221 protein-coding genes, 1 pseudogene and 1 riboswitch (1 of these 223 only partly in view) are annotated in these 228,039 nt (G+C 73.6%); of the genes and pseudogenes, 134 read left to right on the top strand and 88 right to left on the bottom strand.

Annotation, left to right across the window (positions count from 1 at the left end):
* A protein-coding gene (gene nagA, locus ACI799_RS03065; RefSeq protein ID WP_456612423.1) for an N-acetylglucosamine-6-phosphate deacetylase crosses the window boundary here: on the bottom strand, positions 1-74 show its beginning. It extends 1,075 nt beyond the left edge of the window; 74 of the gene's 1,149 nt are visible here — the first part of the coding sequence; the start codon lies at positions 72-74; its stop codon lies off the left edge, out of view.
* The gene (locus ACI799_RS03060; protein WP_456589403.1) at positions 71-1,531 is read right to left on the bottom strand and encodes a glycoside hydrolase family 3 protein; all 1,461 of its coding nucleotides are present in this window, start codon (positions 1,529-1,531) and stop codon (positions 71-73) included. Before ACI799_RS03060 ends, nagA begins: the two co-directional genes overlap by 4 nt.
* Positions 1,532-1,843: 312 nt before the next feature.
* Between ACI799_RS03060 and ACI799_RS03055 the strand changes: the two genes are divergently transcribed.
* The 3 genes from ACI799_RS03055 to ACI799_RS03045 all read left to right on the top strand — a co-directional run bounded on the left by ACI799_RS03055 (position 1,844) and on the right by ACI799_RS03045 (position 2,837).
* The gene (locus ACI799_RS03055; protein WP_456612422.1) at positions 1,844-2,143 is read left to right on the top strand and encodes a hypothetical protein; all 300 of its coding nucleotides are present in this window, start codon (positions 1,844-1,846) and stop codon (positions 2,141-2,143) included.
* A gap of 56 nt (positions 2,144-2,199) precedes the next feature.
* Entirely contained in the window at positions 2,200-2,556 is a 357-nt protein-coding gene (locus ACI799_RS03050) for a LuxR family transcriptional regulator (protein ID WP_456589405.1), read from the top strand.
* Between the two features lie 110 nt (positions 2,557-2,666).
* Positions 2,667-2,837, top strand: a complete 171-nt coding sequence (locus tag ACI799_RS03045; protein ID WP_456589406.1) for a hypothetical protein — start codon at positions 2,667-2,669, stop codon at positions 2,835-2,837.
* A 9-nt stretch (positions 2,838-2,846) separates the two neighbouring features.
* Here ACI799_RS03045 and ACI799_RS03040 read toward each other — a convergent pair whose 3' ends face one another.
* Positions 2,847-3,005: a hypothetical protein gene (locus tag ACI799_RS03040; protein WP_456589407.1), complete on the bottom strand. Its 159-nt coding sequence runs from the start codon at positions 3,003-3,005 to the stop codon at positions 2,847-2,849.
* A 115-nt stretch (positions 3,006-3,120) separates the two neighbouring features.
* On the opposite strand from ACI799_RS03040, the gene mgrA reads away from it, so the two are divergent.
* The 7 genes from mgrA (at position 3,121) to ACI799_RS03005 (ending at position 9,729) form a co-directional block, all read left to right on the top strand.
* On the top strand, positions 3,121-4,152 hold the full coding sequence (gene mgrA, locus ACI799_RS03035; protein WP_456589408.1) for an L-glyceraldehyde 3-phosphate reductase: 1,032 nt from the start codon (positions 3,121-3,123) through the stop codon (positions 4,150-4,152).
* A 55-nt stretch (positions 4,153-4,207) separates the two neighbouring features.
* A complete protein-coding gene (locus ACI799_RS03030; protein ID WP_456589409.1) occupies positions 4,208-4,498 on the top strand; it encodes a hypothetical protein in 291 nt (96 codons plus the stop codon).
* On the top strand, positions 4,495-5,763 hold the full coding sequence (locus tag ACI799_RS03025; protein ID WP_456612421.1) for a hypothetical protein: 1,269 nt from the start codon (positions 4,495-4,497) through the stop codon (positions 5,761-5,763). The genes ACI799_RS03030 and ACI799_RS03025 overlap by 4 nt, the downstream gene beginning before the upstream one ends.
* Entirely contained in the window at positions 5,760-6,344 is a 585-nt protein-coding gene (locus tag ACI799_RS03020; RefSeq protein WP_456589411.1) for a hypothetical protein, read from the top strand. The genes ACI799_RS03025 and ACI799_RS03020 overlap by 4 nt, the downstream gene beginning before the upstream one ends.
* Positions 6,341-6,931: a hypothetical protein gene (locus ACI799_RS03015; RefSeq protein WP_456612420.1), complete on the top strand. Its 591-nt coding sequence runs from the start codon at positions 6,341-6,343 to the stop codon at positions 6,929-6,931. The genes ACI799_RS03020 and ACI799_RS03015 overlap by 4 nt, the downstream gene beginning before the upstream one ends.
* A gap of 66 nt (positions 6,932-6,997) precedes the next feature.
* Positions 6,998-9,067 carry a glycosyltransferase gene (locus ACI799_RS03010; protein ID WP_456612419.1) on the top strand — a complete coding sequence of 690 codons (2,070 nt, stop codon included), beginning with the start codon at positions 6,998-7,000 and terminating at the stop codon, positions 9,065-9,067.
* 47 nt (positions 9,068-9,114) lie between these two features.
* The gene (locus tag ACI799_RS03005) at positions 9,115-9,729 is read left to right on the top strand and encodes a QsdR family transcriptional regulator (protein WP_456589414.1); all 615 of its coding nucleotides are present in this window, start codon (positions 9,115-9,117) and stop codon (positions 9,727-9,729) included.
* A gap of 25 nt (positions 9,730-9,754) precedes the next feature.
* Here ACI799_RS03005 and ACI799_RS03000 read toward each other — a convergent pair whose 3' ends face one another.
* A complete protein-coding gene (locus tag ACI799_RS03000; protein WP_456612418.1) occupies positions 9,755-11,221 on the bottom strand; it encodes a hypothetical protein in 1,467 nt (488 codons plus the stop codon).
* A 157-nt stretch (positions 11,222-11,378) separates the two neighbouring features.
* On the opposite strand from ACI799_RS03000, the gene ACI799_RS02995 reads away from it, so the two are divergent.
* Both ACI799_RS02995 and ACI799_RS02990 read left to right on the top strand, forming a co-directional pair.
* Complete coding sequence (locus ACI799_RS02995) at positions 11,379-11,591, top strand: DUF4177 domain-containing protein (protein WP_456589416.1); 213 nt, start codon at positions 11,379-11,381, stop codon at positions 11,589-11,591.
* Positions 11,588-12,142, top strand: a complete 555-nt coding sequence (locus ACI799_RS02990; RefSeq protein WP_456612417.1) for a DUF4334 domain-containing protein — start codon at positions 11,588-11,590, stop codon at positions 12,140-12,142. Before ACI799_RS02995 ends, ACI799_RS02990 begins: the two co-directional genes overlap by 4 nt.
* Here ACI799_RS02990 and ACI799_RS02985 read toward each other — a convergent pair.
* From ACI799_RS02985 to ACI799_RS02965, 5 genes are read right to left on the bottom strand one after another with little or no spacing between them, the layout of a single operon-like run.
* On the bottom strand, positions 12,126-12,539 hold the full coding sequence (locus tag ACI799_RS02985) for an arsenate reductase ArsC (RefSeq protein WP_456589418.1): 414 nt from the start codon (positions 12,537-12,539) through the stop codon (positions 12,126-12,128). The two genes, ACI799_RS02990 and ACI799_RS02985, sit on opposite strands and share 17 nt — an antisense overlap.
* 23 nt (positions 12,540-12,562) lie before the next feature.
* Positions 12,563-13,981 carry an FAD-dependent oxidoreductase gene (locus tag ACI799_RS02980; protein WP_456612416.1) on the bottom strand — a complete coding sequence of 473 codons (1,419 nt, stop codon included), beginning with the start codon at positions 13,979-13,981 and terminating at the stop codon, positions 12,563-12,565.
* A complete protein-coding gene (locus ACI799_RS02975; RefSeq protein WP_456589420.1) occupies positions 13,978-14,628 on the bottom strand; it encodes an arsenate-mycothiol transferase ArsC in 651 nt (216 codons plus the stop codon). Before ACI799_RS02975 ends, ACI799_RS02980 begins: the two co-directional genes overlap by 4 nt.
* Complete coding sequence (gene arsB / locus ACI799_RS02970; protein WP_456598733.1) at positions 14,625-15,755, bottom strand: ACR3 family arsenite efflux transporter; 1,131 nt, start codon at positions 15,753-15,755, stop codon at positions 14,625-14,627. Before arsB ends, ACI799_RS02975 begins: the two co-directional genes overlap by 4 nt.
* Positions 15,752-16,090, bottom strand: coding sequence for a metalloregulator ArsR/SmtB family transcription factor (locus tag ACI799_RS02965; RefSeq protein WP_456589422.1), 339 nt, complete (start codon positions 16,088-16,090; stop codon positions 15,752-15,754). Before ACI799_RS02965 ends, arsB begins: the two co-directional genes overlap by 4 nt.
* Before the next feature lie 132 nt (positions 16,091-16,222).
* Here ACI799_RS02965 and ACI799_RS02960 point away from each other — a divergent pair, with 132 nt between their 5' ends.
* Positions 16,223-16,705, top strand: coding sequence for an ArsI/CadI family heavy metal resistance metalloenzyme (locus ACI799_RS02960; protein WP_456589423.1), 483 nt, complete (start codon positions 16,223-16,225; stop codon positions 16,703-16,705).
* 80 nt (positions 16,706-16,785) lie between these two features.
* A complete protein-coding gene (locus ACI799_RS02955) occupies positions 16,786-17,742 on the top strand; it encodes a hypothetical protein (RefSeq protein ID WP_456612415.1) in 957 nt (318 codons plus the stop codon).
* A 64-nt stretch (positions 17,743-17,806) separates the two neighbouring features.
* On the opposite strand, the gene ACI799_RS02950 is transcribed toward ACI799_RS02955, so the two are convergent.
* From ACI799_RS02950 to ACI799_RS02940, 3 genes are all read right to left on the bottom strand, one after another.
* Entirely contained in the window at positions 17,807-18,349 is a 543-nt protein-coding gene (locus ACI799_RS02950; protein ID WP_456612414.1) for a DinB family protein, read from the bottom strand.
* Between the two features lie 91 nt (positions 18,350-18,440).
* Positions 18,441-19,445: a YihY/virulence factor BrkB family protein gene (locus ACI799_RS02945; protein ID WP_456612413.1), complete on the bottom strand. Its 1,005-nt coding sequence runs from the start codon at positions 19,443-19,445 to the stop codon at positions 18,441-18,443.
* Positions 19,438-20,067 (bottom strand): CAP domain-containing protein, encoded by a 630-nt coding sequence (locus ACI799_RS02940; RefSeq protein ID WP_456589427.1) that lies wholly within the window; start codon positions 20,065-20,067, stop codon positions 19,438-19,440. Before ACI799_RS02940 ends, ACI799_RS02945 begins: the two co-directional genes overlap by 8 nt.
* A 75-nt stretch (positions 20,068-20,142) precedes the next feature.
* Here ACI799_RS02940 and ACI799_RS02935 point away from each other — a divergent pair, with 75 nt between their 5' ends.
* Positions 20,143-20,949 (top strand): SDR family oxidoreductase, encoded by an 807-nt coding sequence (locus ACI799_RS02935; RefSeq protein ID WP_456589428.1) that lies wholly within the window; start codon positions 20,143-20,145, stop codon positions 20,947-20,949.
* 18 nt (positions 20,950-20,967) lie between these two features.
* On the opposite strand, the gene ACI799_RS02930 is transcribed toward ACI799_RS02935, so the two are convergent.
* Positions 20,968-21,897, bottom strand: coding sequence for a GGDEF domain-containing protein (locus ACI799_RS02930; protein ID WP_456589429.1), 930 nt, complete (start codon positions 21,895-21,897; stop codon positions 20,968-20,970).
* 224 nt (positions 21,898-22,121) lie between these two features.
* Between ACI799_RS02930 and ACI799_RS02925 the strand changes: the two genes are divergently transcribed.
* The 3 genes from ACI799_RS02925 to ACI799_RS02915 are packed head-to-tail and all read left to right on the top strand — an operon-like array spanning position 22,122 to position 25,211.
* Entirely contained in the window at positions 22,122-23,249 is a 1,128-nt protein-coding gene (locus ACI799_RS02925; RefSeq protein ID WP_456612412.1) for a carboxylate-amine ligase, read from the top strand.
* Positions 23,242-24,537 (top strand): erythromycin esterase family protein, encoded by a 1,296-nt coding sequence (locus tag ACI799_RS02920; RefSeq protein ID WP_456612411.1) that lies wholly within the window; start codon positions 23,242-23,244, stop codon positions 24,535-24,537. Before ACI799_RS02925 ends, ACI799_RS02920 begins: the two co-directional genes overlap by 8 nt.
* On the top strand, positions 24,534-25,211 hold the full coding sequence (locus tag ACI799_RS02915) for an alpha/beta hydrolase (RefSeq protein ID WP_456612410.1): 678 nt from the start codon (positions 24,534-24,536) through the stop codon (positions 25,209-25,211). Before ACI799_RS02920 ends, ACI799_RS02915 begins: the two co-directional genes overlap by 4 nt.
* A gap of 10 nt (positions 25,212-25,221) precedes the next feature.
* Here ACI799_RS02915 and ACI799_RS02910 read toward each other — a convergent pair whose 3' ends face one another.
* Positions 25,222-26,544 carry a DUF2254 domain-containing protein gene (locus tag ACI799_RS02910; protein WP_456612409.1) on the bottom strand — a complete coding sequence of 441 codons (1,323 nt, stop codon included), beginning with the start codon at positions 26,542-26,544 and terminating at the stop codon, positions 25,222-25,224.
* Positions 26,545-26,615: 71 nt separating this feature from the next.
* Positions 26,616-28,043, bottom strand: a complete 1,428-nt coding sequence (locus ACI799_RS02905; RefSeq protein WP_456612408.1) for an NAD(P)/FAD-dependent oxidoreductase — start codon at positions 28,041-28,043, stop codon at positions 26,616-26,618.
* Positions 28,044-28,161: 118 nt separating this feature from the next.
* On the opposite strand from ACI799_RS02905, the gene ACI799_RS02900 reads away from it, so the two are divergent.
* Positions 28,162-28,794, top strand: coding sequence for an alpha/beta fold hydrolase (locus ACI799_RS02900; RefSeq protein WP_456612407.1), 633 nt, complete (start codon positions 28,162-28,164; stop codon positions 28,792-28,794).
* A 229-nt stretch (positions 28,795-29,023) separates the two neighbouring features.
* On the opposite strand, the gene ACI799_RS02895 is transcribed toward ACI799_RS02900, so the two are convergent.
* The gene (locus ACI799_RS02895) at positions 29,024-30,442 is read right to left on the bottom strand and encodes a xylulokinase (protein ID WP_456612406.1); all 1,419 of its coding nucleotides are present in this window, start codon (positions 30,440-30,442) and stop codon (positions 29,024-29,026) included.
* A 229-nt stretch (positions 30,443-30,671) separates the two neighbouring features.
* On the opposite strand from ACI799_RS02895, the gene ACI799_RS02890 reads away from it, so the two are divergent.
* Positions 30,672-31,955 (top strand): ROK family transcriptional regulator, encoded by a 1,284-nt coding sequence (locus tag ACI799_RS02890; RefSeq protein ID WP_456598725.1) that lies wholly within the window; start codon positions 30,672-30,674, stop codon positions 31,953-31,955.
* Positions 31,956-32,100: 145 nt separating this feature from the next.
* Positions 32,101-33,261: a xylose isomerase gene (gene xylA, locus ACI799_RS02885; RefSeq protein WP_456589437.1), complete on the top strand. Its 1,161-nt coding sequence runs from the start codon at positions 32,101-32,103 to the stop codon at positions 33,259-33,261.
* A 63-nt stretch (positions 33,262-33,324) separates the two neighbouring features.
* On the opposite strand, the gene ACI799_RS02880 is transcribed toward xylA, so the two are convergent.
* The gene (locus ACI799_RS02880) at positions 33,325-34,239 is read right to left on the bottom strand and encodes an alpha/beta hydrolase family protein (RefSeq protein ID WP_456589438.1); all 915 of its coding nucleotides are present in this window, start codon (positions 34,237-34,239) and stop codon (positions 33,325-33,327) included.
* 1 nt (position 34,240) lies between these two features.
* A complete protein-coding gene (locus tag ACI799_RS02875; protein WP_456589439.1) occupies positions 34,241-34,606 on the bottom strand; it encodes a hypothetical protein in 366 nt (121 codons plus the stop codon).
* 37 nt (positions 34,607-34,643) lie between these two features.
* Here ACI799_RS02875 and ACI799_RS02870 point away from each other — a divergent pair, with 37 nt between their 5' ends.
* Positions 34,644-35,192, top strand: a complete 549-nt coding sequence (locus tag ACI799_RS02870) for a helix-turn-helix domain-containing protein (protein WP_456589440.1) — start codon at positions 34,644-34,646, stop codon at positions 35,190-35,192.
* On the opposite strand, the gene ACI799_RS02865 is transcribed toward ACI799_RS02870, so the two are convergent.
* Complete coding sequence (locus ACI799_RS02865; RefSeq protein WP_456589441.1) at positions 35,182-35,685, bottom strand: hypothetical protein; 504 nt, start codon at positions 35,683-35,685, stop codon at positions 35,182-35,184. The two genes, ACI799_RS02870 and ACI799_RS02865, sit on opposite strands and share 11 nt — an antisense overlap.
* A gap of 183 nt (positions 35,686-35,868) precedes the next feature.
* Between ACI799_RS02865 and ACI799_RS02860 the strand changes: the two genes are divergently transcribed.
* A complete protein-coding gene (locus tag ACI799_RS02860) occupies positions 35,869-37,005 on the top strand; it encodes an ROK family protein (protein ID WP_456596594.1) in 1,137 nt (378 codons plus the stop codon).
* A 9-nt stretch (positions 37,006-37,014) separates the two neighbouring features.
* Here the strand turns inward: ACI799_RS02860 and ACI799_RS02855 are convergent, their stop codons facing one another.
* Complete coding sequence (locus ACI799_RS02855; protein WP_456612405.1) at positions 37,015-37,398, bottom strand: hypothetical protein; 384 nt, start codon at positions 37,396-37,398, stop codon at positions 37,015-37,017.
* Positions 37,399-37,575: 177 nt separating this feature from the next.
* Here ACI799_RS02855 and ACI799_RS02850 point away from each other — a divergent pair, with 177 nt between their 5' ends.
* From ACI799_RS02850 to ACI799_RS02830, 5 genes are all read left to right on the top strand, one after another.
* The gene (locus tag ACI799_RS02850; protein WP_456596595.1) at positions 37,576-39,171 is read left to right on the top strand and encodes a sugar ABC transporter ATP-binding protein; all 1,596 of its coding nucleotides are present in this window, start codon (positions 37,576-37,578) and stop codon (positions 39,169-39,171) included.
* Positions 39,168-40,364: an ABC transporter permease gene (locus ACI799_RS02845; protein WP_456612404.1), complete on the top strand. Its 1,197-nt coding sequence runs from the start codon at positions 39,168-39,170 to the stop codon at positions 40,362-40,364. Before ACI799_RS02850 ends, ACI799_RS02845 begins: the two co-directional genes overlap by 4 nt.
* A 111-nt stretch (positions 40,365-40,475) precedes the next feature.
* On the top strand, positions 40,476-41,498 hold the full coding sequence (locus ACI799_RS02840) for a substrate-binding domain-containing protein (protein WP_456612403.1): 1,023 nt from the start codon (positions 40,476-40,478) through the stop codon (positions 41,496-41,498).
* A gap of 64 nt (positions 41,499-41,562) precedes the next feature.
* Positions 41,563-42,738 (top strand): Gfo/Idh/MocA family protein, encoded by a 1,176-nt coding sequence (locus tag ACI799_RS02835; protein WP_456596596.1) that lies wholly within the window; start codon positions 41,563-41,565, stop codon positions 42,736-42,738.
* A complete protein-coding gene (locus ACI799_RS02830; protein ID WP_456612402.1) occupies positions 42,738-43,745 on the top strand; it encodes a sugar phosphate isomerase/epimerase family protein in 1,008 nt (335 codons plus the stop codon). The genes ACI799_RS02835 and ACI799_RS02830 overlap by 1 nt, the downstream gene beginning before the upstream one ends.
* Before the next feature lie 118 nt (positions 43,746-43,863).
* On the opposite strand, the gene ACI799_RS02825 is transcribed toward ACI799_RS02830, so the two are convergent.
* The 4 genes from ACI799_RS02825 to ACI799_RS02810 form a co-directional block, all read right to left on the bottom strand.
* On the bottom strand, positions 43,864-44,349 hold the full coding sequence (locus tag ACI799_RS02825; protein WP_456612401.1) for a hypothetical protein: 486 nt from the start codon (positions 44,347-44,349) through the stop codon (positions 43,864-43,866).
* A gap of 161 nt (positions 44,350-44,510) precedes the next feature.
* Entirely contained in the window at positions 44,511-46,082 is a 1,572-nt protein-coding gene (locus ACI799_RS02820; protein WP_456588428.1) for a DEAD/DEAH box helicase, read from the bottom strand.
* A gap of 296 nt (positions 46,083-46,378) precedes the next feature.
* Positions 46,379-48,010, bottom strand: coding sequence for a GMC family oxidoreductase (locus ACI799_RS02815; RefSeq protein ID WP_456612400.1), 1,632 nt, complete (start codon positions 48,008-48,010; stop codon positions 46,379-46,381).
* Positions 48,007-49,560, bottom strand: a complete 1,554-nt coding sequence (locus ACI799_RS02810; RefSeq protein WP_456598718.1) for an aldehyde dehydrogenase family protein — start codon at positions 49,558-49,560, stop codon at positions 48,007-48,009. The genes ACI799_RS02815 and ACI799_RS02810 overlap by 4 nt, the downstream gene beginning before the upstream one ends.
* A gap of 107 nt (positions 49,561-49,667) precedes the next feature.
* Here ACI799_RS02810 and ACI799_RS02805 point away from each other — a divergent pair, with 107 nt between their 5' ends.
* Positions 49,668-50,201, top strand: coding sequence for a hypothetical protein (locus ACI799_RS02805; RefSeq protein ID WP_456588431.1), 534 nt, complete (start codon positions 49,668-49,670; stop codon positions 50,199-50,201).
* Positions 50,202-50,207: 6 nt separating this feature from the next.
* Here the strand turns inward: ACI799_RS02805 and ACI799_RS02800 are convergent, their stop codons facing one another.
* On the bottom strand, positions 50,208-50,639 hold the full coding sequence (locus ACI799_RS02800; protein ID WP_456588432.1) for an ATP-binding protein: 432 nt from the start codon (positions 50,637-50,639) through the stop codon (positions 50,208-50,210).
* A 134-nt stretch (positions 50,640-50,773) separates the two neighbouring features.
* Here ACI799_RS02800 and ACI799_RS02795 point away from each other — a divergent pair, with 134 nt between their 5' ends.
* Positions 50,774-53,764 (top strand): sacsin N-terminal ATP-binding-like domain-containing protein, encoded by a 2,991-nt coding sequence (locus ACI799_RS02795; protein ID WP_456612399.1) that lies wholly within the window; start codon positions 50,774-50,776, stop codon positions 53,762-53,764.
* A 55-nt stretch (positions 53,765-53,819) separates the two neighbouring features.
* Here ACI799_RS02795 and ACI799_RS02790 read toward each other — a convergent pair whose 3' ends face one another.
* Complete coding sequence (locus tag ACI799_RS02790; protein WP_456588434.1) at positions 53,820-54,191, bottom strand: hypothetical protein; 372 nt, start codon at positions 54,189-54,191, stop codon at positions 53,820-53,822.
* Positions 54,192-54,400: 209 nt separating this feature from the next.
* Positions 54,401-54,724: a hypothetical protein gene (locus ACI799_RS02785; protein WP_456588435.1), complete on the bottom strand. Its 324-nt coding sequence runs from the start codon at positions 54,722-54,724 to the stop codon at positions 54,401-54,403.
* 207 nt (positions 54,725-54,931) lie between these two features.
* Between ACI799_RS02785 and ACI799_RS02780 the strand changes: the two genes are divergently transcribed.
* The 3 genes from ACI799_RS02780 to fabG all read left to right on the top strand — a co-directional run bounded on the left by ACI799_RS02780 (position 54,932) and on the right by fabG (position 57,483).
* The gene (locus ACI799_RS02780) at positions 54,932-55,336 is read left to right on the top strand and encodes an STAS domain-containing protein (protein WP_456588436.1); all 405 of its coding nucleotides are present in this window, start codon (positions 54,932-54,934) and stop codon (positions 55,334-55,336) included.
* 117 nt (positions 55,337-55,453) lie between these two features.
* Positions 55,454-56,665, top strand: a complete 1,212-nt coding sequence (locus tag ACI799_RS02775; RefSeq protein ID WP_456612398.1) for an acetyl-CoA C-acetyltransferase — start codon at positions 55,454-55,456, stop codon at positions 56,663-56,665.
* 47 nt (positions 56,666-56,712) lie between these two features.
* The gene (gene fabG / locus ACI799_RS02770) at positions 56,713-57,483 is read left to right on the top strand and encodes a 3-oxoacyl-ACP reductase FabG (protein WP_456588438.1); all 771 of its coding nucleotides are present in this window, start codon (positions 56,713-56,715) and stop codon (positions 57,481-57,483) included.
* A 72-nt stretch (positions 57,484-57,555) separates the two neighbouring features.
* Here the strand turns inward: fabG and ACI799_RS02765 are convergent, their stop codons facing one another.
* Both ACI799_RS02765 and ACI799_RS02760 read right to left on the bottom strand, forming a co-directional pair.
* Positions 57,556-58,422 carry a DUF1206 domain-containing protein gene (locus ACI799_RS02765; protein ID WP_456612397.1) on the bottom strand — a complete coding sequence of 289 codons (867 nt, stop codon included), beginning with the start codon at positions 58,420-58,422 and terminating at the stop codon, positions 57,556-57,558.
* A gap of 35 nt (positions 58,423-58,457) precedes the next feature.
* Complete coding sequence (locus ACI799_RS02760; RefSeq protein ID WP_456612396.1) at positions 58,458-59,309, bottom strand: DUF1206 domain-containing protein; 852 nt, start codon at positions 59,307-59,309, stop codon at positions 58,458-58,460.
* A gap of 117 nt (positions 59,310-59,426) precedes the next feature.
* On the opposite strand from ACI799_RS02760, the gene ACI799_RS02755 reads away from it, so the two are divergent.
* The 3 genes from ACI799_RS02755 to ACI799_RS02745 are packed head-to-tail and all read left to right on the top strand — an operon-like array spanning position 59,427 to position 63,024.
* Positions 59,427-60,089, top strand: a complete 663-nt coding sequence (locus ACI799_RS02755) for a hypothetical protein (RefSeq protein WP_456596611.1) — start codon at positions 59,427-59,429, stop codon at positions 60,087-60,089.
* 42 nt (positions 60,090-60,131) lie between these two features.
* The gene (locus ACI799_RS02750) at positions 60,132-61,754 is read left to right on the top strand and encodes an SIR2 family protein (RefSeq protein ID WP_456612395.1); all 1,623 of its coding nucleotides are present in this window, start codon (positions 60,132-60,134) and stop codon (positions 61,752-61,754) included.
* Between the two features lie 40 nt (positions 61,755-61,794).
* Positions 61,795-63,024, top strand: coding sequence for a cytochrome P450 (locus ACI799_RS02745; protein WP_456612394.1), 1,230 nt, complete (start codon positions 61,795-61,797; stop codon positions 63,022-63,024).
* Between the two features lie 81 nt (positions 63,025-63,105).
* Here ACI799_RS02745 and ACI799_RS02740 read toward each other — a convergent pair whose 3' ends face one another.
* The gene (locus tag ACI799_RS02740) at positions 63,106-65,406 is read right to left on the bottom strand and encodes a HelD family protein (RefSeq protein ID WP_456612444.1); all 2,301 of its coding nucleotides are present in this window, start codon (positions 65,404-65,406) and stop codon (positions 63,106-63,108) included.
* Between the two features lie 133 nt (positions 65,407-65,539).
* Here ACI799_RS02740 and ACI799_RS02735 point away from each other — a divergent pair, with 133 nt between their 5' ends.
* A complete protein-coding gene (locus ACI799_RS02735) occupies positions 65,540-66,211 on the top strand; it encodes an NUDIX domain-containing protein (RefSeq protein ID WP_456612393.1) in 672 nt (223 codons plus the stop codon).
* Between the two features lie 269 nt (positions 66,212-66,480).
* Here the strand turns inward: ACI799_RS02735 and ACI799_RS02730 are convergent, their stop codons facing one another.
* On the bottom strand, positions 66,481-67,242 hold the full coding sequence (locus tag ACI799_RS02730; protein WP_456612392.1) for a hemerythrin domain-containing protein: 762 nt from the start codon (positions 67,240-67,242) through the stop codon (positions 66,481-66,483).
* 255 nt (positions 67,243-67,497) lie between these two features.
* Between ACI799_RS02730 and ACI799_RS02725 the strand changes: the two genes are divergently transcribed.
* From ACI799_RS02725 to ACI799_RS02705, 5 genes are all read left to right on the top strand, one after another.
* Positions 67,498-68,298: an alpha/beta fold hydrolase gene (locus ACI799_RS02725; RefSeq protein WP_456588446.1), complete on the top strand. Its 801-nt coding sequence runs from the start codon at positions 67,498-67,500 to the stop codon at positions 68,296-68,298.
* Positions 68,295-70,562 (top strand): SpoIIE family protein phosphatase, encoded by a 2,268-nt coding sequence (locus ACI799_RS02720; RefSeq protein WP_456612391.1) that lies wholly within the window; start codon positions 68,295-68,297, stop codon positions 70,560-70,562. Before ACI799_RS02725 ends, ACI799_RS02720 begins: the two co-directional genes overlap by 4 nt.
* Positions 70,563-70,631: 69 nt before the next feature.
* Complete coding sequence (locus ACI799_RS02715) at positions 70,632-70,937, top strand: hypothetical protein (protein WP_456612390.1); 306 nt, start codon at positions 70,632-70,634, stop codon at positions 70,935-70,937.
* A gap of 111 nt (positions 70,938-71,048) precedes the next feature.
* On the top strand, positions 71,049-72,209 hold the full coding sequence (locus ACI799_RS02710) for an acyl-CoA dehydrogenase family protein (protein ID WP_456588449.1): 1,161 nt from the start codon (positions 71,049-71,051) through the stop codon (positions 72,207-72,209).
* Positions 72,209-73,282, top strand: coding sequence for an acyl-CoA dehydrogenase family protein (locus ACI799_RS02705; protein ID WP_456612389.1), 1,074 nt, complete (start codon positions 72,209-72,211; stop codon positions 73,280-73,282). The genes ACI799_RS02710 and ACI799_RS02705 overlap by 1 nt, the downstream gene beginning before the upstream one ends.
* Before the next feature lie 21 nt (positions 73,283-73,303).
* On the opposite strand, the gene ACI799_RS02700 is transcribed toward ACI799_RS02705, so the two are convergent.
* The 4 genes from ACI799_RS02700 to ACI799_RS02685 form a co-directional block, all read right to left on the bottom strand.
* On the bottom strand, positions 73,304-73,924 hold the full coding sequence (locus ACI799_RS02700; protein ID WP_456612388.1) for a hypothetical protein: 621 nt from the start codon (positions 73,922-73,924) through the stop codon (positions 73,304-73,306).
* A gap of 110 nt (positions 73,925-74,034) precedes the next feature.
* On the bottom strand, positions 74,035-75,570 hold the full coding sequence (locus ACI799_RS02695; protein WP_456612387.1) for an HNH endonuclease: 1,536 nt from the start codon (positions 75,568-75,570) through the stop codon (positions 74,035-74,037).
* Between the two features lie 39 nt (positions 75,571-75,609).
* On the bottom strand, positions 75,610-76,509 hold the full coding sequence (locus ACI799_RS02690; RefSeq protein WP_456612386.1) for a hypothetical protein: 900 nt from the start codon (positions 76,507-76,509) through the stop codon (positions 75,610-75,612).
* A complete protein-coding gene (locus ACI799_RS02685) occupies positions 76,506-77,042 on the bottom strand; it encodes a DUF6318 family protein (RefSeq protein WP_456612385.1) in 537 nt (178 codons plus the stop codon). The genes ACI799_RS02690 and ACI799_RS02685 overlap by 4 nt, the downstream gene beginning before the upstream one ends.
* Positions 77,043-77,241: 199 nt before the next feature.
* Between ACI799_RS02685 and ACI799_RS02680 the strand changes: the two genes are divergently transcribed.
* From ACI799_RS02680 to ACI799_RS02665, 4 genes are all read left to right on the top strand, one after another.
* Positions 77,242-78,777 carry a class I adenylate-forming enzyme family protein gene (locus ACI799_RS02680; protein WP_456612384.1) on the top strand — a complete coding sequence of 512 codons (1,536 nt, stop codon included), beginning with the start codon at positions 77,242-77,244 and terminating at the stop codon, positions 78,775-78,777.
* A gap of 43 nt (positions 78,778-78,820) precedes the next feature.
* A complete protein-coding gene (locus tag ACI799_RS02675) occupies positions 78,821-79,870 on the top strand; it encodes an LLM class F420-dependent oxidoreductase (protein WP_456612383.1) in 1,050 nt (349 codons plus the stop codon).
* Positions 79,867-81,018, top strand: coding sequence for an acyl-CoA dehydrogenase family protein (locus tag ACI799_RS02670; protein WP_456612382.1), 1,152 nt, complete (start codon positions 79,867-79,869; stop codon positions 81,016-81,018). Before ACI799_RS02675 ends, ACI799_RS02670 begins: the two co-directional genes overlap by 4 nt.
* Before the next feature lie 201 nt (positions 81,019-81,219).
* A complete protein-coding gene (locus tag ACI799_RS02665; RefSeq protein ID WP_456612381.1) occupies positions 81,220-81,576 on the top strand; it encodes a hypothetical protein in 357 nt (118 codons plus the stop codon).
* Between the two features lie 179 nt (positions 81,577-81,755).
* On the opposite strand, the gene ACI799_RS02660 is transcribed toward ACI799_RS02665, so the two are convergent.
* Positions 81,756-82,181 (bottom strand): hypothetical protein, encoded by a 426-nt coding sequence (locus ACI799_RS02660; protein WP_456598697.1) that lies wholly within the window; start codon positions 82,179-82,181, stop codon positions 81,756-81,758.
* Between the two features lie 50 nt (positions 82,182-82,231).
* Positions 82,232-83,266 (bottom strand): glutathione S-transferase family protein, encoded by a 1,035-nt coding sequence (locus ACI799_RS02655; protein WP_456598696.1) that lies wholly within the window; start codon positions 83,264-83,266, stop codon positions 82,232-82,234.
* Positions 83,267-83,379: 113 nt separating this feature from the next.
* On the opposite strand from ACI799_RS02655, the gene ACI799_RS02650 reads away from it, so the two are divergent.
* Genes ACI799_RS02650 through ACI799_RS02640 form a run of 3 tightly spaced genes read left to right on the top strand, consistent with a single transcriptional unit; the run spans position 83,380 to position 84,973 of the window.
* Entirely contained in the window at positions 83,380-83,733 is a 354-nt protein-coding gene (locus ACI799_RS02650; RefSeq protein ID WP_456588461.1) for an ArsR/SmtB family transcription factor, read from the top strand.
* Entirely contained in the window at positions 83,730-84,011 is a 282-nt protein-coding gene (locus ACI799_RS02645) for a hypothetical protein (protein ID WP_456588462.1), read from the top strand. The genes ACI799_RS02650 and ACI799_RS02645 overlap by 4 nt, the downstream gene beginning before the upstream one ends.
* A complete protein-coding gene (locus ACI799_RS02640; protein ID WP_456598694.1) occupies positions 84,011-84,973 on the top strand; it encodes an NAD(P)-dependent alcohol dehydrogenase in 963 nt (320 codons plus the stop codon). The genes ACI799_RS02645 and ACI799_RS02640 overlap by 1 nt, the downstream gene beginning before the upstream one ends.
* 39 nt (positions 84,974-85,012) lie before the next feature.
* Here ACI799_RS02640 and ACI799_RS02635 read toward each other — a convergent pair whose 3' ends face one another.
* A complete protein-coding gene (locus ACI799_RS02635) occupies positions 85,013-85,432 on the bottom strand; it encodes a DUF1810 domain-containing protein (RefSeq protein WP_456612380.1) in 420 nt (139 codons plus the stop codon).
* 21 nt (positions 85,433-85,453) lie between these two features.
* Between ACI799_RS02635 and ACI799_RS02630 the strand changes: the two genes are divergently transcribed.
* The 4 genes from ACI799_RS02630 to ACI799_RS02615 all read left to right on the top strand — a co-directional run bounded on the left by ACI799_RS02630 (position 85,454) and on the right by ACI799_RS02615 (position 88,722).
* Positions 85,454-86,077: a TIGR03086 family metal-binding protein gene (locus ACI799_RS02630; RefSeq protein ID WP_456612379.1), complete on the top strand. Its 624-nt coding sequence runs from the start codon at positions 85,454-85,456 to the stop codon at positions 86,075-86,077.
* A gap of 101 nt (positions 86,078-86,178) precedes the next feature.
* A complete protein-coding gene (locus ACI799_RS02625) occupies positions 86,179-86,487 on the top strand; it encodes a hypothetical protein (protein ID WP_456598691.1) in 309 nt (102 codons plus the stop codon).
* A 119-nt stretch (positions 86,488-86,606) separates the two neighbouring features.
* Positions 86,607-88,013 (top strand): DUF4407 domain-containing protein, encoded by a 1,407-nt coding sequence (locus tag ACI799_RS02620; protein ID WP_456612378.1) that lies wholly within the window; start codon positions 86,607-86,609, stop codon positions 88,011-88,013.
* A gap of 208 nt (positions 88,014-88,221) precedes the next feature.
* Positions 88,222-88,722 carry a hypothetical protein gene (locus tag ACI799_RS02615; RefSeq protein ID WP_456612377.1) on the top strand — a complete coding sequence of 167 codons (501 nt, stop codon included), beginning with the start codon at positions 88,222-88,224 and terminating at the stop codon, positions 88,720-88,722.
* Positions 88,723-88,774: 52 nt separating this feature from the next.
* On the opposite strand, the gene ACI799_RS02610 is transcribed toward ACI799_RS02615, so the two are convergent.
* The 3 genes from ACI799_RS02610 to ACI799_RS02600 all read right to left on the bottom strand — a co-directional run bounded on the left by ACI799_RS02610 (position 88,775) and on the right by ACI799_RS02600 (position 97,545).
* On the bottom strand, positions 88,775-93,277 hold the full coding sequence (locus tag ACI799_RS02610) for an HAD-IC family P-type ATPase (RefSeq protein WP_456598688.1): 4,503 nt from the start codon (positions 93,275-93,277) through the stop codon (positions 88,775-88,777).
* A gap of 88 nt (positions 93,278-93,365) precedes the next feature.
* Entirely contained in the window at positions 93,366-95,267 is a 1,902-nt protein-coding gene (locus ACI799_RS02605; RefSeq protein ID WP_456588470.1) for a S9 family peptidase, read from the bottom strand.
* 340 nt (positions 95,268-95,607) lie between these two features.
* Positions 95,608-97,545 carry a primary-amine oxidase gene (locus ACI799_RS02600; protein WP_456612376.1) on the bottom strand — a complete coding sequence of 646 codons (1,938 nt, stop codon included), beginning with the start codon at positions 97,543-97,545 and terminating at the stop codon, positions 95,608-95,610.
* 142 nt (positions 97,546-97,687) lie between these two features.
* Between ACI799_RS02600 and ACI799_RS02595 the strand changes: the two genes are divergently transcribed.
* The 3 genes from ACI799_RS02595 (at position 97,688) to ACI799_RS02585 (ending at position 102,016) form a co-directional block, all read left to right on the top strand.
* Positions 97,688-98,221: an NUDIX hydrolase family protein gene (locus ACI799_RS02595; protein WP_456596640.1), complete on the top strand. Its 534-nt coding sequence runs from the start codon at positions 97,688-97,690 to the stop codon at positions 98,219-98,221.
* Between the two features lie 148 nt (positions 98,222-98,369).
* Positions 98,370-100,166, top strand: coding sequence for a putative bifunctional diguanylate cyclase/phosphodiesterase (locus tag ACI799_RS02590; protein ID WP_456612375.1), 1,797 nt, complete (start codon positions 98,370-98,372; stop codon positions 100,164-100,166).
* A gap of 101 nt (positions 100,167-100,267) precedes the next feature.
* Positions 100,268-102,016 carry a putative bifunctional diguanylate cyclase/phosphodiesterase gene (locus ACI799_RS02585; protein WP_456612374.1) on the top strand — a complete coding sequence of 583 codons (1,749 nt, stop codon included), beginning with the start codon at positions 100,268-100,270 and terminating at the stop codon, positions 102,014-102,016.
* A gap of 86 nt (positions 102,017-102,102) precedes the next feature.
* Here the strand turns inward: ACI799_RS02585 and fmdA are convergent, their stop codons facing one another.
* The 6 genes from fmdA to ACI799_RS02555 form a co-directional block, all read right to left on the bottom strand.
* Positions 102,103-103,356, bottom strand: a complete 1,254-nt coding sequence (gene fmdA / locus ACI799_RS02580; protein WP_456598685.1) for a formamidase — start codon at positions 103,354-103,356, stop codon at positions 102,103-102,105.
* Between the two features lie 66 nt (positions 103,357-103,422).
* Positions 103,423-104,109 (bottom strand): AmiS/UreI family transporter, encoded by a 687-nt coding sequence (locus tag ACI799_RS02575; protein WP_456612373.1) that lies wholly within the window; start codon positions 104,107-104,109, stop codon positions 103,423-103,425.
* A 62-nt stretch (positions 104,110-104,171) separates the two neighbouring features.
* Positions 104,172-104,456, bottom strand: coding sequence for an FmdB family zinc ribbon protein (locus tag ACI799_RS02570; protein ID WP_456612372.1), 285 nt, complete (start codon positions 104,454-104,456; stop codon positions 104,172-104,174).
* 221 nt (positions 104,457-104,677) lie between these two features.
* Positions 104,678-105,934, bottom strand: a complete 1,257-nt coding sequence (locus ACI799_RS02565) for an MFS transporter (RefSeq protein WP_456612371.1) — start codon at positions 105,932-105,934, stop codon at positions 104,678-104,680.
* Positions 105,935-106,089: 155 nt separating this feature from the next.
* Complete coding sequence (locus ACI799_RS02560) at positions 106,090-106,977, bottom strand: alpha/beta fold hydrolase (protein ID WP_456596645.1); 888 nt, start codon at positions 106,975-106,977, stop codon at positions 106,090-106,092.
* Positions 106,978-107,075: 98 nt separating this feature from the next.
* On the bottom strand, positions 107,076-107,837 hold the full coding sequence (locus ACI799_RS02555; RefSeq protein ID WP_456612370.1) for an alpha/beta fold hydrolase: 762 nt from the start codon (positions 107,835-107,837) through the stop codon (positions 107,076-107,078).
* Between the two features lie 145 nt (positions 107,838-107,982).
* On the opposite strand from ACI799_RS02555, the gene ACI799_RS02550 reads away from it, so the two are divergent.
* Together ACI799_RS02550 and ACI799_RS02545 are read left to right on the top strand one after the other, a co-directional pair.
* Positions 107,983-108,369: a hypothetical protein gene (locus ACI799_RS02550; protein ID WP_456612369.1), complete on the top strand. Its 387-nt coding sequence runs from the start codon at positions 107,983-107,985 to the stop codon at positions 108,367-108,369.
* Positions 108,370-108,499: 130 nt separating this feature from the next.
* On the top strand, positions 108,500-111,196 hold the full coding sequence (locus ACI799_RS02545; RefSeq protein ID WP_456612368.1) for a S8 family serine peptidase: 2,697 nt from the start codon (positions 108,500-108,502) through the stop codon (positions 111,194-111,196).
* Between the two features lie 73 nt (positions 111,197-111,269).
* Here the strand turns inward: ACI799_RS02545 and ACI799_RS02540 are convergent, their stop codons facing one another.
* On the bottom strand, positions 111,270-112,265 hold the full coding sequence (locus ACI799_RS02540) for an alpha/beta-hydrolase family protein (protein ID WP_456612367.1): 996 nt from the start codon (positions 112,263-112,265) through the stop codon (positions 111,270-111,272).
* Complete coding sequence (locus ACI799_RS02535; RefSeq protein WP_456612366.1) at positions 112,262-113,125, bottom strand: alpha/beta hydrolase; 864 nt, start codon at positions 113,123-113,125, stop codon at positions 112,262-112,264. The genes ACI799_RS02540 and ACI799_RS02535 overlap by 4 nt, the downstream gene beginning before the upstream one ends.
* Before the next feature lie 167 nt (positions 113,126-113,292).
* Between ACI799_RS02535 and ACI799_RS02530 the strand changes: the two genes are divergently transcribed.
* On the top strand, positions 113,293-114,558 hold the full coding sequence (locus tag ACI799_RS02530; protein WP_456612365.1) for a sensor histidine kinase: 1,266 nt from the start codon (positions 113,293-113,295) through the stop codon (positions 114,556-114,558).
* Positions 114,555-115,238 (top strand): response regulator, encoded by a 684-nt coding sequence (locus ACI799_RS02525; RefSeq protein WP_456612364.1) that lies wholly within the window; start codon positions 114,555-114,557, stop codon positions 115,236-115,238. The genes ACI799_RS02530 and ACI799_RS02525 overlap by 4 nt, the downstream gene beginning before the upstream one ends.
* A gap of 223 nt (positions 115,239-115,461) precedes the next feature.
* On the opposite strand, the gene ACI799_RS02520 is transcribed toward ACI799_RS02525, so the two are convergent.
* The gene (locus tag ACI799_RS02520) at positions 115,462-116,490 is read right to left on the bottom strand and encodes a patatin-like phospholipase family protein (protein ID WP_456612363.1); all 1,029 of its coding nucleotides are present in this window, start codon (positions 116,488-116,490) and stop codon (positions 115,462-115,464) included.
* Between the two features lie 142 nt (positions 116,491-116,632).
* Positions 116,633-117,256 (bottom strand): hypothetical protein, encoded by a 624-nt coding sequence (locus tag ACI799_RS02515; RefSeq protein WP_456612362.1) that lies wholly within the window; start codon positions 117,254-117,256, stop codon positions 116,633-116,635.
* A 290-nt stretch (positions 117,257-117,546) separates the two neighbouring features.
* Between ACI799_RS02515 and ACI799_RS02510 the strand changes: the two genes are divergently transcribed.
* The 6 genes from ACI799_RS02510 to ACI799_RS02485 all read left to right on the top strand — a co-directional run bounded on the left by ACI799_RS02510 (position 117,547) and on the right by ACI799_RS02485 (position 125,254).
* Positions 117,547-118,137 (top strand): excalibur calcium-binding domain-containing protein, encoded by a 591-nt coding sequence (locus ACI799_RS02510; RefSeq protein ID WP_456612361.1) that lies wholly within the window; start codon positions 117,547-117,549, stop codon positions 118,135-118,137.
* A gap of 337 nt (positions 118,138-118,474) precedes the next feature.
* Entirely contained in the window at positions 118,475-121,756 is a 3,282-nt protein-coding gene (locus ACI799_RS02505) for a TM0106 family RecB-like putative nuclease (protein ID WP_456612360.1), read from the top strand.
* A 104-nt stretch (positions 121,757-121,860) separates the two neighbouring features.
* Positions 121,861-122,607 carry an enoyl-CoA hydratase/isomerase family protein gene (locus ACI799_RS02500; RefSeq protein WP_456612359.1) on the top strand — a complete coding sequence of 249 codons (747 nt, stop codon included), beginning with the start codon at positions 121,861-121,863 and terminating at the stop codon, positions 122,605-122,607.
* 644 nt (positions 122,608-123,251) lie between these two features.
* The gene (locus ACI799_RS02495; protein WP_456612358.1) at positions 123,252-124,607 is read left to right on the top strand and encodes a hypothetical protein; all 1,356 of its coding nucleotides are present in this window, start codon (positions 123,252-123,254) and stop codon (positions 124,605-124,607) included.
* 152 nt (positions 124,608-124,759) lie between these two features.
* Positions 124,760-124,981, top strand: coding sequence for a hypothetical protein (locus ACI799_RS02490; protein WP_456612357.1), 222 nt, complete (start codon positions 124,760-124,762; stop codon positions 124,979-124,981).
* A gap of 132 nt (positions 124,982-125,113) precedes the next feature.
* A complete protein-coding gene (locus ACI799_RS02485) occupies positions 125,114-125,254 on the top strand; it encodes a hypothetical protein (RefSeq protein WP_456612356.1) in 141 nt (46 codons plus the stop codon).
* 13 nt (positions 125,255-125,267) lie between these two features.
* Here the strand turns inward: ACI799_RS02485 and ACI799_RS02480 are convergent, their stop codons facing one another.
* A complete protein-coding gene (locus tag ACI799_RS02480; protein ID WP_456612355.1) occupies positions 125,268-127,040 on the bottom strand; it encodes a DNA/RNA helicase domain-containing protein in 1,773 nt (590 codons plus the stop codon).
* A 221-nt stretch (positions 127,041-127,261) separates the two neighbouring features.
* On the opposite strand from ACI799_RS02480, the gene ACI799_RS02475 reads away from it, so the two are divergent.
* The 7 genes from ACI799_RS02475 to ACI799_RS02445 all read left to right on the top strand — a co-directional run bounded on the left by ACI799_RS02475 (position 127,262) and on the right by ACI799_RS02445 (position 132,797).
* Positions 127,262-127,606 (top strand): nucleotide pyrophosphohydrolase, encoded by a 345-nt coding sequence (locus ACI799_RS02475; protein WP_456612354.1) that lies wholly within the window; start codon positions 127,262-127,264, stop codon positions 127,604-127,606.
* A 110-nt stretch (positions 127,607-127,716) separates the two neighbouring features.
* On the top strand, positions 127,717-128,571 hold the full coding sequence (locus tag ACI799_RS02470) for an HNH endonuclease (protein WP_456612353.1): 855 nt from the start codon (positions 127,717-127,719) through the stop codon (positions 128,569-128,571).
* Between the two features lie 101 nt (positions 128,572-128,672).
* Complete coding sequence (locus ACI799_RS02465) at positions 128,673-128,894, top strand: enoyl-CoA hydratase-related protein (RefSeq protein ID WP_456612352.1); 222 nt, start codon at positions 128,673-128,675, stop codon at positions 128,892-128,894.
* A gap of 82 nt (positions 128,895-128,976) precedes the next feature.
* The gene (locus ACI799_RS02460) at positions 128,977-129,192 is read left to right on the top strand and encodes an enoyl-CoA hydratase-related protein (RefSeq protein WP_456612351.1); all 216 of its coding nucleotides are present in this window, start codon (positions 128,977-128,979) and stop codon (positions 129,190-129,192) included.
* A gap of 93 nt (positions 129,193-129,285) precedes the next feature.
* Positions 129,286-129,426 carry a hypothetical protein gene (locus ACI799_RS02455; RefSeq protein WP_456612350.1) on the top strand — a complete coding sequence of 47 codons (141 nt, stop codon included), beginning with the start codon at positions 129,286-129,288 and terminating at the stop codon, positions 129,424-129,426.
* A gap of 395 nt (positions 129,427-129,821) precedes the next feature.
* Positions 129,822-131,957, top strand: coding sequence for an AAA family ATPase (locus tag ACI799_RS02450; RefSeq protein WP_456612349.1), 2,136 nt, complete (start codon positions 129,822-129,824; stop codon positions 131,955-131,957).
* Entirely contained in the window at positions 131,958-132,797 is an 840-nt protein-coding gene (locus ACI799_RS02445; RefSeq protein ID WP_456612348.1) for a hypothetical protein, read from the top strand.
* Between the two features lie 233 nt (positions 132,798-133,030).
* On the opposite strand, the gene ACI799_RS02440 is transcribed toward ACI799_RS02445, so the two are convergent.
* The gene (locus ACI799_RS02440; RefSeq protein WP_456612347.1) at positions 133,031-134,080 is read right to left on the bottom strand and encodes a DNA cytosine methyltransferase; all 1,050 of its coding nucleotides are present in this window, start codon (positions 134,078-134,080) and stop codon (positions 133,031-133,033) included.
* A gap of 305 nt (positions 134,081-134,385) precedes the next feature.
* Between ACI799_RS02440 and ACI799_RS02435 the strand changes: the two genes are divergently transcribed.
* Positions 134,386-134,757 carry a very short patch repair endonuclease gene (locus ACI799_RS02435; RefSeq protein ID WP_456612346.1) on the top strand — a complete coding sequence of 124 codons (372 nt, stop codon included), beginning with the start codon at positions 134,386-134,388 and terminating at the stop codon, positions 134,755-134,757.
* On the opposite strand, the gene ACI799_RS02430 is transcribed toward ACI799_RS02435, so the two are convergent.
* The 7 genes and pseudogenes from ACI799_RS02430 to ACI799_RS02400 form a co-directional block, all read right to left on the bottom strand.
* Complete coding sequence (locus ACI799_RS02430; protein ID WP_456612345.1) at positions 134,754-135,554, bottom strand: DUF6339 family protein; 801 nt, start codon at positions 135,552-135,554, stop codon at positions 134,754-134,756. The genes ACI799_RS02435 and ACI799_RS02430 overlap by 4 nt on opposite strands.
* Positions 135,551-136,444 (bottom strand): hypothetical protein, encoded by an 894-nt coding sequence (locus tag ACI799_RS02425; RefSeq protein WP_456612344.1) that lies wholly within the window; start codon positions 136,442-136,444, stop codon positions 135,551-135,553. The genes ACI799_RS02430 and ACI799_RS02425 overlap by 4 nt, the downstream gene beginning before the upstream one ends.
* Positions 136,441-138,336 (bottom strand): hypothetical protein, encoded by a 1,896-nt coding sequence (locus ACI799_RS02420; RefSeq protein ID WP_456612343.1) that lies wholly within the window; start codon positions 138,334-138,336, stop codon positions 136,441-136,443. The genes ACI799_RS02425 and ACI799_RS02420 overlap by 4 nt, the downstream gene beginning before the upstream one ends.
* A complete protein-coding gene (locus ACI799_RS02415; protein ID WP_456612342.1) occupies positions 138,333-139,325 on the bottom strand; it encodes a PD-(D/E)XK motif protein in 993 nt (330 codons plus the stop codon). The genes ACI799_RS02420 and ACI799_RS02415 overlap by 4 nt, the downstream gene beginning before the upstream one ends.
* Positions 139,322-141,934, bottom strand: coding sequence for a Z1 domain-containing protein (locus tag ACI799_RS02410; protein WP_456612341.1), 2,613 nt, complete (start codon positions 141,932-141,934; stop codon positions 139,322-139,324). Before ACI799_RS02410 ends, ACI799_RS02415 begins: the two co-directional genes overlap by 4 nt.
* A gap of 185 nt (positions 141,935-142,119) precedes the next feature.
* Entirely contained in the window at positions 142,120-143,691 is a 1,572-nt protein-coding gene (locus ACI799_RS02405; RefSeq protein WP_456612340.1) for a restriction endonuclease, read from the bottom strand.
* Positions 143,688-144,329 (bottom strand): annotated as a pseudogene (locus ACI799_RS02400) (GIY-YIG nuclease family protein). The gene ACI799_RS02405 and the pseudogene ACI799_RS02400 overlap by 4 nt, the downstream one beginning before the upstream one ends.
* Before the next feature lie 58 nt (positions 144,330-144,387).
* On the opposite strand from ACI799_RS02400, the gene ACI799_RS02395 reads away from it, so the two are divergent.
* A protein-coding gene (locus ACI799_RS02395) for an IS3 family transposase (RefSeq protein WP_456612443.1) occupies positions 144,388-145,583 on the top strand; the annotation gives its coding sequence in 2 pieces (ribosomal slippage) (positions 144,388-144,660 and positions 144,663-145,583; 1,194 coding nt in all).
* On the opposite strand, the gene ACI799_RS02390 is transcribed toward ACI799_RS02395, so the two are convergent.
* The gene (locus ACI799_RS02390; RefSeq protein ID WP_456612339.1) at positions 145,584-146,288 is read right to left on the bottom strand and encodes a hypothetical protein; all 705 of its coding nucleotides are present in this window, start codon (positions 146,286-146,288) and stop codon (positions 145,584-145,586) included. It abuts the gene before it with no gap.
* Positions 146,289-146,574: 286 nt separating this feature from the next.
* Between ACI799_RS02390 and ACI799_RS02385 the strand changes: the two genes are divergently transcribed.
* From ACI799_RS02385 to ACI799_RS02315, 15 genes are all read left to right on the top strand, one after another.
* Positions 146,575-147,291 (top strand): hypothetical protein, encoded by a 717-nt coding sequence (locus tag ACI799_RS02385; RefSeq protein WP_456612338.1) that lies wholly within the window; start codon positions 146,575-146,577, stop codon positions 147,289-147,291.
* A gap of 5 nt (positions 147,292-147,296) precedes the next feature.
* The gene (locus ACI799_RS02380) at positions 147,297-148,553 is read left to right on the top strand and encodes a GmrSD restriction endonuclease domain-containing protein (protein ID WP_456612337.1); all 1,257 of its coding nucleotides are present in this window, start codon (positions 147,297-147,299) and stop codon (positions 148,551-148,553) included.
* Positions 148,554-148,808: 255 nt separating this feature from the next.
* Complete coding sequence (locus ACI799_RS02375; RefSeq protein WP_456612336.1) at positions 148,809-149,384, top strand: TerD family protein; 576 nt, start codon at positions 148,809-148,811, stop codon at positions 149,382-149,384.
* Between the two features lie 210 nt (positions 149,385-149,594).
* The gene (locus tag ACI799_RS02370) at positions 149,595-150,173 is read left to right on the top strand and encodes a TerD family protein (protein WP_456612335.1); all 579 of its coding nucleotides are present in this window, start codon (positions 149,595-149,597) and stop codon (positions 150,171-150,173) included.
* Positions 150,174-150,439: 266 nt separating this feature from the next.
* Positions 150,440-151,117 carry a TerD family protein gene (locus tag ACI799_RS02365; RefSeq protein ID WP_456612334.1) on the top strand — a complete coding sequence of 226 codons (678 nt, stop codon included), beginning with the start codon at positions 150,440-150,442 and terminating at the stop codon, positions 151,115-151,117.
* A 78-nt stretch (positions 151,118-151,195) separates the two neighbouring features.
* Positions 151,196-151,768 (top strand): TerD family protein, encoded by a 573-nt coding sequence (locus ACI799_RS02360; protein ID WP_456612333.1) that lies wholly within the window; start codon positions 151,196-151,198, stop codon positions 151,766-151,768.
* Between the two features lie 43 nt (positions 151,769-151,811).
* Positions 151,812-153,035, top strand: coding sequence for a toxic anion resistance protein (locus ACI799_RS02355; RefSeq protein ID WP_456612332.1), 1,224 nt, complete (start codon positions 151,812-151,814; stop codon positions 153,033-153,035).
* A gap of 61 nt (positions 153,036-153,096) precedes the next feature.
* A complete protein-coding gene (locus tag ACI799_RS02350; protein ID WP_456612331.1) occupies positions 153,097-153,585 on the top strand; it encodes a hypothetical protein in 489 nt (162 codons plus the stop codon).
* 13 nt (positions 153,586-153,598) lie between these two features.
* Positions 153,599-154,162 carry a TerD family protein gene (locus ACI799_RS02345; protein ID WP_456612330.1) on the top strand — a complete coding sequence of 188 codons (564 nt, stop codon included), beginning with the start codon at positions 153,599-153,601 and terminating at the stop codon, positions 154,160-154,162.
* Positions 154,163-154,698: 536 nt separating this feature from the next.
* Positions 154,699-155,124, top strand: a complete 426-nt coding sequence (locus ACI799_RS02340; protein WP_456612329.1) for a hypothetical protein — start codon at positions 154,699-154,701, stop codon at positions 155,122-155,124.
* 124 nt (positions 155,125-155,248) lie between these two features.
* On the top strand, positions 155,249-156,409 hold the full coding sequence (locus ACI799_RS02335; protein ID WP_456612328.1) for an HpcH/HpaI aldolase/citrate lyase family protein: 1,161 nt from the start codon (positions 155,249-155,251) through the stop codon (positions 156,407-156,409).
* Positions 156,406-157,833, top strand: coding sequence for a phosphoribosyltransferase family protein (locus tag ACI799_RS02330; RefSeq protein WP_456612327.1), 1,428 nt, complete (start codon positions 156,406-156,408; stop codon positions 157,831-157,833). The genes ACI799_RS02335 and ACI799_RS02330 overlap by 4 nt, the downstream gene beginning before the upstream one ends.
* The gene (locus ACI799_RS02325; RefSeq protein ID WP_456612326.1) at positions 157,830-158,993 is read left to right on the top strand and encodes a cysteine protease StiP family protein; all 1,164 of its coding nucleotides are present in this window, start codon (positions 157,830-157,832) and stop codon (positions 158,991-158,993) included. Before ACI799_RS02330 ends, ACI799_RS02325 begins: the two co-directional genes overlap by 4 nt.
* An 11-nt stretch (positions 158,994-159,004) precedes the next feature.
* Positions 159,005-159,817, top strand: a complete 813-nt coding sequence (locus ACI799_RS02320; protein ID WP_456612325.1) for a hypothetical protein — start codon at positions 159,005-159,007, stop codon at positions 159,815-159,817.
* A 228-nt stretch (positions 159,818-160,045) separates the two neighbouring features.
* Positions 160,046-161,182, top strand: a complete 1,137-nt coding sequence (locus ACI799_RS02315; RefSeq protein ID WP_456612324.1) for a DUF475 domain-containing protein — start codon at positions 160,046-160,048, stop codon at positions 161,180-161,182.
* 293 nt (positions 161,183-161,475) lie between these two features.
* Here the strand turns inward: ACI799_RS02315 and ACI799_RS02310 are convergent, their stop codons facing one another.
* Positions 161,476-162,891 carry an ADP-ribosylglycohydrolase family protein gene (locus ACI799_RS02310; protein ID WP_456612323.1) on the bottom strand — a complete coding sequence of 472 codons (1,416 nt, stop codon included), beginning with the start codon at positions 162,889-162,891 and terminating at the stop codon, positions 161,476-161,478.
* 87 nt (positions 162,892-162,978) lie between these two features.
* Complete coding sequence (locus tag ACI799_RS02305) at positions 162,979-163,761, bottom strand: thioesterase family protein (protein WP_456612322.1); 783 nt, start codon at positions 163,759-163,761, stop codon at positions 162,979-162,981.
* Between the two features lie 165 nt (positions 163,762-163,926).
* Here ACI799_RS02305 and ACI799_RS02300 point away from each other — a divergent pair, with 165 nt between their 5' ends.
* Both ACI799_RS02300 and ACI799_RS02295 read left to right on the top strand, forming a co-directional pair.
* Positions 163,927-164,331: a hypothetical protein gene (locus ACI799_RS02300; protein WP_456612321.1), complete on the top strand. Its 405-nt coding sequence runs from the start codon at positions 163,927-163,929 to the stop codon at positions 164,329-164,331.
* A gap of 44 nt (positions 164,332-164,375) precedes the next feature.
* Positions 164,376-164,570, top strand: a complete 195-nt coding sequence (locus ACI799_RS02295) for a hypothetical protein (RefSeq protein WP_456612320.1) — start codon at positions 164,376-164,378, stop codon at positions 164,568-164,570.
* Between the two features lie 62 nt (positions 164,571-164,632).
* Here the strand turns inward: ACI799_RS02295 and ACI799_RS02290 are convergent, their stop codons facing one another.
* Positions 164,633-164,815 (bottom strand): hypothetical protein, encoded by a 183-nt coding sequence (locus ACI799_RS02290; RefSeq protein ID WP_456612319.1) that lies wholly within the window; start codon positions 164,813-164,815, stop codon positions 164,633-164,635.
* Between the two features lie 10 nt (positions 164,816-164,825).
* On the opposite strand from ACI799_RS02290, the gene ACI799_RS02285 reads away from it, so the two are divergent.
* Positions 164,826-165,827 (top strand): DUF3048 domain-containing protein, encoded by a 1,002-nt coding sequence (locus tag ACI799_RS02285; RefSeq protein ID WP_456612318.1) that lies wholly within the window; start codon positions 164,826-164,828, stop codon positions 165,825-165,827.
* Positions 165,828-165,859: 32 nt separating this feature from the next.
* On the opposite strand, the gene ACI799_RS02280 is transcribed toward ACI799_RS02285, so the two are convergent.
* Entirely contained in the window at positions 165,860-165,991 is a 132-nt protein-coding gene (locus ACI799_RS02280) for a hypothetical protein (RefSeq protein WP_456612317.1), read from the bottom strand.
* A 111-nt stretch (positions 165,992-166,102) separates the two neighbouring features.
* Between ACI799_RS02280 and ACI799_RS02275 the strand changes: the two genes are divergently transcribed.
* Complete coding sequence (locus tag ACI799_RS02275) at positions 166,103-167,080, top strand: 2-hydroxyacid dehydrogenase (RefSeq protein ID WP_456612316.1); 978 nt, start codon at positions 166,103-166,105, stop codon at positions 167,078-167,080.
* Positions 167,081-167,197: 117 nt separating this feature from the next.
* On the opposite strand, the gene ACI799_RS02270 is transcribed toward ACI799_RS02275, so the two are convergent.
* The 3 genes from ACI799_RS02270 to ACI799_RS02260 form a co-directional block, all read right to left on the bottom strand.
* Positions 167,198-168,238 (bottom strand): NAD(P)-dependent alcohol dehydrogenase, encoded by a 1,041-nt coding sequence (locus ACI799_RS02270; RefSeq protein WP_456612315.1) that lies wholly within the window; start codon positions 168,236-168,238, stop codon positions 167,198-167,200.
* A gap of 149 nt (positions 168,239-168,387) precedes the next feature.
* Positions 168,388-169,098, bottom strand: a complete 711-nt coding sequence (locus ACI799_RS02265) for a hypothetical protein (protein ID WP_456596683.1) — start codon at positions 169,096-169,098, stop codon at positions 168,388-168,390.
* A 52-nt stretch (positions 169,099-169,150) separates the two neighbouring features.
* Positions 169,151-169,810 (bottom strand): type IV toxin-antitoxin system AbiEi family antitoxin, encoded by a 660-nt coding sequence (locus tag ACI799_RS02260; RefSeq protein ID WP_456612314.1) that lies wholly within the window; start codon positions 169,808-169,810, stop codon positions 169,151-169,153.
* 268 nt (positions 169,811-170,078) lie between these two features.
* On the opposite strand from ACI799_RS02260, the gene ACI799_RS02255 reads away from it, so the two are divergent.
* Positions 170,079-171,764 (top strand): CocE/NonD family hydrolase, encoded by a 1,686-nt coding sequence (locus tag ACI799_RS02255; protein ID WP_456612313.1) that lies wholly within the window; start codon positions 170,079-170,081, stop codon positions 171,762-171,764.
* On the opposite strand, the gene ACI799_RS02250 is transcribed toward ACI799_RS02255, so the two are convergent.
* Positions 171,745-172,995: an ADP-ribosylglycohydrolase family protein gene (locus ACI799_RS02250; RefSeq protein ID WP_456612442.1), complete on the bottom strand. Its 1,251-nt coding sequence runs from the start codon at positions 172,993-172,995 to the stop codon at positions 171,745-171,747. The two genes, ACI799_RS02255 and ACI799_RS02250, sit on opposite strands and share 20 nt — an antisense overlap.
* A gap of 196 nt (positions 172,996-173,191) precedes the next feature.
* On the opposite strand from ACI799_RS02250, the gene ACI799_RS02245 reads away from it, so the two are divergent.
* The 7 genes from ACI799_RS02245 to ACI799_RS02215 all read left to right on the top strand — a co-directional run bounded on the left by ACI799_RS02245 (position 173,192) and on the right by ACI799_RS02215 (position 178,926).
* The gene (locus ACI799_RS02245; RefSeq protein WP_456588528.1) at positions 173,192-173,359 is read left to right on the top strand and encodes a hypothetical protein; all 168 of its coding nucleotides are present in this window, start codon (positions 173,192-173,194) and stop codon (positions 173,357-173,359) included.
* Between the two features lie 189 nt (positions 173,360-173,548).
* The gene (locus ACI799_RS02240; protein ID WP_456612312.1) at positions 173,549-174,346 is read left to right on the top strand and encodes a helix-turn-helix domain-containing protein; all 798 of its coding nucleotides are present in this window, start codon (positions 173,549-173,551) and stop codon (positions 174,344-174,346) included.
* Positions 174,347-174,471: 125 nt separating this feature from the next.
* Positions 174,472-175,494 (top strand): iron-siderophore ABC transporter substrate-binding protein, encoded by a 1,023-nt coding sequence (locus ACI799_RS02235; protein WP_456612311.1) that lies wholly within the window; start codon positions 174,472-174,474, stop codon positions 175,492-175,494.
* Positions 175,491-176,534 carry a FecCD family ABC transporter permease gene (locus tag ACI799_RS02230; RefSeq protein WP_456612310.1) on the top strand — a complete coding sequence of 348 codons (1,044 nt, stop codon included), beginning with the start codon at positions 175,491-175,493 and terminating at the stop codon, positions 176,532-176,534. The genes ACI799_RS02235 and ACI799_RS02230 overlap by 4 nt, the downstream gene beginning before the upstream one ends.
* Entirely contained in the window at positions 176,531-177,577 is a 1,047-nt protein-coding gene (locus ACI799_RS02225; RefSeq protein WP_456612309.1) for a FecCD family ABC transporter permease, read from the top strand. The genes ACI799_RS02230 and ACI799_RS02225 overlap by 4 nt, the downstream gene beginning before the upstream one ends.
* Entirely contained in the window at positions 177,574-178,404 is an 831-nt protein-coding gene (locus ACI799_RS02220; protein WP_456612308.1) for an ABC transporter ATP-binding protein, read from the top strand. Before ACI799_RS02225 ends, ACI799_RS02220 begins: the two co-directional genes overlap by 4 nt.
* 60 nt (positions 178,405-178,464) lie before the next feature.
* Complete coding sequence (locus ACI799_RS02215) at positions 178,465-178,926, top strand: NUDIX domain-containing protein (protein WP_456612307.1); 462 nt, start codon at positions 178,465-178,467, stop codon at positions 178,924-178,926.
* Between the two features lie 11 nt (positions 178,927-178,937).
* Here ACI799_RS02215 and ACI799_RS02210 read toward each other — a convergent pair whose 3' ends face one another.
* Positions 178,938-180,164: a transglycosylase domain-containing protein gene (locus ACI799_RS02210; protein WP_456612306.1), complete on the bottom strand. Its 1,227-nt coding sequence runs from the start codon at positions 180,162-180,164 to the stop codon at positions 178,938-178,940.
* Between the two features lie 174 nt (positions 180,165-180,338).
* Between ACI799_RS02210 and ACI799_RS02205 the strand changes: the two genes are divergently transcribed.
* Positions 180,339-181,352: a diguanylate cyclase domain-containing protein gene (locus ACI799_RS02205; protein ID WP_456612305.1), complete on the top strand. Its 1,014-nt coding sequence runs from the start codon at positions 180,339-180,341 to the stop codon at positions 181,350-181,352.
* A 99-nt stretch (positions 181,353-181,451) separates the two neighbouring features.
* On the opposite strand, the gene ACI799_RS02200 is transcribed toward ACI799_RS02205, so the two are convergent.
* The gene (locus tag ACI799_RS02200; protein ID WP_456588537.1) at positions 181,452-182,351 is read right to left on the bottom strand and encodes an SMP-30/gluconolactonase/LRE family protein; all 900 of its coding nucleotides are present in this window, start codon (positions 182,349-182,351) and stop codon (positions 181,452-181,454) included.
* Positions 182,352-182,459: 108 nt separating this feature from the next.
* On the opposite strand from ACI799_RS02200, the gene ACI799_RS02195 reads away from it, so the two are divergent.
* Together ACI799_RS02195 and ACI799_RS02190 are read left to right on the top strand one after the other, a co-directional pair.
* On the top strand, positions 182,460-183,398 hold the full coding sequence (locus ACI799_RS02195; RefSeq protein ID WP_456612304.1) for a Rieske 2Fe-2S domain-containing protein: 939 nt from the start codon (positions 182,460-182,462) through the stop codon (positions 183,396-183,398).
* The gene (locus ACI799_RS02190) at positions 183,395-183,877 is read left to right on the top strand and encodes a hemerythrin domain-containing protein (RefSeq protein ID WP_456588539.1); all 483 of its coding nucleotides are present in this window, start codon (positions 183,395-183,397) and stop codon (positions 183,875-183,877) included. Before ACI799_RS02195 ends, ACI799_RS02190 begins: the two co-directional genes overlap by 4 nt.
* A 51-nt stretch (positions 183,878-183,928) precedes the next feature.
* Here ACI799_RS02190 and ACI799_RS02185 read toward each other — a convergent pair whose 3' ends face one another.
* Positions 183,929-184,450, bottom strand: a complete 522-nt coding sequence (locus tag ACI799_RS02185; protein WP_456612303.1) for a C40 family peptidase — start codon at positions 184,448-184,450, stop codon at positions 183,929-183,931.
* A 14-nt stretch (positions 184,451-184,464) separates the two neighbouring features.
* A riboswitch (cyclic di-AMP (ydaO/yuaA leader) is annotated at positions 184,465-184,621 on the bottom strand.
* A gap of 463 nt (positions 184,622-185,084) precedes the next feature.
* Between ACI799_RS02185 and ACI799_RS02180 the strand changes: the two genes are divergently transcribed.
* From ACI799_RS02180 to ACI799_RS02145, 8 genes are all read left to right on the top strand, one after another.
* Positions 185,085-186,170: a ScyD/ScyE family protein gene (locus tag ACI799_RS02180; protein ID WP_456612302.1), complete on the top strand. Its 1,086-nt coding sequence runs from the start codon at positions 185,085-185,087 to the stop codon at positions 186,168-186,170.
* Between the two features lie 111 nt (positions 186,171-186,281).
* On the top strand, positions 186,282-189,473 hold the full coding sequence (locus tag ACI799_RS02175) for a carboxyl transferase domain-containing protein (RefSeq protein WP_456612301.1): 3,192 nt from the start codon (positions 186,282-186,284) through the stop codon (positions 189,471-189,473).
* Between the two features lie 110 nt (positions 189,474-189,583).
* Positions 189,584-189,745: a hypothetical protein gene (locus tag ACI799_RS02170; protein WP_456588543.1), complete on the top strand. Its 162-nt coding sequence runs from the start codon at positions 189,584-189,586 to the stop codon at positions 189,743-189,745.
* Between the two features lie 100 nt (positions 189,746-189,845).
* Positions 189,846-190,475, top strand: coding sequence for a hypothetical protein (locus ACI799_RS02165; protein ID WP_456588544.1), 630 nt, complete (start codon positions 189,846-189,848; stop codon positions 190,473-190,475).
* Between the two features lie 53 nt (positions 190,476-190,528).
* Complete coding sequence (locus ACI799_RS02160) at positions 190,529-190,684, top strand: hypothetical protein (protein WP_456588545.1); 156 nt, start codon at positions 190,529-190,531, stop codon at positions 190,682-190,684.
* Between the two features lie 40 nt (positions 190,685-190,724).
* Complete coding sequence (locus ACI799_RS02155; protein WP_456588546.1) at positions 190,725-190,952, top strand: hypothetical protein; 228 nt, start codon at positions 190,725-190,727, stop codon at positions 190,950-190,952.
* Between the two features lie 22 nt (positions 190,953-190,974).
* Entirely contained in the window at positions 190,975-191,931 is a 957-nt protein-coding gene (locus ACI799_RS02150; protein ID WP_456588547.1) for a D-2-hydroxyacid dehydrogenase family protein, read from the top strand.
* Between the two features lie 16 nt (positions 191,932-191,947).
* A complete protein-coding gene (locus ACI799_RS02145; RefSeq protein WP_456598628.1) occupies positions 191,948-192,517 on the top strand; it encodes a putative immunity protein in 570 nt (189 codons plus the stop codon).
* A 44-nt stretch (positions 192,518-192,561) separates the two neighbouring features.
* On the opposite strand, the gene ACI799_RS02140 is transcribed toward ACI799_RS02145, so the two are convergent.
* From ACI799_RS02140 to ACI799_RS02130, 3 genes are read right to left on the bottom strand one after another with little or no spacing between them, the layout of a single operon-like run.
* Positions 192,562-193,008 (bottom strand): TIGR02611 family protein, encoded by a 447-nt coding sequence (locus tag ACI799_RS02140; protein WP_456612300.1) that lies wholly within the window; start codon positions 193,006-193,008, stop codon positions 192,562-192,564.
* Between the two features lie 5 nt (positions 193,009-193,013).
* A complete protein-coding gene (locus ACI799_RS02135; RefSeq protein ID WP_456612299.1) occupies positions 193,014-193,796 on the bottom strand; it encodes a hypothetical protein in 783 nt (260 codons plus the stop codon).
* Positions 193,793-194,731 carry an ABC transporter ATP-binding protein gene (locus ACI799_RS02130; protein ID WP_456612298.1) on the bottom strand — a complete coding sequence of 313 codons (939 nt, stop codon included), beginning with the start codon at positions 194,729-194,731 and terminating at the stop codon, positions 193,793-193,795. The genes ACI799_RS02135 and ACI799_RS02130 overlap by 4 nt, the downstream gene beginning before the upstream one ends.
* A 165-nt stretch (positions 194,732-194,896) precedes the next feature.
* On the opposite strand from ACI799_RS02130, the gene ACI799_RS02125 reads away from it, so the two are divergent.
* Together ACI799_RS02125 and ACI799_RS02120 are read left to right on the top strand one after the other, a co-directional pair.
* Complete coding sequence (locus tag ACI799_RS02125; RefSeq protein ID WP_456612297.1) at positions 194,897-196,180, top strand: sensor domain-containing protein; 1,284 nt, start codon at positions 194,897-194,899, stop codon at positions 196,178-196,180.
* Positions 196,177-196,824 carry a response regulator gene (locus tag ACI799_RS02120; RefSeq protein WP_456612296.1) on the top strand — a complete coding sequence of 216 codons (648 nt, stop codon included), beginning with the start codon at positions 196,177-196,179 and terminating at the stop codon, positions 196,822-196,824. Before ACI799_RS02125 ends, ACI799_RS02120 begins: the two co-directional genes overlap by 4 nt.
* A gap of 100 nt (positions 196,825-196,924) precedes the next feature.
* Here ACI799_RS02120 and ilvA read toward each other — a convergent pair whose 3' ends face one another.
* Positions 196,925-198,202: a threonine ammonia-lyase IlvA gene (ilvA, locus tag ACI799_RS02115; protein WP_456598622.1), complete on the bottom strand. Its 1,278-nt coding sequence runs from the start codon at positions 198,200-198,202 to the stop codon at positions 196,925-196,927.
* A 132-nt stretch (positions 198,203-198,334) separates the two neighbouring features.
* Here ilvA and ACI799_RS02110 point away from each other — a divergent pair, with 132 nt between their 5' ends.
* Positions 198,335-198,874, top strand: coding sequence for a flavodoxin family protein (locus ACI799_RS02110; RefSeq protein WP_456612295.1), 540 nt, complete (start codon positions 198,335-198,337; stop codon positions 198,872-198,874).
* A 12-nt stretch (positions 198,875-198,886) separates the two neighbouring features.
* Here ACI799_RS02110 and ACI799_RS02105 read toward each other — a convergent pair whose 3' ends face one another.
* A complete protein-coding gene (locus tag ACI799_RS02105; RefSeq protein ID WP_456612294.1) occupies positions 198,887-199,315 on the bottom strand; it encodes an ATP-binding protein in 429 nt (142 codons plus the stop codon).
* Between the two features lie 67 nt (positions 199,316-199,382).
* Between ACI799_RS02105 and ACI799_RS02100 the strand changes: the two genes are divergently transcribed.
* From ACI799_RS02100 to ACI799_RS02085, 4 genes are read left to right on the top strand one after another with little or no spacing between them, the layout of a single operon-like run.
* On the top strand, positions 199,383-199,733 hold the full coding sequence (locus ACI799_RS02100; protein ID WP_456596325.1) for an STAS domain-containing protein: 351 nt from the start codon (positions 199,383-199,385) through the stop codon (positions 199,731-199,733).
* Between the two features lie 10 nt (positions 199,734-199,743).
* The gene (locus ACI799_RS02095) at positions 199,744-201,963 is read left to right on the top strand and encodes a SpoIIE family protein phosphatase (RefSeq protein WP_456612293.1); all 2,220 of its coding nucleotides are present in this window, start codon (positions 199,744-199,746) and stop codon (positions 201,961-201,963) included.
* A gap of 55 nt (positions 201,964-202,018) precedes the next feature.
* Positions 202,019-202,441 (top strand): hypothetical protein, encoded by a 423-nt coding sequence (locus ACI799_RS02090; protein ID WP_456596327.1) that lies wholly within the window; start codon positions 202,019-202,021, stop codon positions 202,439-202,441.
* Positions 202,442-202,498: 57 nt separating this feature from the next.
* Complete coding sequence (locus ACI799_RS02085; protein WP_456598618.1) at positions 202,499-203,557, top strand: DUF3048 domain-containing protein; 1,059 nt, start codon at positions 202,499-202,501, stop codon at positions 203,555-203,557.
* A gap of 27 nt (positions 203,558-203,584) precedes the next feature.
* Here the strand turns inward: ACI799_RS02085 and ACI799_RS02080 are convergent, their stop codons facing one another.
* Positions 203,585-203,920, bottom strand: coding sequence for a hypothetical protein (locus tag ACI799_RS02080; protein ID WP_456588561.1), 336 nt, complete (start codon positions 203,918-203,920; stop codon positions 203,585-203,587).
* Between the two features lie 74 nt (positions 203,921-203,994).
* A complete protein-coding gene (locus ACI799_RS02075; RefSeq protein ID WP_456612292.1) occupies positions 203,995-209,952 on the bottom strand; it encodes a DUF4011 domain-containing protein in 5,958 nt (1,985 codons plus the stop codon).
* Between the two features lie 289 nt (positions 209,953-210,241).
* On the opposite strand from ACI799_RS02075, the gene ACI799_RS02070 reads away from it, so the two are divergent.
* The 4 genes from ACI799_RS02070 (at position 210,242) to ACI799_RS02055 (ending at position 213,161) form a co-directional block, all read left to right on the top strand.
* A complete protein-coding gene (locus tag ACI799_RS02070) occupies positions 210,242-211,033 on the top strand; it encodes an enoyl-CoA hydratase/isomerase family protein (RefSeq protein ID WP_456612291.1) in 792 nt (263 codons plus the stop codon).
* Positions 211,034-211,239: 206 nt separating this feature from the next.
* Complete coding sequence (locus ACI799_RS02065) at positions 211,240-211,458, top strand: hypothetical protein (protein ID WP_456588564.1); 219 nt, start codon at positions 211,240-211,242, stop codon at positions 211,456-211,458.
* Positions 211,459-211,607: 149 nt separating this feature from the next.
* A complete protein-coding gene (locus ACI799_RS02060) occupies positions 211,608-212,582 on the top strand; it encodes a ferritin-like domain-containing protein (RefSeq protein WP_456598616.1) in 975 nt (324 codons plus the stop codon).
* Positions 212,583-212,747: 165 nt separating this feature from the next.
* Positions 212,748-213,161: a hypothetical protein gene (locus tag ACI799_RS02055; protein ID WP_456588566.1), complete on the top strand. Its 414-nt coding sequence runs from the start codon at positions 212,748-212,750 to the stop codon at positions 213,159-213,161.
* Between the two features lie 9 nt (positions 213,162-213,170).
* On the opposite strand, the gene ACI799_RS02050 is transcribed toward ACI799_RS02055, so the two are convergent.
* The gene (locus ACI799_RS02050; protein WP_456588567.1) at positions 213,171-213,452 is read right to left on the bottom strand and encodes a DUF427 domain-containing protein; all 282 of its coding nucleotides are present in this window, start codon (positions 213,450-213,452) and stop codon (positions 213,171-213,173) included.
* 135 nt (positions 213,453-213,587) lie between these two features.
* On the opposite strand from ACI799_RS02050, the gene ACI799_RS02045 reads away from it, so the two are divergent.
* Positions 213,588-213,818 (top strand): hypothetical protein, encoded by a 231-nt coding sequence (locus ACI799_RS02045; protein WP_456588568.1) that lies wholly within the window; start codon positions 213,588-213,590, stop codon positions 213,816-213,818.
* A gap of 7 nt (positions 213,819-213,825) precedes the next feature.
* Here ACI799_RS02045 and ACI799_RS02040 read toward each other — a convergent pair whose 3' ends face one another.
* The 4 genes from ACI799_RS02040 to ACI799_RS02025 all read right to left on the bottom strand — a co-directional run bounded on the left by ACI799_RS02040 (position 213,826) and on the right by ACI799_RS02025 (position 215,837).
* Positions 213,826-214,209, bottom strand: a complete 384-nt coding sequence (locus ACI799_RS02040; protein ID WP_456588569.1) for a PaaI family thioesterase — start codon at positions 214,207-214,209, stop codon at positions 213,826-213,828.
* Between the two features lie 49 nt (positions 214,210-214,258).
* Positions 214,259-214,966, bottom strand: a complete 708-nt coding sequence (locus ACI799_RS02035) for a hypothetical protein (protein ID WP_456588570.1) — start codon at positions 214,964-214,966, stop codon at positions 214,259-214,261.
* Between the two features lie 89 nt (positions 214,967-215,055).
* On the bottom strand, positions 215,056-215,379 hold the full coding sequence (locus ACI799_RS02030; RefSeq protein WP_456588571.1) for a hypothetical protein: 324 nt from the start codon (positions 215,377-215,379) through the stop codon (positions 215,056-215,058).
* The gene (locus ACI799_RS02025) at positions 215,376-215,837 is read right to left on the bottom strand and encodes a GNAT family N-acetyltransferase (RefSeq protein ID WP_456598614.1); all 462 of its coding nucleotides are present in this window, start codon (positions 215,835-215,837) and stop codon (positions 215,376-215,378) included. The genes ACI799_RS02030 and ACI799_RS02025 overlap by 4 nt, the downstream gene beginning before the upstream one ends.
* An 87-nt stretch (positions 215,838-215,924) precedes the next feature.
* On the opposite strand from ACI799_RS02025, the gene ACI799_RS02020 reads away from it, so the two are divergent.
* Positions 215,925-216,170: a hypothetical protein gene (locus tag ACI799_RS02020; protein WP_456588573.1), complete on the top strand. Its 246-nt coding sequence runs from the start codon at positions 215,925-215,927 to the stop codon at positions 216,168-216,170.
* A gap of 69 nt (positions 216,171-216,239) precedes the next feature.
* Here the strand turns inward: ACI799_RS02020 and ACI799_RS02015 are convergent, their stop codons facing one another.
* Positions 216,240-216,509, bottom strand: a complete 270-nt coding sequence (locus ACI799_RS02015; protein ID WP_456588574.1) for a DUF2277 domain-containing protein — start codon at positions 216,507-216,509, stop codon at positions 216,240-216,242.
* Between the two features lie 80 nt (positions 216,510-216,589).
* On the opposite strand from ACI799_RS02015, the gene ACI799_RS02010 reads away from it, so the two are divergent.
* The 4 genes from ACI799_RS02010 (at position 216,590) to ACI799_RS01995 (ending at position 220,027) form a co-directional block, all read left to right on the top strand.
* Positions 216,590-216,991, top strand: a complete 402-nt coding sequence (locus ACI799_RS02010; protein WP_456588575.1) for a hypothetical protein — start codon at positions 216,590-216,592, stop codon at positions 216,989-216,991.
* Positions 216,992-217,069: 78 nt separating this feature from the next.
* The gene (locus ACI799_RS02005) at positions 217,070-217,969 is read left to right on the top strand and encodes an SDR family NAD(P)-dependent oxidoreductase (protein ID WP_456588576.1); all 900 of its coding nucleotides are present in this window, start codon (positions 217,070-217,072) and stop codon (positions 217,967-217,969) included.
* 134 nt (positions 217,970-218,103) lie between these two features.
* On the top strand, positions 218,104-219,024 hold the full coding sequence (locus tag ACI799_RS02000; RefSeq protein ID WP_456612290.1) for a bacteriorhodopsin: 921 nt from the start codon (positions 218,104-218,106) through the stop codon (positions 219,022-219,024).
* Positions 219,025-219,118: 94 nt separating this feature from the next.
* A complete protein-coding gene (locus ACI799_RS01995; RefSeq protein ID WP_456612289.1) occupies positions 219,119-220,027 on the top strand; it encodes a Brp/Blh family beta-carotene 15,15'-dioxygenase in 909 nt (302 codons plus the stop codon).
* Between the two features lie 124 nt (positions 220,028-220,151).
* Here ACI799_RS01995 and ACI799_RS01990 read toward each other — a convergent pair whose 3' ends face one another.
* Entirely contained in the window at positions 220,152-220,700 is a 549-nt protein-coding gene (locus ACI799_RS01990; RefSeq protein WP_456588579.1) for a hypothetical protein, read from the bottom strand.
* A 256-nt stretch (positions 220,701-220,956) separates the two neighbouring features.
* On the opposite strand from ACI799_RS01990, the gene eat reads away from it, so the two are divergent.
* The 3 genes from eat to eutC are packed head-to-tail and all read left to right on the top strand — an operon-like array spanning position 220,957 to position 224,503.
* The gene (gene eat, locus ACI799_RS01985; RefSeq protein WP_456612288.1) at positions 220,957-222,369 is read left to right on the top strand and encodes an ethanolamine permease; all 1,413 of its coding nucleotides are present in this window, start codon (positions 220,957-220,959) and stop codon (positions 222,367-222,369) included.
* The gene (locus tag ACI799_RS01980) at positions 222,366-223,781 is read left to right on the top strand and encodes an ethanolamine ammonia-lyase subunit EutB (RefSeq protein ID WP_456612287.1); all 1,416 of its coding nucleotides are present in this window, start codon (positions 222,366-222,368) and stop codon (positions 223,779-223,781) included. Before eat ends, ACI799_RS01980 begins: the two co-directional genes overlap by 4 nt.
* The gene (gene eutC / locus ACI799_RS01975) at positions 223,778-224,503 is read left to right on the top strand and encodes an ethanolamine ammonia-lyase subunit EutC (protein ID WP_456588582.1); all 726 of its coding nucleotides are present in this window, start codon (positions 223,778-223,780) and stop codon (positions 224,501-224,503) included. The genes ACI799_RS01980 and eutC overlap by 4 nt, the downstream gene beginning before the upstream one ends.
* Positions 224,504-224,509: 6 nt before the next feature.
* On the opposite strand, the gene ACI799_RS01970 is transcribed toward eutC, so the two are convergent.
* Both ACI799_RS01970 and ACI799_RS01965 read right to left on the bottom strand, forming a co-directional pair.
* Positions 224,510-225,220, bottom strand: coding sequence for a response regulator (locus ACI799_RS01970; RefSeq protein WP_456588583.1), 711 nt, complete (start codon positions 225,218-225,220; stop codon positions 224,510-224,512).
* Positions 225,217-226,812: an ATP-binding protein gene (locus ACI799_RS01965; RefSeq protein ID WP_456588584.1), complete on the bottom strand. Its 1,596-nt coding sequence runs from the start codon at positions 226,810-226,812 to the stop codon at positions 225,217-225,219. Before ACI799_RS01965 ends, ACI799_RS01970 begins: the two co-directional genes overlap by 4 nt.
* 194 nt (positions 226,813-227,006) lie before the next feature.
* On the opposite strand from ACI799_RS01965, the gene ACI799_RS01960 reads away from it, so the two are divergent.
* Complete coding sequence (locus ACI799_RS01960) at positions 227,007-227,990, top strand: Bug family tripartite tricarboxylate transporter substrate binding protein (RefSeq protein ID WP_456612286.1); 984 nt, start codon at positions 227,007-227,009, stop codon at positions 227,988-227,990.
* Positions 227,991-228,039 lie beyond the last annotated feature (49 nt).

Here is a 228,039-nt window from a genome sequence, read left to right as displayed (position 1 = left end):
AAGCCGTCCACCCGGCCGTCGGCGTCGACCTTCCGGCCGCCGCGCAGCAGCGTCGAGATCCCGCGCCCGGTCACCGGCCGACCAGCGCCTCGGCCGCAGCCCGGGTGCAGGCGCGGGAGGCGCCGTGGACGGCGACGGCCGGCCCGGGCACGAGCGCGAGGTCGTCGGGCATGCCGAGCGCGACGGTGACCGCATCGGGCCGCAGCTGCGCCAGCCGGCGCAGCCAGCGTTCCTGCCACGGGCTCCGGTACGCGTCCCGGACCGCCACGACCAGCGGCCGGCCGGCCGCTGCACCGGCGACCGCGTCGGGGGTGGGGCCGCCGTCCGTGACCGTCACCAGGGCGTCGAGGTGCCCGAGCTCCCGCAACGGGTCGGCCAGGCTCCACCCGGCCGCGCCGACCGCCATGTTCGCCTCCGCCCGCAGCTCGGCCACCAGCGCGGGCGCGGGCAGCTGCCGCAGGTCGCGGGCCCGTCGGGCCGCCCGGGCCGTCCGCACACCGATGTCGGCGGGCGCGTCACCGACGTCGACGGTCGGGGCCGAGGCCAGTTCACGACGCAGCCCGGCCACCCGGCCCGCGGCCTCGTGCAGCCGGTCCTCGGTCAGCGTGCCATCGCGCAGGTGCCCGGCGACCGCCTCGCGGATGGCGGCGCAGTGCTCCTCGCCGTCCTCGGCGCCCACGAGGAGCAGGTCGGCGCCGGCGGCCAGTGACAGCGCCGCGGCGCGTGGGATGCCGTGCGCCGCCCGCACCCCGGCCATGTCGAGCGCATCGGTGACGACCACGCCGCGGAAACCGAGCTCGGTGCGCAGCAGGTCGACCAGCAGGCGGCGGCTCAGCGTGGCGGGGGCCGCGTCGAGGGCAGGGAACACGACGTGCGAGGTCATCACGAGCCGGGCGCCGGCCTCGATCGCCGCGACGAACGGCGGCAGCTCGCGGCGGCGGAACGTCGCCTCGTCCACGTCGACGACCGGGAGGTCCAGGTGCGAGTCGACAGTGGTCGCCCCGTGCCCGGGGAAGTGCTTGGCGGCCGCGGCGACGCCGGTCGACTGCAGGCCGCGCACGTAGGCCGCCCCGTGCCGGGCGACGAGCCCGGGATCGGCGCCGAAGGCGCGCACCCCGATGACCGGGTTGCGGCTGTCGCTGTTGACGTCCACCGACGGCGCCAGGTCGACGTTCACGCCGGCGCGCCGGAGGTCCGCGCCGATGGCCGCGGCGACCCCCGCGGTCACCTCCTCGTCGTCGAGCACGCCGAGGGCCAGGTTGCCCGGGTAGCTGCTGCCGGTCCGGTACTCCAGCCGGGTGACGTCCCCGCCCTCCTCGTCGACGGCGACGAGCGCGTCCGGCCGCGCCGCGCGCACCGCGCCGCCGAGGCGGGCCACCTGCCCGTCGGCGCCACCGGCGGTCAGGTTCTGCCCGTAGAGGCAGACCCCGGCGAGCCCGTCGCCGAGCGCGTCGAGCACCCACCCGGGAACGTCCGGACCGGCGAACCCGGGCATCAGGCAGGCATTCACCAGACTGCCGAGATCGGACATCTCTCCTCGTTCCGCCGCCGGTGGGCCGACCATTCCCGACGCGGTCGGACGTGGAGTGCGGCGCCATTCTGCAGCGCCGCCCCCGTTCTGCCGTCCATTCGGGTGGGGAACGTCGTCGATCATCGCATGCGCGCTCGCGTCCGGTCATTACTCGCAGCCCGCGAGAAATGAGGCGGCGACCGCGGCCGACCTGGCGGGAGAGGCGCGCACCGCACCATTTCCCGCGCCGCGCCGATCGCCTCGGAGTTCCGACGACGGGGGTCACCCGGGAGGCGCCCGGGTCGTCGCTACGCGGGTGTGGACCCGCCCGCGGTGGGTGCGCCGGATCTGGCTGCCGACGGCGGCCCGGCCACCTCCGGGATGATCGCCTCGGTGGCCCGCTCGTTCTGCGGCGCCTGCGACCGCACCCGGCTCACCGCCGACGGGCAGATCCGCAACTGCCTGTCCGCCCGCGAGGAGTCCGACCTGCGCACCGCGATGCGCGACGGCGCCACCGACACCGAGCTCGCCGACCGGTGGCGGATCGCCACCCTGGGCAAGCTGCCCGGCCACGGCATCGACGACCCCAGCTTCCTGCAGCCCACCCGCCCCATGTCCGCGACCGGCGGGTGACGTGGGCGACCAGGCGAGCGCGGTCGCCTTCGGGACGCCGGCGCACGATGGGGCCCGTGGACGACCGACGACCCGTGGACCTGGAACGGCTGGCCGCCGAGCTCCTCGCCGACGCAGCGGCGGGGAAGGCCCAGCGCGCCGCGCGCACCCTGCCGCACCCCGTCGACGGGCTGCGGCAGACCGTGATCGCCCTGGTGCGGGGCCAGCAGCTCGCCGAGCACGAGAGCCCCGGCCCGGCCAGCCTGCTGGTCCTGCGCGGGAAGGTCCGGCTCGTCTCCGGGGAGGACGCCGTGGAGCTGGGCGCGCTGGAGACAGGTCCCATCCCCGATCGCCGGCACAGCCTGCACGCCGACGAGGACAGCGTCGTCCTCCTCAGCGTCGCCGTGCCCCAGCGGGCGCCGACCGGCGGTTGACCCCCCTGGCGGTGCCGGCCGGGAGCCGCCGACGTCAGAGGGGTGCGGCCACGCCGGGCACGGCGCGGGCCGGTCTGGACGATCCGGTCGCCGGGGTGGAGGGTGCGCCCATGACGGAGAACCGCTACGCCATCGGACTGGACGACCTGGAGGCCGGCGTCCGCGTCACTCCCGCCGAGCAGGTGGCCGGGCAGCCGGTGCCGGAACTGCCACCGGTGGACCGGCGCACCGATCAGCTGCCGTACGCCGACGGAGCCGGCGGCGACGCAGACGGGGACTGACCGGCCCGGTCAGACCTTGCTGCTGCCCTTCAACCAGCCGTAGGCGGCGGTGGCCAGGAAGAGCACGACGCCCACGAGCAGCAGCCAGAACAGCCCCTCGATCAGCGCCCCGATGATCGACAGCGCCAGCCAGACGACCAGCAGCAGACCGATCAGGCGCAGCAGCACGGGCACTCCTGGGGTGAGGCGGGGACGGCGCCGCCCAGCCTAGCGGCGGCGACCGCGCCGGACGAGGCTACGGGGCCGGTGGGCGGGGGAGCGGGCGGTCGGACAGGATGCAGCGATGGCCTACTCCGCTGCCGACGACCGCTACGAGTCCATGCCCTACCGCCGCACCGGGCGCAGTGGCCTGGACCTCCCCTCGATCAGCCTGGGCCTCTGGCACAACTTCGGCGACGACGTCCCGTTCGACCGTCAGCGCGCCATCCTCCGCCGGGCGTTCGACCTGGGCATCACGCACTTCGACCTCGCGAACAACTACGGGCCCCCCTACGGCTCGGCCGAGAGCAACTTCGGCCGGCACCTCCGGGACGACTTCCGGCCCTACCGCGACGAGCTGGTCATCAGCACGAAGGCCGGCTACGACATGTGGCCCGGCCCGTACGGCCAGGGCGGCGGCTCGCGGAAGTACGTGCTGAGCAGCCTGGACCAGTCGCTGCGGCGGATGGGCCTGGAGTACGTCGACATCTTCTACAGCCACCGGCCCGACCCCACGACGCCGCTGGAGGAGACGATGGGGGCGCTGGACACCGCCGTCCGTTCCGGGAGGGCCCTCTACGCGGGCATCTCGTCGTACTCGCCGGAGCAGACCCGCCGGGCGGCGGCGATCCTCGCCGACCTGGGGACGCCGCTGCTGATCCACCAGCCGTCCTACTCGATGCTCAACCGCTGGATCGAGCGGGAGGACCTGCTCGACACCCTCGCCGACGTCGGGGCCGGGTGCATCGCCTTCTCGCCGCTGGCGCAGGGCATGCTCACCGACAAGTACCTCGGCGGCGTCCCGGAGGGATCGCGCGCCAGTCAGGGCAAGTCGCTCTCGCCGGACCTGCTCACCGAGCAGGCGCTCACCCACGTCCGGGCGCTCGACGACATGGCGCAGCAGCGCGGGCAGTCGCTGGCCCAGATGGCGCTTGCCTGGGCGCTGCGGGACCAGCGGATGACCACCGTGCTGATCGGGGCCAGCAGCGTGGCGCAGCTGGAGCAGAACGTCGGCGCGCTGGAGAACCTCGGGTTCACCGAGGACGAGCTCGCCGCGATCGACCGGCACGCCGTGGACGCCGGCATCGACCTCTGGGAGGGCCCCCGCACCGCCTGAGCTGCCTGTGGACAACGGATCCGGACCCGAGCCGGATCCGCCTAGGGTCCGCGTCGTGACTGACGGCCTCGAGGTGGAGACCCCGGTCCTGCGCGACGCCGGCCGTGCCCTGCTGGTCGTCTACCGGGAGTTCGACGGCGCACGGGACACGGCGGACGTCGGCAGCGACGTCATCGCGCACGACCGGCTGCGCGACCGGCTGCGGGAGTTCGGCAGCAACTGGGACCATCGGCGGACGGAGATGGCCGGGCTGGTCGAGGGCCTCGGCCAGGCCGCCCAGGACGCCGCCGAGGTGTACGAGCGGATCGAGACCGAGCTGGTCGCCGCCCTGGCCGGTGAGCGGTGAGCCGCCCGCGTGACTGGTCGCCGCTGCGCCCCTCGGACCCGGTCGGCGGCGACCCCGCGGCGATCGCCCGGCTCGCCCGGCGGTACGCCGACACGGCGGCGGCGATCACCACGGCGGCCAGGGCGCTCCGCACCATCCACGACAGCGCGACGACCTGGGAGTCCGACGCCGGCCGGGCCTTCCGCGAGCGGACCGCCGAGGTGGCCGGGACGATCGAGCAGGCCCTCGACCGGTACGAGGGCACGGCGGAGGCGCTCGCCGCCTACGCGCGCACGCTCGACGACGTCCAAGCGGGCGCCGACACGGTCCTCGCGCGCGCCCAGCGGGCCGAGGACGCCCGGGACGCCGCCTGGCGGGCGAGGGAACGCGCCGCGACGCTGCCGGAGCCCGATCCGGTCGCCGAACGCCGGGCGCACGACGATGCCGCGGCCGCCACCGCCGGCATCCGGGCGGCCGACGAGGAGCTCGCGGCGCTGGAGGCCGAGTGGCAGGCGGCGGGGAACGCCGCAGCCGACGCCATCGACGACGTCCTGGGCGCCAGCGACCACCTCGCGGACAGCTTCTGGGACGACGTGCTGGACGTCGTCGCCGTCGTCACGGGCTGGGCCGGGAAGCTCTCGGCGGTCTTCGGGCTCGTCGCGCTCTTCCTGCTGGCCATCCCGGGCCTGCAACCGTTCGCCGCGGCGTTCGCGGGGCTCGCGTTCGTCACCGGGGCCGTCTCCCTGGCGGGGAACACCGTGCTGCACGCGGCGGGCCGGGCGGAGCTGTCGGACATGCTGTGGGACGCGGTGGGCGTGCTCACCTTCGGGGTGGGCCGTGCCTTCGCGCTGGCCGGCCGGGCGGTCGCCACCGGCACCCGCGGGCTGGCCCGCCCCTCGCTGGTGCAGCACCTGCGCGCCTCGGGGATGACCCGCCGGCAGGCCCGGCAGGCGGTGCGGGACCAGGGCGTCCCGGCCGGCGGGTCCGTGCCCGGCGCGCTCACTTCCCGAGCCCGCCGGCCGTCCGGCTGGGTGCCCACCCGCGGGGAGTGGGCCGAGGCCTACCGCCCGTCGGGGCTGTTCCGCGACGTGACCTCCGGTCGCTCCCCGACGGTCCACCCCGCGACCACCGCCGCCCCCGTGGTCCGGACGGGGCAGCGCAGCCAGTTCCTCGCCGACGCCGCGGTGCTCTCCTCGGCCGGTGCCGGGAGCGCCGCCACCGGCCGCGCGATCGGCGAGGAGCTGCGCGGCCACGGACCCCGCACCCCCGTCGGGTCCGGACGGTGACCACGGCGCTCCGCCCCCGGGACTTCACGTTCGCGGTGCCCGGCGACTGGGCGCGGATCCGGGTCCTGGACGAGGCGCGGCGGGATGCCGACGTCCGTCGGATCGCCCGGGCGGTCACCCGGGGCCGGCCCGACCGCGACCGGCTGATGCCGCAGGTGGCGCGCGCGCTGCACGGCGCGGCCGCCGCCCGCAGCGACAGCCACACCGTCGAGGTGCACCTCCCGGTGTTCCAGGACGGCGCCCCGCCGATCGCGTGCGCCCTGGCGGTGGGCGTCGTCCCCCCGCGCCCGGCGGGGGACCGGCCGGGCGCCGCGGAGGCGGCCTTCCTCGCCGCGGGGGGAGCGGGGGCGGCCGCGGAGGTGGTGGAGCTCGCGGCCGGCCCCGTGGCCCGCCTGCGCCGCCGGACGCAGGCACCGGCACCGGACGGCCGGCTGCTCGAGACGGCGGTGGTGCAGTACCAGCACCCGATGCCCGGCGGCGGCTACGTGCTGCTGAGCTTCTCGACGCCGCTGCTGGAGCTGCTCGAGCCGCTGACCGCGCTGTTCGACGCCGTCGCCGGCTCCTTCCGGTGGCTCCCGTGACCGGCGCCGTCCAGGACTGGACCTACCGGGTCGAGCCGTCCGGCGCGGGCTGGGTGTGGCTGCCACGCTCCGGGGCCGTCGCCGCCTGGACGCAGGCGGTCTGCGACGGCCTCGGCGTCCACGGCGCCGCGGCGGGAACGCTCGGCGAACAGGTGCTGTCGCTGGCCACCGCCCTGCGCGAGGGAACCCCCGACCTGGCCGCGCTCTGGATCCCCGATCCCCGGTACGGCGTCCTCGTCAGCCTCCGCGCGGACCGGTACCGGCTCACCACCGGGCTGGCGGAGCTCGCCGAGCAGGAACGCGCCACGGTCGGGCGTGGGCTGGCCCCTCCCGAGGTCGACCTGGTGGCGCTGCCGGCGGGCCCGGCGCTGCGCGTCCGGCGGGTGGAGCGGCAGGCCGGTGGCCCCGGGGACGGGCTGCTCGTCGAGAGCGTCCGGCACCTCGTGGCGCCGCCGGCAGTCGTCGACGTGGCCGCTGTGCCCTCGGCGGTGGAACTGGTTATGGCGTGGACGCTGCTGCACGAGGGGGCCGAGTTCGCGGACATGGCCGATCGGACCGCTGCCCGGCTCCGCGTCACCTCCGGCTGAGCACGCGGGTCGATCTCACCCCTCGGGGGGATGTGCGCGCCGCGGGGAGATGTCGATTCCCTCGGGGTGAGCATCGAACGGGCGGCGCTGGGCCGCCCCAGCGGGACCCGGGACGCCGTTCCGGCGCCGGAGAGCGCCCTGCGGCTCCTCGGCGTGCGCGCCGTGGCCGTCGCCGCCGTCCTGGCGACCGCCGGCTACCTCACCTGGCGGCTGCTGGCCACGCTGCCCGAGGGGCCGGCGCTCTGGCTGGGGGTGCCGTTCCTGGCGCTCGAGGTCTACGGCGGCCTCGCCCTGCTGCTGTTCGTGATGACCACCTGGACCGTCGCCCCGGCGACCGTGCCGGCGCCCCGCCCCGGGCCGCCGCCGTCGGTCACCGTGCTCATCGCCACCTACAACGAGCACCTGGACGTGCTCCTGCCGACCGTCGCCGCCTGCCTGGCGATGGAGGGCGAGCACGAGACCTGGGTGCTCGACGACGGCGACCGGCTCGAGGTGGAGGAGATGGTGACGGCGCTCGGCGCGCGGTACGTCACCCGCCCCGAGCACGACCACGCCAAGGCGGGCAACCTCAACCACGCGCTGGCGCTGGTGCGCACCGACCTCGTCGCGGTGTTCGACGCCGACCACGTCCCCGACCCGGACTTCCTCACCCGCACGCTGCCCTACTTCGCCGACGAGCGGCTGGCGCTGGTGCAGACACCGCAGCACTTCTACAACACCGGCTCGTTCGAGCACCTGCGCCCGGGCGCCGACCTGCACGAGGAGTCGCTCTTCTACCGGGTGATCCAGGCGGGCAAGCACCACGCGGGGGCCGCCTTCTGGTGCGGCACGAACGCGGTCCTGCGCGCCGAGGCGCTGCGCGAGATCGGGGGAGTGGCGACGGAGTCGCTCACCGAGGACTTCCACACGACGATGAAGCTGCACCGCGCCGGCTGGCGGAGCGCGTACCACAACGAGGTGCTCGCCCGCGGGCTCGCGGCCGGCAGCCCGGACGCGTTCTACGCGCAGCGCCGGCGGTGGGGCCGGGGGGCGATGCAGGTGCTGCGGCACGACAACCCGCTCACCGCCACGGGGCTGACGCTGCGGCAGCGGCTGGGCTACCTCTACTCGCTGTCGGCGTGGTTCGACTCGTGGCGGACGCTGGGGCTGGCCCTGGTCCCGGTCGCCGTGCTGGTCACCGGGCTCTTCCCGGTGGATGCACCGCCCGCGCTGTTCGCGGTGATGGCCGGCGTCCCCTTCCTGCTCCAGCAGGCGGCGCTGACGCTGCTGTCGCGCGGGTTCGCCCCGGCGCGCTTCTCGCTGCTGTTCGAGGTCGTCCGGCTGCCCTCCAACCTCGCCGCGACGCTGTCGCTGGTGCTGCGCGGCACGGGCCGGTTCGCGGTCACCGCGAAGGGGCGCACCGGGGAGGAGCGGACCCGCGCTCGGGTGCCCGCGCTGCTGCTCGCACTCGCCGCCGTGCTCGCCGGCAGCCTGCTCCACACGGCCGCGAGCCTGGCCGGCTGGACCCCGATCGAGCTCCGCTGGGGCGGCACCACGCTGGTGCCGGTCCTCTGGGTGAGCGTCACCCTCGGCTTCGTGCTGGCCGGCATCCGGCGGATCCGCGATCCGCGCTTCTCCGCCGAGCGCCGGGACGGTCACCGCTTCCCGGCCGCACTGCCGGCCGTGGTCGACGGGGCGCCCGCGCGGCTCGTCGACGTCTCGCTCGGAGGCGCGCAGCTCCGCGTCCGCGGCGTCGGCGCCTCCGTGGGCGCCGAGGTCGAACTGGCCATCCGCGTGCCCGACCGCGCCGAGCACGTCGTCTTCCGGGCGGTGGTCCGGTCCCGGACCGACGACGTCCACCGGGTGCAGTTCGTCGGGCGGCAGTGGCGCGAGCTGGCCGCGCTGTCGGCGACGGCGTTCGGCGCCGGTGCGGCCCGCTGGGCGGCCGTCGAGGTCACCCCCGTCGGGCTCGCCGCCCCCGTCGACACGGGCGGCCGGGTTCTCGCCGCCCGCGCCGACCCGGACGCGGTGGCCGCGGCGGTGCGCAGCCCGTTCGTCTCAGCGGCCACGCGGCGCCCGGTGGACGACGACACCCGGCCGATCCCGCGGCTGACGCCGGAGCTCGAACGTTCCCTGGCCGGCGCCGACGGTCCATGAGCAGCGGTCCCGGGGACCGCACGCCCGGCTCTGGGACCATTCCGACCGTGGACCGGACCGGGAACCGTCCCGCGCGCACGCGGGTGGACGCGGCCACGGTGATCGCGCTGGCGGCCCGGTGGATCCACTCCGGGCGGCGCATCGACATGGGTGCGCTGGGCGAGGAGATCGGGGTCTCCCGGATGACCCTGCACCGGCACGTCGGCAGCCGCGAGCGACTGGTCGGCGAGGCGGTCTGGTACCTCGCCGAGCGCGGCTGGCAGGCGTGCACGGCCGCGGAGGACGCGCGGCGCACGCCGGGGGACCCGGAGCTCCGCAGCGCGCGGGTCATCCGGGCGTTCAACGCCGGGGTCGTCGGCAGCACCGGCATCCGCACCTTCATCGACAGCGAGCCGGAGTTGGCGTTGCGGGTGCTCACCGATCCCGCGGGGCCGGTGGAGCCCCGCGCGGTGCGGGTCGCGGTGGAGCTGATCGAGAGCGACGAGCGGGCCGGCCGGCTGCGGCCGATCATCGACCGGGAGAGCCTGGCCTACGCCCTGGTCAAGCTGGCCGAGGCGTTCCTCTACGCCGATCTGGTCGCCGGCCGTCCGGTCGCCGTCGAGGCGGCCGACCGCGTGCAGACGGCGCTGTTGGAGGCCGGCTGGGTGCGGCCCGGCGGTTGAGCGCCACCGGGCCGCACCCGTCAGGTCAGCGACGCCCGAAGGCGTAGTCGTCCTGGACCGAGTCGCGGAGCTGCACCGAGATGCGGTCGTTCACCGACGGGAAGCCGGGAACCGTGATCACCTCGGGCTCCCCGCCGCCGCGCGGCCGCACCTCGATGCGGATCGGGCGCAGCCCGCGCGGGCTCGCCGGCAGGTAGGCGTCGACCGCGTTGAGGAACGTGAGCGTGTTGAACGGGAACAGGTCGCCCTTGCTCAGGTCGGTGGCCTGGTCCGGCGCGGTGTACCCGGTCGGCGTCCGCGTGCCGACGTCGGTGAGGAAGAGGGCGTTCACCTCACCGACCCGCCCGAACGTGCCCTCGGTGCTGCTCCGCGGCGTGGTGGCGGGGGTGGTCACGTCCAGCGGGCCGGTGCGGTCGCCGATCACGTCGACGGTGATCTCGTCGGAGTCCGCACCCTGGTCACCCCAGATCTCCCGCGCCCGGATCAGGGCCAGGTTGGTGTGCTCCTCGCTCTTGGGCACGAAGGCCTCGAGGCCCTCGCCGGCGATGCCGCTGTTGAGGCGGACGAAGTGGTCGGACCGGGCGAACGGCGACTGGTAGAAGTGGTGGACCGAGCCGTCGGGCCGGTGGAGCGCGAACTCGTAGCTGTGCCGGCCGTACAGGTCCAGCGGGCCGAAGGACCCGTCACCGGTGATCGGGATCGTCGCCACCGGGTGGGCGGAGGTGTGCCGGCCGGTCCGCGTGCTCACCCGCCACACCTCGAGGGTGGCGCCCTCGAAGCCGAGGTTCTGCGGGAACAGCACGGCGCGTCCGGCGACGGTGACCTCGGCGGGCGGCTCCGGCACGACGTCGGTGGTCGCGGGCGCCGAGCCGGTGAAGAACTCGTAGACGGCGGCGAAGGTCCGCGCCGACGAGGCGGCCTCGGTGTGGCCCTGGTCGGGGTTGTAGAGGTTCGCCACCGCGCCTTCGATCACGCCGACGCTGCCGCGGCGGGGCTCGGGCGGGGAGTACCACTCACCCCAGACCGCCAGCGTCGGGACGCCGCCGGGCGGCGTCTCGGCGCTGCGCCCGTCCAGGTTGGCGTACTTGGCGACCTTCGCCGCCTGCGCCGGCTCGGCCAGGTACGCGTGGCTCACCGTGGTGCCGCGGGAGTGCGCGGCGAGCAGCACCTGCTCGGCGCCGGTCTGCGCCAGCACGGCGTCCAGGAAGGGGTCGAGCTCCGCGATCGCCTGCGTGTTGTCGCTGCCGCTGGTGTCGTACTCGTAGGCGAACAGCAGCTCCTGGGGATAGCCGTTGCTGGTGAACCGCTGGAACTGCGTCTGCCACTGGGCGGCCGAGCCGCTGTTGCCGTGCACGAACACGACCGGCAGGGGTTCGGCCGACGTCGCGTCGGGGTCGGCAGCCGCCGTTCCGGGGACGGCGGTGATCATCAGGGCGCCCAGCAGGACGGCGGCCCAGCGGCTGCGCCGTGGATGTCTCGGTGTGGTCCTCACGCGTGCTCCTCCCGGCGCCGGCGGCGCCCCGCGCGGACGTTACACACGAGTGATCCGTATCACTAGAGCCGTTGCAGCTCGCCCGGCTCGACGCCGGCGGGGGAGCGCGGCAGGCTGGCGGGCGACCGGCCGGACCAGGCGAGAGGACGGGTGACCCGTGGCTGCAGCGCGCTACGAGTACAAGGTCGAGGAGATCCGCGAGGGCCTCATCGGCGGCAAGATGAGCGGCGGCAAGCTGGAGAAGGTGCTCAACCAGCACGCCCGGGAGGGATGGCAGCTCAAGGCGATCACCTCGGTGGAGGTCAAGGGCCGCATCGGCCCGGGTGGGGTCGACGGCGTGCTGGTCACCTTCGAGCGCCCGGTGGGGTGACACTGCGGTTCACCAGCCCGGACGCGTGGGTCCGCGATGCCCAGCGGGACGGTGTCTCCCGGGCAGAAGCGCAGTCGTCCTTCGACTGGTTCGAGCCGCAGCCGGTCGAGGAGATGCTCGGCCGGTGGCGGGGCAGCGAGCTGCCCACGGGCTCCCCGCTGGACGGGCTGCTGGCGGCCTACGGCTGGTGGGGCAAGGAGTTCATCGACACCGAGACGGTGCACCCGCTGCTGTTCGGGACGGCGGCCGGGCCGCGGCCGGTCGACCCCGCGCTGATCCCGGTCGGCGTGCTCCGCGCCGCCCCGCGGCTGGCTCACTCGCGGGTTGCCCGGGCCGCGTTCACCGCCGTCCGGCCGCTGCTGACGACCTCCCGCCCGAAGGCCCGGTTGCGGGCGGTCGAGCACCGCGGTCTCGTCACCGCCGCGATGGTCTACGACCGGCTGCCGATCATCGACGTCTTCAAGCGGGTGAGCAGCCGCACGGTCCTCGGGATGATGGACCTGCGCGGCCTGCCCGATCCGTTCTTCTTCGTGCTCAGGCGGGAGCGCTGACCCCCAGCTCGGCGAGCAGCCCGCGGATGCGCCGCTCGATCTCGTCGCGGATCGGCCGCACCGACTCCACGCCCTTGCCCGCCGGATCCTCCAGCGCCCAGTCCAGGTAACGCTTGCCCGGGAAGATCGGGCAGGCGTCGCCGCACCCCATCGTGATGACCACGTCGGAGGCCTCGACGGCCTCGGTGGTGAGCACCTTGGGTCGCTGGTCGGAGATGTCGATGCCGACCTCGGCCATCGCCTCGACCGCCGCCGGGTTCACCTGGTCGCCGGGCAGCGAGCCGGCCGACCGCACCTCGACGCCGTCGCCGGCCAGGTGCCGCAGCCAGCCGGCGGCCATCTGGGAACGGCCGGCGTTGTGCACGCAGACGAACAGCACGCTGGGGCGGTCACTCACGGGGTTCTCCTCTGTCACGGGGCTCATTCGGCCATCGCCGCGGGCAGGGCGGTGACGGTGGGCGGGCGGTGCTCCCTGCTCCACGCCTGGGCGGCCATCTGCACAGCGTCCCAGGGCGACCCGAGCGGTGGGGTGTAGGTCAGGTCGAGGTCGGCCAGGCCGTCCACGGTCATGGCGTGGAACAGGGCGGTGGCGTAGACGTCGGCGCGCTTGGCGACCTCGCTGCCCAGCCGGCCGACCAGTTGCGCGCCCAGCAGCCGGCCGGTGTCGGCGTCGCCGGTCACGCGGATCGTGATCGGCCGGGCGCCGGGGTAGTAGGCCTTGTGGTCGTCCGGGCTGGTCGCGGTGGTGACCGGACGGAAGCCCGCGGCGGCAGCCTCGTGCTCGAGCAGACCGGTGCGGGCGGCCACCAGGTCGAAGACCTTGACCACCTGGGTGCCGACGCTGCCGGCGAAGCGGGCGTGCCCGCCGACGGCGTTGGCGCCGGCTACGCGGCCCTGCTTGTGCGCGGTGGTGCCGAGCGGGAGGTAGGTGACGCCCAGCAGGCGGTGGTGGGTGACCACGCAGTCGCCTGCCGCCCAGACGTGCGGCAGGCCGGTGGCCATGGTCTCGTCGACGACGACCGCGCCGCCGGCCCCTGTGGTCGCTCCCGCGCCGACCAGCAGGTCCACCGACGGGCGCACGCCGGCGACGACCACCACCAGGTCGAAAAGGCGCTCCAGCGGACCCCTCGACGTGAGCGCGCTGACCCGGGAGCCGTCGGCACGGGCCAGCCCCGTGACGGTGGTCCCGGTGAGCACCTGCACCCCGTGCCGGGTCATCTCCGCCCGGACCAGCGCACCCAGCTCGGCGTCGACGGTGGGGAGCACCTCCGCGGACCGCTGGACCACCGTGGTGGCGATGCTCCGGGCGACGAGCGCTTCGGACATCTCCACACCGATGTAGCCGGCGCCGACGACGAGCGCCGAGCGCACCGGGCGGCCGGTGAGGGTGGCCATCAGGCCGTGGGTGTCGTCCATGGTGTGCACCACGTGCACGCCGTCGGCCGGTCCGAGCCCGTCGGTGCCGCCGAGACCGCTGATGGCCGGGAGCGCCGGACGTGCACCGGTGCCCACGACCAGTTCGTCGTAGGCCAGCAGCTCCGTGGCCCCGCTCGCGTCGGTCACCGAGACGCGCCGGCCGGCGACGTCGATGCCGGTGGCGCGGGTGCCGACCCGCAGGGTCAGCCCGGCCGCCTCCAGGTCGGCGGAGGTCCGGTGGGCCAGCGACCGCCAGTCCGGTACCTCGCCCGAGACGTGGTAGGGGATCCCGCAGATGGAGAAGTTGGGGTATGCGTCGGCCACCACGACGGTGACCTCGGCCCCCGGGTCGAGCTCGCGGGCGCGCAGCCCGGCGGAGATCCCCGCGTCGCTGCCGCCGACGACGACCAGGCGGCGGCTCATGCGCCCAGTTCGGCGAGGAGTCCTCGCACCCGGTTCTCGATGTCGGCCGCGATGGAGCCCACCGTGGCGGGGTCCTGGCCGGCCGGGTCGCGCACCTCCCAGTCCAGGTACCGCTTGCCCGGGTAGACGGGGCAGGCGTCGCCGCAGCCCATGGTGATCACCACGTCGGCGGCCTGGACGACGTCGTCGGTCAGCGGCTTGGGGAAGGCGTCGGTCACCGTCATGCCGCGCGCGGCGAGCACCTCGAGGACCACGGGATCCACCGTGTCGGCGGGCATGGAGCCGGCGGAGCGCACGTGTACCCGGCCCTGCGACAGGTGCTCGACCATCGCGGCGGCCATCTGGGAGCGGCCGGCGTTCTGCACGCAGACGAAGAGGACCTCGGGGGTCTCCTTCGCCAGCGCCCCCTTGGCCTGCGCCAGCGCGGTGAGTCGCTCGGTGGCGAACCGGCAGGTGAGCACGGGCAGGTGGCTCGTGACGTTCGCGGTGCGCCCGAGAGCGGCGTAGGACTCGAAGACCATCCGCTCGACGGTCTCCGGGCCGACCATCCCCGCGAAGCGCGCTGACAGGTCCTCCACGTGGCGCCGCAGCACCACGTTCGGGTCCAGCAGCCCGGGGACGCCGGTGGGCCGGTCGGTCCGGGTCATCGGGATGCTCCTCGGTCGAGTCGGGCCGGGACGGTCGGGTCCCCCGGGAACCAGCGCCGGGCGGCCCAGAGGGACACGTAGACGAGGGCGACCAGGACGGGCACCTCGATCAGCGGGCCGACGACGCCGGCGAGCGCCTGCCCGCTGGTGACGCCGAAGGTGCCGATGGCCACGGCGATGGCCAGCTCGAAGTTGTTGCCGGCGGCGGTGAAGGCCAGCGTGGCCGTCTTGGCGTAACCGAGCCGCAGCCGCATGCCGAGCAGGAAGGACCCACCGAACATCAGCACGAAGTAGGCGAGCAGCGGCAGTGCGATGCGGGCGACGTCCCAGGGGCTGGAGGTGATCGCGTCGCCCTGCAGCGCGAAGAGCATGACGATCGTGAACAGCAGCCCGTAGAGGGCGACCGGGCCGATGCGCGGGAGGAAGCGGCTCTCGTACCAGTCCCGGCCCTTGCGGCGCTCGCCCAGGGTGCGGGTCAGGAACCCGGCCAGCAACGGGATGCCGAGGAACACCAGGACCGAGACGACGATCGCCCAGAAGCTGAACTCCGCGGAGGTGGTGGTCAGCCCGAGCCAGCCGGGCAGGACCTGCAGGTAGAACCAGCCCAGCAGGGCGAAGGCGAGGATCTGGAAGACCGAGTTGATCGCGACCAGCACCGCGCCGGCCTCGCGGTCGCCGCAGGACAGGTCGTTCCAGATCAGGACCATCGCGATGCAGCGGGCGAGGCCGACGATGATCAGCCCGGTCCGGTACTCGGGCAGGTCGGGCAGCAGCAGCCAGGCGAGGGCGAACATCAGTGCCGGGCCGACCAGCCAGTTGAGCACCAGGCTGGCGACCAGCAGCTTCCGGTCGCCGGTCACCCGGTCGAGCTCGGAGTACCGGACCTTGGCCAGCACCGGGTACATCATCAGCAGCAGCCCGATGGCGATCGGCAGGCTCACGTCGCCGACCTCGACCGCGCTCAGCGCGTCGTCGAGGCCGGGGACCCAGCGGCCCAGCGCCAGCCCGAGCGCCATCGCGGCGATGATCCAGACGGGCAGGAAGCGGTCGAGGGTGGAGAGCTTCTGCAGGACCGGCGCGTCGGCGGGGGCGTCGGGCCGGGCGGTCTCCCGGACGGCGTCGCTCATGCCGGCACCGCCGTGCGGAACAGGCTGGCGACCGCGTCGAGCGCGGCCGGGCGGACGGCGTAGTACACCCACACCCCGCGCTTCTCCCGGTCGAGCAGCCCGGCGGAGTGGAGCACCTTGAGGTGGTGGCTGATCGTCGCCTGGGTCAGCTCGAAGGCGTCGTTGAGGTCGCAGACGCAGGCCTCCCCGCTCGCACTGGAGGCGATCAGGCTGACCAGGCGCAGGCGCACCGGGTCGGCCAGCGCCTTGAGCAGCGGGGCGACCTGCTCGGCCTGCTCCGCGGACATCGCCGTACCGGACAGCGGCGTGCAGCACGCCAGGCCGGGCTCGCTCATCGAAAAACTCCTCGCGTCGGACGTCGACCGCCATCGTAACGATGCCCATCGTATTGACAAGCATCGATATCTGATGTTCATTCTGAGACAGACATCGATGTTCGTCGATGTCTTGTCTCCCGAGGAGGAACCATGTCCCGCGTGCAGCTCGCCCTCCGCGTCGCCGACCTCGACGCCGCGGTCGACTTCTACTCCCGGCTCTTCGACACCGCCCCGGCCAAGCGGCGGCCCGGTTACGCGAACTTCGCCGTCGCCGAGCCGCCGCTGAAGCTGGTGCTGCTCGAGGGCGTGCCGGGGGAGCCCACCCGCATGGACCACCTGGGTGTGGAGGTCGCCTCCACCGACGAGGTCACCGCGGCCACCGACCGGCTGGCCGACGCCGGCCTGGCGACCCGGCCGGAGGCGGACACCACCTGCTGCTACGCCGTCCAGGACAAGGTCTGGGTGACCGGGCCCGGCGGCGAGCCGTGGGAGGTCTACACCGTGAAGGCGGACGCGCGCCCCGACCTGGAGGGGCAGACGGCCGCCGAGCTCTCCGCCGTCAGCGGGGACGGCGCCTGCTGCCGGACGGAGGACTCCGACAGCGACGCCCGGCTCGCCGCGGCCTGCTGCTGAGCGTCCCGCGGCCACGAATGCTACGAACTCGTGGTGATCAGGTGCCGATCACCACGAGTTCGTAGCACTGGGGGAGGGGCGTGGAGTTCGACGAGGTGGCCGACGAGCTGTACGAGGCCGCCCCCGGGGAGTTCGTCGCCCTGCGCACGGAGCGCCAGCGCGAGGCCAGGGCCGCCGGGGACAAGGCGCTGGCCAAGGAGATCGCGGCGCTGCCCAAGCCGTCGACCGCCGCCTGGGTCTGCAACCTGCTCGTCCGCGCCCACCGCGAGGAGATCGAGGGCCTGGTCGAGCTGGGCGACCTGCTCCGCGGGGCCCAGGAGAACCTGGCCGGGGACGAGCTCCGGGCGCTGAACACCCAGCGCGGCCAGTTGCTGAACGCGCTCACCCGGCAGGCCGCCGCCCTCGCCCGCGAGCGTGGCCACCCGGTGAGCGCGTCGGTGTCCGGTCAGGTGGAGGAGACCCTGCGCGCGGCCATGGCGGATCCGGACGCCGGGGCGGCACTGCTCACCGGCCGGCTGACCGGAGCGATGTCCTACAGCGGGCTGGGGACCGTCGCACCGCGTCCGGCGCTGCGGCTGGTCCGGTCGTCGGGGTCCCCGACCCGTCCGGCGAGGAACGCGGCGGCGCGGACGGCGGGGGAGGAGAGGCCGACCGGCCCCACCGCTGCCGAGCGCCGGGAGCGGGAGCGGGAGGAACGCCGCCGGGCCGAGGAGGAGAAGCGCCGCCGGGAGCTGGCCCGTGCCCGGGCCGCCGCGGAGGAGGCCACCGCGGCCGCCGAGGAGGCAGCCGCCGCTGCCGCGGAGCAGCGCCGCGAGGTGGAGCAGCTCGAGCAGCGACGCGGTGCCCTGCAGGCGCGCGTCGAGGAGCTGGCCGACGCGCTCGCCGAGGCCGAGCGGGCCGCCGGCGAGGCCGCCGCCGTCCTCAAGCGGGCGCAGCGCCGGCAGAACGCCGCCCAGCGCGAAGCCGAGGACGCGGCGGAACTGCGGGATCGCGCCGTCGCCCACGCCGAGGAGCTCGCGGGCGACGGGCCGGGCTGAACCGGCCTGTCGCCCGTGGCGCGGCGGAGGCCGAGGCGCCGGCGGACCGGCCGGACGAGGAGCCTCAGCCCATCGTCTTCTGCCCGTCCAGGGACTCCCGCAGGATGTCGGCGTGGCCGGCGTGCTGGGCGGTCTCGGCCACGATGTGCAGGAAGACGCGGCGGGCCGAGCGGTGCGCCCCCGGCTCGAACCACGGGGCCTCCGGCAGCGGGTGGGACGCGTCGAGGTCCGGCAGCGTGCGCACCAGCTCGTCGGTGCGCCGGGCGACCTCCGCGTACCGCGCCAGCACGCCGTCGAGGGTCTCCTCCGGGAGCAGGCGGAACTCCTGCGCCCACGCATCGCGGCCCGCTGCGTCGGCCGGGGCGGCCATCGCCTCGGTGCCCTCGACCACGAACCGTGCCCACGCCGCCTCGGTGGCGGCGACGTGCTTGATCAGGCCACCCAGTGTCAGCTCGCTGGCCGTGGGCCGCTGCCGTGCCTGCTCGTCGGTGAGCCCGTGGACGGTGAAACGGAGGAAGTGCCGGTGGGTGGAGAGGGTCTCGAGCAGATCGGCCCGTTCGGCGGGGAGGGCCGCCGTGCCGCCGGGGGTGGGGGTGCCGCTGGTCATGGCCGTCCGCCTTCCGCCGGGCCGGTGGGGTCACCCGGGACGCTAGGCCGCGGCTACGACCGTTCCGCGGCGCCGAGGAACCGAGGCGGCCTCACCGCCGCGCCGGCTCCCGGTCACCGGTGCCGGCCCGGTCCGCGGTCCGGGAACCGACCGCGTCCGCTGCCCGGTCCCCGGCCTGGTCCGTGACGCGGGGACCGGCTCGGTCGCCGGCGTGGTCCCCGGCTCGATCCCGGGCGTCGTCCGGCCCCGGGTCCCGGGGACGGCGGGCGTGCACCCGGCGGGCCATGACGCGGTACCCGGCGATCAGCGCGGCGTTGCCGAGCAGCAGCCAGAGCCCGAGCAGCACCGCCGTCGCCAGCGCCGTCGCCCCGTAGCGCGCGGTGAAGTCGGCGTACTCGAGGTAGACGAGGTAGCCGCCGGTGGTGGCGGCGACCAGGCAGGTGGCGGTCGCGGCGCCGACGACGACGTCGCTGATCCGCGTCTCCCACAGGCGGAACAGTGCGTAGACGAGCCCGATGAGCACGCCGAGCAGCGCCAGCGACCCCAGCCCCATCGCGATGCGCACCGCCGTCCCCGACCCGAGCAGCCGCGGCACCAGGTACAGCGCCGCGAGCCCCGAGAACACCGCCACCGGCAGCACGGCGATGATCGCCAGCGCCAGCAGCCGGCCCTTCCAGCCGCGCATCCGCTGCTCCGACCGCGGCGCCACCTCGCTCAACGCCCGGGCGAGGGCGGCGCCGTAGGTGGTCGCCGGCCAGACCGCCGCCACCGCCGCCACCGGCCCGGTCTCGGCGGCGACGTCGATCAGCGCGCGCAGCACGTCGGCGACCGGCAGCTGGTCGGGCGCCTGGGCGTCCACCTCGGTGCCGAGGTCCTGCAGCGCGGACTGGTCGACCACCAGGCCCGCTCCCCAGAAGCCCAGCAGCACCATCGGCGGCAGCGAGACCATCGCGTAGAACGCGAGGCTGGAGCTGGTGGTGAGGAACTCCGGGCTGCGCAGCCAGGCGAGGAAGCGCCGGGCCGGCTCGGGCACCCGCCGGTAGCCCTCGCCCAGCCGCCGCCGCAGCCGGCGGACCCGCTCCCGCGCCTCAACCACAGCTGGGGCCGTCCTCCTCGGGCCGGGCGATCGGCTCCTCCGGCGGCGTCTCCCGGCTGACCTCGGGGCGGTCGGAGCCGACCGTGCGCCCGAACTGCTGGGTCCCCCAGACCGAGCCGTCGGGGGCGCAGTGGAAGCCGATGCCGATGCGGTCCCAGCCCGGGTTGAGCACGTTGACCCGGTGGCCGTCGGAGCGCATCCACCCGACGTGCGCCGTCCCGGCGGGCACCGGCGCCGATGCGGTGAACACGTTCTCCCCGATCCCGGCGTAGCCGTCCAGCTCCTCCAGATCGAGCACCTCGCGCATGTCCTGGTGCTCGATCTGGTCGTTCTCGGCCATCTGCTCGCTCCACTCGCGCGCGACGGTCGCCAGCTCCTCGTCCCACTCCAGCGGCGGCAGGTCCCGCGCCGCCCGCTCGTCGTTCACCCGGTCCAGGACGTCCCGGGCCATCCGGTCCTCCACGTCGCCGTCCTCGGCCGACGGTGGCTCGTCGGGTTCGGGCGCGGAGCCGGTGCCGGTGCCGGGCGACGACGTGTCCACGACCACGCAGCCGGTGGTGGTGAGCAGGACGGCGGCGAACGCGAGCAGGAGCCGGGCGAGCAGGGATCGGGTGGCGTCCATGCTCCACCCCTACCCAGCGGGGGGCCGGGACCCATCGCGCTGCGGGCCTGTTCCGGGATCGTTAGCGTCGCTGCCATGACCGCAGGCAGCGGGCGGGTCGCGCTCGTCACGGGATCGGAGTCCGGCATCGGGCGCGCCGTCGCGGTGGCCCTGGCCGAGCAGGGCTGCGACGTGGGCATCACCTGGTACCGCGACCGCGAGGCCGGCGAGGCGACCGCCGAGCAGGTGCGCGCACGGGGCCGGCGGGCCGAGGTCCGCCACCTGGACCTGACCCGGCTGCCCGGCGCCGCCGACGTCGTCGACGAGCTGGCCGATGCCCTCGGCGGCCTCGACGTGCTGGTCAACGATGCGGGCACCGGTCACATGACGCCGCTGCTGGACCTGGAGTTCGACACCTGGCGCGAGGTGCTGGCCACCGACCTCGACGGTGCGTTCCTCTGCCTCCAGCGCGCCGCGCGCCGGATGGTCGCGGCCGGGGGCGGCGGGCGGATCGTGAACGTCACCAGCGTGCACGAGCACGCCCCCCGGGTCGGTGCGGCCGGCTACTGCGCGGCCAAGGGCGGGCTCGGGCTGCTCACGAAGGTGGCCGCCCTCGAGCTGGCGGAGCACGGCATCACCGTGAACTCCGTCGCGCCGGGCGAGATCGCCACCCCCATGACCGGCCAGGGGGACGAGGACCCCACCGCTCCCGGCCACGAGCGGCCCGGTGTGCCGCTGCGCCGCCCGGGGGACGCCCGCGAGGTGGCGGCCGTCATCGCCTTCCTCGCCTCGCCGGCCGCCGGCTACGTCACCGGGGCGTCCTGGGCCGTCGACGGCGGGATGCTGCAGATGGGCCCGATGGCGGGGTCGCACCTCCAGGCCGACGACTGGCGCCGCGGCTGACGCCGGCCCGCACGCCGGTCACCCGGTGCGGCCGCTGCGCTTCTTCCGGTAGAGCTGCTCGTCGGCGCGGGCTAGCACGGCGGTCACGTCGTCGCCGGGACGGGCCTGCGCGACCCCGGCCGTCCACGTGGCGGGATGCGTGCGGTCGAGCTGCTCCAGCAGCTCCCGCGTCGCCTCCTCGTCGGTCGCCGGCAGGCAGAGCACGAACTCGTCGCCCCCGTAGCGGCCCAGCAGGTCCGCGCGGCGCAGCCGGCCGCTCCAGCTGGCGGTGAGGTCGCGCAGGAGTTCGTCGCCGGCGCGGTGGCCGTCCCGGTCGTTGACCCCCTTGAAGTCGTCGAGGTCCAGGATCGCGAAGCTGAGCGGTTCCCCGGTGCGCGCCGCACGCGACAGGTGCCCGGCGGCCTGCTCCTCCCACGCGCGGCGGTTGGCGACGCCGGTGAGCGGGTCGGTGCCCGCGGCACGGCGCAGCTGCCGCGCCAGCCGCCCCTGCACCTCGGTCAGCACGGCGACCGACGCCACGACCGGTAGCCAGGCGGGCAGGAAGCCCGACGGGGCCGCGGCCCAGGCACCGACGCTGCCCGAGAGGATGACCAGGCCGGCGTGCACCCGGGCGGCGGGCAGCGGCAGGAAGTGCGCGGCGTACAGCCCGATGCCGATCATCGCCGGGCCCAGGCCGACCACACCGACGGCCGTGGCCGACCGCCAGGCGAGCACCCCGAGGAGCACCGACAGCAGGGCCACCGCGCCGTGCAGGGCCCACGGGCGCGCCCGGACCCCGGCGACGCCGAGCCCGGCCCCGGCGCCCAGCCCGACGGCGCCCAGCACCTGCAGCAGGCCCACGGGGGTGGCGTCGTCCATCGGCGCGGCAGCGCCCACCCAGCACAGCGCACCGCTGACGGCGTAGACCACCGCCAGGAGCGCCGCGGGCATCCGTCGTCCGGTCTGCACCGCGCCTCCTCCCCGTTGCGGTCCATCCTCGCTGGTCACCGGGCCGCCGGGGACGCCGGGCGATCGGATACCACCACTCCGGGTGGGGCCCGGGGCGTGGGCGCCTCGGGTGCAGCCGGGCCGGCCCGGCCGTACGGTGGCCCTGCGGCTGGGCAAGCAGCCGACCCCAGGCCCGGGCGCCCGGCAGCGCCGGACGTCCCGGCCGCGGCCCCGCAGGAGCGCGCGTGGAGTCCTCCGGTCGCCCCCCGGGCGTCGTGGGCGCCACGGTGGGGGTGGAGGAGGAGTTCCACCTCGTCGACCCGCAGACCTACCGGCTGGCACAGAGCCCGGGGCTCGCCGCGGCGGCGGTGCGCCACGAGTTCGGGGAGCGGGTCCACCCGGAGATCAGCACGACGCAGCTGGAGACGGCCACCGGCGTGTGCCGGTCGCTGGACGAGGTGCGCGCCGAGCTCGCCGGCACCCGTGCGCAGGCGCGCGCCGCCGCGGCGGGGGCCGGGGTGGCGCTGCTGCCGGCCTCGACGCACCCCGCGGCGGGCTGGCAGGAGCAGGTGATCACCCCGGGGCCCCGCTACGAGGCGATGGTCGAGCGCTGGGCAGGCCTCGCGCAGCGGCAGGACATCTGCGGCTGCCACGTGCACGTGGGCGTGCCCGACCTGGACACGGCGGTGGCCGTGCTCGACCGGGTCCGCCCCTACCTGCCCGTGCTGCTGGCCATGACCGGCAGCTCGCCGTTGCACGACGGCGCCGACACCGGCTACGAGAGCTACCGGACGCTGCTGTGGGGGCGGTGGCCGCACGCCGGGATCCCGGAGGCGCTCGGCTCCGCCGACCGGTTCCGGGCGGTCGTGACCGGGCTGGTCGACGCCGGCGTGATCGGCGACGCGTCGCACCTGTACTGGGACGTCCGGCCGTCGTCGCACCTGCCCACGCTGGAGTTCCGGCTGGCCGACGTGTGCACCGACCTGGACGACGCCGTGCTGCACGCCGCGCTGGTCCGCTCGCTCGTCCGGGTGCTCGCCGAGCGGGCGCAGCGCGGTGAGGCGGTGCCCGCGGTGCGCACCGAGCTGCTGCGTGCCGCTCGCTGGCGGGCCGCGCGCGACGGCATCGGCGGGCAGCTGTTCGACCCGGTCGCCGGCGTCCTGGTCGACGCCCGCGCCGCCGTCGAGGCACTCCTCGCCGAGCTCGCCGACGACCTCGCCGACCGCGGCGAGGAGGCCGAGGTCCGCGACCTGGTGCAGCGGCTGTTCCGCCGGGGTACCTCGGCTGCTCGGCAACGGTCCGTCTGGCGGCGCACCGGTGACCTGCGCGAGGTCGCCGCCGCCGTCGTGCGCGAAGGGAGACCCGATGGCTGACCGACTCGGCGAGCAGATCCGCGACCTGGCCCGCCCGCTGCGCACGGCGGCCGACCTCGACCCGCTCCTCGACCGCGTCGGCGACGCGCGGATCGTGGCGATCGGCGAGGCCAGCCACGGCACCCACGAGTACTACGCCTGGCGGGCGGCCCTCACCCGGCGGCTGGTCGAGGAGCACGGTTTCGGCCTGGTCGCCGTCGAGGGGGACTGGCCCGACTGCTACCGGGTCAACCGCAGCGTCCGGCTGCGGGAGGACGCCGACGCCGATCCGCGCGACGCGCTCGACGCCTTCTCCCGGTGGCCCACGTGGATGTGGGCCAACGACGACGTCGTGGACTTCTGCCGCTGGCTGCGCGAGCACAACGCGGACCTGCCGGAGGACGCGCGCGTCGGCTTCTACGGCATCGACGTCTACAGCCTGTGGGACTCCATGCACGCGCTGGTCGGCTGGCTGGCCGAGCACGAGCCCCAGCACGTCGACCAGGCCAAGCAGGCGCTGGCCTGCTTCGAGCCCTTCGGCGAGGACGGTGCCGAGTACGCCTTCGCCAGCCGGTTCACCCCCTCCTCCTGCGAGCAGGCCGCGGTCGACCTCCTGCGGTCGCTGTGCGAGGAGCGCGGCCGTGCGGAGTCCGGGGCCGACGCCGAGGCGCGGTTCTCCGCCGAGCAGAACGCCGCGGTGGTGGTCGATGCCGAGCGCTACTACCGGGCCATGATCCGCGGGTCGGCCGAGTCGTGGAACGTCCGCGACGTGCACATGGTCGACACCCTCGACCGGCTCCTCGCGCACACCGGCCGCAAGGTGGTCGTGTGGGAGCACAACACCCACATCGGGGACGCCCGGGCGACCGACATGGCCGCCGCCGGGATGACGAACGTCGGTCAGCTCCTGCGCGAGCGGCACGGCGCCGACGACGTCGTCCTCGTCGGCTTCGGCGGGTACCGCGGCGGGGTGGTCGCCGGCCGGGAGTGGGGCGCGCAGATGGAGCGGATGGCGGTCCCGCCGGCGCGGTCGGGCAGCCTCGAGGCGCGGTTGCACGACGCCCTGGGCGAGGACGCGCTGTTCGTCTTCCCGCGCGGCGACCAGCCCGAGTGGCTGCGCCGGCGGCTGGACCACCGCGCCATCGGCGTCGTGTACCGGTCCTCGCGGGAGAAGTGGGGGAACTACGTGGCCACCGTGCTGGGCGAGCGCTACGACGCCTTCCTCTACCTCGACGACACCACGCCGCTGCAGCCGCTGCACCTGGAGCGGGCCGAGGAGCACGTGCCCGTCGCGGCGTTCGACGCATGACCGGGGCGGGGCACGCCGCGGGCCGCCTCGGCAGCCGGCCGGTCGTGGCACCCACGGGGGAGCCGTGGCCGCCCGGGGTGCACGCGCTCGACCTGGGAGGCGGCGCGGAGGTGTTGCTGGCCGTCCCGGCGGGCGAGCCGGCACCGCGCCCGCTGCTGGTCTTCTTCCACGGCGCCGGAGGCGAGCCCGCGCAGAGCCTGGCGGCGGTCGGTGCCGCTGCCGGCGCGCACGGGGTGCTGGTGCTGGCGCCGCGGTCCGGCGCCCCCACCTGGGACCTCGTCGCCGGCCGGCTCGGCCGGGACGTCGCGGTGCTGGACGCGGCGCTGGCGCAGGTGACCGACCGGGTGCCGGTCACCCGGTGCGCGGTGGGCGGGTTCTCCGACGGCGCCTCCTACGCGCTGTCGATCGGGCCGGCCAACGGGGACCTGTTCGACGCGGTCCTCGCGTTCTCGCCGGGCTTCGCGCACCCGCCGGCGCGCGTCGGCCGACCACGGCTGTGGATCACCCACGGCACGGAGGACCGGGTGCTGCCGGTCGCGCGGTGCGGCCGGCGCCTGGCGGCCGGCTTCCGCGACGCGGGCGAGGACCTCACCTACGTGGAGTTCGACGGCGGGCACGTGGTCCGGCCCGAGGGCGTGGCCGCGGCGCTGGAGTGGTGGCTGGGCCGGGTCTGACCCCCGCCGCTCACATCGAGCGGGTCTCGCCGGCGCGGTCGGCGAACGCGTCGACGGTCCGCCCCTCGAGGGCAGCGGTGACCTGCTCGCGGTGCAGCTCGACGGTCGCGGTGTCCGTCGGGCTCCAGTCCGGCGAGAGCTCCCCGGCGACCAGGTCGGCGGCCCGGGCGACCTCCGCCCGCTGCTCGTCGTCCCGGCAGGCGACGGCCACGTCGCGGAGCATCCGCAGCAGGGCGGTGATCAGCGTGGGCTCGTTCCCGCCGAAGCGCGCCACCTGACCGCAGGCGAGATCGAGGTAGTACCGCAGGTCCCGGTCGGGGACGATCGCCCGGCCGGTGCCGTCCTCGTCCTCGTGCAGCGTGGGCCCGAGGTGCCGGCCGGTGAGCCGGACCAGCAGATCGCCCATGTGGCCGATCGCCGTCGCGGCGGTGACCGGGTCGTTCACGCTCGGGGACATGGCCTTCACGGCGATGTCCTCCAGCTGGCGGAACCCGAAGCCGGCGTCCTGGTCGATGGTCCGCTCGTTGTTGAGCACCACGGCGGCCCGGACGGCGTCGTCGAGCTCCTCGGACGCGCCCCACACCGTGCCCAGGGGCGTGCCCATCGTGACCTGGTCGCCCGGCCGGACCTCGACGCGGACGACGGTGTCGTGCGCCCGGGCGGCATCGACCAGCGTCCCGGTGTCCACCACCTCCACGAAGCCGCTGCCGGCCGCGGGAACCAGCCGTCCCTCGGCCGTCTCCAGGTCGATCTCGTCGGGCGACCGCTGCCCGTGGTCGGCGTACGGGCCGTAGAACGTCTCGATCGCCCGCCGGGCGTCGTTGTGGACGCGCGTCATCATCGTGTCGACGCGGAGCATGCGGACCATGTGGCTGATGAAGGCCAGCAGGGCACCGACGCAGGCGATCCCGAGCAGCGCGGCGGCCAGGCAGACGAGCGTGGGCACCGGCTGGTCCTGGTTGATCCCGCGCAGCCCGGTGACGGCGAGGACGAACGTCGCGGTGAGCACCGACAGGACCCGCTTGGTGACCGGGTCGCGGGTGAAGTCGCGCAGCAGTCGGGGGGAGAACTGCTGCGAGGCCAGCTGCAGCGCCACGATCGTGATGCTGAAGGTCAGGGTGGTGATGGTGACCGCGGCGGTGGCCACCAGTTGGAGCAGCGTGCCGGCGGCGCTGGTGTCGGCCGGCCACAGCGCCGCGAGGACGCCGCCGCGGGGCTCCACCATGCCCAGGGCCCAGCCCGCGGCGGCCGCGGTGACCCCGGCGATCGCCGGCCACAGCCACAGGGGTGTCTGCGAGCGGGCTGCACTTGCCTGACCTCGTCGTCCTGCCACGAGGGGGCCGCTACCCTCCCCGACCCGGATATGCACCGGCCGGGGGAGGGATCACCCGGCCGGTGTACCGGTCAGGCGGAGTCCCGCTGCGTGGCGTCCTCACCGGCCGGGTCGACGTCCTTGGGCCCGCCGGTCTTGGAGATCTCCCACCGCGGGCCCAGCTGCTCCAGGGCGAGCCGGCCGTAGACCTGCTGCTGGGTGGCCACCCGCTCGGAGCGGCCGCGGCCGAGGAAGCTGACCATCCAGTGCAGCACCGTGGTGAGGCGGCTCTTGAAGCCGACGATGTACATCAGGTGCACCACCAGCCACAGCACCCAGGCGATGAAGCCGCTGAACTTGAACTTCCCGATGTCGGCGACGGCCGAGAACCGCGAGATGGTGGCCATCGACCCCTTGTCGAAGTACTTGAACGGCTCCTGCGGCTTCTTGCCGGTCGCCCGCCGCTCGATCGCCTCGGCGGCGTAGCGGCCGCCCTGGATGGCGACCTGGGCGACGCCGGGCAGCTTGCCCAGCGCCATCATGTCGCCGACCACGTGGATTTCCGGGTGTCCCGGCAGCGTGAGATCGGGCTGGACGGAGATGCGGCCGGCGCGGTCGACCTCGGCGCCGGTCTGCCCGCCGAGCATGCGGCCCAGTTCGCTGGCCTGGACGCCGGCGGCCCAGATCTTGGTGGCCGCCTGGATGCGGCGGACCTGGCCGTCGGTGTCCTTGACCTCCAGGCCGTCGGCGTCGACACCGGTGACCATCGCGCCGAGCTGCACGTCGACGCCGATCTCGTTGAGCTGCCGCCGGGCGCGCTCGCCCAGCTTCTTGCCGAAGGAAGGCAGCACCGCCGGGGCGGCGTCGAGCAGGATGACCCGTGCGCCCGTGGGGTTGATGTTGCGGAAGTCGCGCCGCAGCGTGCGACGCGCCAGCTCGGCGATCTGCCCGGCCATCTCCACCCCGGTGGGGCCGGCGCCGACCACGACGAAGGTGAGCAGCCTGTCGACCTCGGCCGGGTCCTTGGCGATCTCGGCCAGCTCGAAGGCGCCGAAGATCCGGCCGCGGAGCTCGAGGGCGTCGTCGATGCTCTTCATGCCCGGCGCGAACTCGGCGAACTGGTCGTTGCCGAAGTACGACTGCCCGGCGCCCGCCGCGACGATCAGCTCGTCGTAGGGGTGGACCAGCTTCCGGCCGAGGATCTCCGACGTCACCGTGCGGGCGGCCACGTCGATGTCGGTGACCTCACCGAGGATGACGCGGGCGTTCTTCTGCCGGCGCAGGATCTCGCGGGTGGCCGGCGCGATCTCGCCCTCGGAGAGGATGCCGGTGGCCACCTGGTAGAGCAGCGGCTGGAAGAGGTGCTGGGCGGTCTTGCCGATCAGCGTGACGTCGACCGGTGCCTTCTTCAGCGCCTGCGCGGCGAAGAGACCCCCGAAGCCGGAGCCGATGATGACGACGCGCGGCCGGCCGCCGGGGGAGTCGATCGGGGCCTGCGCCTGCGCTGGTGATGTCGTCATGATGTTTCATCCTTCCACCTCGGCCCACGCCGGTCGTGAGCGCCCCGGGAGATGCGTGTCACGCCGCGGACCCCTCGGTCGGCTCGCGGGCCGGGCGCGGGGCCGGTAGACCATCCGGGTGCCACGATCGGTGTCGGTCCTTCTCGTTCCCGGTCTCGGGCTGGATGAACGTTCTGCCCGCAGGTTGCGGGCAGAAGTTCCCGTCGACGTCGTCGTCCTGCCGGGCATGGGCCGCGCCGCGGAGGTGCCGTCGGTCGACGACCTGGCGCGGCACCTGGTGGCGGCGCTGCCGGCGGGGCCCGTGGTCCTGGTCGGGCACTCGCAGAGCTGCCAGGTGGTGGCCGCGGCCGCGGGCGATCCCCGGGTCGCGGGGGTCGTGCTGTGCGGGCCGACCACCGATCCGCGGATGCGCCGGTTCCGGGTGCTGGCCGCCCGCTGGGTGCGCACGGCCCTCGCCGAGCCCTGGTGGCAGGTGCCGCTCATCGTCCGGCAGTGGTTGCACACCGGACCGCGCGCGATGGGGGCCCTGTGGCGGGTGGCCGCGCCCGACGGCATCGAGGGGCGCCTGGCCCGGGTCGCGGCGCCGGTCGTCGTCGTGCGCGGCGATAGGGACGCGCTCTGCCCCGCGGACTGGGCGGCACGGGTGGCGTCGGCCGCGCCGCGGGGCCGGCTGGTCGAGCTGCCGGGTGCGGCGCACATGACGGTGCAGACGCACCCGGCCCAGCTCGCCGCCCTGCTCCGCTCGTTCTGACCATCCCGCCTCGTCCGCGCCGTGCGGCAGCCGGATGCGCCGCACACCGTTGCCGCACCGCGTGGTCGCCCCGCCACGAGCGGAGCCGAGGTGTGGGAGCGACGTGCTGGAACGGCCACCCTTCAGGGACCCGCGCCGAGCGGAGCGGATGGTGGGCGGTGACGTGCTGGAACGGCCCCGTCCAGAGGCTCACCGCGAGCCTGCGAGCGGTGAGGAGGACGGGGTCCTTTTACTGGCCGTCGGTGCGGCCCCGCACCTCGGCGTAGCGCTCGCGGACGTGCGTGGCCGCCGGGGCGTCGAACTCCTGCAGCCCCGGCTGCGCCCACTCCGGCGGGGCGTCGGCGCCGGAGAGCACCCAGGCGGCCTGCCGCGCGGCACCGTCGGCGACGTACTCGCCGGGAGCCGGTACGAGGACGGGGCGGCCGAAGATGCCCGGGGCCAGCTGCTGCACGGCGGGTGAGCGGGCGGCGCCGCCGATCAGCAGCACCCGCTCGACCTCCACCCCTTGGGCGACGACCGCCTCGATGCCGTCGGCCAGGCCGCACAGCAGGCCCTCGATCGTCGCGCGGGCCCAGTGCGCCGGTGTGGAGGTGCGCAGGGTGAGGCCGTGCACCGAGCCGGTGGCGTCGGGCAGGTTCGGCGTCCGCTCGCCCTCCAGGTACGGCACGAGCACGAGCCCGTCGGCGCCCGAGGGAGCCGAGAGCGCCAGCTCCGACAGGGTGGCGTGGTCGACGCCGAGCAGCGCGGCGGCGGCGTCGAGCACGCGGGCGGCGTTGAGCGTCGCCACCAGCGGGAGGTGGTTGCCGGTGGCGTCGGCAAATCCGGCCACGGTGCCGGTCACGTCGGCGACGGCCGTGGGGGTGACGGCCGAGACGACGCCGGAGGTGCCGATCGAGACGACGACGTCGCCCGGTCGCGCGGCCAGGCCCAGCGCGGCCGCGGCGTTGTCGCCCGTGCCGGGGCCGAGGACGCCGTGACCGCCGGCGAGGCTGCCGACCCGTTCGGCCGGCCCGGCCACGCGCGGAACCGCCGGGCGCCGCCCGCGCATGGCGCGCTCGAGCAGGTCGAGGCGGTACTCGCCGGTGCGAGCCGACCAGTACGCGGTGCCGCTGGCGTCGCCGCGGTCGGTGACCAGGGTGCCGAGGTCGCGGTCGGCCGAGAGCCGCCAGGTCAGCCAGTCGTGGGGGAGGCAGACGGCGGCGGTGCGGTCGGCGTTGCCGGGTTCGGCGTCGGCCAGCCAGCGCAGCTTCGTCGCGGTGAACGACGCGACCGGCACCAGCCCCACGGCATCGGCCCACGCCTGGCGGCCGGCTTGCTCGTCGTCGTCGCCGAGCTCGCGGATCAGCTCCGCCGCCGCCGGGGCCGACCGCACGTCGTTCCACAGCAGCGCGTCGCGGACCACCTCGCCCCGTTCGTCGAGGCAGACCATGCCGTGCTGCTGCCCGCCGACGGCGAGCGCGGCGACGTCGTCGAGGCCGCCCGCCTCCGCGGCCGCGGCCCGGAACGCCTCCTCCCAGGCACGGGGGTCCACCTCGGTGCCGGGCGGGTGCGGCGCCCGCCCCGACCGGACCAGCTCGCCGGTGTCGGAGTCCCGGACGACGACCTTGCACGCCTGCGTCGAGGTGTCGACGCCCGCCACGAGCGTCATCGGACGTGCTCCCGTCCCGGGGCGGCGGGGAGGGGCAGGGGAGCGGGTGGCGGAGCGCACACGGCGGTCATGGGAAGGGGACCTTAGGCCGCCTCCGCCCGTCGCGCCCGGCGGAGGGTCCTGCCCGGGGCGCCCGGCGCGGCGGCGGTCCGTCTTGACCGCCCGACCGGCGGCCCCTAATTTGTTTGCTCAACCGACGAATGTCGGCGGCGACCCCGAGGAGGTGGACGTGGGCGAGGTTCCACCGCTGTACGACGGGTCCTCCGAACGGCGCGCTCCGGCCGACCAGGCGACGGTGCGCCGCACCAACCTGGGGCTGGTCCTGCGGCACCTCCGCGACCACGGCCCGCGCTCCCGCGCCCGCATCGCCCAGGAGACCGGCCTGAACAAGGCGACGGTGTCCAGCCTGGTGGCCGAGCTCGCCGACCGTCGCCTGGTCACCACCGGGGAGGTCGACCGCGCCGGTTCGGTGGGGCGCCCGGGGCTCACCGTGCACCTGGACGGCGCCTGCGTGTGCGGCATCGGCGTCGAGCTGAACGTCGACTACGCCGCCGCGCTCGTGCTCGACCTGCGGGGCGAGGTGCTCTTCGAGCAGCGGCTCGCGCTCGACCTCCCCGCGCTCGGCGCCGAACGCACCCTGGACGCGGTCGCCGGCCTGGTCTCCGACGCGGTCGCCGCGGCCGCGGCGACCGGGGCCAGCCCGGCCGGCCTGACCGTGGCGGTCGCCGGCCTGGTCCGCAGCCTCGACGGCGTCGTGACGCTGGCGCCGAACATCGGCTGGCGCGACGTCGCCGTCCTCGACGGGCTGCGCGCCCGCCTGGGCACCGACTTCCCGATCCGCGTCGAGAACGACGCCAACCTCTCGGCCATCGCCGAGTGGGCCATGGGCTCCGAGGCGCGGACCTCCGACCTGGTCTACCTGACCGGTGAGGTGGGTGTCGGCGGTGGCGTGATCGTCGGCGGCCGGCTGCTGCGCGGAGCCGGTGGGCTCTCCGGCGAGGTCGGGCACACCTCGCTCGGCGATCCGGACGCCGTCTGCGGCTGCGGGCGGCGCGGCTGCTGGGAGACCGTCGTCGGCCTGGCCGCCCTGCTGCGCGCGGCCGCCGATCCCGGTGACCCGGTGGCCGATCCGGGCCGTGACCTGGAGGCGCGGCTGGCGGAGGTCGCTGCCCGCGCCGAGGCCGGTGACGCCCGCACGCTCGCCGCGCTCCGGCAGGTCGGCACCTCCCTCGGGACCGGCGCCGCCGTGCTCATCAACCTCTTCAACCCCCGGGTGGTCATCCTCGGCGGGTACTTCGCGGTGCTGGGGGAGTACCTCATGGAGCCGCTGCTCACCGAGCTGGAGGCCCGTGTGCTCGGGCCCGGCGTCGCCGGTGCGCGCGTCGTCCTCTCCACCCTGGGGTTCACCGCGGCCGTCCGCGGGGGCGCGCACGTCGCCCTGGAGTCCGTCCTCGAGGACCCGACGCTGGTGCCGGTGCCCTCGCTCACGCCGACAGGCGCCGGGGCCCGATGACCGCCACCGGCCCCTCTTCCGCGGCCCACCCCACCACCGGCGACCAGCCGACCCCCTCGTCCGCCCCGGGCCGCGCGATCCAGCGTGTGCCGGAGGCCCTCGCGCGCAGTGCAGCCAACCGATCGACCCGGATGGAGATCCCCGCATGACCGACTACACCCCGACCAAGGACGACAAGTTCAGCTTCGGTCTCTGGACCGTGGGCTGGCAGGGCGTCGACGTCTTCGGCGGCGCCGTCCGGCCCCCGCTGGACCCGGTGGAGTCGGTGCACCGGCTCGCCGAGCTCGGTGCCGCCGCCGTCACCTTCCACGACGACGACCTGGTGCCCGACGACGCCACCCGCGACGCCACTCTCGAGCGGTTCAAGAAGGCGCTGGCCGAGACCGGCATGGGCGTGGAGATGGCGACCACCAACCTGTTCGGCGCCCCGGTGTTCAAGGACGGCGGCTTCACCGCCAACGACCGCGCCGTCCGCCGGTACGCCATCGCCAAGGTGCTGCGCAACATCGACCTGGCCGCCGAGCTGGGCGCGAAGACCTACGTGCTGTGGGGCGGACGTGAGGGTGCGGAGTCCGGTGGCACCAAGGACGTCGCCGCCGCGCTGGACCGGTACAAGGAGGGCCTGGACCTGCTCTGCTCCTACGTGCGGGAGAAGGGCTACGACATCCGGTTCGCCCTGGAGCCCAAGCCGAACGAGCCGCGCGGCGACATCCTGCTGCCGACCATCGGCCACGCGATCGCCTTCATCAACGAGCTCGAGGAGCCGACCCGCGTCGGGCTGAACCCCGAGGTCGGGCACGAGGAGATGGCCGGGCTCAACTTCGCCATGGGCATCGGCCAGGCGCTGTGGCACGACAAGCTCTTCCACGTCGACCTCAACGGCCAGCACGGCCCGCGCTTCGACCAGGACCTGCGCTTCGGCGCGGGCAACCTGCGCGGGGCGTTCTGGACCGTCGACACGCTGCTCGGCTCCGGGTCGGGGAAGGCCTACGACGGCTACCTGCACTTCGACTACAAGCCGCCGCGGACCGAGGACATCGACGGTGTCTGGGAGACCGCCCGCGCCTGCATGCGCAACTACCTGATCCTCAAGGAGAAGGCGCAGGCGTTCCGGGCCGATCCCGAGGTCGCCGAGGCGCTGGAGGCCGCGCGCGTGGCCGAGCTCGCCGTGCCGACCCTGGCCGAGGGCGAGAGCCTCGACGCCCTGCGCAACGAGGCCCACGACCCGGAGACCCTGGGTGCCCGCGGGCTGCAGTTCGAGCGGCTCGACCAGCTGGCGATGGAGCACCTGCTCGGCGTCCGCTGAGCAGACCGGCCCGGCGGCGGGCGGGCACCCCGGGACCTCCCAGGGTGCCCGCCCGTCCCGCGTTCAGGGGCGGGTGGTCCGCCGGCACCAGTCGGCGACGGTGGCGAGGAGCTCCGCGTCGACGGGGGACCGCAGCTCCTTCCGGTAGGCGCTCATCGACGCCGGCCCGGCCTGCCGGCGCAGCGTGTGGGTGAGGTCGGGGACCAGGTGCGTCTCCACCGGCCCGCCCACGGTGGCCGCGACCACCGCCAGGTCCTCCGGCCGCACCTGCAGGTCCTTGGCGCCGGTGACCGCCAGGACCGGGACCGTGATCCGGGCGAGGTCCTCCCGTGGGTCATGTGCCAGGAACTCCCGGGTCCACCGGGCGTTGACCCGGGCGCCGCCGATGCGGGCGACGTCGGTGGTGGTGGCCTTGACCCGTGCGTGGTTGGCCGCGACCTTCGCCTCCAGGTCGGTGCGCAGGAGGCGGAGCAGGAACCGCACCGGCGCCGGGAGGGTCGGCGCGATCTGCCGCGCCTGCCACCGCAAGAGCTCCTCGCCGCGGGTGGCGCTCATGGCGAGCAGCACCAGCCCGGCCACGGGCGCGCCGCGGGCGGCGAGCGAGGCCGCGAGGATCGCGCCCTCGCTGTGCCCGGCGAGCAGCACCCGCTCCGGGTCGACCTCCGGCCGGGCGCGCAGGACGTCGAGCGCGGCGGCCAGGTCCTCGACGTTGTCGTGCAGACCGGCGGCCCGCCAGTCGCCGGGGCTGCCGCCGACCCCGCGCTTGTCGTAGCGCAGCGACGCGATGCCCGCCCCGGCCAGGGCGTGCGCCAGCTGGCGGGTGACGTCGAAGCGGGCGCGGCGGTGGTTCGAGTCGCGGTCGAGCGGGCCGGAGCCGGACGCCAGCAGGACGGCGGGCGCGGGCGGTGCTGCCTCGGGGAGCGAGAGGGTGCCGGCGAGCGGGGTGGCGCCGGGGATCTGGACCGGGACGTCGCGCACGTCAGGCGACCGGGTGCAGCGCGGCGGCCACGGCCGGGGCGTCGTCGGTGCCGACGAGCAGGGTGTCGTACCCCTGGCCCGTCAGGCGGACGCGGACCGCCGGCTGCCCCCGGCGCACGCAGACCAGCGTGCGCTCGCCGGGGCGCCGCCAGGTGCCGATCTTCCGGGCACCGGGGAGGGCCAGGCCGGGGGCGCGCAGGCCGCGCGTGGCCGGCAGGGCGTCGGCCACCACCTCGGCCGAGCGGACCGCCGAGCGCGGCACTTCCACGTCCCGTAGCAGGCCGGCGATCTTCTCGCCGAGGGTGAGGCGCACCGCGACGGTGGACGGTGTCAGTTGCAGCGTGGCCATGGCGGACACTATTCTCACGCGTGAGACTGTTGTCAAGGATGAGAACGGTGAGCGCGTGAACTCGGTGGACCTGCTGTTGCACCCCGTCCGGCTGCGCGTGGTGCAGGCCTTCCTCGGCGGCCGCACGCTCACCACGGGAGAGGTGCGCTCCGCGCTGCCCGACGTGCCGGTCGCGTCGCTCTACCGGCACGTCGGCGTCCTCGCCGACGCCGGGGTGCTCGAGGTGGTGGGGGAGCGGAGGGTCCGCGGCGCCGCGGAGCGCAGTTACCGCCTGGTGTCGTCGGCGGCGGAGGTATCGGCCGACGACCTCGCCACCATGACGGGCGAGGACCACCGGCGGGCGTTCACCACGTTCGTCGCCTCGCTGCTGGCGGACTTCGACCGCTACCTCGACCGCGGGGAGCCCGACCTGGTGCGCGACGGGGTCGGTTACCGCCAGGTCGGCCTCTGGCTCACCGACGCCGAGTTCGACGAGCTGCTCACCGAACTCCGCGGGGTGCTGCAGGCACGGCTGGCCAACCGGCCCGGCGACGAGCGCCGGCGCCGGCTGGTCGGCCTGGTGAACCTGCCCGGGGAGGAGCCTCCCGGGGAGGTCAGTCGCTGAGGCGGCGGCGGGCCTTCGCGGCCCGCTTGTTGGCCTTGTCGAGCGTCTTCGCGGCCTTGCGCACCCGCCGCGGCTCGCGCTCGAGGGTGCCGCGCACCAGCATGCCGATGCCGATGCCGAGCAGCCAGCTGTCCTTGGCGATCGCCAGCCCCTGCTCGGTGGGGGCGAGGCTGCCCTCCTTCCGCATGCCCGGCGTCTTCAGGTAGAGCCCGAGCAGCCCGCCGGAGAAGGCGGTGAGCGCAGCGCCGGCAACGGCGGTGGGCACGAACGGCGTGAGCAGCGCCGCACCGACGGCGATCTCGGCGGTGGACAGCGCCTTCGCGAACTGCTGCGGCTCCATCCGCGCGAGGAACGGGTACGTGCCGCTGGCGAAGCCGTGCATGCCGGCCGCCGCCTGCTCGTCGGCACCGCGCTTGCCGAGGCCGCTGTTGAGGATGAAGGCGCCGGCGGAGAGCCGGGGTGGGATCTCGGACAGGGTGATGGGCAGACCCACGGGAGCACACCTTTCTGGTCGGTGGAGCTGGTCCAGTGCTCAACCAGCATGACCCGACCAGTGCCCCCGCACACGTCGGGCAACCCCGTGCCCGACGTGTGCGTGTGGCGGCCTCGCGCCACCGGCGGTGCGGGCGCGGCGTGTCACTATGACGGCGTGGCGTCCACCTCTGCGTCTGCCGGCGTGCTGTTGCGTCACGTGCGGACCGGCCGCGCCCGGAGCCGGGCGGACCTGGTCGCGCTGACGGGCGCCTCCCGCAACACCGTGAGCGCACGGGTCGATCAGCTCATCGCCGCGAACCTGCTGGCGGAGGGCGGGCGTGGCTGGAGCACCGGCGGCCGCCCGCCGACGCTGCTGCGCTTCAACAGCGGCGCCGGCTGCGTGATCGCCGTCGACCTCGGGGTGACCAGCGTCGACGTCGCCGTCACCGACCTGTCCGCCCAGATCCTCGCGACCGTCGGCCACCCCATCGACATCGCCGACGGCCCCGGGCCGGTGCTGGCGGAGGTCGACCGGCTGGCCCAGCAGGTGCTCGCCGAGGCGGGGCTGACGGCGGGCGACGTCTGCGCGGTGGGCGTGGGCGTGCCCGGCCCGGTGGAGTTCTCGACCGGCCGACCCTCGCATCCGCCGATCATGCCGGGCTGGCACGACTACCCGATCCCCAGCGCGTTCGGCCGGTACGAGTGCCCGGTCTACGTCGACAACGACGTGAACGTCATGGCGCTGGGGGAGATCGGCGTCGCCGGCTCGGTGCAGGACGTGCTGGTCGTCAAGGTGGGGACGGGCATCGGCTGCGGCGTGATCGTCGACGGTCGGGTGTACCGGGGGGCGCAGGGCAGCGCCGGCGACATCGGGCACATCCACGTCGCCCAGCCCGACGGCCGCACCGTCGTGTGCCGGTGCGGGCAGGAGAACTGCCTGGAGGCGATCGCCGGCGGCGGCGCGCTGTTGCGGGACGCCGTCGCCGCGGGGTTGCCGGTGGAGACCGTCCGCGAGGTCGTGCGGCTCGCCGCCCAGGGGGACGGCGTGGCGCTGGAGCTGGTCCGCGGCGCGGGGCGCACGATCGGCACGGTGCTCGCCGCGCTGGTCAACTTCTTCAACCCGCACCGCATCGTCATGACCGGGGGTGTGGCGCAGGCCGGCGTCCCGCTGCTCGCGGGCATCCGGGAGGCCGTCTACCGCCGCTCGATGCCGCTGGCCGCCCGCGCCCTGGAGATCACCGTGAGCGAGGCTCCCGAGCGCTCCGGCCGCGTCGGTGCCGCGCTCATGGCGATCGAGGAGTTCCTGGACGAGGACTCGGTCCAGGCCCTGGCGCGCTGACCGGCGCCCTCAGGACTGCAGGGCCAGCACGAGGCAGCAGGCCGCCAGGACCAGGCACACCGGGGTCATCACGGCGCGCTCCGCCCGGCTGTGCGACGCGGCGTTCACCGCCACGCCGAGTCCGAAGTAGGCCGTCAGCACCCAGATCCCGGCGTTCACGCCCCCCGCGGCGCCCGGCACGGTGAGCTGCGTGGCGGACGCCCGGATGGTGAGCGCGAAGAGCGCGTACAGCGCGATCGACAGCGCGCTGCCGATGCGCAGCCGGCGGGGGAGCACGCGGTGGCGCCCGCCCCAGGCGAGGTGGCCGAGCGGGGCGCCGGCGACGAGCGCCGCCTGGAAGACGGCCAGGCCGGCCAGCAGGGCGACGGCGACGGCGGCCGGCACGACGATCACGCGCCGCACGGTAGCGGTCCGTCTCGCGCGGAAGGCGAGGAGAGCGCCCGGGCCGGCGTCGAGGTCTCGGTTCGGTAACCGGCGCCCGGAACCTTGACCCCCTGTGACGCGGCACATATGTTGCTCGCTCAGCGGACTAATGGTCAATGGTGAGCAGAAGTACCGGAGGTGGGCGCAGTGGCCGGTGCACCGGTGGGGCACGACGGCGCGGGAGGTGCGCCGCTCCTGGCGATGCACGGCATCGTCAAGACGTTTCCGGGGGTGCGCGCGCTCGACGGCGTCGATCTCGATGTGCGGGCCGGGGAGGTGCACTGCCTGCTCGGGCAGAACGGCGCCGGGAAGTCGACCCTGATCAAGGTGCTCGCGGGCGCGCACCAGCCCGACGGCGGGCGGATCGAGTGGCGCGGCGAGCAGGTCTCCCTGACCAACCCGCAGGTGGCGATGAAGCACGGCATCGCCACCATCTACCAGGAGCTCGACCTGGTGGCCGGCCTCACCGTGGCCGACAACATCTTCCTGGGCCGCGAGCGGTCGCGGTTCGGCCTCGCCCGGCCGGCGCCGGCGAACGAGGCCGCCGGCAAGCTGCTGGCCCGGCTCGGCCACCCGGAGATCCGGCCCACCGCGGAGGTCGGCTCGCTGCCCGCCGCCGCGCAGCAGATGGTCAGCATCGCCCGGGCGCTCTCCCAGGACGCGCAGCTGATCGTCATGGACGAGCCGTCGGCCGTCCTGGACAACGAAGAGGTCCAGCACCTGTTCGAGGTGATCCGGGACCTGACCCGCGACGGCGTCGCGGTCGTCTACATCTCCCACCGCCTCGAGGAGATCCGCGAGGTGGGCGACCGGATCACCGTGCTCAAGGACGGGCGCACCGTGGCCACCGGGCTGCCGGTGCGGGACACCACGACCCGCCAGGTGATCGAGCTGATGACCGGCCGCGACATCGAGTACGTCTTCCCCGAGCGCCGGGCCGTCCCCGCCGCGGAGCCGCTGCTCTCGGTGCGCGACCTGAGCCTGCGCGGCACGTTCCGGGGGGTGTCCTTCGACGTCCGCCCGGGCGAGGTGGTCGGCCTCGCCGGGCTGGTGGGCTCGGGGCGCTCGGAGATCCTCGAGACCGTCTACGGCGCGCGCCGGGCGACCGGCGGCACCGTCTCGGTGGCGGGCCAGCGGCTGCGCCCGGGCCGGGTCTCCGCCGCGGTGGCCGCCGGCGTCGGGCTTGCCCCCGAGGAGCGCAAGAGCCAGGCGCTGCTCCTCGGCGACGCCGTCTACCGCAACATGAGCATCGCCAGCCTGGCCCGGTTCGCCCGCGGCGGGTTCCTCTCCGGCAGCAACGAGAAGGACGCCGCGCGCGAGCAGGCGCAGGCCCTCGACGTCCGCCCGGGCGACGTCAGCCGGGAGGTGCGGACGCTGTCGGGCGGCAACCAGCAGAAGGTCGTCCTCGCCCGCTGGCTGCTGCGCGACTGCCGGGTCCTGCTCCTCGACGAGCCCACCCGCGGCGTCGACGTCGGCGCCCGCTCGGAGATCTACGCGCTGATCCGCGAGCTGGCCGACCGCGGGGTCGCCGTCGTCGTGGTCTCCAGCGAGATCCCCGAGGTGCTGGGCCTGGCCGACCGGGTGCTGGTGATCTCCGACGGATCGGTCGTCGCCGAGCGGCCGGCCGACGCGCTCGACGAGCACGCCGTGCTCGACCTCGTCATGGAGGGATCGGTAGGCCCGCGCCAGCGCGGCGACCGGCAGCAGCCCACCGCACAGCAGCACGAAGGGGACGTGGCATGACCGGCAGCACCGCGACGACCGGGGGAGCGGGCGCGCCCGCGACGCCGAAGGGCCGCGCGCCCGAGGGGAACGGCGGCAGGCGCGCCGGTTTCATGGCCGGGTCGGCGGGGCCGCTGGTCGGCCTCGTCGTCGCGCTGGCCCTGCTCTGCATCGTCGGCGCGGTCACCGCGCCGGAACGCTTCGTCGACATCAACAACGTGCTGACCATCCTGCGGCTGGCCGCGGTCGTCGGCGTGGTCAGCATCGGCATGACGTTCGTGATCATCGGCGGTGGCATCGACCTCTCGGTGGGCGCGCTGGTCGCGCTGTCGTCGGTGTGGGCGACCACGCTGGCCACCCAGGCCATGGCCGAGGACTTCCACTGGATCGTCATGGTGTTCACGGCGATCGCGGTCGGCGCCGGCGCGGGGCTGGTCAACGGGATCGTCATCGCCTACGGCCGGCTGGTGGCCTTCATCGCCACCCTCGCCATGCTGGTCTCGGCCCGCGGCCTGGCCGAGATCATCGCCAACCGCCGCACCCAGATCGTGCAGAACGAGGGCTTCCTCGACTTCTTCACCGGCGACGTCCTCGGCATCCCGATGCTGGTGATCATCTGGGCGCTCGTCTCGGTCGCCGGCTGGGTCCTGCTCAACCGCACGACCTTCGGCCGGCACACCTTCGCCGTCGGCGGCAACGCCGAGGCTGCCCGGCTGGCCGGCATCCGCGTGCAGTGGCACACCTTGAAGCTCTACGTGCTCTCCGGCGTCACCTGCGGCATCGGCGCGGTGATGCTCATGGCGCGGACGACGACCGGCACCTCCACCCACGGCACGCTGCTGGAACTCCAGGTGATCGCCGCCGTCGTCATCGGCGGCACCCTGCTCACCGGTGGCCGCGGCACGATCGTCGGCACCGTCCTCGGCGTGCTGATCCTCATCACGCTGGGCAACATCTTCACGCTCAACAACCTGTCCAGCTCGGTCCAGGCCGTCGCGCAGGGCGTGATCATCGTGGTCGCCGTCCTGCTGCAGACGCGGCTGGCCGAGGGGCGCCGCGGCTCCGGCTGGCTGTCCCGCCTGCGCTCCGGCCGGGGCGAGTCGTCGTCCGGCGGCGCGGTCGCGGGGGGCACCCCGGCCGGCGCGGTGTCCGGCGGCTCGAGCGTGCCCGGCGCGCCGGGCGGCGACCGGTCCGGCACCGGCTCCGCCCCCTGATCCCCATGCACTGACTTCCCCACCCCCCAGAACCTGCCGGCGACCCGCCGGACGTGGCACACCGAGGAGAGATACATGTCTGCAGCGAGGCAGCGCCCCCACCGTCGTCTGATGTCCACCGCGGTCGCCCTGGCCGGCGCCTCCGTTCTCGTCGCCGGCTGCACCAGCAACGAGCCGGAGAGCTCCGGCGGTGGTGGTGGCGGCACCGGCGCCGCGGCCAGCTCCAACGACGAGACCGGCGAGACCGTCCGGATCGGCTTCTCCGCGCCCGCCGCCGACCACGGCTGGATGGCCGGCATCACGGAGGCGGCACGGGACGCGGCCGGCGAGTACGAGGACATCGACCTGCAGGTCGCCGAGGGCACCAACGACGTCAGCACGCAGATCAGCCAGGTGGAGACCTTCATCAACGAGGGTGTCGATGCCATCGTGCTGCTGCCGTTCGACGGCGCTGCCATGACGCCGGTGGCGCTGCAGGCGATGGAGGCCGGCATCCCGGTCATCAACGTCGACCGCGAGTTCAACAGCCCGTTCGCCGCCCGCGCCACCGTCCTCGGCGACAACTACGGCATGGGCGTCTCCGCCGGCACCTACATCTGCGAGCAGGTCGGCGACAACCCCGACGCCGTCGTCGCCGAGATCGCCGGCATCGACTCGCTGCCGCTGACCCAGGACCGCAGCCAGGGTTTCGCCGACGCGCTGGCCGACTGCGGCCTCGACGTCGACAACCGGGTCGCGGCGGACTTCACCGTCGAGGGCGGCGAGGAGGCCGCGGCCAACCTGCTGCAGGCGGCACCCCAGATCGACGCCCTGTGGAACCACGACGACGACCAGGGCGTCGGCGTGCTCGCCGCCATCCAGAACGCCGGCCGCGACGAGTTCGTCATGGTCGGCGGCGCCGGCTCGGCGAACGCGATGCGGGAGATCCAGTCCGGGGACTCGGTGCTGCAGGCGACCGTCATCTACCCGCACACCCAGGCCGCCGACGGCATCCGCCTGGCCCGGCTGATCGCGCAGGGCAAGTCGATGTCGGACCTGGTCTCGCCCGAGGTCCCGCGGGAGATCGTGCTCAACGCGCCGGTCGTCACGGCCGAGAACGTCGACGAGTACATCGACCGCGCGTTCGAGTCCTGATCCGACGGGGCAGCGGGGGAGCGAGCGCGTTCCCCCGCTGCTCCACCCCCGCTGGGAGAAGCAGATGACCCGTACCCTCGGCGTCGGCCTGATCGGCTACGCCTTCATGGGCGCCGCGCACACGCACGCGTGGCGCACCGCCCCCCACTTCTTCGACCTGCCGCTGCGGCCGGAGCTGACCGTGCTGGCCGGGCGGGACGCCGCCAAGGTCGCCGAGGCCGCCGGCAAGCTGGGCTGGTCGAGCACCGAGACCGACTGGCACCGCGTCGTCGAGCGCGAGGACGTCGACCTGGTCGACGTCTGCACCCCCGGGAACACCCACGCCGAGATCGCGATCGCCGCGCTCGAGGCCGGCAAGCACGTGCTCTGCGAGAAGCCGCTGGCCAACACGGTGGCCGAGGCCGAGGCGATGGCCGAGGCGGCGGCGAAGGCCGCGACCCGCGGCGTCCGGTCGATGGTGGGCTTCACCTACCGGCGGGTGCCCGCGATCGGGCTGGCCCGCAAGCTCGTGGCCGAGGGCCGGCTCGGCCAGATCCGGCACGTCCGCGCGCAGTACCTGCAGGACTGGATCGCCGACCCCGCGGCACCGATGTCGTGGCGGCTGGAGAAGGACAAGGCCGGCTCCGGCGCGCTGGGCGACATCGGGGCGCACGTCGTGGACCTGACGCAGTACATCACCGGCCAGACGCTCACCGGGGTCAGCGCGACGCTGGAGACGTTCGTGACCGAGCGCCCGCTGCCCGCGTCGGCCGGATCGTTGTCCGGCGTCGGCGGGGAGGGGACGGGGCAGGTCACCGTCGACGACGCCGCGGTCTTCCTCGGCCGGTTCGCCGGGGGAGCGCTCGGCGTGTTCGAGGCGACCCGGTTCGCCCTCGGCCGCAAGAACGGCATCCGCATCGAGATCAACGGCTCGGCCGGCAGCCTGGCCTTCGACTTCGAGGACATGAACGTCCTGCAGTTCTTCGACGGCACCGAGCCCGCGGAGACCGCCGGCTTCCGGCGGATCATCGTGACCGAGCCGGAGCACCCCTACGTCGCCGCGTGGTGGCCGGCCGGGCACGGCCTGGGCTACGAGCACGGCTTCACCCACCAGGTCGTCGACCTGGTCACCGCCATCGGGGCGGGGGAGGACCCGGCCCCCTCGTTCGCCGACGGCCTGCAGGTCCAGCGGGTGCTCGACGCCGTCGAGCGCAGCGCGGCGGACCGCTCCACCTGGACCGAGATCGAGAGGAACTCCTGATGCCCCGTCCCGTCACGCTGTTCACCGGCCAGTGGGCCGACCTCCCCTTCGAGGAGATGTGCCGGCTGGCCTCCGGCTGGGGCTACGACGGCCTGGAGATCGCCTGCTGGGGCGACCACCTCGACGTCGAGCGCGCCGCGAACGACGACTCCTACGTGGCCGAACGCCTCGACATCCTGAAGCGGCACGGCCTGCAGGTCTTCGCGATCTCCAACCACCTCAACGGCCAGGCCGTCTGCGACGACCCGATCGACGAGCGGCACCGCGGCATGGTGCACCCGCGGGTGTGGGGCGACGGCGACCCCGAGGGGGTGCGGCAGCGCGCCGCGGAGGAGATGAAGCTGACCGCCCGCGCGGCGGCCAAGCTCGGCGTCGACGTGGTCGTCGGGTTCACCGGCAGCAAGATCTGGAAGACCGTGGCGATGTTCCCGCCGGTCCCCGAGTCGATGATCGAGGACGGCTACCGCGACTTCGCCGACCGGTGGAACCCGATCCTCGACGTCTTCGACGAGGTGGGGGTGCGGTTCGCGCACGAGGTGCACCCGAGCGAGATCGCCTACGACTACTGGACGACGGTGCGCGCGCTGGAGGCGATCGGTCACCGGGAGGCGTTCGGGCTGAACTGGGACCCGTCGCACTTCGTGTGGCAGGACCTGGACCCGGTCGGCTTCCTGTGGGACTTCAAGGACCGGATCTACCACGTCGACTGCAAGGACGCGAAGAAGCAGGTGGGCAACGGCCGCAACGGCCGGATGGGCTCGCACCTGCCCTGGGCCGACCCGCGGCGCGGCTGGGACTTCGTCTCCACCGGGCACGGCGACGTCCCGTGGGAGGCCTGCTTCCGCATGCTCAACACCATCGGCTACGCCGGGCCGATCTCGGTGGAGTGGGAGGACGCCGGCATGGACCGGCTCGTCGGTGCGCCCGAGGCGCTGCAGTTCGTCCGCCGGCTGGCCTTCGACCCGCCCGCGGCCGCCTTCGACGCCGCCTTCGCCAGCGGCGGCTGATGCTCCGGCGGTCCGGCCGCCGGTGGGGTGCAGGGAACCGGGTGGGCCGGCGGGAGACGTCCCGCCGGCCCACCCGGCGGCGTTCTCCGGCGCGGCGACGAGCGGTGCCGCGGCAGGGTCACTCCACCTGGACTGTGACCTCGATGCCTCGTTCCCGGTCGTCGCGCTGCGAGGAGTAGAAGACGTACTCGCCGGGCTCCAGGGTGACGGTGAGGGTGCCGGTCAGCCCCGGCCGGATGACACCGGTGGTCGCGACCTGATCCCCGTCGCGATCGACGGAGAGGTCGTGCTCCTGGCCGCCCTCGTTGACGACCTCGATCTCGTAGGGTCCCGCCGCCAGCTCGGTGGGCATGATGAGGCCGCCGTCCTCCAGTCGCACCGTCTCGGTGCGGACGTCGGTCTCCACGCCGGTCGAGGTCGCCGACGGCGAGCCGCCACGCCCGGAGTCACCGGGCTGGGTGGGCAGCCCCGGCGCCGTCTCGGTCGGCACGGCGTCCTCCGTGGAGCCGTTCCCCCCGCAGCCGGTGAGCAGGCCCAGCCCGACGGCGAAGGCGGCCGCCGTGACCCGGCGTCGGTGGGACGGGGGACGGGGCGATCGGGGCACGGTGCCTCCTCCGGGTGCGGTGCCCCCGGCGCGGACGCCGTCGCCCGGCCCGCGCCGGATGAGCGTCGGATCCGACGTGCAGTCCAGTGCCCAGCGATGCGCGGACCAACCGTCGACCCCTCGCCCGCGGCGGCACCGGTGTCGGCGCCGCCGCGGCGCGGTCAGCGACCTCGGCGGGACCGCGAGCTGAACGAGGCGGCCGAGGTCGTCCCGGCCCGCGCGGCCAGCTCGGCGCGGGTGCGGGCCGGGCCGCTCGCGCGACCGGAGCCCCCCGCACCACCGCGGCCGGAGGCCGCTGCGGGCTTGGCCGAGCCCGAGCCGGAACCCGAGCCGCCGCGACGGCGACGGCCGCCACCGGAGCCCTGCGGCTGCGGCTCCGGGGCCGGGGCCGGCTCGACGTAGGGCGCCGCCGGGCCGGCGAGCTCGGCGATCTGCTCGGCCCCGGGGCGGACCTGGCTGACGATCGGGGAGATCCCGGCCTGACGGGTCAGGGTGCGCACCTCGCCCACCATGTCGGGGGTCGTGATCGTGACGACGGTGCCGCCGGCGCCGGCCCGGGCGGTGCGGCCCGACCGGTGCAGGTAGGCCTTGTGCTCGGTCGGCGGGTCGACGTGGACGACCAGCGCGACGTCGTCGACGTGGATGCCCCGGGCGGCGATGTCGGTCGCGCACAGCACCCGGCTGGAGCCGTTGCTGAACGCCTCGAGGTTGCGCTCACGGGCGTTCTGGCTGAGGTTGCCGTGCAGGTCGACGGACGGGATGCCCGCCGCGGTGAGCTGCTTGGCCAGCTTCTTGGCCTGGTGCTTGGTCCGCGTGAACAGCACGCTGCGACCCAGCCCCGACGCCAGCTGCCGCACGACCTCGGCCTTGTCCGCGCTCTGCACGTGGAAGACGTGGTGGGTCATCGTGCTGACCGGCGCCACCGCGGGGTCGACCGAGTGGGTCGTCGGGTTGTCGAGGTAGCGCTTGACCAGCACGTCGACGCCGTTGTCCAGCGTGGCGCTGAAGAGCATGCGCTGCCCGACCTTCGGAGTGCGGTCCATGATGCGCTTGACGCCGGGCAGGAAACCCAGGTCGGCCATGTGGTCGGCCTCGTCGAGGATGGTCACCTCGATGGCGCCCAGGTCGCAGTGACCCTGGCCGATCAGGTCCTCGAGCCGGCCGGGGCAGGCGATGACGATGTCGACCCCGCGGGCCAGCGCCTGCACCTGTGGGTTCTGGCCGACGCCGCCGAAGATCGTCGTCGCGGACATGCCCAGCGCCCGGGCCATCGGGTCGACGACCGCGAAGACCTGGTTGGCCAGCTCACGGGTCGGCACGAGCACCAGCGCGCGCGGGCGCTTGGCCTGGCGGCGGGTGCCGGAGGCGGCGAGCCGGGCGACCAGGGGGATGGAGAAGGCGAGGGTCTTGCCCGAGCCGGTGCGGCCGCGGCCGAGGACGTCGCGCCCGGCCAGGCTGTCGGGCAGCGTGGCGACCTGGATGGGGAACGGCGCGGTGATGCCGCTGGTCTCGAGCACCTCCACCATCGGCGCGGGGACGCCGAGGGCGGCGAAGGTGGTGTCGGTGGGGAGCACGGTCGCGTCGGCCCCGACGGGGACGACGACGGGCGCGGGGGCGGCGGCGGGCGCCGGGCGGTTCTGGTTCTGCTGCTCGCCGGCCGGGCGGGTGCCGCGGCCGCGGCCGCCACGACGGCGGCGGGCGCCGCCCTCGCTGGGGGCGGGGGTGTTCTGCATGGAGGTCAATGGAGTCCTTCGACGCTCGAGTGGCTGCGCGACCACCGCAGTCGAGCGAGCGCCGGCGCACCTGCGCGTGGGCAGGGCGGGCTCGCATCGTCGGCGAGACGTCGGTCAGCCGGGCGCACCAAGGTGGCGCAGCCTCAGCCCGACGTCGATTCCTGCCGCTCCGGATGAGCGAGGGCGGCGCCGGTACACACCACTCAACCAGACCCGGCCGCCGTGTGGTCCCACCGGGAGGGAGTGTCAGGTCACATCGGGTGAGGACGCGGCACCTCCCGGGAGGCGCTTCCGGCTCAGTGCGCGGCGGCCGGCTGCCCCGCGGGCGTGCGGCCGAGGATCAGGTCGGCCGCCCGCTCGGCGATCATGATCGTCGGCGCGTTGGTGTTGCCGCGCACCAGCGTCGGCATGACCGAGGCGTCGACCACCCGCAGGCCCTCGATGCCGCGCACCCGCAGCTGCGGGTCGACGACGGCCATGTCGTCGGAACCGTCGTCGGTGCCCATCCGGCAGGAGGACACCGGGTGGTAGAGCGACTCGAGGGTGTCGCGCACCTTCTGCCGCAGCGCTTCCCGCCCGTGCACCGTGCCGCCGGGCGACCACTCCTCGGCCAGCACCGAGGACAGCGGGGCGACCGAGGCGATCTCGCGGGCCCGCTCGACGCCGGAGACCAGCGCGTCGAGGTCGCGCTCGTCGGTGAGGTAGCCGGCGTCGATGGCCGGGGCCCACGTCGGGTCGGCCGAGCGCAGCCGCACCGAGCCGCGCGAGTGCACCCGCACGAGCACGACGGCCGCGGTGAAGGCCTCGGCGTCGGGGTCGACCTCCGCCTGCTTCCAGAACTTCACCGGCAGGAAGTGCAGCTGCAGGTCCGGCTCGGCCACGTCGGGGCGGGACCGGGTGAACAGCCCTGCCTCGGCGAGGTTGGAGGTGAGCGGGCCGCGACCGGCCGCCTTCCACTTCGCGAGGTTGACCGGCGTCTCGGCCAGCCGCAGCGACCTCCCCGAGCGCACGGTCCAGATGACCGGCACCAGCGGGTGGTCCTGCAGGCCGGCGCCCACCCCCGGCAGGTCGTGGACGACGTCGACGCCGACCTCGCGCAGGTGATCGGCCGGGCCGATGCCGGAGAGCATCAGCAGCTGCGGGGAGTTGACCGCGCCGCCGGAGAGCACCACCTCCCGGGTGGCGCGCACGGTGTGCAGCCGGCCGCCGCAGCGGTACTCGACCCCGGTGGCCCGCCCGTTCTCGACCAGCACCCGGGTGGTCAGCGCCCCGGTGCGCACGGTCAGGTTCGGCCGGCCGGCGGCGGGGTGCAGGTAGGCGTCGGCAGCCGACCAGCGGCGGCCGCGGCGCTGCGTCACCTGGAACGGGCCGACGCCCTCCTGCGTGGCGCCGTTGAAGTCCGGGTTGCGCGGGTAGCCGCTGGCCACCGCCGACTCGACGACCGCCGTGGTCCACGGGTGCGGCGAGCGCAGGTCCTCGACCCGCAGCGGGCCGCCGACGCCGTGCCACTCGTCGGCCCCGCGGGCGTTGTCCTCCATCCGCCGGAACAGCGGCAGCACCTGCTCGTAGGACCACGACGGGTCGCCGGTCAGCTCGGCCCACTCGTCGTAATCGGCCCGGGCGCCGCGGATGTAGATCATCGCGTTGATCGACGACGAGCCGCCGAGCAGCTTGCCGCGCGGCCAGAAGAGCCTCCGGCCGCCCAAGCCGGGCTGCTCGTCCGTCGTGTAGTTCCAGTCGTGCCGGGTGCGCCAGACCTTGTACAGCCCGGCGGGGATCTTGACCTCGAGGACGTCGTCGGGGCCGCCGGCCTCCAGCACGAGCACCCGCAGCGACGGGTCCTCGCTCAGCCGCCCGGCGACCGCGCTGCCGGCCGAGCCCGCGCCGACGACGACGACGTCGAACTCCGCCACGTCCGCCGTGCTCACCGGTGTCGTCCGTGCAGCATGCCCATGACCCGGGCGAGCGCGTCGGCGGCGTTCGCGGGCCGGCCGAAGCTCATCAGGTTGACCGGCAGCGGCACGCGCTGGCGGGTGATGGCCTTGGCGCGGGTGAACTCCTTGAGCCCGTCCTCGCCGTGGATGCGGCCGAAACCGGAGTCGCCCACGCCGCCGAAGGGCAGGGCGGGGACCGAGGCGAAGGTGAGCACCGAGTTGATCGACGTCATGCCGCTGCGCATCCGGCGGGCGAGGTCCATCGCCTTGTCCTTGGAGGCCGAGAAGACCGCCCCGGCCAGGCCGTAGGTCGTGTCGTTGGCGCGCTGCAGGGCCTCCTCGGCGTCGCGCACCTTCGTGATGGTGAGCGTGGGGCCGAAGGTCTCCTCGCGGATCGCCGCCGAGTCCTCGGGGACGTCGAGCAGCACGGTGGGCGCCACGTAGCCCTGGGCCGGGAACGCCTCGGCGTCGGTGCCACCGGTGACCACCCGGGCGCCGGCGGACTCGGCGTCGGCGACGTGCGAGCGGACCACGTCGATCTGCCCGGGCATGGTCATCGGGCCGTAGGTCGCCCCGCCGTCGGCACCCGGTCGCAGGGTGCGCACCTGGGCGGTGACCGCGTCCACGAAGCGGTCGTAGACCGCCTCGGTTGCGTACACCCGCTCGATGCCGATGCAGGTCTGGCCCCCGTTGCTCATCGCGCCCCAGACGGCCGCGTCCGCGGCGGCGGCCACGTCGGCGTCGTCGTCGACGATCATCGCGTCCTTGCCGCCGAGCTCCATGAGCACCGGGGTGAGGGTCTCGGCGCAGGCGGCCATGACCTTCCTGCCGGTCGCCGCGGAGCCGGTGAAGGCGAGCTTGTCGACGGGCACCCGGCACAGCGCGGCGCCGGTGGACCCGAAGCCGGTGACGACCTGGAAGGCGTCGGCGCAGTCGGGGACGGCCGCCCGCCAGGCGGCGGCCAGCCAGGCGCCGACGGCCGGCGTGTACTCGGAGGGCTTGAAGACGACGGCGTTGCCGGCGGCCAGCGCGTAGGCGATCGAGCCCATCGGCGTGAACACCGGGTAGTTCCACGGGCCGATGACGCCGACGACGCCCAGCGGCTGGTACTCCAGGTAGGCGGCGTGGTTCGCGGCCAGCAGGCCGGGGTTGACCTTGCGCGGGCCCAGGGTCTTGCGCGCGTGCCCGGCGGCCCAGGCGAGGTGGTCGACGGCGAGGGTGATCTCGAGGATCGCGTCGGCATGCGGCTTGCCGTTCTCCCGGTGCACCAGGTCGGCCAGCTCGTGCATGCGCCGGGCCAGGTAGCCGCGGTAGGCCGAGAGCCGCTCCTTGCGGCCGTCGAAGCCCAGCGCCGCCCACTGCTGCGCGGCGGTGCGGGCCCGCGCGACGGTCGCGCCGACGGCGGCCTCGTCGTGCACGGGGAAGACGCCGACGACCTCGCCGGTGGCCGGCGCCGTCGACTCGAACGTCTCGGTGGTGGCGTGCCGGCCGACCGTTCCCGCGGTGGAGCCGGTGACCGTGTCCATCTGCTCGGCGAGCGACATGTGACGCACGTTACCCGCGAGTCACAGACATCCGCGCCGGGGTTCGCCCGGTCGGGGAGAGCCACCGATCCGAGACATCGCGGTTCCGCGCATGGCATCCTCACGAGGTGGTGCGGAGGGCGGCGTGGGTGCTGGCGGGGGCCCTCCTGCTGAGCGGGTGCGCGCGGAGCCTCGAGGAGCAGGCGCACGATCGGTTGCAGGAGCGCGTCGGGTCGGTGCACGAGCACTACCTCGATGATCGCGCGCGCGACCCCCTGTCCACCGGCCGCGCCGCACTCGAGTCGCTGGACCCCTACGGCGAGGCGCTGGCGTCCTCGGCCGACGGGGACGAGATCCGGCTGCTGGTCGGCGTCGGCGTCACGGTGTCGGAGACGGAGGGGTGGAAGCCTCAGACGACCACCGCGTCGCTGGGCACCTGCCTGGAGGTGCTGATCACCGTCGGCGAGGGCGGGGACGACCGCGGGACGGTGCGCACCGAACCCGTCCGGTGCCCGCCCCGTATCGAGGTCCTCGGGGACGACAACTCGCCGGTGGATGCGCTGACCACTGATCTGGACGGCCGGGAGGACGACGTCCCCGAGCCGCCGTACGACCGCCCGGTCTGCTACTCCGGCGGAGACTGCACCGAGGGCGGCGGCTGACCCGGTTCAGCCGCCACCGTCCACCACGGCCCAGGCGGTCTTGGCGCCGGGCTCGGCGAACCAGCCGTGGGCCAGCGAGAGGTCGGCCACCAGGTAGAGCCCGAAGCCGCCGAGCCCGGGGTCGCGGCCCTGGGCCGGGGCCGGCGGGACGTCGGCGGCGGAGTCGCGGACGGCGATCAGCCACCGGTCGCCGTCGCGGCCGAGGACCGCCGCGACCGGGGCGCCCCCGTGCCGGAGGGCGTTGGAGGTGAGCTCGTCGGCGATGAGCACCAGCCGCTCGGACCAGTGGTCGCGCTCGGGGTGGGCGACGGTGGGGCTGCCGGTCGTGGCGGTCCGCAGCCGGGCGCGCAGCGCGGCCAGCTCACCGAGCGAGGAGAGCTCCTGGCACCACACCTCGGCGAACCGGTCCGGGGGGCGCGCGGACTCCCAGAGCGCCACCCGTCACCGCCTCCTCGTGCCGGCTCCGCTGACCGGTCGTGGCGCCACCCTGCCCGTTCCGGCGCGGGTCGAATCCTCGTCCCACCCCGAAGAGGTGACCCGGGGGTGACCGGGCGGCTCTAGGGTCCGTGCGCATGGCCGCCAGCACCCCCGGGGACCCCCGCGACCCGTTCGGCACGGCCGGGCTGCGGCGCCGGGTGCTCGCGGCCTGGGCCGACTCGCCGGCCCGGTTCCGCGAGGACGCCAACGCCGAGGAGGACCTCGTCCGGGGTGGCTACCGCGACCGGCTGCTCGTGGAGCTGGCGCAGAACGCCGCGGACGCCGCGCTGCGGGCCGGCGTGCCGGGGCGGCTGCGCCTGCTGCTGGCCGGCGACGAGCTGCGGGCCGCCAACACGGGGGCGCCCCTGGACGCCGGCGGGGTCGTGGGCCTGGCCACGCTGCGTGCCTCGGCGAAGCGGGACGCCCCCGCCGCCGTCGGCCGGTTCGGCGTGGGGTTCGCCGCGGTGCTGGCCGTGAGCGACGAGCCGGCGGTGCTCTCCCGCACCGGGGGCGTCCGGTTCAGCGCCGGGCGTACGCGGGCGGAGGTGGCGGCGCTGCCGGAGCTGGCCGCCGAGCTGGCCCGCCGGGACGGCGCGGTGCCGGTGCTCCGGCTGCCCTGGCCGGCCGCCGGTGCGCTCCCGGAGGGGTTCGACACCGAGGTCGTGCTGCCCCTGCTCCCGGGCGCGCGGGACGGCGTCGTCGCGGCGCTCCGGGCGCTCCCGGCCGAGCTGCTGCTGGCGCTGCCCGGCCTGGCGGTGGTGGAGGTGGTGGTCGACGGCGCCCGCCGCGTGCTGACCCGGGAGGGGAGCGCGCCGGAGGTGCGGATGACCGAGGACGGCGTGCCGACGCGGTGGGCCGTCGCCGAGCGGTCGGGTGAGCTGCCGCCGCAGCTGCTCGCCGGTCGACCGGTCGAGGAGCGCGAGCGCCGGGCCTGGACGGTCGCCTGGGCGGTCCCGCTGGACGACGCCGGGCGACCGCGGCCCCTGCCCGGCCGGCAGGTGGTGCACGCCCCGACGCCCACCGACGAGCCGCTGCCGCTGCCGCTGCGGCTGATCGCGCCGTTCCCCCTGGGGCCCGACCGGCGGCACGTGCTCCCGGGTCCGGTGACCGACCTGCTCGTGGCCGAGTCGGCGCAGGCGCTCGCCGACCTGGTCGCCCGCCTGCCCGCTCACCCGGAGCTGCTGATGGTCCTGCCCCGGCCGGGGCTGGCCGGCGCCGCCCTCGAGGCCGCGCTCACCGGTGCGGCGCTGGAGCGGCTGCGCGCGACCGCGTGGTTGCCGGTGGCCGGCGAGGCGGGGGAGCGGCAGCCGCCCGCCCGCGCGGTCGTGCTGGACGGCGCCACCGCCGAGCAGGTCGCCGCGGTGACCGGGGTGCTGCCCGGGCTGCTGCCGGCGGGCTGGTCGCGGCGCGCCGACGGGCCGGTGCTCGCGGCGCTCGGGATCCGCCGGTCCGGGCTCGCCGACGTCGTCGAGGCGGTGCGGCAGGTGGCCCGCCCGGCCGGCTGGTGGGCCGAGCTGTACGCGGCCTTCGCCGACGCCGACCGGGAGGAGCTGGCGGCGCTGCCGGTGCCGCTGGCCGACGGGCGGACCGCGCACGGCCCGGCCGGGGTGCTGCTGCCCGAACCCGGCCTGCCGGTGGAGCGGCTGGCTGCCCTTCCGCTGCGCCTCGCCGACCCGGCGGCGGCGGGCCCCCGGCCCGCGCGCCGGCTGCTGGAGCGGCTGGGCGCGCGTCCGGCCACGGCGGAGGCGGTGCTCACCGATCCGGCGGTGCGGGCGGCGGTGGCGGGCTCGCTCGACGCGGCCGAGGAGGACGTCGCCGGCGCGCCCGACCCCGAGGAGCTGGCCGACGCGGTGCTGGCCCTGGTCGCCGCCGCCCCGGAGGTCGCCGGTGCGCCGTGGCTGGCCGAGCTGGCGCTGCCCGACGCCGCCGGCGGGTACGCGCCGGCGGGGGAGCTGCTGCTGCCGGGCTCGCCGCTGGCCACCGTGCTGGAGGAGGGGGCGCTGGGCGTCCTCGACCCGGCCTTCGCCACGGCGGCGGACGCCGCGGCGCTGCGCGCGGTCGGCGTGCTCGACCGGTTCGCCCTGGTGCGCGCGGACGACCCCGACGAGCTCGACGTCGACGGCGCGCTCGACTGGGCCGACGCCGTGCTCGACCGGCTGGCCGGGGAGGAGCCGCCGGTCTGGCCCGCGCTGGTCGCCGTCCGCGACCTGGAGCTGGTGGCCGACTGGCCGGGGGCGCTCGCGCTGCTCGCCACGGCCCCCGCCGAGGCGTGGGCCGACGTCGTCGTCGGTGGCGTGCCGGCGCCGGGCTACCTGCGCTGGTGGCTGCTGACCCACCCGGTCCTCGACGGGCACCGGCCGGACCGCCTGGCGCACCCCGACAGCACCGAGCTCGCCGGCCTGTACGACCCCGCTCCCCTCGGGGAGCCGCTGCTGGGGCTGCTGCGCCCGCCCGCCGCGCTGGCCGACGTGCTGGTCGATCCCGACGGCGCCCGCGACCTGCTCGACCGGCTGGCCGACCCCGCGCGCACGGTCGCGCCCGCGGTGCTCCGCACGGTCCACGCGCGGCTGGCCGTCGCGCTGGACGGGTGGGACGTCGAGCCGCCGGCCCGGGTGCGGATCGCGCCGGACCGGGTGGTGGAGCGTGCGGTGGTGCTGGACGCACCGCACCTGCTGCCGCTGGTGGACCTGCCGGTCGTGCCGGCCGGCGGGGCACCGGGGCCGGTGGCCGACCTGCTCGACCTCCCGCTGGCCGGCGAGCTGGTGCGCCGGCCGCGGGTGACCAGCGAGCCGCTGCGCTCGTCGGCGTGGGCCGAGGTGCCCGGCGCCGCGCTGGCCGCCGCCCGGCTCGGCAGCGGCGCACTGACGGGATCGGTGGCGGTGCACGCACCACTCACCGTCGACGGGCGTCCGGTGCCGTGGTGGCCGGCCGACGACGTCGACCACGTCGACGGCACGCCGGGTGCGCTGGGGCGGGCGCTCGCCTGGCGGTCGGGCGCGTGGGACCTCCGCCAGGCGCTGGCCGAGGCCTTCGCCCTGCCCGACCGCGCCCTCGACCTGGCGGCCGAGGACGCGGTCGGCTGGTGAAGGACCCCGTCCCTCTCACCGCGCGCACGCTCGCGGCGAGCCTCCGGACGCGGCCTCACTGACCCCAGCGGGGGATGGCGGCGGCGCCGGGGGCGTGGCCGTGGGGAGACGGCCGGCCGCCGCCTCGCCGGTTGCCGGCGCCGGCCGCCCCGGGCGCCGGGGACACCGACTGCCAGCAGCGGAACAGCGACAGCCACCGGTCGGCGGTCAGCGCCGTCGGCCGGGTGGTGGGCGCGAGCCCTTCCTGGCGCAGCCAGCGGACGCCGGCCGTGCCGGGCAGCTGGGCCCGCAGGAGCGGACCCAGCGGCGCCGACGGCGAGGCGAGGACGGCGTGGGCGAGGCGGTCGAACGCGGCGGTCTCGTTCTCGGGCAGCGCCGCGCGGGCGTCAGCGGCGGGACCGGAGGGGACGGGGCTGGTGCGGGACACGGGGTGCCTCCGTGGCGGTGCGGTGCGGGGCGTCCCGCGAGCGCGACGAGGCCCGGCGGGGACGCGGGGGAGCGGGCGCCCGGAGAAACCGGGCGCGAACGGCGGGCGGGGGAACCGGCCCGCGGCGCGTCAGCTCAGGAGGTGCGCAGTCGCACGGAGTACCGCATGGGGAGGGACGCTAGGCCGTCGTCGTCCGGCCGTCCAACCATTTACCGGGTGGAGTTCCGCGCCGCCTTGCGCGCCTGGTGCGCCTCCCAGCGAGCGCGGTCGCGCGCTCGGGCGTCGGCGTTGCGCTCCCACTTCTCCTTGCGCCGGCGGGCCCGGGCCAGCTCCCGCTGCTCGAAGGTCGCGTGCGACTCCCAGCCGGAGGCGGCGACGGCCAGGGCCACGGCGGTGAGCGCGGCGATCGCCACCGCGGCCGCGAGGATCAGGTCCAGCACGACGAACGCGCCCACCGCCACCGCCACCCCGGCGACGCAGCCTCCGACGAGCAGGGGGGAGGGGCGGCGGGACGAGGGGCGGGGCTCGGTCACCGGCCCAGTATCCGCCTCCCGCCGGACCTGCGGCGGAGCACCTCGCACGCGTCGGCGTCCGGGCGGCGTGCCGACCCTTGTGCCCCGACCCCGCAATGCCTACGGTCGGAGGTGCGGTTCAGCAGCAGCCGCCAACCCAGTGCTGGTCGTCGTGTCGTTCGCGTCCGCAGGCTCACTGGTCCGGCATCCGCCCCGAGAGGCATATCCGTGACCGCTTCCTCGCTCGACCGTTCGCTCACCGAGTCCACCCCGGTCCCCGTCAGGCCGGACGTCCCCCCGGCGGTTCCCCTCGCGCTCGAGGTGGCCGGCACCGCCGCCCAGCCGCGGCTGACCGTCGCCGGCGAGGTCGACTGCACCTCCGCCCCCCGGGTCGGCGCCGTCCTCGACGAGCTGGTCGACGCCGCGCCCCGCGAGGTCGTGGTCGACCTGACCGCCGTCACCTTCCTCGACTCGGCGGGGCTCTGCACCCTGGCCGCCGCGCACCGGAAGGCGCTGGCCGCCGGTGGGCACCTGCGGGTGCTGGCCGCGACCCGCGCCGTCATCCGGCCGTTGCAGATCACCGGCCTCTGGAGCCTCCTGGCCGGCGAGCAGGTCGACGCCGCCGCCTCCTGACCTCCCGGGTCCCTGCCGGACAGGGGCCGGGGGCGCGCGCCGGTCGCCCGCGGGGCAGACTCGGCGCCACGCGGCGCCGTGCCGGGCGTCGGGAGCGGACGAACGAGGAGGACCACCGTGCGCGATGCGGTCATCTGCGAGCCCCTGCGGACGCCGGTCGGCGGGTTCGGGGGCTCGCTGCGCGACGTCCCCGTCCAGGAGCTGGCGGCGACGGTGATCCGGGCGCTGATGGAGCGCACCGGGCTGCCGCCGGAGTCGGTGGACGACGTCCTGCTCGGGCACTGCTACCCGACGATGGACGCCCCCGCCCTCGGCCGGGTCGCCGCCCTCGACGCGGGCCTGCCGGTGACGGCCTCCGGTCTGCAGATCGACCGCCGCTGCGGCTCGGGCCTGCAGGCGGTCGTCTACGCGGCCCTGCAGGTGCAGTCCGGTGCCTCCGACGTCGTCCTGGCCGGCGGCGCGGAGTCCATGAGCAACGCGCCGTTCTACTCGACCGCGATGCGCTGGGGCGTCAAGCCCGGGCCCGGCGTGCTGCTGGAGGACGGGCTGGCCCGCGGCCGGGTCACCGCCGGCGGCCAGAACCACCCCGTGCCCGGCGGGATGCTGGAGACCGCGGAGAACGTCCGCCGGGACTACGGCATCGGCCGCCAGGAGCAGGACGAGTACGCCGTCCGCAGCCACCAGCGCGCCGCGGCCGCCACCGCCGAGGGGCGGTTCGCCGACGAGATCGTGCCGGTGACGATCAAGCACCGGAAGGGCGAGACCGTCGTCGACCGCGACGAGCACATCCGCCCCGACTCGAACGTCGAGACCCTCGCCAAGCTGCGCCCGATCCTGGGCAAGAACGACCCCGACGCCACGGTGACCGCGGGCAACGCCTCCGGGCAGAACGACGGCGCCGCGGTTGCGATCGTCACGCACCCGGAGAAGGCCGCCGAGCTCGGCCTGCGCCCGCTGGCCCGCCTGGTGTCCTTCGGGGTGGGCGGCGTGCCCCCGAAGACGATGGGCATCGGCCCGGTGCCGGCCACCGCGAAGGCGCTGGCGCTGGCCGACCTCAAGCTCTCCGACGTCGACCTCATCGAGCTGAACGAGGCGTTCGCCAGCCAGGTGCTCGCCGTCGCCAAGGAGTGGGGCTTCACCGACTCCGACTGGGAGCGCACCAACGTGAACGGCTCGGGCATCTCGCTCGGCCACCCGGTGGGCGCGACCGGCGGCCGCATCCTCGCCACGCTGCTGCGCGAGATGGACCGGCGCGGCGCCCGCTACGGCCTGGAGACGATGTGCATCGGCGGCGGCCAGGGGCTCGCCGCGCTGTTCGAGCGGGTCTGAGCCAGACTCCGTCCGACCGTCCCGAACGAGCCGAGGAGCGCTGCCGCATGTCCACGTCCCCCACCGGTTCCCCCCGCGTCGCCATCGTCACCGGTGCCGCCCGCGGCATCGGCGCCGCCACCGCGCTGCGGCTGGCCCGGGACGGCTTCGCCGTGGCGGTGATCGACCTGAAGGAGGACGACGCCCGCGGCACCGTCGAGGCGATCGAAGCCGCCGGCGGCCGGGCGCTGGCCGTGGGGGCCGACGTCGGCGACGGCGAGCAGGTGCAGGCGGCGGTCGACCGGATCGCCACCGAGCTCGGGCCGCCGGTGGTGCTGGTGAACAACGCCGGCGTCACCCGCGACAACATGCTGTTCAAGATGTCCGACGCCGACTGGGACGTGGTCATGCACGTGCACCTGCGCGGCTCGTTCCTGATGACCCGCGCGGCGCAGAAGCACATGATCGACCAGAAGTGGGGTCGGATCGTCAACCTGTCCAGCACCTCCGCACTGGGCAACCGCGGGCAGGCCAACTACGCCACGGCGAAGGCCGGCCTGCAGGGCTTCACCAAGACCCTCGCGATCGAGCTGGGCAAGTTCGGCGTCACCGCCAACTGCATCGCGCCCGGCTTCATCCAGACCGAGATGACCAAGGCGACGGCCGAGCGCATCGGCGAGGAGTGGGAGTCCTACGTGCAGAAGCGGGCCGCGGCGATCCCGGTCGCGCGGGCGGGTGTGCCCGAGGACATCGCGCACACCGTCTCCTTCTTCTGCAGCGAGGGCGCGGGGTTCGTCTCCGGCCAGGTCGTCTACGTCGCCGGCGGTCCCCGCACGTAGAAGGACCCCCGTGCAGGGCCCCACGCCTCGCATGCTCGGCGTGGGGCCCTGCACGGGGGCCGTTCCAGCACGTCACTGCGACGGGTCGCGGTCGGGGTAGCGGGCGCGGGCGAGGGCGTAGACGCCGAACGCCGCGAATCCGGCCGCGACCCCGGCGAGCAGCCACGGCCCGGCGCTCACCCCGGCGATCGCCGTCATGGCGCCGTCGAGCCCGGTCGCGGTGGAGACGTCGGACGAGGTGGCCGCGCGCCACAGCAGGACGCCGACCAGCCCGAACGCGATGCCCTTCGCCAGGTAGCCGATCCGCCCGAGCGCCTCGATCACCGGCTCCCAGCGGTCGGGGGCGGCGGGCAGGTCGATGTCGCGCATGAAGCCGCCGGTGCAGCCGCGCGCGAACGTGTAGATCCCGACCGCCACCACCCCGGCGGCGACCGCGCCGACCAGCACCGCCCCGCCGGGGATCAGCAGCGTCTCCTCGGTGAGACCGCGCAGCCGCTCGTCGGCCTCGTACTCGAGACCGAACGAGAACAGCAGGGCGGTGAGCCCGAGGAACCCGTACACGGCGCCCTTGACCAGGCACTTGGCGCAGACGACGGCGGTGTGCACCCGGTGCGCGGGGTCGAGCAGGCCGTGCCACCAGAGCAGCACCTCGGCCGCCTGCCACACGGCCAGCGAGAGCATGCCCAGCCCGATCGCGACCAGCAGCAGCCGCCCGCCGGGCCCGCCGGCGACGGTGAGCAGCGCGCCGGTCTGGTCGGCGTCGGCTCCCCGCAGGCCCATCGCCAGGCGCAGCGCGAGGACGGCGATGAGCAGGTGCATGGCGCCGTAGGCGATCAGGCCGGCGCGGGCGAGGTGGGTGAGCACCGGGGAGTCGGTGACCCGGCGGACCCGGTCGACGAGGTCGTGCAGCCGACGAAGGACCCCGCTTCCCCCCACCACTCGCGAGTTCGTGGCGGGACCTCGAAGCGGGGCCATCAGGTGCGCTCGGGGTACCGGGCGCGGACGAAGCAGTAGGCACCGAAGGCGGCGATCCCGACGGCGACGAGCGTCAGCAGCACCGGCCCGGCGGGCGCGGTCAGCAGCGTGTGCAGGGCACCGTCCAGGCCGGAGGCCTTGGCGGGGTCGAAGGTGACCGCCGCCCACACCAGCAGCCCGCCCACGAGGCCGAGCGCGACGCCCTTGGCGGGGAAGCCGACCTGACCGAGCCGGGTGACCAGCCGCCGGGCCGAGGCGGAGCAGCCGGCCAGGTCGATCTCGCGGAGGAAGCGCTTCGTGACGCCCTTGTGGACGAGGTAGCCGCCGACGCCCACGACGGCCAGCCCGGCGGCCACCACCAGCCAGCGCCCGGCGGGCCAGCCGAGGACGCCGGCGGTGGCCTGCTGCTGGGAGCCGGAGCTGCTGCCCTGCCCGCCCCCGGTGGCGAACCGGATCGCCAGGACCGCCAGGGCCAGGTAGACGACGGCCTTGGCGGCGGCCTTGCCCGTCCGCTCCCACGCATTCCTCCGCCGGTCCCCGGACCCGGTGAGCCCGTGCCGCCAGCGGAGGATCTCCGCGGCCTGCCACAGCGATAACGCGACGAGGCCGATGCCCAGGACCCACAGCAGCGGCTCGCCCAGCGGCTGCTCGGCCAGGGTGGCGAGCGCACCGGACTGGTCGGCCTGCTGACCGGTCCGCCCCCACGCGAGCTGCAGCGCCAGCCAGGCGATGAGCACGTGGACCAGCCCGTAGGCGATCAACCCGACGCGGGCGAGGTGCTCCAGGCCGCCGCTGTCGGCTGCCCGTCCCGCGGCGTCCGCGGCCGACCCGGCGCTGCCCTGCACGCTCATCCCCGGTGCCTTCCTGACCTCGGTCCCGTCCGCGTGGAACGCGGAGATGATCAGCGTGGCACGGCCACCGGCCCGGTGCCTCCCCGAGCGCCGGCGGGGGTGAGGGACACTGGGCCCGTGGCGAACGGAACCGGAATCCTCTCGGCCGGCACGGTCAGCGCGGCGACCCCGGAGGTCGCGCGGCGCACCTGGCCGCGGTGGCTGGCGCTGGGCCTCGCGATGATCGCGGTCGCGGTGGTCGCCGTCGTGTGGGAGGCAGCCGGTGCCCGGCTGCTGCTCGGCGCCGTGGGTCTGTTCCTGGCCGTGCGGGGCGCCGTCCTGCTGCGCGGCGCCCGCTCGGGCGCGGTGGCGGGTGAGGTCGCCGGACGGGCGCGGTCGCTGGGCACGGCCGCCGTCGTGGCCGGGGCCGCGGGCCTGGTCGTCGCCGTCGCCTCGGCCTCCCTCTCGGCGGTGGTCCTGCTCGTCGGCGTCCCGCTGCTGCTGCTGGTCACGTCGCTCGGTCTGCTGGGCCGGGGTGGCGCGGCCCGGCGCGGCGGGCAGGCGCTGCTGGTCTGGTCGCTGCTGGTGACCGGATTGCTGGTGGTCACCGGCCTCGCGCGGAGCTGGGACCGGGCCGCCGACGTGGCGACCGTGGTGGCCGCCCTGGCCGTGGCGGTGCTGGGTGTTCCGCTGCTGGTGGGTGCCGCGAACCTGCGCACGGTGGCCGCGACGCCCGCCCCGGCGCCGGTGCGCGCCGGCTGCGGCGGCTGCGCCTGCGGCGCCGGCGGCTGCGGGTCCTGACCGGCGGCGCATGACCCGCGGGCCGTGGGTATGGGCCCGGCCGTGAGCGGACACGTCTTCGTGGTCGGCGCGGACCTGACGCAGCTCTCCTGCGACGACGTCCTGGTGCCGACCGACCGCTCGCTGCGGGTGGCCCGCGACTGGTGCTCCCTCCTGCCGGAGGAGCTGATCACCGACCGGCAGGCCGACGGGAACTGCGTCGGACTGTCGTGGTCGGGGGACGAGCGGGTGCTCGAGGTGCCCGACGAGGGTCCGCGCCGCGCGTGGCTGGTCGACACCGTCGACGGGGGCGCGGACGGGTCGGGGAGCCGGGGGCTGTCCTGGTTGCTCGACGGGGCGCGCGAGGCGCTGGCGGCGGTCGCCCGGCGCGAGGTGCCCGAACCGGTGCACGGACGCGCGCGGCGGCTGGTGGGGCTGCCCGCGCTGGGCACCGGCTGGGGTGGGGCCGCCGGCGAGCGGGGGTCGTTGCTGCAGCAGTTGCTGCCGGTGCTGCGGGAGGCCGCCCAGGAGCACGGTTTCGACGTCGCCCTGGTGCTGCGCCGGCCCAGCGACCTGGCCGCCGCCCAGCGGGTCCGCCGGGGCGAGGAGGAGGGCTGGGACCTGCCCGGGCACCTGCGGCAGCTGGCCGAGGACCTGGGCGACCGGGCGCGCCGCGGCCAGCTGGCGCTCTTCATCGGTGCCGGGGTCAGCGCCGCCGCGGGGCTGCCGACGTGGGAGCAGCTGGTCGACGAGCTGGCCGCCCGATCGGGTCTGGACGACGAGCTGCGCGCGGGGCTGACCCGCCTCCCCGCCCAGGACTCGGCGGCGCTGCTGGCGCGTGAGCTCGGGGCGGAGGAGCTGACGGCGTTCGTCCAGGAGCGGTTCGGTCCCGGGCCCTACGCGCTGGCGCACGCGCTGATCGCCGACCTGCCGGTGCAGGAGTTCGTGACGACCAACTACGACCCGCTGGTCGAGCTCGCCGCCGACGACATCGGCCGGCAGGTGACGGTGCTGCCCTTCGACGAGGCCCGGCCGGGGGCGCCGTGGCTGCTGAAGCTGCACGGGGACGCCGCGCACCCGGAGAGCGTGGTGCTGACCCGGGAGGAGTACCTGCAGTTCGGCAACACCGGCGCCGCGCTGGCCGGGGTGCTCCACTCGCTGCTGCTGACCCGGCACGTGCTGTTCGTGGGCACCTCGATGCTGGACGACGACCTGATCCGGATCGCCCACCAGGTGCGCACCGCACTGCAGACCCAGGGGTCGGGGACGGCCCGGCGAACCGGCACCGTGCTGGCGCTGCGGGAGGACCCGGCGCGCGCCCGGCTGTGGGAGCAGGACGTCCAGACCGTGGCGATGAGCCCGGCCGACGCCTCGCCGGCCGAGGCGGCGCGCCGGCTGGAGGTGCTGCTCGACCTCATCGGCTGCCTCTCCACGCCGCCCACCGGCTACCTGCTGGACCCGGCGTACCGGGGGCTGCTCAACGACGAGGAGCGCGCGCTGGCCGAGGCGCTGGCCGGCGTCGCCGAGGTGCTGCCCGACGACGCCTCCTCCCACGTCGCGCACGAGGTGGCCGGGCTGCTGCGCCGGCTGGGGCACGGGAGCTCCGCCGCCGACGGGGACGCCCCGCCCGCCGACGTCGCCACCCGGCCCCGCGACGACCGGACCCAGGAGCAGCGGTCCGGCTGACCACGGTTGTCCCCGCGCGCGGGTGGGCACCGCAGCATCCATGCCACGACTGGAGAACAGCCTGAAACTGCTGTCCAAGGGCTACGGCTGGCTGCCCGACGAGCGCCGCCGGGCCGGGAAGCACGCGGTCGGCGTCCGGCTGGGCGGGCTGCCGGCCGTCGGCATCGAGGGTCCCGAGGCCGCGCGATTCCTCTACGACGAGGACCACGTGCGCCGCTCGCACGCCATCCCCGAGCCGGTGCAGGGCACGCTGTTCGGCAAGGGCGCGGTGCACACGCTCGACGGCGAGATGCACCGGGTGCGCAAGGCCATGTTCATCGCGCTGCTGATGCGCGAGGACGGCATCGCCTCGCTCGTGGAGCGCACCACCGCTGCCTGGGACGCCGCGGTGCCGGAGTGGGCCGCCCGTCCGCAGATCGTGCTGTTCGACGAGGCGAGCCGGGTGCTGGCCGGCTCCGTGGCGCGCTGGACCGGCGTCCCGGTGCGCGACGAGGAGGTGCCCGACCTGGCCCGCGACATGGTGGCGATGGTCGACGGCTTCGCCACCGGCGGGCCGCGGCACTTCCGGGCGCGGCGGGCCCGCGGCCGCCGGGAGAGGTGGCTGACCCAGCTGGTGCAGGACGTGCGCAGCGGGCGGACCCGGGTGGAGGAGGGGACGGCGGTCGACGTCGTGTCCCGGCACCGGGACGCCGACGGCACGCAGCTGCCGGCGAACGTGGCGGCGGTGGAGCTGCTCAACATCATCCGGCCGACGACGGCGGTCGCCTGGTTCATGGCCTTCTCCGGGCACGCGCTGATCCGCTGGCCCGGGAACCGGGAACGGCTGGCGGCCGGGGACCCGGCGTTCGCCGAGGCGTGGGCGCACGAGGTCCGGCGGTTCTACCCGTTCGCCCCGTTCATCGGCGGCCGGTCGCCGCAGCGCAACGAGTTCGCCGGCGAGGAGATCCCGCAGAACGCCATGGTGCTGCTGGACCTGTACGGGCAGAACCACGACCCGGCGCTGTGGGACACCCCGTACGCATTCCGCCCCGAGCGGTTCCTCGACCGGGAGATCGGCGAGTTCGAGCTGGTGCCGCAGGGCGCCGGCGACCCGCGCACCAACCACCGCTGCCCGGGGGAGCAGATCACCGTCGCGCTGCTGTCGGCGCTCGCGGTGCGGCTGGCCCGGCTGGACTACCAGGTGCCCGACCAGGACCTGGAGATCGCGCTGCACCGCATCCCGGCCAAGCCGAAGAGCGGCGTCGTCCTGGCCGTCCGCGCCAGCGCCTGAGCTGTTTCCGCGGACAGTCTGCCGCTGAGTGCACCTGCACTCAGCGGCAGACTCCGTGCGACACGGTGCCGGCCCGGCGGGTCAGCGCGGGTCGAGGTTCTTGAGCTCCGGCGGCAGCTCACCGGGGTGCACGACGCCGAGGCGCTGGGTGGCCCGGGTGAGCGCGACGTAGAGGTCGTTGTGCCCGCGCACACCCTCGTCGAGGATCCCGACGGGATCGCCGACCAGCACCGAGTCGAACTCCAGGCCCTTGCTGCCCTCCGGGGTGAGCACCACCGGGCCGGCGGTCAGGTCGCCGTCCGCGGAGGCCGACGGGAGCCGGTCGCGCACGGCGGCGGTGACGGCCGCCAGCCGGCTGAACGGGACGATGACGGCGAGCGTGCCCTCCGCGGCGTCGTACTCCGCGGCCGCCGCGGCGACGGCGTCGGTGAACTCCTCCTCGGCCACCTGGTGCGACCACGGCAGCTCGCCGGTCGACCGCACCGACTCCGCGGCCGCGGTGGCGGCGCCCCCGGCGGCCAGCACGTCCGCGGCCACGGCCATGATCTCGGCCGGGGTCCGGTAGTTGACGGTCAACTCCTCCAGGCGCCACGAGCTGCCGAGGTGCGGCTCCAGCACCTCCTTCCAGCTGGTCGCGCCGCCAAGCGTGGAGGTCTGGGCGACGTCGCCGACCAGGGTCATCGAGCGGGTGGGGATCCGGCGGAGCAGCACCCGCCAGGCCATCGACGAGAGCTCCTGGGCCTCGTCGACGATGACGTGCCCGTAGGTCCAGGTCCGGTCGGCGGCGGCCCGCTGGGCGGTCGACCGCCTGTCGCGCTCCTCGTGCCGCCCGGCCAGCCCCTCGGCGTCGAGCAGGTCGCCGGCCGACAGCTCCTCGGACTCCTCCTCGGTCTCCCAGTCGGTGGAGCGCGAGCCGTGCAGCAGGTCGAGCGTCTCCTGCGCGTGCCGCAGCCGGCTCTGCCGCTCGCGGCGCTCCCGGTCGCGCTCGGCGGAGTCGTCGACGCCCAGCAGCTCGTCGGCTTCCTCGAGCAGCGGGACGTCGGCAGGGGTCCACGGGGCCGATGCCGGGCGGAGCAGCAGCTCGCGGTCGGCCTCGCTCCAGCCCTTGGTCGCCGACTCGAGGCGCCGGCGGGAGGAGAGCAGCTCGCCGATCAGGCGCTCGGCGGTCAGCCGCGGCCAGAGCCGGTCGGCCAGGGCGAGCACGGCCGGCTCGGTGGCGACCTCGCGGCGCAGCGCGGCGACGTCACCCTCGCCCAGCAGGTTGGCGCCGCCGAGGACGTTCTCGCCCAGCTTGTCGGCGTACTTGCGGGCGACGATGTCGATGACCGCGCGGACGGCGGCCGGCCGGGCCTCGTTGTGCAGCCGGGAGGCGCCCCGGGCCCGGCTGCGCACCTGGGCGGCGTCGGCCTTGGCGAAGCGCACCGGCGTGCCGTCGATGGTGAGCACGACCGGCTTGTCGAGCACCGCCTGGCGGTCGCGCACGGCGGTGGTGACGACGCGGACCATGGCGGTGCGGCCCTTGACCTCGGCCACCTTGGGCGCCTCGGCCGCATGCGCCTGCAGGCCGGGCCGCAGCCCGCCGAGGTCGGTGAGCACCACGCCGGTCTCGCCCAGGGAGGGCAGCACGTCGGCGATGTACCCGAGGAAGGTGGGGGAGGGGCCGACGATCAGCAGTCCGCTGCGGGCCAGCCGCTCGCGGTGGGTGTAGAGCAGGTACGCGGCGCGGTGCAGGGCGACGGCGGTCTTGCCGGTGCCGGGGCCGCCCTGGACGACCAGGACCCCGCGGTGGTCGGCGCGGATGATGCGGTCCTGCTCGGCCTGGATGGTGCGGACGATGTCGTTCATCCGGCCGGTGCGGGTGGCGCCGAGCGCGGCCAGGAGCACCGACTCGCCGGCCAGCCCCGACCGCTGGGCGAGGTCGGGGTCGGTGAGGTCGAGGGTCTCGTCGGTGACGTCGACGACCGTGCGGCCGCGGGTGCGGATGTGCCGGCGGCGCCGGACGCCGAGGTCGTGCAGCGGCGTCGCGGTGTAGAAGGGCTGGGCCGCGGGGGCGCGCCAGTCGACGAGCAGGGGCTCCTCCCGGCCGTCGTCGGCGTTGAGCCCGATCCGGCCGATGTACCGGGGCACGTCGGCGTCGTGCCGGTCCAGCCGGCCGAAGCACAGCCCGCTGTCGGCGGCGTCGAGCGCGACGATCCGCTGGCTGTGCAGCTCGACCGCGGCCTCCCGCTCACCGACGGCCTGCGGGTTGTGCGGCACGGTGGCCAACGCCTCCTCCAGGCGCGCGACGGTGCGGGCGCGCACCTCGTCGAGCCGGCCGTGCAGGGCGCTGACGTAGGTCTGCTCCGCCGCGATCTCGGCGTCGAGGGACCCGGCCGGACGCACTGTCGTCAAAGGCTCTTCGCTCTCTACTGGAACGGTGGTGCAATTCGCTCGTCGCGCCGTTGTCGGCAACTGCCCATTGTGCCCACGGCGGCGGGGCCCCAGCACCGTGCCACGCACCACTAACGTGCTGCTCGTGACGCAGATCCCGGGCATCGACGTCCCCGACGCACGTGGCCGCACCGGCCTGGACCGGGTGGGGCGGGACCTCAGCGGGAACCCGCGGGTGCGGGTCACCGACGTGGAGCTGGTGGTCAGCGCCTGGCACGTGCTGCGCCGGACGACGTTCGAGTACCGCCGGGGGGACGGCACCTGGGTGACCGAGGCGCGGGAGACCTACGATCGCGGCAACGGCGCCACCATCCTGCTGCACGACGTCGCCCGCGGGACGGTGCTCCTCTCCCGGCAGTTCCGCTTCCCGGTCTACGTGAACGGCCACCCCGACGGCATGCTCCTGGAGGCGGCCGCCGGGCTGCTGGACGAGGACGACCCGGAGACCGCCATCCGGCGGGAGGCCGAGGAGGAGCTCGGGGTGACGGTGGGCGAGCTCGAGCACGTCTTCGACGTCTGGATGAGCCCGGGCTCGGTCACCGAGCGGCTGCACTTCTACGCCGCGCCGTACACGGCGGCCGACCGCACCACCGCGGGTGGCGGGGTGGCCGAGGAGGGCGAGGACATCGAGGTGGTGGAGCTGCCCTTCGACGAGACGCTGCGGATGGTGGCCGACGGCCGGATCGCCGACGCCAAGACGATCATGCTCCTGCAGTGGGCAGCGCTGTCGGGCCCGTTCGCCCCGGCTCGCCGTTAGCCGACCGCGCGTCGTCCGGATCGGCCGATCCCTCACCCCTTCGGGGTGTGCACGGGATTAGTTGGCGTTCCATCGCAACTCTGCGGACACCTTCTCGACACACCGGTTCCCTAGCGTCGTCGGCACGACGACGAGGGGAGGACCAGCCATGAGCACGGCGACCAAGGAGCGGACCACCTGGGTCTGCGACAACTGCCACGGGCGCGAGATGAGCGCGCGCAAGCGCTGCCGCGACTGCGGCACGTCCCGCTACTGACGGACCCGGCGGCTCAGCGAGCGGGCGGGGCGCCGCGCAGCCGGACGACGGCGGCGCGGTAGCGGCCGCCGCCGTAGAGCCGCCAGACCATCCGGGTGGTGCGCGGGATGCCGCCGAGCAGGCGGGCGCGGTCGGCGGCGCTGCAGTCCTCCAGCGCGAGGCCCAGCACGAGCAGCTGCTGGCGCCCGGAGAGCCCGCAGCGGGCGGTCCGCACGACGGCCGCCCATGCGGCGTCGGTCAGGTGGGCGTCGAGGAGGGGAAGCAAGGTCGCTTCCTCCTCGGCGGTCTGCGCGGCGACGTCGTCGGCCAGCTGCCGGCAGGAGCGGGCGAACGTCTCCCGGGCCCGGCCACTCCCGGAGCTGGCCCACTGGCGGGCCGCGGTGTCCAGGTCGCGCAGCGCGGCGTCGATGCGCCCGCACGACGACGTCCAGGTGGCGACGGCGGCCGCCACGGCGGGACGGGCCTCCTCGGGCGCGCCGCGGAGCAACGCCGGCCACAGGACGTCCCGCTCGACGGCGTGGTGGTGCAGGAGCACCCGGCAGATCAGCCCGGCGTGGCGGGTGAGCAGCCCGGTGCGGGCGCACTCGCCGTCGGGTGCCCAGGTGACGACGTCGGCCAGCGTGCGCAGCTCCCGGCGCACCAGCTGGTGCAGCACCCGCTGGTAGGCGGCCGCCCGGCCGGAGGTCGAGGGGACGGCGCGGGCGGGGGCGGGGGCGGGGTCGACCGGGCGCCGGGGCAGCGGGACGGCGGGGGGACGGACCGCGGTAGCGGTCATGGCGCGCACCTCGTTCAGCGGGTTCGGGCCGGTGCTCCGGGCCTGCCGGAGCGCGGGATGCGGGGAGGGTAGGGCCGGACGGGCGGCGTCGGCGGCGGTTCCCGAGCGGCGGACGCGCGCTGCGGCGGCGCGCGGCGGTGCGTCGTCCCGGGCTCACCGACCGTCATGCCCGGGGGGCGGGGGTCGGCGTGGACGGGTCCGCCGGGACCGTGCGGATGGAACACACCGGACGCTCGTTCCACTACGGTCGGATCCGTGGGCAGCGTCATCACGCGGAACCGGGTGAACGTCAGCGGCCCGCCCGAGGGGCGGCCGCTGGTCTTCGCCCACGGCTTCGGCTGCGACCAGACGCTGTGGCGCCTGGTCGCCCCCGACTTCGCCGTCGACCACCGGGTCGTGCTGTTCGACCACGTCGGGGCGGGGCAGTCGGACCTGTCGGCCTACGACCCGGAGAAGTACGGCTCCCTCGACGGGTACGCGAGCGACGTCGTGGAGATCTGCCGCGAGCTGGCGCTCACCGACGCCGTGTTCGTCGGGCACTCGGTGAGCGCGATGATCGGGGTGCTCGCCTACCACCGCGCGCCCGAGCTCTTCGGTGCGATGGTGATGGTCGGGCCCAGCCCGCGGTACGTCGACGACGTCGACTATGTCGGCGGGTTCAGCCGCAGCGACGTCGCCGGCCTGCTCGACGCACTGGACAGCAACCACCTGGGCTGGTCGGCGCAGATGGCGCCGGTGATCATGGGCAACCCGGAGCGGCCGGAGCTGGCCGAGGAGCTGACCAACAGCTTCTGCCGGACGGCGCCGCACATCGCCCGCCAGTTCGCCCGGGTCACCTTTCTCTCGGACAACCGCGCCGACCTGCACGGCATCGACGTTCCCACGCTGGTGCTGCAGTGCAGCGCCGACGCGATCGCCCCCGACGCGGTCGGCGAGTTCGTGCACCGGCAGATCCCGGGCAGCGTGCTCGTGCGCATGCGCGCCACCGGGCACGTCCCCCAGTTGTCGGCGCCGGAGGAGACGACGGCCGCCATCCGCGCTTTCCTGGCGCCGTGACCGGCCCCGAGAACCGCGGGGACCGGCTGGACCGCCTGCTCGACGAGGACCCGGCGGACCTCTACGAGAACGCGCCCATGGGGTATCTGTCCGCACTGCCCGACGGGCGGATCGTGAAGGTCAACCGGACGTTCTGCGCGTGGACCGGCCGTGCGCCGGATGACCTGCTCGACCAGCGGTTCCCGGACCTGCTCAGCGTCGGGGGGCGGGTCTTCTACAACACCCACCTGGTACCGCTGCTGCGCATGCAGGGAGCGGTGCGCGAGATCGCCATCGACGTCACCCGGATCGACGGCACGCTGCTGCCGTGCTTGCTCAACGCCGTCGAGGTGCGCGACGAGGACGGCGCCCCGCTGCTGGTGCGGGCCACGCTGTTCGAGGCGACGGCGCGGCGCCGGTACGAGCGGGAGCTGCTGGCGGCGCAGCGGCTGGCGGAGGACTCCGAGGCGCGCTCGCGGGTGGTGCAGAAGGTCGTCTTCGACCTGGCGGCCGCGGTGACCCCCGAGGACGTGGCGACGGTGATCGTGCAGCGTGGCCGGGGGGCCCTGCGGGCCGCCGGCGCCGCGCTGGTGCTGGTGGAGGGCGAGGCGGACGACCCGCGCGAGCTGCCGGCGCTGCGGCCGGTGCGCTCCGAGGGGGTGTCGCTCGAGCTGCTGCGCCGGCTGCGGGAGGCGGCGGGCAGCCGGCTGGCGCTGGAACTGGCCCAGGGGCTGCGGTCGATCGTGCTCGACGCCCGGCTGCGCGCCGACCAGCCGGAGCTGGCGGCGACCATGGCGGCCGACGGGCTGACCGACCTGGTCATCGTCCCGGTGACGGCCGACTCCAAGCGGCTCGGGGTGCTGGTGCTGGCGCGCGGCGCACCGTCGCGGGGCGATCTGATCAGCCTGGAGGAGCCGGGGGAGCACCGGCCGCTCAGCCCGGCCGAGGTCGACCTGCTGTGGACGCTCGGCCGCCAGGCCGGGCAGGCGCTGGAGCGGGTGCGGCTGCACGAGGAGACCCGTCACCAGGGTGAGCGGGCCGCCTTCCTGCTGGAGGCCTCGCGGCTGATGAGCGAGGCCCGGGACGTCACCGACACGGTGCAGCGGCTGGCCGGGCTGGTGGTGTCCCGGCTGGCGGACGTCTGCGTCGTCGACCTGGTCACCGAGCACGGGGTGCACCGGCCGGTCGTGCGGCACCGGGACCCCGCCCGGCAGCCGCTGCTGGACCGGCTGCGTGCCCACCCGCCGGTGCGGTCACCGCTGCACCCGCCGGTGCGGTCACCGCTGCACCCGTCGGTGCGGGCGTTGCGGGAGGGGCGGACGCAGTGGATCCGCGACCTGGCGCAGGCGCGGGCGGTGGGCGACGCGGTGGCCCCCGACGACGTCTTCCGGGAGGTGGTCGGGCAGCTGGAGCTGGTCGGGGTGGTCAGCGTGCCGATGATCGTGGACGGCCGGCGGCTCGGCGTGGTGACGTTCGGGGCCGACCGGCAGCGGCCGCCGTTCACCGCCGCCGACGTCGAGGTCGCCGAGCAGCTGGCGCTGCAGCTGTCGCAGGTGGTGGACAAGGCGCTGCGCTTCGAGTTCGAGGAGCAGACCTCGCACACGCTGCAGGCGAGCCTGCTGCCGCCGTCGCCGCCCGGCATCCCGACGTTGGCCACGGCGGTGCGCTACCTGGCGGCGACGCAGGGGGTCGACGTCGGCGGCGACTTCTACGACGTCCTCCGGCTGCCCGGGGACCAGGTCGGGCTGACGGTAGGGGACGTGGTCGGCCACGACATCACGGCGGCGGCGACGATGGGGCAGCTGCGCAGCGTGACCCGCGCGATGTCGGTCGACAGCCCCTCACCGGCCGTGCTCATCGACCGGCTGCAGCAGAACTGGGAGCTGTTCGAACTGCAGCGGATGGCGACCGCGCTGTTCGCGACGCTGGACCCGGCGTCGGGGGAGCTGCGCATCGCCTCCGCCGGGCACCTGCCACCGCTGCTGTGCGCGGACGGCGGGGCGGAGCTGCTGCCGGTGCGGCCCGCCCGCATGCTCGGTGCGCCGCCGGGGCCCGCCCAGGAGTGGACCGGCGTGCTGCCGAGGGGGGCGGCGCTGCTGCTGTTCACCGACGGGCTGGTGGAGAGCCGTGGGGCTGACATCGACGCCGGGCTGGCCCGGCTGGTGGAGGTGGCGGCGCGGTCGTGGACCGGCGACCCCGAGCAGCTGTGCGACCGGCTCCTCGGCGAGCTGACCGGGGAGCACCGGGCCGACGACATCGCCCTGCTGGCGCTGACCCGCGCCTGAGGCCGTCGACCACCTACCGGATGCCGGTGTTTCGGGTCACCATGGAGGGCGACCCCGGAGGTGGCGGTGATGGACGCATCGGCTCGTGGGAACCCGATCACCGAGGCGATCGACGGCGCGACCGGTGACTGGACGCTGTCGGGGGACGCGATGCGCTGGTCACCCGACCTGGCGGAGCAAAGACCGGCCACCGGTGAGCTCGGGGGCCTGGAGGCGGGATCCGGCGTCGGGTCCGCGCTCGGGCTGGACGTGCAGGGGGTGCGGCGGCTGGTCTCCGGCGCGCTGGTCTCGCTGGGCACGGTGGCCACCGACGTCGTCACCGAGCTCCGCCAGCTGACCCGCGGCCCGGCGGACGGGGACGACGCGGAGGGGTGAAGCGTCAGCCGGAGTAGGTGGGTCCGGGCTCCCTGTGGGGAGCCCGGCGGTCCGGCGTCCGCGGCAGCCCTGTAGAACGGCGGTGAGCACGGCCACCCCCGAGGGAGTCGCATGAGCAACTCGTTGACACTGGCGCCCGCACCGCGGTCCGAGGCAGCCGAGCAGGTGCGGGCCGAGGTGCGCGAGTTCCTCGCCGCCGAACTGGCCGCCGGCACGTTCCGCACGCACGTCGACACCTGGCTGTCCGGCGTCGACCCGGCGTTCTCCAAGAAGCTGGGCGAGCGCGGCTGGCTGGGGATGACCTGGCCGAAGAAGTACGGGGGGCACGAGCGCTCGGCGATGGAGCGCTACGCCGTCACCGAGGAGCTGCTGGCCGCCGGCGCCCCGGTGGCCGCGCACTGGATCGCCGACCGGCAGTCGGGACCCAACCTGCTCACCTACGGCACCGAGAAGCAGCGGCAGGAGATCCTGCCGCGCATCGTGGCGGGGGAGTGCTACTTCGTCATCGGCATGAGCGAGCCGGACTCCGGCTCGGACCTCGCCTCGATCCGCACCAGGGCGACCCGCAACGCCGACGGCGACTGGGTGGTCAACGGCGCGAAGGTGTGGACGTCGAACGCGCACCACTCCCACTACGGCATCGTGCTGGTGCGCACCTCGCCGGCGGACTCGGCCAACCGGCACGCCGGGATGTCCCAGCTGCTGATCGACCTGTCCCTGCCGGGGATCACGATCAACCCGATCCGCATCCTCGACGGCGGCCACCACTTCAACGAGGTGGTGTTCGAGGACGTCGTCGTCCCGGGCGACATGCTGCTCGGCGAGGAGGGCAACGGCTGGCACCAGGTGACCGCGGAGCTGGCGTTCGAGCGGTCGGGCCCGGAGCGGTTCCTGTCGACATATCCACTCGTCGCCGAGTTCGGGCGTCGATGTGTCGACTCGGGCGACCCGGCGCAGCTGGCGGTGCTGGGGCGTCTGTCGGCGCGGCTGCTGGCGCTGCGGCAGATGTCGCTGCGGATCGCGGCGGCGCTGGACCGCGGGGAGCTGCCGAACATCCCGGCCGCCCTGGTCAAGGACGTGGGGACGACGTTCGAGGCGGACGTCATCGAGGAGATCCGGCGGGTGGTCGACCTGACGCCGTCGCTGGCCTCGCCGGACCCGCTGGCGCGGGCGCTGGCCGAGGCGCAGCTGCACCAGCCCGGCTTCACGCTGCGGGGCGGGACCAACGAGATCCTGCGCGGGATCGTCGCTCGTGGATTGGGGCTGCGCTGATGGCATCGGACCAGGACCTGGTGGTCGAGACCGTCCGGGACATCCTCTCCGGCTTCGAGCCGTTCGTGCTCACGGCGGAGCGGTCGTGGGACGCCGGGCTGTGGTCGGCGCTGGCCGACGCCGGGCTGACCGGGGTGGGGCTGCCCGAGGAGGCCGGTGGCTCGGGTGGCGAGCTGGCCGACGCGGTGGCGATCGTGCGGACCCTCGCCTCCGGTGCCGCGGCGGTGCCGGTGGCCGAGCAGCTGCTGGTCGCGGGGCCGGCGCTGCTGGCGGCGGACCTGGAGCTGCCCTCGCCGGAGGAGCCGACGACCTTCGCGATCGCCGACGAGGTGGCCGTGCACCCGGTCGACAACGGCGACGGCCCGGGGCGGTTCACGCTCTCGGGCACCGTTCCCGAGGTGCCGTGGGCGGGTGCGGCGCGGCGCGTCGTCGTCCTGGCGCCGGCCCCGGCAGGGATTCAAGGGGCGGTGCTGGCGCTGGTCGATGCGTCGTCCCTGCCGGTGGGTGACGCGGTCAACCTGGCCGGTGAGCCGCGCGGGTCGCTGGTGCTGGACCAGGCCGGTGCCGCCGGTGCTCTGCTGACCGAGGCGCAGGCGCAGGCGGTGCGGGCCCGGTACGCGCTGGCCCGTTCGGTGCAGCTGGCCGCGGCTCTGGAGCAGGTGCTCGCCTGGACGGTGCAGTACGCGGGGGAGCGGCACCAGTTCGGCCGGCCGCTGGGCAAGTTCCAGGCGATCCAGATGGAGCTCGCCGAGATGGCCGGTGAGGTGACCGCGGTGACGGCGCTGACCGACGCCGCGGTGCAGGCGCTGGACCGGGGCGAGAACGTCGTCCTCGCCGCTGCGGCGGCGAAGGTGCGGGCCGGTGCCGCCGTCGAGGTGGTGGCACGGCTGGCGCACCAGGTGCACGGGGCGATCGGGTTCACCCAGGAGCACAAGCTGCACCACCTGACGCGGCGGCTGTGGTCGTGGCGGGACGAGGCGGGCAGTGAGCTGGTGTGGTCGCGGCTGCTGGCCTCGGGGCTGCTGGCCGGCGGGCCGGACGGGCTCTGGCCGGCGCTGACCCGCGCGGTCTGAGCTGGTCGACCGCCGCCTCGATCAGACGGTCTCGGGTACCCGGAGTTCGGCAACCACGAGGTCGTACGTGGCGACCTCGACGACCTGGGCGCTCATCTGACGGGTGAACTCCTGCCGCAGCTCGGTGGCGCGTTCGAGTGCCTCGTGCATGGCGTCGCGGGAGTCGTAGGTGACGGCCGTGGTGGCGCGCCCGGTCTCCGGCTGGACGAGCAGGCTCACCGAGCAGAAGCCGGGGAGATCCTCCAGCCGCGGGAGCATGCTGACTCCGAATGCGTCGGTCATCCGGTCGAGTCGTTCGGGCTTGCCGCGGGTCCAGGTGACGCGGGCGCAGGCGCCTTCCGGTGCGGAGTGCATGCGGTGGAGGACGGCGATCGACCACTCGTCGACCACCGCCGGGCCGCCGAGGATGTCGCTGGCGCGGGCGCGCATCGCCTTCACCTGGTTGGCGCTGCGGTGCAGGGCGGTGGAGTCTTCCCAGGCGGTGGTGACGATGCAGCGGCCGGAGTGCCGGTCGACGAGCATGGAGAGGCCGATGAAGCCGTCCATGCCCATGACGGCGGGGAGCACGCGGTCGCGGATGTAGACGATGCCCCGGTCGATCTGCACGGGATTGCCGGCGATGGTGGTGGAACGCGCGTACATGCGACGGGTCCTCTCGCGACAGCCGAGCCTCTGGTGGGCGTTGCTGGGCTGCCCACTGTCCTCGCTCGAGCGCCGCTTGGGAACAGATCCGGACGTGCGCGTTCCGCCGGTCAGCGGAGCAGGGGATCGGGCGGGGCAGCCTCCTCGAGCCAGGGCGGGTCGGGCTCGGCTTCGTAGCACCAGCCCGGCGGCCGGGTGGTCCGGGAGACACCACTCGGCGTCCGCACGACCAGGCGTCCGTCGGCCAGCAGCTCGAAGCGCCAGCCGCGGGCGAAGGTCTTGATCCGGTGGTGCCGTCGACACAGGCAGCAGAGGTTCCAGCAGTCGGTCGGGCCGCCGTCGGCGTGCGCGACGCCGTGGTCGATGTCGCAGCGGCCGGCACGCCGTCGACAGCCGGGCATGCGGCAGTGCCGGTCGCGGACGTGCAGGAAGCGGCGTTGCGCCGCGGACGGGCGGTAGGCGGTCGTCGGTGCCGGTGGGCCGAGCCCCGTGCCGGGCTCCCGCCTGTCGCCGGGTGCGGTCCGGCCTGCCGACGTCGTCGCGCCACCCTTCCCCCGGGATCGACGGCGGCGGTGCCCGGCGGCGCGGCTGAGCTGGCTGTGGGTGGCGACGGCGAGGAGGCGGCCGTCGAGCGGGTTGCCGACGGCGACCCGCACGCAGCCGCCGGCGGGTGCGGCGCCGACCCCGAGCATGTCGAGCTCACGCAGGATTTCCCGGCACTGGGCGGCGGTGACGATCTCGCCGGCGACCTCCGCGGCCGGCTGCGTCGCGCCGTCGCCGTCGCCGTCCGGGTCGTGGAGAGAGCGCAGCGGCGCGTGGATCGTCAACTGGGCGGTGACCGGCGGGCGGGAGGTGTCCCAGGGGCGCAGGATCAGGTCCGCGGCGACGGCCGCTCGGATGACGCCGATGGGACGCTGGTCGCCGTCGGCCCGGAGCAGCTGGGCGTACTGGTCGATCGCGTCGGCGCAGGCCGCGGCCACGTGGACCGGCAGATCGGCGACGAGCTGGCTCATCCCGTCGCCGGTGGGGCGGGTGACGACGTCGGCACGCTTGGCCGCTTCCTTGCGGCGCTTGTCCAGGGCGGCCGCGTCGAGCCGGGCCAGCGCTCGGCGCACCCGCCCGCGGAGCTGGGGGACGGTGAGTCGGCCGGCGTGGGGGAGCACGAGGCGTTCGACCTCTGCGATGACGGACGGCTTCGCCGTGGCCAGGAGGTCGACGAGCACGCGCATCTTCCGCTCGCTGATCACGCCGGCGTACAGCGCGTCCCAGGTTCCGGTGAGCACGGTCGTGAGCAGGATCGACTCGACGGCGAGCGATTCGGCCTCTGCCTCGGTGCAGCCGCGGATCATCGCCAGCTCGGTCACGAACGTCTCACTGACCAGGGCGAGGACCTCCGAGCGACGCAGACGGTTGTCGAGCCCAGGGCCGCCGAGCGGGCCGAAGTCGCGGTCGCGCTCGATGGACCGGCGTCGGGCGAGCGCGGTGATCGCCTCCGCGCGTTGGGCGGCGTACCGGGCTGCCCGGGCATCGGAGGCCCAGACGTCGGCGACGAGTTCGAGATCGCTCAGCCCGGGAGCGAGTGTGTCGGGCACCCAGGGGACCGGGACGCCCTCGTCGGGTGCGCGGGGTGGCTCACCGGGGAACACACCTGCACGGTAGAGGCGACCACCGACAGTTTTCGCAGGTCAATCGTATGGATTGGTGAGGACGGTGCGGGCCTGCAGGACGTCGAAGGTGACCGGTGGTCCGTCGGTGGTGGTGGTGCCGGGGACGTCGGCTTCGGCGCTGCCGTCGACCGTGAAGGTGGCGCCCCAGGTGACGGTGAGGTGGGCGGTGTAGGTGCCGGGGCGGTAGCTGTGCTCGATGGTGTGGTCGGGGTACGGGGCGCCGGGATCGGTGGTGGTGATCTGGCCGGTGGAGGGGTCGCCGGTGTGCCAGGTGAACTGCTCGGCGGTGGCCTCGATGACGACAGTGAAGCCGCGGATGTCGACGGTGAAGGTCTGGGTCGTGGGGGAGTCGGTGTAGAAGATGACCGGCAACCCGGTCAGGCCGTCCCCCGGCGGCTGGTGCTGGGTCGTCAGATGCGGGAGCGGCAAGCGCTCGAAGTAGGAGAACACCTCGGCCGGCGAAGGCGGCGGATTCAGCGGCGTGATGTCGATGCACCCCTGACGAACATCACTCCAAGTCCCCACGGGCGTGCCTGGCGCCAGACCCTCGACTACGTCGATGACTGCGGTGCCGTCCGGGCGGACGACTGGACGCTGCTGGACCACCAAGTACTGAATGACCCGGCCCGGCTCCTGTGGGCACTGGCGAAAGTCCATGGAGGAGCAGGCGCCCTCCCGCTCGTCGGCAAGCGCACACAAATGCCGCAGGCGCCAGACGTAGTCGACCGCCTCGTCGGGGGTTCGTGCGGCCAGCTGCGTGACGCCAGCGCCGTCGTACCCAAGCCCGACTGCGCCGCCCCCCAAGTGAGTCTCGGGACAACGGTCATAGCCACAAGCGAACGCGGCGGGTCCTGGCGACATGATCAGCAGTGCTGCGAGTGCGGCGCCCAATGCCAATCGAGCGAGCAGGCGGCTCATCCGAGGTCGAAGCCCGTCACAAGCCACGATTCCATGCCGGTCGACCAAACCAAGGTGATTCCCGAACTCAATCCGTCCGCCGCTTCCAGCCCTGCGTCGACCGGTGCGCCCGATGAATCCAGGCGCTGGACCTTGTCCTGGCGGGCGAGGAAGCTGATGGTGACGTTCTCCCCATCGAAGTGTGGAGTGGCAGCCGCGTCGATAGTGACCGTTCCTCCGACATACCGGTTTCCCGCTGCGGCGGCCTCGTCGTAGTTTTGCGCAATCCTCTGACAGTTTTGGCAATCAGGCCCGAGGTCGCGCAGTGGCTGGCCATCCGGAATGTCCCGCTGGCGGTTGAGCAGCTCCACCCAGTAGTGCAGGAAGGCCTCGGCGCCGGCGGCGTCCTTGGTGCGCGCCTCGGCGGGGACGGGGAAGTCCTCGGGCCCCAGCGGCGGGAGAGCTTCCGTCGTCGGAGCGGCCTCCGTGGTCGGCAGGGTGGCGCTCGCTTCCTGCTTCCCCGCGCACCCGGTGAGCAGCACGGTGCCGGCCACGAGGCAGCCGATCGTCGTCCGGACCAGGCCCCCACGGAGATCACGCACAGCGGGAGACTACGCAGAGTCCGGCTGTATCCGGTTCCGTAACTGTGGACAGCCGCCATGTGCCGCCGGATCGGGTGACCGCCCCCGCGCACGAGACGTGGCTCACCGGCGCACAATCCGGAGCCGACGAGCACCGGAGACTGGGGGACGCATGAGCACGGACAGCGCCGCGACGGGGGAGCAGCCCTTCGACACCAGCGGCATCGAGCTCGGCGCGGACGGCATCCGCCGCTACACCGGGCTCTCCGTCAACCTCGTCCGCGTGCTGCTGGCCCAGGCGACCACGCGCGCGGACACCACCGCCATCGTCGAGCTCGGCGGCGGCGAGCTCACCTACGGCCAGCTGTGGGAGCGGGCCATGCGCGTCGCGGGCGGCCTCCGCGACGCCGGCGTCACCCCCGGCGACCGGGTGGCCGTCCAGCTGCCCAACGGCATCGACTGGGTGCTCGCCTTCTGGGGGGCCCACCTCGCCGGCGCCGTCGTCGTCCCGATGAACACCCGCCTCGCGCCGGCCGAGGCCGACTTCATCCTCGCCGACTGCGGTGCCACCTACGTCGTCCACCCCGGGCAGCCGCTGCCCGACGGCGAGCCGGGGGAGATCCCCGACCCGCAGCACACCGACGTCGCCGCGCTCTTCTACACCAGCGGCACGACGGGCCGCCCCAAGGGCGCGATGACCACCCACGAGAACTTCCTGTCCACCATCGAGTCGGTCATCCGCTGCCGGGAGCTCAGCCGCGACCCCGCGGTGCGGCACGCCACGCTGATCTCGGTGCCGCTGTTCCACGTCACCGGCTGCAGCTCCCAGTTCCTCACCCAGATCGCCCTGGGCGGCACCTCGGTGCTGATGCCCCGCTTCGAGCCGGGCGCCTTCCTCGCCGCCATCCCCCAGCACGGCATCACGCTCATCACCAGCGTCCCGACCATCTACGAGCTGGTGCTGCGCCACCCGGCCCTGGCGACCACGGACGTCTCCACCGTCCGCACCCTCAGCTACGGCGGCGCGCCGATCGCCCCCGAGCTGGTGCACCGCCTGCGCCAGGCCTTCCCGAACGCCCGGCTGGGCAACGGGTTCGGCCTCAGCGAGACCTCCGCGCTGGCCACCTTCCTCCCGCACGAGTACGCCGAGACCCACGCCGACGCCGTCGGCTTCCCCACGCCGGTGAACGAGGTGCGCCTCGACAGGGCCGACCCGGTCACCGGGGTCGGTGAGCTGCTGGTGCGCGGCCCGAACGTCGTCGCCGGGTACTGGGGCGACCCCGTCCGGACGGCGGAGACGTTCGTCGACGGCTGGCTGCACACCGGCGACCTCGCCACGATCACCGACGGCATCGTGCGCATCGTCGACCGCGCCAAGGACATGATCAACCGCGGCGGCGAGAACGTGTACAGCGTCGAGGTCGAGAACGCCCTCGCCGAGCACCCCGACGTCCTCGAGGTCGCCGTCGTCGGCGTCCCGGACCCGGTGATGGGGGAGAAGGTGGGCGCCGTCGTCCTGCCGAAGCCGGGTGTGGACGCCGGGCAGCTGGTGACGTCGCTGAACGACTTCGCCCGCCAGCGGCTCGCCGACTTCAAGTGCCCGCAGTTCGTGCGGCTCATCGACGGCGCACTGCCGCGCAATGCCGGGGGGAAGGTGCTGAAGGGCCCGCTGCGCGAGGCGGAGGGCTGGGTCGCCGTCCCGCGGTAGCGCTACGTTGCCGGGGACCACGTCCCCGGCAACAGGAGCCCCCGTGCGCATCGGCATGCCCATCTCCTACAGCGGCGGGTTCGACGAGACCGCCGCCGTCATCGCCGAGTACGAGGCGGTGGGCCTCGACACCGTGTTCGTCGCAGAGGCCTACTCCTTCGACGCCGTCAGCCAGCTCGGCTACCTGGCGGCGCGGACGACGACGGTGGAGATCGCCTCCGGCATCCTCAACATCTACTCGCGCACGCCGGCGCTGCTGGCGATGACCGCCGCCGGCCTGGACTTCGTCTCCGGTGGCCGCTTCACCCTCGGGATCGGGGCGTCGGGCCCGCAGGTGGTCGAGGGCTTCCACGGCGTCCCCTACACCGCCCCGCTGGCCATGACGCGCGAGGTCGTCGACGTGTGCCGCGCGGTGTGGCGGCGGGAACGGCTCGAGCACCACGGCACGTACGTCGACGTGCCGCTCACCCCCGAGCGCGGCGGCAGCGGGCTCGGCAAGCCGCTGAAGCTGATCAACGAGCCGGTCCGGCCGCGGATCCCGATGGTGCTGGCGGCTATCGGACCGAAGAACGTCGCCCTGGCCGCCGAGCTGTTCGAGGGCTGGCAGCCGGCCTTCTTCCTGCCCGAGGGCAGCGCGACCGCGTTCGGCGACGCGCTCGCGCAGGGGACGGCGCGGCGCGACCCCGCGCTCGGTCCGCTGGGCATCGTCGTCGACACCCAGCTGCTCATCAGCGAGGACGCCGACGAGCAGGCCGCCGCGCTCGCCCGGGTCCGGGCACAGCTCGCGCTGTACGTGGGCGGCATGGGCGCCCGCGGCAAGAACTTCTACAACGACCTCGCCGTCCGCTACGGCTACGCCGACGAGGCGACGACGGTGCAGGACCTCTACCTGGCCGGGCGCAAGGACGAGGCCGCCGCCGCGCTCCCCGAGGCGTTCGTGCGCGGCGTCTCCCTCATCGGGCCCCGCGGCCACGTCGCCGAGCGGGTCGCCGCCTTCCGCGATGCCGGGGTGACGACGTTGAACGCGACGCCGCTGGCCGCCGAGCACGCCGACCGGCTGCGGGCGATCGAGACCCTGAAGGCGCTCGCGTGACGGCGCTGCCCCCGCACGAGGAGGAGTTCGTCGCGCTCACCGCCGAGTTCGTCGACCGGCGGGTGCGCCCGCGGGTAGCCGATTTCGAGGCCGAGGACCGCTACCCGCACGACTTCGTCGAGGAGATGAAGGCGCTCGGCCTCTTCGGCCTGCTGGTGCCCGAGGAGCACGGGGGCAGCGGCGTCAGCACCGCCTGCTTCGCCCGCGTGACCGAGGAGTTGGCCCGTGGCTGGATGAGCCTGGCCGGGGCGATCGGCGGGCACTCGGTGATCTCGCACCTGCTCGCCACCGTCGGCACCGAGCAGCAGCGCGCCGGCTACCTGCCCCGCATGGCCACCGGCGAGGTCCGGGCCACGATGGCGCTCACCGAGCCCGGCGGCGGCAGCGACCTGCAGGCGATGCGCACGCACGCGGTCCGCACCGGCGACGGCTGGGAGATCACCGGCAGCAAGACCTGGATCTCCAACGCCCAGCACTCCCAGCTGATCGGCCTGCTCTGCCGCACCGACCGTGACGCCGTCCCGCCGCACACCGGCATGAGCGTGCTGCTCGTCGAACCCGGTGACGGCCTGCAGATCTCGGCGAAGATCCCCAAGCTCGGCTACCGCGGCATCGAGGCCTGCGAGCTGACCTTCGACGCCATGCGGGTGCCGGGCACCGCCGTCCTCGGTGGCGAACCCGGCCGCGGCTGGGTGCAGATGATGCGCGGTCTGGAGGTCGGCCGCGTGCAGGTCGCCGCCCGGGCGGTCGGTGTCGCGCAGGCCGCGCTGGCCGCCGCCACCCGGTACGCGCAGGAGCGCGAGTCCTTCGGCGTCCCCATCTGGAAGCACCAGTCGGTCGGCAACCTGCTGGCCGACATGGCCACCAAGGTGCAGGCCGCCCGGCTGCTCACCGCCGACGCCGCCGAGAAGCTCGACGGCGGTGCGCGCGCGGACATGGAGGCCGGCATGGCCAAGCTGTTCGCCTCCGAGACGGCGATGCAGGTGGCGCTGGACGCCATGCGCGTGCACGGTGGCTACGGCTACTCCAAGGAGTTCGACGTCGAGCGCTACTTCCGCGATGCGCCGCTGATGATCCTCGGCGAGGGCACCAACGAGATCCAGCGCACCGTCATCGCCGCGCAGTGGATCGCCCGGCACCAGATCTAGGTCGCGTCTCCCACGTGGGTGGCGCCCGTTGCCGAGTCCTGCACGGATGCGCGTGCGTGCGGAGCTGGGTGACACGCCGACGCGGAGCCGTCGCCTCAGCGGCCGTTCCTGCCCGGACCCGCAGAATCAATCGAAACGAAGCGGTGCTGCGTCACTGGCCGTCAGAACCCCACCGGGCCACCGCTCCCTGAGAGGACCCTGGTGCGCATCAGGAAGCTCGCCCTGCTCACCGCTGCAGCGACCCTCCCGCTCGGCCTGACCGCGTGCGGGGGAGCGAGCCTGGCGGACTTCTGCGAGGAGTGGACGACCCTCAACCAGCTCGGTGAGGCCGAGCCGGCCCAGGCCCAGGATGCCTTCGAGGAGCTGGCCGAGAGCGTGCCCGACGAGGCGGGGGCGGAGGTCGAGGACGCCGCCCGGTTCCTCGCCGCCACCTACCCGCCCGAAGGCGATCTCCGGCGGGCCGTCGAGAACGGAAGCGTGACCCAGGAGGAGGCGGATCGGTTCCAGTCGGCCATCGAGACCGTCGCCGCCTACGCCGACCAGAACTGCGCGAGCTGAGCGCACGGCACGTCCCTGCCGCGTCACGACCCGGCCAGCCCCGGTCGCCGATCCGGATCCAGAGTGACCCCGATCTGCCACTCCGGACATCAACGGCTGCGACGACTTCCCAGCTCGATCGGAGTGCCCACCGGCTCCAGATCCCCGCGCCGGGCGCCATCGTGCTCGAGAGACATCCGCTAGGCGCCCCACGCCTCGACCAGCGGCAGCACGCTGCCCGAGGCCGCCACGTGCAGGCTCCAGGTACCGGCCACGCCGTCGTCGTCCAGCACCGACCGGAGCCCCTCGGCCCAGGCGTCGTCCTCCGCGGTGACCGCCGGGTCGCCCGCCCGGCACAGCGCCAGCGCCAGGTGGCCGCGACCGCCCAGCTGGTCGTCGACGACCGAGCCGTGCACCTCCCGCAACCCCACCAGCAGCCCGGGGTCGGGGAGCGGCGGCAGGTCGTCGACGGGCACGACCACCGGCAGCTGGCGGCCGTCGGTGCCGAACCAGGTCAGCCAGAGGCGGCGCCCGGCGAACTGCACCGGGTCCAGCACGGCCCGCCAGCGATCGGTGAGGTCGGCGGCCGAGTGGATCCGGGCGTCGGCGAGCGGGGACGTCGTCATGCCCGTCACCGTGGCAGGTCGCGGAGACCCCGGACCCGGTTGTCCACAGGTCAGCGGTGGCCGAGCCCCCCGGGGCCGTGGTCGGCCGGCACCCGATCGCCCGCCGGCGGTGGGCCGGGCGGGGTGCCGTCGCCCCACGGGCGGTCGCTGAGCTGGTCGCGGTTGTGCTGCATCAGCCAGCCGGAGGTGTCGGGGCCCTGCGGGATGATCTGCGTCGGGTTGATGTCGGCGTGGACGACGTAGTAATGCTCCTTGATCTGCGGGAAGTCGATCGTGTCGCCGAACCCCGGCAGCTGGAACAGGTCGCGCGCGTACGCCCACAGCACCGGCATCTCCGACAGCTTCTGCCGGTTGCACTTGAAGTGGCCGTGGTAGACGGTGTCGAACCGCGCCAGGGTGGTGAACAGCCGGACGTCGGCCTCGGTCACCTGCCCGCCCATCAGGAAGCGCCGGTGCTCCAGCCGGTCGCTGAGCCAGTCCAGCGCGGTGAACAACCGGTCGTAGGCGTTGTCGTAGGCGCGCTGCGACCCGGAGAACCCGCACCGGTACACGCCGTTGTTGACCTCGGTGTAGACCCGCTCCATGACCTCGTCCATCTCGTCCCGCAGGTGCTCGGGGTAGAGGTCGGGGGCGCCGTCCCGGTGGTGGGCGGTCCACTCGGTGGAGAAGTCGAGGGTGATCTGCGGGAAGTTGTTGGTGACGACGGCCTTGCTGGGCACGTCGACGATCGCCGGCACCGTGATGCCCTTGGGGTACTCCGGGTCGCGGGCGAAGTAGGCCTGCTGGAGCCGCTCGTAGCCCAGCACCGGGTCCACGCCGCCGGGGTCGAGGTCGAAGGTCCAGCTGCGCTCGTCGTGCGTCGGCCCGCACAGCCCCATGGAGATGGCCGACTCCAGTCCCAGGAGCCGCCGCACGATGATCGCCCGGTTCGCCCACGGGCAGGCGCGCGCCGCGACCAGCCGGTAGCGACCGGCCTCGACCGGCCAGTCGTCCCGGCCGTCGGCGGTGATCCGGTCGGAGATGTACTTCTCGTCCCGCGTGTACTCCGGCTCGACGTATCCGGATCCTCTGGTGTCTGCACTCACTGCTCAAGCGTTCCCGATGCCGGCGGGACTCACACCCGTGGGGTCATTGCATTCGGATGACGAGCAGGTCTACCTTGCACCTGTCAGAAAGCACTTACACATGGTGGAGCGACATGACAGAGGACCGGCCGAGCGGCGACCACCTGGTCGAGATGCTGGCGGCCCTCGCCCATCCCGTCCGGCTGCGCATCCTCGCCACCCTCACCGGCGGGCGTGACTACGTGAGCCACCTGGCGCGCGAGATCGGCATCAGCCGACCGCTGCTGCACATGCACCTGCAGCGCCTCGAGGCCGCCGGCCTCGTCGTCGGAACGCTCGAGCTCTCCGACGACGGCAGGGCCATGAAGTACTTCGAGATCGCCGACATCGACCTGCACCTCACCGCGGAGTCACTCGCGCAGGCCGCCGCAACCCTCACGCGTCCGGACCCGGCTCCGGGCCCGGCAGACAAGGAGAAGCCCCGATGAATGCCGTCGACAGCGGCACCACCTGGCCGGAAGCGGTCCTGATCCTCGGGATCGTGTTCGCCGTCCTCCTCCTGATCGGGGGCGCAGCGGCCACCGTCCTGGAGGCGCGCAAGCTCCGGATCACCGCGCAGCAGGAGGCCGACCTGCGCCAGCTGGTCAGCCGCTACGAGCAGCTGGCCGAGAAGACCCTCGACGCCCAGCAGCGCACGGCCGCCGACGTCTCCGAGCTGCGCTCCCGGACGGCGTCCATCGAGCAGATCCTGCGGACGGTCGACTGATGAGGGCCGTCGTGCAGGAGACGTACGGGTCGCCGGACGTCCTGCGGCCGGGAACCGTCGACGAGCCGGTCATCGGCGACGACGACGTGCTCCTCCGCGTGACCGCGGCGGGAGTCGACCAGGGGGTCTGGCACCTCGTCGCGGGGCGCCCGCGAGTGGTCCGGCTCGGCACCGGCGTCCGGAAGCCGAGGAACCCCGTGCCCGGCATGGACGTCGCCGGCGTGGTGGCCGAGGTCGGCGCGAACGTGACCCGCTTCCACCCCGGGGACGAGGTCTTCGGCAGCGGCACGAGCACCTATGCCGAGTACGCGAAGGTTCCGGAGAAGAACCTGATCCCCAAGCCGGCGAACGTGACGTTCACCGAGGCTGCAGCCGTCCCGATCTCCGCGCTCACCGCCCTCCAGGGTCTGCGGAAGGGCAAGGTCGAGGCGGGGCAGCGAGTCCTGGTCATCGGCGCCGCCGGGGGAGTGGGGAGCTACGCGGTGCAGCTGGCCGTCGCGGCCGGCGCGGACGTCACCGGCATCTGTCGCACGGAGAAGATGGACTTCGTCCGGTCCCTCGGTGCCGACGACGTCCTGGACTACACCCGCGAGGCCATCGCCGACGGCGGACGGCGCTACGACCTGATCCTCGACACCGGCGGCAACCGCGCGCTGCGCGAGTTGAGGCGCGCGCTCACCCCGACCGGCACGCTCGTCATCGTCGGCTCGGAGGTCGGCGGCCCGATGGCCGGCCTCGACCGGCCGATCCGGGCGATGCTGGTGAACCCCTTCATCCGGCAGCGTCTGCTGAGCTACCTGTCCATGCCGAACCAGGAGGACCTGCAGACGCTCGCCGACCACCTCGCCGCCGGGACGCTGCGCGCACCGGTCGACCGGACCTTCCCGCTGGCTGACGCAGGCGCGGCGATCCGGTACATGCGGGACGGCAGAGCCAAGGGCAAGGTCGTGCTCACCGTCTGAACCGGGAGCCGTTCCCCCGCGCCCGGCTGCGGGCCACGATCAGAGCTTGCTGGTCGTCGCCTCGTCCTCGGCCCCGCCGAAGTAGTGGTCCAGCACCTCCCGGAACACCGGCTGGTCGGGGGCGGCGTGCGCGAAGAGCGTCATCGACGACCGCAGCTTCTGGGCATCCACCGGGCCGAGGACCGCGTCGGGGTCCGCGGTGTCCAGTGCGGTGAGCACCCGGGCGCACTCGACCAGCCGGCGCCCCAGCACGGGGTGCGCCAGGTACGCCCGGGCCTCGTCGAGGCCGGAGAGCGCGAAGCGCTGCGCCATGCCGCTGCGGCCCAGCCCCGAGATCTGCGGGAAGACGAACCACATCCAGTGGGTGCGCTTCGCGCCGGCGCGGAGCTCGGCCAGCGCCTGGTCGTAGGTCTGGGCCTGGGCGTCGAGGAACCGGCGGAGGTCGAAGGGGTCGCTCACCGGTCCAGCCTGCCGCACCCGATGAGTTCCCGGCGCCCGGGGCGTCTGCACCGCATGGAGACGACGACCGTGGACCTGGGACCGACCACCGCGGAGCTGGCGCGGGTGGTCGCAGGCGTCCGGGACGACCAGCTGCAGGATCCGACGCCGTGCGCGGGCATGCCGGTGGCCGGCCTGCTCGACCACCTGCTCGGCCTCGCCCTGGCGTTCCGGCTGGCCGCGGAGGGGACGCCGCCCGAGGGTGGCCCGAAGGCGGACGCCGCCGACCTGGCGCCCGACTGGCGCACGCTGCTGCCGGCGCGGCTCGAGGCGCTCGCCGCCGCGTGGCGGCGGCCCGGCGCATGCGACGGCGAGGCCGAGGTGGCCGGGGTGCGGATGCCCGCGGCCGCCATGGCGCTGGTCGCCCTCGACGAGGTGCTCGTGCACGGCTGGGACCTCGCCGTCGCCACCGGGCAGCCCTACCGCCCGGACCCGGCGGCCGTCGAGGCGTGCCTGGAGTTCGTCGGCGACCGCAGCGATCCCACCGACGAGCCCGACGGCCTCTTCGGGCCGGTGGTGCCGGTGCCCGACGACGCGCCCGCCCTGGACCGGCTGCTCGGCCGGACCGGCCGGGATCCGCGGTGGACGGCGCCCGGCGCGGCCTGACCTGGCTTCATGTCGAAGCCGTGTCATCTCCCGTGCGGGGCGCGTGGGCGCGGCGTCACCGGGCACCGGAGCGGCAGGCTCGACGAACCAGAGGGGGACCCATGCGCAGGACTTCGAGGATGCTCGCCGGTGCGGTGCTCGCCGCCGGACTGGGGTTGACCGGCTGCGGCGGGGACGACCAGGCGGACCCGGGGACGGGCGTCCCGGACGTGTTCCAGGAAGAGGAGGTCGGCAGCCCCGACCCGGTCGACGGTGGCGAGGAGGACGCCGACGGGATCGACCGCGGGACCGGTGGCATCGACGAGGACGACAACACCGGGACCGACGACGGCACCGGCGAGGAGGATCCCGGCAGCGTCGACGGGGAGGACGGCACCCCCAGCACCGAGGAGGGCGAGGCCAACAGCTGACGCTCCGGTCGACTGGGAGCTCGCTCACGTCGTGACCGTCCCGTCACAGTCCCCGGCCTGCCGATAAGAACTGGTGGGTAGCGGTCTTCTCACGACCCCCGCTGCCCGGGGGGCACTGCATGAGCGAGCGACGACGGCGCATCGGCGACGGGCTGGCCGTCCTGGCCGGCGCGCGGCCGGATGTGCTGGCCGCCGCGCCCGGGGCCCGGCCGAAGTTCGTGGCGCTGGGCGGCGTCCTGCTCAGCACGGGGGCGCTCGCCGCGGTCTCCGCGGCGTTCGCCGTCGCGATGGCGCTGGGTGTCTGGTGGCCGCTGGCGGTGCTGGTCGGGCTGGGCTGGGGTGCGGTCGTGGTCAACCTCGACCGGATGCTGCTGGTCGGGATGGCGCACGACGCCTCCCTCAAGCGCAACGTCGCGATGGCCGTGCCCCGCGTCGGGCTGGCGCTGGTGCTCGGTGTCGTCGTGGCGACGCCGCTGACCCTGCAGGTGTTCCACAAGGAGATCGACGCCGAGATCGTGGCGATGCAGGCCGAGGCCGCCGACGCCCACCGCCTGGCGCTGGAGTCCGACAGCCGGTTCGCCGGGCTGCCCGCGCTGCGGGAGCGCATCGCCGCGCAGGAGGCGGTCGTCGCCAGTGGGGGAGCGGCCGATCCCGGGCTGGAGGTGGTGCGCGCCGGAGTCACGGAGAAGCAGGCGGCCTACGACCGGGCGGTGGCCCTGCAGCGCGACCTGGACGCCAAAGCGCAGTGCGAGCTGGACGGCACCTGCGGCACCGGCGACGCCGGTACCGGGGAGGCCTACCTGCAGGCGCGGGCCGCCGCCGACGCGCAGACCGCCGTCGTCACCTCCGCCCGCGCGGAGCTCGACGCCGCCGTCGCCGCGGTCGGCGCCGCCGAGGGGCGCAGCGCCTCGCTGGCGTCGTCGTCCCTGGACGGCGACCGCGCCGAGCTGACCCGGCTGACCGCGGAGCTGGACCGGCTGCAGGCCGCGTTCGACACGCAGAACGAGGGCTCCGGCGGCATCCTGCTGCGCCTGGAGGCCCTCGACCGGCTCGGCGACCGGAACGGCACCCTGGCGGCCGCGCAGTTCATGCTCTCGCTGCTGTTCATGTGCGTCGAGGTGCTGCCCGTCCTCATGAAGCTGCTGCTGAACTTCAGCCCGCCGACCGCCTACGACCGGCTGGTGCAGCTGCGCGACTCCGGCGACGTCGAGCTCGAGGAGATGGCGCAGGAGTCCCGGCGCACGGTGGCCGCGGCCAAGGAGGAGCTCCTGGTGCTGGCCGAGCGCGAGCGGGTGGACCGGCAGAAGGAGGCGATCCTGGCCCGCCGCCGGGCGGCGCTGGCCGAGGTCGCCGCCCGCACCGAGGGCGCCCGCAGCGAGGGGGTGCGCACCGCACAGCCGGTGGCCGAGGAGCCGGCGGAGGCGCCACGGCAGATATGGGACACCGGCCCGATCCGCGAGCTCGCCGCCCGCACCGTCCGCTCGGTGCGCCGCCGCCCGGTCGACCGGACGCCGACCACCGTCTGACCACCCAGCGCCCCGGACCTCGCCGCAAGGTCCGGGGCGCTGCGCGTCCGCTGGCAGTTCACTGTGGATCGCAGCCCGCGCCGCCGTTCCGCCGCGGGGCTGTGGCAGGGTTCCCCGCGTCTGCCGATCGGGCCGCCGCCCCGGCTCCCCGCGTGCCCGCGCGCCGCGAACCCGATGACTCCCGCACCCCGATGAAGGACGTTCCGCCATGAGCACCGACAACCCGAACCCGACCGGCGCCACGGCGGGCGCGGGCCGGCCCGATCCCGCGACCGTGCCGCCCCTGCCGGCCGCCGCCGGGCCCACCGACGGCGTGGGCACCGGCGTCCTCCCCGGCGGGGTCGTGCCCGGTGCCGGCGTCCCCGGCGGTGCGGCGCCCGCGCCGGACGGGCAGCCGGAGCCGTCCGGCGAGCCCGGCTGGGCGAGCCGCAACCGCGGCCTGCTGACCGCCGCGCTGATCGCCGTCGTGGTGGCCGCGATCGCCATCGCCGGTCTCATCCTCTGGCGGGGCGGGGTCGACGACGACAACGCCGCCACCGAGGCCGCGGTCACCCGCGCGCTCGCCGAGCAGGGCGGGCAGGTGGAGACCATCGAGTGCGACGGCGACACCTGCGCGGCGATCATCGGTGGCCAGGCCTACACCGTGCTGGTCCAGCAGGACGAGGACGGCCAGCAGCACTTCGGGGTCGCCGCCTACACCGGCGACTGATCCCCGCACCGCCGCGAGCCCCGCACCTGCCGCAGGTGCGGGGCTCGCGCCGTCACGGGGTCCGGGCGCCCATCCGGCGGGCGAGCAGGGCCGGCACCACCTCGGCGCCCGCGGCAGCCAGGACGGCCGCGCCGAGCACCACCGCCCACGAGAGCGGGTCCAGCGGGGTGCAGCCGAAGAACAGGTTGATGCCGGGGGTCTGCACGATCGCCAGCAGGGCGGCCAGCGAGCCGGCGACGGTGACCAGCACGAGCGGGCTGCGCCGGCCCGACCACGCGGTCTGCGCCAGCTGGGTGGTGATCAGCGCCGCGAGCCCCATCGTGCTCGCCCGGCCGGGGAAGACCGGGGTCACCCGGCCGACCGTCCAGGCGGCCGTGGCGCCGGCCGCCGTCGCCGCGCCCCGGACGACGACCATGCGGCGCACCGCCGTGGTGAAGCCGCGGTGCGGGCCGGCCCGCAGCACCGGCGCGAGCGGGTGCCCGGCGAGCGGGCCGTCGTCGTCGCCCACGGGCACCTGCCGCGGAGCCGCCACCGCCACGGCGAGCGCCGGGAACATGTCGGTGAGCAGGTTGACCAGCAGCAGCTGGCGGGTGTTCACCGGTGCGCGGCCCCCGACCGCGGTGCCGAGCACGGTGAACGCGACCTCGCCGGCGTTGCCACCGACCAGCACCGACACCGCGTCGCGCACGCGGGACCACATGGCCCGGCCCTCGGCGATCGCGTCGACCAGGCGGGTGAGGTCGAGGTCGGTGAGCACCAGGTCGGCGGCGGTGCGGGCGGCCGGTGACTCCGCGCCCTCGACGCCGACGCCGACGTCGGCCAGCCGGATCGCGGCGGCGTCGTTCACCCCGTCGCCGGTCATCGCCAGCGTCGCCCCGGCGCGGCGCAGGGCGGCCACCAGGGTGACCTTCTGCTCGGGGGAGAGCCGCGCGAAGACGGCGGTCTCCGCGACGAGCCGCGCCCGCTCGGCGTCCGTGGCCCGGGCGAGCTGCGCGCCGGTGACCACCCGGTCGGCGTCGGGGACGCCGGCCTGCGCGGCGATGGCGCCCGCCGTCTCGGGGTGGTCGCCGGTGGCCACCACCACCCGCACGCCGGCGGCCCGCAGCTGCTCGACGGCGCGCACCGAGGACTCGCGCAGCGTGTCCGACAGCCCGACCAGCCCGCGCAGGGTGAGCCCGGTGGCCGCCTCGTCCAGGTCGTCGGGCGTGCCGTCGACGGCGCGGTCGGCGACGGCGAGCACCCGCAGCCCCTCGCCGGCCAGCTGCCGGACGCGGTCGCGCAGCTCGGTGGCATCGGCGCAGCGGCGCAAGACGGTCTCCGGGGCGCCCTTCACGACGAGCCGGCCGTCGCGGACGGCGGCGGAGAAGCCGCGGCCGGCGGCGAAGCCCAGGCAGGCGTCGGGCGGGGAGTCCCAGGCGTCGCCCGCCGCGTCCAGCACGGCGCGGTCCGTCTCGTGGGACAGGTCGTCGCCGTTGCCCATGCCCGCGGCGGCCAGCCGGAGCAGCTCCTCCTCGCTGCCGCCGTCCAGGGGGACCAGCCGGGTGACGCGCAGCCGGTTCTCGGTGAGCGTGCCGGTCTTGTCGAAGCAGACGGTGTCGACCCGGCCGAGCGCCTCGAGCACCCGGGCGCTGCGCACCACCGCGCCGCGCCCGGAGAGCCGCCGGGCCGCGGCCTGCTGGGCGACGGTGGCCACCAGCGGCAGACCCTCGGGCACCGCGGCGACCGCGATCGCCAGCCCGGCGGCGACCGACTCGCGCAGCGGGCGGCCCCACAGCACGCCGAGCAGGGTGACCGCCCCGCCACCGGCGAGGGTGAGCGGGAGGACGGCGCGGGTGAGCTCGGCCAGCCGCGCCTGCACGCCCGCCGGTGGCGCCGCACCGCCCGCGGCGCGGGCGGCCCGCCCGGCCTGCGTGGCCGCGCCGACGGCGACGACCACGGCGCGGCCCCGCCCCGCGACCACCGTGGTGCCGTCGAAGAGCATGCAGGTGCGGTCGGCGAGGTCGGCCCCCGGCGTCGCGGGCACCGACTTGGCGACCGACAGCGACTCCCCGGTCAGGCTCGACTCGTCGACCTCCAGGTCCTCGGCGTCCAGCAGCCGGGCGTCGGCGCCGATGACGTCGCCGGGTTCCACGAGCACGACGTCGCCCAGGCGCAGCGCGCTCGCGGGCACCTCCTCGGACCCGCCGTCGGTCTGCCGCCGGGCGCAGCGCGCCTGCTCGAGCAGCAGCGCCTCCAGGGCGCTCTCGGCGCGCATCCGCTGCAGCCCGCTCACGACGGCGTTGATGGCGGTGACGCTGCCGACCAACACCGCGTCGGTGATCTCGCCGAGCACCGCGGTCGCCGCGGCCCCGGTGGCCAGGATCGGGGTGAGCGGGTCGGCGAGCTCCGCGGCGACGGTGCGGCCGAACCGGGCCGGGACCCGGACGGCGGGGAGCGCGGCCGCCCGCCGCGCGGCCGCGGGCAGCCGGCCGGGCCGGTGCTCGGGCCCGGCCGGGACGTCGGCCAGCCGGCGGAGGACGTCGTCGGGGTCGAGCGCGTGCCAGGGGGTGTGCACGGTCGGGGCCGGCACCGGACGGCGGGCGGCGCGGACGGCGGCGCGGGTACCGGCCACCATCGTGCTGAGCGCGGCGTACTTGCCCGGCGTCGTGGCCCGGCGCTGGCCGAGCCGCGGGCTGCCCACGGCGGCGAGCAGCCCGCCCAGGACGTTGCCGGTGAGCGCGGCGCCGGCCGACCGGCGGCTGGTGGCCTTGGCGTCCGGGACGGCGGCGACGACGCGGCAGGCGTCGGCGAGCCCGGGGTCGGTGACGAGGTCTGCGCCCCACGCCGGGGCGTGGCCGGCGAGCACCGGGGCGAGGCCGACGTCGGCGGCCATCAGCGCGGGCCCGTCGGTGGCCGACACCACCAGCACGCCGTGGCCGTCGGCCTGCAGCGCGCGCACGGTGTCGACGAGCGCGCCGTCGTCGGCGACGTCGTCGGCCAGCCCGGTGACGTCGCGGGCGCCGACGTGCCGGGTGAGCACCAGGCGCAGCTCCGCGTCGGCGACGGTGGTGAGCAGCGCCTCGGCGTGCGGGTCGAGCTCGGCGGCGACCGTCACGGTGCCGACCCGGCGGCGGCCCTCGAGCAGCGAGCGCACCTCGCCGCCGGGCGCGTCGCCGGTGCGGCGCACGGGGCCCAGCCGGTGATGGTCGTCGGCGGGGGCGTCGCCGGTGAGCAGCCGGGTGGCGGCCGACCAGACGGCGGCGTCGTCCCACCCGTCGGCGTCCGCGGTGGCCTCGACGACCACCGGTGGGCCGGTGCAGAGCGCGGCGGCGTCGACGACGACGGTGTCGACGCGGTCGAGGCGGCGGTAGGCCGAGCCGTCGAGCGGGAGGACGCCCTGGCGGCACAGCAGCAGGTCGAGGGTGGCGGCGAAGGACTCCCGGCCCTGCACCGCGGCCTTGGGGGTGAGCGCCCGCAGCAGGTCGGCGGCGCGGCCGGGGCGGCGGGTGAGCGCGAGCAGGCCCAGCGCCGCGCCGAGCTCGGTGGGCCCCAGCCGGTCGCGGTAGGTCTCGATCGGCCCTCGCGGCAGCTCGCCGGGGCGCGGGCCGGGCGGGGGCTCGGCGGCGCGGTCGTCGTCGGGCTCGGGGCCGCACAGCTCCCGTTCGCGGCGGCGCCACACCTGTCGGCGGGCCCGCATCTCCAGGGCCCGCTGGGCGGCGGCGGCGGCGTTGAGCGCCGGCACCGTGGGGCTCTGGGTGAGCGAGTGCAGCACCGCGCTGGTGCCCTCGAAGACGAGGTCGGTGCCCACCGGGCCGATGCGGTCCGACAGCGCCTGCTTGAGCCACTGCTGGGTGTCGAGCAGCGCCATGACGAGGGTGGCGTGCCGGTGGACCGCGGGGACCGGCAGGTACTTGGCGGCGGTGGCGACGCCGAAGGCCACGGTGTCGACGGCGGCGGCGAGGACGGCGGCCAGCAACGGCTCGACGTCGGCCGGGTGGTCGGGGCGCTGCGGGAAGACGCCGGTGCCGCCGCGGGCCTGCTCGATCTCGGTGACCACGCCGACGACGTCCTCGAGGCCGACCCGGCGGGCGTCGACGGCGACCAGCACCCGGCCGACGACGTCGTTCACCGTGGCCCACTCGACGCCCTCGAGCCGCTCCAGGTGGCGGCGCAGCGCGGCGCGGGCGGCGGGGGCGTCGTCCTCGGCGGGTTCCTCGAGCTCCACCTGCAGACGGTCGCGGTCGCCCCAGACCCGGCGGGTGTGCCGGGTCGGCGCCGGCTCGAGCAGGCCCCGGGCGGCGTCGACCAGGTCGTGCAGGTGCCCGCTGGGCAGCGGGTCGGCGCCGGTGACCAGGGTGCCGACCGCGCGGGTGCCGGAGACGGCGGCGCCGTGGGCGAGGTGCAGCGACCCGCTGACCCCCGCGCGGGCGAGCCGGGTGGTGGCCGACGCCGTCCCGCCCAGCAGACCGGCGCCCACGACCACGGGCACGGCGGCCAGCGCGGCGGCGCCGGTGGCCGCGCGCGCGACCTCGTGGGCGGCCCGGCGGGCCGAGTCGAGGCGGCGGAGCAGAGTCATGGATCTCCCGTGACGACGGTCACGGGAAACGGTACGTGTCCAGCGGGTGAACCGCAGGGGCGGTGCGCGGCGGATCAGCGGCGCAGCGTCACCCGCCGCTCCCGTCGTGGCCGGGCTGGATCGCATCCCGGCACAGGTGGGTGTGGAGGAAGCGGGTCATCGCGCCGGCCAGCGCCTTGCGGGACTTCGCCTGGCGGAAGACGTGCCCCTCGCCGGCGAGCTCGAGGTACTCGACCGCGCGGCCCAGCTCGTGCAGGACCCGGACGATCTGGTGCGCCTCGCCGATCGGCACGTTGGTGTCGTGCTCGCCGTGCACGACGAGCAGAGGGGCCTGGATGTTGCCGGCCGAGGACAGGGGGGAGATGTCCTCCAGCAGCGCCCGGTCGCGCTCGGGATGCCCGTACTTGGTCACGGCGGCCGCGGCGATCCACGGCTCGCTGTCGCGGTAGAAGGTGACCAGGTCGGACATGCCGCAGACGTCCACCCCGGCGGAGAACACCCCGGGCGAGAAGGCCAGCGTCGCGAGGGTCAGGTAGCCGCCGTAGGAGCGGCCGGTGACCGCGAGCCGGCCGGGTTCGGCGATGCCGGCCTCCACGAGGTGCTCGGCGGCAGCCAGGACGTCGGCGAACGCGTCGTACCGGCCGTGCAGGTCGTCGGCGTGCACGAACTCGCGGCCGAAGCCTGCCGAGCCGCGGATGTTGAGCGCGAACACGCTCACGCCGGCGGCCGCCAGCGACTGGTGCTGCGGTGCGAAGGCGGGCCGCTCCTGGTCCTCGGGGCCGCCGTGCAGGTAGATCGCGACCGGGCCGGGGCCGTTGAGCCGGCCCGGGGCGCGGTAGAGCCAGCCGCTCAACGGCAGGCCGTCACGGCCGGTGAACCTCTCCAGGCTCGGGACGACGAGCCGGCGCCTGGGTAGTGGCGGCGCGGAGGTCACCCGTGTCCAGGCGTGGGTGGTGGTGTCCAGGTGCCACAGCTCCCGCGGGCGCGTGGGCCCCTGCACGCCGAGCACGACGCTGGAGCCGTCGCGGCTGAGCACCGGGTCGGCGGCCACCAGCCCGGGCAACCCGGAGATCGGTGTGCGCCCGCCCGTGGCGGTGTCCATCAGCTCCAGCTCGCTGCGCCCTGCCACGTTCCACACCAGGAGCAGCAGCCCGCCGGCGTCGTCGGCGTCGATGTCCTCCAGCTCGGCGTCCTCCCGGGCCGCGAGGGTCCGCGGCTCACCACGCCAGCCGTTCGGCCCGAACGGCAGCCCGATGAGCTGCCGGCGGGGCAGGCCCACGTCCGAGGCGAGGTACACGTAGACCGGCCCGCTGTGGTCCTCCGGCGCCGGCCGGATCAGCGCCACGTCCGTGGATCCGGTGGCCCCGTGGGGGAGTGCGCTGAAGTCCTCGTCGCTGAGCCGGTCGACGACGACGACGTACTGCTGCCCCCGCTCGCCGTCGCGGATGACGATGAACCGCTCCTCGAGGGAGACGTCGAGCACGTGGATCAGGTCGCCCTCGGCCAGCGGGTCGAGCCGGCCGGTGGCGGGGTCGGCGAGGTAGGCGCGGGTGGGGACGCCGGCCGCCATCCCGGGAAGGGTCACCACGACGCGGTGACCGCTACGGGTCCACGGGCCGAGCTCGGCGTGCTCGTCGGAGTTGCCGGCGATCCGGAGGGCGTCCGAGCCGTCGGGCCGGACCACCCACACCGCCGTCCGGACGCCGCCGTCGGTGGCCACCTCGCACGCCAGCCAGCGGCTGTCGGCCGCCCACCGCACCGAGATGACCGGGTCGTCGGACAGCGGGATGTGCCGGGCCGGCGGCTGCTCGCCGTCGAGGACGACGTCCTGGAGCCAGAGCTGCGGAGTGCCCGAGCGGTCGCTGATGAACGCGACCTGCCGGGCGTCCGGGGTCATGTTGGGGCCCCAGCTGCCCCAGGCGTCGACGAGGTCCTCGGCGAGCGCCACGGCTTCCTCGACGTGGGGGGACACGCTCGCGCCGATCGTCACCGTGCGACGTCCTCCACCTTCTGCAGCCGATCTCCGGGGGACCAAGCTGCCACACGCGCCGCACCCCGTGGTGGTGCAGGTCCCGTCGGGCTCCCCGCAGCATGGCCTCCGCAGCGCCGGGAGGGAACGGCCCACGCCGCCCGCCGGCGGAATCGGCCAGGCTCCGCGTGCTCGGGACGCGGCACCGCCCCGGAGCCCGTGCGGACCCCGGGGCGGTGCGCGGCGGGTCAGCGGCGCAGCGTCGCAGTCGCTGCGACCAGCAGCCGGCCGGAGACGAGCGCCGGCCCGGGCGACATCAGCGCGCCCGCGGGAGACGCGACCGCGCGGGCCACGGCGGCGGTCACGAGCAGTGCCCGCTCGGGGCCTCGTCCGCCCCCGACGCGCAGTGGGACGACGCCGACCTCGGCACGCCCAGGCCGGGGTTGCGGTCGAAGAACCCGACCGGCTTGAGCGTGAAGCCGGCGTAGTCGACCGGCATCACCGGCCAGTCCTCCGGCCGCGGGAAGTGCGTCAGCCCGAAGGTGTGCCACAGGACGACGTCGGTGTCGGTCAGCGGCGCGTCGTCGGCGACGAACGCCGGGAGGCCGGCCGAGCCGGGGTGCTGGTTGACGAAGTCGCCGGCCGCGTACTTCTCCGCCGGGTCGTACTGCGTGACCCACAGGTGCTTGGTGGAGAAGCTGGCCCGGGCGTGCACCGACGAGGACTCGTCGGCCAGCAGCACCGGACCGCCCTCGGGGTGCAGCGCGTAGCCGACCGGCTGGCCCAGCCGGTTCCTCCTCGACTCGTTGACCACGTGCCACACCCGGCCGACGGTGCCGTCGGCCAGCCGCGCGGCCTCCGCCTCGGAGGTCAGCGGCGTCATCCGGCGGGTGAACGCGTTGCCGTAGGAGTTGACCTCGCTGACCGGCTGCCGGACGGCGTCGACCTCGTAGACGGTGTTGTCGACGCCGTCGACGGCCATGTCCAGCCGCGCGGAGAACAGGTGCTGGTGGTACGGCGCGCCCAGGCCGGGGGCGATCTCGGTGGCGTACGGGTGCTCCTCACCGCGGTAGGCGGAGGTGAACACGATGCCGGTGGCCTTGCTCTCCAGCTGGATCGTGCCGTCGAGGTAGAGGTACCAGTAGAAGCCGTAGTCGTAGTTGCCGATGGTGGTGAAGAAGCTGATCACCAGCCGGCGCTGGCGCCGCGTCTCGGCCATCCCGTTGAACATGTCGGTGTGCTTCCAGAGGACGCCGTAGTCCTCCTCGTGCATGCAGACGGCGTTGCGGATCGTGCGCGGGGCGCCGTCCTCGTCGGCGATCGTGGCGTCGAAGTAGCGGATCTCGCCGAGGCAGTCGCAGCCGAGCTCCAGGGAGTTGGTGTAGCGGGCGAAGAGGTACTCGCCGGTATCGAAGTAGTTCTGCCAGAACCGCACCGGCGAGGGGTCGGCGTAGGGCACGACCATCTCCGAGATCGAGGCGCGGTGGATGACCGAGCGGCCGTCGATGGAGAGCTGGTTGAGGATCAGCCCCTCGCGCATGTCGAAGCCGATGCGGAAGCGCCAGCCGGCCCAGGTGACCTCGTCGTCCTCGACGGTGAAGCTCGGCCCCTCCGGCTGGACGATCTCGATCGGCTTGAGGTCGCGGACCGGCGCGGGGTGCACGTCGGGGGTCAGGTCGGCGCGCTCGGCCGGGACGGCGAGGTCGAAGTGGTCCTGCACCGCCGTCGCCACGCCGCGGGTGATGTCCACGAACGCGACCACGCCGTCGACCGGGTGGGCCCAGGGCAGGTCGGCCTCGTCGGCCTGGTGGAAGCCGAGCACGCGGACGATCCGGTGGCCTCGCTCGTCGGCGAAGTAGGAGCCGGCCGACAGGGGCACGGCGCGGACGTCGGCCACGTCGAACCCTCGCTTGGCCATCGCGGCGACCCAGCGCTCGTCGGCGGCGAGGATCGGCTCGATCGACTCGAACTCGGCGTCGAGGATCGGCACCTGCCCGTCGGCGACGGCGTCGAGCTCGACGTCCCGGACGACGGTGCCGGCGGTCAGCGAGACGGTGACGTCGCGGCCGGCGCCGGTGGCGCGGTCGAGCAGCAGCGCCCGGACGAGGCGCTCGACGGCGTCGCCCGGCCGCCAGGCCAGCACCTGCGCCTTGTGCGGCTCCTCGAGCCCGACGTAGACGAACTTGCTGGACTCGGCGCAGAGGCCGGCGGCGCGGACGATCGCCGTCGCGGCGGTGATCTCCTCGCCCGTCAGCCGGGCGAGCGGGTGGGTGGTCGTACCGGTTGTGACGGCGGTCATGGTCACGTGCCTACTCCTGGGGGTGCGGAAGCGGAAGGGCTCCGGTCGGGGCTCGGATCGGCGCCGCCACGTGACGGGGAGCACGTCCGCCGTCCAGCCGCGCGGGTGTCGGCCTGCTGGGCGCATCGGCTAGACAGTTCCCATGACCGAGCTGACGACGGCGACAGGCGGGGGCTGGCTGGCCCGCGAGGAGATGGACGCGGCGCGCGAGCGGCTGCCGATCCTGTACGTCGACGTGGTGCCCGTGCGGGTGGACGAGCAGGGCACCGTGACGGCGATCGGGCTGCTGCTGCGCGCCGGTGAGGACGGGCAGATCAAGCGGGCGCTGGTGTCGGGGCGGGTGCTGTACCACGAGCGGGTGCGGGCGGCGCTGCTGCGGCACCTGGAGAAGGACCTCGGCCCGCTCGCGCTGCCGCGGGTCCCGCCCGCGCCGCAGCCGTTCACCGTCGCCGAGTACTTCCCGACGCCGGGGGTGACGCCGTTCCACGACCCGCGCCAGCACGCGGTGTCGCTGGCCTACGTGGTGCCGGTCGAGGGGGACTGCTCGCCGCAGCAGGACGCGCTGGAGCTGACCTGGTTCTCGCCGCTGGAGGCGCGCGATCCTGCGGTGCTGGCCGAGCTGACCAACGGGCAGAGCACCCTGCTGCTGCAGGCGCTGGCGCACCTCGGGGTCTGACCGGCCACCGGCCCGGGGCCGTGGCGGCGCCCCGGCTCGGCGCGGGAGGTGACCCGCACCACGGGAAAATCCGCAGGTCAGCCACCCGCCCGGGTGAGATTTGCGGCCCGCCCTCCGGTTCCGCACCTCCGCGCGTCGATGTGATCTTGTGATCACTCACCTGACGACGGTCGAGGACGGTCTCGGTGCCCTGCACCCGGAGGGCGAGGCCGGCGAGACCTTCACCCTCGGCGTCCTGGCCCGCGCGGTGCCCGTGCTGCCCGGTGCCGGCAGCTGCGAGGAGCTCGACCGGGTCTTCGGGCGGGCCCGCGACGCCGGGTGCGCGGTCATCGCCCACCCCGACGTCGACGGCGTGGTCGGGCTGGTCGAGCGCAGCCGCTTCGAGGCGCTGATGAGCGGGGCCTACGGCTACGGCCGCTCGCTGTACGGGCGCCGGCGGCTGTCCGACGTCGCCCAGTGGGACGCGCTCACCCTGCCGGCGACGACGACGGTCATCGAGGCGTCCAGCCGGGCGATCACCCGGGACCCGGAGCACGTGCAGGACCACGTCCTCGTGCTGGGCGCCGACGGCGTGCGGGCCGTCCCGATGCCCGTGCTGCTCTCCGCGCTGGCCCGCGCGCTCGCCGGCCAGGCGCTGCGCGACCCGCTCACCGGCCTGGCCAACCGGCACGCGTTCTTCGGCCGGGTCGAGGAGTCCTGCCGGCGCAGCGCCACCCAGCCCGGGCACCAGACCGCCGTCGTCTACTTCGACCTCGACGGGTTCAAGCTGGTCAACGACGACCTCGGGCACGACCGCGGGGACGCGCTCCTGCGCGACGTGGCGGCCGCGCTGACCGAGGCCGCCCGGCCGGTGGACCTGGTGGCGCGCCTCGGCGGCGACGAGTTCGCCGCGTGCCTCGACATCGACACCTCCCTGGCCCGCCGCGACGGCGCACCCGACACCGACATCGCCCACTCGATCGCCGTCCGCATGCACCGGGCCGTGGCCGCGATCAGCCGGGACGACGGCGTCGCGCAGCGGGTGCGGGTCAGCGCCGGGCTCGCGGTGAGCGCCGGCGGCTCCGTGGACCCGGGTGAGCTCGTCCGGGCGGCGGACCTGGCCATGTACACGGGCAAGCGCAACGGCGGGGACCACGTCAGCGGCCCCGTCCTGGTGACGACGGCGGTGGACGCGGACCCGCTCGCGGGTACCAGCGTGGCCCAGGCCGTGGCCCGCGGGGAGTTCCTGCTGCTCTACCAGCCGATCGTGCGGCTGGCCGACGGCCGGCTCGGCAGCGTGGAGGCGCTGGTCCGCTGGCAGCACCCGCGCCTGGGCCTGCTGGCGCCCGACGCCTTCCTCGCCTCGGCCGCCCGGTCGGGTCAGCTCACCGCCCTCGACGACTGGGTGCTGCGCACCGCGACGCGGGAGTTCGCCGCCTGGCAGCGGGAAAGTGGCCCCGAGGCGGGCTGCGTCGCGCTGAACGTCAACGTGAGCACCGACCGGCTGCTCACCCCGGGCCTGGGCACGGTGCTCTCCGACGCCACAGGTGCCGCCGGCCTCGACCCGGCGCTGGTGCGGGTGGAGGTGCCGGAGTCGCTGCTGGTCGACCAGCTGCACGCCGCGGTCGAGCCGCTCGAGCAGCTGCGCGCCGCCGGCTACAAGGTCACGTTCGACGACGTCGGCGCCGGCGGGACGTCGCTGCGCCACCTGCGCGAGGTGCGCGCCGACGGCCTGAAGATCGACCGCTCGTACGTGCAGGGCATCCTCACCGACGACCGCGACCGGGCCCTGGTGCAGCTGCTCGTCGACTTCGCCGACGGCGCCGGCCTGGTGGTCACCGCCGAGGGGGTCGAGACCGAGGGGCACCGCGCGGCGCTGCAGGCCATGGGCTGCGACTACGCGCAGGGCTGGCTGTTCTCCCGGCCGGCCCCACTGAACGAGCTGGGGACGCACTTCCCGTCGTGACCGGGCTCGGCCCCGCACCCCGCCCGCCTGCGGAACCTGCCCGGACGGGGGAGGCGACCCTCCAGTTCCGGTGGCGCACAACCGATTAGACGGTCATGCGCATGAGTCGGATGGCCCCGGAGGTGGCCACCCCGCGAGTGGTCGCCCGGACCGCCGGGCTGCTGACCGCTCTGGGCGGGGTAGCGGCCGTCGGGTTGGTCCTCGGCACGCCCGGCGGCCTCGACCACGTGCACCCGGCCGTGACGGCGCTCGGGCCGGTCACGACCCTGGTGGGTCTGGCGGTCGTGCGCTGGGGCCACCTGGTGCCGCGGGGCTTCTTCCAGGCGCTGCTCGTGCTGGGCGTCGTGGGCATCGGGATCTTCGGGCTCTCCGCGCCGACGGTGAGCGGCGCGGTCGCGGTGCTGGCGCTGTCGGCGTTCGCGGCGATGGTCGCCTTCCTCTTCTTCCCGCGGCCGTGGGCGCTGGGCTTCCTGACCGAGATGCTCGCCATCGGCACGGTGGTCGTCGCCGTGCGCGGTGACGTCCCCGTCGGGACCGCCGTCGTCCTGGCGGTGCTGGTGCTGGGCTCGGCCGGCGCCGTCGGGGTGCTGGCGCGGCGGGCGGCCAGCGCCGAGGAGGACGCGCTCACCGGGCTGGTCAACCGGCGCGGCTTCGACGAGACGCTGGACGCGGCGGTGCGGACGGCGGTGCGCTCGGGGGAGCCGCTGTCGGCGGCGCTGTTCGACCTCGACCACTTCAAGACCGTCAACGACACGCAGGGACACGCGGCCGGCGACGAGCTGCTGCGCGCGGTCGCGGCCACCTGGCGGCCGCTGCTGCCCCGGGGTGCGGTGCTGGCGCGGCACGGGGGCGACGAGTTCTCCCTGTTGCTGCCCGGCTCCGACGGCGAGCGGGCGTTGGCCGTCGCGGAGTCGCTGCGGGCGGCGCTGCCGCAGGTGGGGACGTCGGTGGGCGTGGCGCAGCTGGCGCTCGGCGACTCGCCGTCGGACCTCATGCGCCGGGCCGACGCCGCGCTGTACCGGGTGAAGACGCTCGGCCGCGGGCGCAGCGAGCTGGACGCCGACGGGCAGAGCCCGCTGGCGCGCGACCTCGCCGCCGCGCTCGCGGCCGGCCGCTCCGGTGGGCTGTCGGTCCATCTGCAGCCGATCGTCACCCCGGCGGACGGCGACGTCGTCGGCGTGGAGGCGCTGGTGCGCTGGGCGCACCCGTCGCGCGGGCCCGTCCCGCCGGCGGAGTTCGTGCCGGTGGCCGAGCAGGAAGGCCTCGTCGGCGCGCTGGGCGCGTTCGTGTGGACGGCGGCGTGCGAGGACGCGCGGACGCTGTCGGAGGCGACCGGGCGCACGCTGTTCCTGACGGTCAACGTGTCGGGTCTGGAGCTGGACGACCCCGGGTTCCCCGACCGGGTGCTGGCGACGCTGGCCGCGACCGGCTGGCCGGCGGAGCGGACCGTCGTCGAGGTGACCGAGAGCCTGGTCGAGGCGGAGACGACCCGGTCGGTGGCGGCGCTGCACGCGCTGCGCGAGCACGGGCTGCAGGTGGCGATCGACGACTTCGGCACCGGCTACTCGGCGCTGGCGCGGCTGGACACGCTGCCCACCGACTTCCTGAAGCTGGACAACTCCTTCGTCTCGGCGATCACCACCTCCAGCCGGCGGGCGCGGCTGCTGCGCAGCGTCATGGCGCTGGCCGACGCGCTGGAGCTGGTCCTCGTCGCCGAGGGCGTGGAGACACCGGAGCAGGCGCGGGCGCTGGTCGACCTCGGCTGCCCGCTGGCGCAGGGCTACCTGTACGGGCGGCCGAGGCCGGTCGGAGAGCTCATCGCCGAGCTCGCACCCGGCGTCCGGGTGTAGCCGGCCGCCGTCGCCCGCCATACCGCCACGGCGCACGTACGGCCCCGGCCTGCGTGGCCGGGGCCGTCCGTGGAGAGGTGGCCGGCTCAGAAGCTGGACCGCGGCACCCCCATGCCCGGGTCGATGCGGGTCGGGCCCGACGCCGAGGGCTCCACGTCGAAGTCGAAGATCCCGGTGGGCAGGTAGACCGTCGAGCACGAGTTCGGGATGTCGACGACCCCGGAGAGCCGGCCCTCGATCGGTGCGGCCCCGAGGATCATGTAGCCCTGCTCCGGCGTGTAGCCGAACTTGGTCAGGTAGTCGATCGCGTGCAGGCAGGCGCGCTGGTAGGACAGGTGCGAGTCCAGGTAGCGCTGCTCGTCGTCCAGGGTCACCGACGTGCCGGAGAACGCCAGCCAGCGCTCGTACCGCGGGTCGACGTTGCCGGGCAGGAAGATGGCGTTCTCGCTGACGCCGTAGGTCTCCATGCCGCCCTTGATGACGTCGACGTGCAGGTCGATGAAGCCGCCCATCTCGATCGCGCCGCAGAAGGTGATCTCGCCGTCGCCCTGCGAGAAGTGCAGGTCACCGAGCGAGAGCTTCGCGCCGTCGACGAACACCGGGTAGAAGATCCGGCTGCCCTTGGTGAGGTTCTTGATGTCCTGGTTGCCGCCGTTCTCCCGCGGTGGCGCGGTGCGCGCGGCCTCGCCGGCCACCCGGTCGTAGTCGGCGCCCTGCAGCGTGCCCAGGATGGCGTCCTGGGGGAGCGGGGGCAGCGCCAGCGGCGGCACCCGGTCGGGATCGGTGTCGATCAGCGCCTGCTCGCGGCGGTTCCAGCGGGCGAGCAGCTCGGCCGACGGCGCGGTGCCCATGAGCCCGGGGTGGACGATGCCGGTGAAGGAGACGCCCGGGATGTGCCGGGAGGTGGCGGTCTGCCCGGAGAAGTCCCAGATCGTCTTGTAGGCGTCGGGGAACTGGTCGGTGAGGAAGCCGCCGCCGTTCTGCCTGGCGAAGATGCCGGTGTAGCCCCAGCCCTGGCCGGCGAGCGGCCCGGAGTCCTCCTGCGGGATGGGGCCGACGTCGAGGATGTCGACGATCAGCAGGTCACCCGGCTGCGCGCCCTCCACGTGGAAGGGTCCGCTCAGGCAGTGCACCGTCGACAGCGGCGCGTCGCGGATGTCGTCGGCGGAGTCGTCGTTGTGGATGGCGCCGTCGAACCACTCCCGGCAGTCGACGCGGAAGGTGTCACCCGGGCGGACGGTGACGTTGGCCGGGATGTCGGGGTGCCAGCGGTTGTGCCCGACGTACTGCTGCTCGGTGAACTTCTTCGACGAGTCGAGGGGGTACACGACTTTCGGCACGGGGGACCTCCAGGTCACAGGTGGTGCGCGTCCGGGTGCGAGCGGGTGCGGCGTGCGGGATCGGCGTCACCGCCTCTCGTGGGCGGTCGGGGTCCCGGAGCGGGGGGACGACGGCGGCACGTCGCCCTCCCGCAGCTCCGGCGCGGGCGCCGTCGCCTCGGTGGCCGCCGGTTCGCGCAGCCGAGGGGCGAGCGCCAGCGACGCCAGGCAGATGACGGCGAGGGCGACCGCCGACTCGGTGAGGTAGTCGCCCCAGACGCCGGTGAGCAGCAGGAACGCGGGGACGGCGGCGGTGAACACGCCGGCGACGACGGCCACGAGCCCGGTGAACCGGGTCCACTCCTCCCGCTTCAGCCCGAGGACGACCCAGAACAGCGCCCACAGGACCGCCCAGTAGAGCCAGATCACGCCGAACGCAGGGTCGTCCAGGCGCCCGAAGTTGAGCCCGGCGTAGACCAGGGCGCAGCAGGCGACGAACGCGGAGAACCAGCCGAGCCCGGTGCCGTCCAGGTCGCCCAGCAGGTTGAACCCGACGTAGAGGTAGGTGAAGCCGAACAGGTACAGGCCCGAGGCGGCGAGGATCGTGTCGGGGTCACCGCCGGAGGTGACGATCAGGAAGGTCGGCGTGAGCACCTGCAGCCCGCCGACGAAGAAGTTCAGCGGCGCGGCCGCGCGGGCGTCCACCCACCCGAGCAGCATCAGCCCGTTCAGGATCAGCACGGCCCCGACGTAGAGCAGTCCGACGCTGGCCATGGGGACGTCCCTTCATCGCGGGAGGCGGAGCGGGCTGCTCGTTCCGGTGGGCGACGCCCGGCTCAGGGCCGGGGCAGGTGGCGGAGCGCGGGGTTGGCGGCGACCGGGGAGCGGCGGGTCGGTCGCGGGCCGGGGGAGGACACCACCTCGGGTTCGTCGCGGGTCCGCTCGGTCCGGTCGATCAGGGCGCGCCGCGTGGGGTCGCCGAAGGAGAGGCGCGGCGGGGTGAAGACCCGCACCGCGGCGGACCCGCAGGTGGGGCAGCAGGTGGTCGGCTCGGCGGTGCCGATCGGGAGCGAGCGCTCCGTCAGCCCGTGGTCGTCGCATCGGTACACGTAGGAAGCCATCGCCGTCCTCGTCACTCGCGGTGTTCGAGCAGGCGACCCACGCTCTCGGGGGCCGGAGGACCGGTCAAGGCCTCCGGCGATCCAGCGGCAAGCGAGCTCGTTCCGGTACGTGAGAGCTCGCGCGCGCCCTCACGCAATGTGCGGTCCCGCGCGGGCTCTGCCTCTGAGTGCCGTGGCACTCAGAGGCAGAGCGGCCGCGGACCTGCTGTCGTCCCCGGTCGCTATACCTGCACGGGGACCGGCTCGGGCTCCGGTCGCACGGCGCTCCGCTGCACCGATGCCGCGTGCGCCGCGCCGGCGGCGAGCACGAGGGCGGCGGCGACGGCGGGGGCGGCGAGCGCGGTGCCCGCGCCCAGCGCATCGGCGAGCACGCCGGTGAGCGCGGAGGCGACCGCCTGGCCGACGACGACCGCGGAGCCGAGCATCGTCATGGTGGTCGCCGAGCGGCCGGCCGGGCTCAGCGCCGCGGCGAGGCTGTACAGGGTGACCAGCGTCGGCCCGACGCCGCAGCCGAGCACCGCGAGGGCGGCCACGAGCGCCGGCACCGACCCGGCGCACGCGTAGGCGATCGCGCCGGCGAGCAGCAGCGACCCGAAGGCGAGCCACCGCGCCCGCAGCGAGAAGCGCACCGGCAGGGCCGCGGTGCCGAGCGCGAGCACCGCCGACCCGATGCCCATGACGCCGTAGAGCAGGCCGGCGCGGTCGCCGTCGCCGTCGACCGCCAGGAAGCCGGTGAGCGAGGTCAGGGTGGCGCCGAAGAACAGGCCGACGCCGAGGGTGCCGACGACGACGGTGAGCAGCCGGAAGCGGGTGAGCTCGCGGACGGGTGCCCGCGCGGCCGCCGTCGGGTCCGTGCCGGGGTGCAGCCGGCCGGTGGGGTGCAGGGCGAACGCGGTGACGAACACGAACGTCAGCGCCGAGGCGCCGGCGATGGCGACCCACGGGGCGATCGCGGTGGCGAGCAGCCCGACGAGGAAGGGGCCGACGATGAAGACCATCTCGTCGGCGGCGGACTCGTAGGCCATCGTGCCGTTGACAACCCGCTCGCGGCGGTCGTGGTGCACCGACCGGCGGATGATCGCCATGAGCCGGGTGCGTGACATGGGGGCGATCTGCGGTGCGGAGGCGCCGATGAGGACCGACAGCGCCAGCAGCGCGGCGTCGGCCGCGGTGCTCGCGACGACCAGCGGGAAGACGCCCAGCAGGCTCGCGTTCACCAGGCCCACCGGGACGAGCACCCGGCGCTGCCCGAAGCGGTCGACCGCGGCACCGAGCAGGGGGCCGGCGAGTGCGGTGCCCAGGCCGGCGCAGGCGGAGTTGAGGCCGCCGAGGGTCACCGAGCCGCGCTCGGCGACGACGAGGGTGAGGACGCCGACGACCATCATCGCGAACGGCAGCCGCGCGATGAACGCGAGCGGGAAGTAGGAGAGACCGGCGGAGCGGAGCACCGCGGAGTCGGTGGGGCGCGTGTGGAACATGACCTCTGCTGGGCGGATCGGGCGTGCCGCCTTGATCCGCCGGCGGGGCCGGCAGCAGGTAGTTACACACGGGACGTTCTGGAACCCGTCAACCCTAGCGCGCCGGCGGGACGGTCGACTTGCGACGCGTCGCCCGACCAGGTGGCCGCCGGGCGCTACTTCCAGCGGTCGATGAACTCGACCGTCGCGGCGTTCACGACCTCGGGGTGGGTCGCGCTGAGGAAGTGCTGGCCGCCCTCGACGACGCGGAGTTCGGCGCCGGCGCTGTTGACGAAGAGTTCGATCTCGGCCTGGGCGTTCGCGACCGAGTAGACCCGGTCCGCGGTGCCGTGCATCCACAGGACAGGGCACCGGACGCCGTCCAGCCGGCCGTGCAGGCCGTCCCGGTCACGCAGGTTGATGCTGCTGATCCGGAGCCGCTGCCGTCCGGCGTCGCCGGCGTAGTTCTCCTGGTGCTCCCGGTGCCAGAACGCGCGTTCGTCGGCCGGGACGTCGTCGCCCATGCCCTCCGCGAGGGTGGCGTCGACGAGCTCGACCGGGACGGTCCAGTCGTTCCCGACGGGCTCGGCGAGCGCGTCGATGGCGGGGGTGCAGAACGCGACCCCGTCCCAGCACCCCAGTTCGCGGCTGCGCTGGCTCTCGAAGTCCATCGAGGTGCCGAGCGGGACGATGCCCCTGATGGTGTCGGGAGCGAGCATGGCCATGCGTGCCGCGACCCAGCCGCCCTGGGAGGTGCCCAGCACGAATGCCTGCGGGATGCCGAGCGCCTCGAGCACCTGCAGCCCGGCGACGGCCGTGTCCCAGTAGGTGAACTGCCGGTACGAGGCGCGGGTGGCGCCGTGCCCGTAGGGCTCGATGGCGAGCAGGTTGGCGGTGGCGGAGAGCTGCTCGTCCGCGAACTGGGGCCGGTACAGCTCGACGGAGGTGGTGAAGGAGTTGACCATCACCAGCGTCGGGAGCGACGCGTCGTACGCACTGCCGAGCCGGTAGCCGATGGTCGAGCCACCGAGGTGGGGGATCTGGATCGTCTCCGTGCCGCTCATGGTCTCCCTCACGGTCATCGCAGGCCGCCCGGCGGGGTCGGCGGTCCGGCCATCGTGGCGTCCGGCTCCCCGGGGGTCAATCGCCGCCGGGCTCGGTGTCACGCGGTGAGCGGCGGGGCGCCGGCGAGCTCGGCGATGGGGGCGGACCACGCGTCGGGCGCCGTCCAGACGAAGCTGTGCGCGCCGGGGACGCTGCGGAACCGGCCGTCCCTCGCCCGGGTGCTGAGCTCGCGCGCCCAGGCCTCGGTGCAGAGGCGGTCGCGGTCGCCGTGGAGGACGAACACGGGGCAGTCGACCCGCTGGATCGTGTCCTCGAGGCGGTCGGCGAGGTGGGTGGCCAGGGCGTGCCGGACCCGCCGCAGGCCCGCGCGGCGCCGGTCGGGGGTGTGCTGGACGTCGAGTTCCGGCGGCTCGAGCTCGTGGTTGCGCCGCCAGGCGAGCAGGACGCGGCGCATGCTCCGGTAGGCCGGGTCGACGGTCGGGCTGGCGAGCACCAGCGCCCGCACCCGCCCGGGCTCGCGGGCCGCGACGTGTGCGGCGACCTGCGTGCCGCTGGAGTGCCCGACGAGGACCGGGGTATCGGGCCCGCCGGCGGCGAGCCAGTGGGCGACCGCGTCGGCGTGCTGGACCACGTCCATCGGGTGCGGCGGCTCGCCGCTGCCGGAGAAGCCGGGCAGCTCGACGAGGTGCGCGCGGGTCCAGGTGCCGAGTGCCTCGACGGCGGGCTGCAGGTAGTTGGCGACGGCGAGGCCCGGGACGACGACGACCTCCGCGACACCGGGGCGAGCCGTGCCGGTCACGCGGCTGCGCAGCACGCCCCACGGGGTGGGGCGGTGCTGCAGCTCGACGGCCGGCGGCACGGTCTACCGGGAACGGCGGTCGGCGGTCATGGTCGGGACGCTAACGGCGGAGCGCCCGGCTCGCGCTGCGGGCGGGGCGCGGCGCTGGTTGAGTGGCCGGTGGCGGTGAGCCGACGCCGTCTGTCCTCGTACCTGGGAGTTCGCGATGTTCAGGAAGAAGACCGCAGCCGGAACCTCGAAGAGGTCGATGGCGCAGGCGCTGGGCGCCGTCGGGGCGGCGTTCGGGGCGATGAGCGTCCTGGCGCCGCGGGCGGTGGCGAACAGCTACGGCGTGCCGGTGACGCCGTCGGGCCTGCAGCTGCAGCGGCTGTTCGGCAGCCGGGCGCTGGTGGTATCCGCGCTGGCGCTGACCGCGAAGACCGACGAGGAGGTCGACCGCGGGCTGGCCGCCGTGGCGGCGATGAACCTGCTCGACACGCTGACCGCGCTCGCGGCGGCGGGCCAGGCGGGTGGCCGAACCACGACGCGGGCGATCACCAGCTCGCTGGGCTACGGCGCGGCGGCGCTGTGGATCCGCTCGCTGAAGGACTGACCCCACCCGCCACCTACCGCCGGTCGACGGGGTAGCCGGTGCCGTAGTTCCCTCCTTCGAGCTATCCAGCACCGTCCGGTGCGCGCCGAGGTCCTCCAGGAAGAGGTCTCGACGACGGATCGGGTGACACATGAGGGACACGGCAGGCCGATCGGCCGGCAGGGGGTACCGCGGGATCGCGGTCCTGGCGGCCGCGGCACTGGGGTTCGGGGGCACGGCCGTCATCGGCACGCTCGCCTCCGCGGCGCCGGCGGTACCGATCGCCGACGGCTTCGGCCCGGCCGGCGACGGGCTCACCCGCCTCGTCGTCACGCTGGACGGTGGGGTCACCGCCGAGCAGGTGGCGCTGCTGGACGCCCACCCCGCGATCGCCTCGGCGCAGTCGCTGTTCGACGGCTCCGCGCTGGTCGCCGGGAAGGACCTCGTCCCCTCGGTGGTCACCGAGCTGCTCGCGGGGGCGCGGGTGGCGCTCTCGGAGTCCGGCGAGGTGCTCGGGGAGTCGATCTCCGACCCGTACTGGAGCCGCGCCGGCTGGAACCTCAGCAACAACGGCTCGAACTTCTACGGGCAGAGCGGCGTCGCCGAGGCCGACGTCTCCGCGCCGGAGGGCTGGCGGGCCGGCACCGGGCGGGGGCTCACCGTCGCCGTCATCGACACCGGGCTGGCGGTCAACCACCCCGACCTGCAGGGTGCGCTGTGGACCAACCCCGACCAGCCCTGCGGTACCGGTGACACCGACGCCAACGGCAAGCCGGGCGACTGCCACGGCTGGAACTTCTACACGAACTCCGCCGACGTCACGAACGCCGGGCTGGACAACTCGCACGGCACCACGGTGGCCGGCGCCGCCGGTGCCCGGGCCGGGAACGGCCACGGCACCGCGGGGGTGGCACCGGACGTCACGATCATGCCGCTGGTCATCGGGGCCGGGCGGGATGTCAACCTGCACCTCGGCGCCGAGGCGATCCGCTACGCGGCGGAGAACGGCGCCGACGTCATCAACGCTTCCTGGGGCGGCCTTGGCGGGGCGGCGATCCTGACCGAGGCGATCGACTACGCGAACAGCCTGGGCGTCGTCGTCGTAGTCGCGGCCGGCAACGACAGCACCAACCGCGACACCTCGCCGGTGTACCCGGCGAGCATCAACCGGCCCAACGTCATCACCGTGGGCGCCAGCACGGCCGCCGACACGGTCAGCGACTTCTCCGCCTACGGGGCGGGCACGGTGGAGCTGTTCGCCCCCGGGACGCTCGTGTTCTCCACGACGCCCGACGGCTGGTACAAGCTCGTGAGCGGCACCTCGATCGCGGCGCCGCAGGTGGCCGCGGCAGCAGCGCTCTACAAGGGGCTGGACCGCGAGGCGTCCGCACCCGAGGTGGTGCAGCGGCTGCTCGCCGACGTCGAGCCCCTGCCGGCCTTTGCCGGCAGGTCGGTGACCGGCGGCCGGCTGTCGCTGACGAAGTTCGGGGAGACGGCGGCGCCGGTGCGGTACCGCTTCACGAACATGACCGCGATGGCCGGGACGGTGACCCCGCAGGTCGTCGCCAGCGGTTCGGTGCCGGGCGGTGCCTACGAGGCGCGGATCTCGCTGGGCATGGAGCACGGCGGCGACGTCCTGGCGCTGACGCAGCACGCGATCACGTTGAACGGCCAGACGGCGACGACCGACGACGCCGGCGAGGCGCGCTTCTCGCTGGGCACCCGGGAGGGGCTGGGCTCGCTGGTGCTGACGCCGAGCACCGAGCTGCAGGACGGCCGGTACGTGCTGGTGGTCCAGCTGGCCAAGGACGGCGAGGCGCTCGGCATGGCCTACGCCGCCCCGCTGCTGGTCGGCGAGGAGGCACAGCGCAGCGCCGACCCGGCGCCCGAGCCGTCTCCCGGAACGCCGGTTCCGCCGTCCGGCGGGAGCACGCCGGCGCCGTCGGTCGGCAGCCCGGCGCCCGGCGGCTCGGCTCCTGCGCCGGGGACCTCCCCGACGCCGGCTCCCACGTACCCGACCGCTCCGGCGCCGTCGTCGCCGGGCGCTCCGACGCCGTCGGCACCGGCTCCGTCCGTCGGCGCACCGGCGCCCGGTGGCTCGGCTCCTGCGCCGGGGACCTCGCCGACGCCGGCCCCCGCCCCGTCGTCGCCCGTGGTGGACGGCGGCCGGACCCCGGACGGTGGCAGCACCGCGCCGACCACGCCGCGTCCCGGCAGCGAGACGCCGTCGTCGCCGGCCCCCTCGGCCCCGGCACCGTCGGCCCCTGCTCCGTCATCGCCGGCTCCCTCGGCTCCTGCTCCTGCGCCGGCGGCACCCCAGCCGGCCACGGGCGGGGAGAAGCAGTACCCGTCGGTGGGGGCGTACCGGATCACCTCGATCTCGCCGTCGGTGGTGAGCGCGTCCGGTGGCACCCGGGTGCGGATCAGCGGTTCGGGCTTCCAGTCCGGGGTGCTGGTGCGCGTGGGGAGCAGTACGGGGGTGCGGATCGTCGGCCTCAGCGGCACGGAGATCGTCTTCGAGTCGCCCACGCTGGTGGCGGGCGTCTACGACGTCCACGTCTTCGCGCCGGACCGCTCGTCGACGGTGCTCGGCGGCGGGCTGACCCTGGTGACGGCGACTTCGTCGCCGGCCCCCACGGCGCCCACCCCGACGGCGCCCGCGCCGTCGGCCCCGGGCACCGAGCCGGGGGTGGCCGCACCGGGCGGCACCCCGCCGGCCGGTGGGTCCGACGGCACGGTCCGCGGCCCGCGCGGGGAGCGGCTCCTGCCGTCCGCCCGGTTCAGCGCGCTGGCCCGCTCGATCTGGACCGTCGACTGCAGCAGCGGTTGCGGCGGGTTGAGCATCTGAGGTGAGCGACGGCAGCCCCGCGACGACTCCGGTCGTGGCGGGGCTGCCGCGTTTCCGGTGCCGGTCCTCGGCGTCACAGCATCCGGGCCCAGTCGTCGGCCAGGCTCATGCCGTAGCGGTGCCCGGCGCCGGGCGGGTGGTCGAGGGCCGTGACCAGACCGGCGGTCACCTGCCAGAACGTCACCGCCGGCAGCCACGGCAGGTCACCGCGCGGGGCCAGCACCAGGCCGGGGTGCCATTCCGGGATGGGGTCGTCGTCGTTGCGGACTTCGGTGCACCCGGGGACCGGGGACGAGCCCGCCGATCCCGGCCGCCCGGCCAGCAGGCAGCCGTCGACGCCGCCGACCTCGGTCACCGCCGCGGCCGCGGCGGTCGCACCCAGGCTCTCCCCGAAGATCAGCAGCCGCGGTCGCTCGCCGGCGGGCAGGGTCGCCAGCTGGGCCCGGACCGCATCCAGGAGGGCCGTCGCCGACCGCTCCGCCCGGTCGGTGCCGAGCAGGTACTCCACCCAGCTCGGGCGCTGCGCGTACTGCACCGTCACGGTCGCGAGGTCCCCGCCGGTCAGCTCCTCCAGCGCGGCGATCGCCCCCTCGTCCACCCAGCCCGATCCCGTGGGGACGGCGATCACCACCGTCGAGCGCGTCAGCCCGCCGGCGCCGACCAGCTCCTCGACGGCCAGCCGGGCCCGCGTCTCGTCGGTCGGCGCGTCGGCCAGGGCGATCCGCACGCGGACGGGTGTTCCGGCCGGCACGTCGGGCGCCGACGCGACGACCGGCACCCAGGCGGGCGCCGCGGCAGGGGCGGGCGGGGGCGCTGCCCCGCACCCGGCCACCACGAGCACCGCCGCCATGCCCACGGCCAGGCGGGCCGACCGCACCCGCCCGTGGAGCACGTTCCGCGCCCCCTCGACGACGGCGCCGACCAGCCGCGCCGCGCACCACCACGTCGCCGCGGTCAGCAGGCCGGCCAGCAGCCGCACCCACAGCGGCGGTTCCAGCATCCACGGGGTGACGACGCAGACGATGCCGGCCGAGGTGGCGACCGCCGTCGCCACGGGATGCCGCCTCACGCCGTCGCCCCGTCCCGTGCCCCGGTCACCACGCCGGCGATCGCGGCGAGCACCGCCGAGCCCGGGCGGAAGTAGCCGTCGTGCCGCCGGACGTCGTCGGCCGGGATCAGCCGCGCCCCGAACTCCGGTGCCGCCGGGTCCGTACCGTGCCCGAGGTCGCCGACCGCCAGGTGCGGGACGAAGCGGATCCAGTCCTCGGCGCCGCGCGCCGCGAACACCCGCGCGGACGTGCGCAGCCCCGTGACGTCGCGCGCCCGCGCGCCCGGGCTGGCGAGCAGCACCACGTCGTCGGCGGTCAGCTCCGGTGCCGCCAGCGCGACGACGACGGCGCCGTAGCTGTGCCCGATCACCGTGACGTGCGGCGCCGTCCCCGACCGGAACCGGAGTTCCGCGACGGCGTCGACGAGGGCCGGCGCGGCCGCCCGCGCGAGCCGGCCGGTCGCCGCGTCGACGCCCGGGCCCCGCGGTGACTCGTAGCCGACCCAGAGGACGACGGCGGTTCGCGGGCCGGCGGCCGATGCCAGCGACCGGGCCCAGCCCCACGGGCGGCGCAGCGGATCGGCGGGGTCGTGCAGGGTGGCCAGATCGGTGTCGGCGCCGGGCACGAGCACCGCGACGGAGTCCGCCGTGGCCGGGTCGCCGAGCGCGACCACGGCACGTCCGCGGCCGGCCGGGTCGCAGCCGAGCACGCGCACCGCGGCGTCGGAACCGGCGGTGAGGCGAGCGGACAGCTCGTCGGCGCAGCGGCGGTCGAGGCCGACCGGGGACCCACCGGAGGAGGCCCGCGGTTGGGCGAGCAGCGACAAGCTGCCGACCAGGGACAACAGCCCCACGAGGAGGGCGAACAGCGGGGTGCGCATGCCGTCCGATCGAAGCTTCGCGAGCGAGCGCCGTCGTCACGCTGCGGAGCCGTCCTGGCGCGCTACCGGCGTCCGACGCCGGCGGTGCGTGCTACTCCGGTAGGGGGCGCAGCTGCCCTTCCGGAGGGACGCGGCAGGGCGTTCTCCGTGGCTAGGCTCGCAGCGCGATGAAGCCGACCACCCTGCGCCGCATGACCGCGACCGGCGCCTCCGGCGCGTGGTCGGCGGTGCTCGCGGCGGTCCGGCCGGAGCAGCCGGCGTGGACGGCGCCGTGGTCGAGGCTCCCGCGGGCGGGCACGGTCGGTGCGGTGCTGTTCGGCCTGTACGGGCTGGTCGTGGCCATCGCGGTCTCGAGCGCGGTGCTCAACGAACGCGGCGGGCTGCTCGGCGGGGTGGCGTTCCTCTACCTGCTGCCGGCGGCCCTCGGGCTCGCCGTCGCACCCCGTCGCCCGCTCGACGGGTGGCTGGCCGTCACCTGCTGGCTCGTGATCCTGCGGTTGCTCATCCCGGCGTCGCCGGAGCCGCTGCCGGTGGTGGAGGTCTGGCACTGGCTGTTCTGGCTCCCGGTGCTGCTGCTGGCCGCGTTGGCCGCCCGCGGTCGCGCGCTCCTCGGCGTCGCCCTGGTCTCGGTGGTCGCGCTGCTCCTGTTCGGGATCGTCGACGCGGAGGCGGTGGACGCCGGATCGTGGTCGACGGCGCTGGTGGGGGTGGCGGTCCCGCTGGTGCTGGGCGGGGCGCTCGGGGCCCGGCAGCGGGCCCGCGCGGCGCTGGCCGGCGAGCAGGAGCGGGCCGAGGAGGCGCTGGCGCGTCAGGGCGCGCTGGCCGAGCGGGCGCGCATCGCCCGGGAGATGCACGACGTCGTCGCCCACCACATGTCGCTGATCGCGGTCCGCGCCGAGACCGCGCCGTACCGGCTCGACGAGGTGACACCGTCGGTGCGCACCGAGTTCGCCGAGGTGGCGACCGCGGCGCGGCAGTCGCTGGCGGAGATGCAGAACCTGCTCGGTGTGCTGCGCTCCGACGACGGCGCCGAGCGGGCGCCCCAGCCCGGCCTGGGCGACCTCGAGGACCTGCTGCGCGCGGCCCGGGCCGCCGGCGCCGAGCTGCAGTGGGAGCTGCGCCTGCCGGAGGCGCCCGCGGCGCTGGGCCTGTCGGCGTACCGGATCGTCCAGCAGGCGCTGGCCAACGCCGCCCAGCACGCGCCGGGTGCACCCGTGCGGGTGCGCGTCGCCGGGGAGGGCGGCGTGCTGCGGATCGAGGTGGTCAACGGCCGGGGAACGGTGACGCCGGCCGCGTCGGGCGGGGGAAGCGGCCTGCCCGGCATGCGGGAGCGCGCGGCCCTGCACGGCGGCACGGTCGAGGCGGGCCCGACGGCCGACGGCGGCTTCCGCCTCGTCGCCGAGCTGCCGCTGGCCGCGGGGGTGGACGCGTGATCGGGGTGCTCGTCGTCGACGACCAGTCGATGGTGCGGGACGGGTTCGCCGCGCTGCTGAACGCTCAGCCGGACATCGAGGTGCTCGGCACGGCCGGTGACGGGCAGGCCGGCGTGGAGCTGGCAACCGAGCTGACTGCCCGGGGGCGCGGTCCGGACGTCGTGCTCATGGACGTGCGGATGCCGCGGCTGGACGGCATCGAGGCGACCCGGGCACTGCTCGGCGGTGCGCTGGAGCCGGCGCCGCGCGTGCTGGTGCTGACCACGTTCGACCTCGACGACTACGTCTACGCGGCGCTGCGGGCGGGGGCGAGCGGCTTCCTGCTCAAGCACGCACCGGCCGCGGAGCTGCTGCACGCCGTGCGGGTGGTGGCGGCGGGGGAGTCGCTGCTGGCGCCCGAGGTGACGCGCCGGCTGATCGCGCACTACCTGGCGACGGGCCCCGCGACCGGGAACGACCGACGGCCGGCGCAGCTGGAGGCGCTGACGCCACGGGAGACCGAGGTGCTGGCGCTGGTGGGCCGGGGCTTGTCGAACCGGGAGATCGCCGAGGCGCTGTTCGTGGTCGAGCAGACGGCGAAGACGCACGTCAGCCGCGTCTTCGCCAAGCTCGGCCTGCGCGACCGGGCCCAGGCCGTGGTGCTCGCCTACGAGACGGGGCTGGTCCGCCCGGGCGGGTGACCTCGGTGCGCCGCGCAGAGCGGCGTCGTCCGGCGCGTGCTCGGTCCGCGCGCCGGCCGCCGTCCTCAGGCCATCTCGGGAACGCGCAGGTGGTGGATCACCAGCGGACCGTGCGCCGCTACCCGGGGTCGGTCCGATCCGATCGACGGTGACGGGGGCGCGCGTCTCTGCCCTCGGCGCCGTGGCCTCGTCCTCGCCCCGCCCGCTGGTCCTCGCGGGAGGGCTACGCCGGCGTCGGCCGGGACGGTTCCGGGGGGAGGTCGACGCCGCGGCAGTCGCGCAGGTAGGCGTCCCAGTCCCAGTCGGCCAGGAACTCGCGGGCGGCCCGTTCGCCGGCCGCGATCAGCCGGGCCCGCTCGGCCTCGTCGATGTCGAACTCGGTGAGCCCGGTGCCGATGGTGCCGATCGAGAAGGCCCGGCGGCGCACGCAGGGGGAGGCCAGGTAGGTGCGGTCCCGCCCGGTGACCGTGGTGGCGACCAGGGAGTCCAGCAGCCGCAGCGGGGGCGGCAGGTGCCGGACGCCGAACACCGAGACGTCCTCGTCGGCGAGCGTGTCGCCCACCCCCACCCCGAAGGTCGGCCAGCGCGGCGTGGCGGCGTCGGTGCGGTCGAAGATCTCGATCGGGAAGTTGGACAGCACCCCGCCGTCCACCAGGGTCGACCTCCGCCCGGTGCGCGGGTCCCGCAGGCTCCGGGGAGCGAAGAAGTAGGGGATCGCCAGGGACGCGCGGACGGCGTCGGCCACCGGCTGGCGGTCGGGATCCAGGCCGAACTCGCGGTAGTCCCACGGCAGTCGCAGCAGCCGGCCCCGGGTGACGTCGGTCGCCGTCACCACGAGGCGGTAGCGCTGCCACGGCTCCAGCGCGGGGTCGTCGCCGGGGTCCTCGCGGCGGAGGTCCCCGAAGGTCACGATGCCGAGGTCGGCCAGCTCCCGGCGCACCCATTCGGTGATGTAGCGGCCCGGGTGCAGACCCGACCGGAGCAGCAGCCCCGCCGCCGGCGCCAACAGCGGCACCGGCGCCCAGGAGTCCGGGATGCGGTCGTACTCCAGCCGGGCAGCTGCTGCCCGGATCCCGTCGGCGGGGAGTCCCGCAGCGAGGAATGCGGCCAGCACGGCGCCCGCCGAGGAGCCGGCCACCCGCTCGAACCGGTAACGGCCCAGCAGCTCGACGGCGGCGCCCGTGAGCGCGATGCCCTTGACGCCGCCGCCCTCGAGCACCAGATCGGCCGGCAGGGGTCCCGGCGAGGTCATGCCCCACCGTAGGGCCGTCGCACCCCCGTCGGCGCTGCGGTCACGACCTGCCGCGCCGACGGGGTGGGAGAGCCTGGTCGCCGGCGCAGCGGGACGTCCGAACGAGCGTGCGCCCCGTCGGCCTTCGCTGCGGCCCGGACTCTCAGACCAGTTCGGGGACGCGCAGGTGGTGCAGGACGAGGTCGAACTCGGCGACGTCGGTGGCCGACATGCGCAGCCCGCGGCGGAACTCGTCGCGGATGTACGTGGCCCGCTGGCGGGAGGCCTCCATGGAGCGGCGGTCGGCGTAGACGGCGGTGAGGGCGTTGTCGCCGGTCTGCCGGTCGAGCATGAGGCTGAGGCTGCAGAAGCCGGGCATCTCGTCCATGCGCGGGATGAGGTCCGTGCGGAAGACCTCGAGGACGCGCTCCGTGGTGGCCGGGTCGACGCGGGACCAGGTGACCCGGGCGCAGGACTCGTCGCCTGCGGGGTGCAGCCGGTGCATCGCCACGATCTCCCACTCCCGCACCTCCGGTGCGGGAGCACCGAACTGCTCCGTCGCCTGATCGCGCATCCGGAGGACTGCCTCGCGGGTCGCGGCCATCGCATCCTCGGTCTCCCAGGCGGTGGTGACGATGCAGCGGCCGGAGCCCCGGTCGCACAGCATCGACAGCCCGACGTAGCCGTCCATGCCGCCCACGGCGGGCATGACGTCGTCGCGGACGCCGGCCATGCCGGCGTCCAGGCGGTTCGGGTCGGCGGCGATCGTGGTGCTGCGGGCGAACATGCGCCCTCCCTTCCGCGGACAGGCGCGGCGCCCGGCGATGTCGCCGCGCGAGTCATCGTGCTCTGCTCCCCGGCGCTGTCAACGGGTTCGCGCGCGGGCCGTGTCCGTGCTGACGTCGGATGGACATGGCCGAGATCCAGCGGACGACGTTGGCGGCGCGACTCCCTCGGCCCGTTCGTGCGCCTCATCGTTCCCACCGACCCCCGGCGCAGCAGCGTCCTCTGGTCCCCCACCCACCGGAGCCCGGTAGCGATACCGTCCCGTGCCACTACGGGGAATGGAGAACGATCGTGTCCGATACCGCTGTCATGCCTGGTGCCTCCGCTCCTGCGCCGGCCGAGTCCGAGAGCCCGAAGCGGTGGCTGAAGTGGGGCATCCCGCTGCTGGCATTCCTGATCGGCGTCGGCGTGGGCGGTGCGGGTGACACCCCCGAGGTGGAGGCGTCGCCGGCGTACCTGACGCTGAAGAGCGAGTTGACGGACACCCAGCAGGAGGCGGCGGAACTCGAGGACGAGGTCGCCGAGGCGGAGTCGCGGATCCGTCGTGTCACCGCCGAGGGGGAGTCGCGCCTGGCCGCGCGGGTGACCGAGCTGGACCAGCGGAGTGTCGCGCTCGACCAGCGGGAGCGCGACCTCGTGGCGCGTGAGGCGGCTGCCTCCGCTGCGCCGGCACCGCAGGCGACGGTGCGTTCGACTGCTCCCGCACCGTCCGCTTCCTCGGCGCCGGTCGCTCCGGCTCCGGCTCCGGCACCTCAGGCTCCCAGCACGTACTTCAAGAACTGCGACGCCGCCCGAGCCGCGGGTGCAGCCCCCGTGCGGGTCGGGGACCCCGGCTACGCCGGTCACCTGGATCGGGACGGCGACGGCGTCGGCTGTGAGTAGTCCAGCCTGACCTGCGGTGCTCCGGACCGGTGCCCGTCCGTCGCGGACGGGCACCGGGCTGTCGCGCAGCTGGTGCGGCGACGCGTCTCGGACCGTGGGTGGAGACCCCGCGTCGGTGGGGCACGTCCCGCCGCGGAGCCGTGCAGGGCGGCGTCGGTGGGATGCGGTGCACGAGACCCGGCTCGAAGTGTCTGCGCCGGCGTCACACGGTGGGGTGACCACGTCGGCTGTCGCGGCACCGGGCGCCCGATCGTGTCGGAGGCGTCCGCTAGAGCTGCGGCGAGGCAGGACACGTCCACGGGTTGCCGGTTGGACGGTGATCGGGAGGTACGGGGCGATGCAGCGACTCGACGGACGGCTGGTGCTCAGCCCGACCGATCTGACCCACCACCAGGAGTGCCGGCACCTGACGCGGCTGGATCTCGGGGTGGCCGCGGGGGAGTGGGCCGCGCCGGAGGCCCCGACGTCGGAGGAGGTGCAGTTCGTCTTCGACCGCGGGCTGGAGCACGAGCGGAAGTACCTGGCGTCGCTGGTCGCGGCCGGCCGGACGGTCACCGAGATTGCGGCCGCCTCCGGTGCCGACGGCCGCCGGGAGGCGGAGGCCGAGACGGTCGAGGCGATGCGCAGCGGCGTCGACGTCGTCTACCAGGGGGCCTTCTTCGACGGTGCCTGGGGCGGGCAGGCCGACTTCCTGCTCCGCGTCGAGGTTCCGTCGTCCTTCGGCGGCTGGTCCTACGAGATCGCCGACACCAAGCTCGCCCGGAAGCTCAAGGTCGCCGCGCTGCTGCAGATGGCGACCTACGCCGAGCGGCTCACCGTGTTGCAGGGCGTGGCGCCGCGCGGGATCCACGTCGTCACCGGGGACGGCGTGTCGCGGCCGTGGCGGCTGGTCGACGTCGCCGCGTACGCCCGCCGGGCCCGGGCCCGGCTGGAGACGTTCGTCGCCGCACCGCCTGCCACCACTCCCGCGCCGGTCGCCTTCTGCGACCAGTGCCGGTGGGCGTCGCGCTGCGATGGCGAACTACGGGACGCCGACGACCTCGGCCTGGTCGCCTTCATGCGCGGTGACCACCGGGACGCCCTCCGTGCGGCAGGCATCCCGACGCTGGCGGCGTTGGCCACCGCGTCACCGGAGCAGCTCGCGGCGTCCGGCATCGGTGCCGACGCGCGCACCCGGCTGCAGCAGCAGGCGGCCGAGCAGCTGAAAGAGCGGACGACGGGCGCGGCGTCGCGGACGCTGCTCGACCCGGTCGACGGCCTGGGGCTGCTCCGGCTGCCGCAGCCGAGCGCCGGCGACCTGTACCTCGACTTCGAGGGCGACCCCTGGTTCGAGGACGGCGCGGGTATCGAGTACCTCGCCGGCATCGGTGACCGGTCCGGCGGGTTCTCCGCGCTGTGGGCGCACGACCGCCCGGCGGAGAAGCAGCTGGTCGCCGACCTGATCGACCGGATCGTCTCGGCGGTGCAGGCCGACCCGGCGATGCACGTCTACCACTACGCGCCCTACGAGGTGACCGCGCTCAAGAAGCTGACCGGCGGCTACGGCGTCCGGGAGGCGGAGCTCGACCAGCTTTTGCGCGAGGAGCGGTTCGTCGACCTCTATCCCGTCGTCCGGCAGTCGATGCGGATCAGCAAGGAGTCGTACTCGATCAAGAAGGTCGAGGCGTTCTACGGACGGTCGCACGAGGGCGCGGTGGCCAGCGCGTTGGGCAGCGTCCTGGAGTACGAGGCGTGGCTGGAGGATGGCGACCAGGCGCGGCTGGACGGCATCGAGGCTTACAACAAGGACGACGTCGACTCCACCCGCGAGCTGCACGACTGGCTGGAGCAGCAGCGCGCCGAGCTGGAGGCGGTGCACGGGCCGTTGCCGCGGCCGGCGGTCTCGGTGGTGGCGCCGGACGCGAAGGTGACCGAGGCGCAGGCCGCCGAGCAGGAGCTGACTGACCGGCTGCACGCGGCCGGGCACGAGCTGCTGGGCGACCTGGTCGGCTGGCACCGCCGCGAGGACCGGCCGGCGTGGTGGGAGGTCTACCGCCTGCAGGACCTCGACGCCGAGGAGCTGGTGGGGGACGGGACGGCGCTGGGCGGGCCGTCCTTCGTCCGGTACGTGGGTCCGGAGAAGAAGAGCTCGCTGTACGAGTACTCGTTCCCGGTGCAGGACACCAAGCTCTCCGCCGGTGACGAGGCGCTCGACGTGGACACCGCGACCAAGGCCGGGACGGTGTTCGAACTGGACGCCGCGGCCGGGCGGCTGGTGCTGAAGACGACGGCTGCGGAGCCGCCGCAGCCGCGCGGGCTCGGGCCCGGTGGGCCGCTCAACACGGCCGGCCTGCGGGCGGCGATCGCCGACACCGGTGAAGACGTGCTCGCCGGCCGGGACTGTCTCGGCCAGGCGCTGGTGGAGCGCCGCGTTCCCGCGGGAACGCGGCTGCGTGAGGGCGAGACGACGACGGACGCGATCGTGCGCCTCGGGCTGGCGCTGGACGGCGAGGTGCTGGCGATCCAGGGACCGCCGGGCAGCGGCAAAACGACGGCCGCCGCCGCGCTGATCCGGGAGCTGCTCGACGCCGGGAAGAAGGTGGGCGTCACGGCGACGTCCCACGCGGTCATCGGCAACCTGCTCAAGGCGGTGGGGCGGCCGGCGCTGCAGAAGTGCGAGGAGCACCAGCACTGCGGCGCGGACGGTGTGGCGTGGTCGAAGGACAACGGCTTCGTCGCCCGGGCGCTGGCGGACGGCAGTGCGCGGCTGGTCGGCGGGACGGCGTGGTTCTGGACCCGGGCCGACGTGGCGGAGGCCGTGGACGTCTTGGTGGTCGACGAGGCCGGGCAGTTCTCGCTGGCCAACGCCGTCGCGGTGGCGCGGGGCGCGCGGTCGATGGTGCTACTGGGCGATCCGCAGCAGCTGGCGCAGCCGACCCAGGCGGTGCACCCGGGTGGCTCGGGGGCGTCGGCGCTCGAGCACCTGCTGGATGGGCACGCGACCATCCCGGCGGACCGCGGCGTGTTCCTGGATCGCTCGTACCGGATGCACCCTTCCCTGACGGCGTTCGTCTCCGACCTGGCTTACGAGGGGCGGCTGGAGGCGGCGGACGGCCGTGAGCGGGTGGCGGTGCTGGGGGAGGGGGTGCTCGCCGGCAGCGGGCTGCGGGTGCACCCGGTCGAGCATCTGCTGACGGCGGCGGACAAGAGCCAGCAGGAGGCGGACGCCGTCGCGCGGCTGTGGCATTCGGTGCAGGGCTCGAGGTGGCGGAACCACCTGGGGGAAGAGGCGCCGATCGGGCCGGCGGACGTGCTGGTCGTGGCGCCGTACAACGCCCAGGTCGCGCTGATCAAGGCGGCGCTGCCGGACGGGGCGCGGGTCGGCACCGTGGACAAGTTCCAGGGGCAGGAGGCGCCGGTGGTCCTGTACTCGATGACGAGCACTAGCGCCGACGACGCACCGCGGGGCGTGTCGTTCCTCTACGACCTGAACCGGCTCAACGTGGCGGTGTCGCGGGCGCAGGCCCTGGCCGTCGTGGTGCTGAGCCCGCTGCTGCTCGACGCGCCCGTGCGGACGCCGGAGCAGCTGCGGCGGGTGAATGCGCTGTGCCGGCTGGTGGAGTCGGCGACCGTCGTCTGATCCCGACCGCGGTGCGCGGGCCGGTGCTGGCCCGTGGTGTGATGCCAGTCAGGTGATGTCCGGGTCGGCGCTGGGGCCGGTCCGCTCGGCAGGAAGGTGGGCTCGTGGCCGGTACCGGTGAGGTTCAGCTCGAGGTGGACGGCGGCGTCGCGATCGTGACGCTCAATGCGCCCGACCGGCGCAACGCGCTGACGCCCGGGATGGCCGATGAGCTGATCGCCACGTTCGACGAGGTGGACGCCAAGCCGGAAGTCGGCGCGCTGGTCATCCGCGGTGTCGGCAAGTCGTTCTGCGCCGGTGGCGACGTGGCGACGCTGACCTCGGCCGGCAAGGACCCGGCGGCTCCCGACGCCTACGAGGGCATGGGGAAGATCTACGACTCCTTCTACCGGCTGGGCCAGGTGAAGGTGCCCACGGTGGCGGCGGTGCGCGGCTCAGCGGTGGGCGCAGGCATGAACATGCTGCTGGCGACCGACCTGCGGATCATCGCCCGCGACGCGCGGCTGCTGGCCGGCTTCCTCAAGCGTGGGATGCACCCGGGCGGCGGGCACTTCGTCATCCTGTCGCGACTGATCGGCCGCGAGGCGGCGGCGGCCATGGCGCTGTTCGGCGAGGAGATCAACGGGGCCAAGGCCGTGGAGCTCGGGCTGGCCTGGGAGGCGCCGGAGGACGCCGCGGTCGAAGACCGGGCGCGCGAGCTGGCGGCTCGGGTGGCTGCTGACCCTGAGCTCGCCCGGATCGCGGTGAGCAACTTCCGCAAGGAGGCAGTTACCGGCGCGATCCCGTGGGACGTCGCCATGCAGTCCGAGCGCCCCGCACAGATGTGGTCCATGCGCCGGTCGGCTGGCTGAGCCGAGGCGCGCCGGTCGTCCGGATGCCCGGTTAGGGCAGGGAGTGGCCTAGGTCCGATCGCGCGTCCCTCCCCGTCTCCCGGCGCGCTCCCGACAGGTTCACGGTCGTTCTCGACCGTTGCTGACACCTGCCCAGGCGGCTCCTGCGGGCCGGTGCGGGTGTCATGATCGTCGTCCTCACATAGGGAGCTGTGCAGCGTTGTCCGGTCTGCCGTCCAGCGGAGCGTTCCGCCCGATGTCCACCGGCAACCTGCGGGCCGACTGCGAGCGCTGGTGCCGCGACACATTGCGCCGCCGAGAGGCGCCAGCTCCCATCGGGACGACCTTCCGCCTCGTCGCGACGCCGGTGGTCGAGTCGGCACCCTTAAGGCGCGTGACTCTGCGTCCGGGGGGAGCTGGCTGGGCTGGCATCCCGAAAGCGCGCACCGGTAGCTGAGTCGACCCGAGCAGTGAGCACCCGCTCTCTCTGGCCCGCGCCGCTCGGGCGCCGTCGTCATTGCGGGCCCCATGGGCCGATGGCCCACCGGTGGTCCAGCCCCTTGGCTAGGAGCAGTGGGCTTCATGGGAGTTGGAGGTAGCCCGCGCACAATTGCGGACACGTGCGCCGGGAGCGCGGGCAGCGTCGCGACAAGCAGGATGCGCGCATGCACCTTTTCAAGGCCTCGGGTGATTCCGCCATCGCCCTGAGCAAGACCAGCTTCGCCGCACTGGGGCTGCGCGAGCGTCAGCACTTGCAGGAGTGGGTGATCGCTAACCCATCCGTGATAGGTGACGACCTACTGGTCGTGACCGCCGAGTACGACTCGTGGCGCGGCAGTGACGGCGTGGCCAGCAAGGATCGGCTCGACGTGCTGGCGCTTGAACCCTCCGGGCGGTTGGTGGTGGCCGAGCTCAAACGGGACGAGGCCCGGGACGTGCATCTGCAGGCCATCAACTACGCCGCGCTGGTGTCGCGCTTTGACCTCGACACGCTCGCTGACGCACACAGCAAGTTCCTGACCGCTCGTGGTGAGCCAACGGACGTAGAGCAAGCGCGGGAGCGCCTGCTCGAGCATGTCGAGGAGTTCGACGCCGAGACGTTGCGGACTCCGCGCATCGTCCTGATCGCCGGAACGTTCCCGCGGATCGTGACGCACACGGCGGTGTGGCTATCCGAGATGGGCCTTGATTTGAGCCTTGTGCAGGTGAGTGTGTGGCAGGCCGACGGGCAGGTCATTGGCAGCTTCGAGCGGCTGTATCCAGTGCCGGCCTTGGAGGAGTTCACCCTGGCCCCAGCTCGGCAGGAAGCCGCCGCCGCCAAGGCGCGCGCCGAAGAGCGGACGCGGCGCGGGCGAAGCCTGGATCGGCTCATCAGCGCTGAGGCCTTGCCGATCGGGACGACGCTGACCGTCGTGCCCGACACCCGGGTCACACCTGAGGAGCGGCAGGCGGTGCTGGCCTGGGTCGCGGAAGAGCCCGAACGAGGACGCGCTACGTACAACGGCGACCCATCCGTGGGGCTCACCTGGGAGGCGGACGGAAGCAGATGGAGCCCAACCGGGCTGGCCAAGCACATCGTGGAGCAGAGCACTGGCCGGCGTCCGCGCGTACTCGGCGGACCGCGCTGGTGGGCGACACCCGGGGGCGTCACACTGCGAGCGCTGGCCGACTCCCTCGGGGACGCTCGCGGCGCTTTCGACTGGGGCCTGATGCACCGGATCTTGGAGAAGCTGCCGGCTGGGCGCTGGACGACTTACGGCGATCTGGCGGCAGTGGTCGGTACCTCGGCCCAGCCGCTGGGCCAGCACATCACCAACTGCGTCGACTGTTCGCACGCCTGGCGAGTCCTCGACCGTGACGGGCGCGTCGCCAGCGGGTTCAGTTGGTCAGACCCGAGCAAGACCGATGACCCAACCGACCTTCTGATCTCCGAGGGAGTAGTGCTGCGTGACGGCAAGGCGTCGTCCGACCAGCGGCTCACCCGCGATGAATTGAACCTGCTGGCACGTCCGGTCGGCTAGCCGGCCGGAGGAAGCGGCGGCTGTACCCGTCATGGTGGCCGTGCAGTAGGCGTGCGTCATTCTTACAAGGGCAGACCGCCGGAGGCTGCACTGCTCACGGGTGACGAGGGCATCGGTGACGAAGCGACTGTCCGCGGCTTCTGGCGTGGAGCATGTCCGACCTGCGGTCCAACACCGTGCGGTCGATGTTGGCCGAATACCTGTCGCGCGCGCTGGGCGCTACCCACCGGCCGCGGATCGAGTGGCACGCCTACGACGTCGTCACGTCCGACGGGCTGAGGCTGGAGGTGAAGTCGAGCGCCTACCTCCAGGCCTGGGAGCAGTCGCGGCTGTCAACGGTGACCTTCGGCGGGTTGAGCGCCGCCCGGACGTGAACCGCCACTCACAGCTACAGCGAGACCGGCTCTTACAACGCCTACAACGCCGATGGTTACGTCTTCGCCGTCCTGACGGCAGTCGAGCACGACCGGTACGACGCTCTCAACGCCGGCTAGTGATCGTTCTGGGTGCTGCCGCGCCAGGTGCTGGCCGCGACAGGGCAGCACAGCATCCGGCTGTCGCGGATCCAGGCGCTGGCCGGCCCGCCGGTGACCTACGGGGAACTCGCGCGGCGGGTGCAGGAGGTCGTGATCCTGCGGGACGGCTGACCCGTCCGGCGGATCAGCCGACCAGGTGCTCCAGGAACCGCTGGGTCTCCGGGTCGGTCGAGTGCACGTAGACGCCGCGGAGACCACGGGTGAGCAGCACCTTGTAGACGTTGCGGACGAGCAGGTCGAAGTCCGCATCGCTGACCTTCTTGGTGTTGCGGAAGTCTGGGTCGCGGTTGGCGCCGCGGACGGCGATCCACCGGTCCCCGCGCCACACGAGGTCCGGCCCGAGCAGGACGCCGTTCCACTCGTACTCGAAGCCCTGGGCGGTGTAGACGCAGCCGACCTGCCCGAAGCCGCGGTCGTCGCTGGCCCAGAGGGCCGCGGGCGGCGCACCGCCGACCGATCGGTCGCCCTTGAGGTTCCACGGCCGGGACCAGTCGCCGATCTGCACGTCCGGCACGAGGGACCCGTCGGCGCGCGGGTCGCTCCAGGTCCAGCAGTAGCCGGCCGCCATGCGGGCGTTCTGGTGTGCGGCGAGCTTCTCGGCGAGGACGGCTTCCATCGCTGACGGTGAGGGCGCCGTCCGGACCTCGAAGCGGTCGTCGCCGGCCCACGGGACGGGACCACCCGGTATCAGGCCCAGCAGCCGCTCAACCCACTGGATGTATTCGCCGCTCCCACCGCTGCGGTACTGGGTGGAGAGGTCGATCTGGTGGACTTCGAGGCCTCTCTCCCGGGCGTGCTTCTCGATGTCCTCGACGGTACCCATTTCCCCGGGGCGCACGACCTGGTTCTGGTCGAGGAGGAACACCGGCACCCGCGCGGCATCGATCAGCTCGTCGATCTGTCGCTTGCCGGTGCGGTGCTCGGCCTTGGTCCACCGGTTGGCCGACGTCTCGCGGAGCCGGTGCGCCTCGTCGGCGATGAGCACGTCGAGCCCGTTGCGGTCGGCGTCCATGAACTGGTTGAAGTACCGGAAGAGAGCGGCGGTCCGGGGCGCCCGGTGGCCGGCCACCCGGCGCAGCGTCTGGGTGAATGACCGGGAACCGGTTGCGTGCGCTGCCCGGATGCCACGCCGGCCGAGTTCGCCGAGCAGCGAGAGCGCGATGACGCTCTTCCCGCTCCCGGGGCCGCCGGAGACGATGACGACGCTTTTGTGGTCGCCCTGCCGGGCTTTCTCGACCTCGTGCAGCACCAGGTCGAAGGCGACGCGCTGCTCGTCCAGGAGCACGAACTGCTCTCGCGTGCGCAGCTCCTCGGCCGCTACCGCGAGCAGCTGCTTGCTCGGCGCGACGGATGAGCGCAGCAGCCGGTCGGCGTGGATCGAGGCGTTGGTGGGGGAGAGGCGGCTGCGGAGGAAGCTATGGAAGTCGCCGCGGTTCCGAGCGGTGAAGAAGCGGCCGAGCTCGTCCTGCGGGTAGCCGCGGAGGGCGGCGACGCTGTCGTCGGTGGCGTTGTGGAGGTAGGCGGCACCGGCAAGGACGTCGGTGCTGCCGTGCAGCACACCGAGGAAGTCGAGCAGGTACTCGCCGTACGCCCGCACTTGGGCGACCGGGTGGAGCACCGGGCGGCTCCCGTAGCTCGGCTGCAGGACCAGCTCGGGTTCGCCCTCGAACAACGAGGCCTTGGTCCACTGCTTCAGCTCGACGACGACGTACGAGGGGCCGCCGCGGGTCGGGTGCTCGCCGGCGAGGATGACATCGATCCGCTTGCTGGACAGGGGCAGCTGGTACTCCGCCAGCACCTCCACCCCCTCAAGCCCGGCCTGCTCGAGGTCGGCGGCAAGTGCGGCGAGGCTGGCGTCCCAGGAGCGGACCTCGGCGGCAGACGCCGAGCGGCTCATCCGGTGTGCCATTTGAGTGGCCAGTGTGGAACCGATGCGGCCGGCTCGCGCGAGGTCGGCGAGACCCCTGCCGGACGTACGAAGGAGTGGCACGAACCTGTCCCCGGGCAGCACGAATCAACGTGCGGTGGGGGCATGTCCAAGGTTCGGAAGCCAGTCGTTCCGCTTTCCCGTCACCCTAGTGGCGTCGAATCCGTCATCCGTGGACCCATACTCAGCCGGTGCGCGACCTGGCGGACCTGACCGCACGCACGCGGGCCTTCACCGACGAACGGGACTGGGGCCGGTTCCACGACCTGAAGTCACTGACCCTTGCGCTGACCGGCGAGGTAGGGGAGGTGGCGGAGCTGGTGCAGTGGTTGCCTGTCTCCTCTGCCCGCAAAGTCTCGGACGACCGACTGCGTGAGCGGCTCGGTGAGGAGCTGGCCGACGTCCTGCTCTACCTCGTCCGGCTGGCCGACGTCGCCGGACTCGACCTCGGGGCCGAGGCGGCGAAGAAGCTGGCCGCGAACGAGTCGCGTTTTGCTGCCGACGGCCATCGGGGTGTCGCACCCGATCGGCACTGACCGTTCCGCACTATAGCTGCGCCGCCGTCAGGCGGTAGCGAACCGCGGCCCAACAGGCTTCCCGCCAGGACATGCCTTCACCCCGGTGATCACGGGTGAGGTCATGACCGTTGACGGGCTGGATCGGCGCTATTGCCGTGGGTACGGAACCGAACTGGGACATCGCCAAGGCGAATTCGTTGTGGGGCACGCCCTCCGGTAGCGGCGCACGGGTGCGGCGCGGCGACGACCTCTTCCTCTGGAAGAGCGGCGAGGGCTGGCTCGCTCACTGCCGCGCGACCACGCATGCCTGGGCGCCGCGCGGCGTCAACGAGGTGCCGTGGCCGGAGCCTCAGCGGTACCGCTACCTGTTCGGCATCGACGTGCTGAGCGAGCCACCGGTGCCGATGGCGATGGCCGGAGCGGACGCTTCCGAGTTGGCCGGTCTTGGACGGCGGTCGACCATCCGGCTCGGGCAGTTTCCGGCCCTTGACGACGCATCGACGGCGGCCGTCGCTGAGGTGTTCGGCCCGCCGGCCAGCACGGTGGAGCAGGCGCTCGCCGACATTCTCCGCGCCGCGGGCATCGACGTGCCGCCGACGGTCGACGAACGCGACTACGCCCAGCGGCTCATCGCGGTCCGCCGGGGGCAGCAGGCATTCAGGCAGGGGTTGCTTCGGGCATTCGACCGGACCTGCTGCATCTCTGGGTCCCGCGTGGAGGCGGCCCACATCCGCCCGTACCGGGGGACCGGGTCGCATGCAGCTGGCAACGGACTTCTTCTGCGGGCGGATATGCACACGCTGTTTGACCTTCGCCTGGTCACCGTGCTGCCCTACGGGACAGTGCGGATCGCGCCGGGGCTCCGCGGCAGTGAGTACGAGGAGTTCGACGAGCGGCAGATCCGACAGCCGGTGGACAAGGGGCACGTGCCGTTGCGCGAGGCGCTGGCGGAGCACAACTCCCTCTGCGGGTGGCTGGACTGAGCGCTCGCCCCATCAGGGTGCCGATTTGACCTGGCACCTGTCGTGGTGTGATGCCTGTCGGGCGGTCGTGACCGACGTCGGAGTCGGCCCCTCGGCAGAAGGTGGGCTCGTGGTCGGGTTCCGATGAGGTCCTGCTGGAGGTCGACAGCGGTGTCGCGATCGTGACGCTGAACGCGCCCAACCGGAGCAATGCGCTGAGCCCGCGGATGGCCGACGAGCTGATCGAGACCTTCGACGAGGTGGACGCCAAGCCCAAGGTGGGCACGCTGGTACACCGGACGGTCGGAAGTCGTTCTGCGCGGGCGGCGAGATTGCGACGCTGACCTCGGCCGGCAAGGACGCAGCCGCGCCCGACGCCTTCCACGGCATGGGCAAGATCTACGACTCCTTCTACTGGCTCGGCAGGTGAAGGTACCGACGGTGGCGGCGGCTCATGGTTCGGCGGCGGGCGCAGGCATGTACATGCTGCTGGCGGCGGACCTGCGGGTCGCCTCGAAGGACGTCCGGCTGCTGGCCGGCTTCCTCAAGCGCGGGATGCACCCGGGTGGGGGCCATTTCGTGATCCTGTCCCGGCTGCTCGGCCGCGAGGCCGCCGCGTCGATGGCGCCTTCTGGCGAGTAGCTCGACGGCGACAAGGCCGTCGAGCTCGGGCTCGCCTCAGAGTCGCTGGACAATGCCGCGGTGGAGGACCGGGCGGCCGAGTTGACTCAGCGCGTGGCGGCTGACCACGAGCTGGCGCGGCTGGCGATCGGCAACTTCCGCAACGAGGTCGTCAACGGCGCGGTCCCCTGGGACGTCGCCATGCAGTCCGAGCACCCGGCGCAGATGTGGTCCATGCGTCGCTCGGCAACCTAGTCCGCACTATCCCCCATGTCGCGTGGGGGCTGGTCAGCTGATGGCCGACGTCGCTGATCTTGAGGCGCTCGCATTCCGCAAGCACGCTGTGAGCAAAACCTTCGACGGACCTGCGGCGGTGTGGCTCCGCGCGACCTGCTACTAAACGTGGTTCGCGCGTGAGGCGCCACGACCGAGGCGCTGCCGCCATGTGACGAGGCTCGCGCTTCCGGGAAGCTAGCCTCGCCCCAGAGCGCATGTCTAGCCACCGGCGCGGCTACACCCGGCCTTCCTATACCTCGACCGCCTGGACGGCATACTTGGTATCGAGGTCGCCTGCGATCCGGCTCGCCGAGCAGCCCAGGCGTCCTCCTCAGTTGTAGCGGAGGAACTGTATGAATACAGAGATTGCGGCCGTGCAGGAACTCCTCCAGGGGATCGGCGCTGGCAGGTCCGTGCTGATCTTGGGGCCGGAGGTAGATCCGGCTGCCCAGTCGCCCCGCTACAAAGCTGTCCGACACTTTGCGGATTTCCTAGGTGTCGCGGACGAGTTCGGCCCGGTAGATCCCCGTGCCGGAAGTGCGGGATTTGACCCTCTTCTGGATCTAATCGGCTCCACGATTCCGCGCGCTGAGTTGTGGAAGCGAATCGCCAGCCAGGGCGCGCCTGAGCGCCTAAGCGCCTCCGTGAGCGCCCTGCGCCAGTATCCATTCTCAGTGATTGTCTCGCTTCTCTGGGACGACAGGTTCGAACGGGACTTCTCTACGGCGGAAACGCTTGTCTTGACGCCCGCCGACAAGATCCCCGCGCCAAGCAAAATTGCCCAGTATCGACGACTGGTTCTAAAGCCGTGGGGAGACAATAAAGCCCCGGATTCGATTGGCCTGTCGTTTGCCGACTTTGAGCGGAGAGTCGGACGTAGTGCTGAATTTAGCGAACTTCTGTCGTCGGTACTATCCACCAATATCGGCCTCTTTGTCGGACTATCCGGCTTTGATATCGATGAGATGCTGCGAGTGCTCGCGTTCTCATCCAATACCACCGAGTTCAGCCATTATGCCCTCTTGGGTCGATCTCGCCATGAAGCGACGTACCGCAAATTGCTAAGCGCAAAGTACGGCTTGGAATGGTTGGACCTCCCTGGATCTTCGCTGGCGGCCCGGATCAGTAACCTAGTTCGCCGCCTCGGGCGCCCGATGCAGACGAGCTATTCCCGAGCGCCGTCGCTGCGGGAGGATCCGCTTCGTCGTGTCCGACTACGGGGCATCGGCATCTTTCCAGACCTGACGATCGACCTGTCGCCGAGCTGGACAATACTTCTCGGCGACAACTCGGCGGGCAAAACGACCGTCCTCAGAGCCATAGCGTTAGCGTTGAGCGATCGCAGTGGGAGGTCTAGTGATGCCGAGCGACTGTTGTCTTCACAGTCGAAGGCTGGCGAGATTGAGCTCACAATCGGGAAAACGCGATACGTTACCCGGCTTATCCGCGAGCGCCAGGGCGTGGTTGTCGAAAGCAGTGGTCCCACGCCAGTTCAGACAGGAGAGCTGCTCACCCTCGGCTTCTCCTCCTTGCGCACGTCGCGGATCCTCCGGCCTTCGGGTGCCGCAGATGATTTCGGTAGGGATGCGCCCGACGACAGTGACATGTCATCCCTGCGGCGTGGTGTGCCGGACACTCGAGTGAATGACCTCGCACAATGGTTGACGAATCTAGCAGTAAGGGCGGAAGGGGGTGAGGCGTTCGGTGATGCTGCCCTGGCGCAACGCCACCTGAGTGCGATATTCGATCTTTGGCGCGACCTCACCCCGGGCTTAGATATTCGATACGCCGGTATTGATCCTGAGGGATGGTCGCTGCTTGTGCGAACACGGTCAGGTGTCGTACCGTTGGACTCCTTGAGTCAGGGGACTCTGTCGACAGTATCCTGGGTAGGAACGCTCTTTCGGCGATTGATTGAAGTGACGGGCGGCGAAGGCCTGCCGCCCGAAGCGATCCGACGCTCGCACGCCCTGGTCCTCATAGACGAGCTTGATGCTCATCTTCACCCTCAATGGCAGCGAGTCATAGTGCCGAGGGTTCGGGCGATTTTCCCGAAAGTTCAGTTCATTGCGACCACACACTCGCCCTTAATTGTGGGATCGATGCGGCCGGGCGAGATAGTTCGGTTACGCCGAAATGAAGACGGAGTAGTCACGGCCGTGCACCTTCCGGATTACCAAGGCTGGCGCGCGGATCAGATCTTGACCGACCTTGCCTTCGAATTGGCGGAGAGTAGAGACGTTTCTACAGCTAACCGCATAGAAGAGTACAAGAGTCTACTCGCTCGATCCCCAAAACTGACATCTGAGGAATCGGGTCGTTTGGTTCGTCTCGAGGCGGAGCTGGGAGAGCGTGTTCCTCGAGTAGCGGAATCCGCCATTCGGCGCGAAGCTGCGGAACTGCTGGAAATTGCTCTTCGTGAGAAGGTAGGCCGCCTCACTCCGGAGCAGAAAGCTGCGCTTGTGTCGGAGGCTGCCTCTATCCTGGCGGATGTTCGCGAGGGTGTATAGGTGCGCGCGATATTCTTCGACCCAGATGCGCTTGCCGAGCCAGCGCGGACGCACTTCGAAAAATGGTTGGCGAAGGCGGGAAGTGCTCTCGCTGACGCTGAGAAGGGCCAGGACCTCAAGTCTCGCATCTGGGGAGAACTGAAGGAGTGGCTCCTCGAGCATGTCTTCTACGGCAAGTGCGCCTACTGTGAATGGCTGCTTGGTAGATCCTTTGGGGCGGCCGAGCATTACCGACCTAAAGGTGCCGTCACCGTGCGCGCCCCGGAGGGGAAGCTTGAACGTGTGAAGGACGAAAGTGGTGTGGAGCATGGCGGATACGACTGGTTAGCTTACGACTGGCGAAATCTGGTCCCGGCGTGCGACCGCTGCAACTCGGGGACAGGAAAGGGGAGTCAGTTCCCGATTGCTGGCTCGCGCGTGTTCTCCCCGGACGATCTCGCCGACCCCAGCGACATATCGGCTCTGGATGCAATCGAGCAACCACTCTTGTTGAATCCATACTTTGATAAGCCGGAAGAGCACCTGCAATTCGGGTTGTTCGGTGTTATCGCCCCGGTCAACTCCAGCCCTCGGGGCGTTGCAACCATTGACGTGTGCAAGCTTGACGATGCCTTCCTCGATGAGCAAAGGGCGAAGATCCAGGAAGAGGTCCGGCTAGCCGTGGGCTACGCGCTTAGTCGTGCAGGGGACGGTCGGGCCGCGGTGGCGGCGGAGCTGGGCCGTGTTCGAGAGAAGTACGCCTCCGCTGCGGCGCCCTTTTGCACGACTGCTCGTGCGGCGTATCGCGAGAAGCTCGATGAGATACTAGGAGGGGTGACAGATGCCCGCGATGGTTCTTGAATCGCCCCTCGATATGGGGTGCATCATCGTGTGTAGCGTTCCGAGACTTGGGACTCCGTCTCCGGCTGTCGCGCTGCCGACCGTGCTGTGATCACGATATTGGCCGGCCTAGCCGCTGACTAGTGCGGTCGGGAGCCCTGTCGTTCGACGAAAGCGTCTCTGCAGGCTGGGAGCAAGGCCAAGCCTCGCCGCGAAACGTACGCGGAAGCGATCGAGGCCTTAGTCGAAGTTTGTCAAACTCCGGACGCGATATGTGCTGCTAAGGCGCCTGCCAACTCTACCGGCACCGCGTTACCGATTTGACGGGCAATCTCGAGCTTCGATCCGCACCATTGGAACTCGTCGGGGAACCCTTGTAGTCGGGCAGCCTCGTGATGAGTGATGGCGCGGTGCTCGTCAGGATGCAGATAGCGGCCCTTCTCGGGCTTGAAGAACTCTGTCCGGATTGTGACTGAGGGTCGGTCCCAGTGCATCCGACCCATGACGTCCATTGAGCCCTTGTCATGGCCGATCCAGCACGGAGCCTTGAGGCGGTCCGGCAGGTCAAGCCGATTGCCACCAGGGCGGATGTGCCCGAATCGCTCCAATGACTTGTCCGTGTAGTTGCGGGTGATGTGAAGGTCGGGCGACTTGAAGACGCCGGGAACGATCCTCCCGAAGTACTGTGTCGTCGCCGAAGGCAGCAGCTGATCCCGGGGGTCCACGTCCGGCGCGAGACCTTCCAGGGCCTGTCGCACCGTCTTCCACTCGTTCTTCGGCACCGAACCGGTCGGCACCAGGATCTTAGGAAGGTCGCGGAGAGTCCCGATGACGATGAACCGCCTGCGAAGCTGTGCCGCGCCGAAGTCGGTGGCGCGTACTAGGCGCGCGTCGATCTCGTAGTCCTCGAGCAGGCCCCCAGGGAGGGTCTCCTGCTGAAGCATCTGGAACTGATCGCTCGCACCGAAGCGATCGACGTTCTCAATGAGGAAGGCCTTCGGGCGGACGGCGATGAGCGTCTCCATGTAGTGACGCCACAGCTCGTTCCGGGGATCGAGGGGGCTTCGCTTGCCCAGGTTCGAGAAGCCCTGACACGGAGGCCCGCCGACGACCACATCCGCTTCCGGCAGTTCGCCCTTTACCCAGTCCTCGATCTTGCCCCAGTAGACGTGGTCCTCGCCGAAGTTGGCGGCGTACGTGGAGGCTGCTGCGAGGTCGTGTTCGACAGCGGCGACCGGGGTGTATCGCCCTGTCGACGCAAATCCGGCCGTGAGGCCTCCGCAGCCGGCGAAGAGGTCGATCACCCGTAGCGGTCGGGTGCCTGACTGGCTCGAATGTGCCTCGCGGTCAGCTTGTTGCACCGAGGTAGCCCCCACCGTTCCAACCGGCGCGGCCGCCTTGGAGATGGCGCCCGCGTTCCTGGTCGCGACCCTATCGATCGCGAGTCGGGGGCGACGGTAAGCGCGCCGACTGACACTTCGGTCGTCGAACCGGTGTCCACGGCTGCCGCTGTCGCGGGGCCGGCGCAGGATACGGCCGTGGTACGACAGCGGCGGCAAGGACTGTGACCGATCGTCCGCCGGCATCGAGCCCCGAAGTGGCGGCGCGGATGAGCAGGGCGCGACGGCGGGACACCGCCCCAGAGGTCGCCATCCGCCGGGAGGCCTACCGGCGGGGGTTGCGCTACCGCGTGGATGCCCCGCTTCCTGGACTGCCACGACGGCGGGCCGACATGGTCTTCCTCGGCCGGAAGGTCGCCGTGTTCGTCGACGGTTGCTTCTGGCATTCCTGCCCGGTCCACGCCACCACTCCGACGGCCAACCGCGAGTGGTGGGTCGCCAAGCTGGAGCGGAACGAGCAGCGCGATAGGCACACCGACGAGCATCTCGGCGAGCTGGGGTGGACCGTGCTGCGCTTCTGGGAGCACGAGGACCCGAGGGCCGCGGTCGACGTCATCGAGCACGTGGTGCGCGGAGCCTAGTGCCCTGATCGGACGCCGGCGTGCCGTGGTCCTTCGGATGGTGCCCGTGCGCGCAAGCGCGCGGCCGACTCGCTCGCGGCGTCCAGTACCTGACGTCGCAGCTCGTCGTCGTCCAGCGACTCGAACTCCACGACGGCACCCCAACGGGACAGGCGCTTCAGCACGTCGATGAGCACCTCCCGCTCGGGTACTCGCCCGTGGTCCACTGCGGGCCAGATCTCGGCAATCGTTCGGACGAGCGCTCGGCTGCCGCCGATCGATCGCCGGCGGGCGAAGATCTGGTCGAAGGCGGCCTCGCCGAAGGTCTCGAGCAGTCGGTACCGGTCGTACTCCCGTGGCAGGGCCAAGAGGTGCGCCCGCCACCACAGTCGTCCCCAGACATGGCGCGTGATGTCCGTGCCGAGGACGCGGTCCCCGGGAGGCCGCGGGTAGCGCCAGTAGGAGACGTCGGGCAGCAGCACGAGCGCCAGGAACGCCCAGATCGGTCGTACGGCGGCCTCGCCGGCGACCAGGCCGCACCTCTCGTGCAGGAGTTGGGCGACCTCGAGGTCGAACGACACCCGATTCTGCCGCCGTCCCTCGTCGGGGAAGCCGGCACGGCGGGCGGCATCGAGGACGTCGTCGCGCAACTGCTGCAGTTCGCCATGCGTGACGCGTCGGCCGCCCGTGGCAGCGAAGACAGCCGCAGGATGGCGGAGGGCATGCTGGCCGCTCAGTTCGGTGATCGACGACTGCAGGTGTTCCTGATGAAGCTTCTTCGCGGCGTCGCCCAAGAGCCGGGGGTACAAAACGCTCATGAGCCCACCAGCATCTGTGAGCTCTCCTGGAGCCGGCTGCTGAACAGGGCGGGCGCCGTTTGTCGCTCTCGCCGCAGCGCTTCCATGGAGAAGGCCGGGAAGGCGTTACGGACGACGGTGACGAGCAGGGCGCCGAGCGAGCCGACGGAGTAGTTGCTCTCCTCGGTCAGGTCCTCGCTCGTGAGCGCACGTTCGACGAGGACACGAAGGACGTCAGAACGCAGCGCGGACAAAACCCGCATATCGGCCTCCGTGGGAGAAGAGGCCGCCTCGACTGCTTGCATGACGACGTCGTGGCGCTCGTTCACCACCAGCAGGATCGAACCGAGGGCGGCCGCCTCGAGGTCCTCCTCGATGTGGAGATACCAGCCGGCGCCGGTGGGATACGGCAGGTCGTGGAAGTCGGCGGTCGCAATGGGGAAGAGGGTGTTGTCGCCTTCGAGGAGCACGCGCTGGCGGTCCGACCAGAGCACGCTGCCGGGCCGGGTTGCCGCTGCCACGGATGACCCTGGAGCGGGACGCCGGAGCGTGGCGCTGGTGATGAGTTCAAGGGTTCCTCCGAGGTCGTCCCCGGGGAGCGACAGATCGATGGTGATGTCCGAGCCGTCGTCGGCGGGAAGTTCGGAGCGCCAGGCCCTTCCGCGCAGCGCCGAGTTCGTGGCCAACCATTGGACGCTCAGGTCGATGGCCGCGTCCTCCGGGAGACCGCTGAGGCGGCGCAGGCGGAGACCGTCGACCTTCAGCGGTCGATGCAGGGACAGCGTGGTGCTGTAGTCCCAGTCGGTGAGCGTGTCGGGGAGGGGTTCCCCCCCGTCGGGGGTGAGACGGGACCACGGGCCCACGGTCACGACGTCGCTGGGCGGGCGAAGGAACGGGAAGACGCGTGTCATGTGGCACTCGCAGGAACGGTGTCGGTCGAGGGCGTCGCAACCAGCCCGATCTCGGTCGCGGTGTCCGGCACGGGGGTCACCACGAGGTCCACCTCGGTCGGCCCGACCAGCGTGCACGTGTCGCCCGTGACGACGCCGTGGGGGGTGCTCCAGTGCCTGACACGAGGCCGCTCGGCACCGGCCGGGGGCTCGTCCTCACGTCCCTCCCAGGTCGCGACGGCCAGTCGGGCCTCCAACCGGACGGGGCCGACGGCATCGATGCCGTACCGGGCGACCACCACGAGTGCTCCCTCGATCTCCTCGAGGTGGGGCTCCACAAGCGTCGTCACCCGCGCCCTGGCGGAGGCAGCCGGCCGTCGGTCGTCGACTGCACCGGATGAGGCGCGTGGTGTGGCCCCGGCGGTTGCGGCGCCCTGAGAACGGTGTGCGCCCGAAGAAGCGGTCGCGTTCTCCGGCACGTGCGCGAATGCGGCCGCGACGAGACCTCCCAGGTAGTTGCTCGCGGCTCCCAGGGCGGTGCGCGACCTGGTGGAGACTGCCGCCTGTACCGGCGCCCGGAAGACGGCGAGCTGCTCACGGAGGCGGGTGAAGGTAACCCGGACGAATGTCCTTTCGGGGCCGGTCAACTGCTCGTAGACCCAGTTGTCGTGCGTAGGGGGCTCAGAGGCGGCGTAGACCTCGTCCAGATCGTCGTCGGCGCGAAATACGCCCGCATAGACGCTGTGCACCGAACTGGTGGTCGGGCCCTCGTAGTAGCGGACGACAAGCTCGGGGGAACGCATCAGGCACACGTGGTGCGGATCGCCCTCGACCCCGGCGAACCCGGCGGCCATGGAAGCGGCACCGGGAGCCATGGGAACGACCACCGCGCGCTCGAGCGCGAAGCGGCCGAGACGCTTCCTCGGATTGCCACTCTCGAGCGTGGTTGCGCCGTCCGACTTCAGGCCGCGGTACGCCGCGACGAACATCCGCAGCGGGTAGGTCCGGGACGGGTCGGGGACCGGGTGAGGGACTCCGGCGGACACGACCTCCGGGGTCAGGCGCTGGGCACCGCGCTCGGGGAGCATGATCGGCCAGAGCTGCCACGCGATCGTGTCGGCCAGATGACGTGCTGCGTGGTCCATGTCGTCGAATTCGTCCAGGTCGGGGTCGATGACGACCAGGGTCGTACCGGACTCCCCGGGGCCGAAGGGAGTGAGTCCCAGCGACCGAGCAGCCTCGTCGGCATCCTCGCCGAGGAGCGGTTCCACATGGTCGTCACGGACGTCGCCCCACCAATGCCGCCCGGTGAAGGGTCTGCTCTCGGCGTCGACGCGACCGCGATTGTCGAAGGAGCTGCCGAGCGCGATCCCGATGAGGCGGGAGGAGAGCTCTCCGTGCTCGTCGGCCGTGCGGGTGTAGACGAGGATCGTGCCGACACGGGAGAGGCGATAGAGGACGGCTTTGCCGTAGCCGTACGTGCCGCCGCCCTGGGCGGTGTCCCGCTTCTCGCCGACGTTGAGCACGAACGAGATCCAGTCGCGTCGCCCGTCTGCGAGCTGGTCTGCTCGGGTCGGGCCGCCGAGCCCCTTCGTGCCCCGGTCGACCACCGACAGGAGGCGGAGGTTGGGCGTCCGTACGGCGCGTCCGACCTCGAGATGCTCCTGCACGCCGGTCGGCGGTGTGAGCAGTCGCTCCCATGTCGGACGGTGGGTGGGTGCGACCGTCGTCAACTCCAGGCGGTACACCGTCTCCATATCGGGCAGGCGGGCGTCCCAGGAGTTCTGTGCGGTCTCCCGGACGAAGACCGTCAGGGGATCGACCGGCGGCCGGCCGAGCTGGTTACGAATGCCCTCCGACGCAATGGCGCCGGTGGGAGGGAAGGGCTGGGACCACCAGCGCGGTGTGATCACGGTGCCTCCAGCAGAAAGTCCGCCGCCTCCACACCCACCCGCTTAGCGTCCGCGGAGGGGGCATCGAGGTCGAGTGTGTAGTCGATGGAGCCGAGGCCCGCGACCGCGGCGTCCCCTGTGAGCCCCGACGGCGTGACACGTGGAAATCCGGGGCCCACCTCGTACACCCGCTCCTCGAGCAGCTCGAATTTCGTGCGGTCGTAGACCTGCCGGTCCGCCTCGCGATATCCGACCTTGTGCAGCAGCAGACGCAAGGTGGTGCTGTCATCCGTCAGGTTCAGAATTTCCGTCACCAGCTCCGGGACGGACGTGCCTTGGTCCGAGCGAACGCGCAGCCAGTGCAGCAGCAGTCGGCCCGGCGCCTGGACATCCAGCTGGTCCGCTCCGTGGATTCGGACCGATCGCCCCTCCGGAGCAGTCGTCGTCTTCACCTCCACGGCATGGCGACCGTGGTGGAAGTCCTGGGCGGAGCCGTTGGGACCGGTCCAGAAGGCCACGGCACCTGGGTCGCGGTGCAGTGCCGATCGGAGCAGGTGCAGCTCCCCGAACAGGCCGGCCAAGGCCGTGGCGCTGAGTAGGCGGCCGTTGCCCGCAAGAAGAGCGCGCCACTCCCTCAGCACCTCACGGAGTGCGGCGACGGCTCGGTCGGGGGCCGCGGCGATGCGTTCGATGACTTCGACGCACAAGGCACGGAACAGATCCGCGAGCCCCTCATCGACGAGCTCGAGGGAGGCGTAGGTCTGCAGACTTTCCGCGTCCTCCAACGTTCGCCGTCGAAGGACGACGGCGTCACCGTCCCGCATCTCCTGCAGCGTGTGCCTGGCGCCGAGGGGCACGAGCAAGTGTCGGTGTCCTTGAGCATCGAGCCCTGCCTGGACGGGCCCCTGCGGCGTATCGATGCCCACCGGTGCTGTCCGGAAGGTGGTGGCCACGGGACGACCGGCTGCGGCATTCCAGATCACATCGAGATCTCTGGGGCGGACGGTCATGCGACCTCGTCGTCATAGTCCAGGACGGAGATGTCCTCTTCCTCCACGCTCACCCCGGACAGGTCCGCGCTGTAGTACTCGACCTCGGAGTCCGAGCTGCCTGCACTGGGGGTGGGGAAAAGAAGCGCAACGCCGATGACGACGTCGTCGGTCGGCGCATCGAGCGGCCGGCGTCCAGTGTTCTGGGTGTCGGACTTGGGCTCGATCGGGTACAGGAGGAGAAGTCCCTCGTCCGGTCGTTGGGACCGCCGGAGCTCCAGGACCTGCTGCCGCGAGCCAGGGTCGATTCCGCCCGTGTCGAGGTCGATGCTCTCGTCCCTACGGCTGGACAGTGTCTTGATGTCTGCGACCGGGTTCGGGGTCACCTCGGACGGCTGCCCGAGCCGCGCGCGCTTGACCATTCGGATGTCGACGCCATCCGCGAGCCTGCATCGACCCGTGGCCGACTTGGCCTGAGAACTTCCGATGACGGCCACGCTCCAGCGCTGGAGGGCGCCCTGTCGAGCTCGCTTGCCGATGTAGTCGATCAGGCGCCCGCGGTCACCGTCCTCGGAGCGCTCATGAAAGGAATAGCGCTCGAGGAAGGCAGTGACGTCCTCCAGCGGCACCTGCGTGAAGAGCGCGGTCTCCGGTTTCGACGTCTCGTCGGTGCCGTGCCGCCGAGCGGCTGCAACCAGGGCCCTGGCAGCAGCGGCATTCTCCGTGAGTACGCCCCGCCCACTCTCGCTCACGTCGAAGAAGCGGGACTCCACGAGGGTTCCGCCGTAGGCCGCGTGCGCGAGGACGGCCGACTTCATCTTCGCCCTCGATGTGATGCTCATCTTGGGGTGGGACCGGAGTCGTACGGCGAAGGTCATCGGCGTCTCGGCGGGGTTGTGCATGTAACGGTCGATGTCGCGCCGCATGTCGGCCTCGACCGTCGCCAGATGGCTGAACCACATGACGAGTTCGTCCGTCATCCAGATCCGCGGGAGGTCGGCGTACCTGTTTCGGTAACCGAACCAACGGCCCATCTGCAGAAGGGTGTCGTAGGCCGAGACGGCCCGGACGAACAGGCTCGAGACCAGCCCCTCCAGGGTCAGTCCGCGCGACAAGGTGTTCCCGCCGACGGCGATCGCGGTGACAGGCCCCGACTCGTAGTTGAGCCTGTCACTGCTTCGATAGTTGTCGATCACCACTCGGGTCTGCCGCACGACCTCCGGAAGGTGCTCAAGAACGGTCGCGAACTCGACCTTCTCCTCGCCGAACTCGGCGGCAGGAACGTCTGCTGTCTCCCGCTCCCAGGTCGACCGCAGACGTTCCATCGTCGGGTCGTCCCCGCGACCCATTCGGTCCAGCATCGAGTTTCGAAGGTCGAGCAGAGGCTGCTTGAAGGCCTCGTGCACGCCCGTTTCCGTTGTGGTGTGGACCAGCATCGTCGAGTGCGGGTTACCGCCACCCCGGGCGCGGCGGGCAGCCGTGGCCAGCCAGAACCATTCGACGGCCGCCTGCAGTGAGCGTGTTAGAGCGGGCTGGAAGTCGGCGGCCTCCTTCTTGTTGCGCGGTTTCAGGTCGTCCACCTCGTCGTCAGGGACTCGTCTGACCATGTCGTAACCGCCAGGCAGGTCCGCCGGGTCCTCGCCATCGAGCAGGTCGCGACCGAACAGCACCTCCGTGCCGTGGTAACCGTTCGGCCGAGGGAGGTTGACGATGAAGTCACGCGGATAGAAATCCTGTTCCGCGGAGGGGTCGATGAGGAGGTTCGCGAAAGGCGTCGCCGTGTAGCCGACGTAGCCCACTTTGGGGAACTTGTCCAGAACGTCGTAGAGGAGAGGGTTGATCTTCGCTGTCGCGACAGTGGACTGGTCCGCCTCGTCGTCGATGATTAGCGTCGGGCAGTTCTCCAGGTACTCACCGGCCTTCCCGAGCCACGTCCGAAGCTTGCGGAGTACCGCAGCGTTCTTCTTGACCACCAGCAGCAGGCACTGATCGGTGGCGGCGAAGAAGGCCTTGGGGTTGGGCGGGGGAACGAAGTCGTGGGCCTCGCTGGTCACCTGGTGCCACTGGCCGGGGTTGGAGTCGACCAGGTCCTTCACCAGGCGCACCTGTGTCTGCCGGCGCAGGGTGTTGTGGATGCCGGAGAGCACGATGAACAGCTTGTACCCCTTGTCCGCGGCCTTGGCCATGACCGCGGTGAAGTTCGTGGTCTTTCCCGACTGGACGTAGCCGACGACCAACCCACGGGTGCGGAACTCGTTCTGTTTGGGGTGGTCCAGAAGAGAGACGATCTTGGTCGACGACTTGTCGATCGAGGCGATGTTGTCGTCGCCGAAGTCCTTGCGCTTCATCGAGCTCACGAGCGCAGGCCAGTTGCGGTCGTTCTCCATGTCGGGGCCCGTGTACCAGGTCTGGCGGCCGTCCAGGTACACGGCAGCCGGCTCATCGAGGTTCCGGATGCGCAGGCTCTCGGCCTCATGGCGTTCCCGAACCGCGCGGATCATCGTGTCGTTCGCGCCGAACTGCTGCAGGCTCTTCACCGCATCGTGCGGTGTCATCGCCTGCGTGATCGTCTGGAAGACTTTGTACAGCTGGTCGACCTGCTCGCCCGTGACCCCCGCGGCTGTCACCACGAGCCCCCTTCCGTAGGTGCGTCGACGCGAGGGTAGTCACGAAGTGCAACTACTCAGCGACGACCAGCCCGGCGACAGAGCCCATGGGGTGAGACGGGCCAGTGGGGCGGCTGGGCCTGTTGCTGCAAACGTTTCCCGTGCCGCACGTTTCCCGTGCCGCCGCACAGTCAGGCGTGCCGAGATGGTCACCGGAAGAGGACTTCTTCGGGACGGCGGTGTGTAACCGCCTCGGGGTAGCTGTCCAGCGCCCGGACCAGAACTGCATCGACATCGCCGTTGCTCGTCCGGTCCGCAAGAGCCAGAACGTGCTTCGCCACATCGATGCCCGGTATCAAGATGATCGGGTACTCGTCATCGACGATCTCCATCTGTGCTTGTCTGCTGAACCACCCCGTCGTCACGTACACGCCTACCCATCCGCGGCGGAGCCGGGCGACGACGCGGGCCACCTGGTCGGGGCTGACCGACGATTCGTGTTGTACACATTTCGCCTGTCCGAGGACGACGAGGGGCGTGCTGGTACCGGGCGACCCGACGTCGAGGCGGCCCACGAAGTCCAGGCCGCCGTCGCCACCTGCTCGCGACAGCCAACCCTCGCGGTATGTGCCCCCTTGTCCGCCAATGGCCTCCGCCGCGATCTGTGATGCGAGCATCTCGAAGGCGTGCTTTCGCTTGTCGAAGAACTTGTAAACCGTCTGGAGCAGATCGGCCCCCGGCGTGCGCGGCTCCGGGAGTTGTTGTTCGCGGCTGCGGATGCGGGACGTCTGCACCCGCCTACGGACCCGAGGGAGGGACGGCGAGCCGTCGGCCACCCATCTGCGCCAGCTGGTGGGGGCGTGCTCGAGGGCCTGATCAGCTGTCAGTTCCGGGTTTCGTCGGTCATCGATCCAGCGAAGATCGAGTGTCTCCCCGGAGTCGGCAAGGCTGAGCACTGCCAGGTCCAGCGCGATATTGGGGAAGCCGGTCTGCGTGGCCGGGTCCCGCTGGACGACGTTCTCGAGTCGATCGATGACGGCAACGCCACAGAACTCGATGTGGCCCTTGACCAGCGTGCGCCCATCGCGCCTCACCGTCACGGACCGAAAAAGGAGCAGGGGAGGAGCCAGTCGGCGCATTGCGGGGTCCGGGGAGGCGTGGAACGACAGCGCCTCGAATAGTGCCTTGTTTCCCGGGGTGGTCCCCGGAAGGCCCGGCGAACTGGGCTTGTGGTCGCCAAAGTAGCGGACGTACCCGTGGTCCAGATCGAACTCGTCGTGCCAAGGATTGGTGTCGTGTCCGGCCTTCCACGGGCTGGAACGTATTCCGATGACGGATCGTCTGCGGGCGTCCGGTGCGTCAGTCGGAGCCGGAGCATTGATGCCTGCGTCCAGCATGAGCCGTGGCATGCCACCTCCTGGCGGCGAGGTGAGCCAGTGATAGTTCGTGTAGCCGTCGAGCGTCGGCGAGGCGGCGTCGCCGTCGTTGCTGTAGCGGAGAACCTGATGCATGCGGATCCGACGGGGCGACACGTCGCCATCCTGCATGTCACGGGCCTGTCTGCAGGGCGGGACCGAGCCGAAGGGCCCCATTTCAGTTACGCACTCGCGCTCGCCAGACCGGGTCAAGGTTGCTGCTTGGGCTGCTGACGTCCGGCGATCTCTTCGAGTGCCCCGGTGAAGCTGTCGTTCCACACGCCCAGGTGGCCAGCGCTCGGCGACATGCGCCGTCGCCTCCTTGACCGACAGTTCCTTCGGCGCACCGGCCTGCAGCGTCGTCATGGTCGTCCAGAGCGTCGGCGAGCACAGTCGAGGTCGGCTGGAGAGAGCGGAGGCTGATGGTCAACGCCCGGTTGGGTTCCGACTCGTCTCCGTATCGGTGGATGATGCCGGCCAAGCCGCCCGCGGCGTCCGGGGTTGGGAAGGATGGGAAGCGCATCCGCCTCGGCTACAGCCAGCTTCCGGATGCGAGCCAGTTCCGGGTGAAAGCGGTTCTTCGCGTTGCCCTCGAGGTTGAGCGGGAGGTCGAGCCGCCTAATCAGCCGGTCTTCCAGCTCCCACGGCCTCTCTCGTGCGACAATGCTGACACGTGCGTGGTCGGACATTTATGTCGTCAGCTGCTCTTCGCCGTCCACGAACGTGCGGCGATTGCCCGAGCCGACCCGCCTCAGCTGGATGCCGAGCTCTGTGGCGAGCAGGCAGCCGAGTGTCTTTCGCAGCGTGGAACCCTCGGCATCTCCTGAGTAATGCGTTCCGATGCGCTGACGCAGTTGGCCCCGGCTTGGAGGGCGTCCATTCGCGGGCGGCCAGCTAGGGCTGATTCCCGTGTAGAGCAGGACGAAGTCGTCGACTCGATGGCACCCAGTGACGTCTATGGGCGCCGGTAGGCGGTCGAACCACCAGCCGTAGACGCCAGGCACCGCAGGAATGGGCGACGGAGCCTGCCCCGGTTTCCCGGACACCTGATCTGAGGCGAGGATCGCCTCGGGAGAGGAGTCCTGGACGCCTGCAGCCAAGCCACCGGAGTTCCGTCGCAGAGCGGTGGAGCTGGCTCGCCGGCGGGAGAAGTCGATCGCTGAGATCGCCCACGACCTGGGGATCGCCGAGTCGTGCCTGCGACGGTGGCTGAAGCAGGACGACATCGACACCGGCCGCGCCGAAGGGCTGTCCACCGATGGGCGGGCCGAGTTGGTGCGGCTGGGCCGGGAGAACCGGGTGCAGGCGATGGAGATCGAAATCCTCAAGCGGGCGAGTGCCTACTTTGCCCGGGAGGCCTTCCCTGGCCCAAAATGATCTACCGACTGGTCCAAGAGCTCGCCGATGACCCCGACCTGCTGGTCGATGTCGCGGTGGCCTGCCGGGTGCTGCGGGTCTCGCGGTCGGGCTACTACGAATGGCGAAACCGGCCACCGAGCGCCCGCCAGGTCTCCGACGAGCAGCTGAGCACGACGATCGCCGAGGTCCACAGCGCCTCGCGGGGGACCTACGGTGCGCCACGGGTGCACGCCGAGCTGCGTCTGGGGCTCGGGGTGGCCTGCGGTCGAAAGCGGGTGGCTCGGCTGATGCGCGCCGGCGGGCTGGCCGGCGTCTGCCACCGGCGCAAACACCGCCGAGCGGGTCCGGCGCCGGCCGTGCACGAGGACTTGGTGCAGCGTCGCTTCGTCGCCGATGCCCCGGACCGGCTGTGGGTCACCGACATCACCGAGCACCCCACCGCCGAGGGCAAGGTGTACTGCGCTGCGGTCCTCGACGTGTTCAGCCGCGTCGTGGTCGGCTGGTCGATCGCTGACCACATGCGGTGCGAGCGGGTCGTCGACGCCCTCGAGATGGCCCGATGGCGGCGACGTCCCGACCCCGGTGCCGTGGTCCACAGCGACCGCGGCAGCCAGTACACGTCCTGGATTTTCGGCCACCGGCTGCGCGCCGCCGGCCTGCTGGGCTCGATGGGCCGGGTCGCCTCCAGCGTGGACAACGGCATGATCGAATCGTTCTGGTCGACCATGCAGCGCGAACTCCTGGACCGACAGACCTGGACCAGCAGGGCCGACCTCGGCTCGGCGATCTTCGAGTGGATCGAAGCCTTCTACAACCCCCGCTGGCGGCACTCCGCCCTCGACTACCGCAGCCCCATCGAGTTCGAGCACCTTCACATCGCCGCCCAGACGGCGGCATGATCACCACACCCGACGTGTCCGGAGAACCGGGTCAGGCTCCTTGGCGTGTAGGCGGGTGGTTCGCGTTTCGTAGGAGACCTTGACCTCCGCGCCGAGCTCGACGAGGCGGTCGAGCGCCCGTTGGTCGGTAGCGCCCATGTAGGTGGTCGTGATGACGCGCAGCCGGCCGCCACGCTCGCGCAGTTCGAGCAGCGCCTTCTCGAGGACGCGCAACCCTTGCCACTTGATGAAGGCGCAGAGCAGATCAACGTCGTCGGCTGACGCCAGCTCACGGATGACCTCGTAGCCGATGCGGGGCTGACCCCGGCCGTTTACCAGGAGGGCGCTAGTGGAGAGCGGAACAGCAGGCCGCTCGGGGAACGTGACAGCGCCCGGGACGCCGGAGGGCGTCGCGACGGCCAGGAGGGTCCGCGCGGGGCCTGCGACGACGTCACTCTCGTCGGCGATCGCTGGCGCCAGGGTGCCGATGGCCTGGACGATCTGATTGGTCAGCTCGACCTGGCGGCTGATCGCCGCTGTGTCACCGCCGCCGGCAGCTCGAAGCGCGCGGCTCGCGAGCTGGGCGATGTGGCGGGTCAACGCCTCGTGGGCGTCCGCGGGGTCCAGGGCGCCGAGCTGAAGCAGGTCCCCGGGCGTCGTCGCGAGGTCACCTCTCAGGCCTTCGGTAACGACGTGCTCATATAGCCCGCTGCGCAGATCTCCCACGGGCGGAACGTATCCGGGAGTATCCGCTCCCTCCGGCGTCTCGGAGTTGGGCGCGTCGCGTCCGGACACGTCATCCAGTGGTGAGAGGCAGTCCAGGCCGCGGTGGCCGGACACGGTCCCCTGCTGTTGGCTTTGGGGCGGGCGTGCCCGCCGAGGTGGCTGATCCAGCGTGTGCACTCGAAACGGTGATGCCGCCGGGTGGTTGGCGGGAACTGTCGTTTGGAAGTGGCAGGGTCCCGTTGGGCCTCGGCAGGGTGGCCGAGTTTAACGGGGAGTTTTTGAACCAATGACGTCTACGACCCTCTTCCGCGTTCCGCCGTCGGATGACGTGGTCGCGAACGTCGCAGAGCGCGTCGCAGTGCTCCGCCCCCGGCCGCGCGAGCAGCGCTGGGCCAGCTTGTCCGCGTGCGTGTTGGACGCGGTCTGGAGCATCGGCGCTCGATACGACGGCGTGGTCGCGCCGCTGGTGCGGCGAGTCCTCGAGGACCGGGCTACTGGCGCCCTGCTGACGTCGAGCGTGCCGGAGGAGGACGCCTACCCCCTGGATCGGTTCCTCGACCGATTCCCGGATGAGCACGCGCTACTCGCTGTCGCCAGGAACCGTCAGCGGACTTCCACTCGGGGCGGAGTCACCAAGGCGCAGGCGGTGCTCGGCTACACCCGTGTGCTGCTGGACCACGGGATCCGTGACCTCGACGGTGCGAACCGCGCACTGGCGACGCCGCCGCTGCTCGCATCCATCGAGAACGGGATGCGTCGCGTCCGTGGTGAAGGGCGGTACGGCATCCGCCGGGGCTACTTCTGGATGCTTTGCGGGGACGACGCTCGCATCAAGCCAGACCGGATGGTCCTGAGGTGGCTGGCTCCTCATGGCGTCCGTGACCCGGAGGTCGCACAGCAGCTACTGATCGACGTCGCGGCCTTCCTAAGCCACAACGGTACCTGCCCGGTTACGCCGTGGGAGGTCGACCACGCCATCTGGTTGGCGGCTCGGGGGGAGTAGCCGGCATGACGATGACCGACCGGTCCCGCTCGCGACCACGAAAGGCGACCCGCCGTATCTCCGTACTAATCGCAGTCACGATGTTGGGCGCGGGTTACCTGTCGCAGGGCTTGAGCGGTCTGGTGTTTGCCGCCGGCCTGCTCGTGTGTCTCACCGGCGCGCTCGGCATCCTGGTCGGCCGCGTCCGCTGGATGCGCCTTCGGAGCCGAAAGAGTGCTGTGGTGGTGACGGCTGCTGGCATGATCACCATGCTCGTTGGTGGTGCCGTGGCCGGACCCACCCCTCTTCATGGTTCGTCCGATGCGATCGACGTCCCTGCATCCGTCGTTCCTCCGTCTGGCGAGGCGGATGACGACCCGCCCGCAGGTGTCGTCGAGCAACCTGAGAGAGCGGGCGTTGATGCGTCGACGGGTCTTCTGGGCGATACCGCCGCCAACGACGCGATCACGTCGGCGCCTGCTTCGTCGGCACTTGCCGCACTGGGTTCTCTCGAGGTGAAGGGAAGAGCGCCGAGCACCGGCTACGACCGCGACCTCTTCGGCGAGCCGTGGGCGGACATCGACCGCAACGGCTGCGATACCCGCAACGACATCCTCGCCAGAGACCTCGACGCGGAGACGTATAAGCCTGGTACCCGTGACTGCCTGGTGCTGACCGGGACGCTGGCCGAGCCGTACTCGGGGCGAACGATCCACTTCCAGCGCGGGTCGGAAACGAGCGAGGCCGTTCAGATCGATCACGTCGTGGCGCTGTCTGACGCGTGGCAGAAGGGCGCTCAGAGCTGGGACGCCTCGCGACTAACCTCCTTCGCCAACGACCCCCTAAACCTTCTCGCTGTGGACGGTCCGCTGAATATGCAGAAGAGCGACGGTGACGCTGCCACCTGGCTGCCTCCTAACCGCGCGTATCGCTGCGCGTACGTCGCTCGTCAGGTGGCGGTGAAGACCAGTTACGGGCTCTGGGTGACGAGAGCGGAGAGAAACGCCATCGCGACGGTCCTCGACAAGTGCCCTGACGAGCCGCTGCCGTCTGGTGGGCTGGGCGACCGCGACCGGACGGCGAACTCCAACGCTGGCGCGACGGCGCCCTCGCCAAGCTCACGCTCCACGGCCTCCCCGACGTCCACTCCGCCCCCGGCGGAAGGCGTCCACTACCAGAACTGCGCTGCCGTTCGTGCAGCTGGTGCCGCCCCGATCCATCCTGGCGAGCCCGGCTGGCAGCCCAAGTTCGACGGCAACCAGGACGGCGTCGGATGCGAATGACGTCATCAAGCACCCCCTGGTTCGGTCACCGCAGCGGCCGGCTGGCTGGCACGGGCGCGGAGTCAGCGACCTCTGTTGCCCTAGGGGCGGGCGACGTACCGGGCTGCGTGACTCTGAGGTGGGGGGCGCTTACGATCCGCTCGAGTCCGTAGCAAGCAGGGGTGTTGGGCTTCGGCGCCGAGCGATCTGCTCGCATCTGCACGCACCGGGATTCCCCCACAACGGTCAGATTCGTATCAGAGAACGGAGAAGCACGTGGGAATCAGCCTTACAAAGGGCGGCAACATCTCACTCACCAAAGAGGCCCCAGGGCTGACATCCGTAACGGTTGGGTTGGGTTGGGATGCCCGCACGACGGATGGTCAGCCATTCGACCTGGATGCTTCTGGGATCGGTTGCACGGCGGAAGGGAAAGCGGTTTCTGACGAGCACTTTGTGTTCTTCAACAATCTCCGTTCGCCGGACGGGACGATCGAACACTCCGGCGACAACCTGACCGGTGAGGGTGCCGGCGACGACGAGCAGATCAAGGTCAATCTCGCGGGTGCACCTGCGGATCTGCACCGGATCGTGTTTCCCGTGTCGATCTACGACGCTGACACGAGGGGGCAGAGCTTCGGTCAGGTGCGGAATGCCTACATCCGGGTGGTGAATCAGGCGGACAACAGTGAGCTCGCCCGTTATGACCTTTCCGAAGATGCCTCAACCGAAACCGCCATGGTCTTTGGTGAGCTCTATCGCAACGGGGCCGAGTGGAAGTTCCGTGCCGTCGGCCAGGGCTATTCCTCCGGTCTGGCCGGGATCGCCCGCGACTTCGGCATCAACCTCTGATCCGGACCTCCACCGCGCAGGCTTGGGCTCCTCCCCAACACGAGTCCCAGGCGTCGCGTTGTTGCTAGGGATCCGTCCTAGCTGCGTGCTAGACAAGGCGGCCGCTCCGTAGCGCTGCGGTTGCTAGACGTCACGGGGCTCCAGGCGGCGGTCGTGCACGGAACCAAGCTCCAGTGCGCGGTCGTCACGTCACCAGAAAGGGAAATGCACATGAGTGTCAGCCTCTCCAAGGGCGGCAACGTCTCGCTCACGAAGGAGGCACCAGGACTGACTGCTGTCCTGGTCGGGCTGGGCTGGGACGCGCGGACGACATCAGGGGCCAGTTTCGACCTCGACGCCTCGGCGCTGCTCGTCGACGTCACTGGCAAGGTGCTCTCCGACGAACACTTCGTCTTCTTCAACAACCTGACCTCTCCGGACGGTTCCGTCGAGCACACCGGCGACAATCTGACCGGCGAGGGTGACGGCGATGACGAGTCCATCAAGGTCGACCTCGCGCGCGTACCGAGCAGCGTAGACAAGATCGTCTTCACGGTGTCGATCTATGAGGCGGAGAGCCGGAGGCAGTCCTTCGGCCAGGTCCGCAACGCCTACATTCGCGTCATGAACCAGGCCGACGGGGTTGAGATCACACGCTACGACCTGTCCGAAGATGCCTCTACGGAGACGGCCATGATCTTCGGTGAGGTCTACCGGCATGGGGGTGACTGGAAGTTCCGGGCGGTCGGCCAGGGCTACCAGTCGGGGTTGGCCGGTATCGCCCGCGACTTCGGCGTCAGCGTCGGCTGACTCGCGAGTTGCCTGCCCTCCACAGTTACGCGGTGGAGGGCAGGCGCCGGCAGGCGACCGAGGACGCTCACGCGTGCTGACCTTGTTCTCACGCGTGAGCGACTGCGGGGCATTGGTTCTCGCCGCTCTCCGGTCACCTGAGTTCTCGGGACCGGAACTCGGGAAGGCCTAGCTGAGGCGGGCGGCGACTAGTTGCATCTGCAGTCGCCCATAATCAATCCAACGGCGTCGGAATCGCTGGCGCTCGAACGCGAGAGGCAGTTCACGTGGGAATCGACTACACCAAGCGGTCGCCGGCTCCTGGCAGCGCGCAGCCGGGGAATGGCGGTGTGTCGTTGTCCAAAGTTACGTTGACGAAGGCATCGCCGTCCGTCTCTCTGACCAAGCAGGGCGTCGTCGGCGGCATGCTGCGGGTAAATCTGAACTGGAACGCCCGACCGTCGGGCGGTGGAGGCCTGTTCCGGCGCCCCACGGGCATCGACCTCGACCTGGGCTGTCTGTACGAGTTCACGGACGGCAACAAGGGAGTCGTCCAGGCTCTCGGGAACGCCTTCAGCGCAGCGGCCCCGGGTGTCAGCAAGCCCACCATTTGGCTCGATGGCGACGACCGTTCGGGTTCGAACACGGCGGGCGAGAACCTCTTCGTGAACCTCGACCACGCCGCCTTTATCCAGCGGGTGCTCATCTTCGCCTACATCTACGAGGGCGTGCCCAATTGGGCCGCCGCTGACGGCGTCGTGACGTTGTTCCCGGCGGCCGGTCCTGAGATCGAGGTGCGTCTGGACGAGGCTCGGGCGGGGGCGCCTATGTGCGCAATCGCTCTCCTCACCCCGAATAATGGGGACCTGTCGGTCCGCCGAGAGATTCGTTACATCGACGGCAATCAGGCTCAACTGGATCAGGCATACGGCTGGGGGATGCGCTGGTCGAGGGGCACCAAGTAGCGGACCGGGTCACATGCCCGACCGCTTGCGCATAGTGCGCATCAACCTAAGTCGAAAAGAATGGGGAGCACCGTGAGCGTGAGCCTGAGCAAGGGACAGAAGGTCTCGCTGGCCAAGCGGGATGGTGGAACACTGACGCGGGTCCGCATGGGCCTTGGATGGGATGCCGTCAAGAAGCAGGGCTTTTTCGGCGGACTCAAGAGCCAGTCGATCGACCTGGACGCATCCGCGCTGCTCTTCGATGCGCGGGGCAACCTTGTCGACCAGGTGTGGTTCCGACAGTTGAAGAGCAAAGATGGCTCGATCCAGCACACCGGTGACAATCTCACTGGCCGGGGCGATGGCGACGACGAGTCGATCCGCGTCGATCTCACGGCTTTGCCGCAGTCAGTCACCAGCATCGTGTTCACCGTCAATTCCTTCACCGGCCAGGACTTCTCGCAGATCGAGAACGCCTTCTGCCGGTTGATCGACGAAACGAACGGCGCCGAGATCGCGCGATACGACCTCAGCGGCTCCGGCCGCCACAACGCGCAGATCATGGCCAAGGTCAGCCGAAACGGGGCTGCATGGGACATGACGGCCCTCGGCATCCCTGCGACTGGGCGGACCTTCAAGGACCTGCTCCCGGCACTGGCCGCGGCGCTCTAGCTCTTCCCCACGACATCGCGACCGTCCTCGAGGAGGAACAACCATGTCCGAACTGGACCTCAGCTCCACCACGGCCCCGCCCGCCGCGACCTCGGCAACCACCGGTACCGGGGCGCTGGTGCTCGCCCCGCCACAGCCTGTCGTAGTGGTGGCCCCGGAGCAGGCGGCCGAGGCGGTTGCTCTCGAGGACGCGAAGACCGTCGAGCTCCGCAGCAAGGCCAACGCCTTCGTCGCCGAGCTGGTGTCACTGGACACCAAGTCACCGGCCTTCACGCAAAAGGTTGGATCGATCACCTCCCTGGGTGAGCGTGAGATGCGGTCGTCGGCCGCCGTCTCCAACCGGATGCTGGAGCGTCCAGCCGCGGCTGTGGGGAAGGGAAAGAGCGGTGATGCGCAGACCCGGGTGGCCAACACTCTGATCGATCTGCGACACACCGTGACCGAGCTCGACCCCAAGCGCTCGGACCTCACTGGCGTGAAGAAGATCCTCAAGTGGCTGCCCGGTGGCGACAAGATCGACCGCTACTTCGACAAGTACAAGTCGGCCCAGTCGCACCTCAACGCCATCATCAAGGCGCTCGACTCCGGTCAGGACGAGCTGCGCAAGGACAACGCGGCCATCGAGACCGAGAAGGCCAACATGTGGACGCTGATGGGCAAGCTGCGGGAGTACAACGAGCTCGCCACTGCCCTCGACTCGGCGCTGGAGGAGAAGATTGCTGAGCTCGAGGCGGCTGGCCGTGCCGAGGACGCCAACGTGGTCCGATCCGACGCGCTGTTCCCGGTGCGTCAGCGGCGGCAGGACATCCAGACGCAGATGGCCGTTGCCGTCCAGGGCTACATGGCCCTCGATCTCATCCGACGGAACAACATCGAGTTGATCCGCGGTGTCGACCGCGCACAGACCACGACGATCGCGGCGCTGCGGACCGCCGTCATCGTCTCCCAGGCATTGAGCCGGCAGAAGCTGGTACTCGATCAGATCACGGCGCTGAACACGGTGACCTCAAACCTCATCGAGTCCACCTCGGAACAGCTGCGGATCCAGGGCGCGGCGATCAACCAGCAGGCCGCGTCCTCGACGGTGGACGTCGCGAAACTTCAGGCTGCCTTCGACAACGTGTTCGCGACGATGGACGCCCTGGACACGTTCCGGGCGCAGGCCGTCGACTCGATGGCGCAGACCGTCCAAGCACTGGAGGGTCAGATCGAACGGGCGCAGCCCTACCTGGAGCGCACTCGTCGTAACGAGCTCGCCGGTAGCTGAGACTGCCAGGATCCGCCGACGACTGCAGCTCGGCGGATCCTGGCGTGAGGAGGGGTAAACGATGGCGTGGTTCCGCAGGGGAGAGGTCTCCACCTTGGTCCCAGCGGACCTGGCGGAGGATCCGGCCGACAGCCCCGAGGCGCTGAGCTCAGCAATCGCGTCGGTCAATCGGCTGGTCAATGCCGCTGCGGGCCGACTTCCGCTGTCTGCCGTAGTTGCTGCGCGCCGGGTCACTGACGTGCTCGCGGAGATCGTCGACACGTCAGAGGTGCGTCCGCTCGACGTCTACGCGGTGATCTCCGTGCGCAGCACGGTGACCGATTACCTCCCTACGACGGTGAAAAGCTTCCTCGCGGTGGACGCAGCGTTGGTCGATGCTCCGCGCCCATCGGGCCGCACGCCGGCCCAATCCCTCATGGAGCAGCTGGACGCGCTGGAGTCTTCAGCCTTGGCCGTGCTCGAGGCCACCCAGCAGCAGGACGTGGACGCACTCATGACGCAGGGCAGCTTCCTGCGCAGCAAGTTCTCCGGATCGGACCTGGACCTCTAGTGGTGAAACCCTCATGGCGGTGATGAGCCGCGGTGCCAACGTCGCACTGACCCGCGAGATCCCCGGGCTCTCGCAGATCGTCGTCGGCGTCTCGTGGAATGCGGGCGTGGAACGCGTGCTCGAGGACAACCTTGTCTTCGGCACCGTTCTGTGCGATACCGCCAGCAAGGCGCCGTCCGCCGAGCACTTTGTCTTCTTCAATCAGCTGACCTCGCCGGATTTATCTGTCAGCCAACTGGAGACGGCGCTTGCGGGAGACAAGGAGCAGGTCGAGATCGACCTGCTCGACGTCCCGTCGGAGATCGCCCGCATCGTGTTCGTCGTCTATCTCAACGATGGGACCGCGCAGCGGCGAACGCTTGGACAGCTGCGAGAGATGGCTGTCTGCGTCAGGGAGGCATCGAGCAACCGGGAGCTGGTCCGTTCGGAGAACCTGACGACTGCGCTCGCTGGCGAGACTGCGTTGGTGCTGGGCGAGATCTACAGGCACGGCGGGGACTGGAAATTCAAGGTGGTTGGCGAGGGGTACGCCAGCGGCATCACAGGCATCGCGTCGGACTACGGGCTGCCACTGTGATGACCCGGTTCCCTCATTACGGGCCGCCTCGACGCGACCTGCCGTGGCTCCGGCATCGGACCCTGCGCAGCCCGGGGTCGACCACGGCGGCCGCTTCAGCCGGTTCGGCGGTCGCGGACTTCTTCGCCGGCCGAGTCGCACGCCCCGAACGGACGAGAAGGGCCCCACTGTCGTCGCCGACGATCGAACCACGCTCCCTCACGTCGCTGGATCTGTCGTCCGCGCATGCCTCACCGCCCACGCCCCCTGATCCTCTCGACCTCTCTTCACCATCGGGTGGGACCGGCACAGGCGGGTCGTCGCTTACGTCGTCACTCGACCTGTCGACCAGCGACCCGGCGCCCGCGCCAGCCCTTCCGGGGCCCGATGCGCCGCTCGTGCGACGGAGGTCCGTTCGTAGGGTCGCGCCGGAGAGCCGAACAATCTTGGTGCCCCGCGATCCGACGGTCACTCTCGACCGAATTCAGTCCGGGATCGGGACGCTCCGAATCGAGGCGGTGTGCTCCCCGGCGGTCGGGGACATCCGACTCGGCGCTGTGTATCAGCTGGCGGACGGAACATCGTCCATCGTGCAACGGGCCACCGGCATCCCCGTGGCACCGCCCGGCTCTCGCCGTCCGGTCATCACCGGGACGTGGGAACAGTACGAACGGCTGACCGTCGACCTGCGACAGTCGACCTCGCTCTCCCGGCTGCTGGTCTACGCCTTCTCGGAGTCCGGCCGAGAACTCGCTTGGGGAGGCACCCTCCGCATCAGCACCTTCGGTGGCGGCCGAGTCGAGTTGCCGCTGGATCTCGGCCAGCACGACGGTCCGGTCGCGCTGCTGTCGCTGTACAACATCGCCGGTGAATTCGTTTTACGTGCGGAGATGGAGAGGATTTCCGGCACCGTGCGCGAGGTTGCACGCGCGTTCGGCTACGACCGCATCACGTGGGCCGACAGCTCCACGCCGGTCTTGTGATCGCCACGGTTCGCCAGTCGGTGTTCCCTTCGGGTTCCTGACCTGGACGTGTCCACCTGCCCCTGCCCGTCCGCCGCCCACTGCGGCCCCACCGAGTCCACGGTGGTCCCCCGATGAGGTTTCCGTGCGTCATTTCGACCACCTGTCCGGCGAGGAGGTGGAACGGCTGTTCCACCTCCCGCCGCAGCCGTTCACATCCGAGGACGACAGCTCCGTGCTGGCGCTCGCACTCGGCGCGACGCTCTACAGCCCCGCTACACGGCCGGCACTGGCCAAGGATCTCCATCGTCAGCGGGCCGCCGGCGTGCTCAGCGTGGTGGTCTGCCTCGAAGATGCCATTCCCGACGCCGAGGTCGTTCAGGCGCAGCGCAACGTAGTGCAACAGTTGCGTGACTACGCGGCGCTCGACCCCGACGGTCCCATGGTCTTCGTCCGCGTCCGATCCCCCGAACAGATCCCCGCTGTCGTCGACGGGCTGGGCGGAGACCTGCCGGTATTGACCGGCTTCGTCCTGCCGAAGTTCACGGACCGAACCGGCGGAGCGTTCCTCGAGGAGGTGGTGGCGGCTTCGGATCGCACAGGTCGGCTGCTGCGGGTAATGCCCGTGCTGGAGTCACCCGAAATCATCCACGTCGAGAATCGGCTGCCGGCGCTGCTTGGAGTGCGAAGCCTCCTGGAGGACTACAGCAGGCACGTCCTCGCCATGCGCATCGGTGCTACCGATCTATCAGCGGTCTACGGCCTCCGCCGCAGCCGGGAGCTGACCGCGTACGACATCCGCGTCGTCGCCGACGCAATCTCCGACATCGTCAACGTCTTCGGGCGAGCTGACGGCTCTGGCATCCTCGTGACCGGTCCGGTCTGGGAGTACTTTCCCAGCCCGGAGCGGTTGTTCAAGCCACAATTGCGCGAATCGCCATTCACCGATCACCAGGAACGGTCGCTGCGAGCCGACCTCATCGCGCAGGATCTGGACGGCCTCATCCGTGAGGTGGTGCTCGACCGGGCCAATGGCCTCGTAGGCAAGACTGTCATCCACCCGTCTCATGTGGCGGCGGTTCATGCGTTGTCGGTTGTGACGCACGAGGAGTACAGCGACGCCGTCGACATCCTCGGCACCGAAGCCACCGGGGGAGCTGCAGCGTCCGCCCTCCGGAACAAGATGAACGAGTCCAAGCCACACGCGGCGTGGGCAGCACACATCTTGCGGCGATCTCGCGTCTTCGGTGTCGCGCGCCGTACCACGTCATTCGTCGACCTGCTGGGTGCGGGGCTGACCGCGTGACCGAGGCGGCGGTGTGGAGCGGCAGCTGGGCCGCCGACCGGCTCGGCGTCGAGGTGGACACCGACTCAGGAGTCGGTGGCCTTGTCGCAGAGGACTTGGTCGGCATGGCGTTGCGGGTCAACCCGAAGCGCGCCCACCTCTTGGTCAGCCGGGTTCTCGGCAAGCACGTGCCGGCCGACCCCCGGCTCGTCTACGGCACGGGCCGACTGCTCGGCGCGCTCGTTGCCGACCGCCTCTCCGGGGTTGCGGGAGGGCTCGCTGACGAGGGTGGCAGGCTGATCAAGGCAGCGCTGAGCGGGGCCGACGGGTCCGAGGCGGACCGGCTGCTCGCTCTCTGCGACCGGCATCGCGGGGACATGCCAACCGTCGACGCGCTGGTGCTCGGGTACGCCGAGACGGCCACCGGACTTGGTCACTCCGTCGCGGACGCCCTCTTCGCCGACTACTTGCACTCCACCCGCCGGCCCGCGTCGGCTGTCGCGCCGGTGGGTGCCTTCGAGGAGACTCACTCGCACGCCACCAGCCACCTGCTGCTCCCGGAGGATCCCGAATTTCTGGCCAGCCCCCGGCCGCTGGTCCTGGTAGACGACGAGCTCTCCACCGGCGCTACCGTCATGGACACCATTCGCGCGGTCGAGGCAGTCGCACCGCGCGACCGCTACCTGGTGGCGGCGCTCGTCGATCTCCGCTCAGCAGAGGACCGCCGACTGCTCGATGAGTTCGCCGCTGACATGGGTCTCCGAGTGGACGTCGTCGCGCTAGCGACCGGGCGGATCCACCTACCCGCCGACGCCTTGTCCCGCGGTCGAGAACTGGTCGTCCGTTACCGGCAGCCTCCGATCACGCGAGCGGAGGCGGGAGGCTCACTGTTCGAGGCGCCCACCACCGCGCGGTGGCCTGGCGACGTCCGGGACGGTGCCAGACACGGCTTCACCTCATCAGATCGGTCGGCATTCGAGGACGCCGTCCGTGCGTGCGCTCGTGGACTGATGCCGGTCATACCGAAGCATTCCGGCAGCCGGCTGCTCGTGCTCGGCATGGAAGAGCTGATGTATCTGCCCATGCGGATCGCCTGCGAGCTGGCGGGCCCTCTGGAGGACCGTGGAGTGCAGGTGCTCTTCTCCAGCACCACCCGCTCACCCGTCGTTCCGGTGGACGACCCTGGCTACGCACTCCGCACCGTACTGACCTTCGGTAGCCACGACGATCCCGCCGACGGCCCCGGACTGCGTTACGCCTACAACGTCGCGCCCTCGATCGGAGGAGCGCCGTTCGACGTGGTCGTCCTGGTGATCGACGACGCGAGCCGGTCATGGCCTGCGGATTCAGTTCCCCTGCCGGAACTCTTGGCCGACGTCGTTCCTGGACTTGTCTACGTGCTTGCCGTGCCGAGCCACCGACCTACCGCGGAGGCAATGCGGTGACGCTGTTCGAAGTCCACACACTGCCGACTCCGCTCCAGGGACCTGCCTTCGGTTCGTACCGCACCGACGAAGTCAGTTGGCTACTCACCGACTTGTCGTCGGCCTCTTTGGAGGCGCCTATCGAGGAGCGGGAGGAGGCCATCCAATCGGGGCGGGCTCACTACGCGGCTTCCCTGCCGGTCGAGTACCAACCCGGGCCCGAATACCAGGAACTCTTCACCCGGGCGCTGAGGTCTTCGGCTCCGGCCCTGGCGCACGCCGTAGGCCTGGTCACCGAGCTGGTGCTGACGGAGCGAAGCCGACGTCCGGTCTTGGTTTCGTTGGCACGGGCGGGGACGCCGATCGGCATCCTGATGCGGCGGTGGGCTCGTCTGGTCCACGGCCTAGACCTGCCGCACTACGCGGCCTCGATCGTTCGGGGCCGCGGGATCGACCAGGTGGCACTCGCGTACCTCGCTGCCCATCACCACCCGGCCGACGTGGTCTTCGTCGATGGGTGGACGGGCAAGGGGGCGATCGCTCGGGAGCTCACCGACGCCGTCGCCGAGGCGAATATCGCGCTGGAGCTGTCTTCGGAGCATCGCTTCTCCGCCGACCTCGCGGTCCTGGCGGACCCCGGGCGGTGCGTGCGGCTGTTCGGAACGCGCGCAGACTTCCTGATTCCGTCGGCCTGCCTGAACTCGACCGTCTCAGGCCTCGTCTCGCGAACCGTCCTCAACGACGACCTGATCGGTCCGCGCCAGTTCCATGGCGCGAAGTTCTACGCCGACCTCGCCTCGAACGATGTGTCCGATCTCTTCCTCGATGTCGTGAGCGAACAATTCGCCGCAGTCACGGGGCGGGTGGCCGCGGACCTCCCCGTCTTGCGGGCAGTGGACCGTACGCCGACGTGGGCAGGGTGGGAGACGGTGCATCGACTGGCGGGGGAGTACGGAGTGGGGGACGTGAATCTCGTCAAGCCTGGCGTCGGCGAGACGACGCGGGTGCTGCTTCGTCGGGTGCCGTGGAAGATTCTCATGCGCCGGGACGCCGTCGTAGATCTCGAGCATGTGCTCGTGCTCGCGGACCAGCGTGGCGCTGCCGTCGAGCTGGTGGACGACATGGCCTACTCCTGCGTCGGCATCGTGCGTCCGCGCACTGATCCGTTGGAACGTGGATGACGCCGCGAGTGATGATCGCCAGCGACCTCGACCGGACCCTGATCTACTCGCGGTTGGCCGCCGGGGCACGCCCGCCCGAGGACCTCGTCCCGGTCGAGCACCTCGACGGACGAGCGATTTCGTTCATGACGGCGTCCGGGCTGGCGTTGCTGTCCCGCCTGGTGGCCGATCATGTCGTCGTACCGGTCACGACCCGGACGCCAGAGCAGTTCGCGCGCGTGCTGCTGCCCGACTCGCCGCCGCGATTCGCCATTGCGGCGAACGGTGGAGTGCTCCTGGTGGATGGCGTACCGGACCTCGACTGGGCCGAGCACATTCGCACTGCGGTCAACACGGTGGCGCCCCTCGACGAGGCGTTCACCGCCCTGACGCGAGCCTGTGACCCTGCGTGGGCCAAGCCGCCGAGAACCGCCTCGGATCTGTTCTGCTACGGAGTCGTGGAGCGGGCGCTCATGCCAGCGGACGTGGTGCAGCGGCTCGAACAATGGGCCAGCCCCGCTGGGTGGGTCGTGTCGCTCCAGGGGCGGAAGCTCTACGTCGTCCCTCGTCCGCTGACCAAAGCCGCAGCCATGCGGGAAGTTGCCAGGCGCGCCGGCGCGACGACAACGCTGGCCGCCGGTGACTCGCTGCTGGACATCACCATGCTTGCCGCCGCTGACCGGGGCGTCCGACCTGGACACGGTGAGATCGCCGAGTCGGGCTGGCAGATGCCGTCGGTCGACGTCGTCTCCTCCACTGGCATCCAGGCTGGCGTCGACATCCTGAGATGGGCGTCCCACTGGGCGGCGTACGCGGTCAACGCAGGAGCGCCCGTGGACTCTTGAAGGTTGAGGGGTCTTCGACTTCGCACCTGCCGAACAGCTGAGCCGGTTCGGTTTCAGATCTCCCGCGATCCTGCCGATAGTCACGGCGAATGGGTCAGCTGGCCGGACTGCGCAACTTTCGCCCAACCGCGGTTCGGGCGGTCAGGCCCCTCCCGTCGACCCGGCCTGTGAAGAGGGTCATGGCATCAGCTGTGCCGCCTTCCTCCGTCGGGAGCAGAACTACGCGCGGTGGCCTACGACATGTTCGCCGCCAGAAAGGGACTACACATGCTTCGCTATTTCGGCTTCTCCATCTTCCTGACAGCGACAGCCCTCGTCGTCGGGGCCGTGTACGGAGGTCCGGCGGCGCTGCTGTCGGTCATCGTCCTCGGTGTTCTCGAGGTCTGCTTGTCGTTCGACAACGCGGTCGTCAACGCGAAGGTCCTGACGAAGATGAGTCCGCTGTGGCGGAAGCTGTTCCTCTACGTCGGCATCTTCATTGCCGTCTTCGGTATGCGACTGCTCCTCCCCATCCTTCTCGTCGCGATCACCGCCAGCCTCGGTATCGGGGACGTGTGGAATCTTGCGCTGACGGACTCCGCCGCCTACGCCGCGCACGTCGAAGATTCCGCCGAGGCGATCTACACCTTCGGTGGCACGTTCCTGCTGATGATCTTCCTCAACTTCATCTTCGATGAGGAGCGGGAGATCCACTGGCTTACGTGGCTGGAGCGACCGCTCGCCAAGGCCGGCAAGTTGCCTTACTTGTCGGTCATCATCGCGCTGGCGACCATCTACGCCGGCTCGCAGATCGCTGACCCGGAGAAGTACGGCACCGTCCTCGTCTCGGGCCTGGCGGGTCTGTTCACCTACCTCCTCATCGGTGGGCTGAACGAACTCATGGAGTCGGACGAGGACGACGACGAGTCGAGTGAGACGGTGACCAACGCGACCGGGAACGCCACCAAGGCGGTCGCCGGTGCAGGATTCGCCGCGTTCATGTACCTGGAGGTCCTGGACGCGTCGTTCTCCTTCGACGGTGTCATCGGTGCGTTCGCAATCAGCAGCGACATCCTCGTCATCGCCCTCGGGCTTGGTATCGGCGCCTTCTGGGTCCGATCGTTGACCATCTTCATGGTCGACCGAGGCACGTTGAACCAGTACAGGTACATGGAACACGGCGCGATGTGGGCCATCGGCATCCTCGCCGCGATCATGTTCCTGGAGCTTCGGTTCCACATCAGCGAGTACGTCACCGGCCTCTCTGGGCTCCTGGTCATCATCGCTGCGATCATCGGCAGCGTCTTCGCCACCCGTCGCGAAGAGGCGAGTGCGGTAGACCCCTCCGGACAGGAGACAGACGAGCCCGAGAGCGTGCTCGTCTAACTGCTCGTCCCGCGGTACCCCGTTGCGTCGCAGCCGTGGAAGTCCCGACCTTCCACGGCTGCGGCGCTCGGTGTATTCGGTCACTCCGATTCTGACCGGCTGACGCGTTGTCTTCGGGCTGGCGTCGGGCTGCCGTTAATGTCCATGGCCCGGTGGCTAGCCGCAGCTCGGCATAGGCGGTTGAGTCGTAGCTCAGCAGGCGGCCTAAATCGCTGTGAGGTTTCGCGTTGCGTCGTCCCAGTCGACAACCTGTTCGGTCGCTCGCCGGCCTACCTTGTTGATGTCCATGGCGGTCATCGGTGACATTCGTCGGATTGCGTGGCGAGGCGCTCCAGCGCGGCGGTGAAGCTGTCGTTCCAGAGGCCCAGGTGCGGCCAGCGCTCGGCGACGTGCGCCGTCGCCTCCTCGACCGACATCCCCTTCTCGCGGACCAGCCAGCCACGCAGCACCAGCCCGGTGCGGGAGGCGCCGCCGTGGCAGTGCACCAGCAAGCGGTGCCCCTCCTCCTGCAGTGCCGCCATGTCGTCCAGGACGTCGGCGAGCATGACGTCGAGGTCGGCGTTGTGGTCGTTGTCGGCGATGTAGGCCATCCGGTGCACCGGGTGCGGAAACGGCTCACCGAGCCGGCATAGCGAGATGACCGCGAAGTCCTCGTCGCTGTAGCGGGCGCCGTCCAGATTCCCGGCCCAGATGCCGGGCAGCACCTCCGTCGGGCCGATCCGCGGGATCACGCCCGGGTCGTAGTTCTGCTGCACCCCGCCGTCCAGCGCAGCTGCCAGCTGCTGCAGGTCGGCCAGCCGCCATACCTTCTCGCCGTGGCCGGGCACCCGCCCGTGTAGCACCGAGGCCCATCGGCTCGGGATGCCGCCCATCCCATACACGGCCCCGGCCAGTCCGCCGGCCACGCAGGCGACCGTGTCGGTGTCGCCACCCAGGTCGATGACCAATCGCAACACCTGGGCGAAGTCCCGCCCGTGCCGCAGGGCCCACATCGCCTGGCCGAGCGTCGGCCACACGGCGCCGTTCGACTCGGTGGCCTGGTCAGGCGTCCAGTCCGGCGCCAGCACCGCCGCCCACCGCTCGCGGTGCTCGGGCAGCACCGCCTCCAGCGCCGTCGGGATCGCCGCCAGCGGGTCCCCGCCGTCCAGTGCCACGCGCATCAGCTCGTGGAAGACCGCGCAGCCCTCGCCGGCCGACGGGTCGCCGTGGGTCAGCGCCGAAATTTGCCGGGCGGCGTCCATGGTCGCCTCGCGCCCCTCCCGGGAGAACCGGATGGCCGCGGGCGTCGTCCGCATCAGTGAGCCGTTGCCCGCCGCGTGCCCAGACCGGGCGAAGTGCTCGGCCGCGGCGATGTCCCAGGGCCGGCCGGAGCCGAGGACGGCGCGCGTCTGGTTGCCGATGTCCGGCGGTCCGGCCTTCGCCCACGCGCGGAACCGGTCGAAGACATCGGCCTCGTCGAGTCCGTCCCGCTCCACCAGCGAGGTGGCCACGAGCAGCGCCATCTGGGTGTCGTCGGTGAACTCACCCGGCTCCCAGCCCAGCGAGCCACCGCCGCACATCTCCGTCTTTAATCCGCGGGCGGGGGAGGGAAAGTGGGCCGAGAAGAGCTCGGGCGGGCCGAACTCGAACGGGGCGCCGAGGGCGTCGCCGACAGCGGAGCCGACGAGCGCGCCGGCCACGCGGTGGGAGCGGTGCATGCGCGGGGTCACGTGGGCCTCCTGGGGGACGGTGGAGGTGGGCGGTGAAGTCGGGCCGGCAGACCCGTCCGCATGGCCAGGTGAAGAGATGGTGCCTCGTCAGCGGGCCTGCACGAGCAGCGGCTGGGCGACCTCGCCGATCGAGCCGCGTACGTCGGAGAGCTCGCCGTGGCACAGCCCGATGCCGTCGGCGGCGATCTGCGTGCGGCAGGCCAGGTGCACCCATTCGCCGTCCGGCTCGCGGGTCAGGTGCGTGGTCATGCCCGGCGGGATGGACCACCAACTGTCGATGGGCAGCTCCACGGAGATGCCGTTGGCCGCATCGGCGGCGATGAGCGCGCGGTCGAGACCGGTGAGGGGCAGGCCGGCGACCAGGGGGACGCGCACCCGGGTCCAGACGTCGGCCGGCCCGGGCTCCTCCGGCGACCCGGCGGTGTAGCGCCAGTCGATGGCCTGCCCGAAGCCCCAGTCAGGCAGACCGAACAGGACCTGCGGCGAGGACTCGGGGACGGCGGGTGGCGGGCTGAGCTCGGTGACCACCGGCGGCGTGGGTCCGACGGCGAGCGACCACACGCGGGCGACGGCGACGGTGCGGCCCTCCACGGTCATCACGGCCTCGGTCAGGTCGATCCGCCGCCCCGGGCGGACGGGCGAAACCTCGACGGTGAGCTCTCGGCGGGGGATGGCGCCGAAGAAGTCGACGCTGATCCGCGCCGGGCGATGCCCCGCCCCCGTCACCCGGGCGGCGTCGGCGGCCAGGTGGGCCAGCAGTGCGGACGGCGGTCCGCCGTGCTGGGCGCTGTGGTCCCACGGGCTCTCGGTGGCCCGGGTGGGCGCGAACCGGTTGTCGCCCAGCGGCAGGTAGAAGGCCTCGAACTTCATGACCGGCAGTCTGGCCGAGGTGGTCAGCTGGCGACCGGGCGGACGTGCCGTCGCCCGATCGGGTGGCACTTCGGCGGATGCCTGCGCGGGCGGCCAGTTGCTGTCGGTGGTGCCTGTCATGGTCCGCCCCTGCCGTCACGGGGACGGCGCGGACCAGGGAGTGGCATGGGCGGATCGTTCGGTGTGCAGGCGGGGCGGGTGTGCCCGGAGTGTGGGAAGGAGGACTCCATCCCGCTGGTCTTCGGGCTGCCGGGCTTCGACCTCTTCGAGCAGGCGGAGCACGGGGACGTCGTCCTCGGTGGCTGCGTCATGCCGGACCGGCCGGCGGCGTTCGCCTGCCGCAGCTGCGGCCGCGAGTGGGGGCGCGAGTCCGACCCGACCGCGGCTGAGGCGGAGTTGGCCGCGCTCCTGGGCGTTGAGTACGTCGAGCTCGTCCGGGCGTTGGGCGCCGGATGGCGGCGGGAGGGCGCAGCGGACGGGCCGGATGGCGTGCGGTGGTTCGTCAGCGGGGAGCCGGCACAGCTTGCGGTCGGTGTGCAGGGCCCGTGGTTCGGCTCGACCGTCCGCTGACCTCGGCGGCTGACCGTCGCCCCGGTCCCCTCGCGACGGACGGCGTGCGGTTCACCCGGGACGAACTGCTGCACGACCCCTGGTACGTCAGCCAGGTCGCCGAGGACATCGCCTCGCACCGGCGTCGGTCCTTCCGCTGGTGCCGCACCTGTCGCCGGGCCACCGCGCCCGAGTCGTTCGTCGCCACCGAGGTCTCGTGCGAGCGGTGCGTGTCCGCCTCCGCCGACCGGGCGGAGTAGCTCGGGCGCTCCCGTGGGGTCGTGGGTCCGGTCGACCGTGCCGATACAGAAGAGGCAAGCCGTCACCGACTCAGGAAGCTCCCCGTGCCCAGGTCGACCGCACCACGGCCCCGCCCCCGGTCGACGACCGCCCGCGGGTCTGCGAAGCGCTCCCGGCCCACGAACGGCTCCGGGAGGCGATCGGGGCCGGCGAAGCGGAAGACGGCGAAGAACCGTCCGCGCTCTCGCCGCGCCGGCCGGCTCATGCTGCTCGCGGTGCTGGTGGTCGCCGGCGTCGTCGTGTGGCCGGCGGTCAAGCCGCACGTGTCAGCCCTGCCGTTCCTCGACTCGGTGCTCGCCGGCACGTCGCCGTCCGGACCCACCTGGCCGCTGACCGGCGTGCCGGCCGACACGGTCCCTGACCGCCCGGCGCTCGCCGTGAAGATCGAGAACTCCGTCGCCGCTCGCCCGCAAACCGGGCTCAACGCCGCGGACATGGTGTGGGAGCAGGTCGTCGAGGGCGGCATCACCCGGTTCGTCGCCGTCTACCACTCCACCCTTCCGCCCGAGATCGGCCCCGTGCGGTCGATCCGGCCGATGGACCCCGCGATCGCCGCACCGCTCGGCGGGCTGCTCGCCTTCTCCGGCGGTGTGCCGACCTACATCGACGCCGCCGAGGACGCCGGGCTGCAGGTGCTCCGCCAGGACTCCGGGGCCGACGGCTTCTTCCGGACGACGACCCGCTCGGCGCCGCACAACGTCCACGCGGTGCCGCAGACCCTCCTCGACCAGGCCGACGCCGACCACCGCGCCTCGCCCGGCGCCCAGTTCGACCACGCCGCGACGGGAGAGCAGCCCACCGCCGTCATCGCCGGGCAGCCGATGACCACGCTGGACCTCACGCTGTCGGGAATCAGCAGTCCCCGGTGGGCCTGGAGCGCCGCGGACGGTCGTTGGCTGCGGGCCGAGGGGAGCACCCCGGCGGTCGAGGCAGGTGGTGCGCGGATCCGTGCCACCAACGTCGTCGTCCTGCGCGTCGACGTCGTCCAGACCGAAGCCCGCGATCCGGCCGGCAACCCCGTTCCGGAGACGATCCTGACCGGCAGCGGGCGGGCCCTCGCCGCCACCGGCGGGCACACGGTCGAGGCGACCTGGTCCAAGCCGGCCGTCGGGAACCGGGTGGAGCTGACCGACGCGGACGGCGACCCCGTGACCCTGGCGCCCGGGACCACCTGGGTCGAGCTGGTGCCCAACTCCGGAGCGGTCGCCACGGGCTGAGCGGGCAGCCGGCGATCCGGGGGAGCGAGCGGTCAGTCCCCGAGGACGACGACGGCGCGACCGCGGATCGTGCCGTCGTGCAGCTTGCGGTCGGCCTCCGGCGCCGCGGCGACCTTCAGGTCCCCGCGTGGACGAGTCCGTAGGCGCCCGTCGGCCGTCGCCATGTAGTAGACCGACCCCGTGCCTCCCACAGCTGCCGACGACGTGACCGACGCACTCGACGCGGAGGTCCCCACGGGCACCCGCCGGGTCCAGCCCTTCCGCGGCGGCCGGTGATGGGGCACGTCTATCTCAGCCGCCGGTTGACGCCTGCCGCCATGGCCGCGGCCGACGATCTCGGTGTGCCGCTGGTGGTGCACGACGACCCCGACCGGCCTCCCTCGCGCGAGCAGCTGCTCTCCGCGGTGCGGGGCGTCTCCGCGCTCATCACCCTGCTGACCGACCGGGTGGACGGCGAGGTCCTCGACGCCGCCGGACCCGGCCTGCGGATCGTCGCGAACGTCGCCGTCGGCTACGACAACGTCGACGTCGCCGCGGCCCACGCCCGCGGCGTGGTGGTCACCAACACCCCGGGGGTCCTCGACGAGGCGAGCGCGGACTGCGCCTTCGCGCTCGTCCTCGCCACGTCGCGGCGGATCGTCGAGGCCGACCGGTTCATGCGCACGGGCGCCGACTGGATCTGGGGTCCGCAGTCCTTCGTCGGGCTCGATGTCAGTGGTGGAGCCACTCTGGGGATCGTCGGCCTCGGCCGGATCGGCATGGCCGTTGCCCGACGCGCCGCGGCCTTCGGCATGCGGATCCTCGCCACGGGCAGCCGCGCGTCGAGCGACGAGGCGGCGGCGTACGGCGTCGAGCCCGCCGACCTGCGGCGCGTGCTCTCCGAGAGCGACGTCGTGTCACTGCACTGCCCGCTCACGCCGGCCACCCACCACCTCATCGACGCGGAGAAGCTGGCGACCATGAAGCCGACCGCCATCCTCGTCAACACCGCCCGCGGGCCCGTCGTGGACGAGGCCGCACTCGTCCACGCACTGGAGAACGGCGTCATCGCCGCGGCCGGTCTCGACGTCTACGAGAACGAGCCGCAGGTGCACCCGGGGCTCCGCTCGCTGGAGAACGTGGTGCTCCTGCCGCACATCGCCAGCGCCGGGCTGGCGACCCGTGACGCCATGGGCAGGCTCGCCGTCGACAACGTCCGCGCGGTGCTGGCCGGGGAGGAGCCGCGCACGCCCGTCGCCGGGGCGGGTGGGTGACGTGCGGCCCGGGACGGCGTCGCCGTAGGGGCAGGCCGGCGGCGGGCATGGACGTGCCCGTGCCCGTGCACGAGCGCCCCCCGGGCGGCAGCGGGCGTGGCCGCCCTCGGCCGGCGGTCAGTCGCCGGGGACGACGACGGCGCGGCCGCGGATCGTGCCCTCGTGCAGCCTCCGGTAGGCCTCCGGCGCCTGGTCGAGCGTGAATCGCTCCACCTCGACGTGGATCGCCCCGGCCCGTGCCAGGTCGAGCACCTCCATGAGCTCCGGTCGCGTGCCCCAGTACGGCGCGCGCACCGAGGCACCCATCGGCGTCGAGAAGAAGCCGGTCGGCAGCAGCCCGCCGCCGATCCCGACGATCTGGATGACGCCGTCCAGCGCCACCGACTGCCGGGCGATCTCCAGGGTCGGCGGCGCCCCGACCATGTCGAACACCACCTGGGCGCCCACCCCGCGGGTCAGCTTCCGGATCTCCGCGACCGCCGACTCGTCCGACGGCAGCGCGCGGTGGGCACCCACCTCGCGCGCGAGCTTCAGCTTCTGCTCGCTGATGTCTAGCGCGATCACGGTGGCGCCGGTGATCGCCCGCAGGATCTGGATGCCCACGTGCCCGAGCCCGCCGGCGCCGATCACCACGGCGGTGCTCCCGGCGGGCAGTGCACCCAGCGACGAGACGATCGCATGGTACGGAGTCAGCCCCGCGTCGGTCAGCGACACGGTGGCCACCGGGTCGAGTTCGCCGAGCGGCACCAGGTGTCGGACGTCGTCCACGATCATGTACTCGGCCAGCGCGCCGGGGGAGCCCAGCCCCGGCGGCTGGATGCCCAGCTCCGCGGCCCGCGGGCAGTAGTTCTCCGCACCGCGCGCGCAGGCATGGCACAGCCCGCAGCCCCACGGTCCGTAGACGGCGACCGGCTCGCCCACCTCGACGCCGGTGGCGCCCTCGCCCAGCGCGTCGACGACGCCCGCGCCCTCGTGTCCCAGTGTGAGCGGCAGCCCGTAGATGTACTGCTCGGCCGGCAGGCTCATGACGAACGCATCGGAGTGGCACAGCCCCGCGGCGGTGACCCGCAGCCGCACCTGCCCCGGGCCAGGCTCCGGAGTGGGGACGTCGACCACCTCGGGCTGGCCACCGATGGTCCGGTACTGCACCGCGCGCATGCTGCTCCTCCGTTGCCGGGACGACGTCCCTCCGGACGCTAGGGCCTCGCCGCGGCGATCGGCAGGCCGTCAGGTCCCGGCGGTCAGAGGCGGAAGGCCCTGGCACGCACCGACGGCGCCGCGAGGCGATGGCGACGATTCCGTCGGGCTCAAGAGCACAGCAGGTCCAGCGCCACCTGTCCGTTGCGGCGAGCGTCCTCGGGGAGGAGCAGCCATGGCGCCGCCGTCGGATCCGCCAGGTGCCGCTGCAGGTGGAGCAGCCGCTTCCGGTCGCTACCCGAGGCGCTGCGCTCCTGGAACGGGTCGACGCACGCGAGCAGGACGGCGGCGTCGGCCAGGTGCCGGTCGCGGTCGCGCGTGTCCGTGAGGTGCGCTGCCGCCTTGAGGATCAGCGCGCCGAAGGCGTCGGGCACGCTGATGGTCGTCGCGGTCACGCCGGTGATCCGCAGCTCGGCGAGCACGGTGCGCCGGAGAGCCTGCGTGCCTCCGGCCACCCGTACCAGGTCGTAGCCGCGGAACCGTTCCAGTGACCGGGGCGGGGCGTGGTCGGCGGCGACCACGTCGACGATGGAGCGAGAACTCCCCGACGTGACTAGGTCGATGATGGCGCCGTCCCGCACGAAGCGGTGCGCGGTGCCCACGCGGGGGTCGATGCTCGGGGCCAGCCGGTATCCGAGCTCCTCGAGGGAGTGGGCCACCTGGGCGGGGCGGCCCTGCCCGGTCTCCACGTGCAGCAGGACGTCGACGTCGTTGGTCGGCCGCACGACCGGCAGGCCCGCGACCGCGCCGTGCAGCTGCACCATCAGCCCGCCGATGAGCGTCCACACTTCGGCCGGCACCACTGCGGCCAGCTCGGCCACATCAGGCCACGGTGGCGCCCATCCGCCGGCCGGCGGCGGTGGCCGGAGTACCTCAGTCACGCAGCTGTCCGAGGGCGCGGTCGAGGATGCGGTGGCCGGTCGAGCGCTCCCGGGGATCGGTGGAACCGGCCAGGTCCAGCGCGGCCAGCACCTGTCGCGGTCCGTGTGCCAGCTCCTCGACGACGTCGATCGGCATGCGGGTCGCCCGCAGCGTGACGCTGCCCGACGGGTCGGCGTCCAGTCGGAAGCGCTGGACGAGGCGCTCCGCGGCGGACTCCTCGACGTACCCGTCGCACCGGTCGGGAGCCGCACTGAGCCCGCCAATGCCCCCGGCAGCGCCCGAGGCGACGACCTCACGGGCCACGCGCTTCAGCGCCTGCGGGTGGGCCCGGTAGCGGTGCACCGTCGCCCGGTTGCGGGTTCGGGCGGCGAGCTCGGTGACGGCCGCTGCGGCCAACGCGGACCGGAGACGCGACCGCTGTGCCTGCCCGATCCACGGCGCCGGACTGCCCTCCAGAAGTGCCACGGCAGCCCAGGCCGTCGGCTCCTCCCAGGCGCGCACCCGGCTGCCCTGACGCTGCGCCATCCACTGGGCCACGGAGTCCGCGTCGACGCGGTCGGTGCCGATCGCGAGCAGGTTACCCCCGGCAACCAGGCGCTGCACGTGCCGGACGGACACGCCCATCCGGTCGGCGGCCTGTTCAGTTGTCATCAGGGGCATACGGACAATGTCGTCACAACGACGCTATCGGTCAAGCTGAATCACGGCCCCGTCGACTCGTGGAGTGCTTCGCCAGGCGACCGCGCGCCCTCATCCGCTCCTTTGGCGTCTTGCGCCGCCACCCGCGCGACGAAGAGTGAGACGACGGCTCCGGTGCCGGCTCGACCGTGAGCAACGCCTTGCCCTCGGGCCGCGCCCTTCGCGGGCTGAGCCCGCGGCTAGGGTCCCGGATCGCCGCCCACCCGAACTGGAGACTCTCGTGCCCTGGACCGACCGCACGCTCCCCACGCCGCTCCCGCGGCCGGCCCGTATGGCCGCCGCAGCGCTGAGCCGGCGGTGGCAGCTGCCCCCGGCCACCCACGAGGTGCGGGTGCTGCGCGGCGTCGACGTCCCGATGCGCGACGGCACCATCCTGCGGGCCGACGTCTACCTGCCGGCGTCGGCCGGCCCGCACCCGACCGTGCTGCTGCGCTCGCCCTACGGCCGCGGCCTCGGCTTCGCCTTCGCGATGACCGTGCCGTACGCCGAGCGCGGCTACGCGGTGGTGGTGCAGAGCGTGCGCGGCACCTTCGGCTCCGGCGGCGAGTTCAGCCCGGTCGTCAACGAGGAGAACGACGGGCGGGACACCGTCGCCTGGTTGCGCGAGCAGCCCTGGTTCGACGGCCGGCTCGCCACCCTCGGGCCCAGCTACCTCGGCTACACCCAGTGGGCCCTCGCGCTCGACCCGCCGCCCGAGCTCGAGGCGATGGTGCTGCACATCGGCCCGCACGACCTCGCCCAGGCCGGCATGGTCGACGGCGCCTTCCAGCTCACCAACCTCGCCATCTGGACCGAGCTCGTCGCCCACCAGGAGCGGGTGAGCTTCGTGCGCGGGCTGTACCGGCTGATGACGGCCGAGCGGCGGCTCGCCCCGCACCTCGGCGAGCTCCCGTTGCAGGGCCTGGCCGAGCGGTTCGGCGGCGCCCCGGCCCCGTGGTTCGACGAGTGGCTCGCCCACCCCGACCTCGCCGACTCCTACTGGGACCGCTACCGCGCCACCCCGGCCGTCCACTCGAGCACCGTCCCGACCCTGCTCATCGGCGGCTGGCAGGACTGGTTCGTCGAGCAGACGCTGTACCAGTACGCCGTCCTGCGCGACCGCGGCGTCGACGTCGGCCTCACCCTCGGCCCGTGGGCGCACCTCACCATCGACGCCGCCGTGACGACGCCGGAGAGCCTCGCCTGGCTCGCCACCCACCTGCCCGTCGACGGCGCAGCGCCCGTTCCGCAGCGGCCGGGCCGCGTCCGGGTGCACGTCACCGGCGCCCGCACCTGGCGGACCATGCCCGACTGGCCGCCGGCCACCACCGACCGCGCCTGGTACCTCGCCCCCGGCGGGCGGCTGGACGACGACGCCTCCACCGCACCCCACGAGCCCACCACCTTCACCTACGACCCGATGGACCCCACCCCCTCGGTCGGCGGGCGGGTGCTCGCCGCCAGCGCCGGCCAGCGGGACAACCGCGAGCTGGAGGCGCGCGACGACGTCCGCACCTTCAGCACCGCGCCGCTGCGGCAACCGGTCGAGCTGCTCGGCGGCGCCCGCATCCGGCTGTTCCACGAGTCCGACAACCCGTACGCCGACGTCTTCCTGCGGCTGTGCGACGTCGGCCCGGACGGTGCGTCGGTCAACGTCACCGACCGGCTGGTGCGGCTGGACCCCGCGCCGGGCGAGGAGCCGGTGGCGGGGGAGCGGGTGGTGGAGACGACGCTGCCCGACGTGGCGCACCGCTTCCGCGCGGGGCACCGCATCCGGCTGCAGGTCTCCGGTGGCGCCCACCCGCGCTACGCCCGGAACCTGGGCACCGGCGAGTCGCCAGGCGAGGGCACCCGCGGGGTGCCGGTGACCCACCGGATCTGCCACGGCGGCGCGGCGCCGTCGTCGATCACCCTGCCGGCGGGCTGACCCGCTCGGTGGCGAGGCGCCGCAGCGCGGCGGTGAAGCTCTCGTTCCACAGCCCCAGGTGCGGCCAGCGCTCGGCGACGTGCGCCGTCGCCTCCTCGACAGACATCCCCTTCTCCCGCACCAGCCAGCCGCGCAGCACCAGCCCGGTCCGCGACGCCCCGCCGTGGCAGTGCACGAGCAGCCGGTGCCCCTCGGCGTGGAGTGCGGCCATGTCGTCGAGGACGTCGGCCAGCACGGCGTCGAGCCCGGGGTTGTGCTCGGTGTCGGCGAGGTGGGCGACGCGGTGCACCGGGTGCCCGAACGGCTCGCCCAGCTTGCACAGCGAGATCACGGCGAAGTCGCGCTCGCTGGACCGGGCGCCGGCGAGGTTCCCCGCCCAGATGCCCGGCAGCACCTCCGCCGGGCCGATCCGCGGGATCACGCCCGGGTCGTTGGGCACCCACGGCTTGCCGTCGAGCAGCGTCGCCAGCTCCTGCAGGTCGGCCGGCCCCACCCGCTCGCCGGAGCCGGGCACCCGGCCGTGCACCGCCGAGGCCCAGCGCATCGGGATGCCGCCCATGCCGAACACCGCACCGGCCAGCGCCCCGGCGACGCAGGCCACCGTGCCGGTGTCCCCGCCGAGGTCGACCCCCAGCCGCAGCACCTCGGCGAAGGACCGCCCGCGCCGCAGTGCCCACACCGCCGCACCGAGCACCGGCTCCACCGCGCCGTCCGGCCCGCCGGCCTGATCCGGTGTCCAGCCCGGCGCCAGCACGGCCGCCCACCGCTGCTCGTCGGCCACCAGCGACAGCGCGGCGGGGACCGCCGCCAGCGGGTCGCCGCCGTCCGGCGCCACCCGGAGCAGCTCGGCGAGCACCACGCCGCCCTCGCCGGCCGCCGGAAGTCGCCGCACGGTGTCCGCGGAGGCCGCCGCTCCGGACCGCGCGCACCAGATCGCCACCGGTACCGCCGGCGCCAGCGAGCCGTCGCCGGCCGCAGCCTGGTCGGCTGCGTCCAGGCCGCCGTGCTCCAGCAGCGACCGGCCGACCAGCAGCGCCCGCTGCGTGCGGTCGGTGACCTCGCCCGGCGCGCGGTCGTCAGGGCCGCCGCACATCTCCGTCCGCGAGCCCCGCGCCGGCTCCGGGAAGCGGGCCGAGAACTGCCCCGGCGGGCCGCCGGCGAACGGCGCCCCGAGCGCGTCACCGACCGCCGAGCCGACGAGCGCGCCCATGACGCGGTGGCTGCGGTGCATGGACGGCACGGGCACTCCTCGGGACGGCGGAATCGGTCCCCAGCATCTCCCGCGGAGTCGCGCACGGGCCGGGCCGGGCGCCCGTTCGTCACAGTCGTCCCGGACGCAACAGCCGACCTGGGCTTTTCCCGCGGGTGCCGTGGCGGGCCCGTTCTGCTCCGTACGCTGGGCGAAACCTCCACGGAAGGACGGCGACGTGAGCAAGCACCTGCTGGACGAGACGGCCGAGTTCAAGATGCCCCGCATCGGTCGGCACGCCGCCCCGGAGACGGGTGAGCTCGAGATCACCCAGCGGCTGGAGCCCGCCGCCGGGCCGCGCCCGGTGCACCGGCCCCGGCCGGACGAGGGCATCCGGGAGCGCTGAGCCACCGGGCGCCGCCCGCCCGCACCACCCCGCCCGGACGGCGACGCCCGCCGTCCGGGCCGGGGCCGGCCACCGGCGCCCGCTCGGCGGCTTCTGCGACGATTCCCGTCACGCAGGAGCGCTGAGACCCCCGGGAGCCGTGCACGTGATCGTCGACCAGCCCGCAGCCCCGGCCGGGGGCGCGAGCCGATGACCGCCACCGGGCTCGCGCCGCGGGCCGTCGAGCGGATCAGCCTCCCGGTCTACGAGGCCGGGTCGATCGACGTCCCGTTCGTCGCCCTCGGCTGGTCGGCGGCGCTCTCCTCCGACACCTGGTGGGAGGAGCACTCGCACCCGACGCACGAGCTGCTCTGGAACAGCCGGGGCGCGTCGTCGGTGACCGTCGACTCCCGGCTGTGGACCATCACCCCCGCGCACGGGCTCTGGCTGCCCGCGGGCACCCGCCACACCGGCTGGGCGCCCGCCGGCACCTGGATGCGCGCGGTGCACTTCTGCGTCGACGACGCGCCCCGGCTGGCCGACCAGCCCGTCGCCGTGGAGATCACCCCGCTGCTGCGGCTGCTGCTCGACCGGCTCGACGCCCCCGACCTCGACGCCGGCTCCCGCGCCACGACCGAGGCGATGGTGCTCGACGTCCTCCGCCCCGCACCGCGGGAGCTGCTGCTGCGCGTGCCGTCGTCCAGGCTGCTCGCGCCCATCGTCGACACGTTGCGCACCGACCCCGCCGACGACACCACCCTCGCCGGCTGGGCCGCCCGCCTGGGCGTCAGCACCCGCACCATCACCCGCGCCTTCCGCAGCGAGACGGGGCTCGGCTTCGGCCAGTGGGTCGCCGCCGCCCGCGCGCAGCACGCCATCACGATGCTGGCCCACGGCGCGGAGATCGAGCAGATCGCCGGCCGCGTCGGCTTCCGGTCGGTGAGCGCGTTCGGCGCCGCCTTCCGCCGCGTCACCGGCATGAGCCCCGGGCGGTTCCGCGCCCAGTAGGTGTCCGATTCGCGACATCGGGTGTCCTGATCGAGGGATTGTCTCCGGCCGGACGGTCACTCAGACTTCGGTTAGGCAATCCTTAGTTGATCACCGCGCCGCCGTGGCGCGCCCGGAAGGACATCATGACCCGCGCATCCCACCTGGCCGCCGCCTCCGCGGCCGCCCTGCTCACCGTCGGGCTCAGCGCCTGCTCCTCGTCGGAGGCGGGGGAGACCACCGGGTCCGCGGAGGAGTTCGCGCCGATCACCATCGAGCACGCCCTCGGCACCACGAGGATCACCGAGAAGCCCGAGCGGGTGGCCACCGTCCAGTGGGCCAACCACGAGGTGCCGCTGGCCCTCGGCGTCGTCCCGGTCGGGATGGCGGCCGCCAACTTCGGTGACGACGACGGCGACGGCCTGCTGCCCTGGGTTGAGGAGAAGCTCACCGAGCTCGGCGCCGAGACCCCGGTGCTGTTCGACGAGACCGACGGCATCGACTTCGAGGCCGTCGCCGACACGAACCCCGACGTCATCCTCGCCGGCTACTCGGGCCTCACGCAGGAGGACTACGAGACCCTCAGCGAGATCGCGCCGGTCGTCGCCTACCCCGAGGCGGCCTGGGCGACGCCGTGGCAGGAGATGATCGAGATCAACGCCGCCGGCATGGGCATGGCCGCCGACGGCGAGGAGCTCGTCGCCGACCTCGAGCAGCAGATCGCCGACGCCGCCGCCGAGCACCCCGGGCTGGCGGGCACGGCGACGATGTTCATGACCCACGTGGACACCACCGACCTCAGCGAGGTCAGCTTCTACACCCCGCACGACACCCGGGCGGCCTTCTTCGAGGACCTCGGGCTGAGCACCCCCGAGAGCATCGCCGCGGCCTCCACCGACCCGGAGCAGTTCTCCGGCTCGATCAGCGCCGAGCGGATCGACACCCTCGACGACGTCGAGCTGATCGTCACCTACGGCGACCAGGCGCTGGTCGACGCGCTCGAGGCCGACCCGCTGCTGTCGCAGATGCCCGCCGTGCGCAACAACGCCATCGTGCTGCTGCCCAACACCCCGCTGGGCACCGCGGCCAACCCGACGCCGCTGGCCATCTCCTGGGTGCTGGAGGACTACGTCGCGATGCTCGCCGAGGCAGCTGACAAGGCGCAGTGATCCCGGTCGACACCGTCCCGGCCCCGGACGCCGCCCTCGCGCGGCGCCCGGGGCCGGTCCGGCTGCTCTGGCTCCTGGTGGTCATCGGCGTCCTCGTGGCGCTGATGGCCGCCTCCGTCGCGATCGGCTCCCGCGGCGTCGGGTGGGCCGACATCCTCGCCGCCCTCGGCGGCTCCTCCGAGACCATCGCCGAGGCCGCCGTCACGAAGCGGATCCCGCGCACCCTCCTCGCCGTCGTCGTCGGCGCGGCGCTCGGGCTGGCCGGCGCGGTCATGCAGGGCGTCACCCGCAACCCGCTCGCCGACCCCGGCGTCCTGGGCATCAACATGGGCGCCTCGCTCGCCGTCGTCGTCGGGTTCGCCTGGTTCGGCCTCTTCTCCGAGACCGCGATCGTCTGGACGGCGATCGCCGGCGCCGCCGTCGCGGCCGTCTTCGTCTACGCCGTCGGCTCCCTCGGCCGCGGCGGGCCCACGCCGCTGAAGCTGGCCCTGGCCGGCGCGGCGACCGCGGCCGCGCTCACCTCGTTCGTCACCGCGATCGCCCTGCCGCGCGGCGACATCGCCGAGAGCGTCCAGTCCTGGGAGATCGGCGGCGTCGGCGGCGCCACCTTCGACCGGATCGGCACCGTGCTGCCGTTCCTCGTCGTCGGTCTGGCGATCAGCCTGCTCTCGGCCCGCAGTCTCAACTCCCTCGCGCTGGGCGACGACCTCGCCGCCGGCCTCGGCGAGCGCGTCGCGCTCGCCCGGGGCGTGGCCGCGCTCGGCTCGGTGCTGCTCTGCGGCGCCGCCACCGCCGTCGCCGGGCCGATCGCGTTCGTGGGGCTCGTCGTCCCGCACCTGTGCCGGCTGCTGGTCGGCATCGACCACCGGTGGCTGCTGCCGTTCTCCGCCCTCACCGGGGCGGCCCTGCTCACCGCTGCCGACGTGGTCGGCCGCGTCGTCGCCCGCCCCGGCGAGCTCGACGTCGGCATCCTGACCGCGCTGATCGGCGCCCCGTTCTTCATCTGGATCGTCCGCCGGCAGAAGGTGCGCGAGCTGTGACCGCCGTCGTCGCGCCGGCCACCGTCGACGCCGTCGCCCGCGGCCGGGTCCGCCGCGCCGCCCGCCGGCGCACCGTCATCGCGGTGCTCGCCGTGCTGGTGGTCGTCGGGTTCGCCATCACGCTGATGGTCGGGCGCACCTTCTACCCGCCGGGTGACGTGCTCCGGGTCGTGCTCGGCCAGGACGTGCCGGGCGCCTCGTTCACCGTCGGCCGGCTGCGGCTGCCCCGCGCCGTCCTCGCCGTCGTCGCGGGGCTCGCCTTCGGCCTGGCCGGGGTCACCTTCCAGACGATGCTGCGCAACCCGCTGGCCAGCCCCGACGTCATCGGCATCACCTCCGGCGCCAGCGCCGCGGCCGCCTTTGCCATCGTGGTCCTCGGCTGGAGCGGCACCGCCGTCTCGGTCACCGCCATCGTCGCCGCCCTCGGCGTGGCGCTGGCGATCTACGGGTTGGCGTTCAAGGACGGCGTCGTCGGCACCCGGCTGATCCTGATCGGGATCGGGGTCGCCGCCATGTCGCGCAGCCTCACCGCCTGGGTGCTGTCCGAGGCCGGGGCCTGGGACTTCGCCGAGGCGCTGCGCTGGCTCACCGGCAGCCTCAACGGCACGACCTGGGCGGCGACCGTCCCCGCCCTGATCGCGCTCCTGGTGCTCGGCCCGCTGCTGCTGACGTGCACCCGCCAGCTCTCGGCGCTGCAACTCGGCGACGACACCGCCTCCGCACTGGGTGTCCGGGTCGACCGCACCCGCGTCGTCGTGATCGTCGCCGCGGTCGGCCTGCTGGCCTTCGCCACCGCCGCGTGCGGCCCGATCGCCTTCGTGTCGTTCCTCGCCGGTCCGATCGCCGCCCGCATCGTGGGGCCGCACGGCTCGCTGCTCGTCCCCGCCGCGCTGGTAGGGGCGCTGCTCGTGCTCGTCGCCGACCTCGTCGGCCAGTTCGCCCTGGGCACCCGCTTCCCGGTCGGCGTCGTAACCGGGGTGCTGGGCGCGCCCTACCTCATCTACCTGATCGTCCGCACCAACCGCACGGGAGGCGGCCTGTGACCCGCGACCGGAGGCTCGTCGCCGAGGGGCTGACCCTCGGCTACACCGACGACGCCGTGATCGACGCGCTGGACCTGGCGATCCCGCCCGGCCGGATCACCGCCATCGTCGGCGCGAACGCGTGCGGGAAGTCCACGCTGCTGCGCTCGATGTCGCGGCTGCTCAGCCCGCGCGGCGGGCAGGTGCTGCTCGACGGCAAGGCGGTGCACCGGATGCCGGCCAAGGAGCTGGCCCGCATCCTCGGCCTGCTCCCTCAGTCGCCGATCGCCCCCGAGGGCATCACGGTGGCCGACCTGGTGGGCCGCGGGCGGCACCCGCACCAGCGGCTGCTGTCCCGCTGGAGCCGGGAGGACGACGAGGCCGTCGCCGCGGCGCTGGAGGCCACCCAGACCGTCGAACTCGCCGACCGGCCGGTGGACGAGCTGTCCGGCGGCCAGCGGCAGCGGGCGTGGATCGCCATGGCGCTCGCGCAGCGCACCGACGTGCTGCTGCTCGACGAACCGACGACGTTCCTGGACGTGAGCCACCAGGTCGACGTCCTCGACCTGCTCACCGACCTCAACCGGGCCCGCGGCACGACGATCGTCATGGTGCTCCACGACCTCAACCTCGCGGCGCGCTACGCCGACCACCTGGTCGCCCTGGCCGGAGGGCGGGTGCACGCGGCCGGGACCGCGGAGGAGGTGCTCACCCCGGAGACGGTGCAGGCGGTGTTCGGGATGGCCAGCCTGATCGTGACCGACCCGGTGTCCGGGAAGCCGCTGATGCTGCCCCGCGGCCGGCACCACGACCTCGCGGGCGCCGAGGTGCTGGCCGCTCAGCGGTAGCCGCTGCGGCGGTCCTGCCCCGGGGGCGGGGCCACCCGGCCCCGGTGCCACGCTGACCGGGTGCCTCCCGTCCGCAGCTCCGGCGTCCTCCTGTACCGCCGCACCGGCGAGGCGGTCGAGGTGCTGCTCGGCCACATGGGCGGACCGTTCTGGGCGCGGAAGGACGACGGCGCCTGGTCGATCCCCAAGGGCGAGCACGACCCGGCCGAGGACGCCGAGGCCGCGGCGCGCCGGGAGTTCGCCGAGGAGCTGGGCTGCCGGGTGCCCGCGGCGGTGCTGCACCCGCTCGGCGAGGTGCGCGGCCGCAAGCTGCTCGCCGTCTGGGCCGGCGAGGGCGACCTCGACGCCGGGGCGATCACCAGCAACACCTTCGAGCTCGAGTGGCCGCCGCGGTCGGGCCGGGTGCAGGAGTTCCCGGAGATCGACCGCGCCGCCTGGTTCGACCTCGCCACCGCGCGGGTGAGGATCGTCCGCGGCCAGCTGCCCTTCCTGGACCGGCTGGACGCGCACCTCACCGGCTGACCGGCGGTGGGTCAGCCGGTGCCCTCGGCGGCGATCAGCTCGGTGACCTCCTGCGGGGGTGTCGAGCAGTCATCGGCCGAGGGCTCCTGGTCCGAGGCCAGCCCCTCGATGCCGACGTCCTCGACCGGCTGGAAGCCGAGCCGCTCGAGGTGCGCGGGCACCCGGTTCTGGGCGTTCACCACGTGCGAGCGGGAGAGCCAGCCCAGGCCGTCGTCCACCTGGAAGTCCATGCCGCCGCCGGGTGCCCGCTGCACGTGCCCGGGGGAGGGGAGCAGGCCGACCAGCTGCACCGCCTCCGCGGCGGTCAGCTCCGCCGGCGGGGAGTCGAAGTAGTACCAGCCGGCGGCGCAGACGCCGTAGATCGTCGGCCCGAACTGGGCGTAGTTGACGTACAGCTCGAGCATCCGGCGGTCGTCGACGAACGCGGCCAGCTCGACGGCCAGGAGGGCCTCGACCCCCTTGCGCCAGGCGCTGAGCTCCTGGTTGAGGAACAGGTTCTTGGCCATCTGCTGCGGGATCGTGGAACCCGAGGGGTCGTCCTCTCCGGAGAGGTGGGCCGTCGCCCGGCTCCACAGCGCGTCCCACTCGAAGGCGCCCGAGCGGTAGGGGAGCTGCGCGTCCTCGTGCGCGATGACCGCGGCGAGGAAGTTCCGGGAGACGTGCTCGACCGGCACCGACTGCTGGATCGCGCCGTCGGGGTTGGCCACCATGAAGGCCGTCGTGGGCGGGTCCACCCAGCGCAGCGAGAGCACCACCAGCGCCTGGACGACGCCGACCACGGCCAGCACGCGGACGACGCGACGGACCAGCCCCCGGCGACGCCGCGGAGGGCGGTCCCGGCGACCCCGGCGGCCGCGCGGCGGCGGGAGCGGACGCTCGGGCGCGGGCGGGAAGGGGCCCTCCGGCCGGGCCGTCGGGTAGGCACGCCGCGGCTCCTCCCCGGGCCACGGGCGCGGCGGCGGCCCGTACTGCGGCGGTCCGTACGGCGGCTGCCCGTAGGGAGGCTGCCCGTACGGCGGCTGCCCGTAGGGAGGCTGCTCGTAGGGAGGCTGTCCGTACGGACGCTGCTCGTACCGCGGCGGGCCACCGGCCGGCGGCGGAGCGCCGTACCAGTCGTTGCCCACCGGCGGTGGACGGTCGAACCGGGGACGCCGGGCGGGCTCCGGCTGCGGCAGCGGCTCGGTGGGCCGGCGGCGGAGCCAGCGGGTGGTGCGGCGGTCCGGCGGGACGGGGGCCATGAGGCGGTGCTCCTCAGGTCGGCGTCGAACCGTCATCCTAGGGAGGTTTCCTGTGAGCCCCGTCGACGTCCGGCGTCCCGAGCCCCCGGAGCGACCGGACGGGCGAGTCGGTGCGAGGCGGGTCACCCCTGGCGGGGCCTCAAGGTCGGGCGCGGAACGGCCGACGTTCTCCAGGTGAGCCGGTCAGGAGCGCCCGAGGTGGCGACGCTGCGCGTCATGGCGCAGACGCTGGCCATCTTCTACGGCTTCGGCGGCGCCGCCGGGTTGCTCATCGCATCCGGGGCCCAGCCGGGTGCCCTCCGCTCGGTCCTGCTCGCGCTCTCGCTCACCGCGCTGGCAGCGGCGGTCGTCGTCGCCCGGTGGGGCGCCCGGTGGCCGCGCAGGGTCTTCGACGTGGCGGTGGGTGCCGCGGACGTCCTCATCGCCACGGCCGTCGTGGCCAGCCCCGACCCGGTCACCGCGCTGGCCGCCGCCACGCTCATCAGCTTCGTCGTCGTCGACGCGCACCTGTTCTTCACCGGGCGCCAGGCGTGGGCGCACCAGGCTCTCGCGGTAGCCGCCGTCACCGCGTCCCTGCAGGTCTCCGGTGGCGTGCCGCTCACCACCGCGCTGGGCCTGGACGTCGTGCTCGTCGGCCTCGGCGTCGTCATCCGGCGGCTGGTCATCCGCGCCTCGGGCGCCAGCCGCGACCCCCTGACCGGTCTGCGCAACCGGCGCGGCTTCGACGAAGCGCTCGACGAGCTGCTGTCGGAGGCCGGCCGCACCCGCGAGCCGCTGTCGGCGGCGCTGCTCGACGTCGACCACTTCAAGTCGGTCAACGACACCTACGGCCACGAGGCCGGTGACCGCGTGCTGTGCCGGGTCGCCGACGTCTGGCGGGCGCAGCTGCCGGCCGGGGCGGTGCTCGCCCGGCACGGGGGCGACGAGTTCTCGCTGCTGCTGCCCGGCGTCCGCGCCACGACGGCGCTCGCCCTCGTGCGGCGCATCTGCGCGTTGCACCCCGACATCTCCCTCTCCTGCGGGGTGGCCGGCTACTCGTTCGGCGAGAGCGCCTCCCAGCTGATGCGCAGTGCCGACCGCGCCCTCTACGACGCGAAGGTCCTCGGCCGCGGCCGGGCCGAGCTCTTCGAGGGCACCGGTCCGGCGGTCGACGGCGCGATCCGACGGGGCACGCCGCGGGCCTGGTGAGCCCCGGCACGGCGTCCTGGCTCACCTGCGGTGGTCCTGGCTCACTGTCGACGCTGAGCCAGGACCCCTAACGATCAGGTCACCTGATCAACATCGGGCTCACGGCAGGCCGGCGTGCGGGACGGCGACCTCCGTCGACACCAGCACCGCCTCGCGCACCGGTGCCCGCGTGTGCTCGTAGAAGTCCGGTGCGCAGCACAGCAGCAGCGTGCGGCCGTCGTCCCCACCCAGCGCGCAGGCGTAGACGCCCATGCCGTCCGGTGCGGCGATCTCCTCGACGATCGCGCCGCCGGCCGCCACCCGGACCACCCGGGAGTTCAGCCCGTCGGCGACCCAGACGTGCCCCTCGGCGTCGAGCGTGCACCCGTCGGGGGCGACCACCACCTGCCCGATGAGCTCCTCGACCGAGTCGCCCACCGGCATCGGGCCGAGCTCCGCCCACACCCGGCGGCCGCCCAGCGAGCCGTCGGCGGCGATGTCGAACGCCGTGAAGCGGTTGCCCCACGTCTCGCCGACGACCAGCGTGCCGCCGTCCGGGGTGATCACCGAGCCGTTCGGGAAGCGCAGGTCCTCGGCCACCACGGTCACCGTGCCGTCGGGGTCGACCCGCTTCACCGACGCCGGGGCGGGCGCGCCACCGCCCATGAGGTCGAAGCCGAAGTCGCCGACGAACGCCCGGCCGGCGGCGTCGACCACCATGTCGTTGAGGTGCCCGCCGCAGACCGCGGAGAGGTCGGCGTGCGTGGACACCTCGCCGTCGGCGACCCGGAGCAGCCGGTGGTCCTTCATCGACACCACGAGCAACGAGCCGTCGGGCAGCCAGCCCAGGCCCGAGGGCTGGTTCTCCACCTCGAGGACGACGTTCTCCCCGCCGCCGGGCGAGACCCGGCTGACGGTGCGCCGGTAAAAGTCCGAGACCCACCACTGCCCGTCGCGCCACCGCGGCCCCTCGAAGTAGGAACCGCCCTCCAGCACCGTCCGGAACTCTCGCGTCGCCATGGCACCGGACGCTACGACGCCGCGGCGCGGCGCACGAGCCGGTCCCGCGCTGTTTCACCGCTCCCCACCTGGGCAGATGCGAAGAATGCGTCGACGGAGAGTGCGCCGGTGATTGTGCGGGGGGTGTTCGAGCGGACCCTGCGGGCGGTCGAGCGCTGGGAGGTCCTCGACGCCCCCAGCTACCCGGTCGAGCACGGCATCTCGCTGACCTTCCTGCTCGCCGGGCGCTATGCCCGGCCGCTGCAGGACCTGCTGCACGGTGTCTGGCTCGGCCACCCGCTGCACCCCGCCCTGGTCACCGTGCCGATCGGGTCGTGGACGGCGGCCCTGGCCCTCGACGCCTTGGACGCCACGGGCCGCGGCGGGCCGGGCTCCGGGGCGGCGGCCCGCACCGCGGTGCGGGTCGGCGTCGCCGGCGCGGTGGCCGCGGCGGCCACCGGGCTGACCGACTGGCAGCACGCCCACGACCAGGCCCGCCGCGTCGGGCTGGTGCACGCCGGGCTGAACAGTGCCGCGCTCGCGCTCTACACCTGGTCGCTGGCCGATCGGGCCCGCGGCCGGGCCGCCCGCGCGCGCGTCACCGCCGCCGCGGGCTACGCGGTCACCGTCGCCAGCGGCTGGCTCGGTGGCGCGCTCTCCTACCGGCACGGGATGGGTACCGACCACGCCGTCCGCAGCTACGAACCGCGGCGCTTCACCGACGCCGCCGCCCTGGCCGACCTGCCCGAGGGCGAGCCGGTGCCGGTGGACGTCGACGGCATGCCCGTCGTCCTCGTCGCCACCGGCGGTGCCGTGCAGGCCGTCGGTGGCCGCTGCCCCCACCAGGGCGGGCCGCTCGGGGAGGGCTGGCTGCACCGCGGCGACCTGGTCTGCCCCTGGCACGGGTCGCGGTTCGACCTGGCCACCGGTGAGCCGGCCCAGGGCCCCTCCACCGCACCGCTGCCCTGCTTCGACACGCGGGTCCGCGAGGGCCGGGTCGAGGTGCGCCGCCGGGCCGACTGGCGCACGCCCACCGCGATCACCACCGTCCAGGAGGCATCCCGATGAAGGCCGACGAGGTTCTGACCGCCCACCACGACGTGCTGCGCGGGCTGCTGCGCGACCTGGCGGAGACGACCGGCGAGGAGACCGAGCGGCGGGAGGAGCTGCGCGGCCGGCTGCTGCGGGAGCTGGAGATCCACACCCAGATCGAGGACGAGCTGTTCTACCCGGCCGTCGTCGACGTCTCGCCGCTGCTCTCCCTCGCGCACGCCGAGCACCGGCAGATCGACGACCAGCTGGCCACCGTGATGCGCACGGCACCCGACGACCCGGAGTTCACCACCGAGGTGCGCATGCTGGAGAAGACGCTGCGCCACCACACGATGGAGGAGGAGCAGCGGATGTTCCCCCAGGCGCACGCCCTGGGCGAGGAGCGGCTCGAGCAGCTCGGTGAGCAATTGCGCGCACGGCAGCGGGAGCTGGTGGAGTCCGGCGGCATGCGGCTGATCGTGCGGCTCAAGCGGGCGACGCTGCGCCTGGTGTGAACGCCCCGGTGCCCCGGCCGCATCGGCCGGGGCACCGGGGAGAGCGCCGGATCAGACGACGCGACGCGCGGTGTTGTAGCCCCACATCGAGTCCACCGGCACGACCGCCACCGGGTTGCCGTAGGTGGAGGAGTGCACCATCAGCCCGTCGCCGATGTACATGCCGACGTGACCGACCGGGTCGTAGAAGAAGATCAGGTCGCCGGGCTGCAGGTGGGCCCGGTCCACGAAGACCCCCGCCGTCGACTGCGCCCGCGAGGTCCGGGGGATCTCCACGCCCGCGGCCTGGTAGGCCGACCAGGTCAGGCCCGAGCAGTCGTAGCCGCCGGGGCCGGTACCGCCCCAGACGTAGGGCTTGCCCTGCTGCGCCAGGGCCGTGTCGACGGCGACCTGCGCGGCGTGGGTGGGCGCCACGACGGGCGTGGTGACGACGGTCGTCGTACCGCCGCCACCCCCGTCACCGGTGGAGGCGGTGGCGGCGAACGGGGTGAGAGCGATGCCCGCTCCGGTGAAGAGGGCGAGCGCCGCGCCGCGGACGGAGCGGCGGGTGGTGGACGTGCGCGTGGTCGTCATGGACGACGGTTCTCCTGTTCTCCATCGACCGCCTACCGGGTTAGCTGACGGGTTCGGGCGGGGAACTCGCCCGGCTTGACCGGCTCGCGGCCACGCTTCACCCCAGTGCTGCGGTGGGTCCCCGGTCCGGGCGGCGGTCGGATCCGACGCCCGGTTCGGCGGTGCCGGACGGGTGTCACCGGGAGCGGTGACGACGGGATCCCGTCCGGACCGCGACGACGCTAGGTCGGGATCCGTCCACCTACCCACCGGCCGACACGCGGGGGACCGGCCCGCGAGCGGCGTGTCGACCACGGGGGCGGGCCCGGGCGACTCGCGCGTCGACCACCGTGGACGCGCGGACGACGGCGCGAGGCGCGGCCTCGCCGGTCACCGATCGTCAGCGCACGCTTACTTCCTCCGTCGCGGCGGGTCCGCACGCTGTGCGCTCCGCCGTGTCCGCCGCGTACAGGGCTGATCCGGAGCCTCCCGGGGCGCCGTCGATGGAGTGACTACACCTAGCAACGACGCACAGGGAGCGGGAGAACCGGACGTCGACGGTTCACTTCCCGGTGGCAGACGCCTGGCAGTTTCCCGGACGTTCCACGGGGGATCTCGAGGCAAGGGGAGCAGGATGAAGGCAGGGAGGGCGGCCGTGGGAGCGGCCGCGGCGCTGGCGCTGGTGGCGGTGTCCCCGGCGACGGCACTGGCGGACGGCGGCGAGGACGACATCGTCACCGTGGCGGCGGGGCTGGACGGACCGCGTCAGCTCAGCGAGTTCAAGGGCCACCAGCTCGTGGTGGCCGAGGCCGACTCCGGCGAGGTGTCCTCGGTGGACCTGCGCGACGGGCGGGTCCGGACGCTGCTCAGCGGCCTGGGCAACGCGCAGGGTGTCGACTACAAGTACGGCGGCCTCTTCGTCGCGGTGGGCGAAGCCCCGCCGGCGGAGGAGGGGGCTCCCCCCGTGCCGCCCGGCACACCCAGCCAGGTGGTCGTCGAGGCCAAGCCGGACGGCCAGATCCTGCGCACGTGGGACCTCCTCCAGTACGAGCTGGACCACAACCCCGACGGCCAGCAGCAGTTCATGGAGGTCGACGGCGAGCAGGTGCCGATCGAGACGCTGTCCAACCCGTTCGCGGTGCTCGCCCAGCCCAACCGGCTGCTGGTCAGCGACGCCGGCGCCAACGCCGTCCTCTCCATCGACCTGCGCAGCGGGAAGATCAGCACGTTCTTCGTGCCGCCGACGGTCACCGACACCCCCGAGTGCGCGGAGGCCGAGAACAACCCCGGCACCGTGGGGTGCGACTCGGTCCCGACCGAGATCGCCGAGGGCCCGAACGGCCTCATCTACGTCGGCACGCTGGGCGCCGAGGCGCCCGGTGCGGCGCGGGTCTACGTGCTGGACCGGCACGGCGAGGTCGTCGACGTGATCGGTGGACTGACGGGGGTCACCGGCGTCGCCGTCGACCCGCACGGCACCGTCTACGCGTCCAACGTCCTCGAGGGCTTCCCCGAGGGCCCGCCGGCGGAGGACTTCGACCCCTCCACGATCGGTGAGGTCACCCGCATCTCGCCCTCCGGCGAGCGGGCCACCGCGCAGGTGACCATGCCGACCGGGCTGGAGTGGACGCACGGGCACCTGTACGCCTCGGCGTGGAGCGTGGCCGGCTTCCTGGGCATGCCCGGCGCCGGTGAGGTGCAGCGCACCGGCTCGGGTGCGTTCACGGGCCTGCAGCCCTGATCGATCCTGCGAGGACGGCGGTGCCGCGACCGGGCCTTCCGGCCGCGGCACCGTCGTCTGCGGGGTGACCACCGCCACAGGCCGGTCGGCGGGGCGTGCGAGCATCGCCGGGTGGCCCGCCTGCTGATCGCCAACCGTGGCGAGATCGCCGTCCGCATCGCCCGCGCCGCCGCCGCCGAGGGGCTGACGTCGGTCGCCGTCGCCGCCGCCGACGAGCCGCACGCCCCGCACCTCGCCGCCGCGGACGAGGTCCACCTCCTCCCCGGCAGCGGTCCGGCGGCCTACCTCGACGCCGCCGCGGTCGTGCAGGCCGCCGTGGACACCGGCTGCGCGCTGATCCACCCCGGTTACGGCTTCCTCTCCGAGAGCCCGGCGCTGCCCCGGGCGTGCGGCGTCAGCGGCGAGGCGCCGGCGGTGGTGGGCCCCGGCGCCTCCGTCCTGGAGACGCTCGGTGACAAGGTGCTCGCCCGCGCGGCCGCCGAGGCCGCCGGCGTGCCGGTTCCGCACGGCACCGGCGACGCCGCCACCTCGCAGGAGGTCGCCGACCTGCTCGACGCGACCGGCGCGGTGATGCTCAAGGCGCGGTTCGGCGGGGGCGGGCGGGCCACCCGCGTCCTGCGCCGGGGCGACGACGTCGCGGCCGCGGTCGCCGCGCTGGCCGGCGAGGCCCGCGTCGCGTTCGGCACCGAGGCGCTGCTGGCCGAGGAGCTGGTCGAGGACGCCCGGCACGTCGAGGTGCAGCTGCTCGGTGACGCCGGCGCGGACGTGGTCGTCCTCGGTGACCGCGACTGCTCGCTGCAGCGCAATCGGCAGAAGGTCGTCGAGATCGCCCCCGCACCGGACCTGCCGGATGCCGTCCGCGGCCGGCTGCACGACGCGGCGGCGGCGCTCGCCCGGCACGTCGGGCTGCGCGGGCTGGCCACCGTCGAGTTCCTCGTGCCCGCCGGGGCGCCCGAGCGGTTCGCCTTCCTGGAGTGCAATCCGCGGCTGCAGGTGGAGCACACGGTCACCGAGGAGACGCTGGGCCTGGACCTGGTGCGCATGCAGCTGCGGGTTGCCGCCGGCGCGACTCTCGCCGACCTGGGGCTGGCCGACGGTGCGCCCCGTCCGGTCGGCACCGCCGTCCAGGCCCGCGTCCTCGCCGAGACCCTCACCGCCGACGGCGCCGTCGTCCCTTCCGCCGGCACCATCACCGCCCTCGCGCTCCCCGGCGGCCCGGGCGTGCGGGTGGACACCGCCGCCCGCCCCGGCGCCGAGCAGAGCCCGCGCTACGACCCGCTGCTGGCCAAGGTGGTGGTGCACGAGCGGCAGGGCGCGCTCGCCGACGCGCTGCGCCACCTGCACCGGGCGCTCGGCGAGGTGCAGGTCGCCGGCGTCCCGACCAACACCGAATTCCTCCGCGCCCTGCTCGCGCACCCGGACGCCGCACGCGCCACCACCACCTTCGTCGACGACCACCTCGCCGAGCTGGCCGGCAGCGCCGCGCCCGCGCCCGCGCCCGAGGCGGGGGAGGGGCTGCGCGCGCCGGTCCCCGGCACCGTCGTCGCGGTCGCGGCGGCCGAGGGCAGCACGGTCGAGCCCGGGGGAGCGGTCGTCGTCCTCGAGGCGATGAAGATGGAGCACGTCGTCGCGCTGCCGGCCGGCGGCACCGTGCGCCGGATCGCGGTGCGGGTCGGCGACACCGTGCGGCAGGGGCAGCTGCTCGCCGACGTGCAGCACGCCGACGGCGACGCCGCGGCCGACGCGGCGGCGATCGACCTCGACGCCGACCGCCCCGACCTCGCCGAGGTGCGCCGCCGCCACGAGCTGGGGCTCGACGAGCACCGCCCCGAGGTCGTCGCCAAGCGGCACGCGCTGGGCCGGCGCACGGCGCGGGAGAACCTGGCCGACCTCGTCGACGAGGGCAGCTTCCTGGAGTACGGGCCGCTGGTCTTCGCCGCGCAGGAGCGCCGCCGCAGCCGCGAGGAGCTGCAGCGGAAGACGCCCGCCGACGGCGTCGTCGGCGGCCTCGCCGACATCGCCGGCCACCCGGCGGTCGTCGTCTCCTACGACTACACGGTGCTCGCCGGCACCCAGGGCATGCGCGGGCACCTGAAGAAGGACCGGCTGTTCGAGCTGGCGGAGAAGCGGCGGCTGCCGGTCGTCCTCTTCGCCGAGGGTGGCGGTGGGCGGCCCGGCGACGTCGACCACCCGGTCGTCTCCGCGCTCGACACGGCGGCCTTCGCCCTGTTCGGCCGGCTGTCGGGGCTGGTGCCCACCGTCGGCATCGCCAGCGGCCGCTGCTTCGCCGGCAACGCCGCGCTGCTCGGCACCTGCGACGTCGTCATCGCCACCGAGGACGCGAACATCGGCATGGGCGGACCGGCGATGATCGAGGGCGGCGGGCTCGGCGTGGTCGCACCGGAGGAGATCGGGCCGATCGACGTCCAGCACGCCAACGGGGTCGTCGACATCCGGGTGTCCGACGACGCCGCCGCCGTCGCCGCGGCCCGGCAGTACCTGTCGTACTTCCAGGGGCCGGTGGCCGGGTGGACCGCCCCCGACCAGCGGCTGCTGCGCCACCTCGTGCCCGAGAACCGCAAGCGGGTCTACGACATGCGCGCGGTGCTGGGGGCGCTGGCCGACGAGGGGTCGGTGCTCGAGCTCCGCGACGGCTGGGGCGCCGGCATGATCACCGCTCTGGCGCGGGTCGAGGGTGCGCCGCTCGGCGTCCTCGCCAACGTGCCCACGCATCTCGGCGGGGCCATCGACGCCGACGCCGCCGACAAGGCCGCCCGCTTCCTCCAGCTCTGCGACGCGCACGGCCTGCCGGTGCTCTCGCTCTGCGACACCCCGGGCTTCATGGTCGGGCCGGAGTCGGAGAAGACGGCGACGGTGCGCCACTTCTCCCGGCTGTTCGTCACCGGCGCCACCCTGTCGGTGCCGGTCGGCAGCGTCGTCGTCCGCAAGGCCTACGGGCTGGGCGCGCAGGCGATGGCCGGGGGCAGCACCAAGGTGCCGCGGTTCACCGTCGGCTGGCCGACCAGCGAGTTCGGGCCGATGGGCTTGGAGGGCGCGGTGCGCCTCGGCATGCGCCGGGAGCTCGCCGCGATCGAGGACGACGCCGAGCGGGCGGCGGCGTTCGACGCCGCCGTCGCCGCCGCCTACGAGAAGGGCCGCGGCCTCAACGTCGCCGCGCACTGGGAGATCGACGACGTCATCGACCCCGTCGACACCCGCCGCTGGATCGCCACGCTGACCCGCGAGGCGGCGGCCACCCCCCGGCCGCCGGGCAAGGTGCGCCCGCACGTCGACACCTGGTGACCGACCGGGTGAGACTTGCCGCCCGGTGGTTGGCGGGGGCCGCCGCGGGGCAGGGATGGTCCTGATCAGCCGGCCGGCCGGCGAGCCGGTGCGACGACGAGGAGGCAGACATGGGAATGATGCGGAAGCTCATCGCGTCCGGGGTGGCGGCGAAGGTGTTCCAGGAGGCCAAGAAGCCGCAGAACCAGGCGAAGATCAAGAAGTTCATCGCGGACTTCCAGAACAAGAGCGGTGGCGGCGGCGGCGGCAAGGGTCGCGGCGCCACCCGCTGACCCCCGCACCGTGCGGAACCACGGAGCGACCCCCGGTCCCGAGGCAGCCGCCTCGCGGCCGGGGGTCGCTCCCGTTCCCGGGTCCGCCTCCCGGGCCCCGGTGAAGACCCGCGAGGAGCGCTGGCAGGAGCGGCTCGCCGTGCCGGTCCTGGTGGCCGCGCTGGCCTCGATCCCGGCCATGTTCCTCACCGTCGCCGAGGGCACGCTGGGCACCGCCGGGCACGCGATCGACGCCGTCAGCGGGCTGGTGCTGGTCGCCGAGACGGTGATCCTGCTCGTCGTCGCCGAGAACAAGCGTGCCTGGCTGCGCGGGCACGTGGGGCTGGTCGCCCTCACCGTCGCGGTGGTCGTCGCCGTCGTCTTCGCGCTCGGCCCGGTCCAGATCCTGCGGCTGGTGCGCACGGTCGGCGCCCTGCGCATCCTGCGCGCCGGACGCATCGTCAAGGCCGCCCGCAGCGTGAGCGACCGCATGGGGTTCACCGGCCGGCTCGCCCACGTCGCCGCCGCCGGGACCGGGGTGCTGGTCGCCGTCTTCGTCGGGGTGGTCCTCGCCGACCCCACGTCCCGCTCCCGCGACCTGCTCACCGCCGTGCTCGGCGAGATCAGCACCCCGGTGATCGTGGCGCTGTCCGCCGCCGCCGGGATCATCCTCGGCGTGGCCACCTACCTGCTCGCCCGCGACCCGGGCGCCGGGCCCGACGCGGAGGCCGACCCGCCCGGGGCCGCGTGATCCGATCGCCTTCCGGGGGTTCCCGTGCCGGCGCAGTGGGCATCCACCGGGGCATGGGAATCATGAGCAAGATCGCCAAGGGTGGCATGGCCAAGAAGGTCATGGACGAGGCCAGGAAGCCGCAGAACCAGCAGAAGATCAAGGACGCCGTCTCGAACTTCAGGAACAAGGGCAAGGGCACCGGCTCCGGCGGCACGACCGCGCGCTGACCGGGGCGGCGTCGACCGGCCGGGTACGAGGAGGGCCGAGATGACCGAGGGATCGATGACCGGCCGCCCCTACGGCGGCGCGAACGACCCGTCGAACGAGGCGGGGCTGCCGGGGGAGACCCCGGAGGAGGGCCAGGTCGGCGCCGCACGGGAGCAGTCGCCCCGGGCGGCCGAGGGAGGCATGTCCGGGGACGTGACCCGGACGCCGAGCGGCCAGGACGGCGACAAACCGGGCGGCATCGCCGACGCGACCGGCCCGCAGGGCTGAGCGTCCGGTAGACCTTGCGGTCGTGCACCGCATCGCCGTCCTGGACGACTACCAGTCCGTCGCAGCCGAGTTCTGCGACTGGTCCCGGCTGCCCGAACCGGCCGAGGTGGTGACGTTCGCCGACGCCGTCGCCGACCCGGATGCGCTGGTCGCCCGGCTGCGCGGCGTCGACGTCGTCGTCGCCATGCGGGAGCGCACGCGCTTCGGACGCGACGTGCTCGAACGGCTGCCCGACCTGCGGTTGCTCGTCACCACCGGCATGCGGAACAAGTCGATCGACGTCGCGGCCGCCGCCGAGCTCGGCATCACCGTCTGCGGCACCGCGGCGTCGGGCACCGCCACCGCCGAGCTCACCTGGGCGCTGATCCTCGCCACCGTGCGGCACGTGCCGCAGGAGGACGCCGCCATGCGCGCCGGTGGCTGGCAGACCACGATCGGCACCGACCTGCACGGCGCCCGGCTCGGCGTCATCGGGCTGGGGCGGATCGGCGCGCAGGTGGCCCGCATCGGCGCTGCCTTCGGCATGGACGTCGTCGCGTGGAGCCAGCACCTCACCGAGGAGCGGGCCGCCGAGGTCGGCGCCCGGCTGGTGGGGAAGGACGAGCTCTTCGCGACCGCGGACGTCGTCACGGTGCACCTGCTGCTCTCCAAGCGGACCCGCGGCCTCATCGGCGCCGACGACCTGGCGCTGATGAAGCACACCGCCGTCCTGGTCAACACCAGCCGCGGCCCGATCGTGGACGAGGCCGCGCTGGTCGACGTGCTCCGCCGCGGCGCGATCGCCGGCGCGGGCCTGGACGTCTACGACGCCGAACCGCTGCCACGGGAGCACCCGCTGCGCGAGCTGCGCCGCGCGGTGCTGACCCCGCACCTGGGCTACGTCACCCGGGGCACCTACGAGGTCTTCTACGGGGAGGCCGTCGAGGACGTCGCAGCCTGGATGGCCGGCCGGCCGATCCGGGTGATCGAGCCCGCGTAGTCGGCACAATGGCCCCGTGCCGCAGACCGGACCGGGTGATCCCGGGCTGACGACGGCCGAGCTGCGGCTGGTCGCCCGGTACGCCGTCGAGTGCGCCGAGGAGGCGCTCCCGCTGTTCGAGCGGGCGCACCCCGACGACCACCGGCCGCGCGCGGCGGTCGACGCGGCGTGGGCCTTCGTCCGGGGCGCGGGCCGGTCGACGCTGCAACGGGTCACCTCGCTGGACGCGCACCGCGCCGCGAAGGCTGCCGCGACCGGGCCTGCGAAGCACGCGGCGCACGCCGCCGGTGACGCCGCCGCGGCCGCCTACCTCCACCCGCCCGGCGCCGTGCTCGGCTGGGCGTCGAGCGCCGCCCGGGCGTCCCAGGTCGGGCACATCCTGCGCGCTGCCGCGCATGCTGCCCGCGCAGCCGAGCTCGCGGCCGGCGGGGAGCCCGGCGTCGGGGACCGGCACCTCGGGCGGGCCCGGCTGCGCGCGACCCCGGACCTCGCGGACGTGGTCCGGCGCTATCCGCGCCCACCCGCAGGCACCGATCGGGTGGGGCAGCTGCTGCACGTGCTGGACGCATCGCTGCGGGAGCCCTGAGCCGCGCGCCGCGGGCACCGCCCACCCGGTGGAGCGACGCGCGCTCACCGCCCTCCGGGAAGCCATCCGGGCAGCCATCCGGGCACCCCGACGACCGCCATGGTCAGCAGGAGCGTGCCGAGGACCAGCAGGGTCGTCGCCGCCGCGAGGAGCAGGCGGGCCGCCGGCCGCTGGGCGGCCACCCACCCGGTCCACCGGATGACGTGCCGACGGGTGACCGCCAGCAGCCGCTCGGCCCAGGTGAACTCCGACGCGAGCACGGCCAGCCCGGCCAGCACGGTCAGCCAGCCCGGGCCCGGCAGCGGGACGGTCACCAGGCCGACCAGGACGATCACGGTCCCGACGAACCCGACGCCCGCCCGGTACGCCTGCTCGAGCGGCCGCGAGGCCGCCAGCCGACGTCGCCACGCCGTCCGCTGACGCGGGCCGAACCGGCCGGGGCCGGCGCGATCCACGCCGGCCCCGGTCCCGACCCCGACTCCGACGCCCACGCCCGTCACCCGGCGTCCCGCCGCAGCAGCGACCAGCCACCGGCCGCCAGGGCCGCCACCGCCCACCCGCCCAGCAGCGCCGCCGCGTGGCCGGCCGTCAGGTCCGGCTCCCCGAGCAGGGTCCAGACGGCGCCCGACCCCGGGAGCCACTCGCCGACCTCGGCCGCCCACGCCCCGAAGGCCGGGAGCAGCAGCGGCAGCACCAGCTGCAGCAGGAACACGGTCGCCAGCGCACCCGCCGTCGACCGCAGCAGGAAGCCGACGCCGGCGGTGAGCACGCCGCCGGCCACGAGCACCGCCGCGACCCGCCCCAGGCTGTCGGTCAGGCCACCGGAGGACAGCACGAGGTCGGGCGCGACCAGCTTCGCGAGGAGGTCGGCGATGAGGGCGAGCAGCACCCCCGCCACGGTCACCACGGCCACCGGCACGGTGACCCGAGCGGCGAGCAGCACACCCCGGCGCGGCGTCCACTGCAGCGTCGGCGCGATCGCCCCGCTGCCGTACTCGGAGGTGACCGCGAGCAGCACCAGCACCAGCAGCGCGAACTGCCCGACCAGCGTGCCGAACTCGCCGGCGACCGTCGCCGCCACCGTCGTCCCCGAGGCGTTCGACATCTCCGCCTCGTCGACGGCGGCCATGGTCCCGATGCCGACGGTCGCCACCGCAGCCGCCAGCAGGCACCACCACGTCGCGCGCACCGTGCGCAGCCGCAGCCACTCGGCGCCCGCCGCCCGCGCGAGCACCGTCGCACTGCCGGGCTGCGCCGCCCGCAGGGTCGCGGCGGTCATGCCCGCACCTGCCCGGCCGGCTCGGGGGCCGCCGCCACCCGGTACTGGACGCTGTCCCCGGTGAGGTCGAGGTAGATCTCCTCGAGGGAGTGCTGCTGCTCGGCCAGCCGGTGCACGGCCACGCCGGTCTCGAGCGCCACGTCGCCCACGGTCTCGGCGGAGGCGCCCTCGACCAGCAGGTCGCCGTCGCCGGTGGGGTGCACCCGCAGCCCCCGGCGCAGGAGGGCGCCGGCCAGGTCGTCGGCCGACGGCGTCCGCACCACGACCTTCCGGCCGGCGTGCTGGCCGCGCATCACCTCGGTGATCGGGGCGTCGGCGATGAGCCGCCCGCGGCCGATGATGACCAGGTGGTCGGCGGTCTGCTCCATCTCGCTCATCAGGTGGCTGGACAGCAGCACCGTGCGGCCCTCGTCGGCCAGGTCGCGCACCAGCCGGCGGATCCACCGGACGCCGTCGAGGTCGAGGCCGTTCATCGGCTCGTCGAACAGCAGGACGGCGGGGTCGCCGAGCAGCGCGCTGGCGATGCCCAGCCGCTGCCGCATGCCCAGCGAGTAGCCCTTCACCCGTCGCCGGGCGGCGGATCCCAGCCCGACCTGGTCGATGACCTCGTCGACCCGCCGCACCGGGATGCCGTGCGTGCGGGCGGCGACCCGCAGGTGGTCGCGGCCGCTGCGCCCCGGGTGCATCGCCTGCGCGTCGAGCAGCGCACCGGCGGCCCGCAGCGGCTCGCCGAGGCGGGGGAACGGCCGGCCGGCCACCAGCGCCTGGCCGGAGGTGGGCCGGTCGAGCCCGAGCACCATGCGCATCGTGGTGGACTTGCCCGCGCCGTTCGGACCGAGGAAGCCGGTCACCTTGCCGGGCCGGACGTCGAAGGTCAGGTGGTCGACGGCGCGGACGGCGCCGTACTGCTTGGTCAGCTCGCGGACCTGGATCATGCGGAGCTCGCAGGGATGAGGGGATCGGTCATGGCTGGAAGCGTTCCGGCAGCGGGCGGCCGGGCGGATCACCCCACAGCGCCGACCCGGGTCCCCCGCGTGGGGGAGGACCGGGGCACACCGGCGGGGGAATCGCCCGGCGCTCCGGTCGGCCAGGATCGAACCGTGCCCCCGTCGACGTTCCCGCGGTCCGCGGCCGAGATCGCCACCGGGCTGCGGTCGGTCGTCGCCACCGCGGCGAGCCCCGGCTGGCCCGGCCGCGTCCTGTACGCGCTCGCGACCCTGCCCATCGGCCTCCTCTGCGCGGCCTTCTACTTCGCGCTGGTGGGCTCGGTCGTGGCGGTGATCTACGGCGTCGGGGTCCTCCTCATCCTCGCCGTGCTGGCGGCCGCCCGCGGGTTCGCCGGGCTCGAGCGCCGGCTGACCCGCACCCTCCTGGCCGTCGACATCCCCGAGGGGGAGCGCGTGCGGCACCTCCCCGGCGTCGTGGCCAAGGTGCGGCGGCTGGTGGTGTCGGCCGGCACCTGGCGGGCGGTCGGCTGGCTGGGCGTCCGGGTGCTGCTGGGCGTGGCCACGCTCGCCACCCTCTTCTTCGGCATCGTGGCGCTCACCGGCCTCTGGTTCGAGGCCCGCTGGAACGTGGTGACCGCCCTGCCGCTGCTCGCGCTGATGGCCGTCGTCGCCGTGGTGACCCTCGTGCTGCTCGACCTGGTGGTGCGGCTGTCCGCCTCGGTCGCCCCCCGGCTGCTCGGCGCCGGGGCCGAGCAGCAGATCGCGGCGCTGCAGCAGAGCAGCCGCCGGCTCGCCGACCGCAACAAGCTGGCCCGCGACCTGCACGACACCATCGGCCACGCGCTGACCGCGAGCCTGCTGCAGGCCACCGCCGCGCGGCGCACGCTCACCCCCGCCGACGACCGCCCGCCCCAGCCGGAGTTCGCCCGGCAGGCGCTCGAGCACATCGAGACCAACACCCGCAGCGCACTGGCCGAGCTCGACCGGGTGCTCACCGTCCTGCGGGCCGAGGACGGGGGCCGTGACCCCGCCCCCTTCGCCGCACCCACCCTCGCCGACCTCGACGGCCTGCTCGCCGGCCTGCGCGACGGCGGCCTGCCGGTCGCCCTCGTGGTCGACGGCCAGGTCGACGACGTGCCGCCCGGCGTGCAGGAGCTCGCCTACCGGGTCGTGCAGGAGGGGACGACGAACGTGCTCCGGCACGTGGGCACCCCGCTGACCGTCGCCCAGGTCGTCCGCGACGGCGACGCGCTGGTCGTGCGCGTCTGCAACGAGCGGGCCTCGCAGCTGGACAGCCGGCCCGGCCCCGGCGGCGGGCGCGGGCTGGCCGGGCTGCGGGAGCGCACCGCCGCGGCCGGCGGCACGCTCAGCGCAGAGCCCACGCCGTCCGGCGGCTTCGAGCTGTGCGTCTCCCTCCCGCTGGCGGGCGCGGCGTGACGCTGCGGCTGGTCCTCGTCGACGACGACGTGCTCGTCCGGTCGGGGTTGCGGGTGATCCTGGAGAGCGAGCCCGACCTGACCGTGGTCGGCGACGCCGGCACCGGCCGGGAGGCCCTCGACGTGGCCGCGCGCACCGACCCCGATGTCGTCCTCATGGACGTGCGCATGCCCGACATGGACGGCATCGCCGCCACCGCCGAGCTGGTCGCCCGCGATCCGCAGCGGCCGCGCGTGCTGGTGCTGACCACCTTCGAGGACGACGACTACCTGTTCCGCTCCCTCCAGGCCGGCGCCAGCGGCTTCGCGCTCAAGCGGGCCGACCCCGACGAGCTGGTCGACGCGATCCGGGTGGTCGCCCGCGGCACCTCCCTGGTGCTGCCCGACCTGACCCGGCGGCTGATCGCCTCGCACGCGCCGTCGCGCGCCCGCGGCGCCGCCGCGCTGCCGGAGCTCACCGGCCGCGAGGCCGACGTGCTGCGGCTGGTCGCCGGTGGGCTGTCCAACGCCGAGATCGCCACCGAGCTGTTCCTCAGCCGAGAGACGGTGAAGACCCACGTCAGCAGCGTGCTGCTCAAGCTGGGCGCCCGGGACCGCACACAGGCCGTCATCGCCGCCTACGAGAGCGGCTTCATGACCGCGTGACCCACCGAGAGCGCAGTTGCGGTCGTCGACACGGGACGACGCGCCGGCGGGAGCGGCACCACCTGCACACTCGCTACGGGGCTGGGCAAGGCCCTACGAGCTACACGAGGAAGCGGTACGCCGTCGTGCCCGGCGCCACCAGCTGGATGCGCAGCGGGCTCGCCTCGATGCGGGCCAGCAGCGCCGGCAGCCCGTCCGCGCTCCCCAGCTCGATCCCGGTCAGCGCCGCGCCGGTCTCCCGGTTGTCCCGCTTCACGTACTCGAACAGCACGATGTCGTCGTCCGGGCCGAGCACCTCGTCCAGGAACCGGCGCAGCGCACCCGGCTCCTGCGGGAACTCGACCAGGAAGTAGTGCTTGAGGCCGCGGTGCACCAGCGACCGCTCGACCACCTCGGAGTACCGGCTGACGTCGTTGTTGCCCCCCGACAGCAGGCAGACGACGGTCTGCCCAGGCTCCACGGCCACCAGGCCACCGCTCACCGCCGCCGGCGACAGCGCGCCCGCGGGCTCGGCGATGATGCCGTCGGCCTGGTACAGGTCGAGCATCTCGGTGCAGATCTGGCCCTCGGGTACGGCGAGCAGCTCGGCGCCGGAGTCGCGCACCAGCGGATAGGTCACCGTGCCCACCCGCCGCACCGCCGCGCCGTCGACGAACGTGTCCATCTCCGGCAGCTCCACCGGCTCCCCGGCGGCCAGCGCCGCCGCCATGCCGGCCGCCCCCGCGGGCTCCACCCCGACCAGCCGGGTGGTGGGGGAGTGGTGGCGCAGCCAGGTGCCGCACCCGGCCAGCAGCCCGCCGCCGCCCACCGGCAGGACGACGACGTCGGGCGCGGCGCCCAGCTGCTCGAGGAGCTCCACCGCCACCGTCGCCTGCCCGGTCACGGTGCTCAGCGCGTCGAACGCCGGCACCAGGGCCGCCCCGGTGGTGGCCGCGTCCACCGCGGCCGCGGCGGCGGCCTCGTCGTAGGAGTCGCCGGCGACGACGAGCGTGACCATGTCGCCGCCGAGCGCGGCGATCCGCTCCCGCTTCTGCCGCGGCGTCGTCCCGGGCACGTAGACCCGGCCGGGCACCTGCAGGGCGCGGCAGGCGTAGGCCACCCCCTGCCCGTGGTTGCCGGCGCTCGCGCAGACCACACCGGCCGCCCGGGCGGTGTCGTCCAGCCCGGAGATGGTGTTGTAGGCGCCGCGGATCTTGTACGAGCGGCCCACCTGCAGGTCCTCGCGCTTGAGCCACACGTCGGCGCCGGTGAGCCCGGAGAGCCGGGCGTTGCGCTGCAACGGCGTCCGCTCGGCCACCCCGGCCAGCCGGCGGCCCGCCTCCCGGACCGCGGTGGCGAAGGAGTCGGGCACCGCGTCGTCGCCAGGAGTGCTGCTCACACCGCCCATCGTCGACGACACGCCCCGTGCCCGGACGGGGAGGTCACGGTTTGGTGGGTGATCTGCCCCACGGGTGGCCGCGCGGGCCTACGGTCGGCGCCCCCGGAAGCGGCGCGCGAGGCGGTGAGGTCGATGCCCGGAGCCCTGGTCGTCTACGAATCGGTGTCCGGGGACGCGAAACGGGTGGCGATGGCGGTCGCCCACGGGCTGTGCGGCCGGTTGTCGGTCGACGTCGCCTGCGCGCGCGAGGCCCCCATCCAGGTGCTGGCCGACGTGCGGCTGCTCGTGGTCGGCGGTCCCACGCACGCCTTCGGCATGCCCCGGCCGGTCACCCGGGAGAGCGCTGTCCGGGAGCACGGAGCGGACGTCCCCGACGTCCCCTTCGGGCTGCACGAGTGGCTGGACACGGTGTGGTTGCCGCGCGGCATCCAGGCCGCCGCCTTCGACACCCGGATGGACCGCCCGGTGCTGGTCACCGCGCTCGACCACGCGGCCCGGACCGAGGAGAAGCTGCTCCGCCGGCTGGGCGCGACCCTGGCTGCACCGGCCGAGCACTTCCTCGTCGCGGACGTCGTCGGCCCGCTGCTGGACGGCGAGGAGGACCGGGCCCGGCGGTGGGGGCAGGCGCTGGGCGAACTGGTGGCGCCGCACCCGATCCCGGTGCGGGGCTGAGCCGCGGACCGGTCACAGCGGGTCGAGCAGCCGAAGGTGCGACTGGGTGCCCAGCCGCTTCTCGAAGGTCACCCGGTGCCGGCCGTCCTCCTGCACGAAGCGCAACCGGTCGACGAGCGCGCGCATCAGCACCAGCCCGCGCCCCCGGTCGTCCAGGGGCGAGGTGGGTGCGTCCTCGGTGGCGTCGGCGTCGAAGCCGGCGCCGCCGTCGAGCACGCTGATCCGGCACACCGCCTCGTCGATCGAGACGGCGACCTCGTAGGCCCCGTGCTCGGCGGCGTGGTCGACGACGTTCGCGCAGGCCTCGGTGAGCGCCAGCAGGATCTCGTCCATGGCAGTCTGCGGCACCGCCGAGTGCTCGAGCGCCTGCCGCAGCAGCCCGCGCGCCAGCGGCACGCTGTGCGCGTCGGTGGGCAACCGCACGCTGAAGTCGATGTTCACGGTCGCCCTCCCCTTCCCCGGTGGCCTACCCTCGGACCCCGGGGCGATGTGGTGCGGGAGGTGAACAGTGCTGTTCGACGTGGAGCGCACGACGGTCGCCGGGCGACCGGGCCTCACCGTACGGGGTGAGCTGGACATCGCCACGGCCCCGCAGCTGGCCGAGGCCGCCGAGGCACTGCTGGCCACCGCGCCCGAGGCGGTCGTGGTCGACCTGACGCCGACGGTCTTCCTCGACTCCTCCGGCGCCCGCACCCTCATCTCCGTCGCTCGCCGGGCCGCTGCCGTCGGCGCCGAGCTGCACGTCCTCGCCCCCCGGAGCAACCGCCCCGTGCGGCTGCCGATCGAGCTGCTGAAGCTCGAGGCGGTGGTGCCGATCGTGGATTCCGTCGGCGACCTGCCCGACCCCGTCGCCACGTAACGTCCCCTCGGTGACGAGCTCCCCAGCAGGCCCCACCACCGTCGACGACGACGCGCTCGCCCGCTGCGCCGAGGAGCCGATCGCCGTCCCGGGCGCGGTGCAGCCGCACGGTGTGCTCCTCGCGGTGGCCGAGCCCGGCCTCGGGGTCGTCGTCGCCTCCGCCAACGCCGCGCACCTCTTCGGCCGCCCGGTCGCCGGCAGTTCGCTCGACGAGCTGCTCCAGCCGGCCGACGCCGCTCGGTTGCGCGCGGGTCTGGCGGGCGACCTCGCCGAGCTGAACCCCCTGCGGGTGCGGGTGGCCGGCACCGACGTCGACCTCGTCGCGCACCGCGCCGACGGGCTGCTGGTCACCGAGTGGGAACCGGTCCGCGGCGCCGAGGAGGCCGGGAGCGCCTGGCACCGCCGGCTGCCGAGCGTGCTGCAGCGTCTGTCGGCCGCAGGCACCCTCGACGAGCTGTCCGACGTGCTGGCCCGCGACCTGCGCGCGCTCACCGGCTTCGACCGGGTGATGGTCTACCGCTTCGACTCCGCGTGGAACGGCGAGGTGATCGCCGAGGACCGCCGCGCGGACCTCGATCCCTTCCTGGGCCTCTGGTACCCCGCCAGCGACATCCCGGCCCAGGCCCGGGCGCTCTACGCCGCCAACTGGATGCGGCTGATCCCCGACGCCACCTACCAGCCGGTCCCGCTGGAGCCCGGGACGGTCGAGGGACGCCCGCTGGACCTCTCCGGAGCGATGCTGCGCAGCGTCTCGCCGGTGCACCTGGAGTACCTGGCCAACATGGGTGTGGTCGCCTCCATGTCGATCTCGCTGATCGACCGCGGCAGGCTCTGGGGCCTCATCGCCTGCCACCACTACGCCGGCCCGCGCCGCCCCTCCTACACCGACCGGATCGCTGCCGAGTTCCTCGGGCGCACCGCCTCGCTGTTGCTGCCCACGACTGTGGTCGCCGGTGAGCAGAGCGGCGTCGTCGACGTCGCCCAGCGGCAGGCCGAGCTCGCTGCCGCCATCGGCCGTGCCCCGCGCAGGCCGGGCAAGGCCCTCACCGAGGGCGACGTCACCGCGCTGGACCTGATCCCCGCCGGCGGCGCGGCCGTGCGGATCGGTGGTGAGCTCCACCTGCTCGGCACCACCCCGCCGGCGGATCGGGTGGTCCCGCTCGTGCGGGCGCTGCTCGACGCCGGGGTACCCGCCACCGACACCGTCAGCCGGGTCGCTCCCGAGGCGGCCGATCTCGCCGGCACCGCCAGCGGCGTCCTGGTGGCCGAGGTGGCCGAGGTGGCCGGCGGCCGTGGGGACTTCGTCGCCTGGTTCCGGCCGGAGACGCTGCGCGAGGTGACCTGGGGCGGCAACCCGCACACCCCGAAGACGGCGCAGACCGACGCCGGGCCGCGGCTGAGCCCGCGCCGCTCGTTCGACGCCTGGAGCGAGACGGTGCGCGAGACGGCGCAGCCGTGGCGCGCGCACGAGGTCGCCGCCGCGCGCGCCTTGGCCGGCCTGCTCACCGAGACCGCCGTGAACCGTGCGACGGAGGACAACCGGCTGTCCGCCGCCCTGCAGCGCACGCTGCTGCTGGAGCAGCTGCCGACGGTGCCCGGCGTGGAGCTGGCCGCCCGTTACCTGCCCAGCGAGTTCGACGTCGTCGGCGGTGACTGGTACGACCTGGTGCCGCTGCCCGGTGGCCGGGTGTCGATCGTGCTGGGCGACGTCGCCGGGCACGGGCTCGCCGCCGCGGCGATCACCGCCCAGCTCCGGCACGCGCTGCGCGCCCACCTGCTGCGCGCCGCCGGCCCCGCCGCCGCCCTCGACGGGCTGAACCAGCTCATCGCCGCGCTGCTGCCCGGTGAGCTCGCGACCGCCGTCGTCGTCGAGCTGGACCCGGCCACCGGCGCGGTGGCCATCGCCAACGCCGGGCACCTGCCCGTGCTGCACGCGAGCGGCGGCGACGCCGATTACCTGCACGAGGGCCGGGGTCCGGCACTGGGGCTGCTGGACGTCGCCGGCTACCGAGAGGCACGGCTGATCCTCCAGGGCGACGACCGCCTGCTGCTGGTCAGCGACGGGCTCGTCGAGCGTGGGGCGGGAGGGCTGACCGCCGGGCTGGAGCAGCTGCGCGCAACCGTCGCGGGAGGGCCGGTGGAACCGCAGGCCCTGCTCGACGCGGTGCTCGCCGCGCTCGACCCACCGCGGACCGACGACGTGACGTTGCTCGGGATCGCCCGCACCTGAGCCATCGCGTGTGTCCGTGCCGCGGGGGCGGCGCGTGCTGAGGCACCCTGCTCGCGTGCGGAACGGGACGACGGGCCGCCCGGCGCGGCCCGGCAGCGCGCCGGGCTTCGTGCTGGTGTTGCTCGGCCTCGCCGTCGCCGTGGGCACGCTCGCGGTCGCCTGGGCACCGGCCGTGGGCGACGGGCGCCACGAGGTGTGCACGTCGCGCGGCGCGCCGTACTCCCCGCCCCACGAGTCCTGGCGGGTGGCGGGGACCGCGTCCGCCTGGCCGATCGGCGTGGTCTGCACCTGGACCGAGCCGGGCACGGGGGACGTCGTGCGCCAGGAGCCGGCGTGGGCGCCCACGGTCGTCGCCGGAACGCTCACCCTGCTCGGCTGCGGGTGGTTCGCCGCCGCCGCCGGGAGCCGTGTAACGGGTGCAGTACGAAGGGTGCGGGCGGCGGAGCGGCGGGCCGGTTCCGGCCGGGTGTCGCCCTAGCGTCGGCGGTCGGCCCCGTGCGGGAGCCGGACCTGCCCACGTCGGAGGAGTGCGAGCGTGACCCTTTCCACTCGGTGGGCTCCTCGGCTCGCTGCCCCCGCCCGCCGTCTCGGGACGGCGATGCTCCTCGTCGCGGCGCTCGCCGCCTGCGGTACCGAGCCGGGCACCCCGGCCGCGGCGCCCGCGTCGACCACCCCGCCGCCTCCGCCGGTGCTGTGGCCGCTCACCGGCCTGGACAGCCAGGGCACCGACGTCTACCGGCCCGCGCTGGCGGTGAAGATCGAGAACTCGGTCGACGCCCGCCCGCAGACGGGGCTCAACGCCGCCGACATGGTGTGGGAGCAGGTCGTCGAGGGCGGCATCCCCCGTTACGTCGCCGTCTACCACTCCACCGTGCCGGCCGAGATCGGCCCGGTGCGCTCGGTGCGGCCCATGGACGCCGCCATCGCCGCCCCGCTGGGCGGGCTCTTCGCCTTCTCCGGCGGGCAGCGGCCGTTCGTCGACGCCGTTGCGGCCTCGGGGCTGCAGGTGGTCAGCCAGGACGCCGGCGCCGGCGGCTTCCACCGGCTGCCCGGCCGGTCCGCCCCGCACAACACCTACGCCGATCCGCACGCGTTCCTGGCGCAGGCCGACCAGGCCCACGGGAAGCCGCCCGGCGGCCAGTTCCTCCTGGCCCGGACCCCGGAGGAGGCGGGCGCGGTGCTGGCGGGTGTGCCCACCGGCGTCGTGGACCTGAAGCTCTCCGGCATCAGCCGGCCGCGCTGGACGTGGAGCCCGCCCGACGGTCGCTGGGTGCGCGCGGAGGCCGGCGTCCCCGCGGTCGAGGCCGACGGCACGCCGCTGCGCGCGACCAACGTCGTGGTCCTGCGGGTCGAGGTCGTCGACACCGCGTTCACCGACCCGGCCGGCAACCCGGTGCCGGAGACGGTGATGGTCGGCGGGGGAGAGGCGCTCGTCGCCACGGGCGGCAAGACGCTCGCCGCCACCTGGGCCAAGGGCGGCCCGGCGGATCCGGTCGCGCTGACCGGGCCGGACGGCAACCCGGTGTTCCTCGCCCCCGGCACGACCTGGGTGGAGCTGGTGCCGGTCCGGACCGGGTCGGTCACAGTCGGCTGAGCCGACGGCGAGGGGCCGGCCGCGGGTTCAGGCGGCGCTGCGGGCGTGCACCCGGGCGTGCACCCAGCCCGCGAGGCAGTGCAGCGCGGAGTGCTGCTCGGCCGAGGCATACCCCTGCTCGAACTGGATGGCCTCGAGCAGCGCGGTGCTGTCGACGTCGCCACCCCGGAAGAAGCGGTCCAGCACCTGCCCGGAGTCGGTGTGGCTGGTGAAGAAGCCGGCGATGCCGAGCGCAACGGCGTCGGACACCGCGATGGTGACCGGGGCGTGCGCCATCGACCCGCGCCGGTCGAGGACCTCCTGGACGGCGGTCATGACCTGGTTCTCGGTGGCGGGCACCGTGGCCCGGCAGGCGATGCGCAAGACGTTCCTCCTTGAAATCGTTGTGCTCTCAAGGAATCGACCGAAGCGGTTCCGTGCTGCATCCCCCGTCCGGGTCAGGCGGTCAGCAGGCCGGTCGGCTGCTCGATGAGGCGGCCGGAGTCCAGTGCGCAGGCCAGCGCCTTCTCCAGCACCGGCGTCACCGAGGCGGCGCGCCGCTTGTAGCCGAAGACCGTGGCGGTCGCGGTCAGCAGCTCCTCGCGCTGCATCCCCGCGGCCGCCCGGCACAGCGCCGCCATCGCGTTCGCAACCTCCTCCGGTGCCACGTGCTCGAGCGGCCGGTCGGTGCTCGACACCTGCCGGCGGAACCCGGTCCAGGTGGCCCGGTCGATCCCCTCGGGCCACAGGTGCTCCCCGTCGACGGCCGACGGCGGCAGCAGGGACAGCAGCATCTGCTTGCGCGCCTCCGTGGCCCGGTTGAGCCCGAACGCGCCCACGGTGAGCTTGGCCAGCCGGTCCACGTGGACCGGCCCCTCGGCCTTGATGCCGGCGACCATCACCCGGCGCACCGCGCGCGCGGCCTTCGAGGCCGGCAGCTCGTCGAGCACCGACTTCTCGCCGGCGGTCTTGGGGATCCACGGCACGAACGGTGTCTCGCCCTCCAGGGCGGTCGGTCCGGCGGGCTTCTTCGCGGCCGCCTTGGGCGCCGGGCGGGCGGTCGCTGTCGGCACCGCCATCGAGGTCACCGAGGAGCGCAGCGCGGCCACGCCCTTGAACGACTCGACGGCGGCGGTGGGCAACGGCACCGGGTCGGGCGTCGGCCGGGTGACCGCGGGGGCGGCGTCCACAGCGGCGACCAGCCGGTCGACGACGGAGGCCGGATCGGCCAGCCACGCCGGCAGCCACACCCGCTCGACGACCGGCCAGCGCAGCATGTCGCCCAGCACCTCCGGCGGCAGCCCGTCCCGGTCGCCGACCGTGCCGCGGCGCGCCCACGCCGGCCCGTCCAGCAGCACCGCCATCAGCGGGGTCTCCGGGTCGGCGGCTCGACTGATCGACAGGTCGATCCGGAACTCCGAGAGGCCGACGTCGGTGCGCACGACCAGCCCGCGCTCGCGCAGCGCGGCCGCGATCTGCTCGCGGTGCCGGTCGACCACCGCCGCCGAGCGCGGTGAGCGCGGCAGCACGTCGGTGCCCTGCTCGGCCATGTCGAGGTAGGCCCGCAGGTGCTTGATGCCCACCGAGGAGGTCTCCTCGGCCCGCAGCTGCGCCGGGTCGAAGGAGGTGAAGACGACGACCTGGCGCCGGGCCCGGGTGATCGCCACGTTGAGCCGGCGCTCGCCGCCCTGCCGGTTCAGCGGGCCGAAGTTCAGCGGCAGCGTGCCGTCGGCGGTGGGGGAGAAGCCGGTGGAGAAGAAGACGACGTCGCGCTCGTCGCCCTGCACGTTCTCCAGGTTCTTGACGAACAGGCCCTCGCCGTCGGTGCGGTCGAGCGCGGCGGAGAGCCGGTCGTCGTCGGCGTCGCGCAGCAGCGCCTCGATGTAGGAGCGCTGCTGGGCGTTGAAGGTGACCACGCCGATCGAGGGGACGGCGTCGATGCCCTCCCACTGCGGAACGGCGTCGAAGCGGCGGCGGATCTCGGCGACGATCGCCTTCGCCTCGACCGGGTTGGTGCGCAGCAGCCGGCCGGCACCCGAGCGGTGGAACGTCCCGGGCACCCGCACCAGCGAGACCCCGCGCCCGTCGGGCTCGGCCGAGGCGCGCCCGTGCGTGGGCGCCGGGAAGGAGGAGAGCCGGCTGTCGTAGTACTGGGCGTTGGAGAAGGCGATGAGCGACTCGTCCTGGCTGCGGTAGTGCCACGACAGCCAGTGCCGCGGCACCCGCGCCTGCACGCACTCGCCGAGGATCGACTCCTCGTCCTCGACCGCGGTCTCCACCAGCTCCACCGAGTCGTCGCTCGCCGTGGTCGTCGGCTCGAGGAACGACGTCGGCGGCATCTGCTTGGAGTCACCGACCACCACGGCGGCCCGGGCCCGGCCCAGGGCCCCGATGGCGTCGGCCACCCGGATCTGCGAGGCCTCGTCGAAGACGACCAGGTCGAACTGGTCGGCCCGCGCCGGGAAGAACCGGGCCACCGAGTCCGGCGACACCAGCACGCACGGCATGACGGCGGTGATCAGCTCCCCGTACCGGGCCAGCAGTTGCCGCACGCCCAGGCCGCGCCGCTGCTTGGCCAGCTCCCGCTGCAGCGCGCCGACCTGGCCGGTGCCCATCGCGGCGTCGAAGGGCCTCGCGGCCAGCACCGACGCCGGCAGCGCGGCCGTCAGGTGCTGGCGGACGGCCCGCGAGGCCTCGGTGAACCGGGCGATCGCCGCCTCGTGGGCCTCGGCGTCGAAGGCGTCCAGCCCGGTGGCGACCAGCCGCTCGGCCACCGACGCGGTCGCCAGGCCGCGGTCCAGCGCGCGCACCGCGTCGTCGGCCGCGACGGCGCCGGTGATCAGCATCGTCCGGGCGTCGAAGAGCCCGGCGTAGCGCAGCGGCTCCAGGGTGTCGAGGAAGGAGACCCAGCGGCGCAGGGACACGAGCACCGAGCGCTCCGCGCCGGACCCGGACGGGGTCAGCAGGCCGCGCTCCGGGCGGGTCATCGACCAGCGGAGCACCAGGCCGTCCTCACCGGCCCAGGCGGCGAGCTGGTCCGACGAGCTGCGGCAGACGGCCAGCAGCGACGTGAGGGCGTCGCGCAGCCGAGCGACGGCTTCGGCGGGCTCCGGTGCGGCGGGCATGCCGGCGACGATCAGCTTGCGCAGCGCGACGTGGAAGGGCGAGGACCCGTCGACGGCGATGCCGGCGCGGCGCAGCCACTCCACCTGGCGCTCGAGCAGCCCGGGGTCGGTGAAGGGGTTCCAGCTCGGCGGCGCGGTCAGCCCCGGCACGGAGCCGACCCGGCCGGCGATCGCCTGCACCGCCGTCTGCACCCGCCACAGGTTCTCCACCAGCAGAGGGACGTCCCTGGGCCGCACCTTCGCCCCCGGTCGCAGGGCGGCGGCGATCTCGTCGCGCACCGCGACCAGCCGCTTCCGGCGGCCCCACCACCCGGAGGCCGCGGCCGTCTGCGCGCGGACGTAGATCTCGGCCAGGGGCAGTGCGAGCACCTCGGGGGTCGCGACGTCGAGGCCGGGGTGCCGGAACGCGGTGAAGGCGGCGACCTCGCCGAGCACCGCGCCGGTCGCCGTGGTCCAGCGGCCGCTGAACGTCTCGTCGAGCACGTCGAGGCCCACCGGGGGGCCCGAGAGCAGGTGCACCAGCGCGTCGAGGTCCTCCGGCGTCCGGACGTGGCGGAGCACGCCGCCGAGCTCGGGGAACCCGGACACCTCGCGGACCGCCGCGTCGACCTCGGCCGCGGCCGCGCGGGCCGCCGGCAGATCGATCTCGGGGGAGTCGACGAACGCCCACGGGTGCCGCGGCGACGGCCGGGTGAGGTCGGCGATGTCGGGCAGCAGCGCCAGCGCCCGGCGGACGGCGGTCAGCACCTCGGCCGGGGCGTTGGCCACGAACGGCTCGGGCACCGGGAGCGCGGGGACGTCGGTGCCGGCGGTGAGCTCCGCGGTGCGCGCGGTGTACAGCGACAGGCCGACGGCGTTCTCGGCGTGCAGCCGGTCGGCGTAGCGGGCCAGCTGCCGGCGGGCCGAGCGCAGCGTCTCCGAGTCGGTGGCCAGCCCCTGCTCGTCGACGGCGATCGCGTGCTCCAGCGCCAGCCGGATCTGCGCCCGGACCATCGACGCGCGCGACCCCTTGTCGTGCAGGTCGAGGGCGAACATGCCCATGCCCACGGCGTCCAGCCGACGGGCCACGACGTCGAGCGCGGCGCGCTTCTCGGCGACGAACAGCACGCGCTTGCCGTCGGCGACCGCGCGGGTGAGCAGGTTGGTGATGGTCTGCGACTTGCCGGTGCCGGGCGGGCCCTCCAGCACGAAGGTGCGGCCGGCGGTGGCCTCGGCGATCGCGCGCAGCTGGGAGGCGTCGGCGGGGACGGGCAGCCGGCCGGCGAGCTCGTCGAGGTCCACGTGGGCGGCGGAGTCGCGCGCCGGGTCGAGGAAGGGCTCGGTCGGCTCGTGCACGAGGTGGTGCACCAGCGGGTTCCGGCTGAAGTCGCCCCAGTGCTCGTCGAGGTCCTTCCAGAGGCGGTACTTGGCGAACTGCAGGATCGCCAGGTCCGCCGTCGCCTCGACCCGGTAGGGCAGGCCGTGGCCGACGAGGCCCACCCGCACCGCCTCCAGGGCGCGCTCGAGGTCCGGGGTGCTCTCCGCGGTGTCGCTCAGCGCCGGGACCACCAGGCCGTGCACCTGGCGCAGCTTCTCCAGGAGGCAGTAGTTCGGGGTGCTCGCCCCGGACTCGTCCAGCGACAGCCGGTAGGAGCCGGTGCGCCCGACCGGCGCGAGGACGACCGGCACCAGCAGCAGCGGGGAGCGCAGCGGTCGGCCGTCGAGCTCCCACACCAGCGAGCCGAGCGCCAGGTAGAGGTTGTTGGCGCCGGTCTCCTCCTGCACCGTCTTGGCCCGGTAGGCGAGGTTGCGCAGCCGGGGCAGGTACCCGCCGGAGGTGACGTCGGCGTGCACCTCGCGCCGCTCGACCAGCAGCTCGGTGAGCCGCTCGGCGGGCAGGTCGCCGGCGCCGGCGAGCCCGCGCTCGGTCTGCACGGCCGCCAGCCGGTCGCCCGGCAGCAGCGTGATCGGGGTGCCGTCGTGGATGAAGTTGTCCAGGATCGGCAGCGCGGTGCCCGGCAGCGTGAGGGGCAGCCCGGCGCGCTCGGTGTAGTTGACCAGCCGGTTGCGCAGGCTCAGGTCCAGCAGCGCGTTCTTCCACTGCTGCACCCGGGGCGGCGCCTCGGGACGGCTCGGCTGGTGGGCCGGCACCGGCCCGGCGGGGAACGCCGGGGCGCTGTGCTCGGCCGGCCGGTACTCCACGACCTGCAGCAGGCCCTCCGGCGTCCGGGCGCGCGCCGGCAGCGGGAGGATGCCGTCGCGCCGGGCGCGGTGGACGTCGGTGACGCCGAGGACGCGCTCGAGCTCGCCGGCGAGCCAGCGCTCGTACGCCGGGGCGTGCAGGTCGGCGCCGGGCTCGCCCGCGCCGGTGAGCAGCGTGGTCTCGACCAGGCCGATCAGCCCGAGGTCGACCAGGTTGACCAGTGGCGCGCCGTCGGTCGTGGCGGCGGACTCGGAGCTGCGCTCCTCCCGCCAGTAGCCGAGGAAGGCGTGCGCCCCGCCCGCCATCGCCCCGCCCGCCGGCACCCCGCCGGCGCCCTCGGCCAGCCAGAGCAGCGGCCGGATGCCGGCCTGCTCGAGCGCCGCCGCGAGGAGGACGACAGCGTCCAGGGGCGTGGCCACCCGCCAGGTGAGGACGTCGCCGGGGGAGCGCACCTGCTGGCCGAGGTCGGCCCAGCTCAGCGGCGGCTCGGAGTGGCGGACCCCGCGGCGGCGCACGACCTCGGCCAGCGCCGCGACCACCTCGTCCACCCGCTCGGCGGTGGCCGCGTAGCCGACCATGGCGCCGCTGCCGGTCCGCTCCGCCAGCAGCTCGCCGGCCTCGGTGACCAGCCCGGTCACCGCGGGGTGGTTGGGCATGACGTGCGCGGCGAGCATCTCGAGCGCCAGCGGCAGGGGAGTGGCCAGCCACTGGTTGGCGGCGAGGACCTGCACCGGCGCGGAGGCCTCGCCGATCAGCGTGTCGTCGAGCCACACCTCGACGTCGACGACGCCGGGGCGCTGCTCCTCGACGTGCAGCATCGCGGCCGGGTCCATGACCAGGCCGATCCCGGTGAGCACCGTGGTGCGGCCGCCGTCGACGTCGGCCAGCAGCTCGACGGCCTGCGCGATCGGCCCCTCGGCGTCGCGCACCGACAGGCGCACGGTGACCCCGCGCAGCGAGCGCTGCGAGGTGAGCGCCAGGCGCGACACGACCGGGATGCGGTTGTGCGCCAGCGCGTAGCTGAGCACCGGCGTGGAGGTCAGCTCGATGGAGACCACCGTCGGCGGCGCGACGACATCACCGAGCTGGATGTCGGCAGGGCTCTCCATGTCACCTGTCTACCGGGTCGGACGGACTGGTCCGCCCATGGTCCCCGACGGGAGGGGCGGATGTGACAGGAGAGCCCGATCGTTGCCGGGGATCACAGATCCGCGGCCAGTCGACGGTTCCGATCCCAGCCGGTCCTGCCGATGGCGGGCCGCCGTCCCGCCGGGTGCCGGACAGGGGCATGCGGATCGTCTGCCTCTGAGTGCAGGAGCACTCAGAGGCAGAGCGTCGACGGAGGGGTGCCGGTCCCCGGGTTGCCGAGGGGCGGCCCGGCGCGGCAGGTTGCCCGTCATGAGCACTCCGCGACGGCACGACTCCGGGCTGGCGGTCGAGGAGCGCGGGCACGTCCGCGTGCTCACGCTCGACCGGCCCGAGCGGCGCAACGCGCTCTCCACCGAGCTGCAGGCCGACCTCGTGGAGGAGCTGCTGCGGGTCGCCGAGGAAGGGGTGCGCGCGGTCGTGCTCACCGGTACCGGGCCGGCGTTCTGCGCCGGTTTCGACCTGAAGGAGATTCGCGCCGCCGACCAGCGGGGCGAGCGGTTCCGGCCGCCGATGAACCGGCCGGCGCGGTCGGTGTTCGAGGTCGTCACCGAGACGCCCGTCCCGGTGCTCGCCGCCCTCAACGGCCCGGCGGTCGCCGGCGGGTTCGAGCTGGCGCTCGCCTGCGACCTGCGGATCGCCTCGCCGGCGGTGCGCTTCGCCCTGCCCGAGGCGGCGATCGGCATGGGAGCGAACTTCGGCTCGGTCGTGCTCCCCAAGCGGATCCCGGTCGGCATCGCGCTGGAGCTGCTGTTCACCGGCGACCCGATCGACGCCACGGAGGCCCAGCGCTGGGGGCTGGTGAACCGGCTGGTCGCGCCCGACGAGGTGCTGCCCGCGGCGCTGGAGCTGGCCGACCGGATCGCCGGCAACGCGCCGATCTCCGTCCGGCGGATGAAGGAGACCGCGATCAAGGCGCTGGAGCTGCCGCTCTGGCAGGGGCTGTGGCTCGACGTCGGCCCCAACCCCTACCTCAGCGAGGACCGCGCGGAGGGGATCGCCGCCCGGCTGGAGAAGCGCCCGCCCCGCTGGACCGGCCGCTGAACCCGACCGTGGGCGCGGATGGGCAGATCCGCGGCCGGGATCTGCCGATCCGCGCACGAGGCAGGTCCGGGGAGCGGAATTCGGAAACGGGTCGCTCATGACGTTCGGGTAACGGCTCGTCCCACCTGTCAGATCCGACTGCAACCCGGGGCTGCGGCCTGCGAGGGTCCGTCTGTCCATGCCGGTACCGACCCCGAGGAGACGACATGACCTGCGCGCACTGCGGAGCCGTGCACCAGCGAGGCCGCTACTGCGTCGGCTGCGGCAAGACCATGCCGCCGTCGTCGCTGCCGCCCCGCCCGGTCCGCCTGGCCCCGCGCCCGCCCTACGAGGTCACCGACGACATGACCCAGCCGGTGCTGCGCTTCGACGTCCGGCCGCGGCGCGCGCACGCCCAGGAGAACCTGCCGGCCCAGGCCGGCTGAGCCGAGCGGCCGTCGCGGTCAGGGCCTCGTCACCCGTCCGGGTGACGAGGCTCACTGCTAGCAATCCGCTTGCTCTTGTTAGCACGCGGAGGATCCGGGGCACACACAGAGACGTCAGGTCATCCTCGATCTCTGGAGCTGCATCCCCCATGACCGACAACAACGCCAAGATGATCAACCAGTTGCGCGCCCTCGTCCTGCTCACGCAGACCGAGGAGCAGATCGCACGGACGCGGATCAGCCAGGCCCGCACCGACGCCGTCCGTCGGGAGCTCACCCAGAACGCCGACAACGCCGCGGCCCGCACGCTCGAGATCACCGAGCGGCTGCGCGCCCTCGGTGGTGTCCCCGACGTCGTGACGCCGGTCGTCGGCCGGCTCTCCGCCGCCCTCAAGGCCACCTTCGAGCAGTCGACCTCCATCGAGGAGGCGCTCCTGCAGGACCTGCAGCTCGAGCACCAGCTGCTCGACCGCGCCACCTACCTCAAGGTGCTCGCCGAGACCGCCGGTGACGTCGAGACCCAGCGCCTGGCCGAGAAGCTCGTCGAGGCGCACCAGGCGACCGTCGAGTGGCTCACCGTGGTCCTGGCCGAGGAGGCCCTGGGCGGCCCGGCGGCGCTCGTCGCCACCCCGGTGCAGAAGGTCGCCGGTGCCGTGGCCCGTGGCGTCAACGCGCCGGTCCGCTTCTGGGCCAACACGGTCAACCACGCCGTCGACACCGTGCGGCACGCCGGTGAGGAGACCTCCGACCGGTTCTCCGCCGCGGGTGACCGCGCGTCGGCGTTCACCGGGGCCGTCCGCGAGACCCTCACCGTCGGCCGCGCCGCCTCGCTGCGCCGCGCCGAGCGGATCGCGCAGCGCGAGGGCAACCAGGACGCCGCCGACGCCGCCCGGGCCACCCGCGAGGAGCTGGGCGACGTCACCGCCGACGAGCTGCCGATCAAGGGCTACGACTCGATGTCGGTGCAGGACGCCGTCAAGGCGATCAAGCAGCTGAAGACGCCGCACGACGTCAACGTGATCATCCGCTACGAGGAGACCCACAAGAACCGGTCGAACGTGGCGAGCGCCGCGCAGACGCAGCTGGCCGCCCTGGCCAAGGAAGCCGTCGGCGTCGACAAGTGAAAGAGGACCCCGTCCTCCTCACCCCTCGCAGGCTCGGGGTGAGCCTCGGGACGGGGCCAGCACGCGGAGGGCCCGCATCCCCACGGGGGGTGCGGGCCCTCCGCGTGGGTGAAATCCCGCCTGCGCCGGGTTTGGCGCTCCCACGTCGAAGGGGAAGCTCGACCCATGACCATCACACCCGAGGCCCTCGAGGCGGAGTTCTCGCTGACGACGGCCGCCACGCGGCTCGACTTCCTGAGTCGCCGCGACAACGGCGATACCGCCCTGAACACTGTCCGTGACGACGACGCCGACGACTGGTCGGCCTCCCTGCGCGACACCGGTACCCAGCTCGACGTGTACGAGGCGCTGGAGCTGCTCGCCCTGGGCGAGGTCGTCTCGCGCCGCGCGCACGACAGCCAGCTGGTGGGGATCCGCGCCGCGCTGCGCGGGGGCGCGGAGTGGGACCAGATCGCCGCCGCGCTGGGGATCACGCCGGAGCAGGCCTGGGACTCCTTCACCGAGTCGATCGACCGCCAGCTCGACGCCGAGGCCGCCGCGTCGGCCCGCGAGCTCGCCGGCACCCGCCCCGGCCGCTGACCGACGAGGTCAGCGCACCTCCACGCCCTTCCAGAACGCCACCCTGCCCGAGATCTGCTTCGCGGCGTCCTTCGGCTCCGGGTAGTACCAGGCGGCATCCGGGTTGCGCTGCCCGTCGACCTCCAGGCTGTAGTAGGAGGCGGTGCCCTTCCAGGGGCAGACGGTCTGCTTCTCCGAGGGGCGCAGCACGTCGTCGCGGACGGCTGCGCGGGGGAAGTAGGCGTTGCCCTCGACGGTGACGATGTCGTCGGACTCGGCGACGACGACGCCGTTCCAGGTGGCGGTGGTCATACCCCGATCGTCCTCCGCCCGCGGTCGCTGCGCCGGTCGCGGCCGCAGGGAGTGACGCCCGGTAGCGCGGGCATGAAGGAGGTGGCCGGCCCCCGGGCGGGCCCACCCCGCTCCACCGACCCCAGGAGACCACCCATGGCGCACCCCGACCACCGCGGCGACGACGACCGGAGCGCCGGGGAGGGCACCCCGAAGGGCAGGAGGCTCGGCCGCATCCTGATCCCGCTCGGCATCCTGCTCGTCATCGCCGGGATCTTCACCTACATCCTCGTCGTCGCCCAGACCAGGACCGACGACCAGGACGACGACCAGGGGGCGGCGGTCCCGTCCGTCGTCCAGGAGGTGCCCGCGCCGCTGCCCGGGTGACCCTGGGTCAGGAACCCAGCAGCGCGAAGGTCGCGACGGCGTGGACCAGCGCCTTGCCGTCCTGCTCCACGTCCGCCTCGCAGACCGTCAGGTGCTCGCCCCGCGTCCGCAGCCGGGCGGTGACCTGCAGGGCGCCTGGCTTCCCCGGCCGCAGGTAGGTGACCGTCAGCTGGCTGGTCGCGGGCACCTCGCCGTCACCGGTGGTGGTCCGCACCGCCTGGCCCATCGCGGTGTCGACGAGCGTCGCCAGCACCCCGCCGTGCAGGGTGCCGGCCGGGTTGAGGTGCTCCTCGGTCACCTCGAATTCCATCCGGGCCGCGCCCTCGCCGGCCGATTCCGGGCGGGCGCCCAGCCGTTCGGCGTACCCACCTGTGGTCACGTCGTCGCTCATGGCGGGGCGGCTACCCCGCGGGCCGCGGTCGCACGCCCGGTGCCCGGCGTCACGCTCCCCGGGCGGCCACGTTTCCGTCGTCACGCCGCTCCAGGAAGAACGCGCCGAGCGCACCGGCCAGCGTCGCGAACACGGCCACCGAGTAGGTGGCCAGGGCGATGTCCAGGACGCGCGCGACGTCTGCGTCGGCGGTGAGCGGCCGGGCGCTGATCGTGGCGAGGGCCGCGTCGTAGAGCGCCGTGCCGTAGGAGTCGTAGGCGCCGAGCACGTACAGCAACTGGCTGGACGCCAGCACCACCACGACGGTCACCGCACCGAGCCAGGCGATCCGGCCGCTCAGCAGGCGCCCCGCCGAGCGGGATCCACGGACCGCGGCCGACACGACGCCGCCGACCCGCGCCGCACGCAGCAACGTCAGCGCGCGGGCGAACCGCAGGAACGGCACCGCCAGGAAGACCACCTGCCACCAGTTGCGCGTCCAGAAGCGGCGCTGGTCGCGGGCCGTGGCGGCCCGGTGGATGAACTCCGCCACGAAGACGGCCCACAGCACCCAGCCGACGACGCTCAGCGTCGTGGTCAGCCACGGCTGCCGGGCGAGGGACTGGCCGAGCACCACCAGGACGAAGACCAGCCCGAGCGCACCCATCGGCTTGTCCAGCCGCCGGGCCAGGCCCTCCCGCTCCGGGGCGTCCGGTGCCTCGACGGGGTCCCGGTCGTCGGGGTTCTCGAGGGGATCGGGTCCCGTGCGCGGCTGCATCCGCGCCCCATACCCGCGACGAGCGCTCCCGCCCCCGTCCTGCCGACGAACGGTCGCAGGGGAGACGGCGGGGCCGGCGCGGAGGCGGGTCAGGGCAGCCGGTGCAGCAGCTGCCGGGCGACCGCGACCGCTTCCGGGGGCGGCTGCCCGGCGGACGCCGCCCGCAGCCAGGCGGCGAGCGGTCCGGCGAGCGCGGGGGAGAGGGCGGTGATCCACCCGGCGCTGCGCGCGCGAGCGTCGGCGACGTGCTCGGTTGCCCCGCCGGGACCGTGGGCGACCACCTCCGGCCGGCTGGCCAGGAGGCCGGCGAGACGCCAGTCACCGGGCGTGGTGCACGCGGCCAGCGCTTCCAGCCGGTCCGCGGCCTCGCGCACCAGGTCGGCCGCGGCGGCCGGCACCTGCGCGCCGCTCACCGTGGTTCCCGGCGCATCGGGACGTGCGGGATGCCGTCCTCGAGGTAGCCCGGACCGCTCCGGCGGAAGCCGAACCGCCCGTACCACTGCTCCAGGTGCGCCTGCGCGCCCAGGGTGAGCGGGCCGTGCCCGTGGTCGGCCAGCGCCTGCTCGATCAGCCGCCCGGCCAACCCCCGCCCGCGCGCCGCCGCCACGGTGGCCACCCGGCCGATGGCGCGCGTGGCGCCGTCGTCCAGGACGCGGATGGTCGCCAGCACCTGACCGGCCTCCTCGAACCAGAGGTGCTCGGTGGCCGGCTCGACGTCGCGCCCGTCGAGCTCGGGGTAGGGGCACTCCTGCTCGACCACGAAGACGTCGACGCGCAGCCGGCACAGGGCGTAGACCTCGAAGGGCGTGAGCTCGGCGAACCGGGCGCGGCGCAGCAGGGGTTCGGGGACGGACGTCCCGGCGGAGGTCATGCCGACGTTTCTAGCCCAGGCAGCCGGGCGGCGATCGGAGGGGAGTTCGGAGGGGAGTAAGGCGCCGCGCCCGGGTAGGGGACCGGCATGTCGATGTGGAGCCCGCTGGAACCGAACCTCGGCCAACCCGACGAAGGCATCCCCGCCGCGGACCCGGGAGCCGGCGCCCCCCCGCCCGCCGACGGGTTCGGGGAGGGCGGGGAGGAACCCGACCGCTCGCCGGAGACCGACCGTCCCGCGACGGGGGCCGGCAACGACGACGCCGACCCGCCGGACGACCCGACCTTCCGCACCCCCGACCCGCACGACGTCGGCCCGGCGTCGGAGAACTGACCGGCCCGCCCGATGGGCGACCGGGCGCGGCACGGCGTTCCCGACGGCCGGGAACGCCGTGCCGAGTGGTCAGCCGCCGTAGCGGGCGGCGGCCCGGGCCCGCGCCTTGGCTGCCTCCGCCTCGCGGTCCTTGGGCGGGGCGGTGGTGACCAGGGCGTCGAGGAGCCGGGCCGAGGCCGCGGCCACCTCCGCCACCGCCCGCTCGAACACCTCGGCGTTCGCGCGCGACGGCTTGGTCGTGCCACTGATCTTGCGCACGTACTGCAGCGCGGCGGCGTGGATCTCCTCGTCGGCCGCCGGCGGCGCGAAGTTCGCCAGCGGGCGGATGTTCCGGCACATGCCGGGAGCGTAGGGCCCGGCGAGACGCACGGGACGGGCCGCGAGCACGCCTCGCGCGGCGCCCACGGAGGGAGGACGAGATGGCAGTGCTGGTGGTGGACGTCGCCAACGCGGTCGGCGCCCGTCCCGACGGCTGGTGGCGGGACCGGGCGGGGGCGGCCGGCCGCTTCCTGGACCGCCTCGCCGAGCTGGCCGGGCAGACCGTGCCCGGGCCCGGCGGGCAGGAACTGACCTGCACCGAGGTGGTGGCCGTCGTGGAGGGGCAGGCCCGGGACGTTCCCGCGCCCGACGGGGTTCGGGTGGTGCGCGCCCGCGGGAGCGGGGACGACGCGCTCGCCGACGTCGTGCCCGAGCTGGCCGGCAACGGGCGCGAGGTGCTGGTGGTCACCGCCGACCGGGGGCTGCGCGCCCGCCTGCCCGACGGCGTCGACGTCAGCGGGCCGGGCTGGCTGCTGGCCGAGCTGGACCGGCGCACCGCATGACCGCCGGGCCGGTCGGGTAGTCGGTTGCGGACAACCGGTGCCCGCGACGCCGGACTCACCCCCAGCGAGGAGAACTCCGTGCCGATCCCCGACTCCGGCGGAGCACCGCTCACCGTGCTCATCACCGGCGCGTCCAGCGGCATCGGCCGGGCGACGGCCGTGCAGCTGGCCGGCCGCGGTGCGCGGCTGGTGCTGGTGGCGCGCGGCCGGTCGTCGCTGGAGGAGACGGCCGACGAGCTCCGTGCCGCCGGCGCCGCCGCGGTCATGGTCTGCCCGGCCGACGTGCTGGACGAGGAGGCGATCGCCGCGGTGGTCGCCGGCGCGGTGCGCGAGCTCGGCCACCTCGACGTCGTCGTGCACTCCGCCCAGGTGATGGCCTACGGGCACATCGAGGACGTGCCGAAGGAGGTCTTCGAGCGGGTCGTCGACACCTCGCTGCACGGCACGGCCACGGTCGCGCGGCACGTCCTGCCGGTCTTCCGGCGGCAGGGCGCAGGCCACCTCGTCGTCGTCAACTCCCTGCTGGGGAACGTGACGACGCCGGTCATGGGCAGCTACGCCGTCGCCAAGTGGGGTCAGCTGGCGCTCGCCCGCGTGCTGCAGCAGGAGACCCGGGACGAGCCGCGGATCTCCGTCTCCATCGTCCAGCCGGGCGGCGTGAACACTCCCATCTACTCCCAGGGCGCGACATGGGCGGGCAGCACCGGGCGGCCCCCGCCGCCGGTCTACTCGCCGCAGCGGGTGGCCCGCCGGGTCCTGTCCACCCTCGACCGGCCACGCCGGGTCGTGCAGGCGGGGGTGCTCAACCACGTCGTCACGGCAGGCTTCCGGCTGCTGCCGGGGGTCTACGACGTGCTGGTCGAGCCGCTGCTGCGGCGGCTGGCGTTGGCCGGGGACGAGACGGAGCCCACCGAGGGGAACGTCTTCCGGTCCCGGCCCGAGGGCAACGCGATCGAGGGCCGCTGGCGCAGCATCTGAGCCGCCGCCCCTGGGTCGTCCGCCGTCCGGTTGCGGACGGCCGGTGCGGGTAGGGGCCCGGCACCGTCCCGGCACCGGGCGGAAAGCGGCGGCCCGGTCCGGGAGTCGCCGTCGCGCGACATCCAGGAGTGCGCATGGAGACCCCCGCTCCCGAGCTGCAGACGATGCCCCCGGGCCTCTACGACGTCGTCCAGCTGGCGCTCCTCGGCGCGGGGTTCGCGCTGTTCGCCTACTTCCTCTACGCACTGACCAGCCGGGAGGAGGTGTCGGCGCGGTACCGCCCCTCGGCCTACGCCGGCTTCTGCCTCGCGGCGGTGGCGGCCCTCGCCTACGCCCGCATGGTCAGCAAGTGGGACACCGGGTTCACGCTGCAGGGCGGCGTGTACGTGCCGAATTCGGAGGCGCTGCACACGATCAGCAGCCGCTACATCGACTGGTCGATCACCGTGCCGCTGCTGATGGTGGAGCTGCTGGCGGTGTGCTCGCTCGCCGGCGCCAGGGCGCGCAACCTGCGCTTCTCGACCATGGCGGCGGCCTTCCTCATGATCGTCACCGGGTACATGGGGTCGCAGGTGATCGCCCAGGGCCGCGACACCACGGCCCTGGTGGTGTGGGGGCTGATCAGCACGGTCTTCCTCGTCTACCTCTACGTCGCGCTGATCGGGGCGGTCCGGGCGTCCCTGCCGACCATGGGCACGGAGGCCGCCACCACCCTCCGCAACGCGACGATCGTCCTGCTCGGCAGCTTCGGCATCTACCCGCTGATCTACTCGGTCCCGGTCTTCGTCGACGTCACCCCGGCCTGGCTCACCGCCATGCAGGTCGGCTACTCGGTGACCGACGTCGTGGCCAAGGTCGGCTTCGGCGTGCTGATCCACAAGGTCGCCAAGCTCCGGACCGCCGAGGACGTCGTCGCCGGCGTCGACACCCACACCGAGCCGGTGTGGTCGAGCAACGTGCACAAGAGCGACGCCGTGCTCCCGGAGCTCACCCGCATCTCGACGGCGGTGATCGGCCGGGCCCGGGGCGAGGGCGTCCGCCCCGCCCGCGGCTGACGGCGTGTCCGGGGGCGTCGCCGCCTCGGCGACCGGGCGCGCCCCCGTGGCCCCGTTCGGGGCTCCCGCCCGGGCCGCCACCCGGTGGTCGTGCGTGGCGGCCGGGGCGGCCCTGGCGGTCGAGGTCGCCGCCCCCGGTGGCTGGGGAGCCACCGGCTCGGCGGCGGTGCTGGTCGCCGGGCTGCTCCTGGGGCTGCCGCACGGGGCCGTCGATCACCTCCTACCCGCGTGGCGGTTCGGCTGGCGGCCGACCCGGCTCGCCGTCTTCGGGGCCGCGTACGCCGCTCTGGCCGCCGGGGCCTACGGAGCCTTCACCGCCGCGCCCGGCCCGGCGCTGCTGATCTTCGTCCTGGTCTCGGCATGGCACTTCGGCACCGGCGAGACCGCCTTCGCCGATCTTCGCGCCGGTCGCCCCGTGCGGCCGCGGCCGGCGGCGTCGCTTGTCCTCGGGAGCCTCGTGCTGCTGGTGCCCCTGCTCCGCGGCCTGGGCGTTCCCGGCAGCGACACCGGCGCGCTCACCGAGGCCGTGGCCCCGGGCTGGGGCGGCGTACCGCCCGGAGTCGCGACGGGAGCCGTCGCGGTGCTCCTCGGCGCGGGGGGAGTGCTCGCGTTCGTCCTGGCCCGCCGCCGCCGGTGGCTGGAGGCGGGGGAGGTCGGCCTCCTGGCGGCGGTGGTCCTCGTGGTCCCGCCGTTGGCCGCCTTCGGTGTCTACTTCGGGGCCTGGCACTCCCTGCGGCACGTGGCGCGCGTGCTGGCCGAGGACCCGGCGAGCGGCCCCGATCTGGTCGCGGGACGGCTGGTCCTGCCGCTGCGCCGGTTCGCCCTGGCGGCAGGCCCGCCGACCGCCGCCGTCCTGCTGGCGCTCGCCGCCCTCTGGTCCTGGGCGGACGGCTGGCGCGGACTCGTCGCCACGGGCCTGCCGCTGCTGGCGGCGCTGACGCTGCCGCACGTGCTGGCCGTCAGCTGGCTCGACCGCACCCAGCCGCCGCGCTCGACGGGGTGAGCCCGCAGCCCGGCACCGCGCGCCGGGAGGGGCCCGCCCGAACGGGTCAGGCCCCCCGCGCCGTGCGGCGTCGGCCCCGGGACCCGGAGCACCGGGCGGCTCGCCCGGCCGGGTCAGCGCCTGCTCACCGACCGGCGACTCCCTTGGCCACCTCGCTGGGGCGCTGTTGCTCACCCGCGTACGAGGTGACCGCGACGAGCGCGCCGGTCAGGGCGGGGATGACCCACTGCAGGGTGTCCAGCTGCTGCTGTGCGGCGGCGACGTCGGCGCGGGCCGCCTTGGTGCGCTTGCTCGGCCGGGTCCCGGACCGCGACGGCACCGATCCTGCGGCCGACACCCGCTGGCCGAGGACCCGGCTGTACGCCGTCGCGCCGAGGGCTGCGACGGTGAGCAGGGTCTTGATCCCCGACATGGAGGCCACGCCCTCCTGCTGCGCGACCCGCTCCCTGTCCGCCCGCAGCTGACCCACGCTGCCGATCAGGTGGGCGCCGATGGCCAGGGCGTTGACCGGCGTCCAGCGGTCCCAGCCGGCGTTGGCCACCCGGCCGGTGGCGGGGGCGCTCCCCGCCTCCCCGGCGGCCGCGTTCAGGGCGACGGCGTTGGCGAGCGTGCCACCGAACCAGGCGGAGAGGCCGAGGTCGTGCAGCGAGCGGGACAGTGTGTGACGAGCCATGAGGACTCCCTGGGAGAGGTCGGAGCTGGGGCATACCCCGGCTGCCCGTGATCACGCGGGTTGCCGGCACCGCGGACGGCGGCGCAGGTGGGGGAGCGGCCGTGTGAACAGCGTGTTCCGTCCTGTCGCAAGGCATTGCCCGTGGGGCCGGGCGGGGCCAGGCTGACCCCACCCGACCTGCGGGGGCTCACCGGAAGGCCGGCGCATGACCGCGGAACCCCGAGTACGTCCAGGCCGGCCGGTCCACCGTCAGGGGGTGGAGGCCGAGACGGTCGATGCCGGCTACCACCAGAAGCGGCAGCTGCGGACCGGGACCGCCGGGTGGGTGCTGCTGGCCGGGCTGGGGGTCGCGGCGGTCATCTCCGGTGACTACGCGGGCTGGAACTTCGGCCTGGCCGAGGGCGGCTTCGGGGGCCTGCTGATCGCCGTCGTCCTCATGGCGATCATGTACTCGGCGATGGTGTTCGGCCTGGCCGAACTCGGATCGGCGCTGCCGACGGCCGGGGGCGGCTACACCTTCGCCCGGCGCGCGCTGGGGCCCTGGGGTGGGTACGCCACCGGGGTGGCGGTGCTCATCGAGTACGCGATCGCCCCCGCGGCGATCGCCACCTTCATCGGGGCGTACGTGGAGTCGCTCGGCCTGTTCGGCATCACCGACGGCTGGTGGGTATACCTGGCCGCCTACGCGCTGTTCATCGGCATCCACCTCATGGGGGTCGGCGAGGCGCTGAGGGTGATGCTGGTGATCGCGGGGATCGCCGTCGCCGGGCTGGTCGTCTACCTGGTCGGGGCCGTCCCGGCCTTCGACTCGGCCAACCTGCTCGACATCGCGCCCACCGACGCCGCCGGCGCCTCGGACCTCCTGCCGTTCGGGCTGATGGGCGTCTGGGCGGCGTTCCCGTTCGCGATCTGGTTCTTCCTCGCGGTGGAGTGCGTGCCGCTGGCCGCCGAGGAGGCCCGCGACCCGGCCCGCTCGATGCCCCGGGGCATCGTCGCGGCCATGGGGGTGCTGCTGGTGCTCGCCGTGCTGATGCTGGTGTTCACCGCCGGCGCCGGAGGCGCGGAGACCATGTCGGCCAGCGGCAACCCGCCGGTGGAGGCGCTCCAGGTCGCCGGGGCCGCCGGCTGGCTGACGACGCTGATCAACTACGCCGGGCTGGTCGGCCTGGTGGCCAGCTTCTTCTCGATCATCTACGCCTACTCGCGGCAGACGTTCGCGCTGTCCCGGGCCGGCTACCTGCCGCGGGCGCTGTCGGTGACCAACGGCCGCCGGGCCCCGGTGCTCGCCCTGCTGGTGCCCGGCGCCATCGGCTTCGCGCTCTCGCTGACCGGCCAGGGCGCGATGCTGCTGAACATGGCCGTCTTCGGGGCCACGGTCTCCTACGTGCTGATGATGGTCAGCCACATCGTGCTGCGCCGCCGGGAGCCCGAGCTGCCCCGCCCGTACCGCACCCCGGGTGGCACGGTCACCACCGGCGTCGCCCTGGTGCTGGCCGCGGCCGCCGTCGTCGCCACCTTCCTGGTCGACGAGGTCGCCGCCCTCTGGACGCTGGCCGCCTACGCGGTCTTCCTCGGCTACTTCGCCCTCTACAGCCGCCACCACCTGGTGGCGTCGGCGCCCGAGGAGGAGTTCGAGCTGCTCGCCGCCGCCGAGGAGGAGGTGCGATGACCGTCCGCCGCACGACGCTGGGCGGGCACACGTACGAGTTCCCGTCGCTGTCCGACCTGCTCGCCAAGGCGACGCCGGCCCGCTCGGGCGACGTGCTGGCCGGGTGCGCGGCGGAGTCGGCCGCACAGCGGGTCGCCGCCCAGACGGTGCTCGCCGACCTGCCGCTGGCGACCTTCCTGGAGGAGCAGGTGGTCGGCTACGACGAGGACGACGTCACCCGGCTGATCCTCGACACCCACGACCCGGTCGCCTTCGCCCCGGTGGCGGACCTGACCGTGGGGGAGTTCCGGGACCGGCTGCTGGGCTGGGCCGCGGCCGGCGACGAGGCGGCGATCAGCGGGCTGGCCCGCGGCCTCACCCCGGAGATGGTGGCGGCCACCTCGAAGCTGATGCGCAACGCCGACCTGGTCGCCGTCGGCCGCCGGGCGCGGGTGGTGACCGGGCTGCGCAGCACGCTGGGTCTGCCCGGGCGGCTGGCCTCGCGGCTGCAGCCCAACCACCCGACCGACGACCCGGTGGGCGTGACCGCGTCGATCGTCGACGGTCTGCTGCAGGGTTCCGGCGACGCGGTGATCGGCATCAACCCGGCCACCGACTCCCCGGGACGGACGATCGCGCTCCTGGAGCTGGTGGACGCGGTGATCCAGCGGTACGACATCCCCACCCAGTCGTGCGTCCTCGCCCATGTGACGACGACGCTGCGGGCCCTGGAGAAGGGCGCGCCGGTGGACCTGGTGTTCCAGTCGGTCGCCGGCACGCAGGCGGCCAACCGCGGGTTCGGTGTCACGCTCGACCTGCTCGCCGAGGCCCGGGCGGGCGCGCTGGAGCTCGGCCGGGGCACGGTCGGGCGCCACGTCACCTACTTCGAGACGGGGCAGGGCTCGGCGCTGTCGGCCGACGCCCACCGCGGCGTCGACGGCCGGCCGGTGGACCAGCAGACCCTGGAGTGCCGGGCCTACGCCGTCGCCCGGCACTTCGAGCCGCTGCTGGTCAACACCGTGGTGGGGTTCATCGGGCCGGAGTACCTCTACGACGGCAAGCAGGTGATCCGGGCCGGGCTGGAGGACCACTGCTGCGGCAAGCTGCTCGGCCTGCCCATGGGGGTCGACGTCTGCTACACCAACCACGCCGAGGTGGACGCCGACGACACCGACACCCTGACGCTGCTGCTGGGGGCGGCGGGCTGCTCGTTCGTGATCGCCGTCCCGGGATCGGACGACGTCATGCTGCACTACCAGTCGCTGTCGTTCTCCGACGTGCTCACCGCACGGCAGGTGCTCGATCTCCGGCCGGCGCCGGAGTTCGAGGCGTGGCTGACCCGGATGGACCTGCTGGACGACGCCGGCCGGGTGCGGTCGCTGACCGCCGACGCCCCGGCGGCGAGGGCCCTGCTCGCGGCGGCGCAGTCGTGAGCATCGCCGGGAACGACCCCTGGGCGGTGCTGCGCGGCGCGACCCGGGCACGGGTCGCCCTGGGGCGCGCCGGCGACGGCCTGCCCACCGCGCGGGAGCTGGAGTTCCGGCTGGCGCACGCGGTGGCGCGCGACGCCGTCCACACGGCCCTGGATCCCGCCATCGTGCGTGCCGGGCTCGGCGGGCTGCCGGTGCTCGAGGTCCACTCGGCCGCCGCGGACCGCGCCGAGTACCTGCAACGACCCGACCTCGGCCGGCGGCTGGCCCCCGGGACGACCCTGCCCCGCGCGCACGCCGACGTGGCGCTGGTGCTCGCCGACGGGCTCTCGCCGCGGGCGGTGCACGAGCACGGGCCGGCCCTGGCGACCGCGCTGCTGGACCGGCTGGTCGACTGGTCGGTCGGCCCGGTCGTGCTCGCCGCCCAGGCGCGGGTGGCCCTCGGCGACCAGATCGGGGCGGCGCTCGGGGCGCGGGTGGTCGTGGTCCTCATCGGGGAGCGGCCCGGTCTCTCCTCGGCCGACTCGCTCGGCATCTACCTCACCTGGGACCCGCGGCCGGGCCGGGCGGACTCCGAGCGCAACTGCGTCTCCAACGTCCGCCCCCCGCACGGGCTCGGCTACGCGGAGGCGGCCGACGTCGTGGTCCGGCTGCTGACGGCGGCCAGGGAACTGGGGGCCTCCGGAGTGGCGCTCAAGGACGAGGGGCCGATGCTGACCGGCTGACGCCGCTCAGTCCACCCACCGGTAGCCGTTCTCCGGCCGCCCGGTGCCGCCGTACCGCGGGAAGACCGCGGCCCGGCCGGTGCGCTCCAGGTGCTCGAGGTACCGGCGGGCGCTGACGCGGGCGAGGCCGCAGCGTTCGGCCACCTCCCCGGCGGACAGGTCCCGGGTGGGGTCGCTGCGCAGCGTGCGCGCCACGGCTTCGAGGGTCCTCGGTGAGAGACCCTTCGGCAGGTCGGTGACCGAGCCCGCGACACCGCCGCGGCGCCGGCCGGCCAGCAGCCGGTCGACGTCGCTCTGTTCCAGGCCTCCGGTGTCGCCGCTGCGCCGCAGCACATCGGTGCGGTGGGCGCGGTAGACCTCCAGCCGCTCCCGGAACGTCGCCAGGGAAAAGGGCTTCACCAGGTAGTCCACGACGCCGCCGGTCATGGCCTGGCGCACCGTGTCCACCTCGCGCGCCGCGGTGATCGCCAGGACGTCGGGCTGCGGGCCGGGTGCGGCGCGGATCCGGCGGAGCACCTCCAGGCCGGAGATGTCGGGAAGGTAGACGTCGAGCAGCACCAGGTCCGGTCGGAGCGCCTGCACCGCCTCCACCGCCTGCACCCCGCGGTGCACCTCGGCCACCACCGTGAAGCCGGGGAGGGACTCGACGTAGCCGCGGTGGACCGAGGCGACGGCGAAGTCGTCGTCGACCACGAGCACCCGCACCTCGCCGGTCACGGGGCGACCAGCGCGCCGGGGGAGGGCTGTCGCGAGCCGGGCAGCCGCACGGTGACCCGGGCGCCGCCGGTGGGGGAGTCGGTGACCACCGCCGTCCCGCCCCGGCGTGCCGCGACGCGGGCGACGAGGGCCAGCCCGATGCCGCGCCCGTGGTCGCCGTCGGGCCGCCCCTTCGTGGTCACGCCCACGTCGAAGACCCGGGACCGGTCGACCGGGGCCACCCCCGGCCCGTCGTCGTCGACCTGCACCAGCACCGTTCCGTCGTCCTCCTGGCGCACGAGCACCTGCACCTCGCCGCCCTGCCCGGTGGCGTCGACCGCGTTGTCCACCAAGTTGCCGACCACGGTCACGACGTCGTCGCCGAGCCCGGCGGGCAGCCGGCTGTCCGCCCCGAGCACGAGCCGGACGCCCCGCTCCCGGGCGACCGCGGCCTTGGCCAGGAGGAGCGCCGTCACCCCAGGATCGACGACGGTGCTCAGCGGGGCGCCACCGAGCAGGCGGCCGCCGCCGATCCGCTCGATGAAGGCGACCGCCTCGTCCCGCCGGTCGAGCTCGATCAGCCCCTGGACGACGTGTAGCTGGTTGCTGAACTCGTGCGCCTGCGCGCGGAGCGTGTTGGTCAGGTTCCGCTGGCCATCGAGCTCCCGCATCGCGCCGAACAGCTCGGTGCGGTCCCGCAGGGTGAGGACGTCGGCGATCCGGCGGCCGCCGACGACCGCGGGGGTGCGGCTGGCGACGAGCAAGCGCTCCCCGGAGAGCACGAGCTCGTCGGTGACCGGCCGGTCACCGAGCACGAGCGGGAGCATGGCGGTGTCGAGGACCTCGGCGGCCGGGCGGCCGACGGCGTCCGGCGGGAGGTCGAGCAGCCGCGACGCCTCATCGTTGACCAGGACCACCCGCCCCTTCTGGTCGACCGCCACCAGCCCCTCGCGGATGCCGTGCAGCATCGCCTCGCGGGTCTCCAGCAACCGGGCGATCTCCTCCGGTTCGAGGCCGAAGATGCGGCGGCGAAGCAGCCGGACGACGAGCACCGACCCCAGGGCGCCGACGAGCGCGGCGCCGCCGAGCCAGGCCACGAGGGCGGGGGCCTCGCGGCCGAACTCGGCGGCGAGTTCGCGTTCCAGGATGCCGACCGACACCGCACCGATGACCGCGCCGTCCGGGCCGCGCACCGGCACCTTGGCGCGCAGGGACTCCCCGAGCGTGCCGGTCTCGGTGCCGACGAAGACCTCACCGGCCAGGGTGGTGCTCGGATCGGTCGACACGCGCTGACCGATCCGGTCGGGATCGGGGTGGGAGTGCCGGATGCCGCTCGCGTCCGTGATGACGACGAAGGTGACCGCCGAGGCCTCCCGGATGAGCTCCGCCAGGGGTTGCAGCGTCTCGCTCGGGTCAGCGGTGCCGTAGGCGTCCACCACGCTCGGCAGCCGCGCGGTGCTGTTGGCGACCGTCAGCACCTGCTGGCGATAGGCGTCCCGGATCTGCTCCTGCTGGTGGTGCACGGCGACGGCGCCGGCGAGCAGCAGCGTCACCAGCACGATGCCCACCTGCAGCAGCAGGAGCTGGGCTCCCAGGGTCATGGTCCGGCGCACCGGGTCATTGTCGCTGCCCGCAGGTCGGATGTGACTGCGACCACAACGACCAATACGACCGGTACGACCGCAGGATTCTCCCGCCGTCCCGGCGCTCCTAGCGTCCGGCGCACCACGAGCCGTCCGGCTCCGGGACGAGGAGGTCCTCCATGACAGTCACTCATCGCGCGGTCCACCGGCCGGTTCGCCGGCGCGTGCGTTCGGCATCCGTCGCGGCCGCGGCCGCCCTGGCGGTCGGCCTGACCGGCTGCGGCAGCGAGGGCGGCAGTGGCGGCTCGGGAGGCGGCGCCGACCGGATCAACCGGCTCGCGGTCATGGCACCGGCCGACCCCGGCGGGGGGTGGGACCAGACCGCCCGGGCCATCGCGGCGGCGCTCGAGGAGGAGCAGCTGGTCGGCAGCACCCGCGTGACGAACGTCGGCGGCGCCGGCGGCACGGTCGGCCTCGCCGAGCTCGCCAACGAGCGCAGCGAGGACTTCCTCATGGTGATGGGGCTGGTCATGGTCGGCGCCGTCGAGACCAACCAGTCGCAGGCCACCCTCGGCGACGTGACGCCGCTGGCCCGGCTGACCACCGAGGACGAGGTCATCGTCGTCCCCGCTGCCTCGCCGTACCAGAGCGTCGACGACCTGGTCGAGGCCGTCCGCACCGAGGGGCGCGGCGTCTCGATCGCCGGCGGCTCGGCCGGCGGCACCGACCACATCGCGGCCGGGCTGCTCTTCCAGGCCGCGGACCTGCCGATCGAGGACCTCAACTACGTGGCGTTCTCCGGCGGCGGCGAGTCGCTGGCCGCGCTGCTCGGCGGCCAGGTGGACGCCGGCATCTCCGGCGTCGGCGAGTACGCCCAGCAGATCGAGGCGGGGGAGCTGCGGGCCCTGGCGGTGACCGGCGCGGAGCCCGTCGAGGGCATCGACGCACCCACCCTCACCGAGGCCGGGTACGACGTGGAGCTGACCAACTGGCGCGGTGTCGTCGGTCCGCCCGACATCTCGGACGAGGCGCGCGAGCGGCTGCTCGCCCTGGTGGCGGAGATGCAGGAGTCCGAGGCCTGGCAGAGCGAGGTCGAGGAGCGCGGCTGGTCCGACGCCTACCTCGCCGGTGACGAGTTCGAGGCATTCCTGGCCGAGGAGCGCCAGCGCGTCCGTGGCGTGCTGGAGGACATCGGGCTCGTCCAGTGAGCACCGCCTCCGGCTCCGGCGCCGCTTCCTCCGGGGAAGCGGCGCCGGA

The organism is Blastococcus sp. SYSU DS0753 (assembly GCF_054051175.1).
Note: the sequence above shows the minus strand (reverse complement) of the source record. Positions and strands in the feature narration are given on the sequence as shown.

Coding starts and splice junctions, on each gene's coding strand:
- ACI799_RS02250 (WP_456612442.1), bottom strand. CDS start 172,995: ATGCACCGCAGCCACCGCGTCATGGGCGCGCTCGTCGGCTCGGCGGTC.
- ACI799_RS02570 (WP_456612372.1), bottom strand. CDS start 104,456: ATGGCTTCCTACGTGTACCGATGCGACGACCACGGGCTGACGGAGCGC.
- ACI799_RS02610 (WP_456598688.1), bottom strand. CDS start 93,277: ATGACTCTGCTCCGCCGCCTCGACTCGGCCCGCCGGGCCGCCCACGAG.
- ACI799_RS02025 (WP_456598614.1), bottom strand. CDS start 215,837: ATGACCTCCGCCGGGACGTCCGTCCCCGAACCCCTGCTGCGCCGCGCC.
- ACI799_RS02385 (WP_456612338.1), top strand. CDS start 146,575: ATGACGTCTACGACCCTCTTCCGCGTTCCGCCGTCGGATGACGTGGTC.
- ACI799_RS02415 (WP_456612342.1), bottom strand. CDS start 139,325: ATGACCGTCCGCCCCAGAGATCTCGATGTGATCTGGAATGCCGCAGCC.
- ACI799_RS02240 (WP_456612312.1), top strand. CDS start 173,549: ATGACCGCCACCGGGCTCGCGCCGCGGGCCGTCGAGCGGATCAGCCTC.
- ACI799_RS02110 (WP_456612295.1), top strand. CDS start 198,335: ATGCCCGGAGCCCTGGTCGTCTACGAATCGGTGTCCGGGGACGCGAAA.
- ACI799_RS02170 (WP_456588543.1), top strand. CDS start 189,584: ATGGGAATGATGCGGAAGCTCATCGCGTCCGGGGTGGCGGCGAAGGTG.
- ACI799_RS02270 (WP_456612315.1), bottom strand. CDS start 168,238: ATGCGCGCGGTGCAGTACCGGACCATCGGTGGCCAGCCCGAGGTGGTC.
- ACI799_RS02835 (WP_456596596.1), top strand. CDS start 41,563: ATGACCCGTACCCTCGGCGTCGGCCTGATCGGCTACGCCTTCATGGGC.
- ACI799_RS02795 (WP_456612399.1), top strand. CDS start 50,774: ATGGCCGCCAGCACCCCCGGGGACCCCCGCGACCCGTTCGGCACGGCC.
- ACI799_RS02745 (WP_456612394.1), top strand. CDS start 61,795: ATGCCACGACTGGAGAACAGCCTGAAACTGCTGTCCAAGGGCTACGGC.
- xylA (WP_456589437.1), top strand. CDS start 32,101: ATGACCGACTACACCCCGACCAAGGACGACAAGTTCAGCTTCGGTCTC.
- ACI799_RS02530 (WP_456612365.1), top strand. CDS start 113,293: ATGAAGCCGACCACCCTGCGCCGCATGACCGCGACCGGCGCCTCCGGC.
- ACI799_RS02010 (WP_456588575.1), top strand. CDS start 216,590: ATGGCAGTGCTGGTGGTGGACGTCGCCAACGCGGTCGGCGCCCGTCCC.
- ACI799_RS02920 (WP_456612411.1), top strand. CDS start 23,242: ATGGCTGACCGACTCGGCGAGCAGATCCGCGACCTGGCCCGCCCGCTG.
- ACI799_RS02210 (WP_456612306.1), bottom strand. CDS start 180,164: ATGGCCCCCGTCCCGCCGGACCGCCGCACCACCCGCTGGCTCCGCCGC.
- ACI799_RS02000 (WP_456612290.1), top strand. CDS start 218,104: ATGGAGACCCCCGCTCCCGAGCTGCAGACGATGCCCCCGGGCCTCTAC.
- ACI799_RS02405 (WP_456612340.1), bottom strand. CDS start 143,691: ATGACGACGCTGCAGGCCGGTGCGCCGAAGGAACTGTCGGTCAAGGAG.
- ACI799_RS02715 (WP_456612390.1), top strand. CDS start 70,632: ATGGACGCATCGGCTCGTGGGAACCCGATCACCGAGGCGATCGACGGC.
- ACI799_RS02700 (WP_456612388.1), bottom strand. CDS start 73,924: ATGTACGCGCGTTCCACCACCATCGCCGGCAATCCCGTGCAGATCGAC.
- ACI799_RS02260 (WP_456612314.1), bottom strand. CDS start 169,810: ATGACAACTGAACAGGCCGCCGACCGGATGGGCGTGTCCGTCCGGCAC.
- ACI799_RS02905 (WP_456612408.1), bottom strand. CDS start 28,043: ATGACGACATCACCAGCGCAGGCGCAGGCCCCGATCGACTCCCCCGGC.
- ACI799_RS02710 (WP_456588449.1), top strand. CDS start 71,049: ATGAGCAACTCGTTGACACTGGCGCCCGCACCGCGGTCCGAGGCAGCC.
- ACI799_RS02045 (WP_456588568.1), top strand. CDS start 213,588: ATGGCGCACCCCGACCACCGCGGCGACGACGACCGGAGCGCCGGGGAG.
- ACI799_RS02050 (WP_456588567.1), bottom strand. CDS start 213,452: ATGACCACCGCCACCTGGAACGGCGTCGTCGTCGCCGAGTCCGACGAC.
- ACI799_RS02235 (WP_456612311.1), top strand. CDS start 174,472: ATGACCCGCGCATCCCACCTGGCCGCCGCCTCCGCGGCCGCCCTGCTC.
- ACI799_RS02535 (WP_456612366.1), bottom strand. CDS start 113,125: ATGCGCACCCCGCTGTTCGCCCTCCTCGTGGGGCTGTTGTCCCTGGTC.
- fabG (WP_456588438.1), top strand. CDS start 56,713: ATGTCCACGTCCCCCACCGGTTCCCCCCGCGTCGCCATCGTCACCGGT.
- ACI799_RS02130 (WP_456612298.1), bottom strand. CDS start 194,731: ATGATCCAGGTCCGCGAGCTGACCAAGCAGTACGGCGCCGTCCGCGCC.
- ACI799_RS02290 (WP_456612319.1), bottom strand. CDS start 164,815: ATGAGCCGGCCGGCGCGGCGAGAGCGCGGACGGTTCTTCGCCGTCTTC.
- ACI799_RS02355 (WP_456612332.1), top strand. CDS start 151,812: ATGTCCGAACTGGACCTCAGCTCCACCACGGCCCCGCCCGCCGCGACC.
- ACI799_RS02350 (WP_456612331.1), top strand. CDS start 153,097: ATGGCGTGGTTCCGCAGGGGAGAGGTCTCCACCTTGGTCCCAGCGGAC.
- ACI799_RS02545 (WP_456612368.1), top strand. CDS start 108,500: ATGAGGGACACGGCAGGCCGATCGGCCGGCAGGGGGTACCGCGGGATC.
- ACI799_RS02490 (WP_456612357.1), top strand. CDS start 124,760: ATGTCCGACCTGCGGTCCAACACCGTGCGGTCGATGTTGGCCGAATAC.
- ACI799_RS02895 (WP_456612406.1), bottom strand. CDS start 30,442: ATGACGCTCGTGGCGGGCGTCGACACCTCGACGCAGGCGTGCAAGGTC.
- ACI799_RS02845 (WP_456612404.1), top strand. CDS start 39,168: ATGACCGGCAGCACCGCGACGACCGGGGGAGCGGGCGCGCCCGCGACG.
- ACI799_RS02380 (WP_456612337.1), top strand. CDS start 147,297: ATGACGATGACCGACCGGTCCCGCTCGCGACCACGAAAGGCGACCCGC.
- ACI799_RS02200 (WP_456588537.1), bottom strand. CDS start 182,351: ATGGCGACGCGAGAGTTCCGGACGGTGCTGGAGGGCGGTTCCTACTTC.
- ACI799_RS02075 (WP_456612292.1), bottom strand. CDS start 209,952: ATGGAGAGCCCTGCCGACATCCAGCTCGGTGATGTCGTCGCGCCGCCG.
- ACI799_RS02730 (WP_456612392.1), bottom strand. CDS start 67,242: ATGACCGCTACCGCGGTCCGTCCCCCCGCCGTCCCGCTGCCCCGGCGC.
- ACI799_RS02060 (WP_456598616.1), top strand. CDS start 211,608: ATGACCGACAACAACGCCAAGATGATCAACCAGTTGCGCGCCCTCGTC.
- ACI799_RS02070 (WP_456612291.1), top strand. CDS start 210,242: ATGAGCACTCCGCGACGGCACGACTCCGGGCTGGCGGTCGAGGAGCGC.
- ACI799_RS02520 (WP_456612363.1), bottom strand. CDS start 116,490: ATGACCTCGCCGGGACCCCTGCCGGCCGATCTGGTGCTCGAGGGCGGC.
- ACI799_RS02300 (WP_456612321.1), top strand. CDS start 163,927: ATGGGCGGATCGTTCGGTGTGCAGGCGGGGCGGGTGTGCCCGGAGTGT.
- ACI799_RS03045 (WP_456589406.1), top strand. CDS start 2,667: ATGACGGAGAACCGCTACGCCATCGGACTGGACGACCTGGAGGCCGGC.
- ACI799_RS02040 (WP_456588569.1), bottom strand. CDS start 214,209: ATGAGCGACGACGTGACCACAGGTGGGTACGCCGAACGGCTGGGCGCC.
- ACI799_RS02320 (WP_456612325.1), top strand. CDS start 159,005: ATGATCGCCAGCGACCTCGACCGGACCCTGATCTACTCGCGGTTGGCC.
- ACI799_RS02940 (WP_456589427.1), bottom strand. CDS start 20,067: ATGGACGCCACCCGATCCCTGCTCGCCCGGCTCCTGCTCGCGTTCGCC.
- ACI799_RS02645 (WP_456588462.1), top strand. CDS start 83,730: ATGAATGCCGTCGACAGCGGCACCACCTGGCCGGAAGCGGTCCTGATC.
- ACI799_RS02840 (WP_456612403.1), top strand. CDS start 40,476: ATGTCCACCGCGGTCGCCCTGGCCGGCGCCTCCGTTCTCGTCGCCGGC.
- ACI799_RS02515 (WP_456612362.1), bottom strand. CDS start 117,256: ATGTTCGCCCGCAGCACCACGATCGCCGCCGACCCGAACCGCCTGGAC.
- ACI799_RS02935 (WP_456589428.1), top strand. CDS start 20,143: ATGACCGCAGGCAGCGGGCGGGTCGCGCTCGTCACGGGATCGGAGTCC.
- ACI799_RS02065 (WP_456588564.1), top strand. CDS start 211,240: ATGACCTGCGCGCACTGCGGAGCCGTGCACCAGCGAGGCCGCTACTGC.
- ACI799_RS02760 (WP_456612396.1), bottom strand. CDS start 59,309: ATGAGCGTGCAGGGCAGCGCCGGGTCGGCCGCGGACGCCGCGGGACGG.
- ACI799_RS02705 (WP_456612389.1), top strand. CDS start 72,209: ATGGCATCGGACCAGGACCTGGTGGTCGAGACCGTCCGGGACATCCTC.
- ACI799_RS01990 (WP_456588579.1), bottom strand. CDS start 220,700: ATGGCTCGTCACACACTGTCCCGCTCGCTGCACGACCTCGGCCTCTCC.
- ACI799_RS02585 (WP_456612374.1), top strand. CDS start 100,268: ATGAGTCGGATGGCCCCGGAGGTGGCCACCCCGCGAGTGGTCGCCCGG.
- ACI799_RS02160 (WP_456588545.1), top strand. CDS start 190,529: ATGGGAATCATGAGCAAGATCGCCAAGGGTGGCATGGCCAAGAAGGTC.
- ACI799_RS02960 (WP_456589423.1), top strand. CDS start 16,223: ATGTCCCGCGTGCAGCTCGCCCTCCGCGTCGCCGACCTCGACGCCGCG.
- ACI799_RS02370 (WP_456612335.1), top strand. CDS start 149,595: ATGAGTGTCAGCCTCTCCAAGGGCGGCAACGTCTCGCTCACGAAGGAG.
- ACI799_RS02620 (WP_456612378.1), top strand. CDS start 86,607: ATGAGCGAGCGACGACGGCGCATCGGCGACGGGCTGGCCGTCCTGGCC.
- ACI799_RS02560 (WP_456596645.1), bottom strand. CDS start 106,977: ATGAGCGGCACGGAGACGATCCAGATCCCCCACCTCGGTGGCTCGACC.
- ACI799_RS02020 (WP_456588573.1), top strand. CDS start 215,925: ATGTCGATGTGGAGCCCGCTGGAACCGAACCTCGGCCAACCCGACGAA.
- ACI799_RS02305 (WP_456612322.1), bottom strand. CDS start 163,761: ATGAAGTTCGAGGCCTTCTACCTGCCGCTGGGCGACAACCGGTTCGCG.
- arsB (WP_456598733.1), bottom strand. CDS start 15,755: ATGAGCGACGCCGTCCGGGAGACCGCCCGGCCCGACGCCCCCGCCGAC.
- ACI799_RS02055 (WP_456588566.1), top strand. CDS start 212,748: ATGACCATCACACCCGAGGCCCTCGAGGCGGAGTTCTCGCTGACGACG.
- ACI799_RS02975 (WP_456589420.1), bottom strand. CDS start 14,628: ATGACCCGGACCGACCGGCCCACCGGCGTCCCCGGGCTGCTGGACCCG.
- ACI799_RS02965 (WP_456589422.1), bottom strand. CDS start 16,090: ATGAGCGAGCCCGGCCTGGCGTGCTGCACGCCGCTGTCCGGTACGGCG.
- mgrA (WP_456589408.1), top strand. CDS start 3,121: ATGGCCTACTCCGCTGCCGACGACCGCTACGAGTCCATGCCCTACCGC.
- ACI799_RS02550 (WP_456612369.1), top strand. CDS start 107,983: ATGTTCAGGAAGAAGACCGCAGCCGGAACCTCGAAGAGGTCGATGGCG.
- ACI799_RS02830 (WP_456612402.1), top strand. CDS start 42,738: ATGCCCCGTCCCGTCACGCTGTTCACCGGCCAGTGGGCCGACCTCCCC.
- ACI799_RS02480 (WP_456612355.1), bottom strand. CDS start 127,040: ATGAGCCGCTCGGCGTCTGCCGCCGAGGTCCGCTCCTGGGACGCCAGC.
- ACI799_RS02600 (WP_456612376.1), bottom strand. CDS start 97,545: ATGACCGCCGTCACAACCGGTACGACCACCCACCCGCTCGCCCGGCTG.
- ACI799_RS02505 (WP_456612360.1), top strand. CDS start 118,475: ATGCAGCGACTCGACGGACGGCTGGTGCTCAGCCCGACCGATCTGACC.
- ACI799_RS02980 (WP_456612416.1), bottom strand. CDS start 13,981: ATGAGCCGCCGCCTGGTCGTCGTCGGCGGCAGCGACGCGGGGATCTCC.
- ACI799_RS02275 (WP_456612316.1), top strand. CDS start 166,103: ATGGGGCACGTCTATCTCAGCCGCCGGTTGACGCCTGCCGCCATGGCC.
- ACI799_RS03060 (WP_456589403.1), bottom strand. CDS start 1,531: ATGTCCGATCTCGGCAGTCTGGTGAATGCCTGCCTGATGCCCGGGTTC.
- ACI799_RS02155 (WP_456588546.1), top strand. CDS start 190,725: ATGACCGAGGGATCGATGACCGGCCGCCCCTACGGCGGCGCGAACGAC.
- ACI799_RS02810 (WP_456598718.1), bottom strand. CDS start 49,560: ATGTCGCTCGCCGAGCAGATGGACACGGTCACCGGCTCCACCGCGGGA.
- ACI799_RS02425 (WP_456612344.1), bottom strand. CDS start 136,444: ATGACACGCGTCTTCCCGTTCCTTCGCCCGCCCAGCGACGTCGTGACC.
- ACI799_RS02015 (WP_456588574.1), bottom strand. CDS start 216,509: ATGTGCCGGAACATCCGCCCGCTGGCGAACTTCGCGCCGCCGGCGGCC.
- ACI799_RS02950 (WP_456612414.1), bottom strand. CDS start 18,349: ATGACCAGCGGCACCCCCACCCCCGGCGGCACGGCGGCCCTCCCCGCC.
- ACI799_RS02190 (WP_456588539.1), top strand. CDS start 183,395: ATGAAGGCCGACGAGGTTCTGACCGCCCACCACGACGTGCTGCGCGGG.
- ACI799_RS02435 (WP_456612346.1), top strand. CDS start 134,386: ATGAGCAGGGCGCGACGGCGGGACACCGCCCCAGAGGTCGCCATCCGC.
- ACI799_RS02575 (WP_456612373.1), bottom strand. CDS start 104,109: ATGGCCAGCGTCGGACTGCTCTACGTCGGGGCCGTGCTGATCCTGAAC.
- ACI799_RS02430 (WP_456612345.1), bottom strand. CDS start 135,554: ATGAGCGTTTTGTACCCCCGGCTCTTGGGCGACGCCGCGAAGAAGCTT.
- ACI799_RS02660 (WP_456598697.1), bottom strand. CDS start 82,181: ATGACGACGTCCCCGCTCGCCGACGCCCGGATCCACTCGGCCGCCGAC.
- ACI799_RS02820 (WP_456588428.1), bottom strand. CDS start 46,082: ATGCAGAACACCCCCGCCCCCAGCGAGGGCGGCGCCCGCCGCCGTCGT.
- ACI799_RS02135 (WP_456612299.1), bottom strand. CDS start 193,796: ATGACCGCCGCGACCCTGCGGGCGGCGCAGCCCGGCAGTGCGACGGTG.
- ACI799_RS02565 (WP_456612371.1), bottom strand. CDS start 105,934: ATGTTCCACACGCGCCCCACCGACTCCGCGGTGCTCCGCTCCGCCGGT.
- ACI799_RS02650 (WP_456588461.1), top strand. CDS start 83,380: ATGACAGAGGACCGGCCGAGCGGCGACCACCTGGTCGAGATGCTGGCG.
- ACI799_RS02035 (WP_456588570.1), bottom strand. CDS start 214,966: ATGCAGCCGCGCACGGGACCCGATCCCCTCGAGAACCCCGACGACCGG.
- ACI799_RS02345 (WP_456612330.1), top strand. CDS start 153,599: ATGGCGGTGATGAGCCGCGGTGCCAACGTCGCACTGACCCGCGAGATC.
- ACI799_RS02915 (WP_456612410.1), top strand. CDS start 24,534: ATGACCGGGGCGGGGCACGCCGCGGGCCGCCTCGGCAGCCGGCCGGTC.
- ACI799_RS02630 (WP_456612379.1), top strand. CDS start 85,454: ATGAGTTCCCGGCGCCCGGGGCGTCTGCACCGCATGGAGACGACGACC.
- ACI799_RS02640 (WP_456598694.1), top strand. CDS start 84,011: ATGAGGGCCGTCGTGCAGGAGACGTACGGGTCGCCGGACGTCCTGCGG.
- ACI799_RS02185 (WP_456612303.1), bottom strand. CDS start 184,450: ATGACGACCACGCGCACGTCCACCACCCGCCGCTCCGTCCGCGGCGCG.
- ACI799_RS02625 (WP_456598691.1), top strand. CDS start 86,179: ATGCGCAGGACTTCGAGGATGCTCGCCGGTGCGGTGCTCGCCGCCGGA.
- ACI799_RS02615 (WP_456612377.1), top strand. CDS start 88,222: ATGAGCACCGACAACCCGAACCCGACCGGCGCCACGGCGGGCGCGGGC.
- ACI799_RS01980 (WP_456612287.1), top strand. CDS start 222,366: ATGACCGTCCGCCGCACGACGCTGGGCGGGCACACGTACGAGTTCCCG.
- ACI799_RS02280 (WP_456612317.1), bottom strand. CDS start 165,991: ATGGCGACGGCCGACGGGCGCCTACGGACTCGTCCACGCGGGGACCTG.
- ACI799_RS02680 (WP_456612384.1), top strand. CDS start 77,242: ATGAGCACGGACAGCGCCGCGACGGGGGAGCAGCCCTTCGACACCAGC.
- ACI799_RS02595 (WP_456596640.1), top strand. CDS start 97,688: ATGACCGAGCTGACGACGGCGACAGGCGGGGGCTGGCTGGCCCGCGAG.
- ACI799_RS02495 (WP_456612358.1), top strand. CDS start 123,252: ATGCACCTTTTCAAGGCCTCGGGTGATTCCGCCATCGCCCTGAGCAAG.
- ACI799_RS02690 (WP_456612386.1), bottom strand. CDS start 76,509: ATGAGCCGCCTGCTCGCTCGATTGGCATTGGGCGCCGCACTCGCAGCA.